Raw genomic sequence first — 230686 nt, 5'->3', positions numbered from 1 at the left:
CGCTGGAATCGCGCGGTCAGGTCATCCTCACCGAGGCGAACACCGCCGAGATCGTCGGCGATACCCACGTCGAGGGCGTGCTGCTGAAAGACGGTACGCTGATTCCCGCCAGCCTCGTCGTCATGGCGGTCGGCATCCGCCCGTCGGTCGCCCTCGCGCGCGAAGCCGGGTTGGAGATCGGTCGAGGAATCAAGGTCGATGACCACATGGTTACTAGCGATCCTTCGATTTTCGCAGTCGGCGAATGCGTCGAGCATGATGGGAATGTCTACGGCCTCGTCGCGCCGCTGTGGGACATGTGCCGGGCGCTGGCCGACGGACTCGTCGAGAAACATAGCGGCTATCGCGGATCGGTGACGTCGACCAAGCTGAAGGTTGCCGGGCTCGACGTGTTCTCGGCAGGCGACTTCTCGGGCGGTGCGGGTGCGGAGGATATCGTCCTGCGCGATGCGTCGCGCGGCATCTACAAGCGCGTCGTGGTCAAGGACGACCGGATCGTCGGTGCGGTGCTGTACGGCGACACGACCGACGGCGGCTGGTATTTCGACCTGCTCAAGCGCGGCGAGGACATCTCGGCCGTCCGCGACATGCTGATCTTCGGCCAGTCGTTCGCCTCGGGAGGAGGCGCCGCGGACCCTAAGGCAGCCGTTGCCGCGCTCTCCGACGAGGCGGAGATCTGCGGCTGCAACGGCGTCACCAAGGGCAAGGTCGTGGCGTGCATCGGCGCCGGCAACGCGACGCTCGATGCGGTCCGCGCGACCTGCAAGGCGTCGGCGTCGTGCGGATCGTGCACCGGTCTGGTCGAGACGCTGCTCGCGGTCACGCTGGGCGACGAATATTCGGGCGAACGTTCGGTGAAGACGATGTGCAAATGCACCAGCTTCGGCCACGACGATGTCCGCCGCGAGATCGTCGCGCAGGGGATGCGCTCGATCCCCGAAGTCATGCAGAAGATGAGCTGGTCGACGCCGGACGGGTGTTCGTCGTGCCGGCCTGCGCTCAATTACTATCTGCTCTGCGCATTGCCGGGCGACTACAAGGACGACCAGCAGAGCCGCTACGTCAACGAGCGCGTGCACGCGAACATCCAGAAGGACGGCACCTATTCGGTCGTGCCGCGGATGTGGGGCGGGCTCACCAACCCGCGCGAGCTGCGCGCGATCGCCGATGTCGTCGAGAAATATGATGCGCCGATGGTCAAGGTGACGGGCGGCCAGCGGCTCGACATCTTCGGGATCAAGAAGGAGGATTTGCCTGCCGTGTGGGCCGATCTCAACGCCGCCGGGATGGTCAGCGGGCATGCGTATGGCAAGTCGCTGCGCACCGTGAAGACGTGCGTCGGGTCGGACTGGTGCCGGTTCGGGACGCAGGATTCGACCGGGCTCGGCGTCAAAGTCGAGCGGATGACCTGGGGATCGTGGATGCCGCACAAGTTCAAGATCGCGGTCAGCGGCTGCCCGCGCAACTGCGCCGAGGCGACGATCAAGGATTTCGGCGTGGTCTGCGTCGACAGCGGCTACGAGCTGTCGGTCGGCGGCAATGGCGGGATCAAGGTCCGCGCGACCGACTTCCTGTGCAAGGTCGCGACCGAGGAAGAGGCGATGCATTACTGCGCCGCGTTCATCCAGTTGTACCGCGAGGAAGCGCGGTATCTGGAGCGGACCGCGCCGTGGATCGAGCGGATCGGCGTCGAGTATATCCGCGAACGGATCGCCGACGATCCGGAGGGCCGCGATGCGCTGGCGGCACGGTTCCTGTTCTCGCAGCAGTTCACGCAGGACGATCCGTGGGCCGCGCGCGCGGCGGGCGAGCACCGGGAGCAGCATGCGCCCATGGCGCGGTTCACGCCCATCGACAGCACGAGGGAAATGGCATGATCGGCGAATGGCTCGATATCGGCTGGGTCGACGAGATCCCGGTCCGCGGCAGCCGCACGGTGCAGGTTACCGGCGGCGACGACATCGCGGTGTTCCGCACCGGCGACGGCAAGGTCTTCGCGCTGGCGGACCGGTGCCCGCACAAGGGTGGGCGACTGTCGCAGGGGATCGTGCATGGCGGCGCGGTGGCGTGCCCGCTGCACAACTGGCGGATCGCGCTGGATACGGGCGAGGCGCTGGGCGAGGACAAGGGTTGTACGCCGGTGATCCCGGTGAAGGTGTCGGGCGGGCGGGTATTGCTCTGCCGCACCTCGACGATGAAGGCCGCCGCGTGATCGTGCCACTGCTCCCTCTCCCCGCTGGGGAGAAGGCCGGGGTGAGGGGTCGGGGCGCGTGTTGCGTTTCCCAACTGCCCCTCACCCAACCCTCTCCCCGAGGGGGAGAGGGCTAATGGCCTCCGTTCGCACGACCTGCGCGTATTGCGGTGTCGGCTGCGGTATCCTCGCGACGCCGACTGGCGAACGCAGCGTCACTATAAAGGGCGACCCCGCCCACCCCGCCAACACAGGTAAGCTCTGTTCGAAGGGCACGCATCTCGGCGAGACGATCGGGCTCGAAGGCCGCCTGCTAACTCCCATGATCGGCCAGCGCCGCGCATCCTGGGACAAGGCGCTCGACCTCGTCGCCAAACGCTTCCGCGACACGATCGCGCAGCACGGCCCCAACAGCGTCGCGTTCTACGTCTCCGGCCAGCTCCTCACCGAGGACTATTACGTCGCCAACAAGCTGATGAAAGGCTTCATAGGCTCGGCGAACATCGACACCAATTCGCGGCTCTGCATGGCCAGCGCGGTCGCCGGGCATACGCGCGCGTTCGGTGAGGATATCGTCCCCGCGAGCTACAACGATCTCGACGCCGCCGACCTGATCGTGCTGGTCGGATCGAACACCGCCTGGTGCCACCCGATCGTCTATCAACGCATCCGCGCGCGCTGCGACGCCGGCGCCAAGCTCGTGGTGATCGACCCGCGTCGGACAGAGACCGCGGACGAGGCCGACCTGCACCTCGCGATCCGCCCCGGCACCGACGTCGCGCTGATGAACGGCTTGCTCACGTGGTGCCGTGACGCGGGCGTGGTCGATTACGACTATCTCGCCGCGCACGTCGCCACGCCTGACACGTTCTGGGACCAGATCGGAGAGGGCAGCGACCTGTGGTCGGTAGCGCGGACCTGCGACGTTTCGCCGCAGGATCTAAGGCGCTTCTTCGAACTGTTCGCCGCGACGCCGAAGACGGTGACGATGTTCAGCCAGGGCGTGAACCAGTCGCTGTCGGGCACCGACCAGGTCAATGCGATCACCAACCTTCACCTCGCGACCGGCCGCATCGGCAAGCCGGGTGCCGCCCCCTTCTCGATCACCGGCCAGCCAAATGCGATGGGCGGGCGCGAGGTTGGCGGGCTCGCGTCGAGCCTCGCCGCGCACATGGACTTCGCGCCGGAGAACGTCGCCCGTGTGGGTCGGTTCTGGGCCGCGCCGAACATGGCGACCAAGCCGGGGCTGAAGGCGGTCGACCTGTTCCGCGAACTCGGCAACGGCCGGATCAAGGCGCTGTGGGTGATGGCGACCAACCCCGCGGTGTCGATGCCCGACGCCGGCCGCGTGCGCGAGGCGCTGGCGGCATGCCCGTTCGTCGTCGTCTCCGACGTGATCGACACCACCGACACCTCGGTCCACGCGCACGTCCGCCTGCCCGCCGCCGCCTGGGGCGAGAAGGACGGCACCGTCACCAATTCCGACCGCACGATCAGCCGCCAGCGCGCGTTCATGGCCGCGCCCGGCGACGCGAAACCGGATTGGTGGATCATCGCCGAAGTCGGCCGGCGGATGGGGTGGAAGACGGCATTCTCCTACGATCGCCCCGCCGAGATCTGGCGCGAGCATTGCCGATTGTCGGCGTATGAGAACGATGGCGCGCGGCTCTTCGCGCTCCCCGGTCATGCTGCAAAGGGCAACGCCGAGTATGACGCAATGGCCCCATTCCGCTGGGGTGGCACGCCGTTCGCCGACGGTCGATTCTCGACGCCGGACGGACGCGCGCGGCTGGTGCCGGTGGCGCAGAAGCCGGTTGCCGCGCCGCTCGTAAAATGGCCGATGACGCTCAACACGGGGCGTTATCGCGACCAGTGGCACACCATGACCCGCACCGGTCTGTCGCCCAAGCTCGCACGCCACCGCGAAGAGCCATTGGTCGAGATTCACCCCGACGATGCGGCGCGTCTCGGGATCGTCGATGGTGGGCTGGCACGCGTGACGACGCCGCAGGGCGACACGCTGTTCCGCGCGACCGTCGTCGCGACGCAGCGGATCGGCGAACTGTTCGTGCCGATCCACTGGACCGACCGTACCGCGACCGGCGGCCGCGCCGGGCTGCTGCCTCGCCCGCTTGCCGATCCGATATCGGGCCAGCCGGGGTTCAAATCCACCCCCGTCCGGATCGAGCCGGTAGCGACCGAGTGGCGCGGCTTTATCGTCGTCCGCGGCGAGTTGGCGAGCCGCCCCGACTGCCTGTGGGCGACGCGCGTCGCGGTGCCGTGCGGGACCGCATGGGACATTGCCGGCAACGGCGACGCCGCTGCGCTCGACGCACTGCTGCCCAAGGGTCAGCGGATCGAGGCCATCGATGCCGCACGCGGGAGCCGCAGGATCGCGATCCTTGACAGCGGCAGGCTGGCCGGCGTCCTGTTCGTAACCCGAGACGGGATGCTGCCGCCCCGCGACTGGCTCGTCGCGCAGCTGAGCGAGAACGTTGCCGCGCCCACCCTGCTCGCCGGCCGCGCGCCGGGCGTGCAGGTCGACCGTGGCCCGATCGTCTGCGCATGCTTCGACGTCGGGCTGAAGACCATTCTCGCCGCGATCACCGACCAGCAGCTCGCCGACGTTCCCGCGATCGGTGCGGCACTGAAAGCCGGCACCAATTGCGGATCGTGCCGCCCTGCCCTCGCCAAACTCCTCGTCACGCAAGGATCAGCAAATGTCGCATGATTTTCCGCCCGGTTCGGTCTGGCTGGTCGGTGCCGGGCCGGGCGATCCCGACCTCCTCACGCGGAAAGCCGAGCGGCTGATCGTTGCCGCCGACATCGTGTTCTACGACGCCCTGGTCGGCCCCGGAATCCTGGCGCTGATACCCCCCGGCACCGAGCAGGTCGGCGTCGGCAAGCGATCGGGCCGCCATTCGAAGGATCAGGTCTCGATCAACGTCCTGCTCGCAAACGCGGCGCTCGCCGGCAAGCGCGTCGTCCGGCTCAAGGGCGGCGATCCGTCGATCTTCGGCCGCTCGACCGAAGAACTCGATCACCTCGCCGTCAACGGCATCACGGTGCGGATCTGCCCCGGCATCACCGCCGCCAGCGCCGCAGCGGCCTCGGGTGGCGCGTCGCTGACGTTACGCGGTCTCGCGCGGAAGCTGACGTTCGTCACCGCGCACGCCCGCGCCGGCGAAGCGCTCGATCTCGACTGGACCGCGCTCGCCGCGCACGATGCCACGCTCGCCGTCTATATGGGCCGCGCCGCCGCAGGGGACGTCGCGCGCAACCTTATTGCCGCCGGCCGCGCTCCCGATACGCCGGTGATGGTCGCGGTGAACGTCTCGCTCCCCACCGAGCGCATCCTGCGTGGCCGGCTGTCGGCGCTCGCGTTCCTAGTCGAAACGATCAGCGACAATGACCCGTCGCTGTTGCTGATCGGCGAAGCTACCGCGGGATCGTCGATAGCATGCAGTGCAAGCGACGGAGCAGACTGGCAGCTTGGAGTTCAGCCTGCTGGGGCGAACCAGCTCATCTTGATTCCGAGTGACGCCGCGTGCAGCGAGCTTGAGCAAGTCCTGACGCGAAAAGATTCCGACAACCTGTCGCGTATCGCGCGCGACGATCGGCACGCGGCCGACGCCAAATTCGACGATCACGTCGGCCACACCTCCGATCGGCGTATTGGGATACGCACTGAGCAGAAAGCGTCAGACGAGGTCTTGGTCAGCGATACGTCAATGCCCGGTTGCATAGTCCGCCACTGCAACGCGTCGGTCCGCGACGCTAGGCTAAGCACGCGACCCGCATCCTCGGCCACTGGATAGCCCCGAGGCTCGGCGCGGTCCGCAAGAAGGTCTCCGCGTCTACGGACGTCGTCGAACCCGGCGACGTCGAGGGCGTGCGTGACGATGGCGACCGGCAGGCGATGCCTGTCAGGCTCCGCGCTCGGCTGTATCGCGGTGACGATCGGGGCCGCCCTGCACCTGCCGATGTCTCCGACTGCCCGGGTCATGGAATACAGGGTTGCCGGAATGGCGATGGACGTAGGCATGCTGCCCGGCATGGCGCTGAAGCGGCCTTGCCGTCTGCTCACGTGCCACGCAATTCACTCATCGGAGCCTCTATCCACAAGGACACGGATGTGACGGACAATTAAGCCCATTTTGACTATTTCTCATTAGTATCGCCGGGAACGGAGGTTCCTCAGTGAGTACATCAGGTCGACCGAATTTCAGCGAAGACACTTTGCAGGTCCTCCTCGACGCCTTCGATCCGAAGCGCACACTCGAAGCCGACCTGCTTGCGATCTGGCCGATAATTCGTGACGGAGTGGATCAGGATGTACACGAGTTCTGGCGTCCTTTCGGCGGACGAAACACTCCGTATCGCCTCGATCAGGATGAGATCGCCGAGCTTGTCCGACGTGACGTCCGCTACACCGAATTGAAATTCACCGGGGGGCTAAACGCCAAGCTGATCGCGAAGATGGTCCGACGGGGCCGGGCCAGCAGCAAGGACCGTGCGACGGAAATCGCGTTCACGGCAGGCCTACTGCGGAGTTATCACGCACGCCATCAACGACTGTTCAAAGCGTTCGTCGCCGACCCCGCCACTCTCACGCGTCTAACCCAGTCGCTCTACACGCTATACGCGTTAGAGAACTCCGTCCTGCTCAACGGCGCGGCACTGCAGCGCGCCGATCAAGAGCTTGCGGATGCGGCAGAGCAGCGGAGCAAACTGCAGGCTATCGATCGATCGCAATGCTGGCTGGAAATGACGACCGACGGCATCATCGTAAGCGCGAACGATAACTTCCTTGCCGCGATGGGCTATTCCCTCAAAGAGATCGCCGGACGACACCATGCCATCTTCTGTTTTGAGGAGGATCGTGTTTCGACGGAGTACGCCCAGTTTTGGGAAAGCCTTCGCGCCGGTCGTTTCATGCAGCAGGAGTACCGTAGGCGGACACGGGAGGGTGCCGACGTGCATCTTCAGGCAACCTACAATCCGATCCTGGACCAGGACGGTAGAACGGTGAAGATAATCAAATGGGCGACCGACGTTACCGCGATGCGGCTTGCCGAGCGCAAAGAGTCTGACCGTGCTCACCGATTCCGACTTGAGGCAGAGACACGCCGAGCGGCGCACCAGGACACGTTGGCCGAGCTTGCTGACATCGTCGACAACATCGGTGCAGTTACGCGGCAAACGTCGATGCTCGCGCTCAACGCTTCCATCGAGGCTGCCCGAGCAGGCGAACGAGGCAACAGTTTCGCAGTCGTTGCGAACGAGGTGAAGGCGTTGTCGGGACGGATCAAGGATGCGACCGTTCAAGCATCGGCGGTTCTCAATTTAGGCCAACGGTCGTTTGGAACATGATGCATCCAGCCAAATGCCGTCGCAACATCGAACCCCTTGTTAGGACATCGTAGATACAATCAGAACGGGTGGGACGGGGTTCGCGGGGTCGGGGTTGAGACAATTAAAATGTCTGCTGAGGGCGTTGCTACTCTTGTGCCTATGCATATGGCCACGGGCGGTAGTGGCGGCGAACGTCGATCTCCACGAAGGCATCTGCGCCGCAGCATTTACAGATCACCCTTCGGATTACGCCGTTCACACGGCGGCCTACCGTTGCGATCCTAATGCACCCTCGCAATCAGCTGAATGGCTCTGGTTGAAACTGGACGCAAGTCGTCTGCTAAGCCTGCCGCCGCGATGGAACCTGTTGGTCGACCAAACCAGGTTCAGCGAAATGGCGATATTGGTCGGAGACTCCCGTGGGTTGCATCGTCGCACGTTCAATCAACGTGCTTTGCAGACGCATTCGGCTCCAGGAGGCTTGCTCCGGTTCTCAGTCACGGCAGGAACGAGAGACGTTCGCGTCCTTTATCTCGGCTTCAAGAATATCGACGACCTGTCATTCATGCGAAAGGTCGTGGCGGTTCCTGAGGCCGAACAGGGTCGGATTGACGCGCGTTGGCTGCTGTTGATGGGCTTGTTCGCCGGCACCATGTGTTCGGCGCTGCTTTACAATCTCGTGATCCACACCGGACGACGCCCCCCGTTCCAGCGCTGGTATCTAGCTTGGGTCACAGCGGCATTTGCGTACGGAATGGTCTGGACCAACGTCGCATCCTATTGGTTTCCATCGCTCGTGGGACCAGCGGCCGTTCGCCTCGACTTCATTCTGGTGGGCTTGATGGTCGCCGCCGGCAACATGTTCTTCTTCGCCGTGATCGAAGACGGCGTGCTGCCGCGTGTCCTGCGGCAGGCAGGCCATCTCCTTGCGATCTCCGGTGCCGTTCTCGGTTTCGCGGCGGCCGCGGACGGGGTGTTTTCGCCGATATTGACCGATCGCCTGCTCAACTACGCGATCGCCATGACGGCAGTCGCGGTAGGCGTGTCGTGCTGGATTGCAGTCCGACGGCGGAGTCGTGTCGTCTGGTTCTATCTGATTGGTTGGTCACCCGTCATCACCGTCTTCCTGGCTCGCCTGGCCCGAAATCTTGGCCTGACGGAGCAGAAGGACGGTGTGGACATGGCCACCTTCGCAGCGCTGGCTTTCGAGGCACTGGTGCTCTCCCTCGCCATCGCTGATCGCTTCAGGCTGGTTCGCCGGGAACTTGATGCGGCAAACCAGCGTCAGGAAATCGTTCGGGCCGAAGCCAAGGCGCTTCATCTCGCTGCTCGAACCGATCACCTGACGGGCATCGGCAATCGATCGGCGTTTCAATCGGATGCCCACGGCATGATCAGCGATGGCGAACCCTTCAGCCTGTTCCTGATCGACGTCGATTATCTGAAGGACACCAACGATCGCCTCGGCCACCGCGGCGGCGACGCGCTTCTTCAACGCGTCGCCATGTCGCTGCGGGAACTGACGTCCGAGGCCCCCGGAGTCACGATAGCGCGGATTGGCGGCGATGAATTCGCCGTCCTTTGCCTTGGCGATCGCACGGACGAGGCCAAGGTAATCGATCGTCTCGGCACGATGCAGGGCGACGTCTGGCGCTTCATGGGTCATGATCGGACAATCTCGTTGAGCGTCGGCTCCGCGCGTTTCCCAGAAGATGCCAACGCCCTGGACGCGCTATACCAAAATGCCGATCTCGCCCTGTACAATGCGAAGCGCCGGGGCCGATCTTGTCATTCGCATTACGACGCGCTGCAGCGCATGCTTCGCGATCTTCACGTTGAACTAAGCCGAGATGCGGAAGGTGCAATCGACCGGAACGAGTTCCTTTTGCAGTATCAGCCGATCGTCTCTTTGCGCTCCGGCGAGATATCGGGCTATGAGGCTCTACTGCGGTGGAACCACCCGCACTACGGTTTCATGCGTCCGGACCGGTTCGCCGAAGTTCTCGTGGCAGAGAGGATCGGCTTGCGAGTCCAAGAGCATGTTCTGGAACTGGCGCTGTTAGCCCTGCGTGATCATGGCGACCAGATGTCCGTTCTGAGCGTGAACTTCACATCTGCGCAATTGTCCGGTCCGAGATCGGCGAACCGTGTTCTTGATCGGCTTGCCTTCCATCGCCTTTCGCCCTCCAGATTATGCGTCGAAGTGACCGAAGGCGTAATGCTCGACCGTGCTGGGGAAACTATCCTCGCCACGCTGAACATGCTGCACGACGCCGGAGTGCGGGTCGCGCTCGACGACTTCGGTACCGGCTACGCATCGCTTGCCCATCTGCGCGACATGCCGGTCGACACCATAAAGATCGACCGTTCATTCGTGGCCGGCATGCATGAAGACGGCGGAGATACGAAGGCGATCGTTCGCGCCATCATCGGTCTGGGCCAAGGGCTTGGCAAAGTCGTTGTCGCAGAGGGGATCGAGACCGAAGCGCAGTCGCGCGAGCTGACCGAACTAGGGTGCCATTCGGGTCAGGGATATCTGTACGGAAGCCCGGCAAGCGAGCCATTGCCCGTCGGTACATCCCGGATCGATCTAGCCCATGGCAGGGTAATGCAGTCGGGCTCCGTCAGGAGGTTTCATTAGCGCCCCGGCCATTCTCAGGGTCCGTGCCCGCTGACGTCAGAGGCGGAACCTGAGCACGACGCCATGCGGCAATCGTGGGCGACCCCTCACCTGCATGCACCGAGTGTATCGGCGAGACCGACGATCTGCCGATCGACCATCGCCGGCTCGAGGGGGAGCGCTCCGCGCATGGTTAGGTGGCGGGCAAGGTTCTTGATATCCGCAGGCAGCAGTACGATGCAGTTACGCTAGGCCAAGGCTGTCCTTGGACACTGAAACCTGCCCTCTGTGGCAAACGACAACCGGGCTACGCGTCAGAAGTCGAGTGGAGCAGTTCTTCTCTCACTCGTGCGGTCGGTTCGCAAGCGAGCCCGCCGCCAGCCATTTGAACAAGCCGCGCTATTCCCGTTTTCCCATGTCCGCTAGGCCATTTCGAGAACAGAAAAACGGGAACAGATTATGAGAAAGTGGCGCTCACACCGGTGACGGCATCACCGTCACGCCGCAGCTTTCCCACGCGGCCTTCCTTTGTGGGAAGGTTCGCTTTCTTACACGCTGGAAGAGGCGCTGACCCTCCGCTAAAATGGACCGATGCAAGCTCGCCTGTTCCAACTCGACGCCTTCACCACTCGCCGTTTCACGGGGAATCCTGCGGCGGTGATGCTGCTCGAGACATATCCCGACGACCGCACGTTGCAGGCGCTGGCCGCCGAGAACAACCTTGCCGAGACGGCCTTCGTCGTTCCCGATGGCGCCGATTTCCGCATCCGTTGGTTCACGCCGACCGTGGAGGTGCCGTTGTGCGGCCACGCGACGCTGGCGAGCGCGGCCGTGGTTCTGGAACGCTTGGAGCCTGCCCGCGAGACGGTCGTGTTCCATTCGGCGAGTGGTCCTCTGACCGTCCGGCGTTCGAAACGCGGCTATGTCATGGATTTTCCGGCCCGGCGCTGCGCGCCGGCGGAGGCGCCCGCCGGGCTTGCGGCCGCGCTTGGCGGGTCGGTCGAGGAGACGCTGTGGGACGGCTTCAACTTCGTCGTCCGGCTCGCCGCGGCGAGTGACGTTCGCGGGCTTTCCCCCAACCTGGCCGCCATCGCGGAAATGCCGTGCGCGGGCGTAATCGTGACGGCACCGGGTGACGGCGACCATGATTGCGTCAGCCGGTACTTCGCCCCAGCCAAGGGTATTCCCGAAGACCCTGTGACCGGGGCGCGCATTGCGCGCTGACGCCCTATTGGGCGGCTCGGCTCGGTAAGGCAGACCTTCGCGCCTTCCAGGCGTCCGCGCGTGGCGGCCAGCTGCGCTGCCGCCTCGATGGCGATCGCGTCGAACTCGAAGGTGCATGCGTCTTCTACCTGGAGGGCATGGCCGAGTGGTGAGCAGGCATGTCGGCTCCTGCCACTGTGGTGGCGTCCGCTTCTCGGTGAACCATGAGGTCACCGAGCTGACGACCTGCGACTGCTCGTTGTGCGTGAAGCGTAACGCCGTCATGGGGAAGGTGCCGGAAGCAGCCTTGTCCATCGACCAAGGTCAGGAACTGCTCGCCACCTGCCAGTGGAACAGCATGCGTGCTGTCCATCATTTTTGCCGACGTTGCAGCATTTACGTCTTCCATCGCAAGCGCGCAGCGCCCAATCATTTCGGCGTGAATATCTTCTGCCTGGACGGTTTTGATCCGAACTCGCTGCCGGTCCGCGCGACGGAAGGGGCGGGTATGACGCTCGTCTGCGACCGACCGCGCGCGGAGTGGCCTGGTTCACGAGCGCGGGAACCAGAAGGACGCAATAGATACTGACCTTCCCGGAACCTGTCGCGATCGGCTGTTTTCCCGTTTCACCATCCTTTTCGAGAAGCAGGCGAAGCGCGCGAGGTGCGAAGTCCAGGCAGTGTTAGAATGCGGCTCTCTGGTGAAAACTTCTGTCATAGAACGATGACCCGCTGCGAGTTGCTCCGGCTGCTAGCGGTCTGGTTTTGGTGTCAAAGGACAATGGCAGGCAGCGGGCAAGATCCACGGCCAGCGCGTGTTTGCTCGCCGTCGCCATCGGGAATCGAGCGCCAGGGTCGCCCCCCCTCGCGAAGGCACCGTCAACCAGCAACGCAAGGAAGATAAGCAGGGCCGCAGAGGCACCCATCCCATCGACCAGCCCACACCGTGGCCGGACCGGCAGCCCCGTCCCTCGTGCAAGTGACGATGATCACACTTAACGGCCGCGTTCGTTTGACCCGGTTCATCCTGCGTTTTGGCTCGCCTTCTTTATTGCGGTACCGGCCGTAATGGCCGATTATGGTGCGTTCTCTCTTCGGCTGCACGCTTTGACGAACAGGTGCCGAAGTCGGTTGACGCAGGTCCGGATCTGCTTTCAGGTGGCACCAGAACAACGGCGCAAATTCGCTCCGATGAGTACAGAAGATGGGTACAGAGACCGATCAGCGTGGGTACAGAAACAACGGGTTTCTGCCGTTTTTTCTACCCTTGGACCCCTCTCGTGGGGGTCGCCATTCCCTATCGAAGTTTGGAAACAAACGGATTTAAGCCGTCTGAAAGACAACCCGACGGATCTGCAACTGAGTTGGATGCGCCTTCAACGTCTTCCACTCTTGGACAGTATCGGTGACGATAGCGCGATAAGAATGATAGTTCCGATGAGCAAAAGGATGATCGCGATCAGGTCATCGCCGAGAACATCCGCGAGCCAGCGTTCAACCGCGATTAAGATTGCCCCCAGGACGACGCACACGCACGCCATGCCGGCGATCGTCCTCCGAGGTGACTTTATCGATGCCGCGATCACCCGGCTCGGGTCGGTGGCGATGGGGCCCCGCATCACTGTGGCTCCGGTCGGAAGCCCGCAAGGCCGTGCAGATATTGCATCCGCATCTTAACCGTCGTGATCTGATCAGGTACGAGGACCACGGCCTGCTCGAAATTGGGCCGGCGGCGACCGATCCGGTCGAGGCCCGGCAGGCCGACGCCGTCGTTGCTGATATTGAACTTGGGAGCGCCGTCGCGCTTGTGGATTACGACGACCGCATAGCGTCCCGGGCTAGGCGCCGGTACGCATAGGCTGACGACGCCGCTGGACGGAACCGTGGTGACGACCCGGCGAAACACCTTGCCCGCCTTGAGTAGTTCCCGATCGCCCTTGAGGAAATCTTCTGAATTCGCCGGGTAGAGTTCGAGCTTCAACCGCCCGCTCCGATCTTTCAGGCCCGAGACGTTGATCCGGACTCCCGGCGCTGACTGCGAACAGTCATCCCGGAGCGCGACCACCGGAACCGTTCCGATCGCGTGCGCTTCCGGGGAGGACGGAGCCGGTGCGGAAAGGGCCGCAGCGCTCACAATCAAGGCTGTGATCAGCATGGGAATCAGTCCTGCTTGACTGCGCGGGTGAAGGTGCGCGTATGCCCTTTGCCGATGACGCTTTTTCGCCATCGGCAAGGAACAAGGGGTCAGCGCCGTGGAGACGACGCCTCGAAAAAGACGGTGCTCAGAAGATGTGGCGTATACCGAGCGTGCCCGAGATGTTGCGCAACTTTGGTTCGTAGCTGGTCGCGACGCCTGCATCTTGGCCTTCGAACGTGAGCTTGCTGGTCTGCGAATAGCGGCCACCGATTTCGAGCGTCGTCTTGGGCGCGACGTTGATGCCGAGGCCGGCATCGGCGTGCCACGTCATGCCCCAGTCCTTGCCCGCATAGCTGCTGCTCGCGCCGCTGGTGCCGACCCGCGACAGGTTCGCATCTACCCGGGACGCGCCGATGCCACCGCCGACATACGGCACGAACATCGTGTGCAGCGGGATATCGACATAGCCGGAGACGCTGACGTTGTACGAACGGGTGCGACCCGATGCCGGCAGGTTGTCCGTGCCGACGTCCTTCACGTTAAGGCTGTTGCTGTTGTAGCCGATCGTCTGTTCAACGCGGAACATGCCGAAGTCGTAGCCGCCGCCGATCTCGCCCGTCAGGCCGGTCTTGTACTTGGTCTTATCATCGAACTGCGACGGCAGGTTGTCGACATCGAATTTCTGCTCGGAATTAACCGAGGCCCCTGCGCGGGCGACGCCGTAGATGCCACGGACGGGCTCGTCCTGCGCATAGGCGGCGGTAGCGAGAGTAGCGGCGGCGAACGCGAGGCCGGCGAGAACGATACGGGTCATCAAAATTGCCTTTCGAGGAAGATGCCTGCCTTTCCGGCGGCTTCGACCCTGCAATTGGCAGCGGCTGATGAAGGCCGGTTGTGGAGATGGTGGAGGTTCGATGGAGCCGCCCGCGGTCCCGCAAAAGAGACCCGGGCATCGCAGCCGCGGCTTATCGGTAGCGATCGGGCGCGGGAGCGTACTTCGGGCCTTCCCGCGATTGAGATGCGCACGCTTCAACTCTAGGTGGGGCGGCAGGCCGGATCGACGCAGCATGGCCGAACGACCGATGCTGCGTACCGACACACCCAGGCGAGGTATTCGAATGAACGACCTGTCACAGCGTGAAACCCAGTCGGCCGACGCGATTTCAGCAGACGGACGGATGCTGTCCGCCGATGTCGTGATCGTCGGTGGCGGACACGGCGGCGCGGCCTGCGCGATCGCTTTACGGAAAACCGGTTTCGCCGGGTCGATCCTGATCGTCGGCCGGGAGCACGAACTTCCCTACGAACGCCCCCCCCTCTCGAAGGAATATCTTTTGGGCGAGAAGGTCTTCACGCGAATCCTGATCCGGCCAGAGAGTTTCTGGGTCGATCAGCGGATCGATTTCCGTCTCGGCTCACGCATCGTCTCGGTCGATCCGGCCGAGCATCGCGTCCAGACCGAGGACGGCACGACGATCGGTTACGATCGGCTGATATGGGCCACCGGTGGAACGCCGCGCAGGTTGAGTTGTGCCGGACATCATCTGAAGGGCGTGCATACCGTCCGCGACCGGGCCGATGCCGACCGGATGATCGACGAGTTGCCGGACGTGCGGACGGCAGTCGTGATCGGCGGCGGCTACATCGGGCTCGAAGCCGCTGCCGTGCTGACCAAGTTCGGCAAGTCGGTGGTGCTGTTGGAGGCGCTCGACCGCGTGCTTGCGCGCGTGGCCGGCGAGGACCTGTCCCGGTTCTTCGAGGCTGAGCACCGCGCGCACAGTGTCGACGTCAGGCTGGGACAGGTGGTCGACTGCATCTTGGGCGACGACCGCGTGACCGGCGTGCGACTGGCGGACGGCACGGTGATCGATGCGGACATGGTCATCGTCGGCATCGGCATCATCCCCGAGGTCGCGCCGTTGATGGAGGCCGGTGCGGATGGCGGCAACGGCGTCGCGGTCGATACGGCATGCCGCACCAGCCTGCCCGACATCTATGCGATCGGCGACTGTGCGCTCCACGCCAACCGCTACGCCGACGGTACCCCGATCCGCGTCGAATCGGTGCAGAACGCCAACGACCAGGCGACCGTGGTTGCAAAGGGCATCGCCGGCCAGATCGCGGACTATGATGCGATCCCGTGGTTCTGGTCGAACCAGTACGACCTGAAGCTTCAGACTGTCGGCCTGTCTACCGGCTACGACGCGACGGTGTTGCGCGGCGATCCGGCGACGCGCAGATTCTCCGTGGTGTACCTGCGTGCCGGCCACGTGATCGCGCTCGACTGTGTCGGTACGGTCAAGGATTACGTCCAGGGGCGCAAGCTGGTCGAGAGCGCCGCAGTGATCGCGCCGGAGATGCTGGCGGATACCGACGTGGCGCTCAAGGACATGGTTGGCTGACCAAATCGAGGACAAGATTTCGCGCTTGCCCACCCCCTTCATCATATCTCGATCGAACCCGCCCTATCCGTTCATCGCACTCGACCATCTCTCCGTCGGACGCCGAGCAACTCGGCACCCTCGTCTGCTGAGAGACCCCATGATGAACATATTCGCACCGATCGCGTCCCCGCTGATAGATGGCCTGAACAAGCCGTTCGGCTTTTTTGCTTCGCGGCTGCGCCCGTCGCGAAGCTTCATGGCGCCGTGCCTGATGGGGTTCACCGTAACCTGCCTGTTGCTGTCCGGTTGTGCGGGCACCAAGCCACTCGCCTATTCCGGGATCGCTTCCGCACCGCATATGCGCTCCGACGCCGGATCCGATCGGCTTCCCTATACCTACACCACGCCGGTCAACTGGCGCGACTATAGCCGCATCCTGATCGAGCCGGTGGTCGTGTATCACGGGCCGGATGCACAGTTCGGCAAGATTCCGGAGCAAGGCAAGGTCGCGCTCGCGAGCTACATGCAGGAACAGTTCACCGAAAAACTGTCGCCTCCGTTCGAGCTGACCGAGACCGCCAAGCCGCGCACGCTGCGTCTGCGCCTGACGCTGACCGGCGCAAAGCCGACGATGCCGGTGGCGGGCAGCTTTTCGCGGATCGACATCGCGGGCGGTCCCTACAACATGGTTCAGGCGATCCGCGGCAAGGAAGGATCGCTGACCGGATCGGTATTCTACGCTGTGGAAATCTACGATGCGTCGACCAACCGGCTGCTTGCCGCGCACATCGTCAAGCAATACCCGGCCGCCCTCAATATGAAGGCGACGTTCGGGGCGCTGACGGCTGCAAAGACCGGCATTCGCAAGGGCGCAGAGGAACTGGCCAAGGAATTGAACGGTCAAGCGCCGAGTCAGGCCTTTGCAAGCGGTAGCGCGGATGCCGCCGAAATCGACGATGCACCCGAGGCGATCTACTATCCGCAATCGCGGCCCCAGCCCGGGCGTAAGCCCTGGCGTGGCGCGCGTGAGGCGGCGGCCGATCCTTCCGACGTCGATGGCGAGCAGCCGACGGTCTATCCGATCTGCAAGAAAGGCGAATATGATCACTGTCGTCAACGCGGCGGCAAATGATCCGCCGCGGCGCTTTAGTCCGCCCGGATGTGTCGCGGGGGCTCTGCAAAAGCCCGAAATCGCATATTAATTTAATCCGCCGCCCGGCCTCCATCATATCTCCATCGAACCGGCGGTACATCTCGATCCGTCCCTTACATCACGGGGAATCGCGACCGCATCTGCAAGATCGGTCTTTTCCGAAGGCTATGATGACGTACCTGTATCCCCGTTCTGTCTGCGTTCGTTACGGCAACCATCGCGCGCCGCGCCGATGGGCGTCGTGCCGCGTAGCCGGAACCGGGATCTGCCACGCTGCACCACCATCATGAGCGTCAGCACGATGGACGATATTGCGACGCAGGCGCTGCTCTGGCGACTGCGCCTTCGCTATCCGGACGCGGAGTCACAGCGGGCGTTCGAGGCGTGGCTTGGCGAGGATGTCCGTCACGCAGCCGCCTATGACGCCAGCTCAACGCGCGCGCCTGCCATAGACCTGCAACAGATGGCGGCGAACGACGACACGCAAGATAGTATCGGTTTGGGTCGTCGAACCAGGATACTGTGGGGCGGCGGACTCATCACCGCAAGCGCAGCAGCCCTCGCGCTCGTTTTCGTCGTGTCGCAGTTTCGCGCCGCGCCCTACGAGGTCGCGACCGGGCCGGGCGGACAACGCGTCGTCGCGCTCGATGCCGGCACGCGGATCACGCTGGCCGGCGACACGCGGATGCGCTTCGATCGCCACGACGCACGCACCGCGACTCTGCTCGCCGGACAGGCGCTGTTCCAGATCCGCCATGACGCCGCCCACCCGTTCGGGGTCGAGGTGGCGGGGCGAGTCATTCAGGATGTCGGCACGGTATTCGACGTAAGCAGCACCGACGGCGACGTCCGCGTCGCCGTTGCGGAAGGCTCGGTAATCTACAATCCCGACCGCGAGGCCGTGACGCTGACGCCCGGCGAAGGCGTCGTCGATGCAGCATCCTCGACGACGCTTCGCCTCATCAGCGCGCCCGCCGTATCGGTCGGCGGCTGGCGTAACGGGCAGTTCGTCTATGCCGGCGATCCCTTGGCGACGGTGGCAGCCGATCTTGGCCGCGCGCTGGGCGTCAAGATCACGGTCGCACCGGAAATCGCCGCACGTCCATTTTCGGGAGCGATCACGCTAGACGGCAGGGATCCCGGCCAGTTGCTTCGCCTGACACCGGCGCTCGACGCCACGATCCGCCACACGTCCGGGGGCTGGACGATCTCTGCCGACGGTCGTGCGTCTAAGTAACAACGTCGCGGTCGCGGTCGTGTCTGGTGCCGGTCTGAGCTTCGCCTCGATCGCCGCCGGCGGGACCGCGCAGGCTGCATCTGCGCAGCGTTTCGACGCGCCCGCTGGCAGCATCGGCCGGGTCGCATCGACGCTCGCAGTGCAGGGTCGGGTGACTATCACGGTAACTGATCCTGGCGTCGCTGCGCTGCGGTCGCCGGGTGTCAGCGGCAGTTTCACCATTAAGGAGGCGGTCACGCGCGCCCTGCGCGGCACGAACGCGACCGCGATATTCTATGACGCACGGACGATCGCGATCGTCCGCCGGACCAGTTCCGATCGGCCCAAACCGCGAAAGACGTTGCTTGAGAAACCTTTGCCGACCGTCGAGCCCAACCACGACGATATCGTCGTGATGGCGAGCAAGCAGCGTTCGACGCTCGATAGGTTTCCGGGCTCGGTCAAGCTGATCGAACTCGATCGCGGCTGGGTGGCGCGACATGCCGCGGACGGCTCCGCGGCGCTGACCGACATGCTGCCCATGGTGGGCTCGACCAATCTGGGGCCGGCGCGCAACAAGCTGTTCATCCGCGGTATCGCCGACAGCAGCTTCAACGGCCCGAGCCAGGCGACCGTCGGGCAGTATCTCGGCGACGTCCGCCTCAACTACAACGCGCCCGATCCCAATCTCAATCTCTACGATCTCGAGCGGATCGAGGTGCTGGTCGGGCCGCAGGGTACGCTGTACGGCGCGAGTTCGCTTGGCGGCGTGATCCGGCTGGTGCCGAACGCGCCCGACGCGGACGCGGTGGCAGGTTCGGTGTCGGTCGGCGGATCGGCGACGCAGGACGGCGGCCTCGGCGGCGATTTCGCGGCAATGGTCAACGTGCCGGTCATCCCGGGCACGCTCGCGGTGCGCTTGGTCGGCTTCGTCACGCAAGGTGGCGGCTATATCGACTCGCCGGCGCGCGGTCGCCGGGATATCAACTCGACCTTCAGCGTCGGCCAGCGCCTCGTCGTGCGGTTCACGCCGGATTCCGGCTGGAACTTCGATGCCGGGCTGGTCATTCAGAACAGCAAGAACCGCGACGGCCAGTACACGCTGCGCGCCAATCCTCCGCTGACCCGCGACAATGGCTTCGCGCAGCCGTTCCACAATGATTACTACCTCACCCATTTTACCGCAGCCGGTCCGATCGGCGACCTCGAACTGCTGACCACGACATCGGTTGCCAGCCATCGACTCAGCTCGATATTCGATGCGACCGGCGCGGATGGAACAGCGACCCGTACCCGCCTGCGGGAAGACAATTATATTCTCCTGACGACGCATGAAACGAGGGTCACCGGCGGCACCTCGGCGGCACCTTGGGTTGCCGGAATTTCGAGCGTCTACAGCCTGAGCGCATTGCTACGCACGTTCGGTCCGACTGACGTCAGGTCGGTGACGAACGGCGTGCTCAACGAGCGGCTCGAAGCCGCGGTCTTCGGCCAGGTATCGCGGCCGCTATCCCCCACCATCACCGGAACGGTCGGCGGACGCTTCACGCTCGCGCACAGTTCCGGATTGCCGGTCGACGAGACCGGGCTTGGTACCGACAGCGTGAGCCGCAACGCGCAGCGGGTTTCGACGACGCTGGCGCTGTCCTGGCAGCCGACATCTTCGTTCACCGGCTTCTTCCATTTCCAGCAGGGCTATCGCGCCGGTGGCCTCACGCTGTCGCCGACCGGCTCAACCCAGACCGCGCAGCGCTTCGCCTCCGACGATCTCAACATGAACGAGATCGGCTTTCGGCTGGGCAAGGAGGGACGCGATCGCTTTTCGTTGCGCGCAGCAGTGTTTGCCGCCGACTGGAACAATATCCAGGCGGATCTCGTCGACAGTGCAGGACTGCCCTACACCGCCAATATCGGTCGCGGGCGGATCTATGGCTTGGACACCGACCTTACATGGCGTCCGCACCCTGCGCTGATGATCACCGCCGCCGCCTTCATCAATGCCAGCGACGTCACGAAGCCGGCGCCCGGCTTTGGCGGCCCCGGCACCAACCCGTTTCCCAACATCGCCTCGAACGGCGAGCGTGTCTCGGTTGCCTGGCACAAGACGGTGGGTAACGATATCGAGGCCAGCGCCACGGGATCGGTTCGCTATGTCGGCAAGTCGCGGCTTGGCATCGCCCCGCTGCTAGACCTTCCCCAGGGTGGCTATGCGGTGGGTTCGGTGGGCGGACGACTGGATATCGGCCGGTACGGCATCGCCCTCGACGTCGACAACGTCGCCAACGTCAGCGCCAACAGTTTCGCATTCGGCAACCCGTTCGGAGTCGCCGCCGGTAATCAGATCACCCCCGTCCGCCCGCGCACGATCCGGCTGGGGATCGACGCGCAGTTCTGATCCCCCCTCCACGAAAGGTCCATCGAGCCGCGCTACGCCGCAAGTCGAGGAAACGGTTCCTCGCTGATTTCGAGGGAATATTCATGCGATCCATGCTCATGCTCGGCGTAATGGCCCCGGCCCTGCTCCTGTCCGCTCCGGCCACGGCACAGGCCAATTCTCAGGCTGGCGGCAAGTGGCGTGTATCCGGCAACATCAGCGGCAAGGCCTTCGTCGTCGATTGCGCGTTCAACGAGCGCGGTCCCAAACTGAGCGGTGTCTGCGTCGATGTCGCGACCGGCGAAAGCAAGGCCAAGCCCGGCAAGAGCCACGCCCTGACGGCGGGCGAGGTCCGCGGCCAGGACCTCCGCTGGACCTATCAGACAAAGGTGATGTTCATGTCGATCGACATCGTCTTCGCAGGCAAGATCGACGGGACCCGGATGAACGGTACGGTCAGCGCGAAGGGTCGCGAAGGGACTTTTTCGGCGATCCGTTCCTGAATCTGGCAAGTTCGGGCAGCGGCGCGGCTCGTTCCGCACGCCGTCCCGCCGTGCAGACACTCACTGGCTTGGGCTGAGGCCCGAACACAGGAGTTCGACGATGTCGTGCGCGACCTGTTGCGCCGACATCGGCCCTTCGGGGCGAAACCACCGTGCGGGCCAGTTCAGCGCACCGGCCAGCGTGAACGCGGTCAGGCGGACGTCCTTGACCACCGCCGAACCATCGCCCACCGCCTCTTCGATCATACCGCGCATCGTCGCATCGATTTCGGTCTTGAGCGCGCGGAACTGCGTGCGCGCACTCGGCGAGAGGACTTCGTCGGGCGTTCGGATGACGCAGCGACCGAAATCGTCCATCGTCACCTCGGCGTATAAACGCAGGAACGCCTTCAACCGGTCAAGGCCGCTGCCGCCGACCTGCTGAGAACGTTCGGCCGCACCGCGAAGCTGGCCCAGCCCCATGCGGACGCACTCGAACAGCACCTGATCCTTGTTGCCAAGATAATTGTAGATCACCGGCTTGGTGACCCCGAGGCTTGCCGCGACGTCGTCTAGCGACGTCGCGTGAAACCCACGCTCGTTGAACATTCCGACGGCCGCACGAAGAAGTGCATCGCGTTTCTCGATGCGCAACGCCTCGCGCGATTCCGAAGACTGGAACGGTGACGATATCGCAGGCTGGATGGCAGGACGTGCAGGCATGCGCTTATCTTGACACAAGGGCGGCATCGGGCGCAACTACTCGCCAGTAACTACCATACCGGATCGTACGTCCATGATGCTTACCGACACCCAAACCGCGGTCAAGGACGCGATCCGTTCGTTCTCGCAGGAGCGTATCCGTCCCCACAGCGTCGCGTTCGAGGCGAACAAGGGCTTTCCACCCGAACTGTTCGTCGAGATGGCCGATCTCGGGCTGATGGGGATGACCGCACCCGAAGACGCTGGCGGTGGCGGGGCGGACTATGTGTCCTATGCACTCGCACTGATCGAGCTGGCGGCGGCGGATGGCGCGCTGTCGACGGTCGTATCGATCCAGAACAGCCTGCTCGTGTCCGGTATCCTGAAATACGGCACCGACGCGCATCGTGCGCGGTTCCTGCCCGACCTGATCGGTGGCCGAATGATCGGTGCATTCGCGCTGACCGAGACCGATGCCGGCTCCGACGCGTCGGCGATGCGGACGCGCGCGACTCGGGTCGAGGGTGGCTGGCGGCTCAATGGTGCCAAGCAGTTCATTACCTCGGGCAAGATCGCCGGCGTGACGATGGTGTTCGCGGTCACCGATCCGGCGGCGGGCAAGCGCGGCATCTCGGGCTTTCTCGTGCCAACCGACAGCCCCGGCTATTCGGTCGACAAGGTCGAGCACAAGCTCGGCCAGGCCGCGTCCGACACGGCCGCGATCCGGTTCGACGACCTGTTTCTCGACGAGTCGCTGCTGTTCGGCGAGGAAGGTGGCGGCTATCGCCTCGCGCTGTCGAACCTCGAAGCCGGGCGCATCGGTATCGCCGCGCAGTGCGTCGGCATGGCGCAGGCCGCGCTCGAGATCGCGATCGCCTATGCCAAGGATCGCAAGTCGATGGGTCAAGCGATCATCGAACATCAGGCGGTCGGCTTCCGCCTCGCAGACCTCGCGTCGAAGCTGGAGGCAAGTCGCCAGTTGGTGCTCCACGCTGCCGCTCTTAAGGATGCCGGTCAGCCCTGCCTGACCGAAGCATCGATGGCCAAGCTGTTCGCGTCGGAAGCGGCCGAGACGATCTGTTCGGGCGCGATCCAGACGCTCGGCGGGTACGGCTATCTCGAGGAATACGGACTTGCGAAGATCTATCGCGATGTCCGCGTCTGCCAGATTTACGAGGGTACGTCCGATATCCAGCGGATGGTCATCGCCCGCGCGCTCTAGACTTCACGAAGGAAGAACCATGTCCACCGATCCCGTCATCATCGCCAGCTATGCCCGCACGCCGATGGGCGGCTTCCAGGGGGCGTTGTCCGGCGTCACGGCGGTCGAGCTCGGCGCCACCGCGGTGCGCGCCGCGGTCGAACGCGCGAAGGTCGATCCGGCGATCATCGACCGCATCTACATGGGCTGCGTGCTGACCGCCGGGCTCGGCCAGGCGCCCGCGCGGCAGGCGGCACTTGGCGCCGGCCTGCCCAATTCGGTCGAGGCGACCACCGTCAACAAGATGTGCGGATCGGGCATGCAGGCGACGATCATGGCGACTGAGGCGCTGATGGCCGGCACCGTCGACGTCGTGATCGCCGGCGGCATGGAGAGCATGACCAACGCACCGTTCCTCCTCGCCAAGCATCGCTCGGGCGCTCGGATCGGCCATGACGTCGTCTCCGATTCGATGATGATGGACGGCCTCGAGGATGCCTATGAAAAGGGCAAGCCGATGGGTGCCTTCGCCGAGGATACCGCGTGCGAATACCAGTTCACGCGCGAGGACCAGGACGCGTTCGCGATCGAGAGCCTGACGCGCGCCAGCGCCGCGGTCACCGGCGGCGGCTTCACGGACGAGGTCGTACCGGTCACGGTCAAGACGCGCGGGGGCGACGTGATCGTCAGCGAGGACGAGCAGCCGGAGAAGGCCAAGCCGGACAAGATCCCCGGCCTCCGCCCCGCCTTTGCCAAGGACGGCACGATCACGGCCGCCACCTCGGCGTCGATCTCCGACGGTGCGGCTGCGCTGGTGCTGACGCGGGCGAGCGTTGCGGAGAAGTTCGGGCTGTCGCAGGAGGCACGGATCGTCGCCACTGCCGCGCACGCGCATGCCCCGGCGCTGTTCACTACCGCGCCCGTCTCGGCGATCCGCAAAGTGCTCGATCGCGCGGGCTGGAGTGTCGAGGACGTCGACCTGTTCGAGGTGAACGAGGCGTTCGCGACCGTCGCGATGATCGCGATGCGCGAACTCGGCATCCCGCGCGACAGACTGAACGTCAACGGCGGCGCGACCGCGCTCGGCCATCCGATCGGCGCGAGCGGTACGCGGATCATCGCCACGCTGGTCGCCGCGCTGAAACTGCGTGGTCTGAACAAAGGCGTCGCAGCGCTCTGCATCGGTGGCGGCGAAGCGACGGCGGTCGCGGTCGAACTGATCCACGCATGACAAGCGCCTCTTCGGTTTTCCTGCGCACGCAGGAATCCAGGGTTACGGTAGACGACGCTCATAACCTTGGGCTCTTCCGCTCGCAGGAAAACGGAGCGGCCGGAATGGCGACACGATGACCGGGCTCCGGGTCGAGCACGACGGCGCGGTCGCGACGCTGACGCTTGATCGCCCGGAATCCGCCAACGCGATCGATATCCCGATGGCGCGCGCGCTGATGAAAGCGGCGATCGCCTGTGACGAGGATCCGGGCGTACGCTGCGTCGTATTGACGGGCAACGGACGGTTCTTCTGTGCGGGCGGCGACATCGCTTCGTTCGGCGACGCAGGCGAACGCCTGCCGACATTGCTGAAGGAGATCACCGCCTATCTCCACGCTGCGATCGCGCGGCTTGCGCGGATGGACAAGCCACTGATCACCGCGATCAACGGACCGGCCGCGGGTGCGGGCATCGGCTTGGCGCTGCTCGGTGATATCGCGCTTGCGGACTCTTCGGCGCATTTCAGGCTCGCCTACACCGCGATCGGCATGTCGCCCGACGGCGGCACGAGTTGGCTGTTGCCGCGGATGATCGGGTTGCGACGCGCGCAGGAGCTTTGCCTGCGCAATACGCGTGTGAAGGCGGACGAGGCTGCGGCGATCGGCATGGTCACGCGTGTCACTGCCGAGGGTGCACTGGCGACCGAGGCGCTGGCGCTCGCGCACGAACTGGCCGCGTCGGCGACGTCGGCGATCGGCGCGACCCGGCGGCTGCTGCTCGACGCGCAGGTCACGCCGTTCGAAACGCATCTCGACGCGGAGGCGCGCAGCATCGCCGGACAGGCGCGCAAACCCGAAGGGCGCGAGGGGATCGCCGCCTATCTCGGAAAGCGCAAACCCGATTTCCCCGGATCCGATTCCCCAGGAGCAGTCTGATGGCCCATGCCTATATCGTCGACGCGTTGCGCACCCCCGGCGGCCGTCGCAAGGGCGCGCTGGCGGGCGTTCACGCGGCCGATCTCGGCGCGATCGTGCTTGATGCGCTGGTAGCGCGAACGGGAATCGATCCCGCTGCGATCGAGGACGTGATCGTCGGCTGCGTCAGCCAGGCGGGCGAGCAGGCATTCGCGTTCGGGCGCAACATGGTGCTGGCCTCGTCACTGCCCGACAGCATCCCTGCAGTGACGATCGACCGTCAGTGCGGATCGTCGCAACAGGCGCTGCACTTTGCCGCGCAGGCGATCATGTCGGGCACGCAGGACGTCGTGATCGCCGCCGGCGCGGAGAGCATGACGCGCGTGCCGATGGGCTCGAACTTCCGCCTTCATGCAGAGGCGGGGATCGGCGAAGGCCCGTGGAGCAAGGCGATCCTCGACCGCTATGAGGTCGCGGAGTTCAGCCAGTTCACCGGCGCGCAGATGGTCGCGGACAAATACGGCCTCACGCGCGAAGCGATGGATGCCTACGCCTTGCAGAGCCACCGGCGCGCTGCTGCTGCGACGGCGAGTGGCGCGTTCGCCGACGAGATCGTCCCGATCGGCACGCATGCGCACGACGAAGGCATCCGCGCGGACGCGACGCTGGAGGGCATCGGCAGCGTCAAGACGATCGCCGAGGGCGGCACGATCACCGCTGCCAACGCCAGCCAGATCACCGACGGGGCCTCCGCCACGCTGATCGTCAGCGAAGCCGCGCTCAAGACCTACGGCCTAACGCCTCTCGCTCGCATTCATACGCTGACCGTCTCCGCCGGCGACCCGGTCATCATGCTGGAGGAGCCGATCCCGGCGACCGCCAAGGCGCTCAAGCGCGCCGGGCTGTCGATCAACGACATCGACCTGTTCGAGGTCAACGAAGCCTTCGCCGCAATCCCGATGGCGTGGCTGCAGGCAACCGGAGTCGATCCGGCGCGGCTCAACGTCAACGGCGGCGCGATCGCGCTCGGCCATCCGCTGGGCGCCAGCGGCACGAAGCTAATGGCGACTCTGGTGCATGCGTTGAAGGCGCGCGGTGGGCACTACGGCTTGCAGACGATGTGCGAGGGCGGCGGGATGGCGAACGTAACGATCGTCGAGATGCTGAACCGGTGACCGCGCTTGCCGGCCTGCGCGTCGTTGAGTTCGCCAGCATCGGGCCTGGCCCGCATGCCGCGATGCTGCTTTCCGATCTCGGCGCCGAGGTGCTGCGGATCGAGCGCGTCGGGGGCAATGGCTGGCCCAACCCGGTGATGGACCGCGGTCGTGCGCTGCTACCCCTGGACATTCGTACGCCGGAAGGCCGTGACCGGGCGCTCGCGATTACCGATCGCGCCGATGTCGTGATCGAGGGGTTGCGGCCGGGAGTCATGGAGCGGCTCGGGCTCGGGCCGATCACGATGCTCGAACGCAATCCGCGGCTCGTCTATGGACGGATGACCGGCTGGGGGCAGACCGGACCGCTGGCGCGGGTCGCAGGCCACGATCTCAACTACATCGCGGTCAGCGGCGCCCTGGCGGCGATCGGTACGTCCGGCAGTCCTCCCCCGCCCCCGTTGAACCTGATCGGCGATTTCGGCGGCGGATCGATGTTCCTCGTGACGGGGATTCTTGCCGCGCTGCTCGAACGTGCGCGATCGGGGCGCGGACAAGTGGTCGACGCGGCGATCGTCGACGGCGTCAACTCGATGATGGCGATGTTCGCAGGGCTGGTTCCCGCCGGCCACGTATCGATGGACCGCGACCGCAACATGCTCGGCGGCGCCGCGCCCTTCTACCGCTGCTACACCTGCGCCGACGGCCGCTATGTCTCGGTCGGCGCGATCGAGCCAAAATTTTATGCCAAACTGCTCGACCGGCTCGGGCTCTCACCCGCACTGGCCGCCAGTCAGATGGATGCGGCGCGCTGGGCGGAAACCACGCGCCTTTTCGCTTCGGTATTCGTGACCAGGTCGCGCGACGAATGGTGCGCGCTGCTGGAGGGGACCGACACCTGCTTCGCGCCGGTGCTCGACCTCGACGAGGTTCCCGCGCATGCGCACATGGCGGACCGTGGCGATATGGTGGACGGCGCGTGGCACGCCGCCCCCGCCCCGCGGCTGTCGCGTACGCCCGGGCGGGTCGCGCCGACCACCGAAGGCGCCGCGCGGCTCGCGGACTGGGGTATCTGCTAACCCGGCATCGCCCCGGCGCTAGCTTGGCGACGCCCGGTCACGCCCGGTCACGATGCACAATTCCTTGGTAGGCTGGCGCAACGCCATTGCACAGGAACGCGCATCCATGACCGACATGCTCACGCATCTTTCCGGGCTCGCCCCTTTTCCGGACTACGACTTCAACGAATTTGGCGAGACCGAGACGGTGGCGCTGTCGCGCATCCAGAAACTGACCGGCGCGCATCTCGGCCGCAACTGGATCGCGGTGCCGCACGTGACGCATCACGACGAGGTCGACGTGACGCAGCTCGAGGCGGATCGAAAGGCCTGGAACGACGCGCATCCGGAGGCGAAGCTGACCCCGGTCATCCTGCTCGTTCGCGCGCTTGCCCAAGCCCTCGCGCAGTTCCCGACCTTCAACGCGTCGCTGAGCTCTGACGGCAAGTCGCTGGTGCTCAAGAAATACGTCAACATCGGCGTGGCTGTCGACACCCCCAAGGGGCTCGTCGTGCCGGTGCTGCGCGATGCGTCGACGCGGCCGATCGCCGATCTCGCCGCCGAGCTCGTGCAACTGGCCGACAAGGCGAAGGCAAAGGGTCTTTCGATGGCCGACATGGCGGGGGGATCGATGACGGTCTCGTCGCTCGGGCATATCGGCGGGACCGCGTTCACGCCGCTGATCAACGTGCCCGAGGTCGCGATCCTCGGCGCCACCGCGATCCAGCTGCGGCCGTATCCGGACGGCGATGGTGCCATCGGATGGCGCAAGATGCTGCCGCTATCGCTGAGCTACGATCACCGCGTGATCAACGGCGCAGACGCGGCGCGGTTCGTGCGCGCGATCGGCGCGGCGCTGCTGGCCGGCGACCTAGTCCCGGCTTAATCCCGGCGCGCTGAGCGGGCGTCGTCGAGAATCATCGCCGCGCCCTTCTCCGCGAGCATGATCGTCGGCGAATTGGTGTTGCCCGACACGATCCGCGGCATCGCCGAGGCGTCGACGACGCGCAATCTGGTGATCCCGCGCACCCGCAATCGTGCGTCGAGCACCGCCTGCGGATCGCTGTCGGGGCCCATCGCCGTGGTGCCGACCGGGTGGAAGATCGTCGTCCCGAGCGCCGCCGCGGCAGTCAGCAACGCGGCGTCGGTCTGCACGTCTGCACCCGGCCGAAACTCGACCGGACGGAACCGTGCGAGCGGCGCCTGCTCGACGATCCGCCGCGTCAGCCTGAGCGAATCGACCGCGACCCGGCGGTCCTCGTCGGTCGACAGATAGCCGGGCGCGATCAGCGGCGGCGCGTGCGGATCGGGGCTCGCGAGCCGCACGCTGCCGCGACTGCTCGGGCGCAGGTTGCAGACGCTGGCGGTGAACGCGCCGAACCGGTGCATTCCATCGCCCCATTTGTCGAGCGACAGAGGCTGAAAGTGAAACTGGAGATTGGCGGTCGCATAGTCGCTCGACGATTTCGCGAACATGCCGAGCTGCGACGGTGCCATCGTCAGCGGCCCGCGTTTGCGGACGACGTAATCGAGCCCCATTACGACGCGCCTGAAAAGGTTGGCGTAATCGGTGTTGAGCGTACGGACGCCGCTGACCTGATAGACCGGGCGGATCTGGAGATGGTCCTGAAGATTGGCGCCGACGCCGGACAGCGCATGCAGTACCGGAACGCCCGCCGCCGACAATGCCGCAGGGTCGCCGATCCCCGAGAGTTGCAGGATTTTCGGCGAACCGATCGCGCCCGCCGACAGGATGATCTCGCGGTCTGCCCGCACCGTCCACCGATCGATGCCGCGTCGAAAGACGATGCCGGTCGCACGCGCACCGTCCAAGACGATCCGCTCTACCTCGACGCCGGTTTCGAGCCGCAGGTTCGGCCGTTTCAACGCGGGCTTCAGGAACGCGCTAGCCGCGCTGACCCGCCGTCCGGCCCGCTGGTTAATCTGGAAATGCGCCGAGCCAGCATTGTCGCCGCGGTTGAAGTCGTCGATCGGCGCGATGCCGGCTTCGGCACCTGCCGCGCGGATCGCGTCGAGGATGTCCCAGCGGACGCGCGGATGCTCGACCCGCCATTCGCCGCCCGCACGGTGATGTATGCCGTCGGCTGCGATGTGATCCTCGTGCCGCAGGAAATACGGCAGGACGTCGTCCCAGCCCCACCCGGCGAGCCCCAGATCGCGCCACCCGTCATAGTCGGCCGACTGCCCCCGCATGTAGATCATCGCGTTAATCGACGACGATCCGCCGATGACTTTGCCGCGCGAATAGGCGAGGCTGCGACCGCCCAGCCCCGCTTCGGCGACTGTCTCGAACATCCAGTCCGCACGCGGATTGCCGATCGCGAATAGATAGCCCGCGGGGACGTGAAACCAGATCCAGTCGTCCTTACCGCCGGCTTCGAGCAGCAGCACGCGGTTCGCCGGGTCGGCGGACAAACGGTTGGCGAGCAGGCAGCCGGCCGACCCCGCGCCGACGACCACATAGTCGTACGTGCCGAAGTCCGTCATCCCGCCCCTCTCCTCTTTTATCGGCCCGTATCAGAAACTTCCCGCTTCCGCGCGGACTCGCTCCGCGACGAAATCGGCGACCGCGCGGATGCGTGGCACCCGCGCGAGATCGGCATGGAGCACCATCCAGTAGCTCCGGACGACCTCGACCGCGTCGGGCAGCACCCTCACCAGCCGCATGTGCGGACCGACCGCGAAACAGTGGAGCAGGCCGAAACCGAGCCCCGACGCGACCGCCTCCATCTGTGCCGCGACCGAACTGGAGCGGAAGACGCACCGCTTGGCGAGCGAGCGATCGAGGTTACGCAGTTCGGGCAGGTCGATCATCTCCTCGATATACGAGATGAACGGCTGCGAGCGCAGCGCCGCCAGTGTCTCGATCGGCCCGACGCGTGCGAGCAAGTCTTCGGATGCGTACAGGCCGATCCGGTAATCGACAAGGCGCGCCGCCTGCAACCGGCCCTGGTCAGGCCGATGCAGGCTGATCGCGATGTCGGCTTCGCGCTTCGACAGGTTCACGGTGCGCGATTCGGGTGCGAGTTCGAGTTCGATCTGCGGATGCGCCGCGTTGAGCAAATGCGCGCGCGGGGCGATGAAATATGTGCCGAACGCTTCCGGCGTCGACAGCCGCACGACGCCGGAGACCGCACCGTCCTGCCCCTCGATACGGCGACCCGCGGCCAGCACCTCGTCCTCGATCCGCTCGGCATGCTCGATCAGGTCGAGCCCCGCCTTGGTCGGCTGGACGCCGCGCGGCGAGCGATCGAACAGCCGCGTGCCGATCGAGCTTTCGAGCGCGGTCAGGCGACGCGCGAGCGTGGTGTGGTTCAGTCCGAGCGCGCGGCCGCTTGCGACGAAGCTGCCGCTACGCGCGACGGCGAGGAAGATGCGCAGATCATCCCAGTCCAGCACCTACAAAAACGCACAACGACTTCGCATCCTACCCGTATATCTGCGCAAAATCGCAGATGCTATCCCATCCTCATAAACAAAGGATGAGGAATCCCCGATGCGCACGATCCACCACTTCATCGACGGCACGGCTTCGACCGCGACGCCCACGCGGCTCGGCGACGTCTACGATCCCGCGCTCGGCGAAGTGCAGGCGAAGGTCGCGCTGGGCGATGCCGCGCTACTCGACGAGGCGGTCGCGAATGCGAAGGCGGCACAACCGGCCTGGGCCGCGACCAACCCGCAGCGCCGCGCCCGCGTGATGTTCCGGTTCAAGGAACTGATCGAGACGCACATGGACGAACTCGCCGAACTTTTGTCGCGCGAACACGGCAAGGTGATCGCCGATTCGAAGGGCGACATCCAGCGCGGGCTCGAAGTGGTCGAGTTCGTCTGCGGCATCCCGCATCTGCTCAAGGGCGAATACACCGAAGGCGCCGGCCCCGGCATCGACGTCTATTCGATGCGCCAGCCGATCGGCATCGCCGCCGGCATCACGCCGTTCAACTTCCCGGCGATGATCCCGCTCTGGATGTGCGCGCCCGCGATCGCCTGCGGCAATGCGTTCATCATCAAGCCGTCCGAGCGCGATCCATCGGTGCCGGTGCGCCTCGCCGAACTAGCGATCGAGGCGGGCCTGCCCAAGGGTATCCTGAACGTCGTCCACGGTGACAAGGAGATGGTTGACGCGATCCTCGACCATGCCGACATCAGGGCGATCAGCTTCGTCGGATCGTCCGACATCGCGCAATATGTCTACGGCCGCGGTGCCGCGAACGGCAAGCGCGTGCAGTGCATGGGCGGCGCGAAGAACCACGGCATCATCTTGCCGGACGCCGACATGGACCAGGCGGTCGCCGACATCATCGGCGCTGCGTACGGCTCGGCAGGCGAGCGCTGCATGGCGCTGCCGGTGGTGGTGCCGGTCGGCGAGGAGACCGCGGAACGCCTGCGTGGGAAACTGATCGCGGCGATCGCCGATCTGCGCGTCGGCGTGCCGACCGATCCTGAAGCGCATTACGGGCCGGTGATCGGCGCGGCGCACAAGGCGCGGGTCGAGGCCTATATCCAGATGGCTATCGACGAGGGTGCCGAGTTGGTCGTCGACGGGCGCGGGCTGACGTTGCAGGGCTACGAGAACGGCTATTTCATGGGGCCGACGTTGCTCGATCGCGTGACGCCCGAGATGCAGAGCTATCAGGAGGAGATTTTCGGGCCGGTGCTCCAGATCATGCGCGCCAGGACATTCGAGGAGGCGGTGTCGTATCCGACCAACCATCAATACGGCAACGGCGTCGCGATCTTCACGCGCAACGGCGACTTCGCGCGGAAATTCGCGAGCAGCGTCGAGATCGGCATGATCGGCATCAACGTGCCGATCCCGGTGCCGGTCGCGTATCACAGCTTCGGCGGGTGGAAGCGTTCGGGCTTCGGCGACCTCGACCAGTACGGCATGGACGGCATCCGCTTCTACACGCGCACGAAGAAGGTGACCCAGCGCTGGCCGGCGGCGGACGTCACCGCGGGGTCGGTGGTGGATCAGAGCTTCGTCATTCCGACGATGGGGTAAGGGGCGGCAGCGCATTCGTCCTGCACCACCCCCGCGGAGGCCGGGCTGGGCGATCGCAGTTAAAACTGTTTCCCCGCGAAGGCGGGGACGCAGACTCGGCTCCCGCCTTTGCGGGAGAACAGGTAGGCGGGAGATAGCCGCCGAACTTCTCCCGCCGCCACGCGTCCCCCAATCTCATCGTCGGCACGATGCCGGGAGGGTTGACGCTCGGACCCCCGCCCCCTCTACAATCGGGAAAGCGAGCGAACAGGCACGCGGTACATTCGAGGACGCCATGAAGCCCGGAACGAAGCTCAAATCCGTCGTCTGCGACACCGAAGTCATGGTCATCCGCGGCGGTAGCGACGGCGTGGTGGCATGCGGCGGCGCGCCGATGGCGGACGAGCGCTCCGCCGAGCGCGGCACGATCGACCCGGCATTCGCGGAGGGTACGCGGATAGGCAAGCGCTATGTCGATGCAGGCGGCACGGTCGAGCTGCTGTGCGTCAAGCAGGGGGCTGGATCGCTGTCGCTCGACGGTGTCGCGCTCGTCACGAAGGACGCCAAGCCCCTGCCCGCGTCCGACTGACGCCCGACCATGAACATCTCGCTCTTTCTCCAGATGGCGGCGGATACCGACGCCGACCGGATCGCGTTGGTCTGCGACGGCCGACGCTGGTCCTACGGTGCCCTCTACCGCGCTGCTCAGGGGGCCGCGCGAAGCATCCGAGACAGCAATGCGACCCATGTCGCGCTGCTCGACGAAAGCAGCGAGGCTTCCGCAATCGCGCTGTTCGGCGCGGCGATCGCGGGGGTCCCGTACGTGCCGCTCAACTACCGGCTCGCGGATGCCGACCTCGGCGCGTTGCTCGCTAGGATCGCGCCCGCCTATGTCATCGGGAATGTCGAGCGGGTCGGCAAGCTGAGCACGGAGGTTGGCCATAGCGCGTGGTCGCGCGCCGATTTCGTCCGCGAGGCCGAAGCGCATGCGGACGGCCCCGAGCTCGACGAAACCGACGAGACGATCGCGATTCAGCTGTTCACCAGCGGAACCACCGCGGCGCCCAAGGCCGCGTTACTGCGCCATTCGAACCTGCTGTCGTATATCCTCGGCACCGTCGAGTTCGGGTCGGCACCCGAGAACGACGCCGCGCTGGTCTGCGTCCCGCCTTATCATATCGCGGGAATCGCGGCGGTGCTCAGCTCGGTCTATGCGATGCGGCGCATCCTGATGCTGCCCGCGTTCGATCCCGAGGCCTGGCTGGCGCTGGTCGCAGCCGAGCGCGCGACCAACGCCTTCGTCGTGCCGACGATGCTGTCGCGGATCGTGACCGCGATGGATACGAAGGCACCCGGCGACATCGCGTCGTTGCGCGCGATCGCCTATGGCGGCGGTCGCATGCCGGCCGAACTGATCGACCGCGCGCTCGACCTGTTCCCGGATACCGGCTTCACCAACGCCTACGGCCTGACCGAGACAAGCTCGACGGTCGCGCTGCTTGGCCCTGAGGACCACCGCGCCGCGCATCGTACGGATGACGCGGAAATTCGCGCGCGGCTGTCTTCGGTCGGCCGGCCGCTGCCGACGATCGAACTCGAGATCCGCGACGAAGACGGCAAGGTGCTTCCCGCCGGTGAACGCGGTGAGATCTACGTCCGCGGCGACCAGGTATCGGGCGAATACAAGGAACGTAGCGCACTCGATGCGCAGGGCTGGTTCCCGACGCGCGACGCCGGCTGGATCGACGCGGACGGGTATCTCTTCCTCGCTGGCCGCGCGGACGACGTGATCGTGCGCGGCGGCGAGAATATCTCGCCGGGCGAGGTCGAGGACGTGCTGCTGACGCACGCCGCGATCGCCGACGCGGCGGCAGTCGCGGTAGCATCGGCGGAATGGGGCGAGGCGGTCGGCGTCGCGCTCGCCTGCCGCCCCGAACATACCCGCCCCGACGAGGCGGAGTTGCGTACGCTGATCCGGGACCGGCTGCGCTCGTCGCGCGTGCCGGAGCGGATCATGTTCGTCGACACGCTGCCCTATAACGAGATGGGCAAGTTGCTCAGACGTGAGGTCCGCAAGCTGTTCGAGGGCTGACATGACAGTCGCCATGCCGCTTGCCGATGTTGCCGAAACCTGGGTGCGCGATTTCGAACACTTGACCGGGCAAAGGCTCGCGGCGGTCGATGGCGCGACCCTGCTGGGCGAGCGCGGGATGCTCGGCGGCTTCCGTATTCCCAGCCGGGGATCGGCGGGCGGCGGATGCCGGATTTTCGATACGCGGACCGGGGGCGTGGCGCTGAACCTCGCGCGACCGGACGACTGGACGCTGCTGCCGGCGCTGTTCGAGACTGACGCCGACTATCGCGACGTTGCAGCCGTTGCCGCCGGCATGGTCAGGCAGGATGGCGACGATCTCGTCGCGCGCGGCCGAGTGCTGGGGCTGGCGATCGCCGCCGCGAACGGAACGCCTGATATTGTACGTGCCTGCACGGTGATGATGCGGGCAGCTGCAAGTTCGCCACCGGGCAGGCGGGCGCCGCGGGTGCTCGATCTGTCCGCCTTGTGGGCTGGGCCATTGGCGGCACACCTTCTGTGGCTGGCCGGGGCCGACGTCACAAAGATCGAGAGCCGGACACGGCCCGATGCGATGCGGCGCGGTGACGCAGCTTTTTTCGCATTGCTCAACCAAGGCAAGGCAAGCGTCGCGCTCGATCTTACCGTCGCCGCCGAGCGCGAGGCACTCCTGGCGCTGATCGCACGATCGGACATCGTGATCGAAGCCGCGCGGCCGCGCGCACTCGAGCATCTCGGCATCCGCGCGAACGAACTGGTCCGCGGACAACCGGGACTGACCTGGATCACGATCACCGGGCACGGCGCGCAAGGCGATGCTGCGAACTGGGTCGGCTTCGGCGACGATTGCGCTATGTCGGCGGGGCTCGGTGCAGCGCTGCACGACGTCGCCGGACGAGCCGGTTTCGTCGGCGACGCAGTCGCCGATCCGCTTACCGGGATCCGTGCGGCCGGCTTCGCGTGGCAGGCCTGGGAGTCGGGTCAAGGCGGTCGGTACGGGCTCGCCATGAGCGGCGTCGTTGCGGAGGCGATGGCGATCGCCCGGCGGTCCGGCGATTTCGACGCCTCGCTCATCGCATGGGCCGCGGCCGAGGGAATGCCGTTTCCGACCGTGCAATCGCGCACCACAGGTCCGGTAGCGGCACTGGGCGCCGATACGCGAACGGCGCTGGCCGAGCTGCTTCTATGCTGATCCGCGGCGCCGAGCTGGAGGGGGGGCGCCTGGCCGATCTCCGCATCGAAAACGGCCGTGTCGTCGCGATCGGACAGCTATCCCCGGCCGCGGGAGAAGCGTCGATCGATGCGTCCGGCGGGCTGCTGCTGCCGGGCCTGCACGACCACCATATCCACGTCGCCGCGCTCGCCGCCGCCGCGGCGTCGGTGCAATGCGGCCCGCCCCATGTCACCAGCCTGGACGCGTTGACCGCAGCGCTGACCGAGGCGTCGCGCAGGTCCGATACGGGCTGGCTACGCGGCATCGGGTATCACCAAAGCGTCGCGGGGATGCTCGACGCCGGGATGCTCGATACGATCGCGGCGGACCGGCCGATCCGGATCCAGCACCGGGGCGGGCGGATGTGGTTTCTGAACTCGATGGCGCTCGATCTGCTGCTCGCCGGTCGATCCGCACCGCAGGGATTGGAGCGGGTCGATGGACGCTTCACCGGGCGACTGTTCGAGGGGGATGTATGGCTGAAGACCGCGCTCGCCGGTCGGCCGCCGTCCTTCGCAACGATCGGCACTATGCTCGCCGCGCGCGGCGTGACCGGCCTTACGGAGATATCGCCCGCGAACGACTCCGTGATCGCCCGACATTTCGCTGCCGAACGCGCAAACGGAAACCTGCCCCAGACGGTCATGCTGGCCGGGCGCAGTGCGCTGTGCCGGGATGACATGGCGGACGGTATGACGCTTGGCCCGGTCAAGCTGCACCTGCACGAAGCCGCGCTGCCGGCGTTCGACGATATCGTGCATTCGATCCGGGAGGCGCACGACCGGGGCCGCACGGTCGCGGTTCACTGCGTGACCGAGGTCGAACTGGTGTTCACGCTGGCCGCGATCGACGAAGCGGGTGCGATGCGAGGCGACCGTATCGAACATGCCTCGATCGCGCCCGACACCGCCGTTACGGAGATCGTGCGCCTCGGTCTCGCGGTCGTCAGCCAGCCGCACTTCATCGCCGAGCGCGGCGACGCGTACCGCGACAGCGTAGCGCCTGAGGAGCAACTGCTGCTGTATCGCCTGCGGGCGTTACTCGACGCGGGTGTGACGCTGGCGGGCGGCAGCGATGCACCGTTCGGCGGCGCGGACCCTTGGATGTCGATGGCCGCCGCGGTCTCGCGCCAGACTCACTCGGGGACAACGATCGGTGCGGGCGAAGCGCTTACCCCCGAACAGGCGCTCGACCTGTATCTCGCCGCCCCCGATGACTTGCGCCGGCGGCGGCATGTCGAGATCGGCGCACCCGCCGATCTCTGCCTGCTCGATCGGAGATGGGCGCGCGCGCGCGACGACCTGGCCTCAGTCGGAGTGCAGGCCACCTGGATCGACGGCCGGCGCGTCCACGATCGCATCGACCAGCCCCCAGCGTAGCGCCGTCGCGGCGTCGATCCGCTTGCCCGACAGGATCATCAGCGCCGTTCGCTGCCGGCCGATCCGACGCGGGATCGAGACGCAGCCGCCTGCCCCCGGCAGGATACCCATCGCCAGTTCGGGAAGCTGGAACCATGCAGAAGGCGCTGCCGTGATCCGTCCTGCAAACGCCGCCATCTCCAGCGCGGAGCCGATACAGGCGCCCTGCACGTGCATGTCGACGATGGGGCCACAGCGAGACAACGGATGCGCCGGCAGCGTCACGGCCCGGATCGCATGCGCGGTCGCGGGATCGCGCGTGGTTCCGAACTCGGCCAGATCGGCACCCACGCTGAACGCCAGCCCGACCGAGCGCAGTTCGACGCGCGCGATGTCCGGGTCGAGCGCGGCGATCGTGAACGCCTCGAACAGCGCATCGCGGAGTGCCCGGTCGACCGCGTTGCGCGCGCCGGGCCGATCGATCACGATCCGCAAGCAGGTGTCGTCGCGGTTCAGCACAATCCGGCCAGGCGGCGCAGGGTCGGTCCGTGGCTGTGCGACGATCCAGTCCGTATGCTCGACGCTCCCCTGCAGCATCGCGTAGGTTATCGACTCCAGCGTCAACGCAGCGCGCGCATCCATGCCTTCGGTACACCGCAACAGCTGCACCGATGCCGCTGCCGCGTAAGGATGACAGGTCGCCTGTTCGACGATGCGCTCGGCCGTGGCTGGTGCTTCGACGATCGTATCGAAGTGCCGTGATCGTGGATGCAACGGATCGCCAACGCCGATTATCGGAAACGGCGGCAGGTGAAGTTCGCCGAAATCGTCCGCCAGTTGATCGACCTCGACGAACGCCAGCGGCATCCGGTCGCCGGCCCAGTGCGACGCCAGGAGCGCGGGATCGATCATGTAGGGATCGACGCTCGTCACCTTGGTTTTCGCCCTCCCCGGCCCGATTGACCGCCCCTACGATGTGCCCGCGCTTGCCGGTCCGGTAAAGCGACTTAAAATGGTCGCGATGAGACCGCTGACCGAACTCTGCGCCGAAACGCTGACGATCGACCCGTCCCGTTCGGCAATAGAGTTCGACGGCATCTGGCATGACTGGGGCGCGGTCCAGAGGTTGGCGGCCGAGATGCGGGCGTTGCTCGCCGCGCTCGGGATCGGCGTCCGGACGGTCAGCTTCGTCCCGCGTAATCGTCCGTCCGCGCTCGCCGCCTTCCTCGGGATGCTGGTCGATGGTCGCAGCGTCCGGATGATCTACGCCTTCCAGTCCGCGCCCGCGATCGCCGCCGCGATCGAACGGGCGGGGTCGGCGGTCGTCGTCATGGCGGAGGATGATTTCACGCCCGAGGTACGCGCGGTGCTGGCCTCCCGCAGCATGGCGGGCATCGCGCTGTCGGGCATGAGCGCGCAGCTCGTCACCGGCTTCGACCGGGCTGAACCGCGACCGGACGACGGGCCGCCCCGCGTCGAGATCCTGACCAGCGGAACGACGGGGCCGCCAAAGCCGTTCGCGATCCCGCATGCGGTGATCGCGCAGTTCGTCCTGGCCCAGGGCATGTCGCTGATCGACGATCCGGCCGAGCCGCCCTTCCTGATGTCGTTCCCGATCGGCAATATCTCAGGCGTCTACAGCATTGCCGCTTCGCTGTTGCGCGGCAAGCGGATCGTCCTGCTCGACCGGTTCTCGGTGGAGGCTTGGCGCGCCTTCGTCGTTCGCTATCGGCCCAGCACGGGAGGCGCGCCGCCCGCTGCGGTCGCGATGATCCTTGACGCGGAGATACCGGTCGCGGACCTGTCCTCGCTAAAATTCTTCAGCACCGGTGCAGCGCCGCTCGACCCGGACGTGCAGCGCCGTTTCGAAGTGCGGTATGGCATCCCGATTCTGCTGTCCTATGGCGCGACCGAGTTCGGTGGCCCCGTAGCGGCGATGACCCCGCAGCTTCACGACGAATGGGGTCCCGCAAAGTTCGGCAGCGTAGGCCGCGCGATGCCCGGCGTGGCGCTGCGGGTGCGCCATTTCGACACCGGCGAGATTCTTGGTCCGGGCGTGGAAGGAATATTGGAGGTCGTCTCGCCGCGGATGGGACCGGACTGGATCCGCACCTCGGACATCGCGGTCGTCGATGCGGACGAGTTCCTGTTCCACCGCGGCAGGGCCGACGGCGCGATCATGCGCGGCGGCTTCAAGATCCTGCCCGAGACGATCGAGGCGGTCCTGCTGCGGCATCCTTCGGTCTCGACCGCGGCGGTGGTCGGCGTGCCGGACCCGCGCGTGACCGAAGTCCCTGGCGCAGTGATCGCGGTGAAACCGGGCAGTTCCGCGCCGTCGATCGCCGCGCTCGAGGCGTATATTCGCCAGTACCTGCCGGCGACGCATTGTCCGGTCCATTGGCGGTTCGTCGATGCGCTGCCGAAGAACCCGTCGTTCAAGATCGACCGACCCGCACTGAAGCGGATGTTCGCGGGTGACGATCCCGCTTGATCGCCCGGACGCTCGATTGCCCGCGACGCTTGCCCCGCTCCCCCGCCGCCGCATAAATCCGGCAGAGGGGGATTGAAGGTTTGACCGACACATCGCAGCGGGCACCTGAACCAGGCGAAACGCGCGTTACGCCGCTGGGGTGGCGCATCCGCTGGGATACCGCGCGCGCCGACCGCGCCTATGCCGATGGCTGGTGGCGGAGCAACACGATCGGCGATGCCCTGCGCCAGGAGGCGGAAACGGCGCCCGACCGCATCCTGATAGTCGATTGCGACACGCGACTAAGCGCTGCCGACCTCCATCATCGCGCAACGCGTCTTGCGCACGCAATGCTGTCGCGGTTCGGCCCCGGCAGCGTCGTCTCGTTCATGCTGCCCAACTGGCACGAAGCGGCGGTGATCTACATGGCGACGGCGCTGGCGGGGATGGTCGCGCACCCGATCCTGCCGTCGTTGCGTGATCACGACCTGCGCTTCATGCTGGCGGATATCGGCAGCCGCATGATCTTCGTGCCCGCGACGTTCCGCGGGCACGATTATGTGGCGATGCTGGCGCGGGTCGGCGCTGCGCTGGAGGTGCCGCCGGAGATCGTCGCGGTGCGCGGTGCAGCGGGACCGCACACCGCCTATGACGGCCTGTTCGAGGTCAGCCCCGATACCGCGTTGCCATCGCTGGGTGCCGACGAGGTCCGGATGGTCATGTATACGAGCGGGACGACCGGCCGTCCGAAAGGCGTGATGCACACGCACAACTCGATCAACGCGCTGATCCGGCAGATCGGCGCGCACTGGTTGATCGAACCCGGCGACCGGTTCCTCGTCCCCTCCCCGATCAGCCATATCGGCGGCTCGATCTATGCCTTCGAGACGCCGTTGCTGTTCGGCACGACCGCGATCCTGATGGAGAGTTGGGAACCCGATGCCGCGATCGAGATCATGGAGCGCGAACGCTGCACGCACATGGCAGGCGCCACGCCGTTCCTTCAGCATCTGTTGGCGTCGGCGCGCAAGGCCGGCACGCGCCTGCCCGATCTCAAGCTGTTCATCTGTGGCGGGGCATCGGTGCCGGCCGCGCTGATCCGCGACGCCGCCGGGTATTTCGCGAACGCCGTGGTAAGCCGCGTCTATGGATCGACGGAGGTCCCGGTGACCACCGTCGGCGTGATCGACCGTGACGATATCGACCACGCCGCCGATACCGATGGCCGCGTCGGCATCGCCGTGCTGAAGATCGCGGATACCGGCGAGATCCGCGCGAAGGGACCGCAGATGCTGGTCGGCTACGTCCATGCCGAGGACGAGGCGAGCGCGTTCGATGACGACGGCTATTACCGCACCGGCGACCAGGGCGTGCTGGTGGACGGCGACCATCTGGTCGTCACCGGCCGAATTAAGGACCTGATCATCCGCAACGGCGAGAACATCTCGCCGAAGGAAATCGAGGACCTGCTCGCCGCGCATCCCGCGATCGCCGAGATCGCGATCGTCGGCGTGCCCCATGCGCGCACCGGCGAACGTGCGGTGGCGGTCATCGTGGCGCGAGATTTGGCGGTCATCGACGTCGAGGCGCTCGCGACGTTCCTTGCAGGCTTCGGCGTGGCGCGGTTCAAATATCCCGAGGAGGTCGCGCTGTGGGATTCGCTACCGCGCAACGACGCCGGCAAAGTGCTGAAACAACAGATCCGCGCGACGTTGGTCGAGCGGGCTGGGTGTGCCGTCTGACAGGCACGGTCGTTCGCGAAGCACCCTGCCAACCCGCAAACGCCCCGTTACCCCGGACTGGTTCCGGAGTCCATTCCACCGCGAGGAGAGCGGTTTGAGCCTCCAGCCTTATCCTTGCGGAACCGTGGCCCCCGGAACCAGTCCGGGGTAACGGTGCTCTCGCAATTTCAAATTCTCAAGTCTCTAGGGAAACCGCGAAACCTAACCGCCGTTGCGCGCCATCTCGAAGCTCACGCCCAGATGCTTCAGGAAGCCATGCGGCCCCTCGGCTTCGGTCGGGACCACCGGGAACACGAACGGGTCCGAGCGATCCGCGATGTCCGCCTCTCGCGCGCCGACATCGGCCATCGTCCAGGCCGACTGCCACGCGCCTTTGGTTTCCGCAAGATAGGCGGTGGCGATGCGCCCCCCAAGCGCGACCAGCGTCTCGCCCGAGATGCCGCAACTCTCGTGCGCGAGCCAACCGACCGCCGGCGCCACGAATTCGGGCCCGAGCGGAGGGAACTGCGTGACGTCGATACCTTCGGACATCCGCGTCACCGCGCTGGGCGCGATGCAGTTCGATTTGACGTTGTGCGGCGCGCCTTCGATCGCGGCGGTATGCGACAGTCCGATCAGCCCCGCCTTGGCCGCGGCGTAATTGGCGACTTCGTGATTGCCATAGAGCCCACCGATCGAGGTGGTCATCACGATCCGCCCATAGCCAGCCTTGCACATCGCCGCGAACGCGGGCTGGAGGACGTTGAAGCCGCCGACCAGATGGACATCGAGCACCGAGCGGAAGACCTCCTCGCTCATCTCGGCAAGCGGCGCGCGGCGCACGTTGCCCGCGTTGTGGATCAGCACGTCGATCCGGCCATAGGTGTCGAGCGCCTGTTCGACGATCGCCCTGCCGCCGGCCGAGGTCGCGACCGTATCGCGGTTGGCGATTGCCTGCCCGCCGGCTGCCTCGATCGCCGCGACGACATCGCCTGCCGGATCCTCGCGCGTGCCGTCGCCCGCCATGCTGACGCCGAGATCGTTGACCACCACCCTAGCGCCATGCGCACCGAGCAGTTCTGCGTACGCGCGTCCGAGCCCGCGCCCGCCACCGGTAATGACGACGACACGGTCATCGAATCTCAGTTCAGTCATGCGATAATCCCTTCGGCATCGGTCTGCGTATCGATCCCCAAATCCATCGGCGTATCGATCGGCATGATGCCGGGTATCATGCGTCCGCAAGACCAGAAACCGCCGCCCGCACGCACCGTCGACAATCCGGCCCGGCGATGAATCCCGCCGCCGGATTGACAAGCCATGGCCCGATGCTGCCCGCATCCTGGGCAGCAGCGCCAGAAACATCACCGAAAGGGACCGTCAATGCAGGTAGCCATCGTCACCGGCGCAGGAAGCGGGATCGGGCTCGGCACCGCGAAGATGCTGTACGACGCTGGCATGGCGATCGTCGGCATCGGCCGCGACCTCGCCAAGCTGACGACGCTGGAGGCAACCATCGGCGATCCCGATCGGCTCGCTACTTTGTCCGTAGACGTGACCGCCGAGGACGCGCCGCATCGGATCGTCGGCCTCGCGATCGAACGCTTCGGCCGGCTCGACTTCCTGATCAACAACGCCGGTGCAGGCAGCCCCAAACCGCTGCATGAAACCGACGACGCGATGCTCGACGGGTTCCTCGACGTGATGCTGCGCGCGCCGTTCCGGCTGTGCCGCGAGGCGATCGGGCATATGGGCGACGGCTGCGGCATCGTGAACGTCACCTCGACCTATGCGGTGATCGGCGGGCGACGCGGCGGCGCATACTCCGCCGCGAAGGGCGGCCTGACCTCGCTTACCGAGCATATGGCCTGCGAATACGGACCGCGCGGCATCCGTTCCAATTGCGTCGCACCGGGCGTGACGATGACCGACATGGTCCGCCACCGGTTCGACGACGAGATGTTCAAGCGCGTCAACGTCGAGACGACGCCCTTCCCGCGCCTCGGCGAAGTCTCGGACATTGCCAGCACCATCGCGTTCCTCTGCTCGCCAGGTGCCGGGTTCATCAACGGCCAGACGATCGTCGTCGACGGCGGCTGGACCACGACCAAGTACATGTCCGACCGCGCGCTCCGGACGAACTGGGTCGAGCCATCGTAGCATCGGCAGGATTTCGCCGGGGCGATGAGGCGGGCCAATGCTTGCCTCGGTCGGTGCCGGCGTGCTCTTTCACCCCCAAAGTCCAGAACGACCGCGGAGAGGAATTGCGATGACGAGGTCCCTTAACGGCAAGGTCGCGGTGGTGACGGGCGCAGGCTCGGGCATCGGTCGCGCGATCGCCATCCGGCTCGCCGAGGATACCGCCAAGGTCGCCATCTGGGACATCAATGCAGCCGGCGCCGCCGATACCGCGAAGATGGTCGAGGACGCAGGCGGTACGGCGATCGCCATAGATGCGGATTGTTCGGACAAGGCGGCGATCAAGGCCGCCGCCGACCGCACCCGCGCCGAACTCGGGCCGATCGCGATCCTGGTCAACAACGCCGGGATCGCGCCGTTCACGCCGTTCCTCGACATCGATGACGACCTGTTCGACAAGGTCATCCGCATCAACCTGCGCGGCCCCTATCTGCTGATGAAGGAAGTCGTGCCCGACATGCTGGCCGGCGGCTGGGGGCGGATCATCAACATCACCTCCTCGTCGGTGCAGACCGGATCGCCCGCGCAGGGCCATTACGTCGCGTCGAAGGGCGGCCTGATGGGCATGACCAAGGCGCTCGCGCTCGAATTCGCCGCGAGCGGGATCACCGTCAACATGGTGCCGCCCGGCTTTATCGATACGCCGATGCTCCGCGCCGCGCCGATCGACGCCGATGCGTTCGCCAAGACGTTGCCGATGAAACGGATCGGACAGCCCGAGGATATCGCGGCGGCCTGCGCCTATCTCGCATCGGAAGAGGCGAGCTACATCACTGGCCAGACGATCAGCACCAATGGCGGCCGCTACATGGGCTCGCACTGACCGTCATGCCACAGATCGGGCTTGCGCGGGCGCCGCAGCTCGACCCGGTCCGCGCCGATCCGGTTTGCACGCCTCCGCTCGACCCTTATGGTCGGGCGATGACCACGAAACGCCGGATCGGCCCCGATACCTCCGAAACCTACGCCCTGATTCTCGACGCCGCCGAACAGGTAATCCGCGACGAGGGCTATGCCGCCGCCAGCAGCCGGCGGATCGCCACGCAGGCGGGACTGAAACCCTCGCTGGTTCATTATTATTTCCCGACGACGGACGATGTTTTCCTCGCGGTGTTCAAGCGCGGTGCTGCGCAGAGCGACGCGATGATCGAGCGTGCGCTAACCGGCGACGACCCGCTCCGAGCGCTTTGGCAATTTTTCGCGGATACCAGCCGCAATGCGCTCGCGCTCGAATTCGTCGCGCTCGCCAATCACCGCAAGGCGATCGGCGCGGAGATCGTGGCGCACAGCGACGCGATGCGTCGGCGCCAGGCCGCGATGATCGAACGGCTGCTCGGCGAACGACTCGGAACCGACGGCGCGACGCCGATGGGCTTCAGCTTCGTGCTCGCAGGCATCGGCCGTGCGCTGGCGATGGAAAGCGAACTGGGCATCACGTCCGGCCACGCCGACGCGCGCGCCTTTGTCGAAGCCTGGCTCGACCGACTCCTGCCCGCAAGGCTTGACGCGATCGATTAAAAGTGCTGAACACGTGTTCAGCAACATTTGGAGAGGAACCGACATGGCCACTGCTGCACTGGACCGTCCGTTGAGCATCGTCAGCGAAGAGATCAAGCCGTCGATCGGCACGCGCATCCTGAACACCAAGGAAGAACTGCTGGACGGCCAGCTCGGGCCGGAGCTGAAGGAATTGCTGCAGGAGCGCGGCATCCTCATCTTCCCGCAGATCAATTTCACCGATCAGGAGCAGATCGCCTTCACCAAGACGATGGGGACGTTCGCGTCCGAAGTCCGCGACGGCGAAGAGGAAGTGATCCACAAGATCACGCTCGACGAGAAGGAAAACCCGCAGAGCGCGGCGTTCCTGCGCGGCTCGCTCTACTGGCATATCGACGGTACGATGAACAAGGTGCCGATCCTCGCCTCGTTGCTGTCGTGCAAGAAACCTTCGCCAAAGGGTACCGGCAACACCGGCTTCGCGAATACCTATGCCGCCTATGAGGCGCTGCCCGAGGAGCGTAAGGCGGAGATCGCCGACCTTCGCGTCAACCACGGTGCCTGGGCGTCGTTATTCTATTACAGCCCAGAGCCGAGCATGAAGATGCTCGATATCATGCAGGGCATCGGCGAGCAGGAACTGCCATTGGTGTGGACGCACCAGTCGGGCCGCAAGTCGCTTGTCCTCGGCAATACCGCGATCAACGTCGTCGGTATGTCGCCCAAGGAGAGCCAGCGCACGCTGCACGGCCTGCGCGAATGGGCGACCGGCGAAGAGTTCACGCACAGCCACGAGTGGACCGCGGGCGATCTCGTGATCTGGGACAACACCGGCACGATGCACCGCGCCGAGCCCTATGACGCGACCTGCGGCCGGATGATGCATCGCACCAAGTTGCAGGGCGAAGAGCCGTTCGAATAATAACCGCTCGAACAATATCGCCAGCATGATGTGCGCGGCCTCCGCCCTTTCCGTGGATACACGGGCGGCGGGGGCCGTTTTCGTTCTACACGATAAGAGGGAGACGCATGATGGGGCGGTTTCGCATTGAACTGGTCGACGACGCAAAAAGCGGCATGGTCATGGCCGAAGCGTTTGGCCCCGATGGCGCGATGATCGCCAATTCTCAACCGATCTACCACAATCGCGCCGAGGCCGAAGACGCCATCGTCGCAACCATCAAGCAGGCGTGGCCTGATCGTTCGCCCGACGCGGTGGATCCCACGCTCGGTGTCTGAAGCAACGGATCAACCGAAATTCTGACGAGCGCGCGCGGAGTGATAGGGCTGTGATGTTTGGCGCACGCTGAACGTGTGCGTCGAAGACCGAGTGAAACTGATTAGGCCGGGTTGCGGGTTCGGTTCGATGAACTCCTCCCGACCCGCCGGTGCCAATTGCATTACGTCATGCTTCGCACGACTGTAGGTCGGTCTCTCGGCCTTCGCCCGCTGGCAAGTGCTGTAAGGTGACCGAGGGCGACTAAACGAAACAGCGGTAACCTGATGTCGCCTCCTTGCCGGAGCGAAGCATTTTTCGCGTGTTGTCGGGCAAAGCTTGGCGGACGAATATCGTCCGGCTTTAAAGAAATCATCCGAGGCGCCGCCCCCGGCGGACGCGGAAGTCCAGTCGAGGACGGATGCCACCGACGCATTCTGGCGATTGTTTAGGTCTTTCCTTGCGGGCCCCAACCTTAGCACAGGGGGTGTTACGCCCCGTTACGCCCGATTATGCAGCGCTCTTTGGCGCAGGCAGGCTCAACAATGCGACGCTGCTCGCGATCATGAATGCGATCGTCAGCCAGAGGAACGGCGCATAGCTACCGTACCGGTCGAAGACCGCCGCCGCCCCGAGCGGTCCGGTGGCGGTGCCGATCGATAACGCAGTCAGCAACCCTCCATAAAGTCCGCCGAAGCTCTTCAACCCGAAATGCCGCGTCGTCAGATAGACGATGACGTCCACCTCTGCGCCCAGGGTCAGCCCGACGAACGCCGCGGCGACCATCTGGCCTGCCACCGTGCTGCCGACCGTGAGCAGCAACAGGCATCCGATCACCGGCAGCATGAACACGACCGCACCGACATAGGATGCGCGGAAGCGATCGAGCAGCAGGCCCGTCGCCAGTCGTCCGACGATCGAGAATAGCCCGACCAGCGAGACGATTCCCGCCGCCCCGAGCGGGGTCGCGCCGCGATCGGTGAGGATCGGCACGAAATGCACCACCAGCGCAATGATCGTGAAGGTGAACAACAGGCTGGCGATCAGCAACCGGAGGTAGATGCTGGATCGCAGGCCCTCCCCCAGCGTGACTCCGTCAAGCACTCGGCGGTCGGCTTTCCTGGTAGCCGCTACGCCGCGCGACGCATCGTGCGCGCCGCGGAAGAACAGGAATATCACCGGGAACGCGATTGCCGCCCAGACCCCGCTTTGGATCGCGACCGCGGTTTGCCAGCCATATCGCGCGATCAGCCAGGTCCCGAGCAACGGGAAGACTGCGACGGCAACCGACGCGCCGCACAGCGTGATCGCGAACGCCAGTCCACGCGACGCCTCGAACCGCGTTGCCACCGCGCTGGTCCAGACCGTCGCCTGGACCGGCAACGTCGCGAGCGCGATGATGCTCCACAGGCCATACCAGTTCGATGCCGTGCCACTGGCCGTACCGAGCAACGCGAACGCACCGCAGGTAAGCAGCATACCGATGAGCCCGAACCGCCGCGGACCATAGCGATCGACCAGGAGTCCGATCGGCAGCGCGAACACAGCCTGCACCAGCGTCGACAACGTCAGCCCGACCGTCACCTGCGTGCGCGACCAGCCGAACGTCTCGGCGATCGGTGCGATGTACGGCCCGAGCCCGTAGATATGGATGACGCTGGTTGCATAGCCGAGCGCAGCGGCGATCGGCAGCATCGGATGCGCGCGCCACTCCGCCGACGCGCTGATGGTAGGTGCCGAAAGGGTCTCCCGGCCCCCGCTCACGACGTCGATCGCGGCGCGCCGACCCCCATGAACTTCGCCAGATTGTAATGCAGGCTCGCCACCGACCGCTCCATGTACGGATTAGGCTGCGTTCCCCGGAAACCGATATTCTTCATGCCCTGCTGGACCGCCGCCATGTTGGCGAAATCCTGCTGGAGCACGGGCGGCCAATCCTCCGCTGCGGTATATTCCCAATTCGTCTCGGGCGCCTCGCCCTCCGGGTACAGTTCGTACACCGCCGCTTCGAAGATGCACTTGTCGGGGTCGTCGCCAAACGGCTTGGCGCTGTAGCAGAGCATGTTGTTGACCGCCTGACCGATCTGGAAGTTCGGGAATACCTGCCAGGCGGTTCCTGCCTTCGCCGTATGCGACGGTTCCACGGTGGGCCAAATGACGCCGCGCGCCGCATCCGTGGCACGTGCCGACTGGATCCAGTGACGCGAGACGTCCATCGCAGGGGTATCCTCGGGAAGTTCATCGATCAGGCGGTTGGCCGCCTCGACCAGCGTCCGCGTGGTATTCGTATTGGCGTTGGCCCAGGTGAAGTTCTGCAGTTCGGCGGTCGTCACGCGCGCATCGCCGGTGCCGACGCGGAGCTTGCCCGAATCCTCCTCCATGCCCTTGGGGGCTTCATAACCGATGTTGGTATGCAGCCCGTGGTTGTGCGCCCAGCCGCGGAACTGGCCGAAATCGTTGAATTCGGGGTGCGTGCTGAACACGTGGTAGGTCTCGGCGAAGGCCTCCATCGCGACCTTCCAGTTGCAGTCGAACACGATCCACTTGCGCCACCGCGGGCGCATGTTCTGCAACCCGTACGGATCGAGCATTGCCGGCACCGGATCGAGGAACTCGGCGAGCGGCGCCGCGGTCGAATCGAAGTTGATCCAGATCCAGCCACCCCAGGTGTCGACCTGCACCTTGCCGAGGCTGGTCCGTTCCTCGGTCAGCGCGCCCTGCCAGTCGTCCTGATGCTGGATATAGGTGCAGCGCCCCTGGAGATTGAAGGTCCATGCGTGATAGCCGCAGATGAAGTTCGCCGCCTTGCCGCGCGCGTTATGCTGGCCTGCAGGCACGTCGACAAGGCGGCGACCACGATGCGGGCAAACATTGTGATAGGCGCGGAGTTCGGTTTCGCTGGTGCGGACGATGATGATGCCGTCGCCGCGGATATCGTAGGTGATGAAGTTGCCGACCTCGGCGATATCCTCGAGGCGACCGGCCTGGAGCCAGGTACGACGCCACAGGCGGTCCTGCTCGGCGACCGAATAGTCCTTCGACACATAAGCATCCACCGGCACGGTCACCGGCGCGAGAAGATCGTCCGCGGTCTCGACGATCCTGGTCATCTCGTTCATCGCGCGCCCTCGCTATCTTAAAGGCGCACTATAACAAGGTCATCGCGCAACCCGTATCGCTACCGCGATTTCCAGTCGGGCGTGCGTTTTTCCGCAAACGCTCGCGGCCCCTCCTGCGCGTCCTCGCTCCGATACGTCGACTCCGACGCCGCGCGTGCCGCCTGCAACGCCGCCGCGCGTCCCATTTCGGTCGCGAGCATCACCGTGTCGCGCCCTGCCTTAACCGACAGCGGCGCGCCGTCGAGGATTTCTCCGGCCAGTTCGAGCGCCTTGGCCATCAGCTCCTCGGGTTCGGCGACGCGGTTGACGAGCCCGATCTCATAGGCGCGCTGCGCGGTGATCGGTTTTCCTGTGAGAATGATCTCCATCATGATCCGCTGTGGGATCATATGGATCAGCGGCGCAGCCCAGGGCGAACTGCGGCCGACCTTGACCTCGGTGATCGCGAACCGAGCCGCCGTGCTGGCGACGCACAGGTCACACGCCTGCGCAATCATCCAGCCCCCGGCGAACGCAACGCCGTTGACCGCGGCGATGGTCGGCTTCGACACCTCGATATTATCGCCGGGGACGGGGAACATGTCGCGCGGCGGCACCTGGAGCCCGCGCTCGACCATCTCCTTCAGGTCGCCGCCCGCGCAGAACGCTTTCTCGCCCGAGCCGGTAAGGATCGCGACACGAAGCGAGGGGTCGCGCTCGAACCGATCCCACGCCGCGAACAGCCCGTCGCGGATGTCCTTGCCGAGCGCATTGCGTTGATCTGGCCGGTTAAGCTTGATGATCGCGATGCCATCGGCGCGCGCTTCGAACAGGACGGCGTCGGTCATAATCGGCTCCGAGAAATGAATGGGTTCACGCGGAGACGCGGAGTACGTTCCGCTCGCCGAAGGCGTCTCGAACATAACAGACTGTCCCTCATATTTGACGATAGAGCGACATCATGGCTGCGCCGCAAGTGCACCATCTCCGCGTGAACATCGCTTAAAATCCCCGCTGCTGGATAGCGTACGCCGCTTGCGACAGGCCTTCTCGGAAGTCGGGATGGGCGATTGCGATCAGGCGGCGAGTGCGTTCGGCGAGCGTCTGGCCTTTCAGTTCGGCGGCGCCATATTCAGTGACGATCACGTCGACATCGCTACGCGCAGTTGTCACCGGGCCCGACAGAGTGGCCACGATCTTGCTGAGCGTGCCGCCCTTCGCGCTGGACGAGAGCGCGATGATCGAGCGGCCCCCGGGTGATCGGGCACCGGCGCGGACGAAATCGACCTGGCCGCCGGTGCCGCCCATATAGGCCGAGCCCGATTGTTCGGCATTGACCTGCCCCGTCAAATCGACCTCCAATGCCGAATTGATCGTGACCAGACGCGACAGGCGTCTGAGTACCGCCGCATCGTGCGTGTAGCCAGTCGGCGTCATCCGGATCGCCGCGTTGCGATGCGCCCAGTCGTACAGCCGCCGCGTGCCGATCAGCGCGCCGTTGATCGACACGCCCGCGTCGATCTCCTTCCGCGCATTGGTGATGACTCCGGCCTCGACTAGTTCGACCAGCCCGTCGCCGAGCATCCCCGAATGCACCCCCAGATCCTTGCGATCGCCGAGCAGCCGCAGGATCGCATCGGGCACCGCGCCGACGCCCGTCTGGATCACCGCGCCGTCGCCGATATAGGCCGCGCAGGCACGCGCGATCGCCTCGTCGGTTTCCGTGACCTTGCCGCCGGCGACCTCCACTGGCGCACGCGAAACATGCACGACAACGTCGATCGCCGACGCGGGAATCGTTTCGCCGGGACTGTACGGCACCCGGTCGTTGACCTCGGCGATCACGACGCGCGCCTTGTCGACCGCGGCACGGACGTAATCGCTGATCAGCCCACAGCTGTGATTGCCGTCGGCGTCCGCCGGGCTGACCTGGATCATCGCGACGTCGCAGCCGATCACGCCCGCTGCGATCAGCGGCCCGACCTGACTGACATGGACGGGAATCACCTGGAGCTTGCCCGCCTTGGTCATGCTCCTGAGTTCACCGATCGCTCCCATGCTCGACAGCGCGAAGGCGTCCGCCGTCTCGGGCGTGAACAGCCCGGAGAAACTCGTCGCAATGAACGCCGACAGATCGCCTATGCCGGCGCCCTGTGCGATCAGCGCCTCGACGAGAGTCGTCGGCTCGCCGCACGCCTGCCCGAAGACGATGCGGTCGCCGCGACGTAGATACCGGGAGAGATCGATTGTCACGCGCGACCGACCTGCCTGAGCAGATGTTCCGCACGCGACAGATACGGCCGATCGAGCATCCCGCCCTTGTAGCCGATCGCGCCGACACCGGGGTTCGCCGCGAAGATGTCGACGATCGCCTGCGCGTCGGCGATCTCGTCCTCGGTCGGCGTGAAGGCGGCGTTGATCACGTCGACCTGCGCCGGATGGATCGCCAGCATCCCCCGATAGCCGTCGCGGCGAACTTTCTCGGCGCGCGTCTTCAGCGTGTCGAGATCGCGGAAATCGCCCTGGATCGTCTCGATCGCGGTCACGCCCGCGGTCGCCGCGCCCAGCAAGCACATCGACCGTGCGAGCTCATAGGTAGAGCCGTAGCTGCCATCGGGATTGCGGTTCGAACTCGCGCCGATCGAATCCGCCAGATCCTCCGCCCCCCACGTCAAGGCAACCACGCGCGGCGCGCCCTTATAGTCGCCGGTGTGGAACATCGCCTCGGCGGTCTCCGTCACCAGCACGATCACCGGCGTCGACCCGACATCGATCCCGTTCGCCGCCTCGAACGCGGAGAGATAATGGTCGAGCCGATCGACATCCTGCCGGCCGTAAACCTTGGGCAGCATGATCCCGCCAGGGTGCGCAGGCATGACCGCCGCGAGATCGGTCAGCGTATACGGTCCATCGAGCGGGTTCACGCGCACCCAGATGCGAACACGCGCGGGGTTGTCCTTCACGAAATCATGCACGATCCGGCGCGCGAGCGGCTTGTTTTCGGTCGCGACGGCATCTTCGAGATCGAGCAGGACGATATCCGCGCTGCCCTCGACCGCCTTGGTCATCTTGCGCTCGCTATCACCCGGCGCGAACAGCCATGAGCGCATCTTGAGCGGCGGTGCGTCGGACATTCGTATCCCCTCGTTCCCGGTCTCCCGCGTTCGGGAAAACGGCTTATGCGTACGCTCTTGTCAGTAGCTCTTGGGCAATTCCAGCACCTTTTCGGCGATGAAGTTCAGGATCATGTGCGGGCTCACCGGCGCAGTCCGCGGGATCAGCACCTCGCGCAGCAGCCGTTCGACATGATATTCCTGCGCATAGCCCATCCCGCCCAGCGTCAGCATCGCAGTGTGGCACGCCTCGAACGCGAACTCCGCCGCCAGATACTTGCCGGCATTTGCCTCGACCCCGCAGTCCTCGCCCTTGTCGAACTTGGTCGCGGCCTGCATCACCATCAGGTTCGCCGCCTCCAGCTGCGCCCAGCATTTGGCGAGCGGATGCTGGATCCCCTGGTTCATGCCGATCGGCCGATCGAACACGACCCGCTCGCGAGCATAACGCGCGGCGCGCTGGATCGCATTGCGGCCGATCCCGATCGCCTCCGCGCCGAGCAGGATGCGCTCGGGGTTCAGCCCCTTCAGGATGATCCGGAACCCCTGCCCCTCCGCGCCGATCCGATCCTCGTCAGGGATGAAGAGGTCGTTGATGAACAGCATGTTCGATCCGACCGCGTGGCGCCCCATCTTGGGGATCAGCCGGTGCTCGATCTTGCTGCGATCGAGCGTGGTGTAGAACAGCGTGAGCCCGTGCGTCTTGTTCTCGACCTCGTCGATCGGCGTGGTGCGCGCTAGCAGCATCATCTTGTCGGCGATGTGCGCGTTGGTGATCCAGATCTTCTCGCCGTTGACGCGGTAGCCGCCGTCGACCTGTTCGGCGCGCGTCTTCAGCTTGGTTGTGTCGAGCCCAGTATTGGGCTCCGTCACGGCAAAGCACATCTTCTCCGCGCCCGACAGGATGGGCGGGATCATCCGCTGCTTCTGCTCCTCGGTGCCGAACATGTCGATCGGCTCGAGGCTGAACACCGGGCCGTGGATCGTCGAAGCCGCGGTCATTCCGCCGCCGGCCTCGGCGACCGCCTGCATCATGATCGCCGCCTCGGTTATGCCGAGCCCGGCGCCACCATACGCCTCGGGCATCGCCACGCCGAGCCAGCCCGCTTCCGCCATCGATTTGTGGAAGTCGTGCGGATAGACGCCCTCATGGTCGCGTTCGAGCCAGTAATCGTCCGAGAACAGCGCGCATTGCTTCAGCACCGCGTCGCGGATGTTCTGCTGGTCCTGGGTAAAGGCAAAATCCACGGGCGATCGACCTTGTCTGGCGAGATATGTAAGCCCGGCGGCTAGCAGTCACCTCCCGGTGCGACAACGCGAGCCCCGGACCATCCCGCGACATATCGCTCCGGCGAATGGATTCGGCATCTGCGGTGCTCTAGTTCCGATCGATGTTCAGTCCTGCAATCCTCCCCCGCAAGGGGGAGGTGGCAGGCATAGCCTGACGGAGGGGGAGGCAGTCGCCACGTCCGTTTCGTATCCCCCCCTCCGTCGCCGTCGGCGCCACCTCCCCCTCGCGGGGGAGGATCATAAAAGTAGCGGAACCCGATCAATGGGAGCGGTTCATGGAAAGTAAGGCAGGCCACGGCCCCCTGTCCGGCATCAAGGTCGTCGACCTGACGAGCATCGTCTTCGGCCCCTACGCCACGCAGATCATGGCCGACATGGGTGCTCACGTCATCAAGGTCGAACCGCCCGCGGGCGACGATGCGCGCTACATCTCGGTCGGGCCGGAGCACGGGCTCGCGGGCGTGTTCGTCAACGTCAACCGCGGCAAGCGCAGTATCGTCCTCGACCTCCGCAGCGAAGAGGGCAAGGCGGCACTCCGCAAACTGATCGCGCGCGCGGACGTGTTCATCCATTCGATGCGCGCCAAGGCGATCGCCAAGCTCGGCTTCGACTATGCGGCGGTCGCGGCGATCAATCCGAACATCGTCTACACCAATTGCTATGGCTATGGCCGCGACGGGCCGGAGCGCGACCAGCCCGCCTACGACGACACGATCCAGGGCGAATGCGGGCTGGCGGCCGTGCAGCAGATGCTGACCGGCGAGGCGAGCTATGTCGGGACGATCGTCGCCGACAAGGTCGCCGGGCTGACCGCGCTGTATGCGACGACGATGGCGCTGTTCCACCGCGAACGCACCGGCGAGGGCCAGGAGGTCGAGGTCGGAATGTTCGAGACGATGTCCTCGTTCATGCTGGTCGAGCATGCCAACGGCGCGATGTTCAGCCCCAAGCTGGGTCCGGCGGTATACCCGCGCGTCGTCGCGCCGGGACGCCGGCCGTACAAGACGCGCAACGGCTATATCTCCGCGCTGGTCTATAACGATCGCCACTGGAACGCCTTCGTCGGCGCGGTGAAGCCGGCTTGGGCGGGCCCAGACATGGCAACGCTCGGCCAGCGGGCCAAACAGATTGACCGGATGTACGGCCTGCTCGGCGAGACGTTCCTCGAGCGGACGACGCAGGAATGGCTCGACCTGTTGCGGACGATCGGCGTGCCGGCAACGCCGATCGGGACGCCGGACGACCTGTTCGACAACGCGCACCTGAAAGCGGTCGGCTTTTTCGAGACGATCGACTCGCCGAACGGGCCAATCACCTTTCCGGGCGTTCCGGCAAGCTTTTCGAGGACACCGGGCAAGGTTGCGGGGCCGGCGCCCACGCTGGGTGCGGACACCGATGCGATATTGGCCGAACTACAGACGGGAGAGCAGCGACATGGGTAAACTGACCGGCAAGGTTGCCGTCGTGACGGGTGCCAGCCGCGGCATCGGTAAGGGCATCGCGCTTGCGCTGGCCGAGGAGGGCGCGACGGTCTACGTTACCGGCCGGTCGGTCGCGGCGGGCGATCACGCGCTGCCCGGCACCGTCGGCCAGACCGCGGCGGAGTGCGACGCGCGCGGCGGCAGGGGAATCGCGGTTCAGGTCGACCACGCCGACGACGATCAGGTCGCGGCGCTGTTCGAACAGGTCGCACGCGAGCAGGGCCGGCTGGACATCCTCGTCAACAACGCCTTCGCGCTGCCCGAGGACCTGACCGAGCCGGGGACGTTCTGGGAAAAGCCGCTGTCCAACTGGCAGATGGTCGATGTCGGCGTGAAGTCGAACTTCGTCGCGGCGTGGCATGCGGCCAGGATAATGGCGCCGCAGAAATCGGGGCTGATCGTCGCGATCTCGGGCTATGTCGGCGTCACTTACACCTATGGCGTCGTGTTCGGCACCTGCAAGGCCGCGGTCGACCGGATGGCACGCGACATGGCGATTGATCTGCAGCCACACGACGTGACGTCGATCTCGCTGTGGCAGGGACTGACCTTCACCGAGCGCGCCAATCGCAACATCGAGAACAACCCGGCGATGAAGGCGAGCATCGTCACCAATCCACTGGTCGGTTGCTCGCCCGAATTTCCGGGGCGCGTGATCGTCGCGCTCGCGACCGACGACGCGGTCACGCGGCATTCGGGCGGGACCTTCATCACCGCCGAACTGGCACAGGAATACGGCGTGACGGATATCGATGGGAAGATCATCCCGTCGCTGCGCGAACAGCGTGGATCGCCGATCTGGAAACCCATAGCGGAGCAACCACGATGACCGACCCTTTGGTGCGCCTCGGCGAGCTTCTCGACCGACAGGATATCCTCGACGCCTTGACCCGGTTCGCGCGCGGCATGGACCGGTTCGACCGCGACGCGTTCCTCTCCGCCTTCCACGTCGATGCGGAGATCGCCGCGGGGCCGTTCGTCGGCCAGCCCGCCGCGCTGTACGACTGGGCGCGCGACCTTCACGATCACGGGCAATCCGCGACGCAGCACGTGTTGCTCAACCATAGCTGCGACCTCGACGGCGATACCGCGCATACCGAGACCTATTATTTGTTCGCCGCGCGCAACCGCGACGACAGCAACTGGATCGCGGGTGGCCGCTATATCGACCGGTTCGAGCGTCGCGACGGCGCTTGGCGGGTCGCGAGCCGGAGTACGGTGATCGAATATTCGGGTTTGCTGCCGACGCTGCCAATCCCGTTCGGGGATATCCCGGGCATCGATCTCAACGGCATTGTCGCGCGCGATACGAGCGACCTCTCGTATCGCCGGCCGCTGACGAACCTGCGCGAACCGTTCGTCCCATCGTAACAAACAAAGATTGTTTCCCCGCGAAGGCGGGGACCCAGTCTGGGCTTCCGCCTTCGCGGGAGAACATGGTAGTGCGGGTCGAACTCAGCCGAAGAACACTTCGCTAGGATCGCCGTTCGCACGCCCGACCGGATTGCCGCGCAGGAACGGCATTCCCATCAGCCCCTGCGACCAGTCGACCGACACCCCCAGATCGCGCGTCCAGTCGTACAGCATCGTCCGCTTGGCGATCCGCCACACGCCCCCCCGCCGCGCCATCTGGTCGAGGTAGCGGCCCACCAGGATCACGTCGTGCTCGGCCTCGCCGAAATCGATCCGGTGATAGGCGGTGACGTGAGTCTCGACGACCGCCGTCTCACCCTGTACCTGGATCAGGCTCTGTCCCAGCGTATGCAGCGTCACCGGGATGCTGTCGGCACCGGGCACGACCCACGCCAGATACTCGTCGAACGAGCCGGTGAAGATCCCGAAATTGACGCTCGCATCGGGCCAGAAACATCCCGAGATGATCCCCGCATCGCGCCGGTCCTCGCCCCGCGCCAAGGCCACGATGCAGGTCTTGATACGGTGATGCGCGATGATTTCCGCCATCTCGGGTGTGTCTGTCATCGGATGCTCCTCGCGCATGGTCGACCCAAGGCTAGTATCCGGACCGCACGATCTCCAGCGCGGACCCGCGTGTATCGGTGCGGCGATATCGCGCGGGCGGCGGGGGTTCGCGCTTGTACGGGTCGGCCGCAGGTTTACCATTTGACCGAATAACAAGATGGTGAGGTTTGCGATGGGCGTGATGGACATGGAACGACCCGTTCCATTCTCGGTAGAAAATCCCGAACGGATCCCGACGCAGCGTTACTATGATGAAGAATTCTACCGCCTCGAGACCGAGCGCCTGTGGCCGCACGTCTGGCAGATGGCATGTCGCCTCGAACAGATCGCCAATGTCGGCGACTATGTCGAATACACCAACCTCGGCAAGTCGGTCATCGTCGTCCAGACCAAGGACGGCGTGAAGGCGTTCCACAACGCCTGTCGCCACCGCGGCGTGCCGTTCGTCGGCGAGGGCGAACACGGCAATTGCAAGACGCCGGGCTTTATTTGCCCCTTCCACGGCTGGCGCTGGAACATCGAGGGCAAGAACACCTTCGTCTATGGACGCCACATGTTCAGCGAGGAGCAACTCGACTCTGCGGACTTGGCCCTGCGCGCCTGCCGGGTCGAGACCTGGGGCGGCTGCGCGTTCATCAATTTCGATGACGACGCACCGTCCTTCCGCGACACGATCGGCCCCGTCACGGATCGGATCGAGGCACATGGCGGCGCCAAGCTGCGCGCGGAATGGTGGTACCAGACGGTCCTGCCAGCGAATTGGAAAGTCGCGATGGAGGCCTTCATGGAGGGCTATCACGTGATGAAGACGCATCCGCAGCTGCAACAGGCCGCGCCGATGCTCTACAACGCGATGTACGGCATGGATACCGGCGGCATCGGCATACCGATCAACCCGAACATGAGCGTGCGCGACAACATCAAGGCGCAAATCAAGCATCTCGGGCTGCTGAGCGAAGGCATGTCAGGGATGGTCCACGAGAAGGAAGTCGCAATCGCGCGCCAGCTCGCTGACGTCGAACTGCCGGAGGATCCGCAGCAGGCGGTGATGATGTGGTACGGCATGCTGAACCACCAGATCACCGAACAGCTGCGCGCCGCGGGCGAGGACGTGCCCGATCTCAACGCGGTTGCGGTATCGGACCCGATTAACGCGGTCGAATTCATCTTTCCGAACTATTTCCTGCTGCCGTTGTTCTCCAGCATGTCGGCCTACCGCATTCGTCCGCTCGGGCCGGAAAGCTGCACCTTCGAACTCTGGTCGCTGACACATGTTGCCGAAGGCGTCGAGCACGAGACGGTGATGGAACCAACCATCCTGCCGTACAACAGCCAGGATTTCCCGCCGATCCCGCGCCAGGATTACGCCAACATTCCGATCCAGCAGAAGGGCCTGCACACCACCGGCTTCGATTTCATGCGGCTGTCGAAGGACATCGAGGGGCTCATCAGCAACTATAATCGCATCATCGACGGCCATCTGAAGGGTGTCCCCTCCGACAAGCTGGCCAGCGCGACGCATCTGCTCGGCGGCAATTTCGACGGCAAGATCCTCGAACTGGGGTTCTGAAAGCCGCGAATCTTCCTGCGTGGCGCGTCACTCGATCGGGATGATCGGCGTCCGGCGAGAGCCCGTCTTGGTACGGAATCGCCATGCCGGGCCTGTTCGACAATTATCCCCATCGACATGTGAACCGTGTTTCCCCGCGAAGGCGGGGACCCAGACTGGGCTCCCGCCTTCGCGGGAGAACAGAGCTGCGATGGCAATGTCGGAAGGCGCCTGGATGTCCGATGGAATACCACCGAACTATACCAGGTGACGCAGCGATTTCTGGTCTACCGATGCCCTATCGGAGGTGGATGTCGACCTGCGCTAGACGAACGCCCCTAAGGCGGCGGCATCGAACGGCAGCATTGCGGAAATGTCGCCCGCCCGCACCTTGTTCGCCCATGCCGGATCGGTGATCAACGCGCGGCCGACCGCGATCAGGTCGAACTCCCCCCGCTCCATCCGCCGCACCAGTGCATCGAGATCAGTCGGTGCCGAGACCTGGTTCCGGAAGACGCTGATGAAATCGCCCGACAGGCCGACCGAGCCGACGCTCATCGTCGCCGCGCCGGTCAGTGTCTTCGCCCAACCGGCGAAGTTCAGCCCCCCCTCGCCATCGATTTCGGGAAACTCGGGTTCCCAGAACCGCCGCTGCGAACAATGCAGGATATCGACCCCAGCCTCGACCAAAGGCACGAGCCAGTCGGCCATCGCCGCGGGCGTGTGGGCTAGCCGCGCCTTAAGGTCCTGCTGCTTCCACTGGCTCACGCGCAGGATGATCGGATAGTCCGGGCCGACCGCGATGCGGATCGCGGCGATCACCTCGCCGGCGTAGCGCGCGCGCTCACGCAACGTCGCACCGCCGTAGCGATCGGTCCGCGCGTTGGTGCCGTCCCAGAAGAACTGGTCGACCAGGTAGCCATGCGCGCCGTGGACCTCGATCGTCTCGAATCCGAGCCGTTTCGCATCCGCCGCGGCGCGCGCGAACCCGGCGACGCTGTCGGCGATGTCCTCTTCTGTCATCGCCTCGCCGTGCGGTTCGCCGGGCGCGTGCAGTCCCGACGGGCTTTCGACCGGGGTGTCGCGGTCCCAGGCGGCCGTCTTGCTGATTGCCGATGCCGCGTGCCACAATTGCGGCCCCATCGCGCCGCTGGCCGCGTGGACCGCGTCGATTACCTTCGCCCATCGATCCAGCGCGGCGCCGTGGAAGAACGGCACGCCCGGATCGTTGCGCGCACCAGGCCGGTCGATTACCGTTCCCTCTGACAGGATCAGCCCGACTCCGCCTTCTGCGCGGCGCCGATAATAGTCGACATGCGGTTCGGCGGGGAGGCCACCGTGCGCGAACGATCGTGTCATCGGCGCCATCACGATGCGGTTCCGAAGCGTCATCGACTTGCAGGTGAACGGTTCGAACAGGACGCTCGTATCGGTGTCGGACATCGGCGCTTCATCCTCGTTTCAGGTTGCGAGCTAGGCCGATTCCAGCGCTTCGGTGAAGCCGATCCAACCGCCGCCCGGCACATATCGCGGGGGCGTGTTGACCCCGTACAGCCCCCGCCCGAAGAGTTCGGCCATCCACTACCGACGCGGGAACCCCATGGCAGAGCACAGCAACAGTCCGGTCCCGAGCACCGAGACGCTCGTCGATATCTATCGGCGGATGATCCGGATCGAGCGCAACGATGACACCATCCGCACGGCGATCCGGCGCGGCAAACTGGTCATGCCCTATTACTCCGCGCGCGGGCAGGAGGTGATCCCATCGGCGATCTCGACGCTGCTGACCAATGACGACACGATCTGCACGATCTATCGCGGCATCCACGACATGGTCGCCAAGGGCATGCCGCTGCGGCCGCTCTGGGCCGAGATCGCGGGCCGGGTCGACGGCACCTGCAAGGGCAAGGGCGGGCCGATGCACCTGACGCATCCCGAGACCGGCGTGATGGTGACGACCGGGATCGTCGGGTCATCGATGCCGATCGCCAACGGGCTAGCCTGGGCCGCGCAGCTCGATGGCAGCAAGCGCGTAAGCATCGCCTATTTCGGCGACGGTGCGTCGAACATCGGCGCGTTCCATGAATCCCTCAACCTCGCGTCGCTCTGGAAACTGCCGGTGGTGTTCGTGTGCCAGAACAACGGGTTCGCCGAGCATACGCGCTACGAGAACGGCACCTCGGTCGACTTCATCTCGAAGCGCGCGATCGGCTACGGGATGCCCGGCTATACCGTCGACGGTAACGATCCCTGGGCGATGTACGCCGCCGCGTACGAGGCGATCACCCGCGCCCGCGACGGTGAGGGTCCGACGTTGCTGGAGTGCAAGACGTTCCGGTTCCTGGGGCATGTGCTCGGCGACGACGACAAGTACATGACCAAGGAGGAGAAGGCCGCCGCGATCGCCGACGATCCGCTGCCTAAGTTCCGCGCACGCCTGCTCGCCGAGGGGCATGCGACCGACGAGCAGCTGACCAAGCTTGGCACCGACATCCAGGCCGAGGTCGACGACGCGATGGCGTTCGGTCTGGCCAGTGAATATCCGAGCGTGGACGAACTGCGCCGCGATGTGTTCGAGAAGGAGATCGCGGCATGAGAGAGACCGTGAAGATGCACGCCTTCCAGGCGATCAACGCCGCGCTGCACGAGGCGATGGAGGCCGATCCCAAGGTGCTCGTGTTCGGCGAGGACATCGCTGATCGCGAAGGCGGCGGCGTGACCGGCGCGACGATCGGCCTGTCGACCAAGTTCGGCGACATGCGCGTCAAATCGACGCCGATCAGCGAACAGGCGATCATGGGCGCCGCGATCGGCGCGGCGCTGGCAGGTTACAAGCCGGTTGCCGAGATCATGCTGATGAACTTCACCACCGTCTGCATGGACATGATCTTCAACCACGCCGCCAAGCTGCGCTTCATGTCGGGCGGTCAGAGCACGGTGCCGATCACGATCCGCACGCTGACCGGCGCCGGCTGGCAGACCGCGGGGCAACACGCCGACCATCTCGAGGGATGGTTCGCGCATGCCGCCGGGATCAAGGTCGTCGCGCCGTCCAACCCGGCCGAGTACAAGGGCCTGCTGCTGTCGTGCATCCAGGATCCGGATCCGTGTATTATCATCGAATCCGCGGGGACCTTGTTCATTCCGGGTGACGTGCCCGTAGACCAGGGGCCGATCCCGCTCGGCGTCGCACGCGTCGTTCAGGAGGGGACCGACGTCACGATCGTGTCATGGTCGTCGATGGTGGTGCGCAGCCTCCAGGCGCTGCCGATCCTCGCCGAGGCGGGCATTTCGGTCGAACTGGTCGATCTGCGCACGGTATCGCCGTGGGACCGCGAGACGGTGCTGGCATCGGTCGCCAAGACCGGGCGCTGCGTGGTGGTGCATGAAGCAGTGCGCAGTTTCGGACCGGGCGCGGAGATCGCCGCGACGGTGAACGAAGAACTGTTCGGCCAGTTGAAGGCGCCGGTGCGGCGTCTCGGTGCGCCCTATTCGCCGGTACCGTTCGCCAAGGTGCTGGAGGATGCGTTCCTGGTGTCGGTGGATGAGATCGTCGCTGCCGTGACCGAGGTTGCCGGGCAAGGCTAAATCGCGGACGGGCAGCGGCATGTCCCGTGACATGCGGCTGCCCGTCGGTGACGGCTCAGCCCGTCAACGCCATCGCAGCGCGCCCGGCGCATGCCTCCCAATGATCCGCATCGCCACCCAGCACCGCATTTAGCGTCGCACGCTTGAGGAACAAGTGGCAGTGATATTCCATGGTGAGGCCGATGCCGCCGTGCAGCTGGATCGCGTCCTCCGCAATCGCGCGGTAGACATCGCAGGCATGCGCCTTCAGCGCGCCGATGCCGATCAATGTCGCGGCGGGATCGGTGGTGCGGGCCCAGAACAGCGCCTCGGCCGCAGACAACCATGTCCTCATGTCCGCGACGCGGTGCTTGAGCGCCTGGAACAGCGCCAGCGGTCGTCCGAACTGATGTCGGATCTTGAGATACTCGATCGTCAGTTCGAGGATCGCAGCCGCACCGCCAAGCGAGTCGCCTGCGATCGCGACCAGCAACTGCGCTTCGAGACGCCGCGCGAGCGCGGTTGCAGCATCGCCCGTCGCGAGCGTGAAACCGGGGCCGCGCGGAGCAACATCGAACAGCCGGCGCGTCTTGTCCCAGCTATCGCGCGCGGTGATCGTCGCACTCCCTAGCGCGACCAGCGCGACGCGCTCGGGTTCGACGACGAGCACGTGGCTCGCCTTGTCCGCATCGGGGACGCAGTCTAGCCTATCGCCGAGCGACAGCGACGCGGTCATCACCTCGCCGCCCATCGCCCGCGCGAGCAGGTCGTCGCGCTCGGGAAATTTGTCGGCAGCACACAGCGCCTCGATCACCAGCATCTGCGCGATCATCGGCCCGGGCACCAGTGCGCGGCCGAGCTCGGTGTGGATCACGCCCGCCGCCTCGCCGCCGAGACCCAGGCCGCCCCGCTCCTCGGGCACGGTCATCGTCAGCCAGCCCATCTCGGCGACCAAGCCCCAGCTCTTGCCGGCATCGGGCGCAAGGCCGCTATCTCCGAACGCCTGGCGCGCGGCATCCTGCAGCTCGGCACGGGTCATGCTCATCGTACCGTCTCCAGCGTCCAGCTTTTCGGTTCGCGGGGCATACCGAGCAGACGCTCGGCGATGATGTTGCGCTGCACCTCGTCGCTGCCGCCGGCGATCGTCCAGGCATAGCTGTTCATGAAATCAGCCATCCAGTTGCCCGTCTCCATGCCGCCCCCGAACACGATCGGTTCGTGATATTGCGCCTGAAGCCCGCCGATCCGCAGCCCGAGCGACGTGAAGTCACGCAGCGTCCGCGAATAGGATAGCTTGACCAGCGAGGCGTCGCCGACGCGTTCCTCGCCGGCGATCCGGTTGGCGAGGAATTGGTCCGCGAGCGCACAGGTCGCGTCGATCTTCGTCGCCAGCCGCCCGAAGTCGCGGACGATCCCGGCATCGCCCTCGCGCCCGCCCCCGCGGATCAGGTCGGCGATCCGCCACAGCGCGCCGCGCATCCTTGCGCTCAGTTCAAGCAGGGTCAACCCGCGCTCGGACGACAGCGTCGACTGCGCGACCGCCCAGCCCTGCCCCTCCTCGCCGAGCCGATCAGCAACCGGCACCTCGACCTCGTCGAGGAACAGTTCGGCGAACTCCTCGTCGCCGTGGATCTGGTGGATCGGCCGCGCGGTGACGCCCTTGGTTTTCAGATCGAGCAGCAGATAGGTAAGCCCCGCCTGCTTGGCGCCTTCGCTCGATGTGCGGACGAGCAGCAGGCACTGATCGGCGAACTGCCCCATCGTCGACCACAGCTTCTGGCCGTTGACGACATAGACGTCGCGCCCGTCGCGCGTGACCCGTTCCGCGCGCGTCCTCACGCCGGCGAGGTCGGAGCCGGCATTGGGCTCGGAAAAGCCCTGACACCAGATTTCGCCCTCCAGGATGCGCTGGATGTAGCGCGCCTGCTGCTCGGCGCTGCCCCATTCGAACAGCGTGCTGGCGGCGTGATAGGTCGACATGAACGACAGCAGCAGCCGCGGCGTGTCGGCGCGCGCAAGCTCCTCGTAGATTACCTTCTGCTCGGCGAGACTGCGCCCACCGCCGGGCCATTCCGCCGACCAGTGCGGCACCGCATAGCCGCCCGCCGCCAGCTTCGCGAACCAGTCGCGTTGCGTCGCGAGGAAGCCTTCGTGCGTCGTGCAGGTCGCGCGCCAGTCCTTGGGCGCCTCGGCTGCGAGCCACGCGCGGACGTCATGCCGCAGTATCTCAAGCGCGTCGGTCAATTCCGCCTCCCAGACTGTCCCCGATGCTAGGCAGTATTTTCGGCGATGCCCGCAAGCGACAGGGGCCGTCCTCGCGCATATATCGGGAAGGCGATGCGCGTGTGGCGGCGCCTCAGACCGCGACCTCGATCCGTCCCTCGATCACGCGCAGAGGAAACGTCGCGATCGGCTCGGTCGCGGGCAGGCTCAGCGCCTCGCCGGTTTCGAGGTCGAATTTCGCACCGTGCGCCGGGCATGCGATCCAGCCCCAGCGGACGCGGCCGCACGTCAGCGCCTGCTCCGCGTGCGAACACTGGTTTGCGACCGCGAACAGCCGCCCGCCGTGATGGACGATCAGGATCGATCGCCCGCCGACTTCGACGGCCTTGAGGGTATCGGGCGCGACGTCGGCTTCGAGCGCTACGGCAGTGTAGGCGGGCGTATAGGCGGGGTCTGTCATCACCGCTGAATGTGTGCAGGCTTTGCCTCGTTGCACAATATCGCGGCATATCACCCGGGCGGTCTTTTGCGGCCCGACCTGTTCGGGTGTGGCCGGGTGGATTAGCCCGGATGCTTCCGACGCCCCGCGAGAACAGCCGCATGAATTTCGACTGGACCGAACAGGAAGCCGCCTTCCGCCAGCGCCTGCAGGATTTCCTGGGCGCGACGTTACCGGGCGACTGGGAGTGCTTCTCGCAACACGGCCCTGCATCGCCCGCGCTGACCGACTATGCGCGCGAGTTCTGCGGGACGCTCGCCGAACAGGGGATGCTGACGCCGCACTGGGCGAAGGAGATCGGCGGCGCAGGGCTCGATCCGTGGCACCAGACGATCCTTGCCGAAGAGATGTGGATCGCCGGCGAACCGCGCGGTGGCCAGTATATGAACGTCAACTGGATCGGCCCGACGCTGATCCGCTATGGCTCGCCCGAACAGCGCGAACGCTATCTGCCGCCGATCGTCGAGGGACGCGCGCTGTGGTGCCAGGGCTTTTCCGAGCCGGGCGCCGGTTCCGATCTGGCTTCGCTGCGGACGCGTGCGGTCCTCGACGGCGAGAACTACCGCGTCACCGGACAGAAGATCTGGACCAGCTATGCGGGGCTCGCCGACACCTGCTTCCTGGTCTGTCGCACCAGCGACGATCGCAAGAAGGGCATCTCGATCCTGCTGGTGCCGATGGACACGCCGGGCATCACCGTGCGCCAGATCCCGTCGCTGATCGGCGAAGGCGATATCCACGAGGTATTCTTCGACGACATGGTCGTGCCGGCCACCGCGCGGCTTGGCGACGAAGGCGAGGCGTGGTCGATCATCGCCTATTCGCTGACCAACGAACGGCTCGGCATTCCGCGCTACTCGCTGGCGCGCGCCGCGCTAGATCGCGCGGTCGCGGTATTGAAGGCGCAGGGTGGCTGGACCGGCGAAGCGGTGAGGATCGAGGCCGCACAGTGTCTCGCGCTGTGCGAGGCGGCGCGGATGGCAAGCTATGCGATCGTATCGGCGCGCGCGCGGGGCGAAGCGGTAGGCGCGGAATCATCCTCCGCGCGGTTCGCGACGATAATGGCGGAGCGCCGGGTGGCGGAATTCGTCGTCGAGTATCTGCCCGAGGCACTGGCCGACGCGCATCCGTATCTCAAGATGCATCACCAGCGCGGGATCGTCGCGGGGATCGCGGCGGGTGCGGCGGAAATTCAGCTCAACATCATCGCCAGCGACGTCCTCAAACTGCCCAGAGAACCCCGTTGAGCCCAATATTTGGAAGCGAGCCGCGCTGATGGACCTGTCGCCTAGCCCCGACCAGATCGCGATCCTCGACGCGGTCGACTCGCTCGCCAAGCCTTATGCGAGCGTGCCGTTGCACGACGTCAGCCTTGCGCTGGTCAACGACACGCTCGACCGCGAACTGGCCGAGGGCGGTTTCCTCGATATCGCGTTCGATCCGGACCTCGGTCCCGTATCGGCGGCTTTGATCGTTGAGCGGCTAGCGCGGCTGCCGTTCGCGATCGAGGCGGCGATCAGCGCACTCATCCGCCCCCTGTTCGGTATCGAACTCCCGCGGCCCTTCTGTCTCGTCGAGGTGGACAAGACGACGCGACCGATCCGTTTCCTCCAGGCTGGGGCGACAGTGATCGTCGTCGGTGCCGACCGCGTTTCGAGTTTCGTCGCGACTGCGGATCAGGTCCGGAGTGAAGACAGCCTGTTCGCCTATCCAATGGCGACGTTGCTGGTCGATCCGGTCGCCGTGGCGACGACGGTGCGCGACGTATCGCCGGCCGAGGTGAAGACACGCTGGCGCATCGCGATCGCGGCCGAGGCGGCGGGACTGCTCGCAGCGGCGCTCGACAGCGTGGCGGGCTACGTCACCGATCGGCAGCAATTCGGTCGCCCGCTCGCCACGTTTCAGGCGCTGCGTCACCGGTTGGCGGAGGCGCAGGTTCGTACCAACGGCGTGTACTGGCTAGCGGTGAAGGCCGCCGGTACGCTCGATGCGGGCGATGCCGCACTCGCCGCGCTGCACGCACAGGAAAGCGCCCGTGCCTGCGTCTATGATTTCCACCAGTTTCTCGGCGCGATGGGGATGACGCTGGAGCATCCGCTGCATCTGTGGACCTACCGGCTGAAGGCGCTGGCGAGCGATCTCGATGGCCGCGGCGGACAGGCGCTGGCAGCGGCGGACGCGGTCTGGGGATAGAAAGCGTGGCTCTCCGAAGGGAGGCCTGGGACGCTAACCGCGGCGTAGCGCTGCCAGTTTATCGGGGTCGAGCAGCTTCCACATGCCGTCCGCCGATGCCACCGTGCGTCCCCCCGCCATGATGAGTCCGCGCATGAAGACGATTTGCGACGTGCGGCGGACCAGTTCCGGGCGGCAGCTCAGGAAGCTGCCGATCGGCGCGCTCGCGGTGAACTGCATCTGCAACTGGAGCGTCACGCAGTCGCGCGTGTCAGCGGCATCAACCACGCCCATGCCGAGCGCGATGTCGGCAAAGGTCATCAGCACGCCGCCATGGACCGTGCCGACATAGCCGTTACCGTGGCGCTCCTCGCCCAGCAGACCGACGACACGGACGCCGTCCTCGCGGCGGACCCAATAGGGCCCGGCCGTCTCGTTGAAATGCGTGCCCGAGAGCTGTGTCCAACCCTCGCCGACAAGCCGTTCGGAATCGATGCGGTCGCTGCTCACACCTGCCCCTTCACACCTGGTTGTCGAGACCCGCGGCATGCTTGGCCGCGACATAGCCGAAGGTCAGCGACGGTCCGATGCTTGATCCCGCACCGGGATAGACGCCGCCCATCACCGACGCGGTCGAGACGCCGGTCGCGTACAGCCCAGCGATCGGAGCACCATCCGCGCGGACGACGCGGCCATGCACGTCGGTCACCACGCCGCCGTACGTGCTGACGTCGCCCGGCACGATCGGCACTGCATAAAACGGCGCCCTGGCAATGCTGCCGAGTGCGCGGACGGGGCCGTGATACGGATCGCCCAGCCATTCGTCATAGGCTCGCTCACCGCGGTGGAAATCATCGTCGCGACCCTGCGCGACGAAGCCGTTCCAGCGATCGACGGTATGGCCCAGGGCCGCCGGATCGATGCCAATGCTGGTTGCCAGCGCATCGATCGTGTCGGCGGTGTGGAGATAGTTCGCCTCGGCCCAGCCCTTGGGGATCTTCTTGTCGATCCACTTGCCGGCAACCTGATAGTTTTCGACATATTCGCGATCGAGTATCGCCCAGCTCGGCACTGCGTGCACGGTTTTGTTTCGCTCGACCATCGTCTCGCAATACAGTTCGTACGAGCCGCCCTCGTTCATGTAACGCACGCCCGACTGATCGACTAGGATCGCGTGGGGCTTGCCGGTCAGGCTCTGACCCGGCGGGGTGATGTACGCCGATTCCCAGCCCGGCGAGAGCGTCGTCTGATAGCCGACCATCTGGTCCATCTGCGCGAGTACGCCGCCGATCCGCGCCATTTCCTGGTGCAGTTCGCCCTTGTCGCCTTCGTTGGTCAGCGACCACGCCACCTGCGTACCGGGCATGTGTTCGTCGCGCATCGCCTGGTTCTGGGCGAAGCCGCCCGCGTTGACGAGCACGCCCAGTTTCGCGCCGATCCGCTTCGCCACGCCGTCGAAGGTCGTCACGACCCCGGTCACCGCGCCGTTTTCGACGATCAGTTCGGACACCGGCGCCTCGGTGCGGAACTGGACGCCGACCGACAGTGCGGCCTTGAGCATGCGGCCCTGCAACGCGGCACCCGCCGCGACGTAATGCTTGCCGGTGATCCGCGTCCAGATCGTTTTGAAGATCAGGTTGCGCATCGCTTTCTTGAGTGCGGGATCGCGGCGCACATAAGCGAGCTTCATCCCGTCATCGAGCTTCACCGGTACTTCGAGAAAGCCCTTCCGCAGCTTCTTCGCCCACGGTCCGAGTTCTTTCTTGTCGAACGGCTTAGCCACGACCGTGCGGCTCGTCTTGCAGCCACCTGGAAGCTCGTCGTAATAATCCGGCCAGAATTTGGAGCCGCGTTCGAGTTCCACGCCTTGATCGACCAGAAAATCGATCATCCGATAGGCCTGGTTGACATAGGCAAGCCGTTTGTCGTGCCCCGAGCCCGGCAGGTCGGCGCAGGCGGCATCGAGATAGGTGATCCCCGCCTCGACGCTGTCCTGTTCGCCATCGGCTTTCAGGAAGCGGTTGTTGGGGACCCAGACGACCCCGCCGGACTTCGCCGTCGTGCCGCCGATGAACGCCGATTTCTCGAGGATCAGCACCGATTTGCCCGCGGTGCGCATGACCAGCGCGGACGCCATCGATCCTGCGCCACTGCCGACGACAACCCAGTCGAACGTCTCTTCGAACGCGCCCATACCGTCTCTCCTTGCCCGAGATAGACCCGCGCGGGCGAGGTGGCACAAGAGCTATCGCCCCGGCGGCAGACGCATATCGCCCCCGCGTGATATGCCGCCTGACACGAGGAGACGTCGCCTATGGACCTGCGAGAGTTCGAAACCATCCTGCTGGAACGCCGCGACCGGCTGCTGGTCGTGACGTTCAATCGTCCCGAGGCGATGAACGCGGTCAATCTGGTGCTGCACGACGAACTGCCCGAGGCACTGGCCTTCGCCGCACGCGATCCGGGGTCGGACGTCGTGCTGCTGACCGGCAGCGGCAAGGCGTTTTCGGCGGGCGGCGACATCGCGCACATGGAGCATAATGCGGCCAACCCGCATCTGTTCGACCATGAGGCGCGGCAGGCCAAGCGGATCGTGTTCGCGATGCTCGACATCGAAAAGCCGGTCGTGTGCCGGATGAACGGCCACGCGATCGGGCTCGGCGCGAGTATCGCCTTGCTATGCGACGTGATCTTTGCCGCGGAGGGCGCGAAGATCGGCGATCCGCATGTCGGAATCGGCCTGGTCGCCGGCGATGGCGGTGCAGTGATCTGGGCGCAGCGGATCGGGCTGACGCGCGCGAAGGAATATCTGCTGACCGGCGACCTACTGACCGCGCGACACGCGGCTGAGATCGGGCTGATCAATCACTGTCTGCGTGCCGACCAGCTCGACGCGGCGGTCGACGCGTTCTGTGCCAAACTACTCGCCGGCGCGACCAACGCGATCCGCTGGACCAAGGTGTTGACCAACATGGAGCTGAAGCGGATCGCCGGCGCGGTGATGGAATCCGGGATCGCCTACGAATCGCTCAGCGTCCGCAGCGCCGATCATCGCGAAGGCATCGCCGCGCTGAAGGAACGGCGAAAGCCCGATTTCAGCGGGCGGTGAGCATCGCTTTCGCAAGCCTTAACACGTGGTCGAGATCGCACTGCGCCGACGGGATCGCGCGGCGATAGCCGGCGAACCCGTGAATCGTGCCGACCGCTTCGTGGAATACCGTCGGCACGCCGGCGAGCGCGGTCTTGGCGGCGTAGGCGCGGCCCTCGTCACGCAACGGATCGAGCCCGGCGGTGACGACCAGCGTCGGCGGCATGCCCTGCTGGTCGGCGAGCAGCGGCGAGTTCCGATGATCGGTCGGGTCGGCCGCATAATGCCGGTCGAACATCCGCATATCGGCGGCATCGAGACCATAGCCCTCGGCGAACGCTTCTGCGGACGGGTAGTCCCGACTGTGGTCGACCGCGGGGTAGAAGGTCAGTTGCAGGATCACGGGGACTGCTGCCGGTGCATCGCGCAGCGCAAGCGTGGTGACGATCGCCAGATTGCCGCCCGCGCTGTCGCCGCACAGGATCAGCCCCGTGATGTCGCGACCGAACGTCGCGCCACTTGCGGCGATCCAGCGCGCAGCGGCCTCGCCGTCGTCGGGCGCGGCGGGCCAAGGGTTTTCGGGGGCGAGGCGGTATTCGACCGAGACGACGGGCAGGTCCAACTGCCGCGCGATCTCTCCGGCCAGACCTGCATGCGAATCGATGCTGCCGGCTGCATAGCCACCACCGTGATAGAAGACGACGACCGGCCCAGCTTTCCGTTCGGCACGTGGAGCGAACAGGCGCAAGGCGATGTCCCCGCCTGGCCCCGGCATGGCGAGGTCAAGTATCTCGCCGAGTTCGCCGACTGGTTCGTCGGCGGACATTTCCGGGGGCATGACCATGCCCCGGATCGACGCGAGGAATTCAGCGGTGAAGGCAGGTCGCGGGTTCGCCGCCATCATGTCGAGGAAGACGCGGACGTCGGGACGCACGAAGGGTTCGGTCACGGCGGGCTCCTGTCAAACGATGTCGGCTACGGTGATCCAGCGACGTTCGGCGCTCGACTGGCGGATCGCCTCCTGGACGCGCTCGACCTCTAGCGCGCGGGCGAAATCAGGCGATGGGCTCTTCCCGCCGTGAATCGCGTCGACCATGTGTTGCATCGACACCGCCATCGGGAAGCTCGGCTGCAGATCGCTCTGCCAGTCCAGCGCAATGCCGAGCGCGGATTTGAACGCGTCGGGGATGTCGATCGGCGCGATGGTCCCACCGATCTGTCCACCCTGCAGCGTACAGTCGCGCGACGTCGGGAAGGTCGGCGACGTGGCGATCAACCGGCCTCGCTCGCCGAACACGTCGATCGACCAGCCATCGTGGAGCGGCATGCTCCAGCTGATCTGCATCTGCATCGTCAGGCCGCTCGAGAACCGGAGGATGACGTTGGCGAAGTCGGTCGTCTCGGGAACGATGCTGCCCCCATCCTCGAACACCCACTCGCGCAGGATCTGGCTATCGTCGGCGACCAGTTCTTCGATCGGACCCAACAGGTGGAGCAGCATGTACAACGCGTGGCTGCCGTTGTTGCGAACCGCGCTGACGCCCTGCCCGGCTTCGGCAAACCAATTGTACGGGAACCGCGTGTTCGGCTGATTGAACAGCGAGATGTTGAAATGGCACGTCCCGCCGAGCGCGCGGCCGAGATAGCCGGCATCGACCATCGCCTTCATCTGGCGGTGTGCGGGGATCCACTGCGCGAACGCATCGACCACGCCGACGCTGCCACTCGCGCGCCACGCGGCGTCGATCGCCTTGGCGCCGGCCCAGTCGGGGGCGTGCGGGCTCGAATTATAGACATGCTTGCCGTTCGCCAGCGCCGCGAGAACCATGGCTTTGCGAAACGACGGCCGCGTGCCGCAATCGACGATGTCGATATCGGGATCGGCGCACATCGCCGCGGCGTCCCAGAACGGGCGGGCGATGCCGAGCCGCGAGGCGGCGGCCCTCGCGGTTTCCTCCCGCGACGTGCTGATGGCGGTGACATCGACACCCGGAATCGCGCGCCATGCGGGAAGGTGCGCGAACGCGCCCCACGCCGCGCCGATGATCCCGACGCGGAGCGTCACTCGATCCGGCCGAGCACCGTGCCGACCTCATAGGTCTCGCCGACCTCGGCAATGATCCGCAGCGTACCGCTGGCCGGAGCCTCGACCTCGTTGGTCGATTTGTCCGCCTCGAGCGAATAGAGCGGATCGCCTTCCTTCACCTCGGCGCCATCCTCGACCAGCCATTCGGCGATCTGCGCCTCGGTCATCGAAAAGCCGAGCTTGGGAAGCAGGATGTCGGTGGCCATGATGTCGGTCCTCAAGGTCTGGCGTAAAATGCGAAGTCTTTTGCGTAGCGCGCGGGCCGGGCCCGGCAATTGGCAAAAGCGGCGGCCACCCCGCGATATCGTCGGCACGATCCGGGGCTGCTCGATGGGCACGTCAATACCCGCGCGTATCCGTCCAGTCGTCGGTCTCGCCGGGCTTGTAGGTCTTGCCGGGAATCTTGCCCGACGCGGTCTTGAGGTCGAAGCCGATCCGGTCCGCGCCGCCCTCGATCGCGACACCGAACGACGACAGCGCCCAGCTCGTCATCACGTAATGCCCGATCGAGAAGACAAGATCCATCATCTGACGCCGGTCGAGGAACCCGCTCAGTTCGGCCCAGGTCTCATCGCTGAGCGTGCCGTCGTCGATCAGCTCGCCGACCGACCGCAACACCGCCGCATCCTGCGCGCTCCAGTTGCCGCCCTCGGGAAAATCGCGGATCGCCGCGATGTCCTCCAGCGTCAGGCCTGCGTTGAGGCCGTAGCCGACATGGTTGTGCCATTCGTACGCCGACTTCACGCGCCACGCGACGCGCAGGATGATGAGCTCGAGGTACCGCGTCGACAGCGTGTTCGCCATCAGCAGATGCTTGCCCCAGACGTTGTAGGCCTTGCCGAGCTCCGGGTGGTTGCCCATCACCATCATCACGTTGGTCTTCGACCCCTCCTCCCACGCGTTCGGCTCGCCCCAGAAGGCGAAGACGTCGCGCGCGGCGTCAGTCCATTCGGCGCGCGGCAGCGGCAGGATGCGGGGTTCGATAGGCGCTTCGGTATCGCTCATGGTATCTCCGATGGTTCGTATCTTGGTCGCGCCATCGTTACCGGCGCGCATTGTCCAGGCGGATCATCGCGGGGGCAGCCCTTCGAACAGGATCGCCCGGTATTGCGCCGCGCGGTGCCGATCGGGGGTCGCCGCCTGGTATTCGGGGCTGTCGTACCATGCGCGGGCCGCGTCGGCGGTCGGGAACTCCAGAAGGATGATCCCGTCCGGAGTCTCGCCCTCGAGCGCCTCCGCCGCGCCGTACACGGCAAGCGGCTTGATCCCGTAGCGCTCGACGAGCGCCGCTGCGCTGGCGCGGTTCGCGGCGCCGTATGCGGCGAACGCCGCGGCATCGACGACCGGGCTCTCGCGAATGAAGATCATATAGGCAGGCATCGACGTCCCTTGCTCAATGTACGGCTGCAAGCGTCTTGTGCGGAGCGCCGCCCCACCCGCCCGCTGCCGCGAAATCGTGACGACACGTGCGGCTCGCCTGGTACGCCAACAAGGTGCTCGGCACGCCCGCAAGCAGGACCCAGCGCATCGCCATGCCGAGCGATGCCTCGCCGTAATGGGGGTGGAGCATGTCGCTGAGCCAGCCCACGAACACTGGGCCGCCGCCGAGGCCGACGACCTGGATCGTGACCATCAACAGCGCCACCGCCGTGCCCCGCGAACGCGACGGCACGAGACCGGTGACCATCGCCATCAGCGGCGATGCGGACAGCCCGCCACTCAGCAGGGTCAGTCCGAACAACGGGAATACCGAGCTGCTCGGCCCGGTCAGGATGAACCAGCCGATCGACGCGGACACGGCACCGCCCAGTGCGATGATCCACGGATACCAGCGCAGATCGCGCCGTCCGAGGAAATCGGCGAGCGGACCGCCCAGCGTATGACCGATCGCGGACCCCGCCAGCAGCGCGAGCCCAAGCTGCATGCCGGCGACGTTGGCGGGAACGCCGTGCGAGCGCTCCATGAACGCCGGCGCCCAACTGACCAGGCCGAGCGTTAGCAGCGCGTTCAACGCCGCGGCGAGGATCAGCGGCGGCAGCGTCCGGATCGCGAGCAGTTCGCGGATCGTCTGGCCGAACGGCAGTGCGACGCTCTTGGTCGCGGCGATGCCGTCGGCGAGCCCCGGACGTGGATCGCGCAGCGTGAACCATACCAGCGGGGCGAGAATGAAGCCGGGAATGCTCGCGAACATCAATGCCGCGCGCCAGCCATATTCATGCGTCAGCCACCCGCCCAGCGCCGGCCCCAGGAACGTGCCCAGCGACGTGCCCAGCAGGAAGATCGACAGCGCCGTACCGCGTTGCTTGATCGGGAACAGGTCGGCGATCCACGACTGCGACGGCGGCGTGAACGCCCCCTCGCCCATGCCGATCCCCGCGCGCCCGATGAGCAACGTCCAGAACCCCTTCGCGGTCCCGCACAACAATACGGCCGTGCTCCAGATCACCGCGGAGACCGCGACGATCTTGCGCTTCGATCCGCGATCGGACAGCCTGCCCACGGGGATGACGACAAGCAGGTACACGACGGTGATCGCGAGATCCTTGATCATCGATATCGCGAAGTCGCTGAGGCCGAACTCGTGGCGGATCGGTTCGACCATGACCACCAGCATGTACCGTTCGCCGATTTCCGATGCCGACAGCAGCAGCATGATGAGCAGAAAATAGGCGCGATAGCCCATACCCGGCAGGTCGTCGGGCAAGGTCTCGGGTGGCAAGGCCGGCGGCGTGGCCGGTATCGTTTCGTGGTCGGCCATGCGCAAATCCTCGCCTCTTCACGAGCGCGGTTTGGGCGCTCTGCGCACGCCGCGTTACATCGCCGCTGTGTCGCTGGTGGGTCGTATGAGTATTTGAGAGACGTTGGCGCGCGCTGGCAACGACACGATGAAAACGATCGCTTCGGCGATGTCGGACGGTTGCATCGCGGTGTCCTTCGAGACGTGCTGCGTCATGGCCGCGCATCGTCGGATCGGCGATCCCGCTCGCCACCTCGGTCTGCGTCGCGCCGGGCTCGACGATGCTGAAACGAATCCCCGCCCCGCCGACTTCCTGGCGCAGTCCTTCGGTAAAGCTGGTAAGCCCGAACTTACTGGTCGAATACGGCCCGAAGATACCCGCGGTGCGGTGCCCGGCGGTCGACGATATGTTGACGATGTCGCCGGAGCCCTGCGGCTTCATGAACCCGATCGCCGCCTTGCAGGTGTAAAGCGTGCCGAACAGGTTGATGTCGATGACGCGGCGCCATTCCTCGGTCGATAGGCTCTCGACACCACCCGACTGTTTGACCCCGGCGGCGTTGACGAGGATGTCGATCCGTCCGAATTCGGCCACGGCACGCACCGCGTCCGCTTCGACAGCGACGTCGCCCGGCACCGCGAGCGCCATGCCGCCGGCAGCCCCGATCCGCGCGACCAGATCGCCCAGCCGACGGGCACGGCGCGCGGAGACGGCGACCGTCGCACCCGCGGCGGCCAAGGCCAGTGCGGCGGCTTCACCGATCCCCGACGATGCGCCAGTTACCAGCGCCACCCTGCCCGACAAGAGTCCCGCCATGGTCGGTCCTTCGTGGTTTGCGTGTCAGGGGCCGAGATAGCCGATCGTGCCATGTTGCGGATCGGGCGAATCCGCACGCCAGCGGACCGAACCGAACGGCCGTTCCAGGCGGCGTCGAACGCGCTTGAGGACACCGTAGGCGATGAACGAGTCGGCGGTCGCCTGCGCTTCCAGATCCGCCTGCGTGAACCGTTCGCGGGTGCGCAGGTAATCGCTCCAGGTCGGGAACTGATAGCGTTCGGTCCAGAGCTCCGGATCGCCGATATCGCGCGACAGCGACCAGTTGAAGCCGCCGTTGCGCAATCGCGACCGTTGGACCTTGCGCATCGCATCGTAGAACGGCCGGGCGAGGTCGGCACCGACGCGGTAGTCGACCTCGATCACGACCGGACCGGACCGCATCGTCAACGCCATCGCGACCTCGGGCTCATGCGCGATCTCGACCGACTCCATGCCCGACAGCACCGTCAGCGGCAGCGGAAACACGAACGCGAGCAGTGGCGTCAGGCATAGCGCGACGCCCGATGCCATCACCGCGACGTCGACCGCCCAATGGTTCGCGACGATCCCCCAGAACACCGATCCGATCGCGATGCCGCCCGTCAACGCGGACGAGAACAGCGACAATGCGCGCGCCGTCACCCAGCGCGGTGCGGCGAGCTGGACCGAGATGTTGAACATCGCGATCGTAATGATGCTCGCCGCGCCCGCGACGAACAGCCCGGCGCACGTCAGCGGGACCGATCGGCTCAACCCGACCACGACCAGCGCGACGCCGCCGATCAGCGCCATCAGCCGGCTTGCGGCCTCGTTGCTCATCCGCTCGCTGATCCAGCCGACGGCGAGCGCTCCCACCACCGCGCCGACGCCGCTGGATCCCAGCAGGATGCCGTAGGTACTCGCATTGCCACCGAGCATCGTCTTCGCGATGAGCGGTGCCAGCGCCGCCGACGACGCGCCGGCCAGGCCGAACATGAACGCACGGACCAGCACGGTGCGGACCGATCCCGAATGCAGCGCATAGCGCGCGCCGGTGACGATCGCGCGGTCGATCCGCTCGGGTGGCAGGCGCGACGGCACGTGCCGCCGGTTCCACAGATAGAAGGCGATCAGCAGCGGCAGATAGCAGAGCGCGTTGATCGCGAACGCCGCCTTGGCCCCCGCCGCGAGCACTATCAACCCGCCCACCGCCGGCCCGAAACTGCGCGCGACGTTATAGCTGATCGACCCGAGCGCGATCGCGGCGGGAAGCTGGGCGGGCGGCACCTGCTCGCTGATCGATGCCTGCCACGACGGACTATACAGCGCGACCCCGGCGCCGATCAGCGAACAGAACGCGAGCAAGACCCACGGGCTGGTCAGCCCCGCCCACGCCAGCGTCGTGAGCAACGCACCGCATACCGCGGAGAACGCCAGTCCGGTCATCGCGATGCGTCGCCGGTCGAACATGTCAGCGACCGCCCCCGCCGGCACCGCGACCAGCATCAGCGGCAACATCAACGCAGTCTGGACCAGCGCGACGAGGCTCGCCGACGAGGTCAGCCGGGTCATCTCCCACGCCGCGCCGACGCCCAGGATAAGCTGCCCGAAATTGGAAAGCACGCTGGTCAGCCAGATGCGCCGGAACACCGTCTCGCGCAGCGGTTCGAACGCACCGCCCCGCCCGCGTCCGTTCTCGCCTGCCGTTTCCGTCCCGCTCTCAGCGTGCATCTGCGGCCCTCTCCGTCATGGAAAGCCGTGGTATCGGCGATGATTGCGGGTGGGAAGCAAAGACGCCCGACAGATCGCCGTCGCGATTGCCACGGACTGGCGCCGCGTGTTTCGCCATGCGATATCGGTCCGGAACGCCGGAGCCGCCGCTCGTCGCGACCGTCCCGCACAGAGGAAGACGATCATGGCCGATGCCTATATCATCGACGCCGTCCGCACCCCGCGCGGCGTTGGCAAAGCTGCCGCGAACGGAAAGAAGGGCGGCGCCTATGCAGGCATGCACCCGCAACATCTCGCCGTCGCGGTGCTCGTCGCCCTGAAGGACCGCAACCATATCAGGACCGAAGATGTCGACGACATCATTTGGGGCACCAGCGCGCAGGTCGGTCTGCAGGGCGGCGATATCGGCCGGATGGCCGCGCTCGATGCAGGCTATGACCCGCGTGCCAGCGGGGTGACGCTCGATCGTTTCTGTGGCTCGGGGATCACAGCGACGACGCTCGCCGCCGCGCAGATTATGGCGGGCATGGAAGACTTGGTCATCGCCGGCGGCACCGAGATGATGAGCCATGTCGTCGAATACGGCGGCAGGCTGCGCGAGGCGAAGGTCAACGCGGCGAGTGGTCTCGGCACGGGCAATGCGCGGTTGCAGGCAAAGCATCCGCAGACCAACCAGGGCGTCGCGGCCGATGCGATCGCGGCGATGGAAGGCATCAGCCGCGCAGACCTGGAGCTGTTCGGCGCCGAGAGCCAGCGCCGCGCCGCGCTCGCGATCGCCGAGGGACGTTTCGACCGGTCGACCGTGATGGTCAGCGACGACGACGGCAACGTGCTGCTCGATCATGAAGAATATCCCCGGCCGGACACGACGGCGGAGAGCCTTGGCCAGCTCAAGCCCGCGTTCGCCGCGTTCTACGACATGCCCTCCAGCAAGGACGGCCCGACTTTCAAGCAACTCATCAATCAGCGCTATCCCGATCTCGACTTCGAACCCGTCCATCATGTCGGCACGTCGTCAGGCGTGGTCGACGGCGCGGCGGCGATCCTGCTCGCCTCAAAGGATTATGCCGAGAAGCAAGGCTGGACGCCGCGCGCGCGGATCGTCGCGACCGCCAATGTCGGCGACGATCCGACGCTGATGCTCAACGGTCCCGTCCCGGCTGCCAGGAAGGTCCTGGCGAAGGCCGGGCTGACCGTCGCCGATATCGACGTGTTCGAGGTCAACGAGGCATTCGCCGTGGTCGTCGAGAAGTTCATCCGCGACCTGGGGCTCGATCGCGCGAAGGTGAACCCAAATGGCGGATCGATCGCGCTCGGCCACCCGATCGGCGCGACCGGCGCGGTGCTGATCGGCACGGCACTCGACGAACTCGAACGGACCGGCGGACGCTATGGCTTGATCACGATGTGCGCCGCTGGCGGCATGGCACCAGCGATCATCATCGAACGAGTCTGATCGCTTGGCCACGCTTCTGAAACCCAAAGCTGGCGCCAAGGAACCGATCAACGTCCGCCGCGCGCTGTCGCTCAAGATGACGGTGACCGCGCGGCAGATGCACAAGCGTTTCGATCAGAGCGTCGCGGATATCGGCGTGACGCGGTCACAATGGACGCTGATCGCGGTGGTCTCGCGGCACCCCGGCGTGACGCAGCGCGAGGTGGCCGAAACGCTCGAAATGTCCGAGGCGTCGGTCGGAAGGCTGATCGACCGACTGTGCAGCGACGGGATGCTCGTCCGCCAGCCCAAGGAAGACGACCGTCGCGCCCATTGCATCCACCTGACCGACGCGGCGAGTACGCTGCTCGACAAGATATCCGGCGTGGCGATGATCCACGAGGAAGCGATCTTCGCAGGGTTCGACGCGGACGATATCGCGCGGCTGGAGACGTATCTTGACAGGATCGCGGTAAATATCGCTGCGATGAAGTAAGGCTGCGGCGCTTTGCCGTCGGTCTGGCACCCTCCCCGTTTAACGCCTTTGGCGATCCCGATCGGACATGTAGGCGCCGTCCGGCACCGCCAAGGATCCGCACGCTCGCCGCCCAACAAAAAAGGGCACCGCGACATACCGTCGCGGTGCCCCTTCCATAGCGTCGCCGAAGATCAGCGGCGCGTCATAAGGTCCTTCTTGGTCAGGCTCGTTTCGATGTGCCCATCGACGTCACTGAGCGTATCGCTTGGCACGGTGATGAGCTTGCCGTCGAGTAGGATCTGCGGCGCGCTGCCGGCATCGAGCTTATAGATCGCGGCCAGCTTCTTGCCGCCGGTGCTATAGAGCATCTTGCCGACGACGGGCACGGCCGAAGGCACGGCCTTGACGGGCACTGCGACCTCATGGGCGAACGCCGGGACGGCAGGCGCCAGAGCGGCGAAGGCGAGAATCAGGGCGAACTTCTTCATGACTTTTGCTCCCAGGCGAAAACGAAAAACTTTGATGACGGTGCGGATCGTAATCCACGATAATGCTAAGCTAGGTTAGCAGTTTGCCGTTGTCAATCCTTTCGATGCCGCAGCGCACAAAGTTTGCCAGCCTTTCACGTCATCACTTTCCTATCGCGGCGGCATCCGGATCGCGCCGTCGAGGCGGATCGTCTGCGCGTTGAAATAGGTGTTGCGCACCAGCTCCATCACTAGGCTGGCGAACTCCTCGGGCTTGCCGAGTCGCTTGGGGAACGGCACCGATGCATTCAGACTGTCCCACATCGGCGGGTTCAGTTCCTTAAAGCGCAGCATCGGCGGCGTCGCGAAAATGCCGGGCATGATCGCGTTCACGCGGATGCCGAGGTCCATCAGGTCGCGCGCCATCGGCAGCACCAGGCCGTTCACCCCTGCCTTGAGCGATCCGTAACAGATCTGTCCCACCTGCCCGTCCTGCGCCGCCGCGCTCGATGTCAGCACGATCGTGCCGCGCTCGCCGTCCTCGAGCGGGTCGAGCGCCGCCATCCCCAGCGCGGCGATCGACGCCATCCGGTAGCTTGCGACGAGTATGCCCTCCGCCGACAGCGCGTAATCCTCGGTCGAAAGGCGCTTGTATCCGCCCGTCGCCTTGTCCTTGCTGACGGTCTTGCCACCCTTCGCGACCATCGCGCAGTGGACGAGGATACGCTCCTGCCCGTTCGCAGCGCGTGCCGCCTCGAACCCGGCGAGCGCCCTGTCTTCCGAGGTTATGTCGACCTTGAAGAAACTTGCACCAATCTCGTCGGCGATCCGCTCGCCGTCGGCGCTGATATCGAAGATCGCGACGTTCACGCCGGCGGCGATCAACGCCTGCGCAGTGGCGAGTCCCAGTCCCGATGCACCGCCGGTAACGATGGCGGACAGCGATGTGTCGATCTTCATAACATCTCTCCCAATGGGCGCCGCGCATCGGCGCGGCATTGCACTGGCTATCGACAGCGTTTCTGGCTTCATCAACCGACGCCCGGGGATATCGCCGTGGCGTTGGCGACCACCGGCGTATCGTGCCAGCGATAGGAGCACCGCGCATCGCCCCCGCGCCTTGTCGCCGCCGCATCACCTTATAGGCTTCCGGGCAATAGGACGTCGGCACATTCCGACGCAGGGGAATGATATGACACACGTCATGAAGGGCGTCCGTGTGCTGGAAGTGGCGCAATTCACGTTCGTGCCGGCGGCAGGAGGCATCCTGGCCGACTGGGGGGCGGACGTCATCAAGATCGAGCACCCGGTGCGCGGCGATACGCAGCGCGGGTTCCTCAACATGGGCGGCGTGACGCTCGATCCTCAGCGCCACACGCTGTTCGAGCATCCTAATCGTGGCAAGCGCAGCGTCGGCATCGATATCTCGACCCTAGAAGGCCAGGAGATCCTCTACGAACTCGCCAAGACCTGCGACGTGTTCCTGACCAACTATCTCCCGCAGGTCCGCCAGAAGAACAAGTTCGACATCGAACATATTCGCGCGGTCAACCCGAACATCATTTACGCGCGGGGCAGTGCCCTCGGGAACAAGGGTCCCGAGCGCGAGATCGGCGGGTTCGACGGAACGTGTTTCTGGTCGCGCAGCGGCGTCGCCTATTCAATGACCCCTGCCGAACTCGACGGGCCGCTGACGCAGGGTATCGCCGCATTCGGCGACTCGATCGGCGGCATGTTCATCGCTGGCGGGATCGCGGCGGCACTCTACAATCGTGAAAAGACCGGCGAAGGTGCCGAACTCGACGTGTCCCTGCTCAGCGCCGCGTGGTGGGCGTCGGGCGCGCTGGTCTCGCAGGTGATGGAGACGGGCATCGTCACGCGCAACGGCATGCCTGTCTCGGGCGGCTCGACGCGCAATCCGTTCATGGGCAATTTCCGCACGTCGGACGGCGGCACGATCAACCTGTGCATGGTCAGCCCTACCGGCCTGATCGCCGACACGTTCGCGCATGTCGGCGTTCCGGAAGCAGCGAACGACCCGCGCTTTGCCGACGTGAAATTGCTCATCGAGAATGCCGGCGCCGCGAGCGACATCCTGGTCAAGGCGTTCGCCGCACAGCCCTTCGCCTATTGGCGCCAGCACCTGAAGACCATGAAGGGCCAGTGGGCACCGGTGCAAAGTTTCGAGGATCTGCTCACCGACGAGCAGGCGCTCGCCAACGATATGATCGTCGAAGTCGAGGGCGGCGATGGCGGTGCGCCGTTGCGCCTCGTCCGCGGCCCTGTGCAGTTCGACGGCAAGCCGCTCAAGACCACCCGCTCACCCCAGGCATCGGAGCATACAGAGTTGGTGCTGATGGAACTAGGCGTCGACTGGGACCGGATCGAGGACCTGAAGGCCAAGGGCGCGATCGCCTGAGTCGGTAATCCGAGTCGCGCGACCTGCCTCGTCGGCCCACGGCTTTTTCAGCTCGTCTACTGCGAGAACGTCCGGTTTGCCGACCGGATGGTCCGGCATATCGGCGTTCCGCCGATACATTTCGTCCTATGGTAAAAAAATAATCCTGTCCCCAAACCGCGATTTTACCGCACCGCACAATATCCCCCTGTTGGCGCTACCATCCTCGATTTGCGCCGCCATTCCGGCCCGATCACCTCTGCGATACACCCATTTCGGTAACAGATTTTTTGTGCCGCACAAATAAGTGAAGCCCCCTCGGTTTTGTTGACAATATGTCCGGCGTATTGAACAACCCTGTCTATTATAAAAAAATGATAGGAGAGCGGACATGGTTGCGAACGCATCGAACAAGGCAAAGATCGCCAAGCGCGTGATTGAAGTCCTCGAGTTTTTCGACGAGACGCATCCGCAGGCGACGGTGATGGATATCGTCCGTCGCTTCGACCGCCCGCAGTCCAGCACGTCCGAACTCCTGTCGAGCCTCGTCGAGGTGGGTTTGCTCTACAAGGACCCGCAGTCTCGCTCCTATTCCCCCACCCCGCGCGCCGCGATGCTCGGCTGTGCGGCACAACCCTCCGTCGTTCGGGATGGCCGGCTTACCGGTCTGATCGATCGCCTCAACGCGCAGACCGGGCTCGGTGTCGGCGTGTTCGGAATGGTCGGCCTCAAGGTGCAGATCTACACGTGGCGCGAGGGGCAGAAGCCGCTTCGCACCGCCAATTCCTTCGCGATCAGCGGCGGTCAGAAGGAGCATCTATGCGACTCCGCCGCCGGCCAGCTGCTGCTTTCGACGATCCCACCCGCACGCCGCGAAAGCATGCTGCGCCGCCTGAACGCCGAGGCTTCCGACGAACGCAAGTTCGCCTTCCCCGAAATGGCGGGCAAGCTCCAGAAGTGCCATATCGACGGTCAGATCGCCGGGCCGATCGGCTTCGACACGACTGCGCAGGTCGCCACCGTGCTGTTCCCCGACCAGCCCGCCAACCAGCCGCTCGCGATCGGCTTCGTCTACGATGCCAGCGAACAGGTCGACACGGCGGCGTTGCTGGAGACGTTGAACGATGCGGTCACTCGGTGCTTCTACAACCAGGAAGCCGCATTCACGGTGGTCCAGCCGTTGTTCGAGACCGGTCTTCCCTGCGCCGCAACGAGCCGCTTGCCCGAGCGCCTGCCGGTGTCGATGATGGCGCACCGGTCCACGATGCCCGGCGAGCGCGCGTATAGCTGAGCGGTCGCGAGGAAAGACGAGGAGCGGCCCGGCAGCGATGTCGGGCCCTTGCCGCTTATCTTGAGATCGCCAACCGGCATGTTCCCCCGCGGACGCGGGGGAACATCAAGGGTGAACCCGCGAAGGCCTATCCGGTTAAGGGCAGCGTATCGCCCGCAGAGAAATCCACGATCCGCCCCACACGCGACGCCCGCTGCTTGCGTCCTTCCTGAAACGTGAAGCAGGTCGCCGGCATTCGCGTCGCATCCGATTGCCGATCCATCGGGATCGCGCGACCATGTGCTATGATCGCTGCCCAACGCAGCAATCTGGCCGCCTCCCGTTCGGCTGGTTCCAGCGAAGCGATCCAGCCGCCGAGCTGGAACAGCGTCCCCTTGGATGCCGCGGCGGGTTCAACGATCAAGCCCGACTGCTCGACGAGGCGCAGCACATGCACCCCATCGCGCGCGATCTCGGCCACCCGGATGCCATCGACCGCATCGCTGACGGCGATCGCATACCGGGTCGGCGCGGCGTCGTGCGCGTGAGCTGCGGCAATCACCGCCATGTCGTGCAGATGGGTGCAGTTAATCGTCTTCTCACCCCGCGTCGCTACCGCTTCCAGCGCGACACCCGCGAACGTCGCTTCGAGTTGCGCGACCGCCCCCGGACAGGTCGACCACGGCGCGCGCAGCATTTCCGCCTCGACCCGCACGACGGTCGCACCGTCATGGTGCAGCGTGACGCCCATATGGTGATAATCGTCCTCGACCCATACGCTCACCGCGGTCTCGCCCGGCGTGACGAGCACATGCCGGTGGAACGCGGGCATCACCGGCTCAGTCCTTCGCCAGCAACAAGGCCGCTGCCATCGGCCCGCCGCCCGACGTCGCGATCGCGACGCGGGGATCGCCGCCGATCTGTCGCGCACCGCCCTCGCCGCGCAGCTGCACGACCGCCTCATACGCGAAACCGAAGCCGTGCAGACGTCCCCAGCCGAGCTGCCCGCCGCCCGTATTCATCGGCAGCTTGCCACCGCGCGCGATCCGCGTGCCGCCCTCGATGAAGCGCCCGCCCTCGCCGACCTCGCAAAAGCCGAGCCCTTCCAACCAGGTGATCGGCTGGAACGCGAACCCGTCGTAGAGCTGGACGGTATCGACGTCCTTTACGGTGTAATCGGTGTTCTTCCACAAATCGCGCCCGGTCGGATAGGCGCTCGCCCATTCCGCCTGGTCCCAGCTGTAGCGCTCGACCGACCCCGCGGACGCGGCGATGCGGATCGGAGTCGTCCTCACCTCGTCGAGCGCATCGCCCGCCGACACGATCACCACCGTCGAGCAATCGGTGAACCGGTCGCAATCGTACAGGCAGAACGGCGTCGAGATCATCCGCGCCGCCATATAAGTGTCCATCGTCAACGGCTGCTTCACGAGCGCACGCGGATTGAGCGCGGCGTTGGCGTGATCATTGAGCGCCACCTGCGCGAGCTGTTCGCGCGTCAGGCCATAGCGTTTCATGTGCCGCATCGCGAACTGCGCGGTCCAGTTGGCGGCCGAGAACGCCCCGAACGGCGACACCCATTGCGAATTGCCGGTGACGTCCTTGCGGCGCTCCATCGGCGGAAACTCGTCGGGCCGCGCCATCGCCGCTGCCTCATACACGGTGCGAAAGCAGATCACGTGCCGCGCGAGCCCCGCCTTCACCGCCGCCGCCGCCTCTGCAATCGCGCCGAGCTGCGCGGTCGTCTCCATCGCGCCGATATGCCAGCGCGTGGTGAGGCCGAACGCCTCGATCACGTCGTCCGACCCGATCGGCGAGAAGCCCAGATACGCCGCCATCTTGCCGGGATACGTCGCGACGCCATCGATCTGGTCGAGCGTCAGCCCGGCATCGGCAACCGCCTCGCGCACCGCATCCAGCGTCAGCCCGAGCGGCGACCGGGTCAGGCGAACGCCGACCTCGGACATGCCGAGCCCGGTAATGTACGCCTCACCCTTCACGCGATCTTCTCGAACAGCGGATACCAGATGCCGTCCTGCTCCTCGAACGTCACGCGCACCGGATCGTCGATCGCGACAGCATCGACCGGACAGCCGACGATGTTGGTCGTCAGGTACACGCCCGGCGCATCGTCGAGCTTCACGCGGGCGATGACGAACGGCACCTCCATGTCCTTCGCCCAGGCCTGGTGATTAACGGTGAACGTATCGACCACGCCGGTCCCCGAAACCGCGAACGGCGCGACGTTTTCCGACAGGCAATGCCGGCAGATCTCGCGCGGCGGATGGATGAAGCCGCCGCAATCGCCGCACCGCGCGATGTTCAGCTTGCCGTCCGCGCCACCGGTCCAGAACGCACGATTATCGTTGTCGATCCGGACGCGGGAGCGCTGCCAGACCAAGTCAGGCGTCCCACACCAGATGCATCTCCTCGATCCCCATCACATGTCCGCCGTGGAAGACGGGTGGACGCGCAGGATCGAGCCGGAACTCAGGCAACCGCGCGAGCATCTCCTCGTACAGCACCTGCAATTCGACGCGCGCGAGGTGCGAGCCGAGGCAGCGATGCGGGCCGACGCCGAACGCGATATGCACGTTGTTCTCGCGCTTCAGGTCGTAGGTATCGGGATGGGGGAATTCGGCAGCATCGAGATCGGCGGCGGGCAGCAGTAGCTTGACGATCTCGCCCGGCATCATCGTCGCGCCGGCCAGCTCGACCTGTTTCTTGATGATCCGCATCGGCACCGTGAAGGTGAAACGCCGCAGCATTTCTTCCGATGCCTCCGCGATCAGCTTCGGCTCCGCGCGCAACTGGTTCTGGAGCGCGGGGTCAAGCGCGAGACCACGCATCGCCAGCCCCATCCCGTTCATCACCGTGTCGAGCCCAGCAATGAACAGCAGGACGCCGTAATTCTCCATGTCGGCGAGCGTGGTCGGCTTGCCGTCGATCTCGATCTTCCACAGCATCGACAGGATATCGTCGCGTGGATTGTCCTTCCGGTCGAGCACGGTGTCGCGCATGGCTGCCGCGATCCGTTGCAGGCGTCGCATCGAGCCGGCGCGATCGGTGTCGATCGCCGCCATGTGCTCCTTGACGATCACGCGGTACTCGTCCTGCCGTTCTAGCGGCAGCCCGAGCATCTTCAGGAACACTTGCACCGGCAACGGCTCCGCGATCGCGGACATGAACTCACAGGCGCCGTCAGCCTTGACCGCGTCGATCAGTTCTGCCGCCAGGTCCTTGATGCTGGTCCGCAGCGAATTGATGGTCTTGGGCGAGAAGACCTTCTGGAGCGGCTGGCGGTATTTGGTGTGCTCGGGCGGATCGAGCGTGATCGGTACCGGCAATGGGATATGCGGCGCGCCCGGCGGCAGCGACGCGAGCATCGCATCCATCTGCGCCTTTGGTACGAACTCGCTGGAGAACGCCTCGGTATCGCGCGAGGCGGCATAGTTCGCGGCGTGGCTAAGGATCACCCAGCCACCGCCGTTGCGCGGCGTCCAGAACACCGGCGGCGCGTTGCGGACCATGTCGAGCAGGCGCCCATGCGGATTGACCAACAATTCCGGATCACCGTGGATATCGAAATCATAGACCAGTGCATCGGGCACGTGATCTGGTTTGGGAACGATCGAACTGAGCTGAGACTGTGCCATCTTGGGCCTCCGGTAACGTCGCATCTGCGGGCGGCGCGGCTCCGGCGAGCGCGCGTGTCGTACCGGAGCCTGTGTCGCGCGCACCCTCGGCAAAGGCAATGCCGAACCGCTCGGCATCGCCGCAGCGATCCAGCTGCCACGACCGCTTTCGCTGCTGCATCGCGGCGGCGATGAGGCACCGGCGTGGTTGATCGCGCGCCCCTTGTTCGTGCTAGATCGCCCTGAAGTTAAGGAGAGACGGGATGAAAGTCCGGATCGATAAATCGGGCTGTGTCGGCAATGCGCGGTGTGCGGCGGTCGCCGAGGCGCTCTTCCCGCTGGACGACGACGGCTACATCGCGATCGAGGCGTTCGACGTGCCCGCAGGCCAAGAGAAGGCCGCCAAGAACGGTGCGCGGTCCTGTCCCGAACGCATCATCTTCGTCGAGGAAGACGACGGCACGATCTCCTGGCCGCCGACCAAGCGCGCCTGACACCCCAATATTGTGGAGCACCTATGAGCGATATTCTCGGCTATAACGGCAAACGCGTCATCGTCACCGGCTGCTTCTCCGGCATGGGCGAAGCGACTGCCAAGCTGTTGCTGTCGCTGGGGGCCGAGGTCCACGGCCTCGACTACAAGCCATCCACGCTGCCGCTCGCGAGCTTCAACAACGTCGACTTGCGCGATCCCGGTTCGATCGAGGCGGGCGTCGCGGCGATCGGCGACAAGGTCGATGCGCTGTTCAACTGCGCCGGTCTGCCACAGTCCTTCCCCGCGATGGATGTGATGAAGGTCAACTTCATCGGCCTTCGCCACCTGACCGAACAGGTCCTGCCGTTGATGGGCCCGGGCGGCGCGATCGCCAGCATCGCCTCGACCGGCGGACTCGGCTGGAGCCGCCGCATCCCGACCAACATGGAGTTCGTCACCACCAAGGGCTTCGCAGCCGCAGTCGAATGGGCCGAGGCGCATCTGGAGGACACGATCAAGGAGGGCTACAGCTTCTCTAAGGAGAACGTGATCGTCTGGACGCAATATATGGGCGCGCACCTGATCAAGCAGGGCATCCGGATCAACTGCACCCTGCCCAGCCCGACGCAGACGCCGATGATGGCGGCCTTCCACGAGACGTCGGGCAAGGACGTGGTCGATGCCGCCGCCGAGCCGATGGGGCGCTATTCGACGCCCGAGGAACAGGCCGGTGGCCTTGTCCTGCTCAACAGTGCGCTCGCCGGCATCGTCAACGGCGTGGTCTTCCCGGTCGATGGCGGGTTCATGGGCGGTGTCGCGACCGGACAGGTCGATCTCAGCAAGATGATGCGCCGGGCGGCCCCCGCTGCGGCATAAGAATAGGACGGCGCGATGAATTTCGACCTGACCGACGACCAGGAAATGATGCGCGACATGTTCGCGCGCTTTCTCGACGAGAACAGCTCCACCGCGCGGGTCCGCGCTGCCGCACCGTCGGGTTTCGATGCTGCGCTGTGGAAGGGACTAGCCGAACAGGGCGCACTGTCGATCCGCGTTCCCGAAGCCTCGGGTGGGCTCGGACTGGGGCTGATCGACGCCGCTGTCTTGATGGAGGAAGCCGGCCGAACGCTGGCGTCGGGACCGCTCGCCGAGGCGCTGGTCGCCACGCGCTTGCTGGCGTTGCTGGGCGGCGACGCTGGCTGGCTTGAACGCGGAATGACCGGTGAGAGCGTCGTCACGATCGCCTTTCACGATATCGCCGATCAGCCGCGCCAGTGGATTGCCGGCGGCCTGATCGCAGAAGGCGTGATCGCACGAAACGGCAGCGACGTGGTGCTCGTCACCGTGGCGGATGGCGCGCGGGTCGCGGAGGAGAACCTCGCCGACACGCCGCTCGCCGAGCTCGATCTCGCAGCGCAGCCACAGGTCGTCCTCGCCTCGGGCGATGCCGCGCTGGCGACGTTCGCCGCCGCGATCGAGGAGTGGAAACTGCTCGTTTCCGCGGCACTTGCGGGGCTCGGGCGCGAGGCGCTCAAGCTAGCCGCGGCGTATGCGAGCGAGCGGAAACAGTTTGGCCAGTTCATCGGCCAGTTTCAGGCGATCTCGCACCCGCTCGCCGACCTGATCTGCGAGGTGGACGGCGGCAAGTTCCTCGTCTGGAAGGCGATCCGCGACATCGTCGACGGCACGCCGACCGCCGGGGCCGCGATCTCCGTGGCGGCGTGGTGGAACGCCGAAGCCGCCGCGCGCGCCACCGCGCAGGCGCTGCACACCTTCGGTGGCTACGGCCTGACCACCGAATACGACATCTTCCTGTTCAACCTGCGTGCCAAGGCCTGGCCGCTCGTACTTGGCGACCCGCAGCGGCTGCTCGACGAGGCCGGTCGGCGCCTCTACGCGGGCGAGACGACCGCGCTGCCCGACGCCGGCGAGAGCCCGATCGACTTCGATCTCGGCGACGACGCCAACGCGATCGCGCAGGAGATCCACACTTTCTTCGCCGCCAATGTCACGCCGGAAATGCGCGACAAGTTTCACTACAGCTGGGAAGGCTACAACCCGGAACTCAACCGCAAGCTCGCCGCCGAAAACCTGCTGTATCTCGGGTTGCAGAAGGACGTCGGCGGGCGCGGCCTGTCGCCCTATGCCAAGATCGCGGCGATGGATGCGTTCGAGCTCGAGGGGTATAATAACCCAGCGGCGGGCGTGTCGCAGATGGTCGCGCTGATCATCCACCGGTTCGGCTCGGACGAGCTCAAGCAGGACGTCCTGCCGCAGATCATGTCGGGCGAAGTCATATGCAGCCTGGGCTATTCGGAGCCGGGCGCGGGCTCCGACGTGTTCGCCGCGCAATGCCGCGCCACCCCGGATGGAAACGGTTGGCGGATCGACGGCACCAAGATGTTCACCAGCGGCGCGAACCTCGCCAGCTACGTCCTGATGCTCGCGCGCACCAACACCGAGGTCGCCAAGCACAAGGGGCTGACGATGTTCATCGTTCCGCTCAAGACCAATGGCGAACAGACCGAAGGCGTGACCGTCCAACCGGTCTACACCTTCCAGGACGAGCGGACCAACATCACCTTCTACGACAATGTGAAGATCCCCGACAGCTGGCGGCTTGGCGACGTCGATGGCGGCGTGAAGACGATGAGCGCCAGCCTCGAACTCGAGCACGGCGGCGGGTTCGCCAAGTATCAGCGCGCGATGCTCCACGCGGGCGAGCAACTGTGTCGCGAGATCACCAGACACGGCAAGCCACTGATCGGCGATCCGGCGGCGCAGACGCGACTGGCGCGCACCGTCGCGAACCTGTGGGTGTCCGAACTGCTCACGTTCCGTGCGACCTGGGTGATCGCCGAGAAGAAGACCAACCTCGCCTACGGGCCGATGGCGAAGATGTTCTCGTCGGAGAAATTTCTAACCGACGCGCGCGACCTGCTCGATCTGACCGCGCCGCTGTCGCTGTCGAAGCGCAACGGTACGGCGGCCGAGATTAACATGTTCTATCGCCATGCGCAGGGCTCGACGATCTATGGCGGCACCAGCGAAGTGCATCGCTCGATGATCGCCGAACGCGGCCTCGGCCTGCCGCGCACCCGCGCCTGAGGATAGCCACATGACCGATGCAACAGTTCCACCGCCGCATTTGCTGACCGAAGACCAGGACGGCATCCTGATCGCGACGCTCAACCGCCCGGACAAGCTGAACGCGCTGTCGGGCGAGACGATGGCGCTGTTCGAGACGGCGCTGCACCGGTTCCGCGATACGCCCGCGCTGAAGGTCATGCTGGTCCGCGCGAACGGCCGGTTCTTCAGCGCGGGGGCGGATTTGCGGGGCGGATCGTCGCGACCGCGGCCGACGACGGCGTCTGAGATCCGCGAAAACCACCGGCTCGGGCTGCACGGCATGCACCGGATCTACGACGAGATGGAGCATGTCGAGAAGCCGATCGTCTGCGCCATTCACGCCGATTGCGTCGGTGGCGGGCTCGAACTCGCTTTGTCCTGCGATTTCCGGCTGGCCGCGAAATCCGCGTCGTTCGGGTTCCCCGAAGGACTGTTCGGGGTGCTCCCCGCATCCAACGGGGTAAGCCGACTGACGCGGATCTGCGGCGCGCACTGGGCGCGGTGGCTGATCATGGGCAACCAGAAGGCCGACGCGGATCGTGCGCTGATCATGGGGCTGGTCCACGACGTTTTGCCCGACGACGGCTTCGCGGATGCGGCGCTGGCGTTCTGCCGGCATCTCACCAAGTCGAGCGGCGAACAGATGGGCGCGGCGAAGATCGCGATCGAGATGGCGAGCGAACTCGGGCCCGAGATGGGCCGGCACGTTGAGCGGATGGCGAACAGCGCGCTGATGCTCAATCCGGCGTATCTGGAGGGGATAGAGCGGTATATTTCGAAGCTTGGGTCGAAGGCGTAGCCGATCGGATCGGCAGAACGAGTTTCTATTCGGGGAGGGCGGAGCCCCTGAATGGCTTCCGCCTGCAAAAAATACGCTGCGCGCGATGCCCCGGAACCACACCACCGTGGCAACCTTGGCGCGTGCCCACAACCAGTTCCGGCGGCAGGCGACTTAGACAGCACGTCCCATCAGCGCGAGCACTTCCTTGCGACTGCGTTCGTCGTCGCGGAACACGCCCATCATCCGGCTCGTCACCATCGTCACGCCCGGCGTCCGCACGCCGCGCGCGGTCATGCAAGCATGGCTCGCCTCGATCACCACCGCGACGCCTTGCGGCTTGAGGTTGTCCCAAATGCAATCCGCCACTTCTGCGGTCAGTCGCTCCTGCACCTGCAATCGGCGCGCGAACCCATGCAGCACGCGCGCGAGCTTCGAGATGCCGACGACATAGTCGCGCGGCAGGTAGGCGATGTGTGCCTTGCCGATGATCGGCGCCATGTGATGCTCGCAATGCGACTGGAACGGAATGTCCTTCAGCAGCACGATCTCGTCATAGCCGCCGACCTCCTCAAACACGCGGTCGAGATGTTTTGCCGGATCGTCGCCATAGCCCGCGCAATATTCCTTCCACGCGCGTGCGACGCGCCGCGGCGTATCGAGCAGCCCCTCGCGGGTCGGATCGTCGCCTGCCCAGCGGATTAGCGTACGAACCGCCGACGCGACGTCTTCCGGCACGATCGGCTTGCCGTCTGATCCTCGTTCGTCGGTTATAGCACTGCTGCTATCGTCCCCATCGCATTCGACCCGCATAGCAATACCTTGTGTCAGTATATCAAAATTACATCGTATCTCTACGCTGCAAACGTACCATTTCGCTCAACAAGTGCGCGGTATGCGGACTGCAAGGATCGAACGGTGCCTTTGCAAAATCTCAATTCTTCGCCTCAGCCCGAAACTCTCGAATCCCAAGTTCCAGCAATCGCGATTCCGCACGCAGGAAATTGCGTACGTTCGGCGAGAACGCGCCCGGCAGCACCGTCGGCAGGATCCGATCGGTGGCGATCGTCACGACGCGTTCGATCCCCGTGTACAGCACCGTCGCCATGCCGGCCGCCGGGGTGCCGGGAACGCCGGGGTCCTGATCCATCTGCGAGATCAGCAATCCGATCACCGGCTGCGCGGCGTGGACGCGGTGGACCATCATCCGTTCGTCGCGCTGGTCGGCCATGCTGTTGCGCAGATGCAGGATCATCGAGTTGCGATGCCAGAACCCATGCAGCGCAGTGACGAACTCCAGGCAATGCACGTTCAGGTTTTCGTCCGGCCAGCGTTCGCGGAGATGCCGCAGATAGCTTGCTTCGGCATCGGCGGAAAGCGGCTCCAGTACCGCGAGCAGCAACTCGGTCAGGTCGGTGAAATATACATATAGCGACGTCATCCCGAGCGATGCCTGCCGCGCCACCGCGCTAAGCGAGATCGGCGCATCGAGCGATCCCGCCAGCAGTTCGTTGGTCGCGGCTATAATCCGGTCGCGCGTGTCGCGCCCCTTGCGGCCAAGCCGTTGCCCGTTAAGGTTATGGCTGACCACCTTCGCCGCCGCCGGCCCGCGTGGCTTTACCGTCTCCGCCGGTTGAATAACATCCACGCCCGCATCCCGTCCTAGCCTCGGCGCCCGATCATGCCGCGCGCCATGCGATCAACTTGGTCTCTAGAAACTCCTCGATTCCCTCGAGACCCCATTCGCGGCCCATACCAGACGCCTTGTAGCCGCCAAACGGTATATCGCCGGCGATGCTCATCCCGCCATTCACGCTCATCGTGCCGGTGCGGACGCGCTTGGCGATCTTCATCGCCCGGTCGAGATCGCCCGACGACACGCCGCCGCCCAGCCCGTAATCGCTGTCGTTGGCGATCCGGATCGCATCCTCGTCGTCCTCGAACGGGATCACCACCAGCACGGGTCCGAAGATCTCCTCCTGCGCGATCCGCATGTCGTTGGTGACGTCGACGAAACAGGTCGGCTCGATGAAATAGCCACCGCCCTTGTCGGGGCGCATCTTGCCGCCTGCGATCATCGTCGCGCCTTCCCGCTGGCCGAGTTCGATATACGACATCACCCGCTCCATCTGCCGCCTCGACACGACCGGCCCCATGATATGCTTGGGCTCGTCGAACACGCCCCAATTGTCGCCAAAACTCGCATACGCATGCTTGAGGATCCCCTTGGCCTCCTCATAGCGGCTCTTCGGCACGAGCAGTCGCGATTGGACCGCGCAGCCCTGCCCCGCATGGAACACCAGCATGGTCTGCGCGACGTCCATCGCGAAGTTCGGCGCGTCGTCGAGCACGATCTTGGCCGACTTGCCGCCGAGTTCGAGGAACACGCGCTTCAGCGTGTCCGCACCCTGCTGCATGATCCGCTTGCCGACGCCGGTCGAGCCGGTGAACGAGATCAGGTCGACGCGCTTGTCCTTGACCAGCATCTCGCCCGCGAGCGCCGGATCGCCGCCGAACACCACGTTGAGCACGCCCTTGGGGAAGCCCGCCTCGATCGCCAGCTCGCCGAAGATCGCGCCCATGCCCGGCGTGTCGGGTGCGGGCTTGAGGATCACGGTGCAGCCCGCCAGCAACGCGGCGACGACCTTGCCGACATTGACGTACAGCGGCACGTTCCACGGGGTGATCGCGGCGACCACGCCGATCGGCTCATACACCGCCTTGCGCAACGTCTCGAAGCCGTAGGACGTCCGGCCGCTGTAATCGCGCTCCCACGTCACCTTCGGGAAAGCGGCGATGTAATCGTCCCAGCCTTCCATCGCCATGTCGACATGCGCGCGACCGACCGCGCCCCAGGCGGCGCCCGCCTCGTGCCGCGCCAGGTCCGACAGGCGTTCCTTGTTCGCCGCGAACAGATCGCGCAGCTTGGTGACCAGCTGGAGACGTAGATCGACGTTCGTCGACCAGCCGGTATCGTCGAACGCGCGCCGAGCCGCTGCGATCGCCGCCTCGACATCCGCCGCCGATGCATCCGCCGCCTTGCCGACAGGCTCGCCGGTCCACGGGCTGATCACGTCGAAGGTCTTGCCGCCCTCCGCATCGCGGAGTTCGCCATCGATGAACAGCTTGGCGTCGGGAAGGGTCATCATGGCGAGGGTCTTTCTAACGGGAACAGGGGAATCAGGGTCGACGGATCAGCGCCGGCTGCCGCTGAGTGTGACGAGGCCGACATGGAGATCGGCGGGCATGTCGAGCACCGCGCGAAACGCGTCGGTGACTGAATTGTAATGCGAGATCGGCCGTTCGCGCAGGTTGATGCCGATCTTGGCGTTCTCCTGCGCGAACTTGACTGCGACCTCCATCGGCCAGCCGCTGCCGGTCTTGGTCTCGTCCATCATCATGCCCGCGCGAACCACGGTGACGCGAACGCCCTCCGCCTCGAGCTCACGACCCCACATGTGCGAAACGAGTTCAAGCCCGGTCTTGGCGCCCGCATACATCCACAGCATCGGCATCTGCAGCGCGACGGATTCGCTGGTGACGTTGATGATATGCCCGCCGCCGCGGAGCAACGGCAGCGCGGCGCGCGCGCAGAAGACCGGACCGGCGAGATTGATCGATATCTGGTTGAGGATCTGATCGTCGCGCGCATCGGTCAGCGTGAACGGCTCGTAGACGCCCGCATTGTTGATCAGCACGTCGATCTTCGAATGCGTTTCGGCGATCCCCGCAAAGACGCTGCGCACCGCATCGGGGTCCGCCACGTCGCACTGTATCGCGACGTGCGGCGCGCCGATCTCGTCCGCGACCGCCTGCACCTTCGACAGCGTCCGACCTAACAGGATGACGGTCTCGCCATCGGCGGCGAAGCGGCGGGCCAGCGCGCGGCCGAGACCATCGCCCGCTCCCGTGATCACGATCGTTTTTGTCACGTATCCGCTCCTACATGCTTTGACGTTAAGTGCCCCGCGCGCGCCGCATGCGGCAAGGGCCGACCGTATCGTGCGCGCGATGCTTGCGAGCTCAACCTGCGGGCCGCGCGAAGTCGGCCGGATAGACTGACAGGTCACCGTCATACGCGACCCCCCCCGGCCAGAACGCGCCGCCGCTGACCTTGCGGAAATAATGCACCGTCCGCGCAACCGAGCCAGCCGAGGAACGCGGCGCCATCGCGATGCCACTGGGCGAAACGCCGCGTGCGCGTGCGCTGAAATCCTTCACCGTGAACAGCAGGTCATCGGTCTGGAGCGCGCAGAGGACGAGGTCGCTACCAGGGCAATAGCGGACCGGCTCGACCTGCAGCGGCGACAGGCGGCCGCGCTTCATCGCCACCTTGCCGGGGACGCGCGTCACTTCCGGGCCGTGCACGTCGGTGTACCATTGCTGATACTCCGCCTCGCGACCCGCAACGAAATTGGCGAGAATGATGCTGACGCCCGACAACGGCTTGTCGGGTTGGTGGTTGGGGCTGGATACCCAGTCCGAATACATCGCATAGCTGTGGATACGTTCGCTCTCGTCGGCATCGTCGATCAGCCCGGCATCGCGTGCCTCGGCGAGCAGCGGCGCGAGCGCGGGCAGGTCGATTGCCGGCGCCGGATAGTCGAAATCATAGACGCTCACGAACCGCCACGGCTGCGGAATGTCGGGCATGACCTGTTCGGGCGTCACCTCGTACCGATCGGCCGTCACGAACCCGCGCAGCCGTTTTAGCGCGTCGCAGTGAGGCCCGTCGAACCATGCGCCGTACGCATCCTCGCGCCCCGCCAACACGTTGTGAAGGTGGATCGTCGTGTACAGGCTCATCCCTCGTCCCTTCGCTTTGCGCGTTCGGAGGGGTCTAAGCCGTGGCGCACGAAAGCCATATCGCGGGTGCGATTTGACCCATCGGGCGGCATGTACCATCCTCCACGCGTCGCTCCGGGAGACCTCCGATCGCTACCACCAACCCTCGCTTCGCGCTCTTCCGCGCCGCCGACGCGCGCGACTTCGAGGAAAGCGGCATCATGTCGCAGGGCATGCCGACCGAAATCGAGATGACCGGCGCGGTCGCCGCGATCGATGCCGGGATGCTCGAGGGTACGACGGTCAAGCTGCTGTTCGAGATGCCCGGCCTCAGCCTGACGCACGCCTGGTTCAAGAGCGGCTTCCCCCTGCCCCGCCACACGCACGACGTCGACTGTCTGTATTATATTGTCGCCGGTTCTCTTCGCGTCGGCACCGAGACGCTTGCGAAGGGCGATGGGTTCTTCGTCGGCGCCGACGTACCCTATCATTACGTGCCGGGCGCGGACGGCGTGGAGGTATTGGAGTTCCGCGGCTCGAACAGCTTCGACATCAAGCTGGTCGCGGACAATCCCGCGTTCTGGGCGAAGGCGGTGGGTACGGTGAACCGCAGTCGCGAGAACTGGGCGAATGAATTGCCGCCGTCCGCGATGACGTAGAATCGATCATCTCGGCTGCGTCACCGACACCCCAGGACCTCCCCGGCGAAAGCCGGGGCCCAGTTGGAGAGGTGGCAATAACGGCGCACTGTCCGTCATCATAGCCGTCCCCCAACTGGGCCCCGGCCTCCGCCGGGGAGGCGGATCTAGAGCGCGCGTGCAGTCGCTGGGCGGCAATTTTGTCGGGAAGATGCGTGTGTGCCTCGTCCGCTGCACGGGCTTGCTCGGCGATTATCCCCTTGCCGCCCGCCAACCATGTTTCCCCGCGAAGGCGGGGACCCAGACTGGGCTCCCGCCTTCGCGGGAGAACAGGTAGCAGGCATGATGCCTCGTGACGACAGCCTGCATACACCGCTCGCGGGCCGGTTCCGAACGAGGGCACTTTCCTACTCCGCCACCCGCATATCCACAAACAACCGCGTCAGCCGCGACTCCGCGATCCGCCACGCGCCATCCACCCGCGCATAGCGCTCATGATAATGCCCCGCGGCGTCCAGCACGCGCCCGTTCGGCCAGGTCAGCCGATCCTGCATCGCCCAGACCGCCCGCGCGCCGTGCCCATCGAGCTCGATCTCCGGCGAATGGACGTGATGCACCGTCACCGCCGGCTCCAGCGATGTGCGGATGTACGCCACCGCCGCATCGCGCCCGTCGAGCCGCGGTCCGCCCGATGCGGTCGCGTCGATCACCGCGTCCTCGGCGAACAGCGCAGCGAACCCTGTCCAATCTTTCGTGTCCAGCAATCGGCAATACCGCGCCTTCACATTCGCGATCGCCAGCCAGTCGTCGAACGCGATCTCCGTCAAAACCGGGGCCTTCGTCAAAACCGGAAGCCGCGCATCTGGTTGCCGCCGTCGCACAGGATCGTCTGGTTGTTGACGAAGCTGCCCTCGTCCGACGCTAGGAACACGCCGAGGTTGGCGATGTCCTCGGCCGTGCCCTGCCGCCTGACCGACTGCATGCCCTTCAGCCGCTCCCACGTATCGTCGGCGACTCCGCCGCGTGCCGCCTCGGTCTGCATCAGTCCCGGCGCGATCCCGACGCAGCGTATCTCATCCGCGCCGAACTGCATCGCCATAGCGTTCGTGAAGACGTTGAGCGCCGCCTTGGTGATCCCGTAGGCGGTCGCGGGCGTGTAGCTCGCCATCGACGACTTGTTGATGATCAACCCCTTCGCCTTGGCGAGCGCGGGTCGCAGCGCCTCGGCGAGCAGGACCGGCCCAAGCGTGTTCACGGCGAAGAACTGTTGCCACTTCGCCATGCCGAGCCCGAAGAACCCGCGCTGGATCTCGCCCGCATGCATCCCCGCATTGTTAATCAACACGTCGAGGCTGTCGTGCAGCGCCAGCACCACGGCCGCAAACGCGAGGATATCCTCTTCGACGCCAAGATCGACCCGGTGGACAGATGCGCTGCCCCCCGCGCGCTCGACCAGCGCCTTGCTTTCATCGAGCCCGTCCAGCTTCAGATCGGCCAGCACCAGATGCGCGCCCTCGCGCGCGAACGCCTCGGCATAGGCACGGCCGAGGCCACCCGCCGACCCCGTCACCAGCACCGTCTTGCCCGAGAATTTACCTGCCATCATCCGTTCCTCATGCCGGCCGCCTGGGCAGTTCGACCTCGGCCTTCGCGGTTGCCAGGATCGCGCCGGTCTGGTTCTGCATCTTCACCTCGATCTGCACCATGTGGCGACCGTCCGCGTCGATGAAGACGTCGGTCACGGTCGCGGTCTGGATCGTGATGTCGCCGGTCAGCGCGGGGCTCCGGTAATTGCAGGCGCTATGCCGCACCATGCCCCATTCCCCCGCCCAGCCGGCGAGATAGTCGGTGATCCACGCGCCCATTGACGCGCCATAGCCATAGCCGCGTGGCATGCCGATGAAGCGGGCCCAGCGCGGGAACAGATGACCGCGCGACGGCCCGATATAGGCGCCATCGGTGTTCTCGGGATTGATCGCCTCCTCGGTCGGGTCCTGCTCGGGCCCCGCCATCGGCCCGGTGAAACCGAGTTCGGCCATGTTCAGGTCGGTGCGGCGGTGCATGCTGCCCCACTGCGTGAACGTGTAGCTGCGCCATTCGGTAGTGAAGCTGACGATCGAATGCGGTCCGAACACGCGTTCGGGCAGGACATCGCCGACCTTCACCGTATCCCAATAGCGCGCACTGTGGCCGAGCTCATGGAGCATCTGGATCCATGCGAACTTTCGTGTCTCCAGCGCCTCGAGTTCCTCGTCGCCCCAGATTGGATCGTCCTGGTTGTCGGTCGGGGTGTTTGCCTGCCCCGCCGCCTGGCTGTAGCGGATCGAGGTCGAGCGCTGCTTGGCGATCAGGTCGCCGTGCTGGTTGTAGTAAAAATTGTCGCCGCGCTGGAAGCAGGTCGGGCCACCGAACTTGGTCTCCTTGACGGTATAGTCGAACGGGATGCGCTCGTTCCACACCCGGTCGCCCGCGACGATGCGCGGACCGTAGAACCACCATTCGTCGCCGCCGAACAGCATGTGCGAATTGGGAATGAGGCCGATACAGGACGGCGCGGAGCCGTGGCCGTCGTCCATCGTCACAGGGAAGGATTGCGGCGCGATCAACTGCCCGAAGCGGCTCTGCATGCCGTACATCGCATCGTAATGCAGGCGGTTCGGGTAATGCATCGCCTGCACCCAGCGGCGGATATCGTTGTTCGCGAACGGATCGACCATCCGCGCCGGCTGCATCGGCTTGCCCAGATACGTATCGATATCGGACGTGTCGAGAATGATGCTCATGGCCTGCTCCTGGGAGATCCGTGGATCGATCGTTGCATCTGTTGTCCGGCGGCCCGGACAAAAGGCAAGGCGGCCACGGCACTCATCGCGGGAGCGTTCCGCAGGCATCGCGGGAGCGTCCCGCAGGCATCGCGGGAGCGGTTTGGCGGTCTTTAGACAGGCCGCGAGAAGGTGATCCGCGCGATCCGCCAGCCGTCTTCGCCGTACCGGAACACGTCGGCATAGCGACCGAGCACGATCGATATCTCGCCCGTCTCACGCCGTTTCGACTGCGCCGTCACGATCCAATCACCGGTCGCGCCATCACCGTTGATCTCGATGCGCGGAGAGTGGAGCATGTGGATCATCCACACGCTGCCGCCCGCTATGGCGTCACACAGGAAGTCGGTGATCGCGGCGGGTCCGTGCAGCAGTCCATAACCGTAATCGCCAACGAAGTCGGCGGTGAAGACGTCTGCCAACATCCCCCGCGCCGCTACGATGTCCTCGGCCGCAGTATCGGCGGCACGGCAATATCGCGCCTTCAGATTGGCGATCGCCAGCGCCTGCGCGGCGATATCGCTCACGCCAGCCGCTTGACGACCAAAGCCTTCAGATCCGCCGTCTTGATCTTCGCGCTACCGGTCAGTTCCAGTTCGTCCTCGCCGAAGAACAGCACGCGGCGCGGCACCTTGTAGCTAGCGAGACTTTCCTTGGCGAAGCGACGCACGCCCTCCTCGTCGAGTGTCGCGCCGACATGCGGGACGATGCACGTCACGACCAGCTCGCCCAGCGTGTCGTGCGGCACGCCGACCGTCTGCGTTACCTTCACGCCGGGTAGCGCCTTCAGCACGGTATCGATCTCGATCGGCGAGACGTTGGCGCCGCCTGTCTTGATGATGTCGTTCAGCCGCCCCTCCCAGTGCAGCCGGCCTTGCACATCGAAATAACCGCCATCGCCGGTTCGGAAAAATCCCTCGTCGTCGAGCGTCTCGTCGAGCGGCACGCCGATATAACCGAGCATCATCGTCGCGCCTTTAACCGCGAGTTCACCGCGTTCGCCACGCGGCACGACCGCGCCGGTCAGTGGATCGACGACCTTGAACACGTTGCCCGCCAGCGGATAGCCGTGCCCCACGCCCGCCTTAGCCTCCGGCGTACCCGAATCGTAGATTGCACTGATCGTGAAGGTCTCGGTATTGCCGTACGCCGACCACGGCTCCTGCCAGTCGGTGTCGATCGTCGGGTGCTTCGCGAGCGCGACGTTGACGTAATGCAGGCTCGACAGGTCGACGTCCGCCCAGTTCGCAGCGCCTTCCAGTTGCGCATATTGGTGCGGCCAGGCGAACGCCATCGTCGCCCGCTCGCGCTCCATCAGCGCCAGCGCCTCCTCGGGCTGGAAAATCGCCTGGAGGATCAGGCTGCCACCGCTCGACAGCGCGCCGCCGATCGCCATCGCGAAATTGCCCGACCAGAAGAACCCGTTGGCGGACCAGGCGCGCGCATCCGGCCCCGCCTGCAGAAAGCGTTTCCAGCGCCATAGCTGCAACGTCGGGCCACGGTGTGCGCTGAGAATGCCCTTGGGCTTGGCGGTCGATCCCGACGAGAAGAACAGCACGCCCGGATCGGCCGGGGTGACGGTCGCCGCAGTCGCATCGACCAGCGCCTGCGCCACGCCATCGCCGCGCCCGAGGAACGCATCCCACGCCTCCACGGCACCACCGCCGCCGTCGCCGCCACCGATCGATACGATGTGGCGCAGGAACGGAAACCGCAGCGAGGCCAGCATACCAGGCGTCGCGGTCGCTATCTCCGGCTCCAGCGCGCCGATCGTCTCGACGAAATCCTTCTTGAGCACCGTGCGTTCGAGCAGCAGCACCGAACAGGCCGAGCTTTGCAGCAGGTGATCCAGTTCGGCCTGCGTCGAGAACGTACTGAGCGTCGCCGCCACCCCACCCGCCAATGCCGTACCGAACACCGCTGACAGGAATTCCGGCCGGTTCGTCATCAGCACGCCGACCCGCGTACCCTTCCCGACCCCGCACGCGATCAGCGCGCGGGCGACCGCGTTCGCACGCTCCCATAGGTCGTCATAAGACCAGCGGATCGTCACCTCGACGCCGTCCAGCCCAGCCTCGTGCAGCACCAGCGCCTCGCTCGAGCCGTACAGCGCGGTGACTTCGCGCAACCACCCGCCGAGCGTCAGCGCGCCGATGCCGGGCTCGTCCGCAAGCGGCGGCCCGGCGACGATCAAAGGGAGCGGTTCGGTCATGATGCACCTGTTGTTTGGATCAACGGTTCACGTCGACCAGCACGCGGCCGCGCACCTTACCGTCAATCAGGTCCGCCGCAGCCTGCACCGCGTCCGCGAGGCCGACTTCGGTAGCGATCGAGTCAAGCAGCGCCGGGTCGAGATCGTTCGCCAGCCGCTGCCACGCGACCAGGCGTTTGGCCTTCGGCGCCATGACGCTGTCGATCCCGAGCAAGCTGACACCGCGCAGGATGAACGGCATCACCGACGACGGGAAATCCGCCCCCTGCGCAAGGCCGCACGCCGCGACGACGCCGCCATATTTGGTCGCAGCGACCGCGTTGGCGAGCGTGTTGCTGCCGACCGAGTCCACCACCGCCGCCCAGCGCTCCTTCTGGAACGGCTTGCCCGGTGCGCTGAGTTCCGCACGGTCGATGATCGACGTCGCGCCGAGTGTCTTCAGGTACTCGCCCTCGGACGCCTTGCCGGTCGCCGCGACAACGGTGAAGCCGAGCTTCGCCAACAGCGCGACCGCGACGCTGCCGACGCCGCCGGTCGCGCCGGTCACCAGGACCTCGCCCTTGTCGGGCGTAACGCCCGCCGAAACCAGTGCCTCGACGCACAGCGCGGCGGTGTATCCCGCCGTCCCGATCGCCATCGCCTGCTTCGGCGTGAACGCAGACGGCAGCGACACCAGCCAATCGCCCTTCAACCGCGCGACCTGGCCGAGCCCGCCCCAATGCGTCTCGCCGACACCCCAGCCGTTGAGCACGACGGTGTCGCCAGTCTTCCAGTCGGCATGGCTGGACTCGCGGACGGTGCCGACAAGGTCGATTCCCGGCACCATAGGAAACTTGCGTACCACCGGGCCCTTGCCGGTGATCGCGAGGCCGTCCTTGTAGTTGAGCGTCGAGTAGGCGACGTCGATCGTGACGTCGCCCTCCGGCAGATTGGCTTCGTCGACCTGCGTGACGGCTACGGTCTGGCCGGCATCGGTCTTGTCGATCAGGATGGCTGAAAACATCGTCGCTCTCCGGAAGTGGCGACGCGACCATCGGGTGTTATCCGGACCGTCGCGTCGAGAAATGCTGCGACGCCATCCTCCAGACTATAGCCCGGTTTTGCCACCGAATTACTTGGCGGCCGGCGATTCATCGCCCACCCGTTACGCCGTGCGCGACGTCCGCTTCGAGGTGCGTCGCCCCGCATCGTGGTCGGCATCGGACGCTGCGATCAGCGCCTCGATCTCCGGAAAGCACTCTGCGCGCATCGTGCCGTGCATCGACAGACGCAGACTTTCCTGTGCGAACCGTCGCGCGAGTTCGCGACGTTCGGCATCGGTCTTCTCATGCGTCTTGGTCCACACTGGCCACAGGAAATTGCCGGCGAGCATCAGCAACGAGAAGACGTCGCTGTCGATCCCCGGCTGGGCCATATCGGTCTGCGTGAACCGCCGCAGCGATCCGGCGTATTCGCGCCAGAACGGATCGTGCGCCGGTTCGTCGGACGCCAGCAGTTGCAGGAACCAGATGCGGCACAGCGCCGGATTGTCGACCGCGAAATCGGCAAGCGTAGTGGTCAGCGCGGTGATGTCGACATCCTCGACCCGGCGATCCTTCACGGTCGCCGGATCGCCGAATGCGGCATGGAACAGCTGGTCGGACACCGATTGCGTGGTCGCCGCGACGAGTTGTTCGCGTGTCGTGAAATGCTGGTAGGCCGTGCCGCGGTTGACCCCAGCGAGCGTCGCGACGGCGGATACGCTCATCCCGTCCGGGCCATCGCGCGCCAGCAATTCCCGTGCTGCCGACAGGATTACCTCACGCGTCGCAACCGGATCCCGGGGGCGACGTGTGCGGACGTTGGTCATACACATTCCCCCTCTTTGGCCCGGTCCCGCGTAAGCATGCCCGGTAGCCAAGTTCCTCGCTGGTCCAACGCCGTAGCGCATTTTTCGAGCTAGGACAGCAACACTGCGCAATACCGCATGGAAAAGCGAACGGCGGACGATTTCCAATCATCCGCCACCAGCCTTCATGTCGGCCTCGAACCTTGGCTCAGTGCGACCCGAACGAGAAGCGCGCGTTGAGACCGAATTCGCGAGGCGGGGTGGTCGTGATCCCCGTGTAGGTGCTCGTCGTTGTGACTGCCGCGGCAGAGCGGAACGTCGGGGGCTGAAGAACCTGATAGGTCGAGCTGAGAGGATCAGTCCGGCTGAGGACACGTACCGTGTCGAACAGGTTCTTGGCGAACAGGCTGATTTCCCAGTTGCCCTTCGGATCGCGGATACCGACGAACAGGTTGACCATCACATATTGCTTCACGTTGTCGTAGATGTTCGACGGATCGCTCTGTGACTTGCCGAAATAGCTCGCAAGACCGCGGATATAGGCATCGGTGCCGTCCGTAACTGGCGCGCCGTACTCCGTCTGCAAAGTGGCGCTCAGCGGCGGCTGGAACGATGACCGCTGGCTGACCGAACAAGAACTCAGGTTATTTGCCCCGACCCGACCGATCAGCTGCGCGACGCTTGGCGCGGTGATCGTAGCGTCGGGAATGCCGTCGCCGTTCAGGTCGTTACACGGTATCGTTCCGTTCTTGATCTTGCCCAACGCATAGCTGCCGACCAGATTGAACTTCAATCGGCTGCCGACGTCGTAGCCAATTTCGCCCTCGACGCCGTTGACCGTAACCGGCACCGCCGCGACGAAATTAAACTGGTTCACCTGCGGCACGATAGTCGCGACGCCGTTGGTCACCGTGCGGTTGTAGTTGACGTAATAGATGCCCGATTGGCCATTCACGCCCGGCGCGCGGTACACGAAATTGTCGAATTTCTGGTGGAAGGCGCTCGCGTTGAGGCGCAGCTTCCCATCCATCAAGGTGCTCTTGAAGCCGACTTCATAAGACTTAGAGGTCTCCGGCGGCAGGTTCAGGAACGATTGTTCGAGAGCCGATTGCTGTACGCTGAAATCACCGACGGCGTTGATGCCGGGACGATAGGAACTGCCGGTGCTGGCGTAGACCATCAGGTCGCGCGTGAAATTATGCTTTACCGACGCGCTGTAGATCAGCTTGTTGTCCTTGACCGACGGATCGGGAATGACGATCCCCGGCTGGAGCAACGAGCCCGAACTCTGGTAATCGATATAGCGCAAGCCGCCAGCGACTTCGGTCCGGTCGCCGATATGCGCCGTCAAATTGCCGAACACCGATTGTTCGTGAGTCTTGCCGCGGCGACCGACGGGGGTTTGCACCGTCGTTGCAAGGCTGCCACCAAGCGCCGCGGGAAGGAAAACCGGCGTGGAGATCAGCAGGTCCGTCGGCGAGCTGTTCTTGTTGTCGAACACTCCGAGCACGTAATCGAATGCGCCGAAGACGCGCTCCTCATTTTGCAGGCGCAGTTCGTGCGACGTCGACTTCACGTTGGTGCCCGAAAAATAATTGTAATCAAACCCCGGAAAGACGTTGCCGTAATCCTGGCCAAGGTTCGAATCGATCAGCTGGGTGTAATGCTGGAACTGATAGATCAACCGCTGGCCCGCAAGCGCCAGTTCGGCGCGGCCGTTGTAGATGTCGTATTTCTGATGGATCGTGCGCGGTGTTTCCTGATTACTGAGTCGATCTTCAGCACGGATCGTGAACGGGCTGGCGGCGGCCCCCGGGTTCACCTGATTGAACGATTCGACCTGATCGAACTGCCGCGATTTGCGATCTAGCCGCTGGAAGCTGCCTTCGAGCCGCAAGGCGTCGACCGGCGTCACCAGCACGCTGACGCGGCCGCTCTGCGTCTGAGTATAGGGATCGCGACCATCGATCCGTGGATTGACGGTCTTTACGCGATTGCCTTCGTCTTCGTTGATGAGTCCGGCAACTCGTATCGCAGCGATACCCTCGATGATCGGCACGCTGAGGCCGCCGTTGAAGTTAAGCGTTCCGATCGTGTTCCCGGTCAGGTTCGCATAGCCTCCCGCCTTGTAGAGGTCGGGCTTGCGTGTCGTGACCGTGATCGAGCCCGATGGCGAAGCACGACCGCGTAGCGTGCCCTGCGGCCCGCGCAGCACCTCGATCTGGCCGATGTCGTAAAGCTGCTGAAGCACCACACCCGCGGTTATCGGCGCATCGTTCTGATAAAACTCGACGGTCGGATTCTGGCCGCTGGCGTTGATGTCGAAGTTGACGCCGCGAAGCTGCGCGTTGCCGCCGGTACCGTTCGAATTGCTGCTCAGGCTCAACCCCGGGACGATCGTCGAGACTTCCTGGAAGTCGCGGAGGTTGAGCTTGGCGACTTCCGCCGCGGTGACCGCATTGACCACCGCCGGAACGTCCTGGATGCTTTCCTCACGCCGACGCGCGGTAACGATGATGTCGCTGTCGGGCGACAGCGCCTGTGCGGCCGCAGGCGCTGCAGCCTGCGGGACCGGTGCGGTCGTAACGGTCGTTGGAGGTGCTGCCGGGTCGACAGACGATGCCGTGGCTGGAGCGGCTGCGGTACCGGCCTGCGCCATCACCGACGCCGGCATGGCCAGCGCGATGAGGCTGACACCGATCAAGGTATTCGTCGAAAGTGTCCTCACGATACGATCCTCCCCAAGCGCGGCCTGCACGTCATCGCTTCTTGCGATAGCATTACGGATCGCGTGAATAATCTACGATACCCTTATGGCTGAATTTGCCCGGCCGATAAGGTCTTACGACTTTAGCAACCGTATATATCGCCATCACGATTTGCCGAAGTTACACTGCGGCCTACTTAGTCGGTTTCAGTTTCAAATCAGAACTTGGCGCCAAGCGATACACCCCATGTCCGAGGGGAATTCCACACGGCACCGATCCCAAGCGTGTTGAACAATACCTGGTTTCGGTATCGCTTGTCGGTTAGGTTGTCACCGAACACTGCAAGCGTGAAGCGGTCCGACGGATCAACCCATTGCACACGCAACGCAGCGACTTCGTAGCCTTTCTGCTTATACTGTTTCGACGCGTCGAAATAGAAACTCGACGTGTAATAGAGATTGCCCGACAGGCTGAACTTCCCGCCCACGAGCGCAGTGTGATAGGTCGCGCCGACATTGCCGGTGAAATCCGGCGCACGCTGCATCTGGTAGCCGCTGGAGTCGTTGGTAGTCTGCGTGATCGAGCCCGCGCCGATCGCACCACACACCAGCGACGGAACCGCGCCGGTCGGGTCGCAATAGCTGTAGAACGGCGCTTGCGTGAAATTGCGGTAGCGCGCGTGGGTGTAGGCGCCGCCGATCGTCAGATCGAACGCGCTGGTCAGCTTGTAGCGCGCAGAGGATTCGATTCCGCCGATCCGCGAGCTCGCCGCGTTGGTGATCAGCGCGAGCCCGCTCTGGAAGCTCGACACCTGCAAATTCTTGTAGAAATAATAATAGGCGGCGATGTCGAACGACAGGCGGCGGTCGTCATATTTGTACCCGACCTCGAACGCGTCGATGCCCTCGGGCTTTATCGGTACGGCGGAAGCACCGCCGACGTTAAGGATGCCTGCCTTGTACCCACGGCTGAACGACGCATAGACGCTCGACACGTCGCTCGGCTTGTAGCGCAGAACCGCGCGCGGGGTGACGCGGTTGGTCTTGTAGTCGGGAACGTCGAACCGGACCTGCGTCACGGGAATCAGGAAATACGCGTCGCCGACGACGTCGTGGCCGTAGCGGACGCCGGCGGTCAGGAAGAGCCTGGGCGACAGCTCGTAGGTCGCGTCGACGAACGCGGCATAGGATTTTGTCGTCGTGCTCGATCCGCCGAACGGCATGTACGGCGGCGGACCGAACGCCGCGTTGACGAAATAGGTGTCGCGGTTGCGGAAATAATACAGCCCCGCGGTCCATTGCAGCGCCCCGCCCGGCTTCGACGTAAACAGGAATTCCTGCGTGAAGGTGCGGTTGCCGATGCCGAGGTTGATGTTGAACAGCGGGATCGCGGTCGCATCCAGATCCTGGAGATTGACCGCGTCGTCCTTGCGCACCTGTGTGTACGAGGTGAGGTCGGCGAACCCGAGATCGGCCTTGATCGTACCCTGGAATGCGTCCGTCTTGTTGGTGAACCGCGTCGGTGTCGACGGCACGTTGATGACGTCGCCCGGCCGCGTCGTATAAGTCGATGGCGGCGCGAACGCATAGACCAGCGCGCGGCCGGTGCTGTCATTGGTACCGTAGGCCGCGGTCGGCACACGGCTGTAGAACCCCGATCCGCCGTTCGGATCGACATAGGCGTTGGTCAGCAGCAGCGTCGGATCGTCGGTCTTCGAATGCGTATAGCGCAACAGTACCGAGATGCCGTCAGTGACATCGACCTTGATCCCGGTGCGGACCGACCAATTCTCGTACTTGCCGACCTTGTCGTCGTCGTTCGCGATATTGCGGAAATAGCCATCGCCCTTGCGCAGCAATCCCTCGACGTCGACCGCGATGCGATCGCTCAGCCCGACCGTCGCATAGCCCTGATAGGTCTGCGCGTTGAACCGGCCATAGGTCGCCTTGAACTCGGCAGCCGGCTTGGTGCTCGGCTCGGCGGTGGTGACGAGGATCGCGCCGCCCGTCGTGTTGCGCCCGAACAACGTGCCCTGCGGTCCCTTGAGCACCTGAATGCTGCGCGTCTTGGTCAGGTCGAACGCGGTCGCCTCGGGGTTGGCGACATAGAAGCCGTCGACGTAGATGCCGACATTGGGACCGCCCCCGGACGTCGTGACGGCGGTGCCGACGCCGCGGATGGTCGGCTGCGAAAAGCTGCCCGAGCTGTCGAAGCGGAGCGCCGGCGTAACGCGTGCGACATCCGAAAGCTGGTTGATGTTGGCGGTCGCGAGCTGCGCCTCGCTGATGCTGGTGATCGAGATCGGCACGTCGCGCGAGCGTTCCTCGCGGCGCTGTGCGGTGACTATGATCTCGCCTTCGATCGGCGTGTCGGCGGTCGGTTCAGGCGATATCGCGGGCGCCGTCTGGGCGACCGCCGCATCCGCGATCACCAGCATGGTCGCCAATACGGCAACCGACGCGATGCTTCGAGCAGCCGAAACCCTCACCCACGTTCTCCCCGCCGCGTTTTATGTTTTCCGGGTCCATTTCCCCGCGATGGAAGTAGACACCCGTGTCTATTAAGCGGTGGGGGTGACCATGTAACGCGATATCCGCGTGGCGGACGCCTTGCCTATTGGATATCGTGGCAGCGATAGAAATGCCGTCCGCCGCTCTTCGGTCCGCCGTGGCCTACCGTCAGGCCGGGCCGAACCGAAACACGCACAGCTTGTTGCCGTCCAGATCGCGGAAATACGCATTATAGAAGCCATCGGGATCGTCGCCGCGCACGCCGGGCGCGCCTTCGTCCTTGCCGCCGAGTTCGAGGGCCTTGGCGTGTACCGCATCGACGTCCGCCCGGTTCGCCACCATGAAGCCGCCCTGCGTCCCGTTGCCGACCGTCGCCTCGCCCTCGAACGGCAGGCCGATCAACAGCATCGCGCCATCCGTGCCCTTGTACGCGATCATGTTCGGCCGATCATACGCAATGTTCGCGCCCACCATCGCCGCGATCGGATCGTAGAAGCTGCGCGCCCGCACCACGTCGCGCGTCCCGAACCGTGCTACCGTCAACATCATTGGTCTCCTTGATTGCCGAGCAACGCATGCGCCGCGACGACAGCCGGGCGCAACCGCTCGATCGGTGGCTCGCCGGCAGTGGCACGCGCGAACATCGGCACTTCGAGGCCGATGGCGATGGTCTCGGGCAGCACCGCGATGAGTTCGGCGAGTGGCAGTTCCCCCTCCCCCGGCGCGCGCCGTTCGAAACTTGCCTCGCGGAAATAGTCGGGCTCGGTCGCGACCAGCGGCACGTCGCACAGTTGCGCATAGCCGATCAGCGCCGGGTCGAGCGCGGCAAGCTGCGCACACGTCCCGCCCGAGCGAAACAGGTGCATCGCATCCACCAGCACGCGGAAGTTCGGCCGGTCGATCCGCCCGACGAGCGAAACCGCCGCGTCGAGCGTACCGATCGCTAGGCCCGGCGCGAACTCGATCGTCGCGTTCATCCCCCGCGCCGCCGCCATGTCCGCCAACGCCGCGAACTGGTCGTCGGACCGCGACGCATCCGGCTCCATACCCACACCGCCTAGGCATTCCGCACCGAGTTCCGCCATCAGGTCGAACTCCTTCGCACGGTCGCGCATGTCGACACCCGGCCGTACTGCGAAGCCTTCCCCAAGCGAAATAGTCACCCCCCGCTCGCGCATCGCGGCGATCGCCGCGCGCCGCAACGCCGCATCCTCTCGCAACGACCACGCCGCATAGCCATGCGGGTTGAACGGCGCCGGGCCGAGCCCACTCGAGATATGACCGCATCCGAGATCCGCCGCCAGATGCACGTGCGCGACCGGATCGAGCCCGAATACGCTCAGCAACTCGATCCCCAGCCGGCTCATGACCTGTACTGTGTCATCGTCCGCCCATCCCGGCCCAGCGATCGGGCACCATCCACACATATTCGGTATAATGCCCGAGCCACGACCGCGTGTCGGTATAGGCGAATTGCAGCAGCCCCGCCGTGCCGCCCTTCAGCACGACCGGGAACGGCTGTGCCTCGATCTGCGTGATCGCCGCATCCCAATCGTCGACCCGGTGGCAGACATGGTGGAACGCCAGCGCGTCACCCGCCGGCAACGCGTCGCGGTAGATTGCGAGCACGTTGCCCTCGATCGGCTGGATCAGCTCGTAGTTCAGGTCCTCGACCCACACGAAGGCGAGCTTTTGCACGCCCCGCCCCTCGCCCTGCGGTGTCCAGACCTGGACCGGCGTCTCGATCTCGATGATCGTCCGCACGTCGGCGTGGCGCTTGAAGCCGGCGACCGCCTTGTCGACGTCGCGCGTGACATAGGCGTTCTGGTAATGGCGACCGATGCTCACCGATCACCCCTCCCGCGCGACGTCGTATTGCGACAGATAGCGGTCGAACTTCGGTGCCAACGATTCAACCGACAGGCCGTACTGATCGAGCGCATATTCGTGCTTGCCGAACTTGCCCTGCGGATTCTCGTCGAGCCAAGCCTGCATCGCCGCCTCCGCCTCGGGGGGCAGGGTGTCGCCCAGGTCGGCGTAGAGCTTGCGGATCGTCGCCATCGGATCGCGCATGACGTCGGCATAATGCACGTCGACGATCCGGTCGTGGCCCAGCCGTTCGCGCGTGTCCATGATCCGGTCGAGATGCAGCTGCGCCTGGTACGGGCAATCCTCGCCCAGCCACTCGTAATCGACCTTCCCCGTATAGCCCCGGTGCGCCATCGACAGGATGCTGCAGAACGAGCTGGTCGCGGTGAACGGGTCGCGGTGCGCCCATACCAGCTGCGCATCCGGATAGGTCTCGAGCAGCGTATCCAGCCACAGCGCGTGGCTCGGCATCTTGAGGCTCCACGCACCCGGCGCATCTGCCTGCAACAGCTGGAGGAAGCGCTTGTGATAGGTGTAGGCGGACGTCATGTCGGTCTGGAACAGCCAGTCGCGATACTCTTTGAGCTTGCCGCGCGACTCCAGCGCCAGACCCTTGAAGTCGTGGATCATGAAGAACATGCATTCGTTCGGATACACCGCCGAATTGCGATAATACTTCCCCATCTCGGGCCGCGCGGCGAGCATCGCCTTTTCCTGCTCCAGCTTGGCGATCGCGCGCGGATCGGTCTTCAGCGTCGCGGTCGTCGGCGGCGGCACCGGCTGTTCGATCTCCCACGTCAGCGCGGAGCGTCGCGCCGGATCGCACGCGAGCAGATTGCTCAGCAGCGTCGTACCGGTCCGCGGCATGCCGAACACGAACAACGGCCGCTCGACCGGTCGGGTCAGTAGTTCGGGGCGCTTGGCGAGATAGTCGGTGGTCTTCAGCCGATCGACCAGCGACTGGACCAGCCCGCCGCGCATCCGTTCGATCAAAGGCTCGGGGTGGTCGTAGGAATTATAGTCCGCGAGCAGGACATCGAGCCCTTCGCGATAGGAAGTGGAATCGAACCGGTCGAGCCCGGTCGTCGTCATGGCCTGTTCGATAAGCGCGTCGGAAACGAGCATCTGACTCACAGCATTCTCTCCCAATGTCATATTTTGCCGGCATCATGCGCAGTGCTTTCCGTTGCGCCAATGCCGTTCGATGTAGCGAGCCGGCCGAGATATCGAGATCCGGCCACAACGCCGGGGCGTTATGCTGCGCAGCATCGCGCCCGCGATCCCGCCACCGAAACACCCTCGAGGAATTGCTCCAGACCATGTTTGGCAGGACGATAGGCCGATAACGGGCGGGGCGATTGGGAGAGTATCGATGGCGTTACGCGTGGCAGTCGTGACCGGCGCAAGCTCGGGGATCGGCAAGGAAACCGCCAGGACGCTCGCGACGCGCGGGTGGCATGTCATCGCGCTCGGCCGCGATCCCGCGCGCACCGCTGCGGCCGAAGCGGAGATCCGCGCGGCATCGAACGGCGGCAGAGTCGACATGATCCGCGCCGACCTCTCGCGGATGGCGGAGGCGACGCGCGCGGCGGACGGGATCGCCGCGCTCACGCCCCGCATCGACGTGCTGATCAACAACGCCGGCGGGATGGCGAACCGCATGGTCGTCACGCCTGAGGGCCTCGAGGAGAATTTCGCGGGCAATCACCTCGGCCCCTTCCTGCTCACCTACCGCCTGCTGCCGTTGTTGCGCACGGCGGCACGCGATGCGCCCGCTGGCAGCGTTCGGATCGTCAACACCTCGTCTGACGGCGGCGAGATGATCCCCGGCCTGCACTGGGACGATCTACAATTGTTCGACGCGTTCCTCGCCGGTCGCGCCTATTGCCAGGGCAAGCTCGCCAACGTGATGCACGCGCGCGGCTTGGCGTCGCGATTGGCGGACGACGGCATCGTCGTCCATGCGCTGCATCCGGGTACGGTCGATACCAACTTCATCACCCACGCCGATGCGACGACGCAGGCGCACATCCGCACGCGTCCGACGATGAGCCCGGAGGCCGGTGCCGACGCGCTGATCTGGCTCGCCACCGCCGACGACACCGGACGATCGACCGGTGGCTATTACCATCAGCGCACACAGATGCCCCCCAACCCGTTCGCGCTGGACGACGCGAACGTGGAACGCTTGTGGCGGGAGAGCGAACGACTGATCGCCTCGGCGGAGGGCTGACAGCGCAATCTTATTCTCCCCCGCCAGGGGGAGGTGACGCCGAAGGCGACGGAGGGGGAGGCACGCGACCGATGTGTTCGTTTACCGCCCCCTCCGTCTGGCAAACGCAAGCCACCTCCCCCTGGCGGGGGAGTATCGAACGGCAGGTTTTGCCCCTACTCCCGCCCCCGCAGATGCCGCTGGCGGAACCGCAACGGCGTCACCCCGGTCGCGCGACCGAACGCGTAGGAAAAGCTCGACGGCGACGCGAAGCCGAGCGCGAACGCGATCGACTTGATGCTGTCGTCCGAGGCCAGCGCGCGCTTGGCCATCTCGATCCGGGTCTGCGCGATATGGTCGCCGATCGTGAACCCACGACTGGACCGGAACCCGCGCGTCAACTGGCGGATCGACACCGAACACAGTTCCGCCAGTTCGCCCAGCGACGGCGTCGACCCACCCCGATGCAACCGCTCGTCGATCAATCGTAACCGCCACGACGCAAGCCCACCAGTGATCGGGCTCTCCGAAATCGCCTCCAGATAGCGCGCGAGTTCGATCGCCAATTGCCCGGCGATCATCGCCGCGAGTTCCGCACTCCCGGTGCCGCCATGCCGCATCTCCTCGGCAAGCCGCGACAGGCACGACCGGATATACGGGTGGACGATATCTAGCCCACCCTCCAGCCGGCGATCGGTCCATTCGAGCGGTGTCTCGAGCCAGTGATCGACAGAGTCGGCGTGGATCTCGCACGCGATCGACGCTTGGTTGTCGCCCGCGTCGGTGCGGACGTGCAGCGCCTCGCCGGGCGGCACGAGGAAGATCTCGCCCAGCCGCTCGAACCGGTGCGGCCCCCATCGCTCCGAATAGCAGCCGCGTGCCTTTTCAGGACGCGGCGTCAGGCACAGGTCGAGCCAGTAATGCGCGCCGCGGCGGAAGACGTGGTTGGTCGGCTGGTCGTTCGAAAACCGCATGATCCGCGCCATCCCGCGCGGAATCGGCAACTCCGCCTCGAATGCCGACTGCGTATAGGTATCCGCCTCCATTGCCCGTTCTCCCGCGCAGCATGAGATCCTACCGCGCAGCATTGCCGCGTCGACCTTTGGCTGTTTAGCGACATATTGGCCGGCCGTCGACAGGCAGGTCGATTGCGGGATCGCGCACGATACCCGCACATTGGCCGCAAGGACCAGCCCGGGCAAACCAGGGCGTGGCAGGAGGATGTCATGGCGAACACTCTTTTCGACTGCACAGGCAAGGTGACGCTCGTCACCGGCGGCAACAGCGGGATCGGCCTTGGCTTTGCGCTCGGCGTTGCGCAGATGGGCGGCGACGTGGCGATCTGGGCACGCAACGCCGACAAGAACGCCGCCGCCAAGGCGCAACTCGAAGCCGCCGGCGCGGGCCGTGTCGAAACCTATCAGGTCGACGTGTCTTCCGAAGACGAGATCGTCGCTGGCTATGCCAAACTGCTCGCCGACTTCGGACGGATCGACTGCGTCTTCGCCAATTCCGGCCGTTCGTCCAAATCGCGATCGGTGCTCACGCTTGACTCGGCCGAGTGGCATGATCTGCTCGCGGTCAACCTCCACGGCGCGTTCTTCACCCTGCGCGAAGGGGCGAAAGCGATGGTCGCGCGCGCCGAAGCCGGCGAACCCGGTGGCAGCCTCGTCTATTGCGGCAGCCTGTCGATGTTCCACGGCATTCCCGGCATCAACAACTACGCCGCGTCGAAGGGCGGGATGGGCGCCGCGGTGCGCGGGATGGCCGCCGAGCTCGGCAAATACGAAATTCGCGCCAACACGATCGCGCCAGGCTATACCAAGACCAGCATCGGCAGCGACGCCGATCACAGCCCGGAGATGCAGGCGCGGATCGTTGCGGTCGACGCGCATTTCTCCGCCAAGACGCCGATCCGTCGCCCCGGCACGATCGAGGATTTCGAGGGCATCGGCGCCTATCTCGCCAGCGACGCCTCGCGCTTCCACAGCGGCGATACGATCGTGATCGACGGCGGCAGCGCCATCTATCCCCCCTACGCCTTCTGATCGGGGACCCAGCATGCGCCGCCTGACCATCCATCACATCGACGACGTCCGGCTGGATGCCTACGCGCGTCCGGAGCATGGTCCGAAGGACGTCGTCGTCCGGATGAAAGCCTGCGGGATCTGCGGGAGCGACCTGTCGTACATCAAGAACGGCGGGATCCCGGTGGCTGGCACGATGACCGCGCTCGGCCATGAGGGCGCTGGCGAAGTCATGCACGTCGGCGACGAGGTCGAGGGACTCCACATCGGCCAAGCGGTCATCGTCAACCCGATGAACACGCCGAGTTTCATCGGCAGCGGCGGCCCCGAAGGTGCATTCACCGAGGAACTGCTGGTCCGCGAAGGCCGGCTGGGCCACAGCCTGTTGCCGATCCCCGAGGGCATTCCCTTCGACGTCGCCGCGATGTGCGAACCGCTCGCGGTCGCGCTCCACGGCGTCAACCGCGCCGAGGTCACGGCTGGCAGCAAGCTCGTGATCTTCGGCTGCGGACCGATCGGCCTTGGCATGGTGATGTGGGCGGTGGATCGCGGCTGCGACGTGATCGCGGTCGATCTCGCCGACGAACGGCTCGCGCGCGCACGCGACCTCGGTGCGCGGACGATCAATCCGGCACACGAGGATCTCGTCGCGCAGGTCAAAGCCTATCACGGCGCGGAACTATATTTCGGCCGCGAGCGCGCCAGCACCGACGCCTATATCGACGCCGCCGGTGCGCCTTCGATCCTCGGCGACGTCGTGCGGATGGCGAAGCGTCACGCGCGCCACGTCATCACCGCCGCCTACCTGAAGCCGATCGCACTGCCCGCCGGCCCGATGCTGACCAGCGAGATGACGATCACCACCGCGGTCGGCTACCCCACCGAATTTCCCGACGTGATCGCCGCGATGCCGCGGTTGCAGGACAAAATCGCCGCGATGATCAGCCACAGCCTCCCATTCGACGCGGTACTCGACGGCCTGAAGATCGCCGCGACGCCTGCCTCGGCAAAAGTGATGATCTATTTCGAAGGAGCCAGTTCATGAGCGAAAAGCAGACACCGCTGGGCGCGCTGGTAATGGCCGGCGCCGGCCAGACCGACGCCGAGGCGATCACCGACAGGATCTTCATGGTGAAGGACATATCGAACGCCTATCTCGTCACGACGAAGGACGGCGACCTGCTCGTCAACACCGGCTTCATCGGCAACGGCGAACGCAACAAGACGCTGTTCGCGCCGCATCGCACCGGCCCGCTCACGCGGATCATCTTAACGCAGAGCCATGCCGACCACTACGGCGCGCTCCCCGAACAGCGCGAGGACGGCACGCAGGTCATCGCCGGCGCCGGCTTCACGGAGACCGCCGAGTATTTCGACAAGCTCGCCCCGTTCCTCGGGCGCCGCTCGGGCAAATTATGGGCATCGATGACGCGCCGCAACGGCCCCCCGCCCGTCCCGCCCAAGATCGTGCCCGACATCGAAGTGACCGACGTCGAAGCCTTCGAACAGGGCGGTCGCAAATTCGAGGTCCACAAGACTCCTGGCGGCGAGACGCTGTGCGCCGTCTTCGTCTGGCTGCCGGAGGAACGGACGATCTTTACCGGCAACCTGTTCGGCCCGGTGTGGCGCGCGATGCCCAACCTCGTGACGATCCGCGGCGACCGTCCGCGTCTCGTCCGCGCCTATCTCAAGTCGCTCGACGCGGTGCGCGCGTTGGAGCCCCAGCTGGTCGTCACCGGGCACGGCGAACCGGTCCGAGGTGCCGCGAAAATCCGCGCCGACCTCGATGCGATGCGCGCCGCGGTCACCCACATCGAACGCGAGACGATCGCCGGCATGAACGCGGGCAAGACCGTCCACCAGTTGATGCGGGAGATCACGCTGCCGACAGACGGACAGATCGGCGAATTCCACGGCAAGGCATCATGGGTGGTGCGCGCCATCTGGGAGGAGAATGCCGGCTGGTTCCATTACGCGGACGGCACGACCGGCCTGTACGGCGTGCCGCGAAGCACGGTCGACGCCGATCTCGCGGAACTTGCCGGCCCGTCTGCTCTGGTCGCCCGCGCGAAGGCGCACGTGGCGGCGGGACAACCGCTCGAAGCGCTCCATCTCGTCGACATCGCGCTGTCCGCTGAGCCGGCCGATGCGGATGCGCTCAGGGTCAAGAAGGCGGCGCTCGAACGCCTCGCCGCGACGTCCGCAGGCTCGAACCTTAGCGAAACGATGTGGCTGAAGGCGGAGATCGCCGACGCCGACGCCCGCCTCACTTCGGAGCCCGCAGCGGGATAGCGAACGCTTCTCCCGCCGAAGAATGCATTGATTGCCGGGATCGCCCGGCGCCGGGCAGGCAGCCCGCGGAGACACGACATCATGGCCAAGACACTGACACATCTGGAGCGGCTCGAAGCGGAGGCGATCCACATCATGCGCGAGGTCGTCGCGGAGGCGGAGCGACCCGTGATGCTCTATTCGGTCGGAAAGGATTCGGCCGTGATGCTGCATCTCGCGCGGAAAGCCTTCTATCCCTCGCCGCCGCCCTTCCCGCTGCTGCACGTCGATACGACGTGGAAGTTCAAGGCGATGTACGAACTTCGCGAAAAGGCCGCACGCGACGCCGGCATGGAGTTGCTGGTGTATCAGAATCCCGAGGCGATCGCGCGGGGGATCAACCCGTTCGACCACGGCGCGCTGCACACCGACATGTGGAAGACCGAGGGGCTGAAGCAGGCGCTCAATCTGCACGGCTTCGATGCGGCCTTCGGTGGTGCCCGGCGCGACGAGGAAAAATCCCGCGCCAAGGAACGCATCATCTCGTTCCGCACCGCGACGCATGGCTGGGATCCGAAGAACCAGCGGCCCGAATTGTGGAGCCTCTACAATGCGCGCAAATCGAAGGGCGAGAGCATCCGCGTGTTCCCGATCTCGAATTGGACCGAGCTCGACGTCTGGCAATATATTCAGCTCAACGACGTGCCGATCGTCCCGCTCTATTATGCCGGCATGCGCCCGACAGTCGAACGCGACGGCATGCTGCTAATGGTCGATGACGATCGCTTCCCGCTGCAACCCGGCGAAGTCCCCGTCGAACGCTCGATCCGCTTCCGCACACTCGGCTGCTACCCCCTCACCGGCGCGGTCGAAAGCACGGCGTCGACGCTGTCCGAGATCATCCAGGAAACGCTGCTGACCACCACCAGCGAGCGACAGGGCCGCGCGATCGACAAGGACGCCGGCGGCGCGGGCATGGAAAAGAAGAAGCAAGAGGGCTATTTCTGATGAGCGACATCGCCACCCAGGATTCGGTGTATCAGACCGAGGCGTTGATCGCCGAGGACATCGACGCGTATCTCGACCAGCACCAGCACAAGACGATGCTGCGCTTCATCACCTGCGGTTCGGTCGACGACGGCAAGTCGACGCTGATCGGCCGGTTGCTGTACGATTCGAAGATGATCTTCGAAGATCAGCTCGCGGCACTCGAGGCGGACAGCAAGCGCGTCGGCACGCAAGGGCAGGAGATCGATTTCGCTCTGCTCGTCGACGGTCTGGCGGCCGAACGCGAACAGGGCATCACGATCGACGTCGCGTACCGCTTCTTCTCGACCGAAAAGCGCAAATTCATCGTCGCGGATACGCCTGGCCACGAACAATATACCCGCAACATGGTAACCGGTGCATCGACTGCCGACCTTGCCGTGATCCTGATCGACGCGCGCAAGGGCGTGCTCACCCAGACCAAGCGCCACAGCTATCTCGCGCATCTGATCGGCATCCGGAACTTGGTGCTCGCGATCAACAAGATGGACCTGATTGGTTACGACCAGGCCCGCTATGACGAGATTCACGCGGAGTATATCGAGTTCGCGAAGAGCATCGGCATCACCAGTTTCACGCCGATGCCGATCTCGGGCTTCAAGGGCGACAACATCTCGCTGAAGTCGGACGCCATGCCGTGGTACACCGGGCCGACGTTGATGGAGCATCTCGAATCCGTCGATGTCGACGTCGACGACGATCAGGCCAAGCCGTTCCGCATGGGCGTGCAGTGGGTCAACCGCCCCAACCTCGACTTCCGCGGCTTTTCGGGACAGGTCGCCGCCGGCATCGTCAAGCCCGGCGATGCGATCCGCGTTCTGCCCGGTGGCAAGACCTCGACGATCAGCCGGATCACGACGCTCGACGGCGACCTTGACGAAGCGGTTGCAGGGCAGTCCGTCACGCTGTCGTTCGCCGACGAAATCGACTGCTCGCGCGGCAACGTCATCGCCGCGTCTGACTCGCCCCCCGAAACCGCCGACCAGTTCGAGACGACGATCGTCTGGATGGACGACGAACCGCTGATCGTCGGGCGCTCCTATTGGCTCAAGCTCGGCACGCAGATGGTGTCGGCGACCGTCCGCGAGCCGAAATACCAGGTCAACGTCAACACGATGGAGCATCTGGCGGCCAAGACGCTGGAGCTGAACGCGATCGGCGTGGCGGAGATCACCACGGATCGCGCGATCGTGTTCGAGCCGTACGCGCAGGGCGGCGCCCAAGGTCCAGGGGCACCGAACAAGGTGCTCGGCGGGTTCATCCTGATCGACAAGATCACCAATGCGACGGTCGCGGCGGGTATGGTCCACTTCAGCCTCAGGCGTTCGCAGAACGTCCACTGGCAGGCGACCGACATCGGACGTGACGCGCATGCCGCGCTGAAGAACCAGAAGCCCGCGGTGCTGTGGTTCACCGGGCTGTCGGGTGCCGGGAAGTCGACCATCGCCAACGAGGTCGAGAAGTCGCTCAGCCTGATGAACCGGCACACTTTCCTGCTGGACGGCGACAACATCCGTCATGGCCTGAACAAGGACCTGGGCTTTACCGAGGCCGACCGGATCGAGAACATCCGGCGCGTCGGCGAGGTGGCGAAGCTGATGGCGGATGCCGGGCTGATCGTCCTCACCGCGTTCATCTCGCCGTTCCGTGCGGAACGTGATCTGGTGCGCTCTATGTTGCCCGAGGGGGAATTCATCGAGATCTTTGTCGATACGCCGCTCGAGGTGGCCGAAGGTCGCGACGTGAAGGGCCTGTACAAGAAGGCGCGGACGGGCGATCTGAAGAACTTCACTGGTATCGACAGCCCGTACGAGGCGCCGCTCAACGCCGAAATTCGAGTCAACACGGTCGAGATGACCCCGGCCGAAGCCGCCGAGTTCATCGTCCGCAAGATCATGCCCCTCAAATGAGCCCGAATCACAGCAGCATCGTCGAAAGCGACGTCCGTCTCGCCGAGCGACTTGCAACCGAAGCAGGCGAAATCCTGCTCGGGTTGCAGGCGAACAGCGGTCTGACCGGCAAGGACCTGGGCAAGGCCGGCGATGCGCAGGCCAACACCTTCCTTATGCGGACGCTGCGTGCAGCGCGGCCGGATGACGCGATCCTGTCGGAAGAGGAAAAGGACAATGGCGATCGCTGTTCGGTGCGCCGCGCGTGGATCATCGATCCACTCGACGGAACCCGCGAATATGGCGAAGGCCGCACCGACTGGGCGGTGCATGTTGCGCTTGCGATCGACGGGGTGGCGACGGTCGGCGCGGTGGCGCTGCCGGGGCTTGGTCTTACGCTGACATCGGGCGCGCCCAAGCCGCTCGCACCGGCGGGCGATCCCCTTCGCATGCTGGTCAGCCGCACGCGTCCGGCGCGCGAGGCTGTGGCGGTCGCGGACGCGGTGGGTGCGACGCTGGTGCCGATGGGTTCGGCGGGTGCAAAGGCGATGGCAGTCGTACGCGGCGAGGCCGACATCTACCTTCACACCGGCGGTCAGTATGAATGGGACAATTGCGCCCCGATCGCCGTCGCACAAGCGGCCGGGCTCCACGTCAGTCGCGCCGATGGGTCAGCGCTGGTCTATAATTGCGCCGACCCGTATCTGCCCGATCTGCTGATCTGCCGGCCCGAGCTGGCGGGCCGCGTGCTCGACCTGGTCAAGGCATTGCCGGCGCTGGAGTGATATCCAGCAGGATCAAGCGACCTTGCCACTCTCCAGCAACCACGCCAGCGCCTCGGCTTCGGAGGTCAAATACGCGGTGGCGTCTTTTGTGGTCATGCGCTGCGACTGGAGTTTGGCCAGTGCCGAGGCGATCAGGATCGCCGTGCGATCACCCGCCTTGAACCGCGTCGCCGCCATCTCGGAAAAATGCGCCGCGGCTTCCTTGGTGTGCACCGGCGTCTCCGACGCGTCGACCAGAATGAGACAGCTGCCGAGCCGGGCCCGTGCCCGTGCCTGTAGCGATGTCGCCTTGCGACCGAACGCCTCGATGTCCGCGAGTGATGTCGACCCCCGCGAGATGCATCGAAGGATCCCCAGGCGTTCGTCGAACTCGATATCCATCATATCGCATCATCCCGTCTGGCGCAGCGCCAGCACGCTACCCTCGGCATCGCCGGAAACGTAGAGCACGCCGTCGCCGGCGACCGTGACGTCCGCGAAGGGGATCATCGGCCCCGCCATGTCGCCGATCGGACCGAGGAATTTTGGTGCGATCCCGACTGGGGCTCCAACCGGCAGGTTCGCGGCGATGATCCGCGACGTGCCTGCGACCGGGTCGATCTCGGATACCGTCTTTGCAACCGCGTCGACGACGACCAGCCTATCGCCGCGTACCGCCAGTCCCTGCGGCGCGTACAGCCCGTCGACCACCGTCGCGGCCTTACCTCCCGTGATCTTCACGACCCGCCCTGCCCCGGTTTCGGCGACGTACACGCTGCCGTCGCCTCCGATCGCGACACCCATCGGCTTATCGAGCCCGATCGCCAGTTCGGTCACGTCGCCCCCGTCCGCGGACAACAGCCGGCCGGTACCATATTCGGCGAACACCACGGCGCCGTCGCTGGCGATGTCGACACCCATCAACTGGTCGTATCCGGTCGCGATGAGGTCGCTTTCGCCCGCGCCAGGCCGATATCGCGCCACCGCGCCCAGCCCCGTCGTCACGACCCACTCACCGGGCGCCGATGCAACCGCACCGCGGAGGTAGCCGGGGCAACCGGGATAGAAGATCATGCCAGCCAACGTCAGCGCGCCACCGGGCGCGAGCGAATACCCGAAAGCGCCATCGGCGACGAACAGCACGCCGTCCGCACCGACCGCGAGCCCGAGCGGCCATTGCAACCCGCGCGGAATCACCGACCGCGTCTTGCCGCCGCCGAGGATCTCGGTGATCTCGCCCGGAATGCTCGTGACGAAGATCCGGTCGCCGACGAAGCTGACGTTATCGAGACCCGGACCGAGATCGGCGAGCACTTCGCGCGTACCGGCAACCGGATCGATCCGCAGTACCTGCCCGCTTGCGACCTGCGTCGAGACGATGCGGCCCTTGGAATCGAACTTGACCGAATCCGGTACGCCGAGATCGCCCGCGACCACCTCGGGCGCGCCGCCGTCGAGGCTGACTCGCCAGATTTCATTCGTGCCCATCACCGGGAAATACAGCAGGCCGTCGGGTCCGACCTCGAACGCGTTCGCCATCGGCACGCCTTCGAGGATGATGCGTGGTGCGCCGCCGTCGAGGCTCAGCTCCATGATCCGCGCACCGACCCGGCATTCGCCCGCGATCAGCCGGCCCTGATGCCAGGTGATCGGGTTGGCGACCGGCATATCGCCTTGGATGACCCGGACGCTGCCGTCCGGCGCCAGCATCGAGACGCGGCCCTCGGTGATCTCGGTCGCATAGAGATTGCCTGCCTCGTCGAAGACGATGTCGTCGGGTGCGACGATCCGGCCGCCCATCGGACTGATCGCCTCGACGAGCCCGGTCTCGATATCGACCGCGCTGATCTGGCTCGCCGTCACCTGCGCAACATAGAGCCGCCCGTCCGCCCCGGTACGCAGGCCGTTGGCGCCGTAGAGGCGGCTGGGCGGCGTCGTGCGCGACAGCGTCCAGCCGGGCGCGACGGTTGCGGCGGCGGGCGCGCTGTATCGGCTGAGCAGAGCGGCCATCAGGCCGGAGCGTAACCGAGGAGCGACTTCACTTCGAGATATTCGTGGAAGCCGAATTCACCCCATTCGCGACCGTTGCCGCTGCGCTTGTAGCCCCCGAACGGCGCGTGGAAATCGAACCCGCCATTGATGCTGATCCAGCCGGTCCGCATCCGTCGCGCGACCGCGCGACACTGATCGAGGTCAGTCCCGTTGACGTAGCCGGCGAGCCCGAAGCTGGTGTCGTTGGCGATCTCGACCGCATGGTCGATGTCGTCATAGCCGATGATGACGAGCACCGGCCCGAAGATCTCCTCACGCGCGACGACCATGTCGTTGGTGCCGACGAACACGGTCGGCCGCACGAACCAGCCCTTGTCGATCCCATCTGGCCTGCCGAGCCCCCCCGCGATCAGCGTCGCACCCTCGTCGAGACCCTTCTGGATATAGCCCTGGATGCTGTTGAACTGCGCCTTGGAAACAACCGGGCCCATCGCGACATTGCCCTTGGGATCGCCGACCGTCACGGCCTCTGCCGCCGCCTTGGCCGCCGCGACCGCCTCGTCGAACCGAGCCGCCGGGACCAACAGGCGTGAGCCAACGCTGCACGTCTGGCCCGAATTGCCCATCATGCCCCCGGTCGCCGCCGCCACGTTCTGCGCCATCGCGTCGTCGTCGAGAACGATGAACGGGCTCTTGCCGCCAAGCTCGAGTGCGACGCGCTTCACGGTCGTCGCAGCATCCTGCTGGATCTGCACGCCGACCGGTTCGGAGCCGGTGAACGAGACCATGTCTACATCCGCGTGAGTCGACAGCGCAGTACCGATGACGCTGCCGGAACCCTGCACCATGTTGAACACGCCCGCCGGTACGCCCGCGTCGTGGAGGATCTCGGCAAGAATCTGCGCGGAGAAGGGTGCGAGCTGCGGCGGCTTCAGGATCATCGTGCAGCCGGTGGCGAGCGCGGGGAAGATCTTCACGCAGGTCTGGTTCATCGGCCAGTTCCACGGCGTGATAAGCGCACAGACGCCGACCGGCTCGCGCGCGATCATCGTCGCCCCGCGCTGTTCGTCGAACTTGAACTCGCGCAGCACTTCGATCGCGGTCTGGAGATGGCCGGCACCGAGCCCGACATGGAAGCCGTGCGCGAGCGAGGCGGGCGCGCCCATCTCCTCCATGATCGCGTCGCCGAGTTCGGTCTGGCGCTTATCATATTCTGCCTGGATCGCGCCGAGCAGCTCGAGGCGTTGCTCGCGCGTCGTCTGCGACCAGCTCACGAACGCGCGACGTGCGGCGGCAACCGCCCTGTCGACGTCCACAACCGAGCCCGATGCGATGACGCCCGCGCGCTCTTCGGTGGTGGGGTTGATGACATCCGCGGTCTTGGGCTCGACCGGATCGACCCACGCGCCATCGATGTAGAACTTCAGATACTCGCGCATGGGTCTCTCCTGACTATCACTCCCTCCCCTTCAGGGGAGGGAGCAGAACTTACTGCGTGCCCTCGGCGTACCAGGTGCGGAACTTGTCGTATTTCGGCATTTCTTCCGAGTTCGCCTTGGGGTCGATCGGAACGTGGATCACCGCCGGGCCACCATGTGCATAGGCGCGGGCGATCGCCGGCCCGATCTCGTCCGCGGTCTCGACATACTGCCCATACGCGCCGAGCCCTTCGGCGATCTTGTCGAAGCGCACCTTGTTGCTCCAGTGCGTACCGGTCTCTGCGGTGCCAAGCCCGAAGGTGCGCTTGTAGACGCCGACCTCGAGACCCCATTGGAAGTCGACCGCGACCACGCAGACCAGCGGCAGGTTGCGGCGCACCGCGACCTCAAGCTCGCCGATGTGGAACAGGAACGACGAGTCCGACGTCACCAGCATCCCCGGCCGCGTTACCCCGGTCTCCGCGATATCGGCGAGCATCGCGCCCGTCGCGTACGGGAGCCCGGTGCCGATATGCCCGTAATTCTGGTTCCAGATCACGTCGTTCGGCTTGCACTGGTTATAGGTCCAGCCAAAAATCACCGAAGCGCCGCCGTCGCGGATCATGATCCCGCCCTCGGGAAACGCCTTGGTCGCCTCGACTATGAATCGCGAGGTGTGGACCTGCGTGTTACCCGTGCCGTCGCTCTTGGTCAGCGTTTCCTCGGCGAGGCTGTCCAGCTCCGCCTTGCCGTCACGCATGAACTTGGCGAGCTGTTCACCAGCCTCGCGCCCCTTGCCCAATGCGCGCGTCAGCTGCGGCACGACCGCGCGGAGATCGCCGACCAGCGGCACGTCGACCGCACGGTTGACGCCGATCGCGGTCGGATCCTGCTGGACGTAGATCCATTTGCGGTTCGCCTCGCCGGCATGCCAGTGACGCCAACGGCCGAAATGCACGGGCTCGCCGAGTTCGGTGCCGAGCGCGACGACCAGATCGGACTCCTCGACCGCCTCGATCGACGCGTCGGAGAACACGTACTGGAAGGTCTTGTCCTCAAGCCCCTTGATGTAGCTGGTCCCGCCCGAGGTCTGGATGACCGGGCAGTTCATCAGCTCGGCGAGTTCCTTCACCTTCGCGCCCGACTGGCTGGTGTAGACCGCATGGCCGACCAGCAGGATCGGGTTCTTGGCGGCGAGAATCAGCTCGGCCGCCTCGGCGATCCGGTCGCCGTCCGCGCCCTGGTTGACCAGGCGATAACGGTGCGGCGGCAGGACCGGCGGCACGTCGAGTTCCTCGAGGATGATGTGGCTGGGGTATTCGACATAGGTAGGCCCCGGCGTGCCGGACATCGCGATGCGGATCGCCTCGCGAATCACCTCGTCGGTCTGGTCGGCATATTCGATAGACCCCGAATATTTGACCGAATCCTCGATCATCGGCTCCTGCCGGACGAACTGGATCCGCCCACGACGCACGCGCCGCTCGGTGACGCGCGCACGCTGGCCACCCAGGAAGATCACCGGCGAGTTCTCGACCTTGCAGCACTGGATCGCGGGCATCATGTTCGCGAGCCCTGGCCCGAGCGTACCGAAGCACAAGGCCGGCTTGCCGGTGATCCGCGACGCCGCCTCGGCCATGAACCCGGCCGCGGCCTCGTGGTGCGGCGATACCACCGTCCAGCCGCGGGCTTCCGCTTCGAGGCAAAGATGGACGAAGTTCGGATCGGGAATGCCGAACAGCGTCTTGATCCCCTCCGCCTCGAACAGGTCGAGGACGCGCTTGTAGACGGGGGTGCCGCCTGCCTTCAGCGAGAGCTCGGAGGTCGCCGTATTGGTCGGCGCGGCCTGGCCCGGCAGTAGCGAGATAGGCTGGGCGGGCTTTGGCTTGGGGTCGTCGTAGCTCATGGCAGTAACCTCGGTTCGCCGGTTCCCATGAACGCGGCCAGATTGCGGTGGAAATTGGTGATCTTGCGTTCCTGGTGCGGGTTGGGCAGCGGTCCGCGGAAGCCACGCGACTTCATGCCCTTCTGCACCCAGCGCATGTTCGAGAAATCCTGCGCCAGCACCGCGCCCCAGTTCTCGGCGGTCGGCTCTGCATTTTCCCATTCGGTCTTGGGCTCTTCGCCATCGGGATAGCGTTCGATCGCGTAGGATTCGAAGATGCACATGTTCGGATCGTCGCCGAACGGCCGCGCACGATAGCAGAGCGCGAAGGTGATCCCCTGCAGCACCGACATGTTGGGAAAGACGTGCCAGGCGAGCCCAGCCTCGGCGGTTACCTCGGGCGGGATTTCCGGCCAGACCACGCCGCGCGCGGCGTCGTCGGCCTTGGCCGATTTCATCCAGTGCGCGATCACCGCGCCCGCCGGGGTTTCCTCAGGCAGTTCGTGCTGCAACCGGCTCGCGGCGACGACGAGCGTCTCGGTGGAGGCCGCGTAATTCAGCGTCTCGTAGTTTTCCTTGATCAGCTCGTAGGTCGAGATGCGCGCATCGGCACCCTTGCCAGCGCGCGTCACGCTGGACCCTTGGCTCATCCGGTCGGCAGCATCGCGCTGGTCGAAACCGCTGACGCCGTGCAGACCATAGGCCGCGCTATAGGCGTAGAATTCTGCGTAATCGAGCAGCTGGGTGTGCGTGCCGGCGACGTGATACGGCTCCATGAACGCCTCGAGCGCGGTCTTCCAGTTGCTCGGATAGACCGTCCATTTGCGCCATTTGTAGCGCATTTTATCCATCTCGAAATGCGACAGGAGGCGCCCCGCTTCGCCTAGGAACTCGGCAAGCGGCGTGGCATCGGGATCCATGTTGATCCACACCCAGCCCCCCCAGGTGTCGACCTGGACGCGCGACAGGCAGGTCCGCTCGGGCGTCAGCGCGCCCTTCCAGTCCTGCGGGTCGAGCACGAAGATGTTGTTGCCGTCGCGGTCGAACGTCCAGCCGTGGAAGCCGCAGACGAAGTTGCGCCGGTTGCCGCGGACGCTGTGGACGCCGTCGGGCGTATTGATCAGCTGCCGTCCGCGGTGCGGGCAGACATTGTGGAACGCGTTGAAGCTCGCCTCGCCCGTCTTAATGACGATGATCGAGTCGTCGGCGATATTGTAGATGACGAAATCGCCGATCTCGCAGAAGTCCTCGGCACGCTCGACCATCTGCCAGACCTTGGGCCAGAGCTTCTCCTTCTCGGCCTCGGCATACTCGCGCGACAGGAACGCTTCGACCGGATAGGTGAGTGGTTCTGCGAGGTCTTCGACGGAGATGTTCACAGGACTGATCCTTCCCTCAGATGACCGGTTCTTCGGACATCGGCATCCGAAGTCCAGCCCGCGCCACCATTCACCGCCCGAGCGATTTCGCGCTCGATCCGGTCAGCGACAGCCCCTCAAGATCGCCCTTCTCGCGCCACGTCGTCAGCAGCGTCTGGAACGCGTCCCAGCCGGGGGCATAGGCGCGGAACAGGCGCCATTTGGCTTTGCCCTCCCCCTCGCCTTCGTTGTTGAAATAGCTCGGCGTGCACTCGCGCGAAAAGGCCGACATATCGATCTCGTTGCCTTCGAAATGCGTGACATACGCATCCATGGCGGTCTGCGTCGGCTCGACGACGGGCGTGCCGCGCTTGAGCGCTTCGGCGATGATGTGCGCGATGTGATAGCCTTGGCGGCCGTTCTGCTCGGTAACCGACGCATTCAGCCCGCCTTGGATATACCCCATGTAGAACTGGTTGGGGAAACCCGCGGTCATCACGCCGTGAAAGGTGCGCGGCCCGTCGCGCCAGTGATCGTAGATCGACGCGCCGTCACGCCCCTCGATCGTGTCGATGCCCCAGCGCCGCTCCAGATCGCTCGTGACCTCGAAGCCGCTGGCGAAGATCATGCAGTCGACTTCATATTCCTTGCCGTTCGCGATGAAGCCCTTCTCGGTCATCGCCTCGACGCCCTTGGTGAGCGAGACGTCGACCAGTTCGACGTTAGGCCGGTTAAAGGTCGGATAATATTCGTCGCTGGACAGCGGGCGCTTGCAGAGGAACCGGTAATAAGGCTTCAGCGCCTCCGCGGTGGCGGGATCCTCGACCAGATCGTCGACGCGGCGCCTTAACCGCTCCATCACACGGAACTCGACCACGTCGCGCTTCGCCATGAACTGCTCGGGGGTCAGCGCGGGCCAGCCCTCCTCGGCGAATTCGGCTGCGAGGTTGCGGCTGATCTCGGTCCAGATGTCGCAGATCAGATCCTCGTCGCCGGGATGGAATGCCTCCATCGCCGCGCGGTGAAAATTGATCTGTCGAGTGTTCTGCCAGCCCGGCTGCAACGACTTCGCCCAGTCCGGATCGGTCGGCGGATTGGGACGCTCGTCGACGCTGGAGGGGGTGCGCTGCACGACATAGGCCTGCTTGGCGTAGCGCCCTAGATACGGCACGATCTGGATGGCGGTGGCGCCGGTACCGACGATCGCGACGCGCTTGTCGGCCAGCTTGTCGAGCACCGGGTTCTCGTAGCTGCCGCCGGAATAGTCATAGTCCCAGCGCGCGCTATGAAACATCTTGCCCTTGAACTTTTCGATGCCGGGGATGCCGGGCAGTTTCGGCATGTTGAGCACACCGCTGGCGATGATGACGAACCGCGCACGGATCTCGTCGCCACGGTTGGTCGAGACGCGCCACCGGTCGATCTCGGCGTCCCAGCGAAGCCCGTTGGTCTGCGTATGGAACAGCGCCTTGTCGGCGAAGCCAAACTTATCCGCGATCGCCCGCGCATAGCCCTGGATCTCGCGACCGTCGGCGAATTTGCGCGACGGCATGAAGCCGGTCTCTTCGAGCAACGGCAAATAGATATAGGATTCGTTATCGCACTGGATGCCGGGATAGCGGTTCCAGTACCAGACGCCGCCGAAGTCGCCGGCCGTGTCGACCACGCGGAAATCCGTGATGCCCTGCTTGACCAGTTGATAGGCCGCCATGATCCCGGACCAGCCTGCGCCGAGCACCACGACGTCGGTATCCTCCGTGATCGCGTCCCGCGGCGTTACCGGCTGGTGCGGATCGGTGACGTAATCCTCGACCACGTCGCCGGTCGGGCGGGCATATTGCTCCTGCCCTTCGCTGCGCGTGCGCTTATCGCGCTCATGCGCGTAACGTGCTTTCAGCGCGGGAATATCGATCTCGTCGGCCGAGGGCGTCCGTGATGGCAGGCAGGTCATATCCACTCCCGGATTATCTCGTTGCGCCAACCCTAATGAACATCGCTGTCCATTACCAAGCGGCGGCGGGAGAATCCGCGGGAGCGATGGGTTTGCAGATCGGGATCAAGGCGCATCGAATTGCAATCCTCCTCCGCCAGGGGGAGGTGGCGTCAAAGGCCATGGAGAGGAGGACACTGAGCCAGCGTGATCGTTGACCGCCCCCTCCGTCAGGCAAGAGCCTGCCACCTCCCCCTTGCGGGGGAGGATCGCAATATCGTCTACGCTTTGCGCACGAACGTAGGCTCGTCCGGCCCAGGCATACCCGGAAACGCGCCATAATCGGGCGGGACGACATAGTCGCCGCTCAGGTCGGTCGGGCCGTGATACGCCATCGTCCAATGCCGCCACTGGAACCGCCACGCCCCGTCCTTTTCGACGTACCGATCGTAATAGGTGCCGAAGGTGATCGCGCTGGTACCGTCATGTTTCTTGGCGAACTCGGTGACCTGCAACCGGCCGATCGCCGTACCCTCTCCGACCTCCAGGATCGGCTGACCGACGACCAGCTGGATCCGCTCGCATCGACCGAGCAGCTTGCCCGCAGCCGCAGCGATCTCGTCGCGGCCGGTCATGACCATACCGGCGATCTTCCAGATGCCGTCGGTCGCGAAGCATGCCGCGAAGACCGCCATATCCTGTCGCCACACCGCGTCGACGAAACGCGCGTGCAGCTGCCGGATGCCGCAATCGGCCGTCACGAAATCGGTCATCGTCTGCTCTCCCGGGAAATGTGTCGTCGTCAGCGCCCCTCTCGGCGTCCCTCTCAGCGCGGCGCCATGCGGATCGCGCCGTCGAGCCGGATCACTTCGCCATTGAGCATCGGGTTGGCGACGATCGCACCGACCATCTGCGCGTACTCGCTGGGCTTGCCGAGCCGGCTCGGATGCGGAACCTGCGTACCGAGCGAATCCTGCGCGGCCTGCGGCAGGCCCATCAGCATCGGCGTGAGGAAAATGCCGGGTGCGATCGTGACGACGCGGATGCGGTGCTGCGCCAAGTCGCGCGCCGCCGAGATCGTCAGGCCAACGACGCCGCCCTTCGACGCAGCATAGGCCGCCTGTCCGATCTGCCCGTCATACGCCGCGACCGACGCGGTGTTGACGATCACGCCGGCCTCTTCGCCGTCGATCCCGGCTGCGATCAGCCGCCCGGCGAATTTCGAGATCATGTTGAACGTGCCGATCAGGTTCACCTCGACCGTCTTGCGGAACGCGGCGAGCGGATGCGCCGCGCCGTGTTTGTCGACGATCCGGATCGCCGGAGCGACGCCCGCGCAATTGACCAGCACGCGCGCCGGTCCGTGCAGCGTTTCCGCCGCTTCCAGGGCCTCGGCGACACTCGCATCGTCGGACACGTCGACCTTGAAAAACGCGCCGCCCAGGGTCTCTGCCGCGGCCGCGCCGACTTCCTCGTTCAGGTCGAAGATCGCGACCTTCGCGCCGGCGTCCGCAAGCATCGTCGCGGTCGCGTTGCCGAGCCCCGATGCGCCACCTGTGACGATCGCCGCTACGCCGTTCAAGTTCATCTCGTATCCTCGTGTTGTTGTCGCTCAGATCCCGGCCATGCAGAGATATTTCAGCTCGACATAATCCTCGATCCCGTGGCGCGAGCCTTCGCGACCCATGCCAGATTGCTTGATCCCGCCGAACGGCGCGACTTCGGTCGATATGATGCCGGTGTTGATCCCGACGATCCCGACCTCCAGCGCCTCGCCGACGCGCCACGTCCGTGCCAGATCGCGCGTATAGAAATACGCCGCCAGCCCGACCTCGGTATCGTTGGCGAGCGCGACGGCCTCGTCCTCGGTGTCGAACACGAAGATCGAGGCGAGCGGCCCGAACGTCTCTTCGCTCGCCAGCGCCATATCGGTGGTGCAGCCCGACATGATCGTCGGCTCGAAGAAGCTGTGGCCGAGCGCATGCCGCTTGCCGCCCGCGACCAGCCGGGCGCCCTTGGCCAGCGCGTCGGCGATGTGCTCCTCGACCTTGGCGACCGCAGCATCGTCGATCAGCGGACCCTGCGCGACGCCCTCGCCGGTGCCCCGCCCGACCTTCAGCCTGGCCACCGCCGCGGCGAGCTTTGTTTCGAACGCCTCGGCGATGTCGCGCTGGACGAGGATGCGGTTGACGCACACGCAGGTCTGGCCGCTGTTGCGGTATTTGGACGCCATCGCTCCCTCGACCGCGGCATCGAGATCGGCGTCGGCGAAGACGATGAACGGCGCGTTTCCGCCCAGTTCCATCGACAGCTTCTTCATCGTCGGCGCACACTGCGCCATCAGCGTCTTGCCGACCTCGGTCGAGCCGGTGAAGCTCAGCTTGCGCACCACCGGACTGCCGGTCAGCGCGGCCCCGATCACGCGCGACGACCCGGTGACGACGTTGAACACGCCCCTGGGTATCCCCGCCCGCTCGGCCAGCACCGCGAGCGCGAGTGCGCTGAACGGCGTCTGCGTCGCGGGTTTGAGGACCATCGTGCAGCCCGCCGCCAGCGCTGGCGCCGCCTTGCGCGTGATCATCGCGGCGGGGAAATTCCACGGCGTGATCGCGGCGACCACGCCGACCGGCTGGCTGATCACGACTATCCGACTGTCCGCGCGGTGGCTCGGGATCACTTCGCCATAGAGGCGCTTAGCTTCCTCGGCGAACCATTCGACGAACGACGCGGCATAGGCGATTTCACCCTTGGCTTCGACGAGCGGCTTGCCCTGCTCGTGCGTCAGGATCATCGCGAGATCGTCCTGCGCCGCCATCATCAGCTCGGACCAGCGCCGCAACAGCTTCGATCGTTCGCCGGCCGTCTTCGCGCGCCAAGCCGGCAGCGCAGCCTCGGCGGCAGCGATCGCGGCATGCGTCTCGTCCGCGCCCAGCGACGGAACCGCACCCAGGACCTCACCGCTCGCAGGATCCGTCACGTCGATCGCACCGGCCCCGATCCATGCGCCGTCGACATAGCATTGCTCGCGCAGCAGCGTCCGATCCGTCAGCGTGAAAGTCATGCGTCTTGCTCCGTGGAATGGTCGGCGTTTTGCGGGGCGGTCCTTACGCCGTCAATGAAGCCCGGCAGGCATCGCCCGCACGGTGCCCGCCCAGCGGCCAATCGCCGGTCCATCGCCGGGGCGGACTTTGCACGGCACCACCGTCTCAGGGTGGATAGCCACCCGGCGATGCGCGTATGTCACTGATACTGCGTTTCCAACGAGACGCCCGAGATAAGCCCGAGACAAAGCCGGTACGAACCAGATCAACGGATCGGCCGAAAAAAACGGATTGGATGGAGGACATCATGGCGGATAACGACACCAAGGATCTGGCTAGCGACGCACGGAAATACTGGTCGGCGGAAGGCTATACCCGTGGCGGCGTGATCCGCGAGGTCGACTATGCCACGCAGTCCGGCGGACTTGCCGAGGATCTGGCCGGCATCAAGATCGTCGACACCGACACGCATCTGACCGAAGCGCCCGATCTCTTCACCTCGCAGGCACCCGCCAAGTTCAAGGACCGTGTTCCCGTCGTCCGCCGCGTCAACGACGTTGACCGCTGGTTCGTCGGCGACCGCGATTTCGGATCGATGGGTGGCAACGTCATCAGCAAGGACAACAACAAGCTGCTCGGCCGCCTTGCCTTCCCGACGCTGGACGAGGCCCATCCTGGTGGTCACGAGGTCAAGCCGCGGTTGCAGGCGATGGACGACATGGGCGTCTATGCGCAGATCTGCTACCACAACTCGGGCGTGACTCAGGCCGGGTCGCTGATGTCGCTCGGCGACAACGAGCTCGCGGTCGAGATCATCAAGATGTACAACGACGCGGCCGTGGAGCGGCAGCGCGTCTCGGGCAACCGGTTGTTCACGATGGCGCATCTGCCGCTGTGGGACAAAGCCGCGCTCGACAAGGAAGCGCGTCGCTGCATCGACATGGGGCTCAAGGGCTTCGTGCTGCCCGACACGCCCGAGCGCGTCGGCGTCCCCTCGTACATGCATTCATACTGGGATGACTTCCTCGACCTGTGCAGCAGCACGGGCACGCCGATCAACTTCCATTTGAACGCGGCGATGGATCCGACCACGCTGACGTGGGAAGGGTTTGCGTTCGAGCAGACGCTGTCGGTGGTCGCGACGATGTTCTCGATCGGCAACGTGGCGACGCTTGGCAACTGGATGGTTAGCGGCCGGCTCGACAAGCATCCCGGCCTCAAGATAGGCCTGATCGAGAGCGGCATGGGCTGGATTCCGTTCGCGGTCGAGGCGCTTGAGCACCAGTTTCAGGAGATGCTGCCGAACCGCGCCGGCGGCGTGCTGCAGAAGACGCCGTGGGAGTATTTCCACGATCACTTCTTCGGCACCTTCTGGTTCGAAACGATCGGCCCGAAGCTGCTGCTGGAGACGATCGGCTTCGACAACATGATGTTCGAAACCGACTTCCCGCATCCGACCTCGCTCTATCCCGGCGTGCAGAAGCACATCCAGAAGTCGCTCGGCGGTTACGACTACAGCATCAAGAAGAAGGTGCTCGAGACCAACGCGGTGCGGATGTACAATTTGCCGTTCTGATCACAGGCGATACCGGCCCGTCGTTGGAGCAACGGCGGGCCGCAAGGGAGCAAGCATGACCAAAGCACCAGACGAAGCGCTCCGCGCCGTCACCGACCGCGTGATCGAACTCGAGGAGGAACTCGAAGCCTCCGGCGTCGCGACGATCGACGGTAGCGAACTGGAATGGAGCCGTGCGGCGTTGCACAAATGGGTCGACGATGTCGTCGGCGTCGTCGTCTCACCGGGCTTAGGGCGTGTCACGGTTATCCATCCCGGCGGGAAACGGTCGTCGATCGCGTCTTCCACGCTGCCCTATCTGATGAGCAAGCCGCTTTAGGGCCGATGGGCATTCGGCTCTGATTATAGTCATCCGGCAAACAAACCCTGTTTCCCCGCGAAGGCGGGGCCCAGACTGGGCTCCCGCCTTCGCGGGAGAACAATAAGCGGATGCCGGCATTGGAACGGACGTCTGACAACCTCCGACCGGCTTCGGGATCAGCCCTGCAATGATCAGGGTCCGAGTTTGGCCGCTGCGTAAATGCGCGGCTGGTCGTCTACGCTGATGCCGAAACCATGCCCCCCGGCGGAGGCCGGGGCCCAGTTGGAGAGGCCGTAGTAACGATGCGCGGACCTCACAAAAACTGTGACCCAAAGGCCCCCGCCTTCGCCAAGGGGACTGACAGCACCGGCGACCGCAATAAGGGAAAAGAGCGATGCCCGAACCGATCCTTCGTGTGATTCAATGGTCGGTCGGCAACATCGGCCGGCAATCGTTGCGCGGCGTGATCGCGCACCCGCGCATGGCGCTGGTCGGTATCTACGTAGGCTCCCCCGACAAGGCCGGACGTGACGCTGGCGACCTGTGCGGCCTTTCCGATACCGGCATTATCGCGACCAGCGCGATCGACGACATCCTCAGCCTCGACGCGGACTGCGTGCTCTACATGCGGCAGGGCTGCGATTACGACGAAGTCTGCGCGTTGCTCGCATCGGGCAAGAACGTAGTCACCACGCGGTCGGAATTCCACCACCCGTCGACCATGGACCCGGCGATCCTCGCGCAGATCGAGGCCGCGTGTGCAGCCGGCGGAACCTCGATCTACAGCACTGGCAGCAGCCCGGGGTTCGTCACCGAAGCGCTCGTCCTGCCGTTGCTGTCGCTGCAACGCCGCCTCGATTGCCTGACGATCGACGAGTTCGCCGACGTATCCCGCCGCGACAGCCCGGCGATGATCTTCGACGTCATGGGTTTCGGCGCGGCACCCGGCCCGATGGACGACGCCAAGCTCGCGCATGTCCGCGACAGTTTCCTCGCGTCACTGAACCAGGTCGCCGATGCGATCGGCCTGCCGTTCGATACGACCAGTGTCGAGGGCGAGGTCGCGGTCGTGACCAAGGACACGCCCATCGCCGCAGGTGTCCTGAAGGCCGGCACCGTCGCTGCCCAACGTATCACGATCAACGGCCTGCACGACGGCAAACCGGTCCTCCGCTTCCGCGCGCACTGGTATTGCGCCACCGACCTCGACCGCGACTGGACGCTGCGCGAGACCGGCTGGCACGTCTCGGTCGCCGGCGACACGCCGATGGAGGTCGCGATCACCTTCCCCGTCGCGATGGAGGATTATGCGGCGGTGATGCCCGGCTACACTGCGCACCGCGCCGTCAACTCGGTCGCCGCGGTGTGTGCCGCGCAGCCCGGCATCCGCACGACGATCGACCTTCCGCAAGTCGTCGCGACGTTCTGACCCCTTACGCCGCGGGAATGGAGACCGAAAAGCACGCGCCCGATCGATCGGCACGGTTCTTGGCGGCGATCCTACCGCCATGGGCCTCGACCATCTTGGCTGCGAGCGTGAGGCCGATGCCGCTACCGGGCCTGCCCGCACGCTTGTCTGCGCCGGCGCGCCAGAACGGGATGAAAAGCCGGTGTTCGTCCTCGGGCGCAAAGCCGTCGCCCTCGTCGATCACGCTCGCAACGCACCGCCCGTTCGCGTTGACCAGCGACACCGCGATCCGGCTTCCGGGCGGGGCGTGCTTCACGGCGTTGGTTAGGATGTTGGTGAAGATTTGCGTCAATCGTACCCGGTCGCCCAGCACGACGGCGGGGACGTACATCTCCGTCCACGCCACCGGCACCAGCGCGCTCGACGCCCGCAGATCAGCCACCGCAGCGCGCAGGACATCTCCTAGATCGATAGGCTTGCGCTCGAGTTCCAGTTCCCCCGCATCCGCATGGGCCAGAGTCCGCAGATCCTCGACCAGCGTGGAGAGCTGTTCGACCTGCCGGAGCAACCTGTCGGCCTCGCCTTTGGCGGGATCGATCACGCCGTCCGCAAGTCCGTGCAGCCGGCCCTTCAGGATCGTCAGCGGAGTGCGCAGTTCGTGCGCGATGCCTGCCGTGAGGACGGTCCGTTCGCGTTCGTACGCCTCGATTTCCGCCGCCATCCGGTTGAAACTCGCGATGAGTTCGCCGGTCTCGCCAGATCCGCCCCGAGGATCGACGCGGACCGACCGGTCGCCCGCAGACACCTGTGCCGCGGCCCGCGCCACGGCAGTGACTGGTCGGCTGATCCGCCGCGCAACCACGGTGGCGATGCCCCCCCCGGCGAGAATCGAAATCAGACCGATCGAGGCGATGAAGCCGAGATCGGTAATTCGCGGGCCATCGTCGCCATACCGGTTGAACAGGTCGTAATAGCGGTCGCTGCCGCGCTGTCCCGATCGGACGAGCCAGTCGAGTTCCGCGCGTGCCTTGGGCGGCATGTGTCGAGCGACGTTGTCGAACCGGTAGTACATTGCCGCGTAATAGCCGCCAAGCCCGACGAACATCGTCAGCCCAGTCATCAGCGCTGCGAGCAACACCATCCGCGTGACAATACGGTTCAGTATTCGGACCATAGCCTATACCCCACGCCCCGTACCGGCTCGATCATGTCTGCGCAGCCCGCAGATCCAAGCTTCTGGCGCAATTTCGACAGGTGACTGTCGACCACCCGGTCGTAGGCATCGCTGTCAGGTGATGCCGCCTGGAGTAGTTCAGCGCGGGAAAAGGCGCGGCGCGGCTGACGACCCATGTGTGCCAGAATCTCGAATTCGGACGGTGTTAGTGATACGCGGACCGGGCCACCGGTGGTCTGCCCTTGGCAGGTCACCACGCGTGCTTCCAGATCTATAGTCAGCGCGCCGACCACCAGTGTTCGACGCCCCGATGCGCCCAGCGTTCGCCGAAGTACGGCGCGGATCCGCTCGACCACCTCCGACGGGTTGAAAGGCTTGACGACGTAGTCATCCGCCCCAAGCCGTAACGAAGAAAGCTTGGTCACCTCGTCGTCGAATGCAGTCACCATGATGACTGGGGTATCAGCGCGTCGACGGATCGCGGTCAGGACATCGAGGCCATCACCCCCGGGCAACCCGAAATCGAGCAGTACGAGATCTGGCTGGAACTGCGAATGCAGGCGGATCGCGTCCTTGACGTTGCCTGCCTGCTGCACCTCGAATCCTGCGCGTTCGGCGTAGGTGGTCAGAAGCTCCGCGATCTCTCGCTCGTCCTCCACGATCAATACTCGGCTTGCCATGGTCGTCCTTTCGCCGAGAGCTATCGTTGATAATTGTGGAGGATTGATCGAGGACCGTTTCTTAGCGAGCCGGGTTCCAATTCCATCTAACCCGTCCGCACACCACCACCCAGCGCCGTATATAGCGATACGCTGTTCTGCAGATCCGTTGCCCGCAACTGCAGCAGCGACTGTTCGGCGGAGAACAGGTTACGCTCGGCATCCAGCACTTCGAGATAGATCGCGATGCCGTTGTCGTAGCGCAGCCGCGCAGTCCGGGCCAAACGACGTTGTGCCTCCACGGTGCGAGTCTGCGCGGCGATCTGCTCGGCATAATGCTGGCGGGCGACAAGCGCATCGGCGACCTCCTGGAATGCGCCCTGCACCGTCCGCTGATATGCCGCGACCAACTCGTCGGCCTGCGCGCGGTTGAGCCGCACCTGCGCGGTGCGCCGTCCCCAGTCGAAGATCGGCAGGTTCACCGTGCCGCCGTAATTGAAAGCCTCGCTGCTTCCCTTGAACAGATTGCCCAGCGTGGGCGACAGGAAGCCGTAGGCTCCGGTCAGCGAGATCGTCGGGAAGAACGCCGCGCGGGCGGCGCCGATATTGGCGTTCGCCGCGCGAAGATTATGCTCGGCTTCCAAAATATCCGGCCGCGCCGTCAGCAACGATGACGGCAGACCCGGTGCGATATCCCGCACTTGACTGGGTTGCAGCACAGGCCGTGCGGCGGGCAACACTGTGCTAGACGGGCCACCGATCAGGACGTCGAGCAGGTTGCGCGACTGCGCCGTGGTCCGCTTGATCTCCGCGAGTTCGGTCTGCGCCTGCGTCAGCAGCAGCATCGACTGATCGAAATCGACCGTCGACGTCACGCCTGCGTCGAGCCGCTTCTGCGCGATCCGGACGCCTTCGCGCCGGCCCGCCAGGGTCCGTTCCGCAAGCGCGATCCGATCCTCGCCGGTCAGGATGTTGAAATAGGTCGCGGCGACCTGTCCGATCAACGTGAGCCGCGCGGTCCGCTCTCCCTCGATCGAAGCAAGCCACGCCTCGCGCTCGGCCTGCGCCAGGTTGCGCAACCGACCCCACAGATCGAGTTCGAACGACGCGACGCCGACGTTGGCCGAATATTGCGTGAAGTCGACCGACGACGTGCCGCCCCCGCCGGCCGCACCGGGCACACCTAGCGCGTTGGCCGGCTGGACCGATCGGTTCGCGCCGCCATTGGCCTCGATCGTCGGCAAACGCTGCGAATCCTGGATGCGGTATTTCGCACGGGCCTGGGCGATCCGTGCCACCGCCTGCGCGAGATCGCGATTGCGCTCCAACGCGGTGGCGATCAGCGACCGCAGCCGCGAGTCGAGAAAATAGTCGTTCCACCCTAGATCGGTTGCAAGCAGTCCCTGCGAATACGCGGACTGCGGCGTGGTCGGGAACGCCGTGGAGATGGGCGCCACCGGCTGGCGGTAGGCCGGCGCGAAATTGCACCCCGACAGCGCGACGGTGAAGCCGGCAGTCGCCGCGAGAAGGATCTTACGCATGGACCGTGTCCCCATCCCGTTTGTCGTTTTCGGTGGCCCAGCGGGAATCCTCGCCTTCGGGATCGCGTGTCCTGCTCAGATACTTTCGCGCGAGCAGGTAGAAGACCGGCGTGAAGAAGATTCCGAAGATTGTCGCGGCGATCATGCCGCCCATCACGCCCGTGCCGACCGCCTTACGGCTGGCTGCCCCCGCACCGCTTGCGATCACCAGCGGCACCATGCCGAGGATGAACGCGAGGCTGGTCATCAGGATCGGTCGCAGTCGCTGTTTCGAAGCCTCGACCGTGGCATTGCGGACCTTCTCCGGGCCTTCACCCTTGTGATGCGCTTCGTCGTCGATCGCGAACTCGACGATCAGGATCGCGTTCTTCGCAGCAAGGCCGATGATCGTGATCAGGCCGATGTTGAAATACACGTCTGCCGATAGCCCGCGGAACATCGTGAACAGCACCGACCCGAGCACCCCGAACGGCACCACCAGCAACACCGCGAGCGGGATGCCCCAACTGTTGTAGAGCGCCGCAAGCAACAGGAACACGACCACCATCGAGAGGCCGAGCAACAGCCCGATCTGTCCGCCCGCCTGTTTCTCCTCGAAGGCGGTACCGGTCCATTCATACGCGAACGACCCGGTAAGCGACTGCTTGGCGATCGCCTCCATCGCTTCGAGCGCGGCGCCAGACGACTGCCCCGGAGCGGCCTGACCCGAAATGGTCAGCGATGGATAACCGTTGAACCGATCGAGCTGGATCGGCCCTGAGCGCCACGAGACGCGCGCGAACGCGCTGAACGGCACCATCTGCTTTTCCGGACCCGGCACACGGAGCGCCAGCACGTCCTGCGGCGTCATGCGCGCCTTCGCATCCGCCTGTAGGTAGACGCGGAGCGTGTTGCCGTCGCGGTTGAAGTCGTTGGCGTAGAACGACCCGAAATTGATCGCGAGCGTGTTGTTTACCCCGGCGATCGACAGGCCCAGCGCCCGCGCCTTGACCCGGTCGATATCTACATAGAGTTCAGGTGCATCGCCTTGTCCTTCCGGCCGGACGCCAGCCAGCAGGGGGTTCTTCGAAGCCGCCGCGACGATCGCGTCACGCGCGGCGATCAACCCGGCGCGGTCGGTGCCCGACCGATCCTCGACCTTCATCGAGAAGCCGATAGCGTTGCCCAGCGCCGAGATTGGCGGCGGATTGAGCGCGATGATGCTCGCCTGCGAAATGCCGAACACCGCCTTCTGGACGCCGCCGATGATCGCCTCGACCGTATCGCCATCGCCCTTGCGCTCGTCCCACGGCTTGAGGTCGACGAACGACATCGCCGCCCCCTGGCTCTGGCCGAAGAAATTGTAGCCGAGCACCGATATGACGTTGCGGACCTGCGGCTGCTTGCTCAGATACGCCTCGCCCTGGATCACCGCCTGTTCGGTGCGCTGCATCGTCGCGCCCACCGGCGCGTCGTAATTGACGAGGAACGAGCCTTGATCCTCGCTCGGCAGGAAGCCGCCGGGCAACCGCGTGAACAGCACGAACGTCACGACGCAGACGACCGCGAACACCGCGAGCCAGCGCATCGGCGCGCTGGTCATCGTGCCGACCGCACCGGCATATTTCTCCGTCGCACGCCCGAACTTGTCGTTGAACCAATTCCCGAACCGTCTCGGCACACCGAGAATGCCCGCGCGCGGCTCGCCGTGATCGTCCGCGTGCGGCTTGAGCAACGTCGCGCACAGGGCCGGCGTGAGCGTCAGCGCCAGCACCGCCGAGAAGAAGATCGACACCGCAAGCGTGACGGAGAACTGGCGGTAGATGCCGCCGGTCGAGCCGGGGAAGAACGCCATCGGCACGAACACGGCGATCAGCACCAGCGTGATGCCGATGATCGCACCGCGAATCTGGCCCATCGCCTTCACCGTGGCAAGCCGCGGCGGCAGGCCTTCCTCCGCCATGATCCGCTCGACATTCTCGACCACGACGATCGCGTCGTCGACCAGGATGCCGATCGCCACCACCATCGCGAACAGCGACAGCGTGTTGATCGAGAAGCCGAACACGTAAAGCCCGAAGCACGCCCCCGACAGCGCGATCGGCACGACCACCGCGGGGATCAGCGTCGAGCGCCAGTTCTGGAGGAACAGGAACATCACCGCGAACACCAGGATCATCGCCTCGATTAGCGTCGTGATGACGCTGTGGATCGACGCGTCGATGAACGGCGTGGTGTCGGTGCCGATCGACCAGGTCATGCTCGGCGGGAAGTTCGCCTGGAGCTCCTTCATCCGCGTCTTGATCGCTTCGGCGGTCGCGACCGCGTTGGCCCCGGCGCCAAGCTGCACACCCATGCCGGCGATCTCGCGCCCGTTGAGACGCGCCTTGAACCCGTAATTGTCGGCGCCGAGCTCGACCCGCGCGACATCGCCGAGCCGCACGGTCGAGCCGTCCTGGCCCGCGCGGACGATGATCTCGCGAAACTGTTCTGCGGTGGCGAACCGGTTCTGCGTGACGATCTTGGCAGTGAACTCCGCCTCGCGCGTGATCGGCTGCTCGGCCAGACCACCGCCCGCGACCTGGCTGTTCTGTTCCTGCACCGCGGTCAGCACGTCCGATGCAGACAGCGAATAGCCTGTGAGCTTGGTCGGATCGAGCCAGATCCGCATCGCATATTGCGACCCGAACAGGACGATGTCGCCGACCCCCGGCACGCGCCGAAGCTCGTTGACGATGTTGTTGCTGGCGTAGTTGCCGACTTCGAGCGCCGACAGCGAATTGTCGGTCGAATAGACGCCCATGATCATCAGGAAGCCCGATGAATTGTCGGTGATCTGCACGCCCATCTGCTGCACCGCCTGCGGGAGGCGCGGTTCGGCGCGGTTGAGGCGGCTCTGGACGAGGCTGCGCGCGGTGTTGAGGTCGGTCCCCGACTGGAAGGTCAGGATCACCTGGCCGGTGCCGTTCGACCGGCTCGCGGCGGACATGTACAGGAAACCCTCGATCCCGTTCATCTCGCGCTCAATCACCGCGGTGACGTTGCGGTCGAGCGTTTCCGCGTCGGCACCCGTATAGGTATAGGACAGCGTCAACGATGGCGGCGCGACGGACGGATATTGCTCGACCGGCAGGTTCATCAGCGACAGGATGCCGGCCAGCGCGATGAACGCGGCGATGACCCATCCGAAGACGGGTTTATAGACGAAGAAGCGATCCATGATTCAGCGCCCCGCCTGGGTTGTGGCGACAGGCTTGAGCTGTGCCTTCTGCCCGGGGCGGACCTTCGCCCATCCCTCGACGATGACGCGCTCGCCGGGCTTGACGCCCGAACGGACGATCCAGCGGCTGCCGACCATCTCGCCCAGCGTTACCGGCCGATTGACCACCGTACCGTCCTTGCCGAGGATCGAGACGCTGGCCTGTTCGCCCTTCAACTGCACCGCGCGCGCGGGAAGCATCAGACCGTTGGGAATCGTCCCCGCCTCGATCCGCCCGCGGACGAACTGGCCCGGCTTGAGCAGGTTCTGCGGATTGGCGAAGCGCGCGCGGACCAGCTGGCTGCCGGTCTCGGTATCGACCGAGGCGGCGGTGAAGTCGAGCCGACCGACCAGCCCGTAGTCCTGGCCGTTTTCGAGCACCAGCTTCACCGTCACGCTCGCCTGCGACCCGACGCTGAGATCGCCCGCCCGGATCTGTCGCGTACCGTCGAGGATTGCCGCGCTCGACGCGGTAAAGACTGCATAGACCGGCGCCATCTGGTCGACCCGCGTCATCAGCGTCGCCTGCGATCCGCTGACGAGTGCGCCTTCGGTGACTTCGGCACGACCGACGCGGCCGGCGATCGGCGCGCGGATCGTCGTGAAACTCAGTTGCAGGCGCGCACGGGCAAGCGCGGCGCGCGCTTCGGCGACCTGGCCCTCCGCCTCCGTAAGATCTGCGCGCGCCTTGTCGTATTCCTGTCCGCTGACCGCGCGCTCGGTCACGAGCGGCGTGTAGCGGCGCACGACCGAGGCCGCATTTCCGCGCGTCGCCTGCGCGCGCAGCAAGGTCGCCTGCGCGGACTGGACCTGCGCCTGATAATCGCGCGGGTCGATCTGGAACAGCGGCGCGCCGGCGGCCACGTCGGTTCCCTCCTCGTACACCCGGCGCTGGACGATCCCGTCGGTCCGCGCGCGCACTTCTGCGGTACGGACGGCCTGGATGCGCCCGGGGAGTTCGACGATGTTGGGAACGCGCTCGGTCTTCAACACCACGACCTCAACGACGGGCGGTGGCGGCGCCTTCGGCTGCTCGGATTTTTCCCCGCATCCGGATACCAGCGGCACGAGGCTCAACAGCACCGGAACGGCATAATTACGACGACGGCCCACGCATAATCTCCTGAATTCGTGGCGCTTTGCGTGACGACCACGGCGGCGCATTAGCTCAACATTAATAAGCGGACAAGTTGTGTCCGTTTAATTCTCGTGGCAGGGGTGATGAATGCGGACCGACGCCCGATTACATCGCGAGGAACTGATCGGAGCGGCGGCCCGTATCTTCACGCTCCACGGGTATAATGCACCGCTCGAACAGGTGCTCGAAGAGACCGGGCTGGGACGCGGCACGCTGTATCGCCATTTCCCCAACCGCAGCGCGCTGGTCGCGGCCGTCTTTCGCCATCAGCTCGACCGTCTCGCCGAGTTCGTGACTGAACATCGCCGCGCGCCGGTCCTGTTGCACCACCTTCTGACGCAGCACGCGGCCTCGAGCCAGGGCGTGGTCGGGGCCGTGCAGATGATGGCCGAAACGGGCGATCTCGAATTGCTGGCGCCGTTGAAAATGGAGGCTGCCATCATCTACGAGCAGGTGGCGGCGAACGCCCGGGCTTTTGGCCTCGTGCGTTCCGATTTCAATGCGGCAGATCTGCGCCTCGTCATGCGCATGGTCACCGCCGCGGCGAACAAGGACATCACAGAGGACGGCTTCGACGACAACGGGACCGAGAGCGCGCTGGACATCATTATGCGCGGCCTGCGCCCCGACTGAGCAACGTTCGTGGCGCAAAGCTGAATCGAATCGTCCGTCATTGCGGTAACGTCTCGTCACTCTGCCAACGCTGTTTCCGGTCGCACTGCGCTTCTTTGCGAGCCTCGCGCCACATCGAAACCGCTGCACGAAGCATTACGAGGAGGGAGCCGAGGCAAATGAGGACCCCTGCGCCGTATCTGACCCACATGACGCTGGTCGAGCCATCCATCATAATTCCGATCCCGTAGCCGCAGGGTAGAGCGAAGCGACTGGGTGGCGCCTGACGTTCATGAGTATCTCCCTTGGTAGATCGACTTGGTCGTGGCGGCGGCGGCGGGAACAAGAGCACCTTCGCCTCGTAGGATGAATGCACACGGTGCGTGTAGGTTTGACTGAACATCGATGGATATTACGTCGAGACGCCCCCGCCCCGCCTGATTAGCGCGCAGCGCGCTGGCCTCGGGCATTCGCCCACCGAACATCCATGAATGCTCGACGATCGGCCCGTAGCTTGCGAGCGTCACAGGAGATCGTATGCGTAAATTCTATTTGATATTGGCGATGACCGTACCGCTCGCCGCGGGCGGTTGCGTCACCCGGACCGCGACCGATCTGGCCGCGCTGCCGTTCAAGGCGACCGGCAAGGTCGTCGACTGGAGCACGACAAGCTCAAGCGAAGCGGATCGCAACTATGCGCGCCGCGTCGCGTACGAACGCGCCCAGGATCGTCGCATGGCCGAGCGGCACTGCCGCGCTTTCCCGGAAGACTGCGCATACTGAACGCGACCGGTTCGTCGGCGATCTTCATCGATGGTCCACCAAACGCGCAACAAATTTCCACGCGGTGCTGCGATCTGCCTGCCAGGCGCAGGATCGGGCGACTTTAACCGCCGGCCGCGTCACGATCTTAGGGTTTTCGGATCCTTGGCAAAAGCAAGAAGAGCGGCCTTCCCCCGGGTACGTTCTCCAATTTCCCCCAACCAAAGGACAGTACAATGACCAACATCACCGAAATCAACAACGACATGCTCGATCTCGTCAACGGCGGCGGTTCGGTCACCTTCTCCGCGGCGGCCGACGGCACGCTGACGACCGACTATTCGTTCGGCGGCAAGTCGGGCAGCTATTCGTTCAAGGTTCCTGCCGAAGTCGTGCAGCGCACCGGTTCGATCACGTTCGGCAAGTAAGCCACGCGATACGACCGGCCGGCGCCGGTCGTATCGTCCAGGGCCCCGGCAGCCATAATCGGCTGCCGGGGCTTTGCCTGCGTGCCGACCGACGCCGCGACCCGACCGAACTCCCTTACCGATCCCTTCCGAAAGCAAGTTGTGTTCAGGACAGAAGCGTCGCCGCATAGGGCGGACCGACTCTACGGCACCGTGGCGATATTCGTCCCCGTCGCATGGCAGGGGATCGGCTATCTGATGACCGCCAGCGTGCTCGTCGCACTCGTTTTCCTCGCGTTTGCGCCCTATTCGCGCAGCGAGACCGTCAGCGGCGAGATCATGCCCGCCTCGGGTGTCTCGCTGATCGTCCCGACCCGCGCGGGCGTGCTCGCCGACGTCGCGGTCGCCGATGGCCAGCATGTTGCGGCGGGCACGACGCTCGCCATCGTCCGCGCCGAGGAGGACGCCGTCAGCGGCCGGTCCACCGCGGCCCGGATCGAGGCGGCGATCGGCCAGCAGGACAGCAGCCTCGCCGCGCAATCCGCCGCAACCACAGCCGCCGCCGGGGCCCAGCTCGAACAGCTCGCGGCGCAGCGCACCGGGCTCGTCGCCGAAGTATCGCAGCTCGGATCGCAGATCGACCTCCAGAAGGATCTGGTCGACTCCGCCCGCCGCGACCTCGACCGCGCGCGCGCCATCGCTGTCCGCGGCTTCATCAGCGGGCATGATCTACAAATTCGCGAAGAGGCGCTGGTATCGCGCAAACAGGGCTTGTCGCAACTCGTCCAGACCGCCGCGTCGAAACGCTCGGCGCTGGTCGAAGCACAGCGCACCGCCGCTCAAGTCGGCGCCCAGGCACGCGCGCAGAACGCCAACCTCGCCGCCACCCGCGCGCAGGTCGCGCAGGAAGCCGCCAGTACCAGCGGCGCCCGGTCCTATGCATTGCGCGCACCGATCGCCGGCCGCGTCACCGCGCTGACCGCTCGCCCCGGCCAGCCGGCGACACCGCAGACACCGCTGATGACGATCGTCCCCGACGGTGCGGACTTGCGCGCGATTCTGTCCGCGCCGACGTCGTCGATCGGTTTCCTCCAGCGCGGGCAGGCCGTGCATCTGGCGATCGACGCGTTTCCCTATCAGCGGTTCGGCACGGTCCGCGGACGCGTCCTCATGGTCGCCGGCAGCACGATCAACCGCACCGGCACGAACGGCACGGTCGTCCCGGTCTATCCGGTGACCGTTGCGCTCGATCGGACCGCGCTGTCCGCCTTCGGCAGGCAGGCACCGCTGGTATCGGGCATGACGCTGACCGCGCGCATCGTCATCGAACGGCAGACGTTGCTGCAATGGCTGTTCGCGCCCGTCTATGCGGTCCGGCAGCGGTGACCGGGACGATGAATCTCGACATGCTCACCCGCTCGCGCGTGACGCTCGTGCGGCAGACTGAAATCGCCGAATGCGGGCTTGCCTGCATCGCGATGATCGCTGGGTATCACGGGCGCGACATCGATCTCGGATCGATCCGCCGCCGTTTCGCCACGTCGACCCGCGGTGCGACACTCCGGTCGCTAATTGTGATCGCCGACCGGATCGGGCTGACCGCACGACCGGTCACACTACCGCTCGACCAACTCGGAAATCTCCAGCTGCCTGCGGTGCTGCACTGGAACATGAACCATTACGTCGTATTGGAGCGCGTCCGGCACGGTCGTGCGCTGATCCACGATCCCGATGGCCGTTCGACCTGGATGGCGATAGCCGAAGTCTCGGATCACTTTACCGGCGTCGCGCTGGAATTGCGGCCGAGCGACTATTTCGCGCCTGGCGAGCACCGCGAACGTCTGCGCCTCCGCCAGCTCTGGCAGAAGATGTCGGGGCTGAAACGCGCGCTGGCTCAGGTCATGGTGCTGAGCCTGCTACTCCAGGCGTTCGTCCTCGCCTCGCCCTATTACATGCAGATCGCGCTCGACACCGCGGTTCCCGGGCTCGACCATGACCTGCTGACGGTGCTGGCGCTCGGTTTCGGTCTGTTCACGCTGATCAATGCGAGCGCGACCCTTTTGCGCTCGTTCGTCCTGCTGACCGCGGGGGCGTCGCTCGGCTTCGGACTCGCGTCCAATCTCGCGCGGCGGCTGTTCCGCCTGCCGGTCGACTGGTTCGAGCGGCGGCAGGTCGGCGACATCCTATCGCGCTTCCAGTCGGTCGGCCCGATCCAGACGATGCTGACGCAGGATGCGATCGCCAGTGTCGTCGATGGTACGATGGCGCTGCTGACGCTCGCATTGATGTTCTTCTACAGCCCGTTGCTGGCGGCCGTCGCGGTCATTGCATTCATGCTCTATGCCGGGGTCCGACTGGTCTCGTTCTCGTTCGAGCGCTCGGGCCGCGAAGCCGCGATCGTCGCGCACGGTCGCGAACAGACGATGCTGATCGAGGCGTTGCGGGCGATGACGACGCTGCGACTGTTCGGCCGCGAGCAACAGCATCACACGCTGTGGCAGACCCGGCTGACAGACGCGGTCAACGCCGATGTCCGGGTCGGTCGGATCCAGGTGTGGCAGAACACCGCCAACGTCCTGATATTCGGGTTGGAAACGATCGTGTCCCTCTGGATCGCGGTTGGCATGGTGATGAACGGCGACGGGTTCAGCATCGGCATGGTCTTCGCCTATCTCGCGTACAAGACGCAGTTCCTGCAGAAGGCGATCTCGCTGGTTGACCAGGCGATCTCGCTGCGGATGCTCAACCTGCATCTCGAGCGCCTGTCGGACATCGCGCTGTCGCCGGAGGATCGCAGCTTTGGCGCCAACGCCGACATCGCGACGCCGCTGAAGGGCACGATCGACCTGCGTAACATCAGCTATCGCTACGCACCGAGCGAACCGCCGGTGCTCGACGGTCTCGATCTCAGCATCGCGTGCGGCGAGCATGTCGCGATCACCGGCCCGTCTGGTGGCGGCAAGTCGACGTTGGTGAAGCTGCTGCTGGGTCTGATCGATGCCGATCACGGCGAGATGCTGGTCGATGGCCTGCCGCTCGCGCGGTTCGGGTGCCGAAGCTATCAGTCGCAGATCGCGGCGGTGTTGCAGGACGACGTCCTGCTGGGCGGCAGCCTCGCCGACAACATCGCGCTGTTCGATGCGCCAGTCGACTTGGAGCGCGTGTTCGCAGCGGCGACCGCGGCATCGATCCATAACGACATCCTGCGCATGCCGATGGGATACGAGACGCTGGTCGGCGACATGGGTCAGGCCCTGTCAGGCGGCCAGAAGCAGCGCGTGCTACTCGCTCGTGCGCTATACCGCCAACCCCGGATACTGGTGATGGACGAGGGTACCGCGCATCTCGACATCGCGCACGAACGCGCGGTGAACGCCGCGATCGGCGCGATGGGTATCACGCGCATCATCATCGCCCACCGCCAGGAGACGATCGCCGCGGCCGACCGGGTGTTGACGCTGACGAGCGGTCGACTGAGCGCATGTGACTGACGATAAGCTGGCAAATCAACGCAATTGGCTGAGATCGCCATCGACGTTGGCAGCATGAAGGGTCGACCGAAACGAAAGGCGATGGTGTCTGACGGCCGCGCGAAGAAAAACGCCGCCGTCCAATGTGCACGCGTGGATCAGAAAAGTACGATCTTGTTCTCGCATCTGGCGATTGTCACAAACCGCCGAAAACCTGCGCAAGGCGTACATCCAAGCGCAACCCCAGAACGATCGCTGACGGAATGTCGGTTTTACGGGTTGGTGCGTAAATAGGATCGGGATTGATGACATATTGAATATTGGGCAATATCCTGACGCCAGGCATGGCCGCAAATCCATAATTGATCTCGCCGATGATCTCGTTCGACTTCGGCGAACCGGTCCCGCCGGCCTTCGTACGTAGATCGCGGAGATAATCGATCTGCTGATTGCTGAAATGCGTGTTGCTGACTAGGAAGCCTATCGTGTCGGCGTCACGGTGTTTGAGCGTGCCGGTCTTGACGAAACCGGCGGAGGCGAACCAGTCGAGCTGGGCGGCGTTGCCAACATTGTAGAAGATCCGCCCGAACAGCGCGAGGTTGCGCGTGCTCTTGCCGGCGGCGCGCTGTATCGTCTGGTCCGCCATCGCATACAGACCGACGCGGTCGCCACCTTGTGCAACTCGGGGAAGTCCTGACACCACGGACGAAACGCCGTTGCGGTCGTAATACGGGCTCTGGCCGCCGTCGGTGTTGATATAGACGCCGGCCTTGTAACGGCGCGGCAGCCGTTCGTCTGCGAACGTCGTCTGATAGCCCACTTCGTTGGCGATAAGCACGCCCGTGCCCTTGCCCAGCGAAAAGTCGAGGCCGCCCTTGCCCTTCAGGTTGAGGTCGTTGTCGTATTCGAACACGCCGGTCTGGACATACCACCGCTTGGCGATCGCGTACCGCACCTTGGCGGTCCACGACGAGTTGGGAAACGCGGTGATGCCGATGTCGCTGATCCCGCCATACGCCGTCAGGCAGCTTGTATTGCTCATGAAAACGCAATTGAACGGCGAATTGTTGAAGTAGCTGTTCACCGCCCCGCGCCCGACGAGGATGTTGAGCTTGCCGAAATCATGCTCGATGTTGAACTGGGTCAGCCGCGGGCCAGCTACCGGCCGCCAGGTCTGCTGGAAGCTGATCGAGTTGCCGATCGAATCGCGACCGAGGCTGTCGCCGCTGAACCAGGCGCCCTGAATATGGATTTTGGTATCGGACAGCCCGATCAGCTTTTCGAGATCGATGTCCGCCGCGGTCGAGACCCAATGCGATTCCGCATTGCCCTGACGAACACCGCCAACCGGGTTGGCGGCGACGTTACCGACGAAATCGAACACCAGGTCGACCCCTGCGGCCCTCAGCGCACGCAGTTCCTTGCCGATCGGATTGTCGCGTTGGAAACGCGCGATACCGGAGGACACAGCCTGGTCGGCGGGGCCCTGCCTAGTATTGGGGTAGAAGATTGGGGGATGTCGCCTGTCGGGAATGCTTCGCGCTACGCTGTCGTTCGTGTCCGCCGTCGGTACGGCCGCATCGGTGGGCGCAGTGACCGCCCGAGACGGTTGAGACTGGGACGGCTCGGATTGAGCCGCGGCGGTCAGCGCGATGGCGATAGCGATGGACATGACGGTCTCCTGCCGAGCCGCATGCGAACGCGGCCGGCTGTTATCGTAGGGCGGTGATTGTGGCGGCGATCACTCGTCGGTGATCGCCGCGTGGCCTTCAGGCGGCCACCGGGTACTTCGCGCGTAGCCGCGCATTTCCGATCATCGCTGCGAGCGTGCGTTCGTCGAGCTTGCCCTCCCACTTCGCGATCACGATGGTGGCGAGTGCATTGCCGACAAGGTTCACGAACGTCAGCCCCTCGGCGAGGATGCGGTGGATGCCAAGGATCAGCGCGATGCTGGCGACCGGGATCGTGCCCGTCGTGTTGAGCGTCGCCGCGAGCACCACGAACGCCGCGCCGGCAACACCCGCCGCACCCTTGGACGTCAGCAACAGAACAGCGATCAACCCGAGTTCGTGCCAAAGTGTGAGGTGCGTGTTCGTCGCCTGCGCCAGGAACACTGCGACGGTCGTCAGGTACAGGCAGGTGCCGTCGAGGTTGAACGAATAGCCCGCCGGGATGACGAAGCCGACGACGCTCTCCTCGCAACCGACCTTGCGCATCTTCTGGATGAGACGCGGCAGCACGGTTTCGGTCGAGGTGGTGGCGGCGACGATGACGATCTCGTCCCACAGATAGCCGAGCAGGCGCCACAGGCTGACCCCGCACCAATGCGCGATCCCGCCCAGCACGATCGCGGTAAACAGCCCGCAGACGACGAAGAACTCGATGATCAGTTCACCGAGCGACCAGAGCGATGCCGTGCCGAACTGGCCGACCGTGAAGGCTATCGCACCAAAGGCCCCGAGCGGCGCGAAATACATGATGTAGCCGATGATCCGGAAGAACCCTTGCGAGGCGCTGTCGATCAGCGTGTAGACCGGCTTGCCGCGCTCGCCGATCGCCGCGATCGCGATGCCGAACAGCACGGAAACGAACAGCACCTGCAGGACATGGCCTTCGGTCAGCGCGCTGGCGAAGGTGTCTGGGATGATGCCCATGAAATAGCCGGTGATCGTCTGGTCGTGCGCGGTCGCGACATAGGTCTTGATCGAGGCGGTATCGATCGCCGCGACGTCGATGTTCATACCCGCGCCCGGTTGCCACAGATCGACCATCACCAAGCCGAAGATCAGCGCCAGGATCGTCACCGCCTCGAAATACAGGATCGATTTCAGTGCGACGCGCCCGACGCTTTTCATGTCGTTCATGCCGGCGATGCCGTGGACGACGGTGACGAAGATCACCGGTCCGATCATCATTCGGATGAGCTTGATGAAGGCGTCACCGAACGGCTTCATCGCCACGCCGGTCGCAGGCGCGAAATGGCCGAGCAGGATGCCGAGCACCGTTCCCGCCAGCACCTGGAACCAGAGCTGGCCGACCAAGCCGAAGCGGCCTGCTTTCCTGGTAGTCTCTCCTAGGTCCGTCATCGTTTTTCTTTCGTTGTGACGTGCCGGCGTTCTCAGCCGAATAGATTTCCGTCGAACAGCTTTCGCGCGGTCCGAAGCATGGCCGCACCGACGACGTTGCCGTTCTCGTCCAGATCGATCACGCAGCCGGTCGCACCGCTGGGATGCTCGACGTCGAGCGATTTCGATTGCCCGTCCGGCACGACCGCGACGCCATGCGCAGGCGATCCGTCGATCAGACAGGCGGTAGCGACGCTGACCGCGCCCAGCACGCCGATCGAGGCGTGGCAGCGATGCGGAATGAACGAACGCACGCTGATCGCGCCGCCATTACGGGGCGCGGCGACCAGCATCAGTTTGGGCACCGATTGATCAGTTACGTCGCCCAGGTTCATCAACGGACCGGCCTTGAGCCGGATCGCCTCGATCCTGGCCTTCAACGTCTCGTCAGCATCGAGCGTTGCACGGTCCTCGTAGCCGGTGATGCCGACATCGGCCGCGCGCAGCACGACGCAGGGCATGCCATTGTCGATCAGCGTCACGTTGACGCCATCGACGACATCGGCTGCGTTGCCCGTCGGCAGCAACGCCCCGCAGCTCGAGCCGGCGATATCGGCGAAGGCGAGCGGGACAGGTGCGGCCGTGCCGGGAACCCCGTCGATCCGCGCATCGCCGTCGTAGGTGACGCCGCCGCCTGGGGTCTGCACCGTCGCAGTTGCGAGGTTGCCGGTGTTGACCATGAAGATCGAAACCTTCGTCTTTGCGTCCCCTGCCTCGACCAGACCGCGTTCGATCGCGAACGGCCCGACCCCGGCCAGCATGTTCCCGCAATTCTGCGCGTCGCTGACGATCGCCTGGTCGACGAACACCTGGAGGAACAGATAGTCGACATCGGCGCCGACTTCGGTCGAGCGCGACACGATCGCGACCTTCGACGTCAGCGGATCGGCGCCGCCCATCCCGTCGATCTGGCGCGGATCGGGCGAACCGAACGCGCGCAGCAGGAACGCGTCGCGCGCAGCCGGATCGGCGGGGAGGTCGGCGGCGAGGAAGAACCCGCCCTTTGATGTGCCACCACGCATCCACATCGCGCGGATGGCGTTCGGGTGCTCAGACATATTTCAGCCCCTTGGCGGCAAGCCGCTCGCGCATCGCATAGATGTCGAGCCCGAGTTCGCCGCTGGCCATCCGATCGCGCTTTTCCGTCTCGCGCGCCTCGCGTGCCTGCGCCTCCGCAAGCACCGCTGCCGCATCTTTGCGGCGCACGACGCAGACGCCGTCGTCGTCGGCCACGATCACGTCGCCCGGCTCGATCCGTTCGCCCGCACACACCAAGGTCACATTGACCGAACCCAGCGTCTCCTTGACGGTGCCCTGCGCGAAGATCGCCTTCGACCAGACCGGAAAACGCATTTCGGTGAGATCGCGGACGTCGCGAACGCCGGCGTCGATGATGAGCCCGCGGCAGCCCCGCGATATCGCCGACGTGGCGAGCAGGTCGCCGAAATAACCGTCGTCACAGGGCGATGTCGGCGCGACCACGAGGATGTCGCCATCCTTCACTTGTTCAATGGCGACGTGCATCATCCAGTTGTCGCCTGGCGGAACCGAGACGGTGACCGCAGACCCGGCGATCCGCGCGCCTGCATAGATCGGACGAAGGCGGCTGCCGAGCAGGCCGATCCGGCCCTGTGCCTCGTGCACCGTGGCGACGCCGACCTTGGCGAGGCCGTCGATGACCGACGGTTCAGCACGTTCGATATGAGTGACGACGCTGGGCATCTCTGATCCTCGATCCTTTTTTCGTTACCCTCCCTAGGAACCGACGACGGTCCAAACGCAAAACGGATTTGCGCACAAGGCATAAGCTGTGCTGAGGTCTGAGCATGCCAAGTCTTCGCGACCTCAACCTGCGCCATCTCGATGCGGTCGCCACCGCGGCACGCCTGGGAAGCATCAGCGCGGCCTCGCAAGCGATGAACCTGTCGCAGCCTGCGCTCACCCAGGCCGTTGCCAAGGTCGAGACGGTGCTTGGGCACAGGCTGCTGGACCGGCAACCCGGAGGCGTGGTCGTGACCGAGGCCGGACGCCTGATGACCGGCCGGATTGAGCATGCGCTGGCGTATGTCGCGCAAGGCGGGCGGAGCGTGCGGCGCGGGGCGCGCCTGCCGCCCTTGCCCAACGTCGAACGGCGGATCACGCTGGGCCAATTGCTCGCGCTGATGGCGGTCGACCACGCAGGCAGCTTCGCGCTGGCCGCCAGGCATACCGGATTATCGGAGCCCGCCGTTCACCGCGCGGCGCGCGATCTCGAACAGTTGCTCGAAGTGGCTCTGCTGGCCCGGCAGGGACGAACCGTCCAGCCGACCGCGGCGGCGATACGGCTGCTGAGATTTGCTCGACTGGCACACGCGGAACTGGAGTCGGGCTTCGACGAACTCGCGGCGCTGCATTCGGAAGGCGCAGGGCGGATAACGGTCGGCGTCATGCCCCTGGCGCGCGCGATCCTGCTCCCGCAGGCGCTCGCACGCTTTGCTCGCCTCTACCCGGTGGCCTCCGTCGATGTCGTCGAAGGACCCTATATCGAGGTGCTCTCGGCGCTGCGCGAAGGCGCCATCGACGTGGTTGTCGGGGCGATGCGCGATCCGCTGCCCGTGGCCGACGTCGTGCAGGAACCCCTGTTCGACGACGACCCCGTCATCGTGGGACGCAAGGGCCACCCCCTGCTGGGCGAACCGGGCTTCGTTTTCCAACGTCTATTGGATTTTCCTTGGGTTATCGCTGCACCGGGCGCTCCCGTACGGCGCCGGTGGGAACAGATGTTCCAGGAACAGGCGCTCGAACCGCCACGCCCGCGGATCGAGTGCGGGTCGGTGATGGTGGTGCGCGGGCTGATGCTCGAGGACGACTGGCTGACGCTCATGTCACGCGATCAGTTCCTGCTCGAGGACCGCGCCGGACTGCTAAGCGAGATCGCCGGAGCCGGCTCGTCGTTGCGCCGGCAGATCGGGATGACGACCCGCCAGGATTGGCGACCGACCCAACTTCAGCATGAGTTCCTGAGCATCTTCCGATCCACCTGCGCCGAATGGACTTCAGGAAAAGCAATGGACGGACAGCCGTTTCGATACGCCTGACAGGCTTGGCGCGCTTAGATACCCCGCATCACGTCGCCGACAAGGCGGACGCCAACCCTCGCCATCCTGGGAACGCAGCCATGATCATCGACTGCCACGGCCACTACACAACCGCTCCCGCCCGCCACAATGCGTGGCGCGACGCGCAGGTCGCGGCGATCGGTACGGGCGGCGACATAGACCCGGCCTACCCCGCCATATCCGACGACGAGATCCGCGAGACGATCGAGGCGAACCAGCTGCGCCTGCTGCGCGAACGCGGGGCGGACATGACGATCTTCTCACCGCGCGCCTCGGCGATGGCGCCGCATGTCGGGAGCGAGGCGGTCGCGCACATCTGGGCCCGGCGCTCGAACGACCTGATCAAGCGGGTCATCGACCTGTACCCCGAAACCTTCGCCGGCGTATGCCAGTTGCCGCAATCCCCCGGCATCTCGATCGCACATTCGATCGACGAGCTCGAGCGGTGCGTAACAGACCTCGGTTTCATCGGTTGCAACCTCAACCCCGACCCGTCGGGCGGCAAGTTCGATTCCCCGCCGCTGACCGATCGCGCATGGTATCCGTTCTTCGAGAAGATGGTCGAGCTCGACGTTCCTGCGATGGTCCACGTCTCGGGCAGCTGCAACCCGGCGATGCATGCGACCGGCGCGTACTACATCGCCGCCGATACGATCGCCTTCATGCAGTTCCTCGAAGGTGACCTCTTCCGGGATTTCCCGGACCTGCGCTTCATCATTCCCCATGGCGGCGGCGCGGTGCCCTATCACTGGGGACGCTATCGCGGGCTTGCCGACATGCTGAAGCGCCCGCCCCTTGCCGAGCACGTCATGAAGAACGTGTTCTTCGATACCTGCGTCTATCACCAGCCGGGCATCGATCTCCTGTTCAAGGTGATCGACGTCGACAACATCCTGTTCGGGTCCGAGATGGTCGGCGCGGTGCGCGGCATCGATCCCGAGACCGGCCAGTATTTCGACGATACCAAGCGCTATGTCGACGCGCTGGACATCTCCGACGCCGACAAACGCAAGGTATTCGAGGGCAATGCCCGCCGCGTCTACCCACGCCTCGACGCGCAGCTCGCCGCACGGGGGCTGTGATGCCTGAGTTCACGATGGATCCCGCCTGGATCTGCTACCACCCCGCCCCGAGCAAGCCCGCCTTTACCGTGCCTGCAGGGGCGGTCGATGCGCATTGCCACGTGTTCGGGCCAGGTGATGTGTTCCCCTACGCGCCGGAACGGAAATACACGCCGTGCGATGCCGGCAAGGACGCGCTGTTCGCGCTACGAGACCATCTCGGCTTCGCCCGCAACGTCATCGTCCAGGCGACCTGTCACGGGGCGGACAACCGCGCGCTGGTCGATGCGCTACGGACCGCCGGCGACCGCGCTCGCGGCGTCGCGACCGTACGCGATACGGTGAGCGATGCGGAACTGTTCGACCTTCACGCGGCCGGCGTGCGCGGCGTACGGTTCAATTTCGTCCGTCGTCTCGTCGATCCGAAGCCCGACGCGTATTACCGCGCGATCATCGACCGGATCGCTTCGCTCGGCTGGCACGTCGTGATCTATTTCGAAGCCGCGGATCTCGAAGAGCGCTGGGACTTCTTCACGTCGTTGCCGACGATCGTCGTCGTCGATCACATGGGGCGCCCGGACGTGACGCAACCCGTCGACGGCCCCGAGTTCGGGCGATTTATTCGCCTGATGGACAAGCATGAGAATGTCTGGACCAAGGTGAGTTGCCCCGAACGCCTGTCGAAGGTCGGTCCGCCTGGCTATGACGACGTCGTGCCCTTCGCGCGGACGCTGGTCGAGCGCTTCCCCGATCGCGTCCTGTGGGGCACCGACTGGCCGCACCCCAACATGACCACGCACGCCCCTGACGATGGTGCACTGGTGGACGTCATACCGCGCATCGCGACGACCCCCGCGCTCCAACACAAGCTGTTGATCGACAATCCGATGCGACTCTACTGGGCATAGCCTGATAGTAGGATTGGGTCAGCCTGATGATGCAGGTCCGCATGGGACGTTTCCAGACCTCCAATATGCGCATCACCCGATCCTCCCGCGCCCATCCCGCCGCCACCACCACCACCAGTTTTCGCGCCTTCGTTTCTTCCGCCAGCGTTTTTAGCCCCTCCTCCCGATGACGCCGGCCGTGTCGGGCCCTGCATTGGTATCCTGAGGTCTTCGGGTATGGGATCGAGGTCGAGGGCCTCGCGAACGAAGTTGCGGAGCGACACGACGAGATCATGCGTGTGCACCGGATGCCCGGCGACCAGTTCCCGAACTGCCTTGTCGGCGAGCCTGACATGCTCTTCGGTACCAAGAAGAATGATGTCGGAAAGCGCGGCTTCCACGGCGTCCCGGATCCTTCGCGTCCGGTCGGACTTCGAAGCGGTCTCGGCGCTGAGGTCGAGTTGGGCCATCGGCTCGGCAGGTGCGTGGAGTTCGGAGCTTCTGAGGTCTCGTTTGTGGGCCGGATCGACGGTGAGGTCGCCTGTGAACGATCCACCCAAGACCTTGTAGGCCGCGATCAAGGTGCGCAGACGCTCGTTGATCTGCCGATTCATTCGCTCGCGGCGCTGCTGGAACGTCATTTGCGTCAGCAGGCGAATACCGACACCGAGCAGCGTGACCAAGGCAAGGCCAAACAGCGTCGCCAGAAGGCTCTGCCAGGAGGTGAAGTCCAGGTTGCGCAAAAATTGGATCCTTCTCCACGCCCATGGCGACCGGGCAATGTATAAACTCTCGAGTGCTCAAGCTCTTGGGTCCCGATACCACATATCGTCAGACCGTCTCACCGTGACCCGAAACGGACAGCCGGCAGCCGCTGCTCGTAGACGGAGGACATACGATGGTAAACGACAGCGCAAAATCACTGTGCATTTCCCACAGGCTCGGTCGCACCCTCAGGCAGTTGTGAAAACCTCTGCGCATCGTCGCGGTCACGCGGCTCGAAGATTTCGGGCCGGTGCACGGGCGGAGAGGTACGGTTTGGACAGCCCATACAGCCCTTCACGCGGTGTGCTCAGATTGGCACGTTCCGCTGATCGACGCTGGTAAAGCCATAGGTCCTGTACCGGCTCTCCACCGTGCGCCCTGAAATCGTAATGTCGGTGTAGCCCTCGGGCGTGCCGAGGAACGATCCGTGCCAGTCGGCACCGGCGACGGCGCCGGTCGTGATGAACGATATCCCATTGAGCTCGATCCGCTCGTAGACGTGGCTGTGCGCCTGAAGCACCGCCAGCACATCATAGTCGCGCAGGATGCGCAGCACCTCCCGACCGTTGACGACGAAGGTCCAGTTGTGGGGGGTATCGAGCCAGGATTCGGGCTCGTAACACCGCATCGCGGTGACGAGCGGGATGTGTGTCACCACGACGATCCGCATACCCTTGGGCCGGGCAGCCAGATCGGCGCGCAGCCATCCCAGTTGGTCAGCGTCGACGCGGCCTTCGTAATTCCGGTCCGCGGTCATGCCGATCGAATCCAGCACGACGAAATGTACGCCCTTGTGATCGAAGGCGTAATAGCGCGGTCCGAAACGATCGATGTAGAATTGCTTGCCGTAATCGGGGGCGGATGGATCGATGCCGCTCTTGGGGAACACGCCGAGACAGTCGTGATTGCCGATGACGTGATGGATCGGTTTGCGCAGATGTGCGCGTTCGATGCGCTGATAGAGATCCATCAGCAGCGTCGCGCGCGCCCGCCCCGTTTCGAGCGCATCCTCGACATGATCGCCGCCCTGGATCACGAAATCGACCGGCGATGCGGAGATCTGTTCGAAGCACTGCGCGCAGGCACGATCCGCGCCCAGTTCCGGCCGGATGTGGCAATCGCCCACGAACGCGAAGCTGAAGCTGTCGCGGGCGGGCTTGAGTCCCCCGGCGCGCGCTGCCAACGGGACAAGCGGCGCGCCGAGCGCGAGCTTCAGGATATTGCGGCGTTCCATGAGGCACCTGTCGACAGGAGGCAGAGGGGGCGTTCGCGATGCGCGGCGAAGATCAGAAGTGGACCCGAACGGTGCCGAATACCTGGCGCGGCGCGGCGGTTTGCAGCGTCGTATAGGTGCCGTTCGGATCGGAGGTGACGAACCCGGCGGTGCCGGTCGAGGCGATGTATTTCTTGTCGAACACGTTCACCAGGTTGAACTGGACATCGAACATACGGCTGAACCGATAGCCGGCCGACAGGTTGACGTTGACCGCGCCGGGCAGCTTCGCATCGTTGAGATAGCTGTAATAGCGTGCGCTGCGGTAATGTGCATTGACCCCGCCCCACACCGTGCCGTCGTCGTAATTGAGTTCCGCACTGCCGACGTTCCTGGGCGACGCGACGACCTGCTTGCCCTTGGTGGCGACGACCGCGCCGCCGAGCGGCTGGACATCGTCGTCATAGGTCGCGTCGTTATAGGCATAGCTGCCGTAGAGCGACCAGCCGGGCGCGAACTTCCAGTTGGCCGCCGCCTCGACGCCGCGCGACGAGACGCTGCCGACGTTCTGCAACACGTTCTGGTTGCCGACGAGCGTCGCGCTGATCGACGAGGCGAGCAGACGGTTGGAGAACTTCACGTAATAGCCGGTCAACGACATCTGCAGATCGCGATCGTGGAAGCGGTAGCCGCCCTCGAACGTGTTGGTCATCTCGGGCTTCAGGCCGCTGCGGATAAAATCGAACCCTGCCTGCGAGCTGCTCGAGAACGGGCCGCTCGAGGTCGACGCGACAAACGCTGCCATGTTGCGCGTGTAATCGGCGAACACCTCGTTGTTTTCGTCCAGCGTATAAAGCGCCCCGACGGTGGGCAGGAACCAGTTCTTCGCCTGGATCGAACCGTCGATCGGCTTGGTGCTGACGACGCTGTGCGCGCGGTTGGTCGAGACCACGCCCTTGACGCCCGCGTTCAACCGCAGTGCGCTGGTCGCCTGCCACGTGTCGCTGATGTCGAGCTGGACGGTGTTCGTCACGTACTCGTTGTAGAAATTGGTCTTGAACGGGTTGGTGTAGAATTTCTGGAATTCGCTCGGCGCGACGCCCTTCTGCAGGCCGTAGAGATACGAACCCTGATCGAAGGCATTGCGCTCGTACCAGATACCCCCTTCGATCTTGTGATCGCCGGTGTCGAACTTCAGGCGCGAGATCACGCCCTTGCGGTTGATGGCGTAGCGCAGCGCCGACACCGACACGGGCGAGCCGCCAAACGCCGCGGGCGTCGCGCTGTACGGGCTCGCATACGTGCCGATGCCCTTGTCGAGATGGATGTAGCCGGTGGTGAAACCCGACAGCCGCGGGCCGATCGCATAGTCCAGCTTCTCGTATGCCAGCAGATCGCGCCGTACGCCGCCGCCCTGATAGATCGCGTCGTCCGCCGACACGAACGGCGCCGGTGGCGTGCCGCCATTCTGGACGATCGTGGCGAGTTGCTCGGCCACCGCGAAATCGCGGATATTGTCGAACTTGTAGCCATAAGCCTTGAGGCGCGCGAGCGAGACGTCGCCGTAATCGTCTTCGCGCCGATCGATCAGGTTCAGGAACGTCGTCGACTTGACCGCATCGCCCAGGGGCTGGACATATTTCGCATTGACCTGATCCTGCACCTGCTTGCCCCAGCCGCGCCACTTGCCCTGCCGGTCATGCGCATAGGACACCGCCAGCCGTCCGCCCCACGGCAGGTCGCCGCTGTTCACGCGAGCAAAGGAGCGCTACGAATTGGCGCTGCCATAGCTCTGCTCGACATCGATGCCGAGTTTGTCGGTGGGGTCGATCGAGGTGAAGTCGACGGTGCCGCCGATGTTGCTGGTCGATGCGGTGCCGAGCGCGCCGCTGCCCTGCGACAGCGTCGCGGCGCCGTTGTTCTCGCTGAGCAGCGCCCGGTTGATCGAAAGGCCGTTGTTGTTGCGGTACTGCATGTTGCCGAGCGGCACGCCGTCGAGCGTGAAGCCCATCTGGTCGGTGAGGAAGCCGCGGATCGAGATCTGCGTCGCGGCCTCATACGTCCCGTGCGCGTCGGAGGAATCGAAATTCACGCCGGGCAACCGGCCGAGTGAGCGCAGCGGCGACGAGCCGCCGGTCAGTTTCGCCATCGCCTTGGCGGACACCGTCTGGACCTGGCGGGACTGACCCTGGCCGAGCACGACGATATCCTGCCCTGCGGCGGCTTCGGTGGCAGCGGTTTCGGTCGCGGCGGTTTCGATCGCGGTCTGGGGCGGTTCGACAGGGGTAGCCTTCAGCGCAATCAGCGAGGCGGTTTCCTCGGCGATCGTCAGCCCCTGTCCGGCGATCAGACGGCGCAGCGCCTCGCCGCGCGTGAACCGACCGCGCAGCCCGGCTGCCCGGCGATGGGCGACGGCGTCGTACGGAAAGCTGACATGCCGGCCGGCCTGACGCGCGAACTGGTTGAGCGCGGTAGCGGTGTCGGATGCCTTGATATCGAACGCGACGCGTGGTGCCTGCGCCTGTGCGATAGCGGCAACGGGTATCGCCGCCACCCCCACCGCAACGATGGCCGTCGTCGTCAGAAACTTGAACATGTAATCCCCGCATCGAACCGTGTGTCGAAGCAGGGATGGATGAGCGCGGACAAACCGCCATCGCGCCCGAAAATAAAATCTACGCGCGGGTCAGGACGATCCCCCCGGACGGGCCGGCGGTCGCGCGGATGCCGAACGAACTGTGCAGCGCGCGCAGGAATTCTACGGGCCTGGTGGTCGCGAAGCTCCCGCCCAGGCGGAGGCGCGACAGCGCAGGGTCGCCGATCACGATCTTGTCCGGCAGATACCGGTTCATCTCGGCCACCGCATAGTCGAGACTCTCGCCCTCGAGCACCAGCGTGTCGCGCCGCCATGCGGTGACGGTGGCGAGATCATCGCGCGCCTGGATACTAACCTGTCCCGCGGTGATCAGCGCGACGTCGCCCACGCCGATGCGCTTGGCCGAGCCATCCGAAACCCCGCCCGCTAGCACCGCCAGTTCACATCCCGCGCCGCGCAGCCGGACGTTGTACGCCCCCGGATCGAGCCGGAACTGCCCCCCCCGGCGTCAGCAAGTGCAGGCGATTGTCCGCCGCCAGCCGAACCGCGATCTCCCCGCGATCGAGCCAGAGCCGCGCGGGGGTGCCTTCGCGCCAATGGACGCGACTGTCGGTATTGAGGTCGAGCGTGATGCCGGGCGTCACCGCGACCGCCATCCGCTGGCCGACCCGCGTCTCCGCCATGTCGCGCGCCGCGGCACGGTAGGCGACACTGCCGCCGACCACCGCGACGGCGAAGACCGAGCCGGCGGCGCGGAGGACCCGGCGCCGGTTCGGCTGCTCGACGGTATCCGGCCAGGCGTGCGCAGGCTGCATCTCGCCGCGCACGCCTCGCACGCCGTCGAGATCGCGCCACGTACCGGCCACCTCGGCAAACGCCACCGCATGGCGGATGTCGGCGTTGCGCCAAGCCTCGAAGGCCGCGACATCCGCCGATCCCGCGTCGAGCGCGGCCAGCCATCCGGCAGCCTGCTCGGTCAGGTCGACATGACGTTGCGGGATATCGACAGGGCCGGACACGCTTCCTCCACCTGGGCCTCGCTCTCGCGCCTGGCTTTCGTGATGAGCGCCAGCCCCTTAGCGATATGCTTTTCCACGGTCGAGACCGATAGGGAAAGCGTTTCGGCAATCTGCGCCGGCGGAATGCCCTGGACCTTGCGCATGTGGAGGACGCGCGAGCATTGCGGCGGCAGCGCGTCGATCAGATCGAGCAGGCTTTGCAGCTCGGATCGACCGGAGGCGATTGCAAACGCATCCGGCGCCGGGTCTGCGACCTCCAGCATATCCAGCGACGCCAGCAGATCGATCCGCACGACGTTCGCCCGGCGCAGCCGCTCGAGCGCAAGATTATGCACGATCGTCATGACGAAGCCCCGCGGCGTCACGATAGCACGATGATCCGGCGCCTTCAGGACGCGCGCATAGGCGTCCTGAACCAGATCCTCGGCATTGTCGCGACCGCACAGATACGCCGCCTTTGCCCGATAGGCTGCCGCGTGCGGCAGCACCTCAGCGATAAACCAGCGATCGATGTCACGCAGCCAGCTCAACACACGCTCCAGAAGCTATGTTGGACCGCCTAGACCGGTATTCTTACACGACGGGGACAGTGCCATTACGATGGTGGATGCACCATTCAGCGCCTTCCACCCGATCGTAGCCGCGATCTTTCCCGACTACGCTCTCGCCAGCGTCGAACTTCGCGGAGTCGGGCACTAGAGATTGGAGCATGCGTGGAGCCTGACCAAAGGCATCACCCTCGAGGAACGAACACGATGCGGACCAGAATCACGGAACTGCTCGGGATCAAGACCCCCATCATGCAGGGCGGGATGCACTTCGTCGGACTGGCGGAACTCGCCGCTGCAGTCTCGAACGCAGGCGGACTTGGGACGATCACGGGATTGACGCAAAAAACTCCGGAGCGCCTGGCGTCCGAGATCGCGCGATGCAAGACGTTGACCGACCAGCCGTTTGCCGTGAACCTCACCTTTCTTCCGACATTCTCGGATCCCCCCTATGCCGAGTATATCGCTGCGATTGCCGAAGGCGGCGTGCGGGTCGTCGAGACCGCAGGTCGCAATCCGGCCGAGCATATGCAGGCCTTGAAAGCGGCAGGAATCAAGGTCGTGCACAAATGCACGTCGATCCGCCATGCGCTCAAGGCGCAAAATATCGGATGCGATGCGGTGAGTATCGATGGATTCGAATGCGGCGGACACCCCGGCGAGGACGATGTTCCAAATTTCATCCTGTTGCCGCTTGCGGCCAACCAGCTTTCTATTCCCTTCCTTGCGTCAGGGGGAATGGCGGACGCTCGGAGCCTCGTTGCAGCACTGGCGCTCGGCGCCGACGGCATCAATATGGGCACCCGATTCATCGCGACGCAAGATGCCCCTGTTCACCAAAACGTGAAACAGGCGCTTCTCGACGCCACAGAACTCGACACTCGCCTGATCATGCGTTCGCTGCGCAACACCGAACGGGTATTGGCGAACGCGGGCGTGGACCGCATCGTCGAAATCGAGCGTACCAAGGGTGTCGCACTCACCATCGACGACATCCGGGACGAGGTCATGGGCGTCTACCCCCGCGTGATGGTCGACGGAGATTTATCAGCGGGAGCCTGGAGCTGCGGGATGGTTGCTGGTCTGATCGACGACATTCCAAGCGTAAAGCGGCTGATCGACCGCATAATGCTCGAAGCCGAAGCCTTGATCCGAGACCGGCTTGCAAGTTTCGGCTCGCTCCCTTCCGGTGAACCACTTGGTCAAGGTGATCGGTAACAGTGTCGATCCACTAGCGCGGCTGTTACCGCGTGTGGGCTCTGCGCTGAGGGCGGTCCATCTTGCGTTTCGACTCCGTTCCGCACCGCCGTCCTCACAATAACGCCCGGTTTCGCCAGGAGCAGACTTGGAAGTCGCTCCATGGTGTTCGCACGTCGAAGTCGGTTGACGCAGATGAGGATCTGTCCTCAAGGGAGGTCGCGAACATCGGCGGAATTTCCCCCCGGTGGGTACAAAAGATGGGTACAGAGACCATTCGGCATGGGTACAAAAACGACGGTTTTCCGCCGATTTTACTACCCATAGACCCCTCCCGTAGGGGTCACCATTGGCGGGAAACGGCGATATTCAGCCGGGCCCGCGCGGCAAGTTGCCCTCGCAGCATCCAGCGTTTTGCCTCCGATTTCGACACCGATGTTTCGTGGTGGCCAACCAGATCCGTTTCCATCACGATCGCGTGAAGGTCGCCGGATATCGAATGCTGATGTCGGCCTGATTTATCCAGCAGGTTCCCGACGTGCCGGGTGCACGCCGTATTACGAGCCCGGTCGAACGTCATAGGTCAGGAGCACGACACCGTGCTCGAGCGGGGTTGCGCCGCGAAAGGTAAGTGCCACCGCGCTGCCGAAGCCTTCCGCCCCGTGCGAGACGATCCGCTGGCCACCTTCGCTGCCGTCGAGAGCGGGCGCGACGAGCACTAACAGTTCGTCGACGAGACCCGCCGCGAGCATCGATCCGTTGATTCCGGCACCGCCCTCGACGAGCAGCGTGCGAACCCCAAAATGCGAAGCCAGCGTGTCGAGTGCCGCGGCGAGATCGATATCGGCACCGCCGGCGACGATATAGGAGACGCCGTCGCTGGCGAGTTCGGCCAGATGCGCGTCCTCGACATCGCTGCCGAGCAGCACGATGACGCGATCGCCGTCGATGTCGCCCTTGTCGAAGTGCAGCTTTCCCGAACCATCGACGGCGACGGCATAGCGACTCCCAGGGTCAGCGGCGATGTGGACCGGCCGGGTGACCGGCGCCGATAGCGCGGGCCGGTGCGCGACCGCTTTCGACATCTCGGCCATCGTCACCCGGCCGACAAGCCACGCGTCGCCGGCGATCTCGGTGTGCAGCCGCTCGTAGACGCCGCTCCATTCCTTGCGCGTCCCGTCGGGGCTCGGCGTGTAGCGGCTTGGGTGGAGACCGCCGTCGATCGACGACATCATCAGGCAGATCACGTGTGGCTTCATGGGCGGTCCTTCGGTTTGCGCAGGCTGCAACGCACAAAGACGTTTCGCGGATCAGGCATCCGCGTCGGCAAACGCCTGCCGCAGCACGCCGATCGCCGTGTTCGCGGTCGGCCAGCCCGAATAGAAAGCGAGGTGCATCACGGTTTCGACCAGCTCCTCCCGCGTAACGCCGTTTGCGAGCGCGCGGGCGACATGGCCGGGCAGTTCGTTGTGACGATAGCCCGCGACCAGCGCCGTCACCGTGACGAGGCTTCGGTCGCGTTTCGACAGGCCCGGCCGTTCCCACACCTCACCGAAGAGGACACGGTCGGACAGGTCGGCGAAGTCGGGCGCGATATCGCCATACGCCTTCTGCGCAGCGGTCTGTTCGCCAGCCATTACGCTTCACTCCCCCGATAGTCGGCGTCCGAAACCTTCTCGAGCCAGTCGACAGCCTTGCCGTCCTGCATTTCCGCGATCGCGATATGGCTCATGGCGTTGTCGGGCGCAGCGCCGTGCCAGTGCTTCTCGCCCGGTGCGAAATAGACGATATCGCCCGCCCGGATGTCCTCGACCGGACCGCCCTCTCGCTGGACGCGACCGAGACCGAAGGTGACGATGATCGTCTGGCCCAGCGGGTGGGTATGCCATGCGGTCCGCGCGCCGGGTTCGAACGTCACGGTTGCGCCGCTCAGCGCGCCGCTGCCCTTGAACGGCGCATCGGTACGCACCGTGCCGGTAAAATACTCGTCCGGACCTTTGCCAGAAGGCTGCGATCCGTTGCGGGTGATATCCATCGTCCACTCTCCGTTTGATCGTGCCGATATGGCCGCGCCCCACCCATTCGATTAGATGCTGGATGTTGCATGGACCTATCGTTACCATTCATGAATGACGCGCGATGACCTTGTCGATCTCAACGCCTTCATGGCGGTGGCGGCGGAGCGCAGTTTCACCCGTGCAGCCGCCAAGCTCGGCACGTCGCAGTCCGCGCTGAGCCATACGGTTCGTCGGCTCGAAACCAGGCTGGGTGTCCGCCTGCTGACCCGGACCACCCGAAGCGTCGCGCCGACCGTCGCAGGGGAACGGCTGCTGGCGACATTGACGCCGGCGCTCGCGATGATCGATACCGAGATCGCCTCGCTCGGCGACCTGCGCGACAAACCACGTGGCCTGATCCGGCTGACGACGTCCGAACATGCCGCCGAAACCGTGTTGCTGCCGGCACTGGCGCCGTTCCTGGCGGCGTTCCCCGATATCCAGGTCGAACTCAGCATCGATTCCGGGCTGACCGATATCGTCACGGAGCAGTTCGATGCCGGCGTGCGGCTCGGCGAAGCGCTTGCCAAGGACATGATCGCGGTACGGATCAGCCCTGATTTGCGAATGGCGGTGGTCGGTTCGCCCGATTATTTCGAACAGCATGCGGCGTGCCTGACGCCACAGGATCTCGCGCAGCACAATTGCATCAACCTGCGGCTTCGGTCCGCCGGCGGCCTGTATGCCTGGGAACTGGAGCAGGGCGACCGCGAGATCCGCGTCCGCGTCGACGGCCAGATGTCGTGCAACAACACCGCCACGATCGTTCAGGCGGCGGTACGCGGTGTCGGTCTCGGCTTCGTCATGGAAAATACGGTCGCCGAGCATATCGCGAACGGCCGGCTGGTTCGCGTGCTGGAGGACTGGTGCCCACCGTTTGCTGGATATCATCTCTATTATCCCAGTCGCCGACAGCCATCCGCCGCGTTCGCGCTTCTCGTCGAGGCCTTGCGCCGCCGGCGTTGAGCGGGACGAACGCCGCGTTTGGGCGCCAGGACGCAGCGGAGAACGTCCTGTCGAAGTCTTACGCGCTACGGGCGATCGGGGGGAGACGAGCGCGATCAGGTTGTCGTCAAAGAGCCCTGCCAACCATCGTTCCGTGGCGATGGCTCCGGCACGCAGTCGTGAGGCATGCGATCCGGATACGCTCCGGGTTATCTGATCCCCCATGCGTGCAAGATCGCCGCACTATCGGTGCTTTCGGGCGGCACAGTCGTGGCCGGAGTCTTGGAGAAGCGCGGCGCCGGCATCGGCTGCATAGGCCCGGTGGGCGCGGCGAAGGTGGCACGCGCGCGGTTGTGGGCATGGTCGGGCGCTTCGGACAGCGACAGGACCGGCGTCACGCAGGCATCCGTACCGGCGAACACTTCCGCCCAATCGTCACGTGATCGTTCCGCGAACCGGCTGGCGAAGCGGTTGGCCAGCGCGGGCCAGGCGGCGCGGTCGGACTGGTCGATCCCGGCGGCATCCAGCGCCAGTCCGGCGAGCAGCGCGGCGAAGAATGCCGGTTCGATCGCACCGACCGCGACATGGCCACCATCCGCACACGCATAGGTTCGATAGAAGGGTGCGCCGCCGTCGAGCAGATTGGCCTCGCGCCTATCGCGCCAATGGCCGGCGGCATGCATCGCATAGAACATGGTCATCAACAGCGCGCTGCCATCGGTCATCGCCGCGTCGACCACCTGCCCCGTCCCCGTCGTTCGCGCCGATACCAGCGCCGAGACGACGCCAAGCGCGAGCAGCATCGTGCCGCCGCCATAATCGCCCACGAGGTTGAGCGGCGGCACCGGACGGTCAGCGCCGCCGATCGCGTGTAGCGCGCCGGTGAGCGCGATGTAGTTGATGTCGTGGCCGGCGATCTGCGCGAGTGGCCCGGTCTGCCCCCATCCGGTCATCCGGCCGTAGACGAGCTTCGGATTGGCAGCGAGACAGGCGTCGGGACCGAGCCCGAGCCGCTCCATCACGCCGGGTCGGTTCCCCTCCAGCACAACGTCCGCGCGTGCGACGATCGCCAGCGCGGTGTCGCGATCCGCCGCGCTTTTCAGGTCGAGCGCGATGTTACGACGCCCGCGGCCCAGGATCGGGCCGTCGGCGCTAGGACTGGGCGGCCGCCCCGCCCGCGATATCCGCACGATCTCGCATCCGAAATCGCCGAGGATCATCGCCGCCAGCGGCACCGGGCCGATCGCATCGAACTCGACGACCCGAACGCCCGCCAGCGGCCCGCCGGTCACTTCCTCGCCTCGGCAGGAAGATTGGCCTTCGCCCAGTTCGCTTCGCCGATCACGTAATAACGGACCGACTGCGCCTGTTGCGGCGTCATGACGCGGGCGAAGCTGACCATGCCCTGATCCTTCAGCACGCCGTCGATCAGGACCGCCTTCCACGCCTCCGCATTCGCCAGCGTGGCCGAGCGTTGCAGGTCGGGCGTCACGCCGCCGCCGGCCGCGTTGGCGCCGTGACAGACCTGGCAGTTGCGCCCGAACAGCGCCTTGCCCTCGGCGATCTGTTGCGGCGTTCCGGTCGGCGCCGGCGGGGCGAAGTCCGCCGGAACGGTGGCAGGCAACGCCGGCAGTCGGGCAGTGCCGCCCAGCTTGAACACCAGCACCCGCGGGATGTTCGGCACCGTCCGCGCGGCGCCACCCGCATAGCCCGCCGCCAGCGGGAACGAGCCACCCCGCCCCGTGGTCACCGCGACATATTGCACGCCGTTCACCGCAAAGCTGCTCGCGCCCGCCATGATCCCCGACTGCACCGGATAGGCGAACACTTGCCTGCCACTGTCGGCGGCATAGGCGCGGAACTCGCCGAGCGCGGTGCCTTGGAATACCAGATTGCCTGCGGTCGCCATCGTGCCGCCATTCCACGGCACCGGATAATCGACTCGCCAGCGTTCCTTGCCCGCGACCGGATCGAACGCCACCAGCGCGCCGACGGTCGCTTTGGTAGCACCCGCGACGATGTTCGGATCATGCGGCAACATGCCCTCGGAAAAATTCAGCCCGACGTTGAAGCCCAGCGGCTGGCGCGCGGCGTCCTGCGGCGTCAGCGGCGGGATATACGCCAGCCCGACCTCCTGCGCCGGGATGTAGACGAGCCCGGTCTTCGGACTGAAGCTCATCGGCTGCCAGTTATGCGCGGCGAGCGCGGACGGCACGCCGACGAACGGTTTCTGCGTCCGGTAATAGCGGGCCTCCGCAGTCTCCACGGGACGCCCATCCGGCCCATAGCGATCCGCCCAGTTGACCGACTTGATGAACTTGTTCGCGGCGATCGGCTTGCCGTTGGTGCGGTCGACGACGAAGAAGAAGCCGTTCTTAGGCGCCTGCATCAGGACCTTGCGCGGCGTGCCCCCGATCGGAATCGTCGCGAGGATGATCGGCTGAGTCGCGGTGAAGTCCCAGCTTTCCGCCGGCGTCTCCTGGTAATGCCAGAGATACGCGCCGGTTTCCGGCTTGAGCGCGACGACCGAGGACAGGAACAGGTTGTCGCCCTTGCCCTCGCTGCGCAGGCCGTGGTTCCACGGATTGCCATTGCCGACACCAATGTAGAGCTGGTCGAGTTCGGCATCGTAGACGATCGCGTCCCATACCGTGCCGCCGCCGCCCGACTGCTTCCATTGCCCGCCTGCGGACCAGGTCGACCCCGCCTTGGCCTTCAGCACCGCGTCGGACGCCTCGCCATCCGCTGCGCCGGTCGGGTTCGGGACGGTGTAGAACCGCCATTTCTTGGCACCGGTCGCGGCATCGTACGCCGTGACATACCCGCGCACGCCGAACTCCGCGCCACCATTGCCGATCAGCACCATGTCCTTCACGACGCGCGGCGCGCCCGTGATCGTGTACGGTTTGGCGTTATCTGTGGTCTGGACCGACCAGGCGGGCTTGCCGGTGTCGGCGTCGAGCGCGATCAGCCGGCCGTCGAGCGTGCCGAGATACAGCTTGCCCTTCCACGCCGCGACACCGCGATTGACCACGTCACAGCACGCGTCGACGCCCTTCGCCTTGTCGATGCCGGGATCGTAGGTCCACAGCGGCTTCCCCGTGACCGCATCGTACGCGAACACCTTCGACCACGGCCCGGTCACGAACAGCTTGCCATCGATGATGATCGGCGTCGCCTCCTGTCCCCGTGCGTCGGGCAGGTCGGCGGACCAGGCGAGGCCAAGCTTGCCGACGTTCGATGCGTTGATCTGCGTCAGCGGGCTGAAGCGTTGCTCCTGATAATTATAACCGGTCGCCGCCCAGTCGCTACCGGTGCCGCCGGTCGTCAGGTACGCACCGTCGATCTTGCCGACCCCGCTTGCCGCCGGCGTTGCCGTCTTGTCCTGCGATACCGTACAGCCAGCCAGCGACACCAGCGCGAGCGCTTCCCACCGAATCCGCATCCCGTCTCCTTCACGTCCGCTTGTGCGGATCAGGCATCGAGTGTGGCACGCCGTTCGAACCCGGCATAGTCGTTCGCGACCACCTTTCCGCAAATCGCCCGGCACACGCCGTTTCCCGTCTCGGTCGCGCAAGGCCGTCAGTCGACCGCACGCCCATGCGACACTGCGCGCGATCGATACGACCAGGGTGGCTGGCAGCGGTGGATTGCCCGGCTCGGCGGTATGCAGGAATTGTCCGGCGAAATCAGCGCCGGGGTGCTTGCTGTTCGACGCGTTCCAGCCGAGACTGGGGATCGACCCGGCATTCCTCGAAAGGAGATCGTCGATGCGCAAGCTGACCGGCGCGGCGTTCGTATCGCTCGATGGCGTGATGCAGGCCCCTGGGGGCCCGACCGAGGACACGACCGGTGGCTTCGGCCAGGGCGGCTGGGTGTTCGGCATCGGCGACGACGTGATCGACCCGGTACTGGGTTCGCTGTTCGGCGCGCCGTATGCGCTGCTCCTCGGCCGGCGGACCTACGACATCTTTGCGGCCTATTGGCCCTTCGTCGGGGGCGAGATGGCCGGCATGGCCGAGGCGCTGACCCGGGCCGACAAGCATGTCGTGACGCGTGGCGATCAGTCGCTAGACTGGGACAACAGCCATCGTCTTGGCGATATCGGCGCGGTTGAGACGTTGAAGGAAAGCGACGGTCCCGACCTGCTGATCCAGGGATCGTCCACGCTCTATCCGCCACTGCTCGCCGCCGGGCTGATCGACGAGCTGGTGCTCATGACCTTTCCCGTCCTGCTTGGGACCGGCAAGCGGCTGTTCGGAACCGGCACGCCGCCGGGTGCGCTGCGCCTGCTCGACCATCAGGTCGGCACCAAAGGCGTGATCGTCACGCGCTGGGTACCCGCGGGGCCGGTTCCCACCGTCGGCCATCCTCAGCCGAGCACGAGCGCCGTGGAATCCGAACGCCAGCGCCGCATCGCGGAGGGGATCTGGTAGCCCTCGAACGCCGTCGATTGGCGTCCGATCGGATCAGCGCATTTGCATGAAGACTGCGAGCGCGTTGCGGACGCTGTCGGCAAAGCGGTCGTAGATCACGCGTGCGACCTCGGCGATGACGGGCTGGCGATCGCGTCCCCCTCGCGCGAACACCGCGACGGCGACGCGGCGACCGTCGGGCATGGTGATGAACCCGACATCGTTGGTGATGCCGTCGAGCGTACCGGTCTTGTCCTCGACCCGCGTCCCGGCGGGGAGCAGCGCGCGGATACGGCGCGTGCCCGTCGCGCATCGGCTCATCAGTTCGAACAGGAACGCGCGACTCTGCGCCGTCAGAACGGTACCGTTGTCGAGCTTTTCCAACAGCGTGACCATCGCAACCGGCGTAGCGACATCCTTGATGTCGGCGAGATGGCCGCGCTCCCGCAGCAGCTGGGCGATGGTCCGGTCCATCCGGATACCCGCTATCTTGTGTGACGACAGCCATTGCTGGATGGCGAACGGGCCGCCCAGAGCGGCGAGCAGCTGGTCGGTCGCCTGGTTGTCGCTGCGAATGATCATCAGTTCCATGACCTTCGCGGCAGGCCGGCCGGCGATCATGTCGCCGAGGCTGCGTCGGCCCTCATCGACTTGGGCGAGATACGCCGCGGCGATCGCGAGCTTGACCGTGCTCGCCATCGGAAACGGGGTGTCGCCGTTGATGGAAACGGTCGAGCCGTCGCGCAGGTCGAGGGCTGCAATGCCGTAGTCGCCGGGGCGTTGCGCGACCAGCAAGGCCAACGCATGTTCGAGCCCGACGAGTTCCGGCGAACTGGCCGCGGCCGGTGCCGGGACGAGGACGCTTGCGGCGATACAGGAAAGGAGCAGGCGGGAAAACAAAGGTGCGCGCATCGATCGTCCTCGCGTATTTTCCCCATGCTATGCGGAAAAACATGAACAGGTCGTGTTGCACGCCGGCGAAAGAAACGCGAGTGGTGGCAGGTCTCTCAGCTAGCGCTTCACCCGTTGCCCGACCCGCGCCATCCTGGATCGCGCGATCGGCACCCGCGGCCAGCAGTGTCGACCTGGCGCACGCGGTTGAAGAGCGAGACTATCATCAGCGCGCTATCGCCTTGGTCGCGATCCGGGCGGCATGCGTTCGCGCCCGTGGCGATCAGCGCGTCGACGGTCGCCGCCTGCCCGTTATACGCCGCGAGAATCAGCGGCGTGAAGCCGCGGTCGTCATACAAGTCGATGTCCGCGCCCGTCTCGAGCAGCGGATCGATCATGTCCAAGCCGCCTCGTGACGCCGACGAACCCACGAGCGCAGGCGTCAATCAGGCGAGCGTGCGACGGTAGAAGTCCAGCGTCAGCGCCATTGCCTGGAGGAACAGTGCGGGATCGTAGCGCGGGCCTTCGTCTCTCAGGAACGCATGCTGCGCATTCACCTCATGCCATTCGTACGCCGCGCCGACCTCTTCCAAACGTGCCCGGATCACTTCCCGCCCGGCATAGGGAACATGCGGGTCCTGCCGTCCCCACACGAACATCCCGGCCGCAGTCAATTCGGCCATCCGTGCCAGGCTGTCGTCCGAGCGCCCCTCGCCCAGCATCCCCGAATGAATGTCGGTCGGATAGAAGCAAGCGGCAGCGGAGACACGCGGATCGAGCGCCGCGCGGTAGGCGAGATGACCGCCGAGGCATACGCCGAACGTCCCCAGGCGGCCGTTGCACGCCGGGTGTGCCAGCAGCGCAGTGAGGCCAGCCTCCGCGTCGGCGTCGAAGGCTGCAACCGGCTTGGTGATCTTCAGCGCGTTGCCGCGGTCCGTACCGGCGGGATCATAGGCCAGGGCCGTGCCTGCCGGTTCATACTCGTGATACACTTCGGGTACGGCGACGACATACCCGTTTCCCGCGATCATCGCGGCGAGCCGCCGGATTGGCGCCGTGACCTGGTAGATCTCGGAAAACAGCAGCACACCGGGAAAGCGCCCCTCGATCGCGGGCCGAAACAGGTGCATTCGCATCGGGCCGCTGCCGGGCACGTCGACATCCAGTATCTCGTCGCTGCGCAAGATCATGAACTTATCTCCAAAGCCCGACCGGAACCGCTATCGCGACGAGCCATCGCGCAACGACGAGCGCTGCCGGTGTTCGGCTGACATCGCTCGGTCGGGTGCGAGGTCCGTCGCTTCCGGGTAGGATGCGCCAGCCCTTCTAGCAAGCGCCCGCCCGCGCGGATCGATACCGGTCTCAGGCCTTGGCTGCGGCGGGCATGGCAAATGTCTGCGACAACCCGTGGTACAGCTTTTCGCGACAGATCCACTGGCTGGCCGCATCGGCGATGAAGGCCGTTGCGAACATCGGCAGCATCAGGCCCCGGCTCGCGGTCGTTTCCGACAGGATGATCACCGCGGTCAACGGCGCGCGGACAACGCCGGCGAAATATGCAACCATCCCGAGGATCACGATCGCGCTCGCGGGTTCGCCGGGAAAGACTTCACGCAACAAATTGCCGACCCCGGCGCCGACCGCGAGCGACGGCGCGAATATGCCCCCGGGCAGCCCTGCGATCGCGGTCGTCGCAGTGGCGAGGAACTTGGCCGGACCGAACCATAACGGCGCATCGACCCCGACGATCATCGCGCGCGCCGCGGAATAGCCCGTACCCCAGGTCAGCCCGGTGAACACGCCGAGCAACGCCACCACGCAGCCGCATAAGCCCGCGAATTTCACCGGGTTAGCGCGCGTCCACGCCGTCACGACGTTCCGTCCAAGCGCCATCGCGAGCAGCGTACGGGAGAACAGGCCGCCCGCCATCCCGCCCGCGATCCCGGCAACGGGCGCTACCAGCAACGCGGACAGGAGCGGCATGTGCGCGCCGATGACACCGAAGTAGATATAATCGCCCTGGACCGACTGCGCGACCATCCCGGCAATCACGATCGCCGCGAGCACGAGCAACGTCACGCGCTGTTCGTACGCCGATGCCAGTTCCTCGATCGCGAACATCAGGCCCGCGAGCGGCGTGTTGAACGCGGCGGCGACGCCTGCCGCGCCGCCGGCGATCAGCACCCCGCCCCTCAGCGGCACTCGGACGAAGCGATGGGTAAGGCCCATCACCGCGGCAGCGATCTGGACGGTCGGCCCTTCGCGCCCCACCGATGCGCCGCCGAGCACGGCGCCGATCGTCAGTGCGGCCTTCGCCGCGACGGTGCGCGGTGAAATCAGCGTCTTGGTCGCGTCGTTTGGCTCGGCTTGGGATGCGATCACCTGCGGTATGCCGGATCCGCGCGCGAAGGGTGCATATCTACGCGTCAGCCAGACCAGACCCATGAACATCAGCGGCGTCGTGATCAACGGCCACCAGTGCCGGTTCTGCGCATAATGGTTGAACACGCCCGCAGCCCAGTCCGCGGCCTGCGCGAACGCCGTGGCGACGATGCCGATCAGGATCGCACCGGTCAGGATCGCCACGCGCGTCCGAAACTGCACCGAACGGGGCCCTCGGGCGCGCAGCAGGGCGCGGTAGCGTGCCGGCGTCCAGCGCTTGCCCGGCATCAGGCGATCGAACGGTAGCTTCATGGGTCTCACTTAGATCACGAAGACCACATCGTCACCTGACCGAAGACGGTCGCCGCGATTCACCCGGTGCGACCGGTGCGCCTGTCGGCACCCCGCGATGATCGTCGCGGTCATGCGGGATACGCGCGGCCTCAGAACAGGATCGCACCACCCGTTACGAGGCGTGCGTCGGGCGCAGCGTGGTTCAACCCGGCGATCGCGAGCACGTCGAACTGGAGCGTTTTGGTGGGTCGCCACGCAGCCGACAACGCGGCGAGCGCGCGCGTTTCGTGGCCCTCGGGATCGTCGTCGCGTTCGAGCGAGAGTTCGGCGGTTGCCGTAACCTGTTCGGTCAGCTTGTACCGCGCACCGGTGATGCCGCTATAGGCGAGATGGCGTCCGTCGCCCGACTGGTTCGCCGCAGCATCGGTCTCGCCGGTAAACGACACCGCGAGCGCCTTGGTCAGATCATACTGGACCGGAACGATCACGCCCGTGGCCCATGTGCCGGCGCCGATCGGATAGCGGCCCGTCGGTGCGGTCACGAACGCCTGGACGCCGGCGGAGAACGGCTTGCCCTCCTGCCCGGTCAGATGTTCGCGGATGGCGAGCGTCACGTCGCCGGTACCCGTGACCGTGTCGATCACCCCACGCGTCTTGTCGCGCGTTCGATCGCGACCATAGGCGGTCCAGCCAAGTTGCAGTTCGGTATCCTTGCCGACGCCGACCCGCGTCAACAGGTCCGCTGCGACGATGCGATCGTCACGCTGATCCGTCTGGTCGTCGCGCTGCCAATCGAGAAACGACGACTCGACATGGACATGACCGGGCTCCGTCGTGCAACTCGACCCGCCGATGCTCGGCCGCGTAGGGCAGAAGCGCGGATCCTCATCCGCCAGTGCCGGCGTCGGCGCCGCAGACAGAATTGCGAGCGCGCTTCCGGCAAGCCAGCGCAGCATTGGTCGCATGTGATCTCCAGATAGGTACACCGCCACTAGCGTCACGGCGCGGTGCGCCCGCTCTGCGCATATCGCTATCGAACGTCAACGAACACGCGCGCGTCCGGCATTCGCGGGCTGTTCCGCGTGGTCTCAGTTCGACGGCCTGCGTGCCCGCGACTATCCGAATGCCTTCGTGACCCCGACGAACACACCGCGGCGAGGGCCGTATTGCGGCGCACCGACGCCTACCCCCCCGCCGTCGCGAATCTCGTATTTGTGGTCCGCGACATTGATGACGTCGAACCGCACGTCGACGTTCGGGCCCGCGAAATGATGGCTCGCGGTCAGGTTTACCTGGGCGTAGGGCGACAGCTTCGCGCCATTCGGGACCGTCCCGTCGGTGCGCAGCCCGGAGCCGTAGAGCAGGCTCCCGCCGAGGCTGGTTCCGGCCAGGACGCCGGACTTCACGGCATAGGACGCGCCGCCCGATCCGGTGAACGTCTGGTCGTGGTCGAGGTAGATGTAATGGTTGGCGATGTAGGCGAGATCGTCCGCGCTGAAGCTGAACTGGCTCGACACGATGTCGCGGCCCTTGGCCTTGGCGGCGGCGAAGTTGGCGTACACGCTCCACGGCCCTCGTGCGTAGCTGGCGTTGGCCTCGATCCCGCCGAGGCGCCCGCTGGCGTAGTTGAACGGCGTCAGGATGATCGGCGCCCCGAACTGCCCCTCGTCGATGAGGTTCTTCGAGATGCGATAATAGGCGTCGATACCCCAGGTGAAATAGGCGCTGCTCTTCATCTGGAAGCCGGCATCGAAATAATGCTGGCGCTCGGCGAACGGGGTCGTGTCGGTCGATACCGCAGGCGCGCCGCTCGTGCCTTGCAACGCGGCGACGCTGGCGAGCGCGACGTTCTCGAAGGGCGGCGGCACGAAATAGCGTGCATAGCCGATATGCCCGGTAAACCGCGTATCGGGCTGCCAGACGAGACTCGCGCGCGGCGACAACTGGCTCTCGGTACGATAGCCGTCATAGTGATCGTAGCGCGCGCCGTAATTCAGCGTCAGCGTCGGCGCGAGCTTCCATTCGTCCTGCAGATACCCGCTGACCGTGACCGCGGTCTTGCCGCCGTGATCGTCGATCGCGATCGGCTCGCCGGCCTGATCGCCCGTGTCGTCGACCGGGAACACGTGCGTCGTCGTGTCGCTCGTGCTGCGATCCCGCGTCAGCAGCAGGCCACCGCGCAGGGTATGCGCGGCGCCGACATGATACACCCCGTCGAGCTGTCCGCCGATCGTGAAGTCCTGCTTGAACGCCGCCTGTGCCTGTCCGTTGTAGAGGAGTTCGCCAAGGATGTCGGGCCGATAGCGCAGCGAGGAATACCGCGCGAACAGCGATGCCTGTACGGTCAGCGGCTCCTCGTCGTGAAGGAAACTGACCTGCCCGAACCCGGTCCGTTCCAGCTGGCGTTCGTTCAGCCGCTCGCTCGGAAACGCGGTCTGGCCACCCACCGACGATGTCCCGTCGGGTTGCGCGCCGATCGGATTGGGGATCTGGAACCACTGGTTGGAGTATCCGCCGACGAACGAGATCCGGTCATTGTCGTTCAGGATATGATCGACATAGGCAAAGCCCTGATATTGATCGGTATTGTCGTGCACCGGGTTCGACCGGCCGTCGACGCTCTCGATCCCGAGCGAGTCGTGGCGGTAGTCGCCCGACACGAAATAGTTGGTTCGCCCGGTCGATCCGCCATAGGTGAAACTCGGCTCGATCGTGTCGTGACTGCCGCCATACAGCGAAACGGTGCCGCCGTTCTGGAACAGCCCGCTCTTGGTCGTGATGTCGATGATGCCGGCACTGCGCAGCCCGTATTGCGCGGGGAGCGCGCCGGTCAGCAGGTCGAGCTTGCTGACGAGCCGCGGCGACAATGTCTGACCGAATACCGCGAGCCCCTCGGGCAGGATCGTGCCGTTGATCCGGTATTGCAGGCCGTTGTGATCGTCGCGGACGTGAAACTGCCCGAAGCCATCCTGGACGACGCCGGGAAGCTGCAACAGGATCTGGTTGAACTGCTGGTTCTCGCCGCCCGGCAGCGCCTGGATCGTCGCGCTCGTCATCTCGTAGCTGGTCGCGCCGAGGCTCGGCTGGATGTGCGCGCGCGCGTCGTCGAGCCGCTTGCCGGTCACCAGAATATCCTGGTTCGCGGCACTATCCGTGGGCGCGGACGCAACGGAAGGTGGCGTATCCGCGGCTGGCGTGCCCGGGGGTGGTGAGGCAACCTGCGCCAGTCCGGGCGTCGCATGGACAGCGACAAGGGCAGCGAGACTATAACCGGCGAGCAGCACGTGACGCATAGTGAACCTCTGATATACTATATCATTGAACGAGCCACTCCGCTGCGCCCGAAACCCGCGGTCGGCAAGCGCCATCACGCTGGATAACGCTTAATTCATCGAGGCTTTAGAGTTCCGACACGTCGCAGATATTGGCCTGCATCGACGGTAACCGCCCGCGCAAATACAGACAGGGCGCCAACAGCACGCCGAAAGGTCGGGCCTCAGTACGCATTCTATTCGCGTCCGCCGGCAATATGGAGCGATACCAGTCGCGTCAGCAGCGTTGCGGGAAAGAGCTGGCCGATCACCGCCTCCAGGTTCGCCAGACTCCGTGCGAACGGGTCGACCGGCACGATATCGCCATATCCCGTCGTCGTGATCGTCGTGAGGCTGAAATAGGAGAAGCCGGCCGTTCCGAACGGACTGTTCGTCGCGGACGTGGCGATCCGTGATGCGATGAACGATCCGGGGATGTCCATTGCGAGGAATCCGTAGGCGATCGCGAACAGCGCGGCGACGTTCAGATACAGCAGGACCGCACCGCGCACCCGGTGCACGGTGACGCGGCCCGGCGCGAACACATGCCGTGCGACGACCGCGGTGACCCCGCCGTTGAAGGCAAACGCGACCAGCGCGATCGCCTCGTGCTGGGCGGCGGATCCGAGATGCAGGTTTGCGCCAAATCGGCTGCCGACGACCGGCCCGATCACGAGCACCACCAGCGATGCAAACAGTCCGGCCTGTACCAGGCGGTGGCGGGTCAGCACCCCGATGCAGATGAGCGCGAATATCAGGTGGCAGGCGTCCAGCAACATCCGCCCGGCCATCGAGCCGCCGCCGAGCGGGATCGCCACGAACAACGTGAACCCCTGCAGGACCAGCAAGGCGCTCAACCCAAGGTCGACGAGCCGATCGTAACGTTCGTCGCCGGGTATTGCGGCGTGACTGGTAGCCATGGTGCGCTCCTGACGTGTCTCAGGTCGTTAGCGCGGGGCGATGTGAACCGATCATGACCCATCGCGATGGCCGTTCCCGAGACCCCGGTTCGCGCACCCTGCTCTCGTTCATTCGCAGCAGTAGCCCGCGCGGGTTCGGGAACCTTGCCCGAGCTCGATCGATCCTCGGTCACATGAGAAAGGATCATCCATGAAGGAGCCGCTGAGCGCCGCCGCACACGTCATCCAGTTGGCGCTCACCCCGATCTTCCTGCTGACCGCGGTCGGCTCGCTTCTGAACGTCTTCGTCACCAGGCTGGGACGGATCAGCGACCGCATCCACAATCTGAAGATAGGGGGACGCCACAATCCGCACGAGATGCGTCGCCTGCGGACCCGGTCGCGTATTCTGGACGTCGCCGTGACGCTGGCGGCGGCGGCCGGCGCGATGACGTGCTGCGCCGCGATCACGCTGTTCTTCGGCGTTTTGCGGGACTCCGGTCACGCCGCAATCCTCTTCTTTTTCTTCGGCGGCGGCCTGCTTTGCGCGGTCGGCGGCCTTGCCTGCTTCGTCACGGAAATAACCCTGGCGGGTCGTACGCTACGGGATGAGGACGACGCGGACGACCATGGTCGGACGGTGGTATCCCCCGTCGCGCCGGACGACCGGAGGTAGGGGCGTTCGATCCGAGAATCTCAGCGACCGTCCTGCTTCGGACACCGGCGTACAGGTCGAGGCCAAGCGATCCGGGCTTCGTTACGGATCAAAGCCCCAGTTTCTCCAGCGCCAACGCCAGTTCGGCATCCGCTTCCGCAGAGTCGCCGCGCGTCATCCGGTTCAACGCCGTCTGCACGCGCGCTTGTGCCACCTGCAACGTCTTGTGCCTGATCGCGCGGGTCGAATTCGTGCGCCAGGACGCGCTTTCCCCGAGCAGGGCTGCCCATTTGGCCTCCTCCGCCGCCAGGATCGAGAGTGCAAGCCGCAGGCCGTCGCGCCGACCATGCGCATAATCGTCAACCATTAGACATTCCGGTCGACGCTCCCTGGCAACACCCGATTGTATTAGCGTTCATTTCTACAGGGACATCGCGCCAACCGAAACCGCCAAATCGACTGTTCCCCGTCGAGGATCGGCGACGAACGATCCTTTCCGGAACTTTGCAGGGCGAACGGCGCACGCGGTGCGACGATCGACGAACGTCCGAGGATCGGCAGGCCATGCCGATGGTTGAGCTGCTATGACATCGCCCATCCCTCGCGCCCTGGCGGCGTGGTCCGAAGCCCCCCGCGTTCGCAGCTTGAACCTGTGCAACGTCCGGCCCGAAGGCCGCTATGTCCTGTGCTGGCTCCAGCAGGCGTTGCGCGCGCGTGACAATCCCGTGATCGACGCCGCGATCTGCCTGGCCAACGATCTCGGCCTTCCCGTTCTCGTCTATCACGGGCTGCGCGAGGATTACCCGTATGCCTCGGATCGGCTTCACCGCTTCATCCTCGGCGCCAGCCGCGACCTCGCACGCGAATGCCGACAGCGTGGCCTGGCCTGCGTCCAGCATGTCGACCGATCGGACAGTCGGGAAAAAGGTCTCGTCTACCGCCTGGCCTCGGACAGTGCGGCCGTGTTCGTCGAAGACCAGCCTACTTTCGTCGCGCGCTGGCAGGCGGAACGCTTCGCAAGCCGCACCGATCGCGCCGTGCTGGCCGTCAACGCGGCCTGCCTCGTGCCGCCCGCGGTGCTCGGCGACGATATCGGCTCGACCACCGCATTCCGCCGCCGCCATCAGCCCGTGCGTGGCGACTGGCTCGTCGCGGATGAACTCCACCCTGCGACGGCGCCGTATCAGGGGGCGCTGCCCTTCGCCTCCGACCAGCTCGAGACCTGTACCGATGCCGATATCGATCGTTTCGTCGAGCACGCGGCCATCGATCATTCGCTGGCGCTCAGCCCGATGTTTCCGATCGGTCGTGACGGCGCCCTCGCAAAGCTCGAACGGCTGATGGACGACGTGCTGCCGAGCTACGCCGCGGCGCGCAACGATGCGACCCGGCCCGAAGGCGCCAGCACGCTGTCCCCCTATCTCCATTTCGGCGTGGTCGGGCCGCGCGAGATCATGGCTACGGTCGAAGCGGCAGTCGCCCCCGCCAATGCCAAGGAAAAGTTTGCCGACGAGCTGCTGACCTGGCGCGAGTGGTTCCACTATCAGGCGCGCGCTTTGCCTGCTCCCGAACGCTATGACCGGATTTCCGGCTGGGCGCGTGACACGCTCGAGGCTCATGCGCCGGACGAACGGCCGGACCTCGAGAGCCTCGACGCGATGCTGCACGGCGAGACGCGCGACGAAACGTGGAATGCCTGCCAGCGCGAGTTCCTGATCGACGGCTGGATGCACAACAACCTGCGGATGTACTGGGGAAAGCGGATCATCGCCATGACGCCCGATCCGAAGACGGCGTGGGCGACCGCCTGCTACCTCAACGATCGACTGAGCCTCGATGGGCGGGATCCATCGACATACGGCAACATCGCCGCGTCGTTCGGCGGTGGCGCCCCAGGTCGAGACGGGCCGGCGGTGTATGGCAAGGTGCCGAACCGATCCGACGGATCGACCCGCCACCGTCCGGGCGGCGCGGAATGGCTGGAAACCGCCGCCCGGCGGTCGCCTCCAACGCGCTTGGCGTCGGAACCCTTGCCGTCCGAACCCTATCTGGAGGGCAAGCAGGACGTTTGATGTAGTAGGTGTTCCGTCGGGCTCAATTGTCTGGATGCAAGGGATACACCTAGGTGCAGATCCGGTACATCTTCGCGAGGTCTGGCTGCGACGTTCGACCTATCGGCTCTTGGCCTTGCTGCTCTTGCTCGGCGTCGAAAAGGCCGCCGCAGCGGCATCGATCGGCACCACGGGATCTGTGCGGCATTCATACCGGGCGCCGCCGATCTGGCGCTGTATACCGCAAAGCGACAGGGGTGATCCTGCTATTCCGCTACGACTGGCTGAAACGCGCGCTCACGATCTTCAAGTCGAACCGATCCGTGACAGTATGCGTAAGTCGTTGCGCAATCACGATACTTGTCAAAGCAAGCAGGTATTCTACAATCGACCGATACTGATAAAAATCAGTATAAAATATATATGGCCGATATTCTGATCGAGCAGGAACGATGAGACGGTCTTGATCGCTATAGTCTCCGGTACATAAGCTTGCAGGCACCAGACGAAAAGATACACGGGCGTTAATGCTCGAGAGCGACGCTGCATGATGCAGGCGCGTAACGGCTAGTCGACTACGACGTAATTGCCGTCTCACGCCCTATAAATTTGTGCTCCTGCAATCCTATGATGTTGGTCTATATTACGGAGACTTTGAAATGCGTGCACTGGTTTGGCATGGAAAGGGCGATGTTCGGGTCGACACTGTCGCAGATCCCGAGATCAAGCATCCGCGCGATGCGATCATCAAGGTTACGGCCTGCGCGATCTGCGGGTCCGACCTTCATCTGCTCGACGGATACCAGCCGACGATGCAGGCGGGCGACATCCTGGGCCACGAGAACATGGGCGTCGTCGTCGCGCTCGGCTCCGAAGTCACCAATTTGAAGATCGGCGACCGCGTCGTTGTGCCATTCACGATCAGCTGCGGCGATTGCTTCTTCTGTCGCAAGGGGCTGTTCTCGGCTTGCGAGCGGACCAATCCGAACTCCGAGATGGCGATCAAGGCGATGGGTCATTCGCCCGCCGGCCTGTTCGGGTTCAGCCACATGCTGGGCGGCTATTGCGGTGGTCAGGCCGAGTATCTGCGCGTGCCGATGGCCGATATCGGTCCGATCAAGGTGCCCGACAGCGTCACCGACGAGCAGGCTCTGTTCCTCTCCGACATCTTCCCGACCGGCTACATGGCCGCCGAGAATGCGCAGATCGAGCCGGGCGATACCGTGGCGATCTGGGGTTGCGGTCCGGTCGGCCAGTTCGCGATCCGCTCGGCGCTGATGCTCGGTGCCGGCCGCGTGATCGCGATCGACGAGGTGCCCGAGCGTCTCGCGATGGCCGAGGCCGGCGGTGCGGAGACGATCAACTTCGCCGAAGTCGACAGCGTCTATGACGAGCTCCAGTTCCGCACCAAGGGCCGCGGTCCCGACAGCTGCATCGATGCAGTCGGTGCCGAGGCTTCGGGTCATGGCGCGATGGATGCGGTGATCGACAAGGTTAAGGCGGCGACGTTCCTCGCGACCGACCGCGTGCACGTGCTGCGCGAGGCGATCATGAGCTGCCGGATGGGCGGCACGGTGTCGATCCCCGGCGTCTATGTCGGGATGGGCGACAAGATCCCGATCGGCGCGATGATGAACAAGGGGCTGACGATCAAGACCGGCCAGACGCACGTCCAGGCCTATACCAAGCCGTTGCTCGCACGGATCGAGGCGGGCGACATCGACCCGAGCTTCGTCGTGACGCACCCGGCGAGCCTCGAGGATGCGCCCGAGATGTACCAGAAGTTCCGCGACAAGCAGGACGGCGTCATCAAGGTCGTGCTGCGGCCGTAACTCCGCCCCGAGCCGGTCCGCTCCCATCGAGCGGACCGGCTCGGTCCGTTTTGGTCCGCTACATTCAGAAGGACGTACCGATGAGTGACAAGGTTCATACCCCCGTTCCCGGCAACTCCGCGAGCAAGGGCGCTCCGGACGGCGTCTCGGACTCGCCCCGAGGCACCGATGACGTTCACGGCCGCAGCGAGGGCGGCGAAAGTGGCGGCGGGTCCTATCCCAACCCGCATGCCGGCAAGACCGAGACGAACACCGGCTTCATGGCGCATGGCGGCCAGACGGACATCGCCTATCACGGCGGTGGCCAGGCCGGCGAGGACGGTGGCGGTGCGGCCAACGGCGTCGCAGGCTCAGGGGGCGGTGACGGCACGACGATCGCCGCGGATCCTGATGCCGACCGCGAACCCCATGCGATCGCTGCCGAAGGTCGCACGATCGAGGTCGTCGAGACGTCTGGCATTGCCGAGGCCGAGGCCAGCGGCAAGATCGGCACCGATGCCCGGTACGAGGACGAGCAGAAGCAGCCCGGCGCCGGCTGAGGTCGCCGCGTCCCGCTATCAGCTTTTCGAAATTCAAAACCAGCCGCCGCGCATCCCGCTCGGTGGAGTCACGAGGATGATCCCATGTCTGCACCCGAAGATCTCCAGGAAATCTACACCGACGAGCTGAAGGATCTGTGGTCCGCGAACGACCAGATGAAGAAGGTCCTCAAGAAGATTACGTCGAAGGCGAGCGACGCGTCGCTGAAGGAGATGCTGACCAAGTCGCAGGCGGACATCGAGACGCATACCGACCTGCTCAAGGACCTGATCGCGTCGAACGACGAGAAGGTCTCGAAGGAGCATTGCAAGGGCATGGAAGGCCTTGTCGCCGAAGCCACCAAGCATGTCCTCGAGGAAGGTCCGGAGAAGGGTCCGTTGCTCGATGTGATGATCATCGCACAGTATCAGCGGATGACGCATTACGGGGTCGCCGGGTTCGGCACGGCGACGGCGTACGCCAAGGCGCTGGGGCTCAAGGACGACCACAAGAAGCTCAGCGCGGCCACCAAGGATATCTACGGTGGTGATGAATATATGACGAAGCTCGCCGAGACGACCGTCAACATCGACGCCGAAGACGAATGACTTTCGATCGCCCGCCGGCGTCCTGTCGGCGGGCGCTGACGTAATTCAGGTAGAGGACGGAAGCGGAGACCATGACGACCTACCCCCTGAGCGAACCGGCTACGATCTATCGGACGGCTGACCAAGACGAGGGCGCGCCGCGGGACGTCGTCGCGCGCGGCAGCCTGTCGGATTGCGCGGAGATTTTGGAAAGCTGGCCCGAGACCGATCGGGCTTCCGTCGAGATCGAGATCGACGACATGTCTTTGCGCTACGGCCCGGACGAGATCGAGGAACTGCTCACGTTCCTGCGCGAAGAGGACAAGAGCTCGCCCGACCCGGTCTAGGCGAAGTTTCAGCGCTAGTACCTTTCCAACGAGCCAGCCCCAACGAGACCCAGCATAACAAGCGCCATCGCGGAAAGCGCCACCCCAACAAGGCCACCCCGGCGAAGGCCGGGGCCCAGTTGGAAAGGTCGCAATAACGAAGCGCAGCGTTCATCAGCAGCGTTGCCCACCTGGACCCCGGCCTTCGCCGGGGTGGGGCATGTGTGGTGCTATGGGGTGCATGTGTTCGGAGCAGATGCCTGCCCATCCGACCTGTAACTCATCACGCCACCAACCGGATACTTTCGATCCAGCGAAACCGTCAGCGTCGAAGCAGGCCCGGCACCACTAACAAAACCCCCGTCCCCCAACTCAAACCGAACCCACCCAGACGCAAAGACGCCGCCGACCCGTAACCAGGCCGGCGGCACCACTTGATCAGTAGGTCGTCGACGTCGGCGTGGACCGGTAGCGGTCACGCTCGGCGGCCACTTCTTCGCGGCTGTAGGCGGGGGCGGTGTCGTCGAACGACGACCAGCCGTCCTGCCGATAGGCGCTGCCACGCGTCGACGCGTCTACCGACCGGTTGCGGTCCAACACCGCTTCGGCCTCGGTCGCCAGCGTGTCGTCCACCCGTGCGCTGAGCAGCGTGCCGCCACGGCGGACGCCTTCCGAATAGACGTGGGCCTCGTCGTCGGAGTGGCCGGCATCCTTCAGGGCGCCGACGATCGTTCCCGTCGCGGCTCCACCGGCGGCACCGATGCCTGCGCCGACGACGGTCGAGGCCAGCCACCCGGCCGCAACGATCGGGCCGAGACCGGGGATCGCAAGCAGGCCCAGCCCTGCCAGCAGGCCGCCGACGCCACCGACCGCAGCACCGGTCGAGACGCCACGACTGACGTCGCCGTGATCGTCGACGTCGCCGAGCGACGTGGCCGCGTCGCCGTGCGCGCCATCGGCGTTGTTGGCGACGATGCTGATGGAATCATGCGGCACGCCCAGGCGTTCGAGGTCGTGCAGCGCCGCGGTCGCGTCCGAATAGTCGTCGAACAGGCGGGTGATGGTCTTGGTCATGATATCTCTCCTATCGAATTGGTTCAGTGCGCCGACACGTTGCCCTTGTAGTCGAGCCCGACATGGACCGTCTTGCCGGCGCGGGTACCCGTGCCCCGCCAGACGCCGTCCTTGTCCTTCGCCAGACGCGAGATCGATCGATAGCCGACCTTGGTCAGGCGACCGCGGGCCTGGTCTTCCGAAAAGGAATTGGCACCGCTCGCGGGGGCGGCGACGTGCGCCGCGGCACTCGCCTTGACCGCGGGGTTGTGCGTGCCGGTATGCGTCGCGGTCTGCGCGACGGCGCCGGAGGCCAGCAGCATCGCGCCGCATGCCAAGATAACTCGAACGGTCATTGCACTCTCCTAGGTGTCTGTAGATTCCGGGGCGTAGGAGGGCGACGCGAGCGTGCCCTCCCGTTCGCTCAGCGCACCGTACCGCGACGAAACATGTTGACGATCGCGAGCAGGATCACCGCGCCGACCAGCGAGATCAGGATCGACTGGATGTTGAGCGCGCCGTCCATGATCGATGCGCCACCGATCAGCGGCGTGATCAGGAAGCCGGCGAGCAGCGCACCGACGATGCCGACGACGACGTTGAGGAAGACGCCCTGCTGTGCATCGGTCCGCATGATCATGCTGGCGACCCAGCCGATGAGTCCGCCGACGACGAGAAGGATGATGAGGTTCATGATGAGGCTCCTGTTCGATACTGGTACAGGTGCCTCAACAGTCTCGATGCCCGATCCGTTCAGTTCGCGCGCTTTTCGGCGAATTCGGAATTGGTGCGCAAGTACCGGGGCCATTGGTAGATTTATGCCGACCCTACCGGAACCCGAAGCCCTTCCGCGGCGCTGAACCGGGATGACCAAGATGCCCGCGAAACCGCTGCACGCCCCCACCCTGCACCATCTCGAACAGCTCATGACCGGGCTGCTCGAAGGCGTGATCCTGATGGATCCGACCGGGATCATCCTGAGCGCCAACCCGGCCGCGCTGAAGATGCACGGGGTGCGGGCGGTCGAGGATCTCGGGCAGACCGCGGACGATTATGCGACGCGGTTCAGCTTGCGCTACAGGGATCGCCGCAAGCTGCCGCGGCGGGACTATCCGCTGATGCGGCTGCTCGCGGGGCAGAGCTTCCCCGACCTGATCGTCGAGGTCGCGCCGGTCGATGCCGACGAACCGCGCTGGGTCCACCAGGTGCGCGACATCGTCATGGACGAGGATGGCGGCGAGCCCGATTGCCTGGGCCTCGTCATCAACGACGTCTCCGAACGGTTCGACGCGGAGGACCGGTTCGAGGCGATGTTCCACGCCAACCCCGCCCCCGCGCTGATCATCCGCGTCGCCGACCAGCGCTATGTGCTCGTCAACCAGGGCTTCCTCGACCTGTCGGGCTATGCGCGCGACCAGATCGTCGGCAAGACGCTGTTCGATTTCGACTTTCTCGCGGAGGTCGACCGCAAGGCGTTCGTCAAGGACTGCGTGGCCGCGGGCAAGACAATCCCGCAGCTCGAGGCGGAACTGCCGCTCGCCGGCGGCGAGAAGACGCTGGTCATCCTCGCCGGGCAGCCGATCGAGGTCGCCAACCAGGATTGCCTGTTGTTCACCTTCGCCGATCTCGAGCCGCGGCGGCGCGCGGAACATGCGCTGAAGGCGAGCGAGCGACACTTCGCCTCGGTGTTCGAGATGGCGCCGGTCGCGATGGTCGTGACCGAAGGCGGCGACAACCGCATCGTTCAGGTCAACGCGGCGTTCAAGGCGCTGACCGGCTATACCGACCGCGCGGTGATCGGCCGCATCGCCGACGACCTGCAGCTCTGGAACGATGCCGCGCAGCGCCAGCAGCTCGAAACCGAGATCGGCGAGCATGGCGGCTTCCGCAGCCGCGACGTTCAGTTGCTGCACAAGGCCGGCGAGGCGCTCGACTGCCTCGTGTCCGCCGAACGGATCAGCGTCGACGGCGCGCCATGCGTGCTCTGGCTGTACCAGGACATCTCGGCACGGCGACGCGGCGAGCTGGAACTGGTCGAGGCGATCGATGCGGTGATGAAGGACGCCAACTGGCTCAGCCGGTCGATCATGGACAAGCTGGCGACCTTACGGAATCCGCGCGGCGCTACCGGGTCCGCCGCACCCGCGGCCGATCTCAGCAAGCGCGAGCGCGAGGTGCTGGAGCTGATCTGCCAGGACCTAGACGATGCGGCGATATCGGAGCGGCTCGGGCTGTCGCGCAACACCGTCCGTAACCACGTCGCACGGCTTTATGCGAAGATCGGCGTCAACCGCCGCAGCGCCGCGATCGTCTGGGCGCACGAGCGCGGCGTCGGTGCCTGACTCCATCGATCCATGATGTCGGTCATGCTCGAAAGCGTTCCCTGCCACCGACGATGGTCCGCAAGACCTTGGCGGCCTTGATACGTTCGGCAGGCGTTGCCAGTAGATCGATATCGAGCATTGTAAGGTCGGCGAGGTAGCCGGGCGCGATGCGGCCGAGCTTGCCATCCTGGAACCCGGCATAGGCGTTGTTGACGGTGTACGCGGTCAGCGCCTGCTCGACCGTCGTCTTCTGGTCGGGGAGCCAGCCGGCGGGATTCTTGCCGTCGATCGTCTCGCGCGTGACGGCGGCGTAGATGCCCTCGACCGCGTCGAGCGGCCCGACCGGCCAGTCCGATCCGAACGTGACGGTCGCCCCGCTGTCGATCAGCGAGCGGAACGCGTAGGTGCCACGCAGCCGCGCCTGGCCGATCCGCTCGACGGCCCAGCGTCCATCGTCGATCGCATGGAACGGCTGGACCGACGCGATCACCTTCTGCCTGGCAAAGCGCGGGATCGCCGCCTGCGACAGATGCTGCGCGTGCTCGATCCGGAAGCGACGGTCGCGCGCACCGTTCTCGCGGACGATCTCGGCATACAAATCGAGGACGTCGTCATTGGCGAGGTCCCCGATCGCATGCGTGGTGACGTGCAATCCCGCCTTGTCCGCGTCGCCGATATACGCCTTCAGGTCGGCCATGCTGGTGACGCGGACGCCGTGCTGGTCGTGCGCGTCGGTATAGGCGTCGCGGAATACCGCGGTGCGCGAGCCGAGCGAGCCATCCGCCAGCGCCTTGACCGCGCCCCAGCGGACCCAGTCGTCGCCGCGCCCCTCGGCCTTGACGATCGCAGCCATCTTTTCCCAGTCGCGGATCGGCACGAAACAGTAGAAGCGCAGGTCCGTCTCGCCCTTGGCGCGAAGCTGTCGCGCGGTCTCGTACGTCGTCCAGTCGAACGGTTCGGGGGTGTGGACCTGCGTGAAGCCGCGGCTGAGCGCATGGGCGATGCCGCCGCGCATGATCGCCTGCCATTCGGTCGGCGTCGGCACCGGGAAAACCCGCTCGGCGAGCGTCTTGGCATTGTCCTTCAGGATGCCGGTCGGCTCGCCCTGCGCGTCGCGGACGATGACCCCGCCTGCGACGTCGGGCGTATCGCGCGTGATCCCCGCGATCTTCAGCGCCGCGCTGTTGAGCAGGTACATGTGCAGGTCGGTGCGCGGGATCGCGACCGGCGTGTCCCCGGTCGCGGCGTCGATCCACGCGCGCGTCGGCAACTGGCCACCCAGGCGTTGCTCGTCCCAGCTGCCGCCGAGGATCCACTTGCCCGGCCGCGCTCTCGCCGCCGCGCCGAGCCGTGCGGCGAAGTCGGGAATCGTGGTGGCGGACAGCAGATCCGGCTGCATCAACGCGGCCGAGCCGATCATGAAATGCGTGTGGTTGTCGATGAACCCCGGCGTCACGAACGCGCCCTCGAGGTCGACCACCTTCGTCGTGCGACCGATCGCGGCCTTTACCGCCCCCGCCCCGATCGCGACGATTCGGTCGCCGACGAGGCCGATCGCGTCGGTATGCGGACGCCGCGGGTCGCCGGTCCAGGCATTCGCGTTGACATAGGCGAGGTCCAGCACGCGCTCGATCGCGAGCGCCCGCCCCACGGACGCCCACGCCACCCCGCCTGCCAACACCATCCGCCGGTCGATCATCGTCATGCTCCCACCCATCGGACGATCGTGTCAGACGCCGACGCAGCGCGGACCCGCCAATTTTCCGAACCTGACGGAGCCAACACTGGCCCTCCCGGATTTTGCGTGTTGGCGCTTGCGGCGACGGTGCGCCACGCGACAGTGGCGGCACAAGGGGAGATCATGACGAACCATTGCCCTGCCACCGCGTCGGCGCCCGCATGACCGGGATTTTCGAGACGTTCGACGCCAGCGACGTGCGCGACCTGATCGCGGACTACCCGCTCGCCTGGGTGACGGCACCGGGACAGGCCCCGCCGAGCCTGCTCCCGCTGCTCGGCGAATATGATTCCGACGGACGGCTTACGCACCTGCTCGGTCACATGGGGCGGCGCAATCCGCTGCACGCACACCTTGTAGCGGCGCCGTCCGCGACGATCCTCGTCAACGGACCGCACGGCTACGTCTCGCCCGAACATGCCGGCCGCCGCGACTGGGGACCGACCTGGAACTACGCGCAACTCGTCATCGAAACGCGGGTCGCATTCCTGCCCGACGAGACGGATCACGCGCTGGGCGCGCTGACGTTTGCGATGGAGGGGGAGCGCTGGACGCCGCGCGAACTCGGCGCACGCTATGACGGCATGGCTGCAGCGATCATCACCTTTCGCGCCGAGGTCACCAGCCTGTCCGGTCGCTTCAAGCTCGGCCAGGACGAGGCGCCCGAAACGTTCGCGGCGATCGTCGAACGGCATCCCGACACGGCGCTCGTGTCCTGGATGCAGAGGTTCGCACCGAAGCGGGAATAGAACGCGGCTTGCCGTCGAGGCTTGGCCCCCTATGCTGACCGCTCCACGATCGGGAAAGCGGGCCAATGCTGAGACCCTGGAAGATCACGCTGGGCCGGATCGATCCGGCGTTGCGGACGCCGCTCTACCTCCAGATCGTCCACGCGATCATCCACGAGATCGAACGCGGCCGCCTGCCCCCCGGCGCCTTCCTGCCGAGCAGCCGCGAACTCGCGACGATCCTCGGCGTCAACCGCAAGACCGTCGTCCTCGCTTATGAGGACCTGATCTCGCAAGGCTGGCTGCTATCGGAGGGCACGCGCGGCACGGTCGTCGCAGCATTGACGACCGACGTGCGGAGGCCACCCCCGCGACCGTCGATGCCCAGCGCGACCACCGCGCCCGAATACCGCTTCCGCGCGCCGCCCGAACGATCGCTCGCTTTGTCGCCGGGCAAGGGCATCAAGCTCGACGAGGGCGCACCGGACGGTCGCCTGTTTCCCGCCGACATCCTCTCGCGTGCGTATCGGACCGCGGTACAGCGCGCGAGCCGCGACAACCGGCTGCAATATCGCGACCCACGCGGCTCGCCCCGGTTGCGTGAGGCGGTCGCGGCGATGCTGCGCGGCGAGCGCGGGCTCGCGGTGACCGCCGACGACATCTGCATCACGCGCGGCAGCCAGAACGGCATCTACCTCGCCGCGCGCACGCTGTTGCAACCGGGCGATACCGTGCTCGTCGAGGCGCTGACCTACGAACCCGCGGTCGCCGCGTTCACCGATCTCGGCGCCAACATCGTCCCGGTCGGGCTCGACGAGAACGGCGCGGATGTCGAGGCGATCGAGCGCGCCTGTCGCAAGCACCGCGTCCGCGCGATCTTCCTCACGCCGCATCACCAGTTCCCGACCACCGTCGCGCTGCGCCCCGAACGCCGGCTGCGCGTGCTCGAACTCGCGCGGCAATTCGGCTTCGCGGTGATCGAGGACGATTACGACCACGAGTTCCATTTCGAATCGCAGCCGCTGCTGCCGATGGCGAGCTATGCCCCCGGCCGCGTGATCTACGTCGGCTCGCTGTCCAAGCTGCTGCTGCCGGCGTTGCGGGTCGGCTATATCGCCGCCCCCAGCGCGTTCATCGATGCGGTGGCGCACGGCGTCTCGCTGACCGACGGGATGGGCAACACGCTGACCGAGGATGCCGCGGCGGACCTGATTGTCGAAGGCGAACTCCGCCGCCATGCCCGCCGCGCGACGCAGGTCTATGCGAAACGGCGTACCGCGTTCGACCAAGCGCTCGCCGCGACGTTCGGCGCCGCGATCGACTACCGCGTCCCCGATGGCGGCCTCGCCTTTTGGCTGCGGTTCGCCGATCCCGCGTTGCTCGACCGTATCGAGGCCGGCGCCCCCGCCCACGGCCTCAGCCTCGCCACGTCGGCGTCGTTCGCGACTACGGACGACGCGCCACGCGGGCTGCGGCTCGGCTTTGCCAGCCTGACCGAAGCCCAAGCGGTGCGCGCGCTGACCTCGCTGGCCGCGGCAGGCGGCATCCACCCCACCGGGACCAGCGCCGGAGAGTCCCACACCTTGGTCCCGTCGGCATCATAGGACTGGATGTTTGTACGGTTCCAGTTTGGGCGGACCCTATTCTCTCAAGATCAGAGCCGCGACGGTCGAAAAGACCGCAGATGGCCGCAGGACGGTTCGGGCAATTTGATGCGGACGGCGCCAGAGGTGCCGGTCGCCGAGCATTGAGGGCGAGCTAATGACATACCGGTTTCTCACTACGACGGCGTTGGTGAGCGCAGCAGCGCTCGGGCTGGCCGCGACACCTGCATCAGCGCAGGTCGCCAGCGTCACCACGCCCGGCAATGCGTCGCCAGACAACCCGGTCGCGTCGGAGCCCGTCACGAACAGCTCCGACGACATCGTCGTGACCGCGACCAAGCGCAACGAATCGCTGCGCAACGTCGCGATGCCGATCAGCGCGGTGACCGGCGACCAGCTTGCCAAGGCGAACGCCAACAGCCTGTCCGACTACATCGCGCGGCTGCCGGGGGTCGTCTTCAATGATTATCAGCCGGGCATCTCGGAAGTCGTGATCCGCGGGATCGCCGCGACCACGTACCACGAGCAGGGCCAGACCACGGTCGGCTATTACCTGAACGAGATTCCACTGGTCGAGCCGGGCTTCCCGATCGGCATCCCCGACGTCGACACCTTCGATCTCGACCGCGTCGAGGTGTTGCGCGGACCGCAGGGGACGCTGTTCGGTTCGTCGACGCTCGGCGGCCTCGTCAACTACGTCGTCAAGACCGCCGATCCGACCAAGATCGACGCCGCCGCACAGGGCCTCATCGGCTCGACCAAGAACGCGAGCGGCGACCTAAACTACGCCGGCAAGGTCATGGTCAACCTGCCGATCATCAAGGACAAGCTGGCGGTGCGCGTGATGGCGCTGCAACGCTATGATGCGGGCTATCTCGACAATACCGGTACCAGCAACCAGGGCAGCAACGATTTCCGCACCCGCGGCGCGCGCGGATCGATCGTCTTCACGCCGGCCGAGGGGACCAAGATCACGTATCTGGCGACCTACCAGCAGAGCAAGCTGTCCGACCAGACCTACCTGACCTCGCTGGATTCGCTGACGCGGGTATCGGCGCGCGAGGAGCCGCAGAAGACGAGCTTCTTCCTCAACTCCCTGCGCCTCGACCAGGATCTCGGGTTCGCGAACTTCACGGTGTTCGGCTCGGTCGACAAGAAGAAGAACACGACAATCTTCTCCTACCCCTATGCCTATGTCACCGGCGTCACGACCGGCGAGGCTGCCGCCTATTCGCTCGGCGACGCGACCGCCAACATCAAGCAGGTCGAGGCGCGTCTCGCATCCGCGGGCAACGGCCCGGTCCGCTGGCTGATCGGCGCAAGCTATCTGCACGCGAAGAAGTTCAGCTACGACCAGATCTTCCAGCAGGGTGCCGGCGCCTTCATCAACGCCAATCCGGCATTGTTCGGCGGCTTCAGCGGAACGCAGTTGACGCCCAACGACCGCCTCTACGGCTATGTCTCGGATACGCTCAACACCGATCTTGGCATCTTCGGCGAACTCTCGTGGCGGCCGGTCGAGCAGTTCGAGATCTCGGTCGGCGGCCGCTATTACGACACGCGTGCCAAGGCGACCGTCACCAACCAGGCCGGCGCGCTCGGCGGCTATCCGGGCGGCTATACGCCGGTCGGCTCGACCGGCAGCGTCGACCAGAAGGAGGACGGCTTCACGCCAAAAGCGACGATCTCGTTCCGCCCGGTCCCCGGCTTCCTCGCCTACGCGACCTATTCGAAAGGCTTCCGAGTCGGCGGGATCAATCCCAATGCCGGACTGCTCGCAGCAATCCCGTCCGCCTATAACAGCGACACGGTCGACAATTACGAGGCGGGCGTGAAGTTCGGCCTGTTCGACAACCGGATCCTGCTCGACGCCACGGTGTTCACGATCGACTGGAAGAACATCCAGGCGCGGCTGTTCGGGCCGGGTCCAAGCTATTATTCCTACGTCACCAACGCCGGCAGCGCGAACATCGGCGGTGTCGAGTTCTCGGGGACCGTCAAGCTGACCAGGGCGCTGACGTTCAGCTCGAACGTCACCTATCAGGATGCGCAACTCACCAGCCTGTTGCCGGACAGTTTCGCGGTCGGCGGCGGCTATGCCTCGGGGACGACGTTGCCGGGGTCGTCGAAATGGGCGATCGCGAACAATCTCGTGCTCGACCTGCCCGACGTCAAACTGGCACCGACGTTCGAGATCGCGCATCGCTACATCTCGTCCGCCCCCGTCGCGTTCGGCAACACCAACACGCGGGGGAATTTCAACCAGTTCGACGCACGCGCCTCGGTCACGGTGATGGAGCGCGTCCGGTTGCTCGGGTTCGTCAACAACGTGCTCGACAAGCGCGGCGTTCTCAATGCGCCGTTCACCGATCAGGTCGCCCCAGCCTATTCGATCATCCGGCCGCGTACCTACGGCCTCCGCGTCGACATCGGGTTCTGAGGGTGCGGTATCGCATGCCCTGGACGCTTCCGGCGCTGGCACTGTTGCTGGCCGGCGCAGCGCCACTTCCTCCGACTGCCGCGCCTGTTGCTGCGGACAAGGGCGGGCCGATCGCGCCCGCCGACATCATGCGGCTCCACGACATGCGCGATGTCGAGATGTCGCCCGACGGCAGGACCATCCTGTTCACCGTCCAGCCGCAGATGGCGACCTTCGGCCCCGAACAGCGGACGATCTGGTCGGTGCCGACCGACGGCAGCGCGCCCGCACGGCGGTTCGTCACTAGCGCCGGTGCGGACGATACGCCGCGCTGGTCGCCGGACGGAAGCTCGATCGCGTTTCTCTCGAACCGCAAGAACCCGCTGTCGGGTGGCGCGGACACCGGGTTCGAGTTCAAACCGGATGTCTCGGCCGGTCCCGGCGCGCCGGTCGACGCGACCCCGCCGACCGCACCGGCGGCATCCGGCGAACCATCACGGCAGCTCTGGGTGATCGCGCGCGATGGCGGCGAAGCGACACCGCTCACCGCGCTGCCGGGCGACATCGCGGACTTCGCCTGGTCGCCCGACGGGACCAGGATCGCCTTCCTCAGCGCCGATCCCGATACCCCCGCAGAAAAGGCCGATCGCGCCGCCAAGCGCGACTGGGTCGAGATGGACAAGACCCGCCACGTGACGCGGCTCTGGATCCTCGACCTCGCCAGTCACGCGGCACGGCGTGTTTCACCGGCCAACGTCAGCGTCAGCAACATGGCGTGGTCGCCGGACGGCAAGCGGATGGCTGTCCGGGTGACCGACACGACCGCGATCAACGAGTATTTCTATCATTCCCGCATCGCGCTGTTCGATCCGATCAGCGGCACGGTCGGCAAGACGCTGATCGAACACGCCGCCGAGGGTCCGCTCTGGTCTCCCGACGGCACCGCGATCCTCGGTTCCGAAATCCGCACGCCGGGTTTCATCGGCATCGGCGCGCGCGTGTACGACCTCACGACCGACATGCTGTCGGCATTGGCAGACGATCACCCCGGTTTGTTGACCCAGGTCCGATGGTCGGCGGACAGTCGCTCGATCGTCGCGCTGTCGTTCGAACAGACCCGATCCAAGCTCGTCCGGATCGCGCGCGGGACTGGACGCGTCACGCCGCTGGCACAGCTGGACGGCGAAGCCTCCGACATCACCGCAAGCCGTGACGGACGCCGTCTCGCGGTCTCGCTTTCGACCCCCGACCGCCCCGCCGACGTCTGGACGATCGACGGCGCGCGCGTCCGCCCGGTCACGACGATCAACCCGCAGGTCGCGACCTGGAAGCTCGGCCAGGTCCGCCAGATCTCCTGGACCAACAGCCGCGACGGCAAGGCGATCCACGGCGTCCTCGTCACGCCGCCCGGCTACGTCCCCGGCACGCCGATCAAGACCGTCGTCCAGATCCATGGCGGACCCGAATGGGCATGGTGGTCGGGATGGCTCGGCAGCTGGCACGAATGGGCGCAGATGCTCGCCACGCACGGCTATGCGGTGCTGCTGCCCAATCCGCGCGGCTCGGACGGCCAGGGTACGGCGTTCGCGCGTGCGGTCGGCAACGACTGGGGCGGGATGGATTATCAGGATGTGCTCGACGGCGTCGACATGCTCGTCGCACGGAAGATCGCCGACCCAGCACGTCTCGGCATCGGCGGCTGGAGCTATGGCGGGTTCCTGTCGGCCTGGGCGGTCACGCACGGCGACCGCTTCAAGGCGGCGGTCGTCGGTGCCGGTCCGACGGACATGACCGCGATGGCGCGGATCACCGACACGCCCGACTTCACCACCGGCTATTTCGGCGAGCCGTCCGCGCATCTCGCCGATCTCGACGGCGTGTCGTCGGTCCGGTTGCTCGATCACGTCCATACGCCCGTGCTCGTCCTGCACGGCGAACAGGACACGCGCGTACCCGTCACGCTCGGCCTCGAATTCTACCGCGGCCTGAAGCTACTGGGAAAGCCCGCCGAGATGGTCCGCTATCCGCGCGAGCCGCACTGGTTCCACGAACCCGAGCATCAGGCCGACATCCAGCGCCGGGTGCTGGCCTGGTTCGACGCGCACCTCTAGGACACGATCATGGACGACCGGCTCGATCCCGATATCCGCGTCTTTACCGACATCCTGCGCGAGGACTGGAGCCGGCATCCGCCGCTCGACCAGCTGCCGACGGCAGAGGCACGTCAGGTCGCCGAACTGGTGCGTGCACGCTGGACGGTCGGCGGACCGGTCATGCGCCAGACCCGCGACGTCGAGATCGACACCGGTGCGGGCGCGCTTCGGTTGCGGATCTACCGTCCCGACGGCGTTGCCGCAGAAGATGCGCCCGCGCTTCTCTACATCCACGGCGGGGGTTTCGTCTTCTTCAGCCTCGATACGCACGACCGGCTGATGCGCGAATACGCCGACGCCGGGCAGTTCGTCGTGGTCGGGATCGACTACCCGTTGTCGCCGGAAGCGAAGTATCCGGTCGCGCTCGACCATATCGTCGCGCTGGTCGACTGGCTGGGCGGGCACGGCACCGAACTCGGCATCGACGCGGCGCGCATGGCGATCGGTGGAGACTCGGCGGGCGCGAACCTGGCTCTGGCGACATGCATGAGAGTGCGCGACGCCGACAAGAACTCGGCAATACGTTGCATACTCTCGAATTACGGTGCGTTTTCGGGCGACGTGTCCGACGCGGCGGAGGCCGCGTATGGCGGCCCGCATGCGCTCCTTACCCAGGCGGACATGCGCTATTTCTTCGACCAATACCTCGTCTCGGCAGAGCAATGCGAGGATCCCTACGCCTGCCCGCTATCGGCAAGCGACGTGTCAGGCTTACCGCCAATGATGATGATAATTCCGGCGCTCGACGTGCTGGCGGAACAGAGCTTTGCACTCGCGGAGCGTCTCCGGTCTGCCGGTAACCGGGGCTGCCAAACGGTCTATCCCGGCGCGACCCACAGCTTTCTCGAAGCGATGTCGATCGCCCCTATCGCTCGTCAGGCGATCCAGGACGGGGCGTCATGGATTCGCGATCGATTGACCTGACGGTGACATAAAGTGCCGGAGCCGTGGGGAGGTCGTCAATCGGCTGGTGCCTCAGCAGGCCCGCATCGCATTCGGTGGTAACCAAGCATCCAACCATGGTCGTTTGCAACATGGGCCCTGCACCCGGGAGGTCGTTCACACGCGCATCGCTGCGACGAAAGCACGAAAGGCAGCAGTAGGTTGCCGCTTGTTGGGATAATAAAGGTGGTTTGGAGCCAAGGTGGGTGCCCAGCCGGCCAGCACCTCGACCAGCGTGCCGTCCTCCAGTTGTAGCGCGGCATGTGGCAGTGGAAGGCAGGTAACGCCCAACCCTGCGAGCGCGGCATCGCGCATGACGTCGATGTCGTTGGTGATGAAATCGCCGCGGACCGACCGTTCCAACGTCCGGCCATCCCGCTCGAAGGTCCATCGGTGGACGACACCGGACGACGTGTACCGGTAACACAGGCACCGGTGATGGGCGAGATCGTCGGGATCGACGGGCGCGGCACGCTCGGCGAGATAGGCCGGGGCAGCGACGAAGACGAGCGGCACGGCCGCGCTGATCCGGACCGATATCATGTCGGCTTGCAACGTCTGCGCATGCCGCACCCCGCAATCGAAGCGGTCGGCGACGATATCGACGAACCCGTCGTCGACCACGAGTTCGACGGCGACGTCGGGGAAAGCGCGCGCAAAATCGGCTAGCCGCGGCAGGATAGCATACACCGCCGCGACCCGGTGCGCACTGACCCGGATACGCCCCGCCGGTCGATCGCGGGCGCGGTCCAGCCCCTCCAGCGCGCTCGTGACCGAGGCTATCGCCGGTCTCAGCCGTGCGAGCAATTCCTCTCCGGCGGGCGTCGGTGCCAGCGACCGAGTGGTACGGTCGAGCAACCGAACACCCAGTTTCGTCTCCAGCGACCGCATCGCATGGCTCAACGCGGACGCCGACACCCCAAGGCGCGTTGCCGCTCGGGCAAAGCTGCCGGCCTCGACGATCGTTTCGAAAACCGCGAGGCCGGACCAGAGATCACGATCCATTCCTGAACATCCTTCAGCAACCCATGCGTTGCAGACGATCTAATCCTCCGGCTGTCCAGCGTCCATTTGCAGGCGACACATTGCAGGATGCCATCATGAAGCTCGACACCTATCGCCCGCTCGGCCGATCCGGCCTGCTCGTCAGCCCGCTGGCCCTCGGGACGATGACCTTCGGTACGCCGCGATGGGGGCTGGACGAGAGCGGCAGCCGAGCGGTGTTCGATCGCTATACCGACCTGGGCGGCAATTTCGTCGATACCGCCGACGTCTACGCCGGTGGGCGATCGGAAGAGATGGTCGGCGCGTTCGTCGCCGCGCAGTCGTCGCGCGAGCGGATCGTCATCGCGACGAAATCCGGGTTTGCGACTGGCCGGGGCTATCATGCGGGCGGCAATGGCGCGCGCCACCTGTTGGCGTCTGTCGAAGGATCGCTTCGCCGCCTCCGGACGGACTTCATCGACCTGTACTGGGTGCATGTCTGGGACGGCGTCACCCCCGCCGAGGAACTGCTACGGACGATGACCGCGCTCGTCGCCGCGGGCAAGATCCGCTACTGGGGTATATCCAACAGCCCTGCCTGGTATGTCGCCGAACTCGCTACTCTCGCGCGGGTCCAGGGTGATCCGGCGCCGATCGGGCTGCAGTATTTCTACTCGCTGGTCGAACGCGGGGTCGAGGCCGAGCATCTGCCGCTCGCACGGTCGGCGGGCATGGGCCTCATTCCCTGGAGCCCCCTCGCCTATGGCCTGCTGACCGGCAAGTATGACCGCGCGACCGTCGAGGCCGGTCCGAAGCGAACCGGTGGCGTCCCCAACCAGGCAGGGCGGGACGACACGGCGCGCCCCGTCGACGACAAGCGGCTCGATGGCGACAACCCGTTCGGTGACACACTGTTCACCGAGCGCAACTGGCAAATCCTCGACGTACTGAAACGCGTCGCAGCGGAATCGGGCGAGACGCCAGCGCGCGTCGCACTGTCCTGGGTGGTCGGGCAGCCAGACGTCGCATCGACGTTGATCGGGGTAAGCCGGCCAGAGCAAGTGACCGACAATGTCGAAGCGCTGAGTCTTCGCCTGTTGCCGGAGCACCGTACCGCGCTCGATGCGGTGAGCGGTGGGCACCTCCCGTTTGTGTACGGCCTGTTCGACCCGGCCGCTCGCAACCAGATCGTCTTCGGCGGCGGCGATGTTCGGGCCTGATGCGACGAACCCTCGCCGGCGGGCTGGAACATAGCGGGGAAATCTACGTCCGGTCGGCTCCAATCGGCGAGCCTCGCGTTTGAGAGTGTCCGGTCGGCCGCACGTTCGGTTGCGGCACGCCGGCACGGGGGCATCATGCGAATTGGGATCATCGGCGCGGGTATGGCAGGCCTGTCCTGCGCGGTGGCGCTACGCGGCCAGGGTCATCACCCCGTGCTGTTCGACAAGGGCCGTGGTCCAGGCGGCAGGATGTCGACGCGGCGGATCGACACGCCGTTGGGTGAGGCCGCGTTCGATCATGGCGCGCAATATCTGACAGCGCGCGATCCGTCGTTCGTGATGCAGGTCGATCGTTGGGCGCAGGCGGGCCATGTCGCGCGCTGGTCGCCTGCAGGTGCCGATGGCTGGGTCGGGACACCGGCGATGAACGCGCCGATCCGCGCGATGGCGGACGATTGCGATGTTAGGTGGAACACGGCCATCGACGTTTTGACCCATGACGGAGACTGGTCAATCGGCGGCGAACGTTTCGATGTGGCGATCATCGCAGTGCCGGCCGAGCAAGTCGTGCCCTTGGCTGTCGACCATGACGCCGCGCTCGTCGATGCGGCGCGTTCCGCGGTTTCCGACCCGTGCTGGACCGCCATGGCAGCGTTCGATGGCCTGGTGCCGATCGATGCGGATCGACTTGGTCATGGTGGGATCCTGGGATCCGCCGTTCGCAACTCGGCCAAGCCGGGTCGGACTGGTCCTGAAGCCTGGGTGCTTCAGGCCAATGCCGATTGGTCGCGTGCGCATCTGGAAGACGATCCGGAAATGGTCGGACACATGCTGGTCGAGGCGTTTGCCGATCGCGTAGGTGCCGACATGCCTGCCGTCATCGCCACGCGCGTTCATCGCTGGCGGTACGCGAAAGCCGGAGCGCTGGACCGTGGAGCGTTCTGGAACGCGGATATCAGGCTGGGCGCATGCGGCGACTGGCTGTTTGGGCCGCGAATAGAAGCCGCTTGGCTGTCCGGACACAGGCTCGCCCAGCTTGTCGATTGCAAACAACCGGTTGCCCCGAGCCCGCTTACTTCCTGCTGAAACCCGTTACCCGCCGTTCAGCGGTCGCGGCAGCCTCCGACAATGGGACATCCATTCATCTGGTCGGCCACTGGTCGCGCTCGGCGAAAATGCGCGTGACCTCTGCCATATTGTCCGATCCCCAGTTGCAAAGCGGTACGAGCGCCTCGGCCAGCGAGCGGCCCAGCGGGGTCAGGGTGTAGTCGACGCGAGGAGGAACTTCCTGATAATCCTTCCGCGTCACAGCGCCATCGGCCTCCAGTTCTTTCAGTTGCTGGATCAGCATCTTGTCGCTGACGCCGCGCACCGCCCGCTTCAGAGCGCCAAAACGGGTCGGCCCCCGGATCAGGAAATAGATGATGAGTGGCTTCCACTTACCTGCGATCACGCGAAGCGTCGCGTCCAGGCCGCAGGTAAAGCCGGGAACTGCATCGGAATCCGCCATCGTCATTTATCTACTTACCAAAAGGTGCGTACTTGTCGGTAGGTAGGTGCCTCATCAACTCTACACCAGTGTGAAACTGGAGACACGATGATGCATAGACTTACAGGCAAGACGGCAGTGATCACAGGCGGGGGCACCGGCATCGGTCTGGCCACGGCAAAGCGCTTCATCGAAGAGGGCGCGTTCGTCTACATCACCGGGCGCCGGCAGGAGCGTCTCGACACGGCCATCGCCGAACTGGGCCCGAACGCACGCGCCGTGCAAGGGTCCGTATCGAATCTCGAAGATCTCGCGCAACTGTTTGCAACGGTTAAGGCCGAGCGCGGGTCGCTCGATATCCTGGTGGCCAATGCGGGGTTCGGAGAATTTGCGCCGCTCGGCCAGATCACGCCCGAGCAATACGACCGCGCCTTCGACGTCAACGTGAAGGGCGTACTGTTCACCGTCCAGTTGGCGCTGCCGCTGATGGGCAAGGGTGGGTCCATCATCCTCACCGGCTCGACGACCGGCTCGATGGGAACGCCCAGCTTCAGCATCTACAGTGCAACCAAGGCCGCGGTGCGCAACTTCGCACGGAGCTGGGCGCAGGATCTGCGTGGAACGGGTATCCGCGTGAACGTGCTGTCTCCTGGCCCGACGCTGACCGAACTCGCCGAGGAAGTGGTTGGTCGCGATGCGATGATCGAGATGGGGGCCGGAACACCGATCGGGCATGTCGGTGCGCCGTCCGACATAGCCGGCGTGGCGGCATTCCTCGCCTCGTCGGACAGCAGCTTCATGACGGGAAGCGAAGTGTTTGCCGACGGCGGTCTCGCGCAGATCTGATCGCTGTCCGTTACTGGCGGCGGGAGCATATGTGCGCTCCCGCCGCCAAATTGCCGCCCGCACGCTTCGAAAAACGTCGCGCGAAAGCAGCTGGCGGTCCAACTATTGCGACGATCTCGAGTCAGCCGGCGACGCAGGCCGCTCGCATAAGCTTATCATCAAACAGGTTTTCTGCTGGTCTCGTCGATCCAGGCGCGCGTTTGCATCAGGACTTCATCGGACAGCGCTGGATCATCCACGGCACGTGCGAGAATCACCGCACCCACCATCGCCGCCCAACTCCCGATCGCAGCGCGTCGCCTCTCGGCCGCGTCCGAACCCGGAACGGCATCGGCGAGCCGGTCGATCTGGCTGTGCAGGCCCTTGGTCATGGCCATACGCGCTTCGGGCGATTGATGCCGCAATGGGCTGGCGAGGCTGGCGGTAGGGCAACCGGTCGCGGCACGATCACGGTGCTCCGGCGAGAGATACGCCTCCAGATATGCTTGCAGATCGCCACCGACGCCGTCGGACGGGGTGAGCGCATGCGTGACGGTCTGCGCGATCAGGTCGTCCTTCGACGCGAAGTGGCCATAGAAACCACCATGCGTCAGCCCCGCCGCCTTCATCACCTCCGACACGGTGACCGCGTCGAACCCGCGATCCCGAAACAGCGTGCTGGCGGCGTCGAGGATGCGCGTGCGGTTCGCCGACATCTGCTCGCGACTGACCTTCATGGCGAAAAGCTCCTGGACCGGCATTGACAGTTTCATGATGACTATCATATTTAGTCAATCATGATGTTCGTCATGTATATAAGTATCGTCCGAAAGAGAGCAATCCCATGACCCGTCCGACCGTTCTCATCACCGGCGCCTCGACCGGCATCGGCGCGACCTATGCCGATCGTTTCGCCCGTCGCGGCCACGACCTCGTGCTCGTCGCCCGCGATACCGCACGGCTCGAGGCGCTTGCGGCGCGGATCGCGGACGAGACCGGTGTGGCGGTCGATATCCTGACGGCGGACCTGACCCGCGAGGCCGACGTCGCCGCGGTCGAGGCACGGTTGCGTGACGATGCGAAGATAGAGATCCTGATCAACAACGCGGGCGCAGGGCTCGGCGGGAGCTTCGTCGATCAGTCCGCGGAGGCCGTCCGTGGCAACGTCGCGCTCAACACGACGGCGGTCGTCCGGCTCGCGCATGCGATCGCGCCGCGTCTGGTGGCGGCGGGCACCGGGTCGATCGTCAACCTGGGTTCGGTCGTCGGGCTCGCACCGGAGTTCGGCATGAGCGTGTACGGCGCGACCAAGGCGTTCGTGCTGTTCCTGTCGCAGGGCCTCGCGCTCGAACTCGGTCCGAAGGGCGTCTACGTCCAGGCCGTGTTGCCGGCCGCAACCGGCACCGAATTATGGGGTCGCGCCGGAATGGTCGGTGCCGATCTGTCGGGAATGATGGACGTCAACGAACTGGTCGATGCGGCGCTCGTCGGTTTCGATCGTCGCGAAGGCGTGACGATCCCGACGCTGCACGAGGGCGAACTCTGGGATGCGTTCGACGACGCGCGCAACGCGATGGTGCCGCGGTTCGCCCAGCTTCTCCGCGCGGATCGCTACGCCGCCGCCTGATCCGACGCACTCCACGCCGGGCGCAGTCCCCGACGCCTCCAGAGGGAAGCATCATGAAAGCCTATATCCTCGACGCTTACGGCAAGGCCAATCGACTGCGCCTCGGCGACAGGCCGGACCCGGTCGTCGGGCCGCACGACGTGCTGGTCGAGATCCACGCCGCCGCGCTCAACGTCATCGATTCGAAGATCCGCAACGGCGAGTTCAAGCTCATCCTGCCGTACAAGCCACCCCTCGTCCTGGGGGCGGATTTCGCCGGGATCGTCAGGCAGGTCGGTGCCAACGTTACGCGGTTCGCGGTCGGCGATGCGGTCTATGGCAGCCCGCGTCAGGGACGGATCGGCACGTTTGCCGAACTCATCGCGGTGGACCAGGCCGATGTCGCGCTGAAGCCCGTGAACCTCTCGATGGAGGAGGCCGCGTCGATCCCGCTCGTTGGCCTCACCGCGTGGCAGGTGCTGGTCGAGCGCGCCAAACTGAAGCGCGGGCAGAAGGTGTTGATCCATGCCGGATCGGGCGGCGTCGGGTCATTCGCCATCCAGCTTGCGAAACACCTGGGTCTGCACGTCGCGACGACCGCGGGGACGAGCAACCTCGACCTGGTTCGCGGTCTCGGCGCGGACACGGTCATCGACTACAAGACGCAGGAATTCTCCGAGCTGGTGTCCGGCTATGACGTGGCGCTCAACAGCCTCGACGGGAAGACGCTCGCCAAGTCGCTCGAAACGCTCAAGCCCGGCGGCAAGCTGATCTCGATTTCGGGGCCGCCCGATCCGGCGTTTGCGCGACAGCAGGGGCTGAACTGGGGCCTGCGTCTGGTGATGCGCCTGCTCAGCGCGGGTATCCGCGCCAAGGCCAGGCGCCACGACGTCAGCTATTCGTTCCTGTTCATGCAAGCGAGCGGCGAGCAACTGGCGACCATCGCCACGCTGATCGAGGGCGGCGCGATCCGGCCGGTCGTCGACCGCGTCTTCCCCTTCGCCGAACTGAACGATGCGATGGCCTACATCGATACCGGCCGCGCGAAGGGCAAGGTCGTCGTTAGCATCCGCTGATCGGGATCTCACGAGCAAGGTAGCCACCATGACACATCCCGCTTCGCACATCCGTGCCGCCGACACCTGGATCGGAACGCCGACCCTGACCATCGAGGCGGCCGGCACGATGTTCGCCTATCGTCGGCTTGGCCCGGCGCAGGGCGTCCCGGTCGTGCTGCTCAACCATTGGGGTGCCAACCTGGACAATTTCGATCCGCGCATCGTCGATGGTCTCGCACAGGATCGGCCGGTCTACGCGCTGGACTATCGCGGTGTCGGCAAGTCGGGAGGCAACGCGCCGACGACGATCGTGGGAATGGCCGAGGACATGGTCGCGGTCATCGCCAGCCTTGGGCTAGCCATGGTCGACCTGATCGGCTTTTCGCTCGGCGGATTCGTCGCGCAACAGATCGCGCTCACGAGACCCGATCTGGTCCGCAAGCTGGTGCTGGCGGGTACCGGGCCCGCCGGTGGCGCAGGCATCGAGCAGGTCGGTGCGATCGCGTGGCCGTTGATCGTCAAGGGCCTGCTGACGCTCAGGGATCCGAAAACCTATCTCTTCTTCACCTCGTCCACGAACGGTCGGCAAGCGGCGAAAGCGTTCCTGCTTCGGTTGAAGGAGCGCGAGATCGATCGAGACGCGCCGGTCACGCCGAAGGTGTTCCTGCGCCAGTTGAAGGCGATCACGGCATGGGGTCGCCAGCCTGCGCAGAACCTCGTCGGCATCGCCAAGCCGGTCCTCGTGGCGAACGGCGATCATGACATCATGGTGCCGAGCGAGAACTCCGCCGACCTGGCGCGACGCATACCGGGTGCAGAGCTCGTTTTGTACCTCGATGCCGGCCACGGCGGCATCTTCCAGTATTATCAGGACTTTCTCCAGCGGACTCGAGCGTTCGCCGCCGCTTGAGCCCCGTCACCCACCGATCGCTCGATGTCCACGATCCGACGGGGAGCGCGTTCTGTCACGCGGGCCGTTCGAGAAACTTCGAAGGACAATGATGGTATTTCCAACCGGCGGCTTGGGCAAGCGGCGGCATTGCCGCAAACCGGACGTCCGTTCAGGCAGTTCGGCCTTCAGCCCCGATCGCGGTGTCGTAGTCGCGAATGAAATCGATGAACGCTCGAAGCGGCGGTGGCACCAGGCGGCGACCCGAATAGTACAGGAATGGACCGGAAAATGCCTGCCACCAGTCTGGTAGCACCGGTTCCAGCGCTCCGCGACCGATCGCTGGTCGAAGCCAGTCCTCGAAAAGGGAGATGATGCCACCGCCCCCCACAGCGACGTCGACGAGGAGATCGGCTGCGCCCGCGACGCTGGCGATCAACGGCCCCTGTGGCTCGACGCGAACGATCTCGCCGTCACGCTCGAATTCCCATGGACTGGTCAACGCTCCGCTCGTGAAACGACCCCGAAGACAGGCATGTGCGAGCAGGTCGCGCGGATGCCTTGGACGGCCATGAGCGTCGAGATAGGCCGGCGAGGCGGCCGTCGCGAAACGCTGCACCCGCGGCCCGATCGGCACGGCGATCATGTCCTGTTCCAGCCGCTCATCGTATCGAATGCCGGCATCGCAGCCTGACGCCACCATGTCGACGAAGCCGTCATCGGCGACGACCTCGACCTGAACGTCCGGATAGGCAGCCAGGAAGCCGGGCAGGATCGCGGGCAACACCAGTCGTGCCGCGCTGACCGGTACATTGAGGCGCAGCGTTCCCGCCGGCCTGTCGCGGAACAGGTTGACGACATCAAGCGCCGCCTCGACTTCGCTCAGCGCCGGCGCCAGTCGCTCGATCAGCCGCATCCCCGCCTCGGTTGGCGTCACGCTACGCGTGGTACGATGGAGCAGCCGCACGCCGAGGCGTGTTTCCAGGCGCCGCACCGCCTCGCTGAGAGTCGACGCGCTCGACCCCGCGGTGCGGGCGGCGTCGCGAAACCCGCGAGCCTGCGCGACGGCGAGGAAGGCGTTGAGGTCGACGAGATCAGCTTTCATCGTTCGGTTTTCCGTACAGCCCGTGCAGATCACTCCGGCTTATCGGAGCAATCTTCAACTCGTATCTCACGCATCGGAATAGGAGACTGATGATGACGATCGATAAAGCGGGCACCTACTCACTGGCCGGACGCACCGTAAAGCGGGTCGGCTATGGCGCGATGCAGCTCGCCGGCCCAGGCGTGTTCGGGCCACCGCGCGATCACGAGCAGGCACTGGCTGTGCTTCGTGCAGCGATCGCGGCCGGCATGAACCACATCGACACCAGCGATTTTTATGGGCCCCACGTGACGAACCGCCTGATCCGCGAGGCACTGTCACCCTATCCTGATGACCTGCTGATCGTGACCAAGATCGGGGCACGCCGCGGCGAAGATGCGTCTTGGCTACCGGCGTTCGATCCCGACGCGCTGAAGCGGGCGGTAGAGGATAATCTGGTCAACCTTGGGCTGGAGACGCTTGATATCGTCAATCTCCGCTTGATGTTCGATGTGCACGGTCCAGCCGAGGGATCGTTGGCCGCCCCCTTGAAGGTGGTCGCGGACCTGCAACGCCAGAGCATGGTCCGCCACATCGGCCTCAGCAACGTGACGCCCGCCCAATTCGAGGAAGCGCTCGGCATCGCGGAGATCGTCTGCGTCCAGAACCAGTATAATATCGTGCACCGCGACGATGATGCCTTCATCGACATGTTGGCTGCCGAGGGCGTAGCCTATGTCCCATTCTTCCCGCTTGGCGGATTCAATCCCCTCCAGTCGGCCGCACTGTCCGACGTGGCGTCGAGACTTCATGCGACGTCGATGCAGGTGGCCCTTGCCTGGCTGCTTCGGCGCGCGCCCAATATCATGCTGATCCCGGGCACGTCCTCGGTGGCACATCTTCGCGAGAACCTCGCCGCCGCCTCGCTGACCCTGCCAGACGACGTCTTTGCCGAGCTCAGTGCGCTTGGCTAAAAACAGGGGTCGCTGCCACTCCGCTATCGGCGTAATGGCAGCGATCCTAGTATCCGACGTCTACGCTAGGCCGCTTTCGTTAGAGGCTCGCAGCGGTGACGAAAGATTGCGACGTCCGGCGGGCTTGTGCGAGTGCACCGTCGATCGCCGTACGACGCGCCTCATCCCCGCGCCCCAGCCCTTCGGCTACGATGACTTCGACGTCCGCGCCGACGAAGCCGAAGATCGAGCGCAGCAGCGTTTCGGCATGCTCGTACCCCGCATAGGGAGATCCCTCACCATAGACGTTACCGCGGGCGAGCGCGACGATCACGCGCTTGCCCACCGCAAGGCCGACCGGACCGTTCTCGCCATAGGCGAACGTCTTGTCCTTCACGGCGATGCGATCGACCCAAGCTTTCAGCTGGCTGGGAATTGAGAAATTGTAGAACCCGGCGCCGATCACCACGATATCGGCGTCGAGGAACTGCTGCACGTCCTCGCCCTTATCCAGCGCGAGAAAGGCATCGAGCGTCATATGCGGAATCGGTTCGGCAGCAAGGTCGCGATAGGTGACTTCAAGGATCGGATTGGTTTCCCGGAGGTGCTCGACCACAGCGGCGGAAATGGCGCGGCTCGCCGAGCCATTTCCCATGATGCTGGAATCGAGATGAAGAAGCTTCATTGATTGTCTCCGGTCTATATTTGTGACCAAGAGCAAGTATGTGACTGAGGGCAACGCGCCAAGGACGCATATTTTTAGGACTAGGTCACATGGATATGCCTGCCACGCCCGGCGTCAGCGCCGACTGCCGCCGAATGAGTAGCGTGCTCTCTCTGGTCGGCGACAAGTGGACCGTGATGATCGTCATGGTGCTTGTCGAGCGTCCGCGGCGCTTCAACGACATCAAGCGCACGATCGGTGGGATCTCGCAGCAGATGCTGACCCGAACGCTGAAAGCGCTTGATCGCGACGGCATGGTCAGCCGGACCGTGCATCCTACCGTGCCCCCACAGGTCGAATATGCACTGACGGATTTGGGGCATTCGTTGTCCGATCCGCTTCGCGCACTAGGGTCCTGGGCAGGAAAGCATCTTGAGCTCATCGACCAAAACCGCCTTCGCTATGACAGCGCCGGGGACGTTGGAGCCGAGGTGGCTGCGCGAACCGCGAAACCATAGCTCTGTGGTGGCCGCCCCGCCTTGCTGCGGCGAGACCCGGTTGCGAGCACTCGATATCCACGGCGATCGGGCAACCGACGCAGTTCGACCGCCAACCTTCCTTTCGATTCATACGACGTCGGTGATCCTCTGGACAATCAGACGGATGGCAGCTTGATCGAGCGGTACGGCATCGATCGAGTTGTGGATGCCGATCCCTTCGACAAGGGCATCCAGCGCCCGCGCGGTGACCGGATCGAAGAACCGACCAAGTGCCGCACGACTATTGTCCATCCACTGCTGCATGACCGCCGTCACCTCGGGATGGCGTGCCGCGTAGGCGTACAGCTCGTAGCTCAGCAACAGCGTACGCGGATCCGCCCAGATCGATCCGGCAATGATGTCGATGACACCCTCGATGGCTTCGGAACGGGTGGCGGCTGCGTCCAGTCTCGCCTTGAACGCGCCAGACGATGTCGTCGCCAGTTGCAGGAACGCCGCGGTCAGCAGGTCTTCGAGCGAGGTGAAATAATAGGTAACCGAGCCAAGCGGTACCGCGGCTGCCTCGGCGATCCGGCGATGCGTGGTCCCTGCGACGCCGTCGCGTTCGATGACGGTCAACGTCGCATCGATGATACGCTGTCGGCGCTCGGGGTCGTTGCGTCTGCGAGTTTCTCCAGCCAATTTTTGCCTTTCCTGCATTTGTGTACATATGTACACAAAGCGTAATCTTAGCGAAAGGCTGTGCTGGTGAAGACCCCTGATATGTCGCGGCGTACGGTTATCGGCGGAGCGGCCGCTTTGGCGATCCCCGTGTCCATGGCAACCCCGATCGAAGCGGCGAGCGGTAAAGTGATACTCGGAAGATCCGACGGGCGGTGGTTGAACGAACCAAAGGGCTGGACCGTCGAATCGAACGGGGACCTGCAGATCGTCACCGATCACGGAACCGACTTCTGGCGTGAAACGCATTACGGCTTCACGCGCGATAGCGGTCACTTCCTCGGCTTCGCGGCACCCGGTGCCTTCACCGCGCAACTGCGTATTCGTGGCCAATATGAGAAGCTCTACGACCAGGCCGGTATCATGGTTCGGATCGACGAGCGCCATTGGGTCAAGGCGGGAATCGAACTGTCGGACGGCCGCGCGATGCTGAGCAGCGTGCTGACCGCCGGCAAATCGGATTGGGCAACAGGGCCCTACGAACATCCGGCGCAGGATTTCTGGATGCGCGCGACAGTCGCCAAGGGTGTACTGCGACTTCAGGTATCGGCTGATGGAAAAGTCTGGCCGCTGGTTCGCCTTGCGCCGTTCCCCATCGCATCGTCCTATCAGGTCGGTCCGATGGCCTGCACGCCCGAGCGCAGCGGCCTGAAGATCCGGTTCTCCGATCTCCGGATCACCGTGCCGCTCGGCAAAGACCTTCACGACCTGAGCTGAGCATGCCGACCGAAAAGCAGAAGATGTTGCGCGGCGACCTGTACACCGCGGACGATCCCGAACTTGCCGCGGACGCTGCGGCAGCCTCGGCCTGGCTTGCGCGCTACAACGCCGCATCGGCTGTGCCGGCGGCAGAGCGGCATGCGATGCTGGTCGAAGCGCTGGGTCACGTCGGCAATGGCGCTACCGTACGATCCCCATTTCACTGCGATTACGGCAACAACATCCATCTCGACGATGGCGTCTTTCTCAATTTTGGGTGCATCGTGCTGGATGTCGTAACAGTCCGGATCGGGTCGGGAACGCAGGTCGGACCAGGTGTCCAGATCCTGACGGCGGATCACCCGCGCGATCCGCATATCAGGGCGAAGATGCTGGAGTTCGGCCGGCCTGTCACGATCGGTCGCAACATGTGGATCGGCGCGGGCGCACTGATCCTGCCGGGCGTGGCTATCGGAGACGATGCGATCGTCGGCGCCGGCAGCGTCGTCACCCGGGATGTCGCTGCGGGAACGACGGTCGTCGGCATTCCCGCGCGCGTGACGGCCAAGGGCAATGCTGACTAGAGACCATGCCGGACGAACGTCAGCCCTGACTGCCCGTTAAAGCGCCGGCGAACGTCGTCGGCCAAGGCGTGGCCAAGCGACGGATCAGCGTGCCGAGGCCCGGCCGTCGTCGAACGAGAAGACGTTACAGCCTTATGCTGCGCCCGGTGCTAACCGACTTTGCTCGGCGATAGCGTATCCGGCATCATAATCGAATGTCGCCAGGACTGTTCCGCTCCGCGGGCAGGTCGCCGAGCTTGGACGGGTTCTACACAAGGTCGCGCGTTGTAATTCCGTACGAGTGCGCGAGGTGTGTGGCGACCTGGAGCGGCGTTAGGCAGGGTCGACGCGGACACGTCCATCGCCGATTCCGCGGGAAGGTGAGCCACCTGGGCGGACGTCAGACGCAGGAAAGCCCCGGAAGCGGTTGCTTTCGGGGTATGGTGTGTGTGGGAAGATGGTTGCGGGGACAGGATCATTTCCCAACCAGACATAGGCATATCCTATTGCAATATCTCGGCATTATTGTCGGGAGCCGTTTCGATACCCCTCCCGATACCCCTATCGACTTCGAGATGCGATGAGACGCTACGATTTCGCGACCAACAAATTTACAGGTCGGCTGTCAACAGCCACCTTATGCCAGAGCCCGAGTTTCAGGGTCTCTAAAGAACTCGACTTCGTGCTATCAAGTACGAGATCATCGGTAACCAAATCATCTGTTTGTACGCGGCAGCGCGGAACCGGCTGTCCCTCAAAATCCAATTAAGCCTGAGGGCTGCGTCGACGAGATCAAGTGTCGAATGTTCGCGACCGTCACGATCATGAAGCTGGCGCGTTCCGCGCTTATGCCTGCAACGACTATGACGATACCCGCTGTAGGCAGGCAAACGCCAATACGGCGGTCTGTGTAAATGTCCGCCAGCAAAGTTCACCGATCGCGCTCTGTGTTTCCCCAAGATCATCATAGCGAGCGCTAATGGCCAGACCGCCTGCAGCCGACATTACTCGCCGAAGCCGCACACGATCGCCGCCTCACTGGATAGGCCGATATGGCTGATTCTGGCAGCTATGCGCTTCTACGCAACATGTTCAATTGGACTCTAGACCTCATAATTGAGGTGTCCAGTTACGCCGGAACTGGACCCTGTTTGAACAGATTTTGTGTCCAAACCACATGACCAATGAGGGTACACCGCAAATCACAATTCTTGCACACTGACGGATTACGTGGCCCGTCCGACAAAGTTAACATATTCAAACTGCAATACGTGCCAATGCCGCAATTATATTCGCGAACTCATAGGCTATTTTGCGGCCGTCAAGGTCGAGCGGATCATGCCCGACCTTTTCAGCGCCTGGCATGTCTCTCGCACTGTTCGGCCACGGTTCCTATTTTGATTTTGCAATGCCGGTGCCGTTTGCGGCGCAGGACTGCTCCGCGGAAGGCGGCGTCCTGAACGATCAGGACCGAATTGGCGCGGATCGGAACCCCGCCACGTGAAAAGCCGTGGCATAGATTGGCATTTGCTGGGTTTCTCCTTCGATCCGCATCTGCAGCGGCAATAATGGCATCGAGCACCTCCCGACCGCATTCGTGTCCAGACCCGATCTGTGTATCGGGTCATGCCGTCAGAAACGGTAGGTCGACTGTGCCCCCAGGTAATTGCCGTTCTTCCCTCCAACGTTCGCAAACGAATCGCTCGCCGCGAAATAGGTTTCGAACAGCCGCAGCTGCATCCGCTTGGTCGCCTGCCACGACGCCTCGAGGTTCAGGTCAGTGCCCGTGAAGCGGCTCGACGCATAGGGCTCAAACGAGCTGCCCGCTGGCCCGATATAGACGCCGTCCGCCTTGCGGTTGCGCCACAAGAAGTCGGGCCCGACCATGACCGTGACGTCTTCGCGCGGCTTGACGGTCACTGACGGATAGACGTCCATCAGGTTGGACAGGTTGAAGAACGCCGCCTCGCTGACCAGCGGAAGGCGCGGCGATGCGGCGACGAACGTGCCGGCCTTGCCGTTGGTCAGGTCGCCATCGCCGCTGAACACGTTCGCGCGCAGCCCGATCCGCGGCTTAAGCGCGGTGGTCCCGAAGGTGTAGCCGCCCTCGAACAGGATCGCATAGGCTTCGATGTCCTGCCCGACGAAGCGACCGCTCTGGTAGGTCCCCTCGAGATCGAGATCGATCGTCGCGTTGCGCCGCCACAGCCGCGCGCCCCAGCTGTCGCGCCGGTCCTCGCCGGTGCCCTCGCGCAGCACGCCGCGGTCGCGGTCGACCTCGTACCAATAGGCATCGGTGCCGAAGCCGAGGATGCGGTTCGGCGCGCTGATATATATGCCGTGAAAGTCGATCGCGTGATTGGGACCGTCGTCGAAGCTGCCCGGCCTGATGTCGACCGGCTTGAGCGCGAAGACGTCGACCGACACTTTGCCGGGCAGGATATAGGTCGCGCGCACGCCCTGATAGGTGAAGCGCATGTTCAGCCCCTCGCGCACGCCGACCAGCTTGCCGTTGCCGAGCGGCATCTCGAAGCGGCCGGGGCGCAGCGTCACCTTGCCTGCCTTGCCCAGCGGAATGCTCAAATCGACGAACGCCTGATAGATGTCGATCTTGTCGCGGTTGGGGGCGGTCGCGGCCTGTTCGCCGAATTCGCGATTGTCGCCGAGTTCGACATAGGCGCGCAGATGCTCGCCGACGTGAAGGTCGGCCAGCGCCCGAAGACGCAATTGGAGCGGATCATTGTCGTCGTTCGCACGCAGCCCGAGCGCGGCATGCTGCCAGTCGGTGTAATAAGCGCGCGCTTCGCCACCCAGCGTCAGGTAGGTGTTGCCGCCGCCGATCGGGATATGCTTGATCTTGTCCATCAGCGGCGCGTCCGCGGCCGGCGTAGCCGACCAGTTCTCGGTCCAGCGGATCGCCTGCGGAAGGCCGGCGGGGCCGGAGCGGCCACCCGGCAACGCCTCGGCGGGCTTTGGCTGCGACTTGGGCGGACGCACGCCCGGCACCGCCTGCGTCGCGAGCGGACCGACGGCGCCGCTGGCGGCAGGTGTCTCGGGCGGCACCGACTGTGCCTGGGCGGTGCCCGCGGACAGGGCCAGGACGCCGGCAACGACGCCGCACGCGAGGCGGACCGGATGTACGATAGGTGTGATGGAACGCATGACCGTTACCCTTTGATATCGTTCGATGATGATGCCGCGATCGCCGGGTGTCCGGTCGCCCGCGGTCGGCCCTGCTGTCAGGCCCTGCTGTCAGGCGATACTGGTCTCGCGGTACCGTACGCGCGACAGGACCAGGCCGCCGACCAGCGTGCCGCACCCGAGCAGCAGCGCGACCGGCGACAGGCTCCAGCCATTGGCGAACAGCAACCCGGCGACGATCGGTCCCGATGCGGCCCCCGCCCGCCCGATACCGATGACCAACCCGGTGCCCCCTGCTCGCAGCGACGCAGGGAAGGACTGCGCAATCACCGCATAGAGCCCGGCCGTGGCGCCGTTGGTGAAGAAGCCCGCGACCGCCGCGATCAGCGACAGCCCGCCGAGCGTGGTGAACCCCTGCCCGAACGCGATCACCGCAATCGAGCCGCAGACCATCGAACCGACCACCAGCCAGCGCACGCCGAACCGCTGCGTCAGCAGGCTCATCGTGATCGCGCCGGTCGCCCCGCCGACGTTGGCCCAGACCAGCACCCCGCCCGCGAGCGACGGCGCGAACCCGAGATCGACGACGATCTTCGGAATCCACTTCACCAGGAAATAGAACGTCATCATGTGCCCGAAATAGGCGAGCGTCAGCATCACCGTGACGCTCGCCAGACCGGGCGCGAACAGCTGCGCGATGCTCCAGCCCTTGCGGACCTCGTCAGGCGGAGGCAGCGCGGAAAGCGGCTGGCGGCCTTGGCGGACCATCGTGTGGTTGATCCGCGCCAGAGCGCCATCGGACCGCTTGTGGAGCAGGAATGCGATCGTCTCGGGCACCAGCCACAACACGAGCGGGACGAAGCTCAAGGTCGCGACCGCGCCGAATTCGAACACTGACTGCCAGCGCCCGGTCGCGCCGAGCAGCCACGAGGCGAGCGCGCCGCCGATGATCGCGCCCATTGGATAGCCACCTGTCATCACCGCCACGGCCAGGTTACGACGCCGCGCATTGGCGCATTCGGCGACGATCGCGTTGGTCGCCGCCAGCATCCCGCCGATGCCGAGCCCGGTGAACAGCCGGAAGGTCGACAGCGCCGTGACGTCGGTCGCGATCGAGGCCAGTTCCATGCCGGCTGCCATGATGATCAGGCACCCCAGGATGGTCGGGCGCCGGCCGATCCGGTCGGCGAGCGCGCCCAGCATCAGCGCGCCGATCCCCATGCCGAACAATTCCATCGACAGGACCAGACCGAGCGCCGCGCGGTCGATTCCCCAGTCCTTGGCGATGCCGGGCGAGGCGAAGCTGATCGACAGCACGTCGAAGCCGTCGAGCGCGTTGAGCGCGGTTGCGACGCCGATCGCGATCACCTGTCGGTAATGCATCGGCTCGCGGGCGATGATGGCGCGGGGGTCTTCCATGCACGTCTCCTCAATGCCCCTCGCCGATGGCGGAAGCTTTTTGTCTTCGGGATAGATTGGCGTTCGGACGGCGGCTTGGCCCGGCTCCGACCGGGCTCAGTCTTTGCGTTGCGCCGCGACCGAGTAGGTGACCTGCTGGTTGCGCGTCTTCTGGAAGTCGTCGAGCGACTGGCCACGCATCCCGGCATAGATATGGAGGTTGGACGTACCGACCACCGCGCCGAGTTTCTCGAGCAGGAAGAAGATCGCGCCGTAATGGATCAGGCCGCGCCAGTCGCGCCGCCGGATCAGGTCGCGTTCCTCGTCCGACAGGCTCGCGGCGGCGTAGGCGCCCTCCTCGTCGGCACGGAAACGGTTGCGTGCGTCCGCATCGACCAGCCGGTGCAGGAACTTGTTGATCCGGTAGCCATTCGCGCTGCGCTCCAGCGTATAGGGATAAGTGCCCTCAAGCGCCTCGGCACCGTGCATCTGCTCGCCCATCCGCACGCGGTGCGCGGCGGCTTCGGCGGCGGTCAGCGGTTCGGCGTTGTTCTCGTAGATCGCGGTGGCGATTGCGGTCATCGACGGCAGGTAATAGCTTTTGTGGACGCGGCGAATGCCGGCGGACAGCGCGCCGCGCATCACCAGCCACATGATGATCTCCGACCCTTCCATGCCGCCGAGTTCGGCGTATTGCGCGTGCGTCATGCGGGTCAGCGCAACCGGATCGTTTTCGAGCAGGTCGAGGAAACGCTCGTCCCACGCGGTGTTGTTGAAGCCGCAGCGCTCGCCATGCACCTGATGCGACAGCCCGCCGGTGGCGACGATAACGACCTTCAGGTCCTCGGGGTAGCTCTCGATCGCGGTGCGCAGCGCCTGGCCGAGATTGTAGCAGCGCTTCGCGGTCGGGATCGGGAATTGCAGCACGCCCATCTGCAGCGGCACGATCCGCGCGGGCCATCCCGCCTCGTCATGCGGCAGCAGTACCGACAACGGTGAGAAGCAGCCATGGTCGAGCGGGCGATCCCGGAAGGTGGTGACGTCGAATTCGTCGGTGAACAGGCTCTGGACGATATGCCGCGACAGCCCGGCATGACCGCCGATCGGCGGTACGTCGCGCACTCCGCCACCCTCGTCGGCGACCGCATAGCTTTCGTCGACGCCCAGCGAGAACGCCGAATATTGATCGAAGAAGAACGAGGTGATGTGATCGTTGTAGATCATCACGAGCACGTCGGGTTTACGCTCCTCGATCCACGCCTGGATCGGTGCATACGCGTCGAAGATCGGCTTCCATGCCGGGTCTTCCTGTTTCCGGGCGTCGAGCGCGAAGCCGATCGTCGGGGTATGCGAACTGGCGATCGCGCCGATGATCCTAGCCACGACGCGTCACCTCGCGAGAAATCGGGCGGCAGGCGGAACGGTCGTCGGTAACCGCGGTGGAGGTCGAACCCTCTCGCGGTTTCGTGATCTGGCAAATCGGTCGCGCCACCTTCAACACCTCTCGTCGCACTGGCAGTGTGATCCTGCCGATTGTGCATATGTGCGCCGTGAGGTAGGGCGCGTCTATGCCGATAAGTGACATTCCACAGGACTTTTCGCCAAAGTCGGGCGCATCGCGCGGCAGCATCAGCGCCGCGGGCGTTCCCCGGTATATCCTGTACGGCGATGCCGGCGCGCGCGCCGACTGGTTCGTCAACGTCGAGCATCTCGACCACCGCTGCCGCGAGCGCGGCTGGGTGATTGCGCCGCATACGCATCCGCGGTTCACCCAGATCGTCATCTGCACGAAGGGTGGCGGAGAGATCACGATCGAGGGCGAGACGCATTCGTTCAGCCGCGATTGCGCGATGGTCATCCCGTCCTATTGCATCCACGGCTTCCGGTATGCAGACGATACCGCGGGCTGGGTTCTGACGATCGAGAACGACTATCTCGCGGACCTGCTGGTCCGCGCGCCCGCGTTGAAGCTGGTGTTCGGCGAACCGGGCGTCGTCCCGCTCGATCCCGTCGCGCTGCCCAGGATCGACGCGGAGTTCACCAGCCTTGCCGCCGAACTGGACGAGCAGCGCAACGGCTGCGCGATCGGCTCCGAGATTCATCTGCTGGCGATCCTGCTGGCGCTGTTGCGGCAATGGCCGGCTCGGACGACGGGCAGCGCTGCGGGCGGCGTACGACAACTGCTCGTCGAACGCTTCAAGACGATCGTCGAGGAGCGCTATCGCTCGCACCCGGCGCTGCCCGCGATCGCTGACGAACTCCACGTCAGCGTGTCGCAGCTTCGGCTGGCCTGCAAGACGGTCGCCGGCGTCTCGCCGATCGCGATCCTGCACGACCGCATCCTGGCCGAGGCGAAACGGTGTCTTGCTTATACGACGATGCCGATCGGGTCGCTCGCCGACTGGCTCGGCTTTTCCGACGTCGCCTATTTCTCGCGGTTCTTCGTCAAGACGACCGGCGTCACCCCCACCGCGTTCCGCCGCGCACAGCAGTTCGGCGGTTAGGCCACCGCGCATTACCCGCCGAACGTTGCGCCTGTCTATGCCCGCTGGACCTGACCCGCCGAACCTGCCTGTCGATTGGCGGCGTCATCGGCCTACCGGTCACGCTCGCACCTAAAACTTATCGGAACGCCGGAGAACGTATAACCCATATCATCCGAGGGCGTGACAAGACGAAACCGAACAAGCCCACAGCGATGGGTGGCAACGAGCGCCGACGCGCCGTTTTTTTGGGAGAGGTTCGTCATGACGTCACACCATCGTTTATGGGCATTGCTGGCCGGGACCAGCCTATGCGTCGTCACAGGATCGGCGATGGCCCAGGTCGCGCCGCAATCGCCCCCCTCCTCGGCGCAACCGACACCGCCAGCCGAGACCGAAGCGGCGCCGGCCCAGACCGAAGCGGCGTCCGCCGAGACCGAAGCGGCGCCCAATGTGGCCGACATCATCGTGACCGGGTCGCGGATCATCAGGAACGGCTCTGCCAGCCCGACGCCCCTGACGACCGTTTCGACCGACCTGCTCGCGTCGGCGGCACCCGCCGGTACGATCTCCGACGGACTGAACAACCTTCCGGTCTTCTCGGGGTCGCGCAATCAGTTCAGCAATCCAGGGTCGAATGCCACCGGTGTGCAGGGTGGCAACGGATCGGCGAACGTCCTGAACCTTCGTAATCTCGGCACGTATCGCACGCTGGTGCTGTTCGACGGGCACCGTATCCCGCCAACGCTCTACAACTCGACGGTCGACGTCGATCTGATCCCCCAGGAACTCATCAGCCGAGTCGACATCGTAACCGGCGGCGTCTCCGCCGTCTATGGATCCGACGCCGTTTCCGGGGTCGTGAACTACGTTCTCAATCGCAAGTTCGACGGGTTTCGCGCGCATGTCGAATCCGGCATTTCGCAGTCTGGCGATGCCGCGACGCGCGATATCGGCGGAGCCTTCGGGTTCAAGGTCGGCGACCGCGGACATTTCGAAGCGAGCGTCCAGCACCGCGAATATGATGGCATACTCGATCGCGCCTTCGATCGGGACTGGAACAATCTTGCGGCGATCCAGGGGGCGGGTACGGCGGCAAACCCCTATTATCTCGCGACCGACGTCCATCTGGCGACCTACACATTCGGTGGTCTGATCACGAATGGCGCGCTGCGGGGGCAGCAATTCAATCAGACTGGCGACATCGTCCCGTTCGTCGCGGGTACCGCATCGGGATCCTCGTGCTGCCAGATTGGCGGCGACGGCGCCTACCAGAACGCATCCATGTCGTCGCCGTCACGCGGCACGCAAGCGTTTGCGCGGTTCGACTATGACCTGACCAGCGACATCCACGTCTATCTTCAGGGTGCCGCGAATCTGAAGCGGAACACGTCCTATACAGGCTGGAACCAGCTGACCGGGCTGGTCTTCAGCAATACGAACGCATTCCTGACGCCGGCATCGCGCGCGGCACTTGCGGGCGCGAGCACGTTCACGGTCAACGAAATCCTGCAGGGCGCGCCGCGTATCGAAGCTTCCTCGAAAACCGACCAATATTACGTCAATGCCGGAATCGAGGGATCGCTCGCCAATTTCAAATGGAACGCCACCTATACGCATGGCTCGTCACGGCTCGAGACCACGCTGTCCAACATGCCGAACAATCAGCGGCTGGCAGCGGCGCTTGATGCGGTTGTCGGCCCGACCGGGCAAGTCGTCTGCCAGGCGGCGCTCACCAATCCCTCGGCCTACGGCAGTTGCGTACCCCTCAACCTGTTCGGCGCGAGTTCGCCCAGCCAGTCCGCACTGAACTACGTGCTGGGCAAGGCGACGTTCCTGACCCATACCATCCAGGATTCGGCCGATGCCGCGATCAGCGGCAGCGTCTTCGATACCTGGGCCGGCCCCGTCAGCGTCGCCCTGTCGGGCGAATGGCGTCGGCAGCGCTTCGATGCGTCGAGCACGGTCCTGCCGACCGATCTCGCGGATTGCACCGGGCTGCGCTACAATTGCGTCGCAGGTACGACATTGCTGTACCCGACGAGCTTCCCGCAGAGCGACACCGTGGCGCAGAGCGTGAAGGAGGGCGCGATCGAGGTCGAGGTCCCGCTGCTCACCGACAGCGTCATCGCGAAGTCGCTGAGCCTCAACGGTGCCGCGCGCTACACGGATTACAGCACCAGCGGTCATTATTTCACTTGGAAGGCCGGCGCCGTCTGGGAAGTCGACGACCAGATCAAGCTGCGTGGAACGATCTCGCGCGATATCCGGGCACCAACGCTCTACGACCTGTTCCAGCCGACCACGACGGTCTACGGCAATTACACCGACAGCACGAAGACGCCGGCGGTTACCGCCTATCTGCCGTCGATCAATCTGGGCAATGCCGACCTGACTGCGGAAGTCGGACGTACCTATACCGCGGGGCTGGTGCTCAAGCCCAATTTTCTGCGCGGCTTCACGGTCACGGTGGATTATTATCACACCGTCGTTTCCAACGCGATTTCGGTAATCCAGGGCTTCAACGCGGCCGTGCAGCAGGGATGCCTGTCCAGCGGCGGCACGTCGATCTACTGCACGCTGATCCAACGAGACGCGGCGGGCAATGCCACCGCCTATTACATCCAGCCACAGAACATCGCACGGGTGAAGACCTATGGCTGGGACGGTGAGGCCGACTATACGACGCGGATCGCCGGGCGCCCGCTGAACCTGCGTGCGTTGATCAATTACCAGCCACATATCTATTATGAGCAGCCGGGCATCCCCACGATCGACCAGGGCGGTGCCGGCTGGGGACTCAACGGCCTGATGCCCAGTCCGAGCGTCCAGGCGGCGGCGTTCGTCAACTTCAAGCCGACGGACAATCTGACGATCGACCTGTTCGAACATTACCGGAATAAATTCCGCCGCAGCGGCGTGGCCGCCCAAGTCTTCAAGGACGAATATGTCCGGAGCTTTGCAACGACGAACCTGACGCTGACCTTCGACACCGGTTCGACGTGGAAGATCGCAGACAGCGCGCTGTATCTGAGCGTGACCAACCTGTTCAATGCGACCCCGCCGCTCAGCGGCTATTACAGCGGCACGACGTCGGCGGGTGCTTCCTTCGAATTCTCCGACGATCCCACCGGGCGGGCGTTCGTGGTCGGCTTCCGGATCAAGGGATGATCCGGGGAACCGTGTCGAGGGCGGTGACGATGCCGAAGCGCGTTCGGAGCCTGCTGCGTGTGCTGGCCCTTGCATTGCCCTTGATCTGGGCGCCCTCGACCTGGGCGGCGCCCACGCCCATGGCGGCGGCGGCGCAGCGGGAGACGGTGCGAAACAGTTTCGTCCATCTGGCCAACGGCGTTCCGGGCGTCCTCTACGAGCCGGCTCAGCCTGGCCCGAAAGCGCAGACCGCGGTCTTCATCATGCACTCGTCGGCGGACTATCTGACCTTTTCCGGATGCACCGAACTGGCCAGGCGCGGCTACCGGGTGCTCTGTGCCAACAACAGCACAAGCAAATCCGGGGTGTCGAACGACGGCGCGCTCGACCAGGTGCTGCTGGAGGTGAAGGCGGCCGTCACATGGCTGCGTCGCGCGCCCGGTGTCGAACACGTCGTCCTGCTGGGGCACAGCGGTGGCGGAACGGTCATGAGCGCCTACCAGTTCATCGCCGAGGGCGGCGTGACGGCGTGCCGAACGGCGGAGAAAATCTGGAAATGCCCGGATTCGCTCGCGGGACTGCCTGCCGCCGACGGACTGATGATGATCGATTCCAACTGGGGCCTGGCGGCGATGACGCTGTTCAGCATCGATCCCGCGGTCCGGGACGAGGCGCGCGGAACGACGCTCGATCCGGCGCTGGACATGTACGAGCCCGCGAACGGATTTCGCGAGACCGGCTCGACATACAGCCCCATTTTCGCAAAGGCGTTCCTTCAGGCGGAAGGGCGACGCAATACGGCGCTGATCTCCCATGCCGAGGCGATGCTGGCGTCGATCGATGCGGGCAAAGGTCCTTATCGCGACGACGCGCCGTTCGTCGTACCCGGCGCGATCCTGCTCGGCAGCAACAACAAGCTGTTCTCGCAGGACGTTGGCCTGATGGCGCATACGCGAAAGGCATGGCCGCTGATCCACGCCGACGGTAGCGTCACGGTGCAGATCGTGCCGACGGTTCGGGTGGCCGAAAACGTGCGTAGCCAGTCGCCTTCGCTGATCCGCGGCGCGCTCAAGACCACGGTACGCAATTATCTGAACAGCTATGCGATCCGGACCGGCGCCGATTTCGGCTATGACGCGCAATCGGTACGCGGCGTGGAGTGGACGTCGACCTATGCGAGCCCACCCGGCAACGTGCAGGGCGTGTCGGTGCCGTTGCTCGTGCTGGGCATGACGGGGCATTGGGAGTTCCTTGCCGCCGAGACCATCTATGACCTTGCCAGGAGTCGCGACAAGTCGATCGCCTTCATCGAGGGCGCGACGCATCTTTATACGACGTGCTCGAAGTGCGAGCCGCACCCCGGCGCGTTCGGCGACACGCTCGCGACCACCTACGATGCGATCGATCGCTGGCTGGCCAAGCCGAAACGCTTCGCGTCGAACCAGAAATGACGGCCAGAAATGATAGCCATCCGACCCATAAGGCGATCACGCCGGAGAAATAGCATGATGACGACTTCGCGCGGTGCCGGACTTGCTCTCGGCGCACTCGCCGCTCTTGTTGGCGCCGTGAACACCAACGCGCAGTCGATGCCGACGAGCATCGGCCACGCGCCCGATATCCTGATCTCGGCTTTGCCGCGTGCGCGCGGAATGCTGCTCGTGACCAGCCCGTCCTTCACGGCGGGGGGGGATGTTCCTCGTGCCAGCACCCAATATGGCGAGAATCGTTTTCCTGGTCTTCGCTGGAGCGCCGGCCCCGCTGGCACCCGGTCCTATGTCGTGGTCCTGCAGGGTGAGCTGGGTTCATCGCACGCCGCGGGCACCAGCGTGCATCTCGTCCTCTACAACCTGCCCGCCTCGACGACGTCGCTGCCGGTCGGCCTCGAGACGGCACCAGCCGGCGCCGCCTATGGCACCAACGTACACGGCGCCGGCGCGCCCTATGCCGGGCCGCATACGCATGACGCCAGCAGTCATCGATATCATGCGCAGGTGTTCGCGCTGGATCATACGCTCGCCAGCAACGACGCCGCGGACTTGGATGCGCTGAAACGGTCCATCCGGGGGCACGTCCTCGCGGCTGGAGACCTGATCGGCTATGCCGCGAAGCCACTGGACGTGTCCGGCGACAACGCGCCTGTCCGGATCGAGACCGGCTTGGTCTCCGGCGTCCCAGCTCGCAAACCCGGCGTAACGGTCTACAAGGGCATCCCTTATGCCGCGCCACCTGTGGGACCGCTGCGCTGGCGTGCGCCGGCAGCGCCTGCAGCGTGGGCGGGCGTTCGCAGGGCAGACGGGTTCGGTGCGGCCTGCCCTCAGCCCGGCGGCGAAATGGCGCGCGGCCTGCCACAGAGCGAGGATTGCCTGACGCTCAACATCTGGACCGGCGCCAAACCGGGCAGCGTCGAGAAACGGCCCGTCTATGTGTGGATCTATGGCGGCGGGTTCATCGGCGGCACCGGTGCCAGCCCCGAATTCGACGGCGAAGCGTTGGCGCGCAAAGGCGTGCTGGTCGTGACTTTCAACTACCGCGTCGGCGTGCTGGGCTTTCTCGCCACGCCTGAACTCAGCCGCGAGTCTGGCCATGCCGCCTCTGGCAATTACGGCCTTCTGGACGATATCGCGGCGCTGCGCTGGGTCCAGCGCAATATCGCTGCATTCGGCGGCGATCCCGCCAAGGTCACCATCGGCGGCCAATCGGCGGGTGCCGGCGCGGTCGGTTTCCTGGCGATGTCGCCCCTTGCCAAGGGGCTCTTCCGCGCCGGGATCGCCGAGAGCCATGCCCGCGATCCGCGCGATACCGAGCTTCGCTACCTGTCGGTGTCGTGGCGCCCCCTCGCGACCGCTGAGCAGGCCGGCACGCGCTACGCCGCCGCACATGGTGCAGGCACCCTGGACGCGTTGCGGGCGATGCCGTGGCAACGGTTGATCGAAGGCAGCAACACCATCGATGCGAGCGTCGAGACGGGCAGTTCGGGCAAGCCGCCGTTGTTTCGCCCCGTCGTCGATGGCTGGGTGATCCCCGATGGCTATGCGCAGACCTATGCGAAACGCACGCAGAACCGGGTGACGTTCGTTGCGGGCAACAACCGCGACGAAACCGGGGCGGTACCCGAAACCGCGTTCGACACGTTGCGCGCGCAGACCACGCCGCCCCGCGCCGGCATGCCGCAGACCAGCGTCACGCTCGCGGCGTACCTGGCTGCGGCACGGCGCAAGTTCGGTACCCTGACTGCCGATTTCCTGAAGCTGTATCCCGCACGCGACGATCAGGACGCCGCGCTGCAGAACAATGCGGCGGCACGCGACAATTCGCGCGTGTCCACATGGCTATGGGGTCGGCAGTGGACACGCGGCGTCGACAAGCCCGTCTTCACCTATTTCTGGGATCACGCGCCGCCCGGGCCGAGCCATGACCTGCGCGGCGCGTATCATGGATCGGAAATCTACTACGCCTTCGACAGTCTCGATGCGGTCGATCGGCCTTGGGCCGCGGAGGACCGCCGGATCGCCGATGTGATGTCCTCTTACTGGGTGAACATCATCAAGGATGGCAACCCCAATGGACCCGGCCTGCCCACCTGGCCGCGCTACGATCCGACCCTGCCGCGAGTGATGGAATTGGGCGATCGGTTCGGCATGATCCCGGTCGCCGATCCCGCCAAGATTGCGTTCTGGCAGAGGTTTTTCGCGACGAAAAAGGCGTGGTGATGGCATCGATGCCCGTCTTGCGAATACCCGTCCTGCGATGCGAAGAATGAAACCATCGGCGATTAATTCGATCACCGGGCGCATCGATCTTATGCGTCGTCGACTTCGATCATCCTAGACTTGGGCGTTAACAGCCGTAGCTATCAAGCTCGGAAGCCATCAGGAGAGCCTCGCCATGGGACCGGAGCATGCGTTCGTCGCCGTCGAGACCATAACGCTGTCAGTGACGCTTATCGCGTTCAACGTCGTTGTCGCTGCCATCATGTTCGCCGTGGCCGCGCGCAATCCGACCGCCGCGGGTTGGTGCCGTGAATATGAATTCGAGCTTTGACCGACCGAAATACTCTCACAGCTGACAGGTCCCGATGTCGAACGAAGTAACAGGAGCCGAGGCGGCGGTACGCATGCTGCAGCAGCACGGCGTCAAGCATGTGTTCGGCCTGTGCGGCGACACCAGCCTTCCCTTCTACGATGCGCTGGCCCGGCTCGATCACGGGATCGACCACGTGCTGACCCGCGACGAACGCAGCGCGGGATACATGGCGGATGCCTATGCCAGGGTCACGGGACGGGTCGGCGTCTGCGAAGGACCGAGCGGTGGCGGCGCGACCTACATCCTCCCCGGCGTCGTCGAGGCGAACGAGTCCTCCATTGCCATGGTCTCTATCACCTCGGACGTGCCGGTTACCGCACGCGGACGGTATCCTCTCACCGCACTGGACCAGAAGGCGCTCTTTGCGCCGCTGACGAAGTGGAACACGGTCGTCGACGAAGTCGGGCTGATCCCGCACGTCTTCCGTACGGCGTTCCGCGCCGCGACGACCGGGCGTCCCGGCGCCACGCATATCGGCCTGCCCTATGACCTGCAGAAGCAGACGCTCGATGCGGCAGACCTGTGGGCCACGGCCGCGCATGGTCGGTTCCCGGCCTTCCGGACCGGGCCCGACCCCGACGCGGTACGCGTGTGTGCCGACGCGGTCCTTGGCGCGCGTGCTCCGGTATTCGTATGCGGCGGCGGTATCGTGATCTCGGGCGCTAGCGAGGCACTGTCGGCGCTTGCCACCATCCTCGACGCGCCGATCGCGTCCACGGTCAGCGGCCACGGCGCGATCGCCGACGATCATCCGCTCGCGGTCGGCGTGGTAGGGGCGAACGGCGGCACCGACGAGACGCGCGATGTGATCACCGCAGCGGACCTCGTCATCTTCATCGGCTGTCGTGCCGGGTCGACCACGACGGAGCACGGCACCGCACCGATGCGCGGCGTGCCCGTCGTCCACATCGACGTCGACCCCATGGTGGTCGGCGCCAATTATCCGGTGGCTGCCGCGATGGTCGGCGACGCGCGCCTCTGTCTGGAGGCGCTGCTCCGCGAGATCGAGGCTCGAGGCGGCACGGGACGCGACAACGGATCGGCGCAGCGCCTGGCCGAGCTCCGCCGGGCGAAGCGGCGACTTTTCGACGTGCTCGCGCATTCGACCGATCGCCCGATCAGGCCCGAACGCGTGCTGGCTGCGATCCAGGCCGCGTTGCCGCCCGACGGCATCATCGTCGCCGATCCGGGGACGCCCTGCCCGTATTTCTCGGGCTTTTTCGATTTCAACACGGCGGGTCGGCGCTTCATCACGAACCGCGCACATGGTGCGCTCGGCTTCTCGCTGCCCGCCTCGATCGGTGCCGTGTACGGCGCGCCGAATGCGAAAGTGGTCGCGGTCATGGGCGACGGCAGCTTCGGTTTTGCCGTCGGCGAACTGGAAACGGTAGTGCGCAAGGGCCTGCCCATCACCTTCGTCGTCTTCTCCAACGCGTCCTACGGCTGGATCAAGGCAAGTCAGAAGTCGGGATATGGCGGCCGGTTCTTCTCCGTCGATTTCACGCGCACGGATCACGCGCGGATAGCGCAAGCCTACGGGCTCAAGACGTGGACGGTCACCGACCCCCTCGACATGCATGGCGTCATGGCTGCGGCGATTGCGCATGACGGGCCGACGCTGGTCGATGTCATCGCACAGCCGCTGGAGGAGTCCGCCGTCCCCGTCAGCCGGTGGATGGGGTAGACCTCGACCGTCCGCGGCCTGCGCGTTCACGCCACCGGGTCGGCTGCAAGCATGGCATCGCTCAGCGCCCACTCCTCCTTGAGGCAGAGCGCGGTCGTCAGTCCGCCGAGGACGAGAAAGACGAATATCGCGTCTATCGGTAATGTGTAGCTGCCGCTCACGTGGAGCAGCCACCCGGTCAGGATCGGCGCAACGATCCCGGCCATCGCCGTGGCGACCTGTTGGAAGCCCGACGCGACGCCGATCGCGGACTTCGGGATCAGCGTAAGCCGGCACAAGGCGAGATGGTTCGACGTGGCAAGACCCAAGCCCGACAGCGACGCCACGTTCCAGAACAATGCGGCATTCAGCGACGTGGTGTTGGCGCCAAGGACCACGGTGGCCGCCACCGCGAAACCCGCGATCGTGAAGCCCTTGCGCACACCGACCGCGTTGTGCCCTCGCGCGATCAGGCGATCCGCGAGATACCCACTCGCGAGCGCCACCACGCCGATGCCGGCAAAGCTGAAGAACGCGTAGGCCGCCATCCGATCGAGCGCCAAGCCACGCTGCTCCACCAAATACGCCGGCATCCAGGTCATGCAGAAGAACGTGAAGTAATTGTAGCAGAACATCACGACCATGGTCGCCCAGATGAGCGGCGAGGCGAGGATCTTCCGCCCCGAAACCTTGGCACGCGCGGTATCCGTCACGCGCGGAACGTCGTTTCGAACCAGTAACAGCCACGGCACCAGCCAGACCAGTCCGGCAAGCCCGAGGACCAGGAACATCACGCGCCAGTCGGCGTGGATGATGATCCAGGCGGCCAGTGGTGCGCCGATCGCCGGCCCGATCTTCGAGCCGAGCATATAGATGCCGACCGCCGTGCCACTCTGGGTTTCGACGAAGTTATGCCTCAGCCAGCGCCAGCTTGCAGGAACCACGATCGCCTCTGCCGCGCCGACGAAGAGACGCAGCACGATCAGGCTCGCGAGCCCTTCCGCAAAGCCGGTCGCGGCGGTCGCCACGCACCACAGTGCAAAGCAGATCGCGTAGGGCGATTTCACGCCGTATCGATCGACGACCCAGCCGAGCGGGATCTGCATGACGGCATACGACCAGAAGAACGCCGAGTTGATCCAGCCCCTGTCCAGGTCCGACAGCGCGAAATGCGTCTTGAACGACGGTGTCGCCAACGCGGCGGAAATGCTGGTGCGATCGACGAACGAAATCATCACGCCGATCGCAAGCACGATCAGTATCGACCACCGCAGTCGAACCTCTCGACGTCCGCTCACCGGAAGCGGATCTCCCGCCGTGTCCATCTCCATCGTCTCCTGACATCGAGGTGACCGAACCGCCGCGCGCGCCGGCAGGCCCCTTTGGTATCGGCATTGCAGCCTGTCCTGCTGTTTCACAAGGACGCCGTAGACGGATGACTGCGGAAGAACGGGCCGCATCCAGAAGGTGGCTTACCGATCCGGCACGTCATAGTCGGTCGCGACCGACGCGTCCTCCCACGCCGCCAGTTCCGCCTGCATCCGCTTCACCTTCTGATGCGCCAGCGCGACCGCATCCGGCCCGACGAAGACCCGTGCCGGAGGGACCGACGCCGCGATGATCTTCATCAACAGCGTCGCCGCTTTGGCAGGATCCCCCGCCTGGCGGCCGTCCTTGGCCCTGCGCGCCGCACGCATAGGACCGATGATCGGCACATAGTCGGTAATCGTCTCCGGCGACCGCTCGAGGGACCGCCCCGCCCAGTTGGTCCGAAACTGGCCGGGTGCGAAGGCCGTGACGTGGATGCCGAAGGGGCGCACTTCCTTGCCCAGCGCTTCGCTGATGCCTTCGAGCGCGAATTTCGCGGCGCAGTAGAACGAGACCGCTGGCAATCCTACGCTGCCCGCCATCGACGTGACGTTCACGATGTGGCCGCGGCCGCGCGATCTCATGCCTGGCAGGACAGCCTGCATCAGCGCAACCTGCGCGACGACGTTGACGTCGAGCTGTCGGCGAAGCGCGTCCAGCGGCGATTCCTCCAGCGCGCCCTCATGACCGAAGCCCGCGTTGTTCACTAGAACGTCGATCGGTCCCACCAGCGCCTCGGCCTCGGCGACGACCGCCGGGATCGCAGCGATGTCGGTCAGGTCGAGCGGGAGCACGATGCCGCCCGTCGCCTGCCGAAAAGCCGTCACGTCTTCCGGTCGCCGAACGGTCCCGACCACCCGGTGCCCGGCTTCGATGGCGGCACGGGCGAACGCCGCGCCAAGGCCCGACCCGACGCCGGTGATCAGCAGCGCCCGTGCCGTCATTCTTCGATCTTCGTATGCGCGCCCATCTCGCCGGCCACCCAATAGCCGGATGCCTTGATCCAGCTCTTCGGATGGCCCCGCGTCTCCGCCACGAACGTCCGCACCGCGCGCGCCGCAGCAGCTTCGGCCGCGATCCAGACGAAGCCTTCGCCATCCGGCAGGCTCATAGCATCGAGCGCATCGAGAAATTCCGCGCCCGCATGCTGCAGCGAGGTGCGATCGAGCCACTGCACCGTAAGCCGCGCCCGACCGGGAAGTTCGGGCCTGACGGATCCATGCGCGATCGACGCAAGAACGATGACCTCTGCTTCGGGCCGCAGTTCGTCGAGGCGCCGGCCGATCGCCGGCAGCGCGGTCTCGTCCCCGATCAGCAGGTACCAATCGAAATCGTCGGCAACGATGGTCGAGCCGCGTGGACCGCCGATCTCCAAGGTGTCGCCCGGTTGCGCATGCATCGCCCACCGTGTGGCAGGGCCGGCGTCCTCATCC

204 protein-coding genes and 3 pseudogenes (2 of these 207 only partly in view) are annotated in these 230686 nt (G+C 65.2%); 98 read left to right on the top strand and 109 right to left on the bottom strand.

What is annotated here, in order from left to right; genetic code table 11:
- From nirB to cobA, 4 genes and pseudogenes are all read left to right on the top strand, one after another.
- Positions 1–1877, top strand: the 3' portion of a protein-coding gene (gene nirB / locus BM244_RS17980; protein ID WP_093400281.1) for a nitrite reductase large subunit NirB. 616 nt of this gene lie to the left of the window's left edge; the window shows 1877 of its 2493 coding nt (coding positions 617–2493); the start codon falls outside the window, past its left edge; the stop codon is at positions 1875–1877.
- On the top strand, positions 1874–2212 hold the full coding sequence (gene nirD, locus BM244_RS17975) for a nitrite reductase small subunit NirD (protein WP_175518279.1): 339 nt from the start codon (positions 1874–1876) through the stop codon (positions 2210–2212). The genes nirB and nirD overlap by 4 nt, the downstream gene beginning before the upstream one ends.
- Before the next feature lie 115 nt (positions 2213–2327).
- Positions 2328–4922 carry a nitrate reductase gene (locus BM244_RS17970; RefSeq protein ID WP_093400280.1) on the top strand — a complete coding sequence of 865 codons (2595 nt, stop codon included), beginning with the start codon at positions 2328–2330 and terminating at the stop codon, positions 4920–4922.
- Positions 4912–5643: pseudogene (gene cobA / locus BM244_RS17965) on the top strand (uroporphyrinogen-III C-methyltransferase); the annotation flags it as partial. The gene BM244_RS17970 and the pseudogene cobA, both read left to right, overlap by 11 nt.
- Here cobA and BM244_RS23625 read toward each other — a convergent pair.
- A complete protein-coding gene (locus BM244_RS23625) occupies positions 5578–5841 on the bottom strand; it encodes a CBS domain-containing protein (protein WP_254784557.1) in 264 nt (87 codons plus the stop codon). The pseudogene cobA and the gene BM244_RS23625 sit on opposite strands and share 66 nt — an antisense overlap.
- A gap of 550 nt (positions 5842–6391) precedes the next feature.
- On the opposite strand from BM244_RS23625, the gene BM244_RS23815 reads away from it, so the two are divergent.
- From BM244_RS23815 to BM244_RS17940, 4 genes and pseudogenes are all read left to right on the top strand, one after another.
- Positions 6392–7564, top strand: a complete 1173-nt coding sequence (locus BM244_RS23815) for a methyl-accepting chemotaxis protein (RefSeq protein WP_302847297.1) — start codon at positions 6392–6394, stop codon at positions 7562–7564.
- Positions 7565–7727: 163 nt separating this feature from the next.
- Complete coding sequence (locus BM244_RS17950; protein WP_254784545.1) at positions 7728–10187, top strand: putative bifunctional diguanylate cyclase/phosphodiesterase; 2460 nt, start codon at positions 7728–7730, stop codon at positions 10185–10187.
- 570 nt (positions 10188–10757) lie between these two features.
- Positions 10758–11542, top strand: a pseudogene (locus tag BM244_RS17945) (PhzF family phenazine biosynthesis protein).
- On the top strand, positions 11539–11958 hold the full coding sequence (locus BM244_RS17940; protein WP_254784543.1) for a GFA family protein: 420 nt from the start codon (positions 11539–11541) through the stop codon (positions 11956–11958). The pseudogene BM244_RS17945 and the gene BM244_RS17940 overlap by 4 nt, the downstream one beginning before the upstream one ends.
- A gap of 1029 nt (positions 11959–12987) precedes the next feature.
- Here BM244_RS17940 and BM244_RS23205 read toward each other — a convergent pair.
- Both BM244_RS23205 and BM244_RS17925 read right to left on the bottom strand, forming a co-directional pair.
- Positions 12988–13524, bottom strand: coding sequence for a DUF2141 domain-containing protein (locus tag BM244_RS23205; protein WP_175518277.1), 537 nt, complete (start codon positions 13522–13524; stop codon positions 12988–12990).
- Positions 13525–13651: 127 nt separating this feature from the next.
- Positions 13652–14320, bottom strand: a complete 669-nt coding sequence (locus BM244_RS17925) for an outer membrane protein (protein ID WP_175518276.1) — start codon at positions 14318–14320, stop codon at positions 13652–13654.
- Positions 14321–14684: 364 nt separating this feature from the next.
- On the opposite strand from BM244_RS17925, the gene BM244_RS17920 reads away from it, so the two are divergent.
- From BM244_RS17920 to BM244_RS17900, 5 genes are all read left to right on the top strand, one after another.
- Positions 14685–15908: an NAD(P)/FAD-dependent oxidoreductase gene (locus BM244_RS17920; RefSeq protein ID WP_093400404.1), complete on the top strand. Its 1224-nt coding sequence runs from the start codon at positions 14685–14687 to the stop codon at positions 15906–15908.
- Between the two features lie 139 nt (positions 15909–16047).
- On the top strand, positions 16048–17022 hold the full coding sequence (locus BM244_RS17915) for a DUF3313 domain-containing protein (RefSeq protein WP_217649157.1): 975 nt from the start codon (positions 16048–16050) through the stop codon (positions 17020–17022).
- Between the two features lie 307 nt (positions 17023–17329).
- Entirely contained in the window at positions 17330–18280 is a 951-nt protein-coding gene (locus BM244_RS17910) for a FecR family protein (RefSeq protein WP_175518275.1), read from the top strand.
- Positions 18267–20654: a TonB-dependent receptor gene (locus BM244_RS17905; protein ID WP_093400273.1), complete on the top strand. Its 2388-nt coding sequence runs from the start codon at positions 18267–18269 to the stop codon at positions 20652–20654. The genes BM244_RS17910 and BM244_RS17905 overlap by 14 nt, the downstream gene beginning before the upstream one ends.
- An 83-nt stretch (positions 20655–20737) precedes the next feature.
- Positions 20738–21136 (top strand): hypothetical protein, encoded by a 399-nt coding sequence (locus BM244_RS17900; protein WP_139226963.1) that lies wholly within the window; start codon positions 20738–20740, stop codon positions 21134–21136.
- 60 nt (positions 21137–21196) lie between these two features.
- On the opposite strand, the gene BM244_RS17895 is transcribed toward BM244_RS17900, so the two are convergent.
- Complete coding sequence (locus BM244_RS17895; protein ID WP_093400271.1) at positions 21197–21838, bottom strand: TetR/AcrR family transcriptional regulator; 642 nt, start codon at positions 21836–21838, stop codon at positions 21197–21199.
- A 73-nt stretch (positions 21839–21911) separates the two neighbouring features.
- Between BM244_RS17895 and BM244_RS17890 the strand changes: the two genes are divergently transcribed.
- The 6 genes from BM244_RS17890 to BM244_RS17865 all read left to right on the top strand — a co-directional run bounded on the left by BM244_RS17890 (position 21912) and on the right by BM244_RS17865 (position 28242).
- A complete protein-coding gene (locus tag BM244_RS17890; RefSeq protein WP_217649156.1) occupies positions 21912–23039 on the top strand; it encodes an acyl-CoA dehydrogenase family protein in 1128 nt (375 codons plus the stop codon).
- A gap of 19 nt (positions 23040–23058) precedes the next feature.
- Entirely contained in the window at positions 23059–24249 is a 1191-nt protein-coding gene (locus BM244_RS17885; protein ID WP_093400270.1) for an acetyl-CoA C-acyltransferase, read from the top strand.
- A 115-nt stretch (positions 24250–24364) separates the two neighbouring features.
- On the top strand, positions 24365–25165 hold the full coding sequence (locus BM244_RS17880; protein ID WP_093400269.1) for an enoyl-CoA hydratase/isomerase family protein: 801 nt from the start codon (positions 24365–24367) through the stop codon (positions 25163–25165).
- On the top strand, positions 25165–26319 hold the full coding sequence (locus tag BM244_RS17875; protein WP_093400268.1) for an acetyl-CoA C-acetyltransferase: 1155 nt from the start codon (positions 25165–25167) through the stop codon (positions 26317–26319). The genes BM244_RS17880 and BM244_RS17875 overlap by 1 nt, the downstream gene beginning before the upstream one ends.
- On the top strand, positions 26316–27377 hold the full coding sequence (locus tag BM244_RS17870) for a CaiB/BaiF CoA transferase family protein (RefSeq protein ID WP_093400267.1): 1062 nt from the start codon (positions 26316–26318) through the stop codon (positions 27375–27377). Before BM244_RS17875 ends, BM244_RS17870 begins: the two co-directional genes overlap by 4 nt.
- Before the next feature lie 106 nt (positions 27378–27483).
- Positions 27484–28242, top strand: a complete 759-nt coding sequence (locus BM244_RS17865) for a 2-oxo acid dehydrogenase subunit E2 (RefSeq protein ID WP_093400266.1) — start codon at positions 27484–27486, stop codon at positions 28240–28242.
- Here BM244_RS17865 and BM244_RS17860 read toward each other — a convergent pair.
- Both BM244_RS17860 and BM244_RS17855 read right to left on the bottom strand, forming a co-directional pair.
- Complete coding sequence (locus BM244_RS17860) at positions 28239–29864, bottom strand: GMC family oxidoreductase (protein WP_093400265.1); 1626 nt, start codon at positions 29862–29864, stop codon at positions 28239–28241. The two genes, BM244_RS17865 and BM244_RS17860, sit on opposite strands and share 4 nt — an antisense overlap.
- Before the next feature lie 30 nt (positions 29865–29894).
- Complete coding sequence (locus BM244_RS17855) at positions 29895–30776, bottom strand: LysR family transcriptional regulator (protein ID WP_093400264.1); 882 nt, start codon at positions 30774–30776, stop codon at positions 29895–29897.
- A 97-nt stretch (positions 30777–30873) separates the two neighbouring features.
- Between BM244_RS17855 and BM244_RS17850 the strand changes: the two genes are divergently transcribed.
- The 5 genes from BM244_RS17850 (at position 30874) to BM244_RS17830 (ending at position 37027) form a co-directional block, all read left to right on the top strand.
- A complete protein-coding gene (locus tag BM244_RS17850; protein WP_093400263.1) occupies positions 30874–32385 on the top strand; it encodes a CoA-acylating methylmalonate-semialdehyde dehydrogenase in 1512 nt (503 codons plus the stop codon).
- Between the two features lie 274 nt (positions 32386–32659).
- Positions 32660–32953 carry a hypothetical protein gene (locus tag BM244_RS17845; RefSeq protein WP_093400262.1) on the top strand — a complete coding sequence of 98 codons (294 nt, stop codon included), beginning with the start codon at positions 32660–32662 and terminating at the stop codon, positions 32951–32953.
- 9 nt (positions 32954–32962) lie between these two features.
- Entirely contained in the window at positions 32963–34456 is a 1494-nt protein-coding gene (locus BM244_RS17840; protein WP_093400261.1) for a class I adenylate-forming enzyme family protein, read from the top strand.
- A gap of 1 nt (position 34457) precedes the next feature.
- Positions 34458–35627 carry a CoA transferase gene (locus BM244_RS17835; RefSeq protein ID WP_093400260.1) on the top strand — a complete coding sequence of 390 codons (1170 nt, stop codon included), beginning with the start codon at positions 34458–34460 and terminating at the stop codon, positions 35625–35627.
- On the top strand, positions 35621–37027 hold the full coding sequence (locus BM244_RS17830) for an amidohydrolase family protein (RefSeq protein ID WP_093400259.1): 1407 nt from the start codon (positions 35621–35623) through the stop codon (positions 37025–37027). Before BM244_RS17835 ends, BM244_RS17830 begins: the two co-directional genes overlap by 7 nt.
- Here BM244_RS17830 and BM244_RS17825 read toward each other — a convergent pair.
- Entirely contained in the window at positions 36956–37939 is a 984-nt protein-coding gene (locus tag BM244_RS17825) for an enoyl-CoA hydratase/isomerase family protein (RefSeq protein WP_254784541.1), read from the bottom strand. The genes BM244_RS17830 and BM244_RS17825 overlap by 72 nt on opposite strands.
- Positions 37940–38027: 88 nt before the next feature.
- Here BM244_RS17825 and BM244_RS17820 point away from each other — a divergent pair, with 88 nt between their 5' ends.
- Positions 38028–39497 (top strand): class I adenylate-forming enzyme family protein, encoded by a 1470-nt coding sequence (locus BM244_RS17820; protein WP_093400400.1) that lies wholly within the window; start codon positions 38028–38030, stop codon positions 39495–39497.
- An 80-nt stretch (positions 39498–39577) separates the two neighbouring features.
- On the top strand, positions 39578–41218 hold the full coding sequence (locus tag BM244_RS17815; RefSeq protein ID WP_217649155.1) for an AMP-binding protein: 1641 nt from the start codon (positions 39578–39580) through the stop codon (positions 41216–41218).
- 201 nt (positions 41219–41419) lie between these two features.
- Here the strand turns inward: BM244_RS17815 and BM244_RS17810 are convergent, their stop codons facing one another.
- The gene (locus BM244_RS17810) at positions 41420–42352 is read right to left on the bottom strand and encodes an SDR family NAD(P)-dependent oxidoreductase (protein WP_093400258.1); all 933 of its coding nucleotides are present in this window, start codon (positions 42350–42352) and stop codon (positions 41420–41422) included.
- Positions 42353–42580: 228 nt separating this feature from the next.
- Between BM244_RS17810 and BM244_RS17805 the strand changes: the two genes are divergently transcribed.
- From BM244_RS17805 to BM244_RS17785, 5 genes are all read left to right on the top strand, one after another.
- Positions 42581–43357 (top strand): SDR family NAD(P)-dependent oxidoreductase, encoded by a 777-nt coding sequence (locus BM244_RS17805; RefSeq protein ID WP_093400257.1) that lies wholly within the window; start codon positions 42581–42583, stop codon positions 43355–43357.
- A gap of 109 nt (positions 43358–43466) precedes the next feature.
- Positions 43467–44219 (top strand): SDR family NAD(P)-dependent oxidoreductase, encoded by a 753-nt coding sequence (locus tag BM244_RS17800; RefSeq protein WP_093400256.1) that lies wholly within the window; start codon positions 43467–43469, stop codon positions 44217–44219.
- Between the two features lie 98 nt (positions 44220–44317).
- A complete protein-coding gene (locus BM244_RS17795) occupies positions 44318–44914 on the top strand; it encodes a TetR/AcrR family transcriptional regulator (protein ID WP_093400398.1) in 597 nt (198 codons plus the stop codon).
- Between the two features lie 43 nt (positions 44915–44957).
- Complete coding sequence (locus BM244_RS17790) at positions 44958–45815, top strand: TauD/TfdA dioxygenase family protein (RefSeq protein WP_093400255.1); 858 nt, start codon at positions 44958–44960, stop codon at positions 45813–45815.
- Positions 45816–45922: 107 nt separating this feature from the next.
- Positions 45923–46132, top strand: a complete 210-nt coding sequence (locus BM244_RS17785) for a hypothetical protein (RefSeq protein ID WP_093400254.1) — start codon at positions 45923–45925, stop codon at positions 46130–46132.
- Positions 46133–46619: 487 nt separating this feature from the next.
- Here the strand turns inward: BM244_RS17785 and BM244_RS17780 are convergent, their stop codons facing one another.
- The 6 genes from BM244_RS17780 to BM244_RS17755 all read right to left on the bottom strand — a co-directional run bounded on the left by BM244_RS17780 (position 46620) and on the right by BM244_RS17755 (position 53568).
- The gene (locus BM244_RS17780; protein ID WP_254784540.1) at positions 46620–47873 is read right to left on the bottom strand and encodes an MFS transporter; all 1254 of its coding nucleotides are present in this window, start codon (positions 47871–47873) and stop codon (positions 46620–46622) included.
- A complete protein-coding gene (locus BM244_RS17775; RefSeq protein WP_093400253.1) occupies positions 47870–49228 on the bottom strand; it encodes an aromatic ring-hydroxylating oxygenase subunit alpha in 1359 nt (452 codons plus the stop codon). Before BM244_RS17775 ends, BM244_RS17780 begins: the two co-directional genes overlap by 4 nt.
- A 59-nt stretch (positions 49229–49287) precedes the next feature.
- Positions 49288–50055: an enoyl-CoA hydratase/isomerase family protein gene (locus tag BM244_RS17770; RefSeq protein ID WP_093400396.1), complete on the bottom strand. Its 768-nt coding sequence runs from the start codon at positions 50053–50055 to the stop codon at positions 49288–49290.
- Between the two features lie 154 nt (positions 50056–50209).
- Entirely contained in the window at positions 50210–51460 is a 1251-nt protein-coding gene (locus BM244_RS17765; RefSeq protein ID WP_175518274.1) for an acetyl-CoA hydrolase/transferase family protein, read from the bottom strand.
- A complete protein-coding gene (locus BM244_RS17760) occupies positions 51457–52341 on the bottom strand; it encodes an HpcH/HpaI aldolase/citrate lyase family protein (protein WP_093400252.1) in 885 nt (294 codons plus the stop codon). Before BM244_RS17760 ends, BM244_RS17765 begins: the two co-directional genes overlap by 4 nt.
- Before the next feature lie 60 nt (positions 52342–52401).
- On the bottom strand, positions 52402–53568 hold the full coding sequence (locus BM244_RS17755; RefSeq protein WP_093400251.1) for an acyl-CoA dehydrogenase family protein: 1167 nt from the start codon (positions 53566–53568) through the stop codon (positions 52402–52404).
- 317 nt (positions 53569–53885) lie between these two features.
- Here BM244_RS17755 and BM244_RS17750 point away from each other — a divergent pair, with 317 nt between their 5' ends.
- The 3 genes from BM244_RS17750 to BM244_RS17740 are packed head-to-tail and all read left to right on the top strand — an operon-like array spanning position 53886 to position 56462.
- The gene (locus tag BM244_RS17750; RefSeq protein ID WP_093400250.1) at positions 53886–55052 is read left to right on the top strand and encodes a CaiB/BaiF CoA transferase family protein; all 1167 of its coding nucleotides are present in this window, start codon (positions 53886–53888) and stop codon (positions 55050–55052) included.
- Positions 55045–55920 carry an SDR family NAD(P)-dependent oxidoreductase gene (locus BM244_RS17745; RefSeq protein WP_093400249.1) on the top strand — a complete coding sequence of 292 codons (876 nt, stop codon included), beginning with the start codon at positions 55045–55047 and terminating at the stop codon, positions 55918–55920. The genes BM244_RS17750 and BM244_RS17745 overlap by 8 nt, the downstream gene beginning before the upstream one ends.
- On the top strand, positions 55917–56462 hold the full coding sequence (locus BM244_RS17740; protein WP_093400248.1) for a nuclear transport factor 2 family protein: 546 nt from the start codon (positions 55917–55919) through the stop codon (positions 56460–56462). The genes BM244_RS17745 and BM244_RS17740 overlap by 4 nt, the downstream gene beginning before the upstream one ends.
- An 84-nt stretch (positions 56463–56546) precedes the next feature.
- Here BM244_RS17740 and BM244_RS17735 read toward each other — a convergent pair whose 3' ends face one another.
- Positions 56547–57071, bottom strand: coding sequence for a nuclear transport factor 2 family protein (locus BM244_RS17735; RefSeq protein ID WP_093400394.1), 525 nt, complete (start codon positions 57069–57071; stop codon positions 56547–56549).
- Positions 57072–57258: 187 nt separating this feature from the next.
- Here BM244_RS17735 and BM244_RS17730 point away from each other — a divergent pair, with 187 nt between their 5' ends.
- Positions 57259–58641, top strand: a complete 1383-nt coding sequence (locus BM244_RS17730; RefSeq protein WP_254784539.1) for an aromatic ring-hydroxylating oxygenase subunit alpha — start codon at positions 57259–57261, stop codon at positions 58639–58641.
- A 303-nt stretch (positions 58642–58944) separates the two neighbouring features.
- Here the strand turns inward: BM244_RS17730 and BM244_RS17725 are convergent, their stop codons facing one another.
- On the bottom strand, positions 58945–60063 hold the full coding sequence (locus tag BM244_RS17725) for an NADH:flavin oxidoreductase (protein ID WP_093400246.1): 1119 nt from the start codon (positions 60061–60063) through the stop codon (positions 58945–58947).
- 157 nt (positions 60064–60220) lie between these two features.
- Here BM244_RS17725 and BM244_RS17720 point away from each other — a divergent pair, with 157 nt between their 5' ends.
- Both BM244_RS17720 and BM244_RS17715 read left to right on the top strand, forming a co-directional pair.
- Entirely contained in the window at positions 60221–61216 is a 996-nt protein-coding gene (locus tag BM244_RS17720) for a thiamine pyrophosphate-dependent dehydrogenase E1 component subunit alpha (RefSeq protein WP_093400245.1), read from the top strand.
- A complete protein-coding gene (locus BM244_RS17715) occupies positions 61213–62208 on the top strand; it encodes an alpha-ketoacid dehydrogenase subunit beta (protein ID WP_093400244.1) in 996 nt (331 codons plus the stop codon). The genes BM244_RS17720 and BM244_RS17715 overlap by 4 nt, the downstream gene beginning before the upstream one ends.
- A 55-nt stretch (positions 62209–62263) precedes the next feature.
- On the opposite strand, the gene BM244_RS17710 is transcribed toward BM244_RS17715, so the two are convergent.
- The 3 genes from BM244_RS17710 to BM244_RS17700 form a co-directional block, all read right to left on the bottom strand.
- Positions 62264–63232, bottom strand: coding sequence for an acyl-CoA dehydrogenase family protein (locus tag BM244_RS17710; RefSeq protein ID WP_093400243.1), 969 nt, complete (start codon positions 63230–63232; stop codon positions 62264–62266).
- On the bottom strand, positions 63229–64431 hold the full coding sequence (locus BM244_RS17705) for an acyl-CoA dehydrogenase family protein (protein WP_093400242.1): 1203 nt from the start codon (positions 64429–64431) through the stop codon (positions 63229–63231). Before BM244_RS17705 ends, BM244_RS17710 begins: the two co-directional genes overlap by 4 nt.
- Before the next feature lie 112 nt (positions 64432–64543).
- The gene (locus BM244_RS17700) at positions 64544–64870 is read right to left on the bottom strand and encodes a Rieske (2Fe-2S) protein (RefSeq protein WP_093400241.1); all 327 of its coding nucleotides are present in this window, start codon (positions 64868–64870) and stop codon (positions 64544–64546) included.
- 110 nt (positions 64871–64980) lie between these two features.
- Between BM244_RS17700 and BM244_RS17695 the strand changes: the two genes are divergently transcribed.
- Both BM244_RS17695 and BM244_RS17690 read left to right on the top strand, forming a co-directional pair.
- Complete coding sequence (locus BM244_RS17695) at positions 64981–66156, top strand: acyl-CoA dehydrogenase family protein (protein WP_254784537.1); 1176 nt, start codon at positions 64981–64983, stop codon at positions 66154–66156.
- 28 nt (positions 66157–66184) lie between these two features.
- Positions 66185–67102, top strand: a complete 918-nt coding sequence (locus BM244_RS17690; protein WP_093400240.1) for an acyl-CoA dehydrogenase family protein — start codon at positions 66185–66187, stop codon at positions 67100–67102.
- 33 nt (positions 67103–67135) lie between these two features.
- Here BM244_RS17690 and BM244_RS17685 read toward each other — a convergent pair whose 3' ends face one another.
- The gene (locus BM244_RS17685; protein ID WP_175518273.1) at positions 67136–67591 is read right to left on the bottom strand and encodes a PaaI family thioesterase; all 456 of its coding nucleotides are present in this window, start codon (positions 67589–67591) and stop codon (positions 67136–67138) included.
- A gap of 10 nt (positions 67592–67601) precedes the next feature.
- Positions 67602–69275, bottom strand: coding sequence for an FAD-dependent oxidoreductase (locus BM244_RS17680; protein WP_093400238.1), 1674 nt, complete (start codon positions 69273–69275; stop codon positions 67602–67604).
- Positions 69276–69395: 120 nt separating this feature from the next.
- Between BM244_RS17680 and BM244_RS17675 the strand changes: the two genes are divergently transcribed.
- On the top strand, positions 69396–70190 hold the full coding sequence (locus BM244_RS17675) for an enoyl-CoA hydratase/isomerase family protein (protein WP_093400237.1): 795 nt from the start codon (positions 69396–69398) through the stop codon (positions 70188–70190).
- Here the strand turns inward: BM244_RS17675 and BM244_RS17670 are convergent.
- The 8 genes and pseudogenes from BM244_RS17670 to BM244_RS17635 all read right to left on the bottom strand — a co-directional run bounded on the left by BM244_RS17670 (position 70177) and on the right by BM244_RS17635 (position 77519).
- Positions 70177–71118, bottom strand: a complete 942-nt coding sequence (locus BM244_RS17670; RefSeq protein WP_254784536.1) for an alpha/beta hydrolase — start codon at positions 71116–71118, stop codon at positions 70177–70179. The two genes, BM244_RS17675 and BM244_RS17670, sit on opposite strands and share 14 nt — an antisense overlap.
- Positions 71119–71130: 12 nt before the next feature.
- Complete coding sequence (locus tag BM244_RS17665; protein WP_093400236.1) at positions 71131–72234, bottom strand: Gfo/Idh/MocA family protein; 1104 nt, start codon at positions 72232–72234, stop codon at positions 71131–71133.
- Complete coding sequence (locus BM244_RS17660) at positions 72231–72461, bottom strand: biotin/lipoyl-containing protein (RefSeq protein ID WP_093400235.1); 231 nt, start codon at positions 72459–72461, stop codon at positions 72231–72233. Before BM244_RS17660 ends, BM244_RS17665 begins: the two co-directional genes overlap by 4 nt.
- Before the next feature lie 133 nt (positions 72462–72594).
- The gene (locus BM244_RS17655) at positions 72595–73260 is read right to left on the bottom strand and encodes a carboxymuconolactone decarboxylase family protein (protein WP_093400391.1); all 666 of its coding nucleotides are present in this window, start codon (positions 73258–73260) and stop codon (positions 72595–72597) included.
- Between the two features lie 63 nt (positions 73261–73323).
- Complete coding sequence (locus tag BM244_RS17650; RefSeq protein WP_093400234.1) at positions 73324–73635, bottom strand: DUF1330 domain-containing protein; 312 nt, start codon at positions 73633–73635, stop codon at positions 73324–73326.
- Between the two features lie 13 nt (positions 73636–73648).
- Positions 73649–75013: a spinster family MFS transporter gene (locus BM244_RS17645; protein ID WP_093400233.1), complete on the bottom strand. Its 1365-nt coding sequence runs from the start codon at positions 75011–75013 to the stop codon at positions 73649–73651.
- A gap of 238 nt (positions 75014–75251) precedes the next feature.
- Positions 75252–75809: pseudogene (locus BM244_RS17640) on the bottom strand (SDR family oxidoreductase); the annotation flags it as partial.
- 24 nt (positions 75810–75833) lie between these two features.
- The gene (locus BM244_RS17635; protein WP_093400232.1) at positions 75834–77519 is read right to left on the bottom strand and encodes an MFS transporter; all 1686 of its coding nucleotides are present in this window, start codon (positions 77517–77519) and stop codon (positions 75834–75836) included.
- Positions 77520–77703: 184 nt separating this feature from the next.
- Between BM244_RS17635 and BM244_RS17630 the strand changes: the two genes are divergently transcribed.
- Positions 77704–78975, top strand: coding sequence for an acetyl-CoA C-acetyltransferase (locus BM244_RS17630; protein ID WP_093400390.1), 1272 nt, complete (start codon positions 77704–77706; stop codon positions 78973–78975).
- A 4-nt stretch (positions 78976–78979) separates the two neighbouring features.
- A complete protein-coding gene (locus BM244_RS17625; RefSeq protein ID WP_254784534.1) occupies positions 78980–79450 on the top strand; it encodes a MarR family winged helix-turn-helix transcriptional regulator in 471 nt (156 codons plus the stop codon).
- Between the two features lie 173 nt (positions 79451–79623).
- Here the strand turns inward: BM244_RS17625 and BM244_RS17620 are convergent, their stop codons facing one another.
- Together BM244_RS17620 and BM244_RS17615 are read right to left on the bottom strand one after the other, a co-directional pair.
- Entirely contained in the window at positions 79624–79920 is a 297-nt protein-coding gene (locus tag BM244_RS17620; RefSeq protein WP_093400231.1) for a hypothetical protein, read from the bottom strand.
- A 150-nt stretch (positions 79921–80070) separates the two neighbouring features.
- Positions 80071–80859 carry an SDR family oxidoreductase gene (locus BM244_RS17615; protein WP_093400230.1) on the bottom strand — a complete coding sequence of 263 codons (789 nt, stop codon included), beginning with the start codon at positions 80857–80859 and terminating at the stop codon, positions 80071–80073.
- Between the two features lie 232 nt (positions 80860–81091).
- Here BM244_RS17615 and BM244_RS17610 point away from each other — a divergent pair, with 232 nt between their 5' ends.
- Positions 81092–82318, top strand: coding sequence for a CaiB/BaiF CoA transferase family protein (locus tag BM244_RS17610; RefSeq protein ID WP_093400229.1), 1227 nt, complete (start codon positions 81092–81094; stop codon positions 82316–82318).
- 370 nt (positions 82319–82688) lie between these two features.
- On the top strand, positions 82689–83588 hold the full coding sequence (locus BM244_RS17605) for a helix-turn-helix domain-containing protein (RefSeq protein WP_093400228.1): 900 nt from the start codon (positions 82689–82691) through the stop codon (positions 83586–83588).
- Positions 83589–83715: 127 nt separating this feature from the next.
- Here BM244_RS17605 and BM244_RS17600 read toward each other — a convergent pair whose 3' ends face one another.
- From BM244_RS17600 to BM244_RS17585, 4 genes are read right to left on the bottom strand one after another with little or no spacing between them, the layout of a single operon-like run.
- Positions 83716–84399 carry a DUF2889 domain-containing protein gene (locus tag BM244_RS17600; protein ID WP_093400227.1) on the bottom strand — a complete coding sequence of 228 codons (684 nt, stop codon included), beginning with the start codon at positions 84397–84399 and terminating at the stop codon, positions 83716–83718.
- Positions 84400–84406: 7 nt separating this feature from the next.
- Positions 84407–85534: a thiolase family protein gene (locus BM244_RS17595; RefSeq protein ID WP_093400388.1), complete on the bottom strand. Its 1128-nt coding sequence runs from the start codon at positions 85532–85534 to the stop codon at positions 84407–84409.
- 29 nt (positions 85535–85563) lie between these two features.
- Entirely contained in the window at positions 85564–85968 is a 405-nt protein-coding gene (locus BM244_RS17590; protein WP_093400226.1) for a Zn-ribbon domain-containing OB-fold protein, read from the bottom strand.
- Position 85969: 1 nt separating this feature from the next.
- Complete coding sequence (locus BM244_RS17585) at positions 85970–87223, bottom strand: cytochrome P450 (RefSeq protein WP_093400225.1); 1254 nt, start codon at positions 87221–87223, stop codon at positions 85970–85972.
- Positions 87224–87465: 242 nt separating this feature from the next.
- Here BM244_RS17585 and BM244_RS17580 point away from each other — a divergent pair, with 242 nt between their 5' ends.
- From BM244_RS17580 to BM244_RS17565, 4 genes are read left to right on the top strand one after another with little or no spacing between them, the layout of a single operon-like run.
- Entirely contained in the window at positions 87466–87696 is a 231-nt protein-coding gene (locus tag BM244_RS17580) for a ferredoxin (protein WP_093400224.1), read from the top strand.
- Positions 87697–87719: 23 nt separating this feature from the next.
- Positions 87720–88553 (top strand): coniferyl-alcohol dehydrogenase, encoded by an 834-nt coding sequence (locus tag BM244_RS17575; RefSeq protein ID WP_093400223.1) that lies wholly within the window; start codon positions 87720–87722, stop codon positions 88551–88553.
- Between the two features lie 15 nt (positions 88554–88568).
- A complete protein-coding gene (locus BM244_RS17570) occupies positions 88569–90785 on the top strand; it encodes an acyl-CoA dehydrogenase family protein (protein ID WP_093400222.1) in 2217 nt (738 codons plus the stop codon).
- A gap of 10 nt (positions 90786–90795) precedes the next feature.
- Complete coding sequence (locus tag BM244_RS17565; RefSeq protein WP_093400221.1) at positions 90796–91605, top strand: enoyl-CoA hydratase/isomerase family protein; 810 nt, start codon at positions 90796–90798, stop codon at positions 91603–91605.
- Between the two features lie 153 nt (positions 91606–91758).
- Here BM244_RS17565 and folE read toward each other — a convergent pair whose 3' ends face one another.
- The 5 genes from folE to BM244_RS17540 form a co-directional block, all read right to left on the bottom strand.
- Positions 91759–92397, bottom strand: a complete 639-nt coding sequence (gene folE / locus BM244_RS17560; RefSeq protein WP_254784532.1) for a GTP cyclohydrolase I FolE — start codon at positions 92395–92397, stop codon at positions 91759–91761.
- 121 nt (positions 92398–92518) lie between these two features.
- The gene (locus BM244_RS17555; RefSeq protein ID WP_093400220.1) at positions 92519–93232 is read right to left on the bottom strand and encodes a TetR/AcrR family transcriptional regulator; all 714 of its coding nucleotides are present in this window, start codon (positions 93230–93232) and stop codon (positions 92519–92521) included.
- 31 nt (positions 93233–93263) lie between these two features.
- Positions 93264–94733 carry an aldehyde dehydrogenase family protein gene (locus tag BM244_RS17550; protein ID WP_093400219.1) on the bottom strand — a complete coding sequence of 490 codons (1470 nt, stop codon included), beginning with the start codon at positions 94731–94733 and terminating at the stop codon, positions 93264–93266.
- A gap of 45 nt (positions 94734–94778) precedes the next feature.
- Positions 94779–95516: an SDR family oxidoreductase gene (locus BM244_RS17545; protein WP_093400218.1), complete on the bottom strand. Its 738-nt coding sequence runs from the start codon at positions 95514–95516 to the stop codon at positions 94779–94781.
- 91 nt (positions 95517–95607) lie between these two features.
- A complete protein-coding gene (locus tag BM244_RS17540; protein WP_093400217.1) occupies positions 95608–96390 on the bottom strand; it encodes a hypothetical protein in 783 nt (260 codons plus the stop codon).
- Between the two features lie 212 nt (positions 96391–96602).
- Between BM244_RS17540 and BM244_RS17535 the strand changes: the two genes are divergently transcribed.
- Complete coding sequence (locus tag BM244_RS17535; RefSeq protein ID WP_254784531.1) at positions 96603–97028, top strand: cupin domain-containing protein; 426 nt, start codon at positions 96603–96605, stop codon at positions 97026–97028.
- A 386-nt stretch (positions 97029–97414) separates the two neighbouring features.
- Here BM244_RS17535 and BM244_RS17530 read toward each other — a convergent pair whose 3' ends face one another.
- The 13 genes from BM244_RS17530 to BM244_RS17470 form a co-directional block, all read right to left on the bottom strand.
- Positions 97415–97834, bottom strand: coding sequence for a nuclear transport factor 2 family protein (locus BM244_RS17530; protein ID WP_093400215.1), 420 nt, complete (start codon positions 97832–97834; stop codon positions 97415–97417).
- Positions 97835–97848: 14 nt separating this feature from the next.
- Entirely contained in the window at positions 97849–98610 is a 762-nt protein-coding gene (locus BM244_RS17525) for an SDR family NAD(P)-dependent oxidoreductase (RefSeq protein ID WP_093400386.1), read from the bottom strand.
- 10 nt (positions 98611–98620) lie between these two features.
- Positions 98621–99790: an FAS1-like dehydratase domain-containing protein gene (locus BM244_RS17520; protein WP_093400214.1), complete on the bottom strand. Its 1170-nt coding sequence runs from the start codon at positions 99788–99790 to the stop codon at positions 98621–98623.
- Positions 99791–99942: 152 nt separating this feature from the next.
- Complete coding sequence (locus BM244_RS17515) at positions 99943–100356, bottom strand: nuclear transport factor 2 family protein (protein WP_093400213.1); 414 nt, start codon at positions 100354–100356, stop codon at positions 99943–99945.
- Positions 100353–102041, bottom strand: a complete 1689-nt coding sequence (locus tag BM244_RS17510; RefSeq protein ID WP_093400212.1) for a class I adenylate-forming enzyme family protein — start codon at positions 102039–102041, stop codon at positions 100353–100355. Before BM244_RS17510 ends, BM244_RS17515 begins: the two co-directional genes overlap by 4 nt.
- Positions 102042–102060: 19 nt before the next feature.
- Positions 102061–103044, bottom strand: coding sequence for an acrylyl-CoA reductase (NADPH) (locus BM244_RS17505; protein ID WP_093400211.1), 984 nt, complete (start codon positions 103042–103044; stop codon positions 102061–102063).
- Positions 103045–103185: 141 nt separating this feature from the next.
- Positions 103186–103890 (bottom strand): TetR/AcrR family transcriptional regulator, encoded by a 705-nt coding sequence (locus BM244_RS17500; RefSeq protein WP_093400210.1) that lies wholly within the window; start codon positions 103888–103890, stop codon positions 103186–103188.
- A 187-nt stretch (positions 103891–104077) separates the two neighbouring features.
- Entirely contained in the window at positions 104078–106597 is a 2520-nt protein-coding gene (locus BM244_RS17495; protein ID WP_254784530.1) for a TonB-dependent receptor, read from the bottom strand.
- 197 nt (positions 106598–106794) lie between these two features.
- Positions 106795–109065: a TonB-dependent receptor gene (locus BM244_RS17490; RefSeq protein WP_254784528.1), complete on the bottom strand. Its 2271-nt coding sequence runs from the start codon at positions 109063–109065 to the stop codon at positions 106795–106797.
- A 190-nt stretch (positions 109066–109255) separates the two neighbouring features.
- A complete protein-coding gene (locus BM244_RS17485) occupies positions 109256–109633 on the bottom strand; it encodes a VOC family protein (RefSeq protein WP_093400384.1) in 378 nt (125 codons plus the stop codon).
- The gene (locus BM244_RS17480; RefSeq protein WP_093400208.1) at positions 109633–110454 is read right to left on the bottom strand and encodes a sugar phosphate isomerase/epimerase family protein; all 822 of its coding nucleotides are present in this window, start codon (positions 110452–110454) and stop codon (positions 109633–109635) included. The genes BM244_RS17485 and BM244_RS17480 overlap by 1 nt, the downstream gene beginning before the upstream one ends.
- Positions 110455–110467: 13 nt before the next feature.
- The gene (locus tag BM244_RS17475; RefSeq protein WP_093400207.1) at positions 110468–110935 is read right to left on the bottom strand and encodes a VOC family protein; all 468 of its coding nucleotides are present in this window, start codon (positions 110933–110935) and stop codon (positions 110468–110470) included.
- Positions 110936–110938: 3 nt separating this feature from the next.
- A complete protein-coding gene (locus BM244_RS17470; RefSeq protein ID WP_254784555.1) occupies positions 110939–112081 on the bottom strand; it encodes a sulfotransferase family protein in 1143 nt (380 codons plus the stop codon).
- A gap of 247 nt (positions 112082–112328) precedes the next feature.
- On the opposite strand from BM244_RS17470, the gene BM244_RS17465 reads away from it, so the two are divergent.
- Entirely contained in the window at positions 112329–113189 is an 861-nt protein-coding gene (locus BM244_RS17465; RefSeq protein WP_093400205.1) for an SDR family NAD(P)-dependent oxidoreductase, read from the top strand.
- Between the two features lie 155 nt (positions 113190–113344).
- Here the strand turns inward: BM244_RS17465 and BM244_RS17460 are convergent, their stop codons facing one another.
- Positions 113345–114214: a helix-turn-helix transcriptional regulator gene (locus BM244_RS17460; RefSeq protein ID WP_093400204.1), complete on the bottom strand. Its 870-nt coding sequence runs from the start codon at positions 114212–114214 to the stop codon at positions 113345–113347.
- A gap of 180 nt (positions 114215–114394) precedes the next feature.
- Here BM244_RS17460 and BM244_RS17455 point away from each other — a divergent pair, with 180 nt between their 5' ends.
- The 6 genes from BM244_RS17455 (at position 114395) to BM244_RS17430 (ending at position 121187) form a co-directional block, all read left to right on the top strand.
- Positions 114395–115216 carry an SDR family NAD(P)-dependent oxidoreductase gene (locus BM244_RS17455; protein WP_093400203.1) on the top strand — a complete coding sequence of 274 codons (822 nt, stop codon included), beginning with the start codon at positions 114395–114397 and terminating at the stop codon, positions 115214–115216.
- Between the two features lie 13 nt (positions 115217–115229).
- Positions 115230–116240: a zinc-dependent alcohol dehydrogenase gene (locus tag BM244_RS17450; protein WP_093400202.1), complete on the top strand. Its 1011-nt coding sequence runs from the start codon at positions 115230–115232 to the stop codon at positions 116238–116240.
- Positions 116237–117487, top strand: a complete 1251-nt coding sequence (locus BM244_RS17445) for an MBL fold metallo-hydrolase (RefSeq protein ID WP_093400201.1) — start codon at positions 116237–116239, stop codon at positions 117485–117487. The genes BM244_RS17450 and BM244_RS17445 overlap by 4 nt, the downstream gene beginning before the upstream one ends.
- 81 nt (positions 117488–117568) lie before the next feature.
- A complete protein-coding gene (gene cysD, locus BM244_RS17440) occupies positions 117569–118474 on the top strand; it encodes a sulfate adenylyltransferase subunit CysD (RefSeq protein ID WP_093400200.1) in 906 nt (301 codons plus the stop codon).
- A complete protein-coding gene (gene cysN / locus BM244_RS17435; RefSeq protein WP_093400199.1) occupies positions 118474–120423 on the top strand; it encodes a sulfate adenylyltransferase subunit CysN in 1950 nt (649 codons plus the stop codon). Before cysD ends, cysN begins: the two co-directional genes overlap by 1 nt.
- Entirely contained in the window at positions 120420–121187 is a 768-nt protein-coding gene (locus BM244_RS17430) for a 3'(2'),5'-bisphosphate nucleotidase CysQ (RefSeq protein WP_093400198.1), read from the top strand. The genes cysN and BM244_RS17430 overlap by 4 nt, the downstream gene beginning before the upstream one ends.
- 12 nt (positions 121188–121199) lie before the next feature.
- Here BM244_RS17430 and BM244_RS17425 read toward each other — a convergent pair whose 3' ends face one another.
- The 9 genes from BM244_RS17425 to BM244_RS17385 form a co-directional block, all read right to left on the bottom strand.
- On the bottom strand, positions 121200–121571 hold the full coding sequence (locus BM244_RS17425) for a hypothetical protein (RefSeq protein ID WP_093400197.1): 372 nt from the start codon (positions 121569–121571) through the stop codon (positions 121200–121202).
- A gap of 6 nt (positions 121572–121577) precedes the next feature.
- Positions 121578–123176, bottom strand: a complete 1599-nt coding sequence (locus BM244_RS17420; protein WP_093400196.1) for an SMP-30/gluconolactonase/LRE family protein — start codon at positions 123174–123176, stop codon at positions 121578–121580.
- Complete coding sequence (locus BM244_RS17415; protein ID WP_093400195.1) at positions 123176–124597, bottom strand: aldehyde dehydrogenase family protein; 1422 nt, start codon at positions 124595–124597, stop codon at positions 123176–123178. The genes BM244_RS17420 and BM244_RS17415 overlap by 1 nt, the downstream gene beginning before the upstream one ends.
- Before the next feature lie 49 nt (positions 124598–124646).
- Complete coding sequence (locus BM244_RS17410; protein ID WP_093400194.1) at positions 124647–126482, bottom strand: thiamine pyrophosphate-binding protein; 1836 nt, start codon at positions 126480–126482, stop codon at positions 124647–124649.
- Positions 126479–127849 carry an aromatic ring-hydroxylating oxygenase subunit alpha gene (locus BM244_RS17405; protein WP_093400193.1) on the bottom strand — a complete coding sequence of 457 codons (1371 nt, stop codon included), beginning with the start codon at positions 127847–127849 and terminating at the stop codon, positions 126479–126481. Before BM244_RS17405 ends, BM244_RS17410 begins: the two co-directional genes overlap by 4 nt.
- Before the next feature lie 61 nt (positions 127850–127910).
- The gene (locus BM244_RS17400; RefSeq protein WP_093400192.1) at positions 127911–129770 is read right to left on the bottom strand and encodes a flavin-containing monooxygenase; all 1860 of its coding nucleotides are present in this window, start codon (positions 129768–129770) and stop codon (positions 127911–127913) included.
- A 260-nt stretch (positions 129771–130030) separates the two neighbouring features.
- Complete coding sequence (locus tag BM244_RS17395) at positions 130031–130522, bottom strand: nuclear transport factor 2 family protein (protein WP_093400191.1); 492 nt, start codon at positions 130520–130522, stop codon at positions 130031–130033.
- 53 nt (positions 130523–130575) lie between these two features.
- Entirely contained in the window at positions 130576–131337 is a 762-nt protein-coding gene (locus BM244_RS17390) for an SDR family NAD(P)-dependent oxidoreductase (RefSeq protein WP_093400190.1), read from the bottom strand.
- Between the two features lie 24 nt (positions 131338–131361).
- On the bottom strand, positions 131362–132810 hold the full coding sequence (locus tag BM244_RS17385) for an NAD-dependent succinate-semialdehyde dehydrogenase (RefSeq protein WP_093400189.1): 1449 nt from the start codon (positions 132808–132810) through the stop codon (positions 131362–131364).
- Between the two features lie 287 nt (positions 132811–133097).
- On the opposite strand from BM244_RS17385, the gene BM244_RS17380 reads away from it, so the two are divergent.
- The 3 genes from BM244_RS17380 (at position 133098) to BM244_RS17370 (ending at position 136096) form a co-directional block, all read left to right on the top strand.
- Positions 133098–134366 (top strand): amidohydrolase family protein, encoded by a 1269-nt coding sequence (locus BM244_RS17380; protein ID WP_093400383.1) that lies wholly within the window; start codon positions 133098–133100, stop codon positions 134364–134366.
- Positions 134367–134421: 55 nt separating this feature from the next.
- Complete coding sequence (locus tag BM244_RS17375) at positions 134422–134685, top strand: hypothetical protein (RefSeq protein ID WP_093400188.1); 264 nt, start codon at positions 134422–134424, stop codon at positions 134683–134685.
- A 376-nt stretch (positions 134686–135061) separates the two neighbouring features.
- Entirely contained in the window at positions 135062–136096 is a 1035-nt protein-coding gene (locus tag BM244_RS17370) for an NAD(P)H-dependent amine dehydrogenase family protein (protein WP_093400187.1), read from the top strand.
- Positions 136097–136100: 4 nt separating this feature from the next.
- Here the strand turns inward: BM244_RS17370 and BM244_RS17365 are convergent, their stop codons facing one another.
- From BM244_RS17365 to BM244_RS17345, 5 genes are all read right to left on the bottom strand, one after another.
- Positions 136101–137216, bottom strand: coding sequence for a HAMP domain-containing sensor histidine kinase (locus tag BM244_RS17365; RefSeq protein WP_175518272.1), 1116 nt, complete (start codon positions 137214–137216; stop codon positions 136101–136103).
- Between the two features lie 17 nt (positions 137217–137233).
- Positions 137234–137929: a response regulator gene (locus BM244_RS17360; RefSeq protein ID WP_093400185.1), complete on the bottom strand. Its 696-nt coding sequence runs from the start codon at positions 137927–137929 to the stop codon at positions 137234–137236.
- A gap of 86 nt (positions 137930–138015) precedes the next feature.
- Complete coding sequence (locus tag BM244_RS17355; RefSeq protein WP_093400184.1) at positions 138016–139449, bottom strand: efflux transporter outer membrane subunit; 1434 nt, start codon at positions 139447–139449, stop codon at positions 138016–138018.
- Entirely contained in the window at positions 139442–142648 is a 3207-nt protein-coding gene (locus BM244_RS17350) for a multidrug efflux RND transporter permease subunit (RefSeq protein WP_093400183.1), read from the bottom strand. The genes BM244_RS17355 and BM244_RS17350 overlap by 8 nt, the downstream gene beginning before the upstream one ends.
- A gap of 3 nt (positions 142649–142651) precedes the next feature.
- On the bottom strand, positions 142652–143800 hold the full coding sequence (locus BM244_RS17345; RefSeq protein ID WP_254784526.1) for an efflux RND transporter periplasmic adaptor subunit: 1149 nt from the start codon (positions 143798–143800) through the stop codon (positions 142652–142654).
- A gap of 112 nt (positions 143801–143912) precedes the next feature.
- Here BM244_RS17345 and BM244_RS17340 point away from each other — a divergent pair, with 112 nt between their 5' ends.
- The 5 genes from BM244_RS17340 (at position 143913) to BM244_RS17320 (ending at position 149097) form a co-directional block, all read left to right on the top strand.
- Complete coding sequence (locus BM244_RS17340; RefSeq protein ID WP_093400181.1) at positions 143913–144458, top strand: TetR/AcrR family transcriptional regulator; 546 nt, start codon at positions 143913–143915, stop codon at positions 144456–144458.
- A gap of 516 nt (positions 144459–144974) precedes the next feature.
- Positions 144975–145220, top strand: coding sequence for a hypothetical protein (locus tag BM244_RS17335; protein WP_093400180.1), 246 nt, complete (start codon positions 144975–144977; stop codon positions 145218–145220).
- 215 nt (positions 145221–145435) lie between these two features.
- Entirely contained in the window at positions 145436–145627 is a 192-nt protein-coding gene (locus BM244_RS17330) for a hypothetical protein (protein ID WP_093400179.1), read from the top strand.
- A 192-nt stretch (positions 145628–145819) separates the two neighbouring features.
- Positions 145820–146992 (top strand): beta-barrel domain-containing protein, encoded by a 1173-nt coding sequence (locus BM244_RS17325; RefSeq protein ID WP_254784525.1) that lies wholly within the window; start codon positions 145820–145822, stop codon positions 146990–146992.
- A complete protein-coding gene (locus BM244_RS17320; RefSeq protein ID WP_254784523.1) occupies positions 146989–149097 on the top strand; it encodes a peptidase domain-containing ABC transporter in 2109 nt (702 codons plus the stop codon). The genes BM244_RS17325 and BM244_RS17320 overlap by 4 nt, the downstream gene beginning before the upstream one ends.
- 175 nt (positions 149098–149272) lie before the next feature.
- Here the strand turns inward: BM244_RS17320 and BM244_RS17315 are convergent, their stop codons facing one another.
- The 4 genes from BM244_RS17315 to BM244_RS17300 all read right to left on the bottom strand — a co-directional run bounded on the left by BM244_RS17315 (position 149273) and on the right by BM244_RS17300 (position 153923).
- Positions 149273–150748, bottom strand: coding sequence for a carbohydrate porin (locus BM244_RS17315; RefSeq protein ID WP_093400178.1), 1476 nt, complete (start codon positions 150746–150748; stop codon positions 149273–149275).
- 97 nt (positions 150749–150845) lie between these two features.
- A complete protein-coding gene (gene dctA, locus BM244_RS17310) occupies positions 150846–152162 on the bottom strand; it encodes a C4-dicarboxylate transporter DctA (RefSeq protein WP_093400177.1) in 1317 nt (438 codons plus the stop codon).
- 32 nt (positions 152163–152194) lie between these two features.
- Positions 152195–153259, bottom strand: a complete 1065-nt coding sequence (locus BM244_RS17305; protein ID WP_093400176.1) for a 4-oxalomesaconate tautomerase — start codon at positions 153257–153259, stop codon at positions 152195–152197.
- Complete coding sequence (locus BM244_RS17300; RefSeq protein ID WP_093400175.1) at positions 153252–153923, bottom strand: 4-carboxy-4-hydroxy-2-oxoadipate aldolase/oxaloacetate decarboxylase; 672 nt, start codon at positions 153921–153923, stop codon at positions 153252–153254. Before BM244_RS17300 ends, BM244_RS17305 begins: the two co-directional genes overlap by 8 nt.
- A 104-nt stretch (positions 153924–154027) precedes the next feature.
- Here BM244_RS17300 and BM244_RS17295 point away from each other — a divergent pair, with 104 nt between their 5' ends.
- From BM244_RS17295 to BM244_RS17285, 3 genes are all read left to right on the top strand, one after another.
- The gene (locus BM244_RS17295; RefSeq protein WP_093400174.1) at positions 154028–155278 is read left to right on the top strand and encodes a LysR substrate-binding domain-containing protein; all 1251 of its coding nucleotides are present in this window, start codon (positions 154028–154030) and stop codon (positions 155276–155278) included.
- An 80-nt stretch (positions 155279–155358) separates the two neighbouring features.
- Positions 155359–156381, top strand: coding sequence for an amidohydrolase family protein (locus BM244_RS17290; protein ID WP_093400173.1), 1023 nt, complete (start codon positions 155359–155361; stop codon positions 156379–156381).
- Positions 156381–157268, top strand: a complete 888-nt coding sequence (locus tag BM244_RS17285; RefSeq protein WP_093400172.1) for an amidohydrolase family protein — start codon at positions 156381–156383, stop codon at positions 157266–157268. The genes BM244_RS17290 and BM244_RS17285 overlap by 1 nt, the downstream gene beginning before the upstream one ends.
- Here BM244_RS17285 and BM244_RS17280 read toward each other — a convergent pair.
- The 7 genes from BM244_RS17280 to BM244_RS17255 form a co-directional block, all read right to left on the bottom strand.
- Positions 157256–157990 (bottom strand): hypothetical protein, encoded by a 735-nt coding sequence (locus BM244_RS17280; protein WP_217649153.1) that lies wholly within the window; start codon positions 157988–157990, stop codon positions 157256–157258. The two genes, BM244_RS17285 and BM244_RS17280, sit on opposite strands and share 13 nt — an antisense overlap.
- A 329-nt stretch (positions 157991–158319) precedes the next feature.
- On the bottom strand, positions 158320–159246 hold the full coding sequence (locus BM244_RS17275) for a metallophosphoesterase family protein (protein WP_093400171.1): 927 nt from the start codon (positions 159244–159246) through the stop codon (positions 158320–158322).
- Positions 159247–159298: 52 nt separating this feature from the next.
- Positions 159299–160978 (bottom strand): TonB-dependent receptor, encoded by a 1680-nt coding sequence (locus BM244_RS17270; RefSeq protein ID WP_217649152.1) that lies wholly within the window; start codon positions 160976–160978, stop codon positions 159299–159301.
- A gap of 15 nt (positions 160979–160993) precedes the next feature.
- Positions 160994–161821, bottom strand: coding sequence for a TonB-dependent receptor plug domain-containing protein (locus tag BM244_RS23390; RefSeq protein ID WP_217649151.1), 828 nt, complete (start codon positions 161819–161821; stop codon positions 160994–160996).
- Between the two features lie 79 nt (positions 161822–161900).
- Entirely contained in the window at positions 161901–162254 is a 354-nt protein-coding gene (locus tag BM244_RS17265; RefSeq protein ID WP_093400170.1) for a FecR family protein, read from the bottom strand.
- 7 nt (positions 162255–162261) lie between these two features.
- Positions 162262–162840, bottom strand: a complete 579-nt coding sequence (locus tag BM244_RS17260; RefSeq protein WP_093400169.1) for a FecR family protein — start codon at positions 162838–162840, stop codon at positions 162262–162264.
- Positions 162798–163370: an RNA polymerase sigma factor gene (locus BM244_RS17255; protein ID WP_093400168.1), complete on the bottom strand. Its 573-nt coding sequence runs from the start codon at positions 163368–163370 to the stop codon at positions 162798–162800. The genes BM244_RS17260 and BM244_RS17255 overlap by 43 nt, the downstream gene beginning before the upstream one ends.
- Positions 163371–163595: 225 nt before the next feature.
- Here BM244_RS17255 and BM244_RS17250 point away from each other — a divergent pair, with 225 nt between their 5' ends.
- On the top strand, positions 163596–164606 hold the full coding sequence (locus tag BM244_RS17250) for an NAD(P)H-dependent flavin oxidoreductase (protein WP_093400167.1): 1011 nt from the start codon (positions 163596–163598) through the stop codon (positions 164604–164606).
- A gap of 322 nt (positions 164607–164928) precedes the next feature.
- Here BM244_RS17250 and BM244_RS22750 read toward each other — a convergent pair whose 3' ends face one another.
- Genes BM244_RS22750 through BM244_RS17235 form a run of 4 tightly spaced genes read right to left on the bottom strand, consistent with a single transcriptional unit; the run spans position 164929 to position 166620 of the window.
- Positions 164929–165165 carry a hypothetical protein gene (locus BM244_RS22750; protein ID WP_139226962.1) on the bottom strand — a complete coding sequence of 79 codons (237 nt, stop codon included), beginning with the start codon at positions 165163–165165 and terminating at the stop codon, positions 164929–164931.
- The gene (locus BM244_RS17245) at positions 165143–165844 is read right to left on the bottom strand and encodes a RibD family protein (RefSeq protein WP_093400166.1); all 702 of its coding nucleotides are present in this window, start codon (positions 165842–165844) and stop codon (positions 165143–165145) included. The genes BM244_RS22750 and BM244_RS17245 overlap by 23 nt, the downstream gene beginning before the upstream one ends.
- Before the next feature lie 51 nt (positions 165845–165895).
- Positions 165896–166222, bottom strand: a complete 327-nt coding sequence (locus BM244_RS17240; RefSeq protein ID WP_093400165.1) for a carboxymuconolactone decarboxylase family protein — start codon at positions 166220–166222, stop codon at positions 165896–165898.
- Positions 166222–166620, bottom strand: coding sequence for a (R)-mandelonitrile lyase (locus tag BM244_RS17235; RefSeq protein ID WP_093400164.1), 399 nt, complete (start codon positions 166618–166620; stop codon positions 166222–166224). Before BM244_RS17235 ends, BM244_RS17240 begins: the two co-directional genes overlap by 1 nt.
- A 94-nt stretch (positions 166621–166714) precedes the next feature.
- On the opposite strand from BM244_RS17235, the gene BM244_RS17230 reads away from it, so the two are divergent.
- The gene (locus tag BM244_RS17230; RefSeq protein WP_093400163.1) at positions 166715–167608 is read left to right on the top strand and encodes a LysR family transcriptional regulator; all 894 of its coding nucleotides are present in this window, start codon (positions 166715–166717) and stop codon (positions 167606–167608) included.
- Positions 167609–167796: 188 nt separating this feature from the next.
- Here BM244_RS17230 and BM244_RS17225 read toward each other — a convergent pair whose 3' ends face one another.
- Both BM244_RS17225 and BM244_RS17220 read right to left on the bottom strand, forming a co-directional pair.
- Entirely contained in the window at positions 167797–168879 is a 1083-nt protein-coding gene (locus tag BM244_RS17225) for a CaiB/BaiF CoA transferase family protein (protein ID WP_093400162.1), read from the bottom strand.
- Entirely contained in the window at positions 168876–171032 is a 2157-nt protein-coding gene (locus BM244_RS17220; RefSeq protein WP_093400161.1) for a PQQ-dependent dehydrogenase, methanol/ethanol family, read from the bottom strand. Before BM244_RS17220 ends, BM244_RS17225 begins: the two co-directional genes overlap by 4 nt.
- Positions 171033–171357: 325 nt before the next feature.
- Here BM244_RS17220 and BM244_RS17215 point away from each other — a divergent pair, with 325 nt between their 5' ends.
- The gene (locus tag BM244_RS17215) at positions 171358–172023 is read left to right on the top strand and encodes a dihydrofolate reductase family protein (protein WP_093400380.1); all 666 of its coding nucleotides are present in this window, start codon (positions 171358–171360) and stop codon (positions 172021–172023) included.
- A 33-nt stretch (positions 172024–172056) separates the two neighbouring features.
- On the opposite strand, the gene BM244_RS17210 is transcribed toward BM244_RS17215, so the two are convergent.
- From BM244_RS17210 to BM244_RS17180, 7 genes are all read right to left on the bottom strand, one after another.
- Positions 172057–172914, bottom strand: coding sequence for a serine hydrolase (locus BM244_RS17210; protein WP_093400160.1), 858 nt, complete (start codon positions 172912–172914; stop codon positions 172057–172059).
- A 107-nt stretch (positions 172915–173021) separates the two neighbouring features.
- Positions 173022–173291: an ankyrin repeat domain-containing protein gene (locus BM244_RS17205; protein WP_254784521.1), complete on the bottom strand. Its 270-nt coding sequence runs from the start codon at positions 173289–173291 to the stop codon at positions 173022–173024.
- A 48-nt stretch (positions 173292–173339) separates the two neighbouring features.
- The gene (locus BM244_RS17200) at positions 173340–174083 is read right to left on the bottom strand and encodes a dienelactone hydrolase family protein (protein ID WP_093400159.1); all 744 of its coding nucleotides are present in this window, start codon (positions 174081–174083) and stop codon (positions 173340–173342) included.
- Between the two features lie 172 nt (positions 174084–174255).
- A complete protein-coding gene (locus BM244_RS17195) occupies positions 174256–175587 on the bottom strand; it encodes a chloride channel protein (RefSeq protein WP_093400158.1) in 1332 nt (443 codons plus the stop codon).
- A gap of 131 nt (positions 175588–175718) precedes the next feature.
- Entirely contained in the window at positions 175719–176534 is an 816-nt protein-coding gene (locus BM244_RS17190; RefSeq protein ID WP_093400157.1) for a transporter, read from the bottom strand.
- 150 nt (positions 176535–176684) lie between these two features.
- A complete protein-coding gene (locus BM244_RS17185) occupies positions 176685–178862 on the bottom strand; it encodes a TonB-dependent receptor (protein ID WP_093400379.1) in 2178 nt (725 codons plus the stop codon).
- Positions 178863–179077: 215 nt separating this feature from the next.
- A complete protein-coding gene (locus tag BM244_RS17180) occupies positions 179078–179800 on the bottom strand; it encodes a potassium channel family protein (RefSeq protein WP_139226961.1) in 723 nt (240 codons plus the stop codon).
- Positions 179801–179990: 190 nt separating this feature from the next.
- On the opposite strand from BM244_RS17180, the gene BM244_RS17175 reads away from it, so the two are divergent.
- Positions 179991–180455 carry a DUF2721 domain-containing protein gene (locus BM244_RS17175; protein WP_093400156.1) on the top strand — a complete coding sequence of 155 codons (465 nt, stop codon included), beginning with the start codon at positions 179991–179993 and terminating at the stop codon, positions 180453–180455.
- An 88-nt stretch (positions 180456–180543) separates the two neighbouring features.
- Here BM244_RS17175 and BM244_RS17170 read toward each other — a convergent pair whose 3' ends face one another.
- A complete protein-coding gene (locus BM244_RS17170; protein WP_093400155.1) occupies positions 180544–180801 on the bottom strand; it encodes a hypothetical protein in 258 nt (85 codons plus the stop codon).
- Positions 180802–181018: 217 nt separating this feature from the next.
- Here BM244_RS17170 and BM244_RS17165 point away from each other — a divergent pair, with 217 nt between their 5' ends.
- From BM244_RS17165 to BM244_RS17145, 5 genes are all read left to right on the top strand, one after another.
- Positions 181019–182506 carry a deoxyribodipyrimidine photo-lyase gene (locus BM244_RS17165; protein WP_093400154.1) on the top strand — a complete coding sequence of 496 codons (1488 nt, stop codon included), beginning with the start codon at positions 181019–181021 and terminating at the stop codon, positions 182504–182506.
- 638 nt (positions 182507–183144) lie between these two features.
- Entirely contained in the window at positions 183145–184317 is a 1173-nt protein-coding gene (locus BM244_RS17160; protein ID WP_093400153.1) for a zinc-dependent alcohol dehydrogenase, read from the top strand.
- Between the two features lie 80 nt (positions 184318–184397).
- On the top strand, positions 184398–184856 hold the full coding sequence (locus tag BM244_RS23200) for a hypothetical protein (protein ID WP_175518271.1): 459 nt from the start codon (positions 184398–184400) through the stop codon (positions 184854–184856).
- 84 nt (positions 184857–184940) lie between these two features.
- The gene (locus BM244_RS17150; protein ID WP_093400152.1) at positions 184941–185444 is read left to right on the top strand and encodes a ferritin-like domain-containing protein; all 504 of its coding nucleotides are present in this window, start codon (positions 184941–184943) and stop codon (positions 185442–185444) included.
- A gap of 71 nt (positions 185445–185515) precedes the next feature.
- Complete coding sequence (locus tag BM244_RS17145; protein WP_093400151.1) at positions 185516–185770, top strand: hypothetical protein; 255 nt, start codon at positions 185516–185518, stop codon at positions 185768–185770.
- Positions 185771–186187: 417 nt separating this feature from the next.
- Here BM244_RS17145 and BM244_RS17140 read toward each other — a convergent pair whose 3' ends face one another.
- From BM244_RS17140 to BM244_RS17130, 3 genes are all read right to left on the bottom strand, one after another.
- Positions 186188–186823, bottom strand: a complete 636-nt coding sequence (locus BM244_RS17140; RefSeq protein ID WP_093400150.1) for a hypothetical protein — start codon at positions 186821–186823, stop codon at positions 186188–186190.
- Positions 186824–186846: 23 nt separating this feature from the next.
- Positions 186847–187158 carry a hypothetical protein gene (locus BM244_RS17135; protein WP_093400149.1) on the bottom strand — a complete coding sequence of 104 codons (312 nt, stop codon included), beginning with the start codon at positions 187156–187158 and terminating at the stop codon, positions 186847–186849.
- Between the two features lie 68 nt (positions 187159–187226).
- Complete coding sequence (locus BM244_RS17130; protein ID WP_093400148.1) at positions 187227–187496, bottom strand: GlsB/YeaQ/YmgE family stress response membrane protein; 270 nt, start codon at positions 187494–187496, stop codon at positions 187227–187229.
- 172 nt (positions 187497–187668) lie between these two features.
- Between BM244_RS17130 and BM244_RS17125 the strand changes: the two genes are divergently transcribed.
- Positions 187669–189144, top strand: a complete 1476-nt coding sequence (locus BM244_RS17125) for a helix-turn-helix transcriptional regulator (protein WP_093400147.1) — start codon at positions 187669–187671, stop codon at positions 189142–189144.
- A gap of 22 nt (positions 189145–189166) precedes the next feature.
- Here BM244_RS17125 and BM244_RS17120 read toward each other — a convergent pair whose 3' ends face one another.
- On the bottom strand, positions 189167–190831 hold the full coding sequence (locus tag BM244_RS17120; RefSeq protein ID WP_254784520.1) for an amidohydrolase: 1665 nt from the start codon (positions 190829–190831) through the stop codon (positions 189167–189169).
- A 194-nt stretch (positions 190832–191025) separates the two neighbouring features.
- Here BM244_RS17120 and BM244_RS17115 point away from each other — a divergent pair, with 194 nt between their 5' ends.
- The 5 genes from BM244_RS17115 to BM244_RS17095 all read left to right on the top strand — a co-directional run bounded on the left by BM244_RS17115 (position 191026) and on the right by BM244_RS17095 (position 198692).
- Positions 191026–191613, top strand: a complete 588-nt coding sequence (locus BM244_RS17115) for an FMN-binding negative transcriptional regulator (protein WP_093400146.1) — start codon at positions 191026–191028, stop codon at positions 191611–191613.
- Between the two features lie 65 nt (positions 191614–191678).
- Entirely contained in the window at positions 191679–193196 is a 1518-nt protein-coding gene (locus BM244_RS17110; RefSeq protein WP_093400145.1) for a MocR-like pyridoxine biosynthesis transcription factor PdxR, read from the top strand.
- A 157-nt stretch (positions 193197–193353) separates the two neighbouring features.
- Positions 193354–195636 carry a TonB-dependent receptor gene (locus BM244_RS17105; protein WP_093400144.1) on the top strand — a complete coding sequence of 761 codons (2283 nt, stop codon included), beginning with the start codon at positions 193354–193356 and terminating at the stop codon, positions 195634–195636.
- Between the two features lie 14 nt (positions 195637–195650).
- Entirely contained in the window at positions 195651–197726 is a 2076-nt protein-coding gene (locus BM244_RS17100; RefSeq protein WP_093400143.1) for a S9 family peptidase, read from the top strand.
- A gap of 9 nt (positions 197727–197735) precedes the next feature.
- The gene (locus BM244_RS17095; RefSeq protein WP_093400142.1) at positions 197736–198692 is read left to right on the top strand and encodes an alpha/beta hydrolase fold domain-containing protein; all 957 of its coding nucleotides are present in this window, start codon (positions 197736–197738) and stop codon (positions 198690–198692) included.
- Positions 198693–198827: 135 nt separating this feature from the next.
- Here the strand turns inward: BM244_RS17095 and BM244_RS17090 are convergent, their stop codons facing one another.
- A complete protein-coding gene (locus BM244_RS17090) occupies positions 198828–199715 on the bottom strand; it encodes a LysR family transcriptional regulator (protein WP_093400141.1) in 888 nt (295 codons plus the stop codon).
- Positions 199716–199810: 95 nt separating this feature from the next.
- On the opposite strand from BM244_RS17090, the gene BM244_RS17085 reads away from it, so the two are divergent.
- Positions 199811–200914, top strand: a complete 1104-nt coding sequence (locus tag BM244_RS17085) for an aldo/keto reductase (RefSeq protein ID WP_093400140.1) — start codon at positions 199811–199813, stop codon at positions 200912–200914.
- 135 nt (positions 200915–201049) lie between these two features.
- Complete coding sequence (locus BM244_RS17080) at positions 201050–202000, top strand: NAD(P)/FAD-dependent oxidoreductase (protein ID WP_093400139.1); 951 nt, start codon at positions 201050–201052, stop codon at positions 201998–202000.
- A 55-nt stretch (positions 202001–202055) separates the two neighbouring features.
- Here the strand turns inward: BM244_RS17080 and BM244_RS17075 are convergent, their stop codons facing one another.
- Complete coding sequence (locus BM244_RS17075; RefSeq protein WP_093400376.1) at positions 202056–202424, bottom strand: winged helix-turn-helix transcriptional regulator; 369 nt, start codon at positions 202422–202424, stop codon at positions 202056–202058.
- A gap of 90 nt (positions 202425–202514) precedes the next feature.
- Between BM244_RS17075 and BM244_RS17070 the strand changes: the two genes are divergently transcribed.
- On the top strand, positions 202515–203249 hold the full coding sequence (locus tag BM244_RS17070) for an SDR family NAD(P)-dependent oxidoreductase (protein WP_093400375.1): 735 nt from the start codon (positions 202515–202517) through the stop codon (positions 203247–203249).
- Positions 203250–203407: 158 nt separating this feature from the next.
- On the opposite strand, the gene BM244_RS17065 is transcribed toward BM244_RS17070, so the two are convergent.
- On the bottom strand, positions 203408–204001 hold the full coding sequence (locus BM244_RS17065; RefSeq protein ID WP_217649150.1) for a TetR/AcrR family transcriptional regulator: 594 nt from the start codon (positions 203999–204001) through the stop codon (positions 203408–203410).
- A 71-nt stretch (positions 204002–204072) separates the two neighbouring features.
- Between BM244_RS17065 and BM244_RS17060 the strand changes: the two genes are divergently transcribed.
- Genes BM244_RS17060 through BM244_RS17050 form a run of 3 tightly spaced genes read left to right on the top strand, consistent with a single transcriptional unit; the run spans position 204073 to position 206802 of the window.
- The gene (locus BM244_RS17060) at positions 204073–204855 is read left to right on the top strand and encodes an SDR family NAD(P)-dependent oxidoreductase (RefSeq protein ID WP_093400138.1); all 783 of its coding nucleotides are present in this window, start codon (positions 204073–204075) and stop codon (positions 204853–204855) included.
- 53 nt (positions 204856–204908) lie between these two features.
- Complete coding sequence (locus tag BM244_RS17055) at positions 204909–205910, top strand: NADP-dependent oxidoreductase (RefSeq protein WP_093400137.1); 1002 nt, start codon at positions 204909–204911, stop codon at positions 205908–205910.
- A gap of 28 nt (positions 205911–205938) precedes the next feature.
- Positions 205939–206802, top strand: a complete 864-nt coding sequence (locus BM244_RS17050; protein ID WP_093400136.1) for an alpha/beta fold hydrolase — start codon at positions 205939–205941, stop codon at positions 206800–206802.
- A 151-nt stretch (positions 206803–206953) separates the two neighbouring features.
- Here the strand turns inward: BM244_RS17050 and BM244_RS17045 are convergent, their stop codons facing one another.
- Positions 206954–207886, bottom strand: a complete 933-nt coding sequence (locus tag BM244_RS17045) for a LysR family transcriptional regulator (protein ID WP_093400135.1) — start codon at positions 207884–207886, stop codon at positions 206954–206956.
- Between the two features lie 89 nt (positions 207887–207975).
- Here BM244_RS17045 and BM244_RS17040 point away from each other — a divergent pair, with 89 nt between their 5' ends.
- Positions 207976–208839 (top strand): aldo/keto reductase family oxidoreductase, encoded by an 864-nt coding sequence (locus BM244_RS17040; protein WP_093400134.1) that lies wholly within the window; start codon positions 207976–207978, stop codon positions 208837–208839.
- Positions 208840–208918: 79 nt separating this feature from the next.
- On the opposite strand, the gene BM244_RS17035 is transcribed toward BM244_RS17040, so the two are convergent.
- The gene (locus tag BM244_RS17035) at positions 208919–209503 is read right to left on the bottom strand and encodes an FMN-dependent NADH-azoreductase (RefSeq protein ID WP_093400133.1); all 585 of its coding nucleotides are present in this window, start codon (positions 209501–209503) and stop codon (positions 208919–208921) included.
- An 89-nt stretch (positions 209504–209592) separates the two neighbouring features.
- On the opposite strand from BM244_RS17035, the gene BM244_RS17030 reads away from it, so the two are divergent.
- The gene (locus BM244_RS17030; protein WP_175518270.1) at positions 209593–210000 is read left to right on the top strand and encodes a winged helix-turn-helix transcriptional regulator; all 408 of its coding nucleotides are present in this window, start codon (positions 209593–209595) and stop codon (positions 209998–210000) included.
- A gap of 108 nt (positions 210001–210108) precedes the next feature.
- Here the strand turns inward: BM244_RS17030 and BM244_RS17025 are convergent, their stop codons facing one another.
- Positions 210109–210681: a TetR/AcrR family transcriptional regulator gene (locus BM244_RS17025; RefSeq protein ID WP_093400132.1), complete on the bottom strand. Its 573-nt coding sequence runs from the start codon at positions 210679–210681 to the stop codon at positions 210109–210111.
- Positions 210682–210798: 117 nt separating this feature from the next.
- On the opposite strand from BM244_RS17025, the gene BM244_RS17020 reads away from it, so the two are divergent.
- Both BM244_RS17020 and BM244_RS17015 read left to right on the top strand, forming a co-directional pair.
- Complete coding sequence (locus BM244_RS17020) at positions 210799–211419, top strand: DUF1349 domain-containing protein (protein ID WP_217649148.1); 621 nt, start codon at positions 210799–210801, stop codon at positions 211417–211419.
- A 2-nt stretch (positions 211420–211421) separates the two neighbouring features.
- Positions 211422–211985: a sugar O-acetyltransferase gene (locus BM244_RS17015; RefSeq protein WP_175518269.1), complete on the top strand. Its 564-nt coding sequence runs from the start codon at positions 211422–211424 to the stop codon at positions 211983–211985.
- A 1611-nt stretch (positions 211986–213596) separates the two neighbouring features.
- On the opposite strand, the gene BM244_RS17010 is transcribed toward BM244_RS17015, so the two are convergent.
- From BM244_RS17010 to BM244_RS17000, 3 genes are all read right to left on the bottom strand, one after another.
- On the bottom strand, positions 213597–215126 hold the full coding sequence (locus BM244_RS17010) for an alginate export family protein (RefSeq protein ID WP_093400129.1): 1530 nt from the start codon (positions 215124–215126) through the stop codon (positions 213597–213599).
- A 90-nt stretch (positions 215127–215216) separates the two neighbouring features.
- Positions 215217–216524 (bottom strand): MFS transporter, encoded by a 1308-nt coding sequence (locus BM244_RS17005; protein ID WP_093400128.1) that lies wholly within the window; start codon positions 216522–216524, stop codon positions 215217–215219.
- Between the two features lie 96 nt (positions 216525–216620).
- Positions 216621–217886: a gallate dioxygenase gene (locus BM244_RS17000; RefSeq protein ID WP_093400127.1), complete on the bottom strand. Its 1266-nt coding sequence runs from the start codon at positions 217884–217886 to the stop codon at positions 216621–216623.
- 185 nt (positions 217887–218071) lie between these two features.
- Here BM244_RS17000 and BM244_RS16995 point away from each other — a divergent pair, with 185 nt between their 5' ends.
- From BM244_RS16995 to BM244_RS16975, 6 genes are all read left to right on the top strand, one after another.
- On the top strand, positions 218072–219007 hold the full coding sequence (locus BM244_RS16995; RefSeq protein WP_093400126.1) for a helix-turn-helix domain-containing protein: 936 nt from the start codon (positions 218072–218074) through the stop codon (positions 219005–219007).
- Positions 219008–219250: 243 nt separating this feature from the next.
- On the top strand, positions 219251–222157 hold the full coding sequence (locus tag BM244_RS16990) for a TonB-dependent receptor plug domain-containing protein (RefSeq protein ID WP_093400125.1): 2907 nt from the start codon (positions 219251–219253) through the stop codon (positions 222155–222157).
- Positions 222154–223587, top strand: a complete 1434-nt coding sequence (locus tag BM244_RS16985) for an alpha/beta hydrolase family protein (protein WP_217649147.1) — start codon at positions 222154–222156, stop codon at positions 223585–223587. The genes BM244_RS16990 and BM244_RS16985 overlap by 4 nt, the downstream gene beginning before the upstream one ends.
- A gap of 54 nt (positions 223588–223641) precedes the next feature.
- Positions 223642–225849, top strand: coding sequence for a carboxylesterase family protein (locus tag BM244_RS16980; RefSeq protein ID WP_254784519.1), 2208 nt, complete (start codon positions 223642–223644; stop codon positions 225847–225849).
- Positions 225850–226024: 175 nt separating this feature from the next.
- The gene (locus tag BM244_RS23195; protein WP_175518268.1) at positions 226025–226180 is read left to right on the top strand and encodes a hypothetical protein; all 156 of its coding nucleotides are present in this window, start codon (positions 226025–226027) and stop codon (positions 226178–226180) included.
- Between the two features lie 34 nt (positions 226181–226214).
- Positions 226215–227906 carry a thiamine pyrophosphate-binding protein gene (locus BM244_RS16975; RefSeq protein WP_093400123.1) on the top strand — a complete coding sequence of 564 codons (1692 nt, stop codon included), beginning with the start codon at positions 226215–226217 and terminating at the stop codon, positions 227904–227906.
- A 26-nt stretch (positions 227907–227932) separates the two neighbouring features.
- Here the strand turns inward: BM244_RS16975 and BM244_RS16970 are convergent, their stop codons facing one another.
- From BM244_RS16970 to BM244_RS16960, 3 genes are all read right to left on the bottom strand, one after another.
- Positions 227933–229210, bottom strand: coding sequence for an MFS transporter (locus BM244_RS16970; RefSeq protein ID WP_093400371.1), 1278 nt, complete (start codon positions 229208–229210; stop codon positions 227933–227935).
- 147 nt (positions 229211–229357) lie between these two features.
- Entirely contained in the window at positions 229358–230197 is an 840-nt protein-coding gene (locus tag BM244_RS16965) for an oxidoreductase (RefSeq protein WP_093400122.1), read from the bottom strand.
- Positions 230194–230686, bottom strand: partial view of a siderophore-interacting protein gene (locus BM244_RS16960; RefSeq protein ID WP_254784517.1) — the 3' portion only. The gene runs 269 nt beyond the window's last position; 493 of the gene's 762 nt are visible here — the last part of the coding sequence; the start codon falls outside the window, past its right edge; the stop codon is at positions 230194–230196. Before BM244_RS16960 ends, BM244_RS16965 begins: the two co-directional genes overlap by 4 nt.

Source organism: Sphingomonas sp. OK281, assembly GCF_900115295.1.
In the GTDB taxonomy this organism is placed as follows: Bacteria; Pseudomonadota; Alphaproteobacteria; order Sphingomonadales; family Sphingomonadaceae; genus Sphingomonas.
The sequence above is the reverse complement of the archived record's forward strand: the minus strand, read 5'-3'. Positions and strand labels throughout refer to the sequence as shown.

Bases quoted from the DNA above. Each gene is read 5' to 3' on its own strand.
- BM244_RS17645 (WP_093400233.1), bottom strand. From the start codon at position 75,013: ATGGCCGACCACGAAACGATACCGGCCACGCCGCCGGCCTTGCCACCC.
- BM244_RS17430 (WP_093400198.1), top strand. From the start codon at position 120,420: ATGAGCCCGAATCACAGCAGCATCGTCGAAAGCGACGTCCGTCTCGCC.
- BM244_RS17915 (WP_217649157.1), top strand. From the start codon at position 16,048: ATGATGAACATATTCGCACCGATCGCGTCCCCGCTGATAGATGGCCTG.
- BM244_RS17400 (WP_093400192.1), bottom strand. From the start codon at position 129,770: ATGACCTGCCTGCCATCACGGACGCCCTCGGCCGACGAGATCGATATT.
- BM244_RS17235 (WP_093400164.1), bottom strand. From the start codon at position 166,620: ATGGATATCACCCGCAACGGATCGCAGCCTTCTGGCAAAGGTCCGGAC.
- BM244_RS17295 (WP_093400174.1), top strand. From the start codon at position 154,028: ATGCCAAGTCTTCGCGACCTCAACCTGCGCCATCTCGATGCGGTCGCC.
- BM244_RS17115 (WP_093400146.1), top strand. From the start codon at position 191,026: ATGACCGGGATTTTCGAGACGTTCGACGCCAGCGACGTGCGCGACCTG.
- BM244_RS17330 (WP_093400179.1), top strand. From the start codon at position 145,436: ATGACCAACATCACCGAAATCAACAACGACATGCTCGATCTCGTCAAC.
- BM244_RS17165 (WP_093400154.1), top strand. From the start codon at position 181,019: ATGACATCGCCCATCCCTCGCGCCCTGGCGGCGTGGTCCGAAGCCCCC.
- BM244_RS16995 (WP_093400126.1), top strand. From the start codon at position 218,072: ATGCCGATAAGTGACATTCCACAGGACTTTTCGCCAAAGTCGGGCGCA.
- BM244_RS17900 (WP_139226963.1), top strand. From the start codon at position 20,738: ATGCGATCCATGCTCATGCTCGGCGTAATGGCCCCGGCCCTGCTCCTG.
- BM244_RS17420 (WP_093400196.1), bottom strand. From the start codon at position 123,176: ATGGCCGCTCTGCTCAGCCGATACAGCGCGCCCGCCGCCGCAACCGTC.
- BM244_RS23200 (WP_175518271.1), top strand. From the start codon at position 184,398: ATGAGTGACAAGGTTCATACCCCCGTTCCCGGCAACTCCGCGAGCAAG.
- BM244_RS17125 (WP_093400147.1), top strand. From the start codon at position 187,669: ATGACCAAGATGCCCGCGAAACCGCTGCACGCCCCCACCCTGCACCAT.
- BM244_RS17690 (WP_093400240.1), top strand. From the start codon at position 66,185: ATGGACCTGTCGCCTAGCCCCGACCAGATCGCGATCCTCGACGCGGTC.
- BM244_RS17180 (WP_139226961.1), bottom strand. From the start codon at position 179,800: ATGGCTACCAGTCACGCCGCAATACCCGGCGACGAACGTTACGATCGG.
- BM244_RS17740 (WP_093400248.1), top strand. From the start codon at position 55,917: ATGACCGACCCTTTGGTGCGCCTCGGCGAGCTTCTCGACCGACAGGAT.
- BM244_RS17850 (WP_093400263.1), top strand. From the start codon at position 30,874: ATGCGCACGATCCACCACTTCATCGACGGCACGGCTTCGACCGCGACG.
- BM244_RS23390 (WP_217649151.1), bottom strand. From the start codon at position 161,821: ATGTTCAAGTTTCTGACGACGACGGCCATCGTTGCGGTGGGGGTGGCG.
- BM244_RS17355 (WP_093400184.1), bottom strand. From the start codon at position 139,449: ATGCGTAAGATCCTTCTCGCGGCGACTGCCGGCTTCACCGTCGCGCTG.
- BM244_RS17785 (WP_093400254.1), top strand. From the start codon at position 45,923: ATGATGGGGCGGTTTCGCATTGAACTGGTCGACGACGCAAAAAGCGGC.
- BM244_RS17770 (WP_093400396.1), bottom strand. From the start codon at position 50,055: ATGACCGACGCCGTCCTGTTCGAAGCGCGCGCCGATGGCATCGCGATC.
- BM244_RS17820 (WP_093400400.1), top strand. From the start codon at position 38,028: ATGAGACCGCTGACCGAACTCTGCGCCGAAACGCTGACGATCGACCCG.
- BM244_RS17415 (WP_093400195.1), bottom strand. From the start codon at position 124,597: ATGCGCGAGTATCTGAAGTTCTACATCGATGGCGCGTGGGTCGATCCG.
- cysN (WP_093400199.1), top strand. From the start codon at position 118,474: ATGAGCGACATCGCCACCCAGGATTCGGTGTATCAGACCGAGGCGTTG.
- BM244_RS17110 (WP_093400145.1), top strand. From the start codon at position 191,679: ATGCTGAGACCCTGGAAGATCACGCTGGGCCGGATCGATCCGGCGTTG.
- BM244_RS17055 (WP_093400137.1), top strand. From the start codon at position 204,909: ATGAAAGCCTATATCCTCGACGCTTACGGCAAGGCCAATCGACTGCGC.
- BM244_RS17745 (WP_093400249.1), top strand. From the start codon at position 55,045: ATGGGTAAACTGACCGGCAAGGTTGCCGTCGTGACGGGTGCCAGCCGC.
- BM244_RS17035 (WP_093400133.1), bottom strand. From the start codon at position 209,503: ATGAAGCTTCTTCATCTCGATTCCAGCATCATGGGAAATGGCTCGGCG.
- BM244_RS17715 (WP_093400244.1), top strand. From the start codon at position 61,213: ATGAGAGAGACCGTGAAGATGCACGCCTTCCAGGCGATCAACGCCGCG.
- BM244_RS17910 (WP_175518275.1), top strand. From the start codon at position 17,330: ATGAGCGTCAGCACGATGGACGATATTGCGACGCAGGCGCTGCTCTGG.
- BM244_RS17080 (WP_093400139.1), top strand. From the start codon at position 201,050: ATGCGAATTGGGATCATCGGCGCGGGTATGGCAGGCCTGTCCTGCGCG.
- BM244_RS17455 (WP_093400203.1), top strand. From the start codon at position 114,395: ATGGCGAACACTCTTTTCGACTGCACAGGCAAGGTGACGCTCGTCACC.
- BM244_RS17380 (WP_093400383.1), top strand. From the start codon at position 133,098: ATGGCGGATAACGACACCAAGGATCTGGCTAGCGACGCACGGAAATAC.
- BM244_RS17970 (WP_093400280.1), top strand. From the start codon at position 2,328: ATGGCCTCCGTTCGCACGACCTGCGCGTATTGCGGTGTCGGCTGCGGT.
- BM244_RS17460 (WP_093400204.1), bottom strand. From the start codon at position 114,214: ATGGAGGCGGATACCTATACGCAGTCGGCATTCGAGGCGGAGTTGCCG.
- BM244_RS17020 (WP_217649148.1), top strand. From the start codon at position 210,799: ATGGCAACCCCGATCGAAGCGGCGAGCGGTAAAGTGATACTCGGAAGA.
- BM244_RS17095 (WP_093400142.1), top strand. From the start codon at position 197,736: ATGGACGACCGGCTCGATCCCGATATCCGCGTCTTTACCGACATCCTG.
- BM244_RS17680 (WP_093400238.1), bottom strand. From the start codon at position 69,275: ATGGGCGCGTTCGAAGAGACGTTCGACTGGGTTGTCGTCGGCAGTGGC.
- BM244_RS17100 (WP_093400143.1), top strand. From the start codon at position 195,651: ATGCCCTGGACGCTTCCGGCGCTGGCACTGTTGCTGGCCGGCGCAGCG.
- BM244_RS22750 (WP_139226962.1), bottom strand. From the start codon at position 165,165: ATGACGTTCGACCGGGCTCGTAATACGGCGTGCACCCGGCACGTCGGG.
- BM244_RS17750 (WP_093400250.1), top strand. From the start codon at position 53,886: ATGGAAAGTAAGGCAGGCCACGGCCCCCTGTCCGGCATCAAGGTCGTC.
- BM244_RS17655 (WP_093400391.1), bottom strand. From the start codon at position 73,260: ATGAGCGATACCGAAGCGCCTATCGAACCCCGCATCCTGCCGCTGCCG.
- BM244_RS16980 (WP_254784519.1), top strand. From the start codon at position 223,642: ATGATGACGACTTCGCGCGGTGCCGGACTTGCTCTCGGCGCACTCGCC.
- BM244_RS17305 (WP_093400176.1), bottom strand. From the start codon at position 153,259: ATGTCTGAGCACCCGAACGCCATCCGCGCGATGTGGATGCGTGGTGGC.
- BM244_RS17775 (WP_093400253.1), bottom strand. From the start codon at position 49,228: ATGAACGAGATGACCAGGATCGTCGAGACCGCGGACGATCTTCTCGCG.
- BM244_RS17445 (WP_093400201.1), top strand. From the start codon at position 116,237: ATGAGCGAAAAGCAGACACCGCTGGGCGCGCTGGTAATGGCCGGCGCC.
- BM244_RS17695 (WP_254784537.1), top strand. From the start codon at position 64,981: ATGCTTCCGACGCCCCGCGAGAACAGCCGCATGAATTTCGACTGGACC.
- BM244_RS17535 (WP_254784531.1), top strand. From the start codon at position 96,603: ATGCCGACCGAAATCGAGATGACCGGCGCGGTCGCCGCGATCGATGCC.
- BM244_RS17620 (WP_093400231.1), bottom strand. From the start codon at position 79,920: ATGAAGAAGTTCGCCCTGATTCTCGCCTTCGCCGCTCTGGCGCCTGCC.
- BM244_RS17525 (WP_093400386.1), bottom strand. From the start codon at position 98,610: ATGGCAGGTAAATTCTCGGGCAAGACGGTGCTGGTGACGGGGTCGGCG.
- BM244_RS17090 (WP_093400141.1), bottom strand. From the start codon at position 199,715: ATGGATCGTGATCTCTGGTCCGGCCTCGCGGTTTTCGAAACGATCGTC.
- BM244_RS17425 (WP_093400197.1), bottom strand. From the start codon at position 121,571: ATGATGGATATCGAGTTCGACGAACGCCTGGGGATCCTTCGATGCATC.
- BM244_RS17230 (WP_093400163.1), top strand. From the start codon at position 166,715: ATGACGCGCGATGACCTTGTCGATCTCAACGCCTTCATGGCGGTGGCG.
- BM244_RS17285 (WP_093400172.1), top strand. From the start codon at position 156,381: ATGCCTGAGTTCACGATGGATCCCGCCTGGATCTGCTACCACCCCGCC.
- BM244_RS17410 (WP_093400194.1), bottom strand. From the start codon at position 126,482: ATGAGCTACGACGACCCCAAGCCAAAGCCCGCCCAGCCTATCTCGCTA.
- BM244_RS17725 (WP_093400246.1), bottom strand. From the start codon at position 60,063: ATGTCCGACACCGATACGAGCGTCCTGTTCGAACCGTTCACCTGCAAG.
- BM244_RS17060 (WP_093400138.1), top strand. From the start codon at position 204,073: ATGACCCGTCCGACCGTTCTCATCACCGGCGCCTCGACCGGCATCGGC.
- BM244_RS17070 (WP_093400375.1), top strand. From the start codon at position 202,515: ATGCATAGACTTACAGGCAAGACGGCAGTGATCACAGGCGGGGGCACC.
- BM244_RS17860 (WP_093400265.1), bottom strand. From the start codon at position 29,864: ATGACGGACTTCGGCACGTACGACTATGTGGTCGTCGGCGCGGGGTCG.
- BM244_RS17615 (WP_093400230.1), bottom strand. From the start codon at position 80,859: ATGAAGATCGACACATCGCTGTCCGCCATCGTTACCGGCGGTGCATCG.
- BM244_RS17015 (WP_175518269.1), top strand. From the start codon at position 211,422: ATGCCGACCGAAAAGCAGAAGATGTTGCGCGGCGACCTGTACACCGCG.
- BM244_RS17390 (WP_093400190.1), bottom strand. From the start codon at position 131,337: ATGAACTTGAACGGCGTAGCGGCGATCGTCACAGGTGGCGCATCGGGG.
- BM244_RS17570 (WP_093400222.1), top strand. From the start codon at position 88,569: ATGAATTTCGACCTGACCGACGACCAGGAAATGATGCGCGACATGTTC.
- BM244_RS17150 (WP_093400152.1), top strand. From the start codon at position 184,941: ATGTCTGCACCCGAAGATCTCCAGGAAATCTACACCGACGAGCTGAAG.
- folE (WP_254784532.1), bottom strand. From the start codon at position 92,397: ATGCGGGTCGAATGCGATGGGGACGATAGCAGCAGTGCTATAACCGAC.
- BM244_RS17660 (WP_093400235.1), bottom strand. From the start codon at position 72,461: ATGGCCACCGACATCCTGCTTCCCAAGCTCGGCTTTTCGATGACCGAG.
- BM244_RS17630 (WP_093400390.1), top strand. From the start codon at position 77,704: ATGGCCGATGCCTATATCATCGACGCCGTCCGCACCCCGCGCGGCGTT.
- dctA (WP_093400177.1), bottom strand. From the start codon at position 152,162: ATGACGGACCTAGGAGAGACTACCAGGAAAGCAGGCCGCTTCGGCTTG.
- BM244_RS17025 (WP_093400132.1), bottom strand. From the start codon at position 210,681: ATGCAGGAAAGGCAAAAATTGGCTGGAGAAACTCGCAGACGCAACGAC.
- BM244_RS17600 (WP_093400227.1), bottom strand. From the start codon at position 84,399: ATGCCCGCGTTCCACCGGCATGTGCTCGTCACGCCGGGCGAGACCGCG.
- BM244_RS17880 (WP_093400269.1), top strand. From the start codon at position 24,365: ATGACCGGGCTCCGGGTCGAGCACGACGGCGCGGTCGCGACGCTGACG.
- BM244_RS23205 (WP_175518277.1), bottom strand. From the start codon at position 13,524: ATGCTGATCACAGCCTTGATTGTGAGCGCTGCGGCCCTTTCCGCACCG.
- BM244_RS17650 (WP_093400234.1), bottom strand. From the start codon at position 73,635: ATGCCTGCCTATATGATCTTCATTCGCGAGAGCCCGGTCGTCGATGCC.
- BM244_RS17050 (WP_093400136.1), top strand. From the start codon at position 205,939: ATGACACATCCCGCTTCGCACATCCGTGCCGCCGACACCTGGATCGGA.
- BM244_RS16970 (WP_093400371.1), bottom strand. From the start codon at position 229,210: ATGGACACGGCGGGAGATCCGCTTCCGGTGAGCGGACGTCGAGAGGTT.
- BM244_RS17510 (WP_093400212.1), bottom strand. From the start codon at position 102,041: ATGACCGAACCGCTCCCTTTGATCGTCGCCGGGCCGCCGCTTGCGGAC.
- BM244_RS17190 (WP_093400157.1), bottom strand. From the start codon at position 176,534: ATGCGACCAATGCTGCGCTGGCTTGCCGGAAGCGCGCTCGCAATTCTG.
- BM244_RS17505 (WP_093400211.1), bottom strand. From the start codon at position 103,044: ATGTTTTCAGCCATCCTGATCGACAAGACCGATGCCGGCCAGACCGTA.
- BM244_RS17205 (WP_254784521.1), bottom strand. From the start codon at position 173,291: ATGATCGATCCGCTGCTCGAGACGGGCGCGGACATCGACTTGTATGAC.
- BM244_RS17575 (WP_093400223.1), top strand. From the start codon at position 87,720: ATGAGCGATATTCTCGGCTATAACGGCAAACGCGTCATCGTCACCGGC.
- BM244_RS17520 (WP_093400214.1), bottom strand. From the start codon at position 99,790: ATGAGCATCATTCTCGACACGTCCGATATCGATACGTATCTGGGCAAG.
- BM244_RS16985 (WP_217649147.1), top strand. From the start codon at position 222,154: ATGATCCGGGGAACCGTGTCGAGGGCGGTGACGATGCCGAAGCGCGTT.
- BM244_RS16975 (WP_093400123.1), top strand. From the start codon at position 226,215: ATGTCGAACGAAGTAACAGGAGCCGAGGCGGCGGTACGCATGCTGCAG.
- BM244_RS17790 (WP_093400255.1), top strand. From the start codon at position 44,958: ATGGCCACTGCTGCACTGGACCGTCCGTTGAGCATCGTCAGCGAAGAG.
- BM244_RS17550 (WP_093400219.1), bottom strand. From the start codon at position 94,733: ATGATGACCCTTCCCGACGCCAAGCTGTTCATCGATGGCGAACTCCGC.
- BM244_RS17805 (WP_093400257.1), top strand. From the start codon at position 42,581: ATGCAGGTAGCCATCGTCACCGGCGCAGGAAGCGGGATCGGGCTCGGC.
- BM244_RS17210 (WP_093400160.1), bottom strand. From the start codon at position 172,914: ATGCGCGCACCTTTGTTTTCCCGCCTGCTCCTTTCCTGTATCGCCGCA.
- BM244_RS17040 (WP_093400134.1), top strand. From the start codon at position 207,976: ATGATGACGATCGATAAAGCGGGCACCTACTCACTGGCCGGACGCACC.
- BM244_RS17605 (WP_093400228.1), top strand. From the start codon at position 82,689: ATGGTTGCGAACGCATCGAACAAGGCAAAGATCGCCAAGCGCGTGATT.
- BM244_RS17185 (WP_093400379.1), bottom strand. From the start codon at position 178,862: ATGCGTCACGTGCTGCTCGCCGGTTATAGTCTCGCTGCCCTTGTCGCT.
- BM244_RS17450 (WP_093400202.1), top strand. From the start codon at position 115,230: ATGCGCCGCCTGACCATCCATCACATCGACGACGTCCGGCTGGATGCC.
- BM244_RS17315 (WP_093400178.1), bottom strand. From the start codon at position 150,748: ATGTCCATCGCTATCGCCATCGCGCTGACCGCCGCGGCTCAATCCGAG.
- BM244_RS17140 (WP_093400150.1), bottom strand. From the start codon at position 186,823: ATGACCAAGACCATCACCCGCCTGTTCGACGACTATTCGGACGCGACC.
- BM244_RS17335 (WP_093400180.1), top strand. From the start codon at position 144,975: ATGCGTAAATTCTATTTGATATTGGCGATGACCGTACCGCTCGCCGCG.
- BM244_RS17085 (WP_093400140.1), top strand. From the start codon at position 199,811: ATGAAGCTCGACACCTATCGCCCGCTCGGCCGATCCGGCCTGCTCGTC.
- BM244_RS17240 (WP_093400165.1), bottom strand. From the start codon at position 166,222: ATGGCTGGCGAACAGACCGCTGCGCAGAAGGCGTATGGCGATATCGCG.
- BM244_RS17565 (WP_093400221.1), top strand. From the start codon at position 90,796: ATGACCGATGCAACAGTTCCACCGCCGCATTTGCTGACCGAAGACCAG.
- BM244_RS17470 (WP_254784555.1), bottom strand. From the start codon at position 112,081: ATGCTCGTTTCCGACGCGCTTATCGAACAGGCCATGACGACGACCGGG.
- BM244_RS17865 (WP_093400266.1), top strand. From the start codon at position 27,484: ATGACCGACATGCTCACGCATCTTTCCGGGCTCGCCCCTTTTCCGGAC.
- BM244_RS17030 (WP_175518270.1), top strand. From the start codon at position 209,593: ATGGATATGCCTGCCACGCCCGGCGTCAGCGCCGACTGCCGCCGAATG.
- BM244_RS17925 (WP_175518276.1), bottom strand. From the start codon at position 14,320: ATGACCCGTATCGTTCTCGCCGGCCTCGCGTTCGCCGCCGCTACTCTC.
- BM244_RS17585 (WP_093400225.1), bottom strand. From the start codon at position 87,223: ATGGCACAGTCTCAGCTCAGTTCGATCGTTCCCAAACCAGATCACGTG.
- BM244_RS17730 (WP_254784539.1), top strand. From the start codon at position 57,259: ATGGAACGACCCGTTCCATTCTCGGTAGAAAATCCCGAACGGATCCCG.
- BM244_RS17580 (WP_093400224.1), top strand. From the start codon at position 87,466: ATGAAAGTCCGGATCGATAAATCGGGCTGTGTCGGCAATGCGCGGTGT.
- BM244_RS17120 (WP_254784520.1), bottom strand. From the start codon at position 190,831: ATGACGATGATCGACCGGCGGATGGTGTTGGCAGGCGGGGTGGCGTGG.
- BM244_RS17760 (WP_093400252.1), bottom strand. From the start codon at position 52,341: ATGTCCGACGCACCGCCGCTCAAGATGCGCTCATGGCTGTTCGCGCCG.
- BM244_RS17105 (WP_093400144.1), top strand. From the start codon at position 193,354: ATGACATACCGGTTTCTCACTACGACGGCGTTGGTGAGCGCAGCAGCG.
- BM244_RS17200 (WP_093400159.1), bottom strand. From the start codon at position 174,083: ATGATCTTGCGCAGCGACGAGATACTGGATGTCGACGTGCCCGGCAGC.
- BM244_RS17250 (WP_093400167.1), top strand. From the start codon at position 163,596: ATGCGGACCAGAATCACGGAACTGCTCGGGATCAAGACCCCCATCATG.
- BM244_RS17895 (WP_093400271.1), bottom strand. From the start codon at position 21,838: ATGCCTGCACGTCCTGCCATCCAGCCTGCGATATCGTCACCGTTCCAG.
- BM244_RS17840 (WP_093400261.1), top strand. From the start codon at position 32,963: ATGAACATCTCGCTCTTTCTCCAGATGGCGGCGGATACCGACGCCGAC.
- BM244_RS17045 (WP_093400135.1), bottom strand. From the start codon at position 207,886: ATGAAAGCTGATCTCGTCGACCTCAACGCCTTCCTCGCCGTCGCGCAG.
- BM244_RS16990 (WP_093400125.1), top strand. From the start codon at position 219,251: ATGACGTCACACCATCGTTTATGGGCATTGCTGGCCGGGACCAGCCTA.
- BM244_RS17350 (WP_093400183.1), bottom strand. From the start codon at position 142,648: ATGGATCGCTTCTTCGTCTATAAACCCGTCTTCGGATGGGTCATCGCC.
- cysD (WP_093400200.1), top strand. From the start codon at position 117,569: ATGGCCAAGACACTGACACATCTGGAGCGGCTCGAAGCGGAGGCGATC.
- BM244_RS17675 (WP_093400237.1), top strand. From the start codon at position 69,396: ATGGACCTGCGAGAGTTCGAAACCATCCTGCTGGAACGCCGCGACCGG.
- BM244_RS17830 (WP_093400259.1), top strand. From the start codon at position 35,621: ATGCTGATCCGCGGCGCCGAGCTGGAGGGGGGGCGCCTGGCCGATCTC.
- BM244_RS17175 (WP_093400156.1), top strand. From the start codon at position 179,991: ATGAAGGAGCCGCTGAGCGCCGCCGCACACGTCATCCAGTTGGCGCTC.
- BM244_RS17710 (WP_093400243.1), bottom strand. From the start codon at position 63,232: ATGAGCATGACCCGTGCCGAGCTGCAGGATGCCGCGCGCCAGGCGTTC.
- BM244_RS17735 (WP_093400394.1), bottom strand. From the start codon at position 57,071: ATGACAGACACACCCGAGATGGCGGAAATCATCGCGCATCACCGTATC.
- BM244_RS17635 (WP_093400232.1), bottom strand. From the start codon at position 77,519: ATGCACGCTGAGAGCGGGACGGAAACGGCAGGCGAGAACGGACGCGGG.
- BM244_RS17540 (WP_093400217.1), bottom strand. From the start codon at position 96,390: ATGAGCCTGTACACGACGATCCACCTTCACAACGTGTTGGCGGGGCGC.
- BM244_RS17500 (WP_093400210.1), bottom strand. From the start codon at position 103,890: ATGACCAACGTCCGCACACGTCGCCCCCGGGATCCGGTTGCGACGCGT.
- BM244_RS17920 (WP_093400404.1), top strand. From the start codon at position 14,685: ATGCTGTCCGCCGATGTCGTGATCGTCGGTGGCGGACACGGCGGCGCG.
- BM244_RS17485 (WP_093400384.1), bottom strand. From the start codon at position 109,633: ATGTTGACGGTAGCACGGTTCGGGACGCGCGACGTGGTGCGGGCGCGC.
- BM244_RS17245 (WP_093400166.1), bottom strand. From the start codon at position 165,844: ATGAAGCCACACGTGATCTGCCTGATGATGTCGTCGATCGACGGCGGT.
- BM244_RS17395 (WP_093400191.1), bottom strand. From the start codon at position 130,522: ATGACCGATTTCGTGACGGCCGATTGCGGCATCCGGCAGCTGCACGCG.
- BM244_RS17220 (WP_093400161.1), bottom strand. From the start codon at position 171,032: ATGCGGATTCGGTGGGAAGCGCTCGCGCTGGTGTCGCTGGCTGGCTGT.
- BM244_RS17595 (WP_093400388.1), bottom strand. From the start codon at position 85,534: ATGTCCGAGGTCGGCGTTCGCCTGACCCGGTCGCCGCTCGGGCTGACG.
- BM244_RS17795 (WP_093400398.1), top strand. From the start codon at position 44,318: ATGACCACGAAACGCCGGATCGGCCCCGATACCTCCGAAACCTACGCC.
- BM244_RS17300 (WP_093400175.1), bottom strand. From the start codon at position 153,923: ATGCCCAGCGTCGTCACTCATATCGAACGTGCTGAACCGTCGGTCATC.
- BM244_RS17810 (WP_093400258.1), bottom strand. From the start codon at position 42,352: ATGACTGAACTGAGATTCGATGACCGTGTCGTCGTCATTACCGGTGGC.
- BM244_RS17890 (WP_217649156.1), top strand. From the start codon at position 21,912: ATGATGCTTACCGACACCCAAACCGCGGTCAAGGACGCGATCCGTTCG.
- BM244_RS17700 (WP_093400241.1), bottom strand. From the start codon at position 64,870: ATGACAGACCCCGCCTATACGCCCGCCTACACTGCCGTAGCGCTCGAA.
- BM244_RS23195 (WP_175518268.1), top strand. From the start codon at position 226,025: ATGGGACCGGAGCATGCGTTCGTCGCCGTCGAGACCATAACGCTGTCA.
- BM244_RS17375 (WP_093400188.1), top strand. From the start codon at position 134,422: ATGACCAAAGCACCAGACGAAGCGCTCCGCGCCGTCACCGACCGCGTG.
- BM244_RS17145 (WP_093400151.1), top strand. From the start codon at position 185,516: ATGACGACCTACCCCCTGAGCGAACCGGCTACGATCTATCGGACGGCT.
- BM244_RS17195 (WP_093400158.1), bottom strand. From the start codon at position 175,587: ATGAAGCTACCGTTCGATCGCCTGATGCCGGGCAAGCGCTGGACGCCG.
- BM244_RS17370 (WP_093400187.1), top strand. From the start codon at position 135,062: ATGCCCGAACCGATCCTTCGTGTGATTCAATGGTCGGTCGGCAACATC.
- BM244_RS17610 (WP_093400229.1), top strand. From the start codon at position 81,092: ATGACACACGTCATGAAGGGCGTCCGTGTGCTGGAAGTGGCGCAATTC.
- BM244_RS17130 (WP_093400148.1), bottom strand. From the start codon at position 187,496: ATGAACCTCATCATCCTTCTCGTCGTCGGCGGACTCATCGGCTGGGTC.
- BM244_RS17170 (WP_093400155.1), bottom strand. From the start codon at position 180,801: ATGGTTGACGATTATGCGCATGGTCGGCGCGACGGCCTGCGGCTTGCA.
- BM244_RS16965 (WP_093400122.1), bottom strand. From the start codon at position 230,197: ATGACGGCACGGGCGCTGCTGATCACCGGCGTCGGGTCGGGCCTTGGC.
- BM244_RS17135 (WP_093400149.1), bottom strand. From the start codon at position 187,158: ATGACCGTTCGAGTTATCTTGGCATGCGGCGCGATGCTGCTGGCCTCC.
- BM244_RS17005 (WP_093400128.1), bottom strand. From the start codon at position 216,524: ATGGAAGACCCCCGCGCCATCATCGCCCGCGAGCCGATGCATTACCGA.
- BM244_RS17845 (WP_093400262.1), top strand. From the start codon at position 32,660: ATGAAGCCCGGAACGAAGCTCAAATCCGTCGTCTGCGACACCGAAGTC.
- BM244_RS17275 (WP_093400171.1), bottom strand. From the start codon at position 159,246: ATGGAACGCCGCAATATCCTGAAGCTCGCGCTCGGCGCGCCGCTTGTC.
- BM244_RS17215 (WP_093400380.1), top strand. From the start codon at position 171,358: ATGCGCAAGCTGACCGGCGCGGCGTTCGTATCGCTCGATGGCGTGATG.
- BM244_RS17835 (WP_093400260.1), top strand. From the start codon at position 34,458: ATGACAGTCGCCATGCCGCTTGCCGATGTTGCCGAAACCTGGGTGCGC.
- BM244_RS17365 (WP_175518272.1), bottom strand. From the start codon at position 137,216: ATGGTGTTGCTCGCAGCGCTGATGACTGGGCTGACGATGTTCGTCGGG.
- BM244_RS17360 (WP_093400185.1), bottom strand. From the start codon at position 137,929: ATGGCAAGCCGAGTATTGATCGTGGAGGACGAGCGAGAGATCGCGGAG.
- BM244_RS17065 (WP_217649150.1), bottom strand. From the start codon at position 204,001: ATGAAACTGTCAATGCCGGTCCAGGAGCTTTTCGCCATGAAGGTCAGT.
- BM244_RS17885 (WP_093400270.1), top strand. From the start codon at position 23,059: ATGTCCACCGATCCCGTCATCATCGCCAGCTATGCCCGCACGCCGATG.
- BM244_RS17800 (WP_093400256.1), top strand. From the start codon at position 43,467: ATGACGAGGTCCCTTAACGGCAAGGTCGCGGTGGTGACGGGCGCAGGC.
- BM244_RS17720 (WP_093400245.1), top strand. From the start codon at position 60,221: ATGGCAGAGCACAGCAACAGTCCGGTCCCGAGCACCGAGACGCTCGTC.
- BM244_RS17075 (WP_093400376.1), bottom strand. From the start codon at position 202,424: ATGGCGGATTCCGATGCAGTTCCCGGCTTTACCTGCGGCCTGGACGCG.
- BM244_RS17340 (WP_093400181.1), top strand. From the start codon at position 143,913: ATGCGGACCGACGCCCGATTACATCGCGAGGAACTGATCGGAGCGGCG.
- BM244_RS17385 (WP_093400189.1), bottom strand. From the start codon at position 132,810: ATGACTTTCACGCTGACGGATCGGACGCTGCTGCGCGAGCAATGCTAT.
- nirD (WP_175518279.1), top strand. From the start codon at position 1,874: ATGATCGGCGAATGGCTCGATATCGGCTGGGTCGACGAGATCCCGGTC.
- BM244_RS17465 (WP_093400205.1), top strand. From the start codon at position 112,329: ATGGCGTTACGCGTGGCAGTCGTGACCGGCGCAAGCTCGGGGATCGGC.
- BM244_RS17290 (WP_093400173.1), top strand. From the start codon at position 155,359: ATGATCATCGACTGCCACGGCCACTACACAACCGCTCCCGCCCGCCAC.
- BM244_RS17480 (WP_093400208.1), bottom strand. From the start codon at position 110,454: ATGAGCCGGCTGGGGATCGAGTTGCTGAGCGTATTCGGGCTCGATCCG.
- BM244_RS17010 (WP_093400129.1), bottom strand. From the start codon at position 215,126: ATGCGTTCCATCACACCTATCGTACATCCGGTCCGCCTCGCGTGCGGC.
- BM244_RS17875 (WP_093400268.1), top strand. From the start codon at position 25,165: ATGGCCCATGCCTATATCGTCGACGCGTTGCGCACCCCCGGCGGCCGT.
- BM244_RS17160 (WP_093400153.1), top strand. From the start codon at position 183,145: ATGCGTGCACTGGTTTGGCATGGAAAGGGCGATGTTCGGGTCGACACT.